Below are 230,686 nucleotides of genomic sequence, written 5' to 3'. Positions count from 1 at the left end.
GATCAGGGCCCCTAACGAAATTTTATGCAGATCAATATCAAAAATACGCATAAACAAGAAAGTCACTGCCAGCACCAGGGGGATCGTCAAACCAACGACCAGACCTGGCCAGATATCCAGGCGAAACGGCTTAGTATGTAGTCCCAACGACAGGAAACTCACTGCCAATACGATCACGACAGCTTCAATCAAGGTATTAACGAATTCACCGACAGACGACGCCACCATTTTAGGCTGATCGGAAACACGCTCAACCTGAATACCGACCGGCATTTTGCTCTTGATGTCGTTCGTTACCTTTTGCAAATTTTTACCCAGCTCAATGATATTGCCGCCTTTTTCCATTGAGATACCGAGACCGATGACTTCTTTACCATTGAAGCGCATCTTGTCTTGCGGCGGGTTTTTATACTCACGTTTGATCGTTGCAAAATCACCCAAGCGGAATGTCGTTCCATTTGCGCGTAGTTGAAGGTTCTCCAGATCTTTAACGGTCATTAACGCGCCAGAAATCCTAACCTGCAAATTATCACTCGACGTAGTTAAAACACCCGTTGCCTCGACCGTGTTCTGCGAATTAATCTGACTGACAATTGCATCAAATGAAACGCCTAGTTGCGAGAATTTTTTCTGAGAAAACTCAATATTGATTTTCTCATCCTGAACACCAAACAACTCGACCTTAGATACGGTAGGAATGCGTAAAAACTGCTGACGGACAAAGTCAGCATATTCTTTGACCTGCTCATAGGTAAACCCATCGCCAGATAAAGCGAAGATAGAACCATAGGTATCACCGAATTCATCATTAAAAAACGGTCCTAATACACCTGACGGCAAGGTGCTTTTTATATCCCCGATTTTCTTGCGTACCTGATACCAGGACTGCGCCGTTTCTTTTGGTGGCGTCGACTCGCGCAACTGTAAGATGATTAAAGTTTCTCCAGGCTTGGAGTAACTACGAATCTTGTCGATATATGGTGTTTCCTGAAGTTTTTTCTCCAGCTTGTCAGTAACCTGCTCTGCCATTTGCAACGCAGTCGCACCTGGCCAGATCGCTCTTACCACCATCGCGCGAAAAGTAAAGGGCGGATCCTCGTCTTGCCCCAAACGACCATAACTCATGATGCCGCCCAATAATAAGACGACAATCAAATAGCGCGTCAGCGGGATATGCTCTAACGCCCACCTTGACAGATTAAAACCGCCTGAGGATTCACTCATTTAGCAACTCCTACCGCGGCAACATCATTAGCGGACGCTGCACTGACTTTTTCAGGCGCTTTATCACCGGCTTTTTCAGCGCTGCCAGACTCCATACCAAGAATACTTACCCGCTGGCCTACTTTAAGCAAATTTACACCGGCTGTTACCACGCTTTGGCCTGAGGTTACGCCTTTCGCAATCAGAATATCTTGTCCGGCAGATCCAGCAACGACAACAGGGCTTAATTTGACAACGCCACCGTCCACAATCCATACGGAAGTGGTATTTTTATCATTAAACAAAGCTGTCATCGGCAACCTGATCATTGCGTTCGGATTTTTCGCAGCAAAGATGACATACGCAGTCATGCCTAACTTGACGTCTTTCGCGCTCGCAGGCAAAGCCAGCTTAGCCGTAAAGGTGCGGGTAACAGGATCGGCGATTGGGGAAAGCTCGCGTAATTTAGCGCTCAATACCTCCCCCTGATTCGCCCACAGACGCACACGGATGTCAGAAATTTGACGGATCGAATTCACTTTATCCTCTGGAATACCGATCACAACATCAGTTTCCCCCGTCTGCGCCACACGTACCACGGATGTGCCCGTCGCAACGACCTGCCCTACTTCGGCATCGACCCCCGTCACTACACCATCGACATCCGATATCAACGTGGTATACCCAGATTGATTCGTCTGATTACGGTAAGAAGCGAGTGCTTGTTCGTAGCTGGCCTGTGCTGCTTTAAACGTAGTCACTTTGCCATCCAGAACCGCCGCAGCGACAAAATTCTTTTCTCTTAAATCTTCATAACGTTTTAACTCGGCTTTCGCCAGGTCACGGTTACTTTCTGCTGCACTCAGCCCCGCCTTTGCCTGAGACTGCGCCAATGCCAGATCTTGCGGATCTAACTGCATCAAAACCTGACCTCGCTTCACTACGCTACCGACATCCACCTTACGGGCAACGATTTTTCCACCCACGCGAAATCCCAAGCGAGATTCAATACGAGGACGCACTTCCCCCGAAAACTCTGCTGATTGATCTGCACCATCTGCGCTGGCCTTAATAACTCTTACCGGACGGATATCCTCCGTCTTTTCAGCTGGTTTTGAACATCCCGCCAGCAACAACAAAGCGACAACAGGTAAAAGATTTAAGGGCTTTCCTGTAAAAAAGCGTCTGCCGGCGGATCTGGCTGGCTCATTAAAAACGGTATTTTGCGATGTTGGCACGGGAGTTTTCCTTTACTATGCTGGCTACAAAAGCCAAGGTTATTCGTTGACGCGTAGTACGAATTGCCGGTTACTGTGATTCGATGCATGGAGCGCGCTGTCAATTCAGGCAATCGCTGTGATTGATGGCTCGCGAATCAGCCGATAAAATTCTGTTACTGACTTAACGGTTAGTAATTATAGTGGCGAGTCATTTTTTTGCCAATGACTTTTGAGTCATTAATTTTAATCCTATATGGCACTCACTAATTCAAGCCTGAATATGACCGTAGAGCATTACGAAAACTTCCCTGTTGCTTCATTTCTACTTCCTGCCCGCTTACGTCCGGCGGTGGAGGCTATTTACACCTTCGCCAGAACTGCCGATGATATTGCGGACGAGGGAGATGCGACGCCTGAGCAACGCTTAGCGGGATTGTCTCAGTATGAAACTGAGCTGGATAGAATAGTGACAAACCAGCAGCCCGGGCATTCTTTGTTTACACGTTTGCAAAAAGTCATTCTGGAATATGCCCTCCCCGTGCCAGCATTCCGGGATTTGTTGTCCGCTTTTAAGCAAGACGTCACGACTACCCGATATAGCAATTACAAAGCCTTACTCGATTATTGCAGCAGATCTGCCAATCCTGTCGGACTACTGATGCTACATCTCTACGACGCTGCGTCAGCAAAGAATAAGCGCGATTCAGATGCGATCTGCTCCGCTTTGCAATTAATCAATTTTTGGCAAGACGTCGCAATCGATTGGGACAAACAACGGGTTTATATCCCTCAGGAAGATTTAATTCAATTCAACATAAGCGAAGAGCAGATCGCCAACCAACACCATAACGCCCAATGGACGGCTCTGATGCAATTCGAGACAAGCAGGGCAAGAGCTTTGCTCATCAGTGGTATGCCTTTGTGCAAGCGATTACCCGGACGGATAGGATGGGAATTGCGTCTGGTGACTCAGGGTGGACTAAGAATACTGGAGCGCATAGACGCCGTTCAAGGCAATGTGTTTCACCATCGTCCTCAATTAGAGAAAGCGGATTGGCTCATCATGCTATGGCGGGCATTTAGGATGTAGCGGTTCTGAGTGGAATAAGTGTCACAAACAAGCGTCCCAAGCAAGCGTCCTGAACAAGTATGTCATTACAGCTTGTTTCAAAATTAATCTTTCAAAGAACATGACTGAATCTGACTATCCCGCTATGATTCGTGATGACGAATTTAACAATGCTCAAACGCACACAAAACCATCATGAAACGTATTTATCCGCTAGTAGTCATGACTTTGACTATAGTGCTAAGTAGCGGCTGCACCGTATTAGCCGTCGCAGATGCCGCTGTATCAACGACAGTGAAAGTTGGCAGCGCCGTCGTCGGCACGGCTGTTGATGTCACTGCCGCTGGCGTAAGAGCGGTGACCAGTAGCAATAAAGAAAAATAGCATTCGTGTCATATTTTGTCAGACCTCGCGTCAGAACACACATCAATCCCATTTCCTCTGCCATAGCAAACCGCCATGCCAACTGAACACCAAATTGCCGAGCATCGCAAAGCGCAACAGGCTGCGAAAGAGGCAATGGCGCATCTTGCCATCGTGATCGATGCAAACGATACAGAGCAAAGTATCGCCCGCAAAGCACATGAGTTCCTGTGCGAAGCCGGTTATCAGGATACCTGGTACTACCAGTGCCCTGCCTTAGTGTTACTTGGATCAAGAAGTTGCGTATCAATCTCGGGGCGCGACTATCAGGCGAGTACGGAAACAGTAGGTACATCCAACCTGATCACAATTGACCTGAGCCCGGCAAGAAGCGAGTATTGGGGCGACTATGCACGCTCTCTGGTGGTCGAGGATGGGAAGGTCATTATGCAGCCGAAGCAGCTGGAGTTTAAAAATGGACTACATTTTTTACAACAACTGCATCGGCAAATGCTGCGTCTGGTCAAACCCAACACCACGTTCGAGCAATTGTTTGAGTGGGCGAATGTCCGTATTCGCGAAAGCGGTTTTGTGAACCTTGATTATCGCGGCAATGTGGGACATAGCATTGCGACCAGCCGCGATCAACGCCAGTTTATTGAAGCGCGCAACAACGCTACGCTGGGAGATGTGCCATTTTTTAGCTTTGAACCATTTGTTCGCCTCAAAGGTGGTCGCTGGGGCTTTAAACATGAAGATATTTTCTTCTTCAATCAAGACGGACAATTACAGAGTCTCTAGCACTTAGTAGGATTTACGCTCCGAGTTGAACATCAGCACATTCTAGAACTTAATAAGCGCGCAAAATTAAAAAAGCCGGCATCTTGATAGATGCCGGCTTTTTTATCCATTCGAACCAGATGAACCAGATTGAACGGATGCTTGCTGGATGCTTGCTTAGTTATTCACGCAATTAATCGCAATATTGCTTGCCCCCGTAGGATTGCTTAATAACGCAGTACCAGAACCACTCACCACAGTACAAGTCTGACCAGTCGGCTGAGTGGTAACCGTTACTGCATAAGTTTGTCCGTCAACAATCGAATTGGTAAAAGTGTAGGTGCCCGTAGCCGACAGATACAGGAAATCAGTCGCATTATCAGCAATCGTCACAGTTTTGCCCGAACCCAAACCTGTCAATACGACTGAAACTGGCACGCTAGGAATACACGTCACAAGCACATTGCTGGCGCCAGTCAAATTGCTGTTGTCTACCGTGCCAGTACCGTTTTGTACGGTACATGTCTGTGCTGCGGCTTGCACTCCAACGGTTACCGCATATGTCTGGCCACTCGCGATGTAGTAACTAAACGTTCCGGCAGTGTTTGTAGACAACGTCAGCGCATCGTAGTTAGCGTTCGCATTATTGTACAAAATAACCGATCCTGAGGTTAATCCGGACACGGTCGCTGTAACAGGTACTTTTGGTACACACTTAACGACAATATTGCTGACTGCCGCATCACTCGTCATATGGCCAGAACCGTTAGTCACCGTACAATTTACCTGTGTAGGCTGGGTTCCTACTGTAATGTTGTAGTCAGCATTACTGGCAACTTTAAATGAAAAAGTACCGTCCAAAGTTAAGGACTGTTTGTATCCGGCTGTATCCACCAATACCAGCGTTCCGCCTGATGTGGTCCCGCTACCCAGGCCAGTCACAGTGCCGCCGACCGTGGTGTACACAAAACCGCCACAAGCAGCCACTGCGAGAATCAAGCCTGTAGCAAGGGCGAAAAGGCTCATTTTTTTCATTTTATTCATTCGATGTTCCAAATTGGTCTAGGTCAAACGGGGGAAACTAATTGCGGTTTAAATCGACTGATCACTTTAACTGACTAGTCAACGCAAAATTTCAGCAAGTTCGTAATGGTATATGAGCTTGAGTCAAAAAGTGCATGCCTGATACAAAAAGCTTTATTCCGCTTACAAACTATTACAGGTCATGGCAAACAGGTGAGGCGCGCTTTACGAAAAAGCTGACTTGCCATATCCATTTTTATTTACAACAGAGTGAACAGCCACACTATTTTAACAGGCAACATTTGTGGTCTCCGTCACAGTCGGTTAGCATAGCGGCTTTCGTGCAGTAATAAGGTTTCCTGGCCTGTTTTGGCTTGCCATTCTTTATTTGACCGCAATCTAGCCGCTTATTTACGCATTCCTTATCTCGTATCCCGCATCCCATATGTCACCAGACGAATATTGCCAACAAAAAGCAGCGCAAAGCGGCTCTAGTTTTTATTACAGCTTTTTATTTTTACCGCAAGAAAGACGACTGGCAATTACAGCACTTTATGCGTTTTGTCGTGAAGTCGACGATGTTGTTGATGAAAGCACCGACGATACCGTCGCACGCAGCAAGTTAAACTGGTGGCGAGGCGAAATTAAAGCCATGCTGGCGAATAGTCCGACCCACCCCGTGACGAGAGCGCTGCTACCTCACATGACTCGTTTTGCTCTGGATGGTGCCCATTTACAGGCCATCATCGACGGTATGGAGATGGATTTAAACCAGACCCGTTACCTCGATTTTATTGCCCTGCAAAAATACTGCTGGCATGTGGCAGGCGTAGTTGGCATTTTATCTGCGAGTATTTTTGGGATCACCAACCCGCAAACCAAAGAATTTGCTGAGAAATTAGGACTGGCGTTCCAGATGACGAACATCATCCGTGATGTCGGAGAAGATGCCCGCAAAGGACGTATCTATCTGCCGGTCAATGAGCTGCAACAATATAAAGTGACAGCGGCCGATATTCTGAATGCACGCCATAGCCCGGAATTTGCGACATTAATGCAGTTTCAGTACGAACGCGCACAGCGCCTGTACGACGAGGCGTTCGCCTTGTTGCCCGCAGAGGACAGAAAAGCTCAGCGCACGGGACTCATCATGGCAGCCATTTATCGTGCCCTGCTGGTAGAGATTCAACATGATGGCTTCCACGTACTCAATCAGCGGATTTCTTTAACGCCGATCCGCAAACTCTGGCTAGCCTGGAAAACTTATATCCGTGGCTAAAAACAAGTCCGTTGCTGGCAAACGCATTGCCGTCATTGGTGCGGGCTGGGCGGGCTGCGCTGCAGCAGTAGAGCTAAGTCGCGGTCAGGCGCAAGTCACCCTGCTAGAAGCCTCACGCACACTGGGTGGACGGGCTCGCAAAGTCGCGATTCAAGAACATACTCTTGATAACGGCCAGCACATCCTGCTCGGTGCCTACGATGCTGCGCTGACAATGATGCGCCAGGTCGGCATTCCCTTGGATCAAGCGTTTCTGCGACTCCCTTTGCAGATGGTCTATCCATCGCTCGACGAGGGCATGGAATTTATAGCGCCGCAATTACCGGCCCCACTGCATCTGCTGGTCGCCTTGCTGCGGGCCAAAGGCTTAAGCAGGCAGGACAAGATGGCGCTTGCCCGCTTTTCTACAACGGCGCGCTGGATGGGCTGGCAATTACATCAGGATTGCAGTGTCAGTGAGCTGCTGGAGCGTTTTGATCAAACGCCTGTGCTATGCCAGTTGATGTGGGTGCCCCTATGTATCGCGGCACTCAACACACCGCCAGAACGCGCATCAGCACAAGTATTCTTACATGTACTAAGAGATAGCCTCGGCGCCGGTCGTGCAGCATCGGACATGCTGATTCCCAAATGGGATTTGTCCGCGCTGTTCCCCGAAAAGGCGCAAAAATTCATTGAAAACGCAGGTGGTAATGTCAGGTCAGGCGTGAATATCAAACGCCTGATAGCAAACGCAGCAAACGCAGCAAACAGAAATACTACTGACAACAACACAGTAAAGTGGCGCCTGGGATGCGATAGCGATGAGGTCTTAAGTAACCAGGAATTTGACGCCGTGATTATTGCCACTGGCGCCGAACAGGCTGGCCGTTTGCTCAACACAGTAGCGACTGAACAAAAAATCACGCCACTGCCAGCACTGGGGTACGAGTCGATCACAACGTGCTATCTACAATATTCACCTGAGCTGCGCTTGTCTCGCCCGTTCTTTGCCTTAAGAGACCGGCCAGAACTGCAACATTGGGGACAGTTTGTCTTTGACCGGGGTCAACTGCACAAGGAACAAGCCGGCTTGCTGGCAGTCGTCGTCAGTGCATCGGATCAGGCGACCGACCTAGGTAATGAGGCTCTAGGTAACGCAATCGCCTTGCAACTGGCGACCATGTTTAAGATGCCCGAACTGGAAAAACCGAGGTGGCAGCAAATTATTTCAGAAAAGCGCGCCACCTTCTCCTGCACGCCCTCCTTGCAACGACCGGACAACCAGATAGGATTAGAAAATTGCTTCATCGCCGGGGACTACACCAAGGGCGATTACCCGGCAACGCTGGAAGCCGCTGTACGCAGCGGTATTGCCGCAGCCAGGCTTTGTTGATGCGCTACGAATAGTTGTATTGAAATCGCATGACCTTCTGCACCAATCAGGACGCGCAGACAAGCTCAGCACATGCATCAACACCCTAATCTCAAAAACCAATCCGCAATCTAGATGCGGCTTTCCAGCATATTTCAGGCTGAAGACCGCATGAACATTAGTGGATTCAAATCAGAAGCTTCTAAAAATCCCTACATTGAAAAGTGACGTCGATAGGAGTGACGCAAAAATCAAGACCTCTCACCACAGAGACACGGAGACACAGAGAAGAGGCAGGAGTAAGCGGTTCTATGAAGTATCGATACAAGGTTTTTTAGGAATTCCCAGTCAGCAACATCTAAAAACTCATTAATCGAGACGTAGCATGAAGCAGAGTTAGCAACCCGCTGCGCTTGAGTTCAATAATGAGTGCAGAGATTGTAAAAACTACCGGTCAAAGGCAGCTTACTTGTCGTCTTTGATATAACTGTCCACATCCCTGATTTTATTCAAAGCCTCATCAATCCTGTCCACCGGAATCAGCGTCAATCCCTCAATCGCTTGTTTCGGTGCATTGGACTTTGGAATCATCGCAATCGAAAAACCGAGTTTGGCAGCCTCGCGCAGACGCTCCTGACCGCGTGGTGCCGGGCGAATTTCTCCCGCCAATCCCACCTCGCCAAATACCACCAGACCTCTTGGCAAAGGTTTGTTCCGCATTGATGAGTTAATCGCCAGCAAGACGGCGAGATCCGCCGCTGGCTCGGTGATTTTGACGCCGCCCACGGCATTAATGAATACATCCTGATCAAAAGCCGCTACACCTGCATGACGGTGTAACACTGCCAGCAACATCGCCAGACGGTTCTGCTCCAGCCCGACGGAGAGCCGCTTGGCATTCGGTGCATGAGAGCTGTCGACCAAGGCCTGTATCTCGACCAGCAAGGGTCTGGTGCCCTCTTGTGTCACCATCACGCACGATCCGGCGACCTGAGTGTCATGCTGCGACAAAAACAGGGCTGAAGGGTTGGAGACGCCTTTCAAGCCACGCTCTGTCATGGCAAACACGCCAAGCTCATTGACCGCACCGAATCGATTTTTGATGGCACGTACCAGACGGAAACTCGAATGCGTATCCCCCTCAAAATACAGTACCGTATCAACAATATGCTCAAGCACACGAGGCCCCGCCAGAGCGCCCTCCTTGGTCACATGTCCTACTAATATCATCGTGATGTCCATCGTTTTGGCAACACGAGTCAATTGAGCTGCGCATTCCCGCACTTGTGCGACCGATCCGGGCGCCGAACTCAGTGCATCGGAATACATGGTTTGAATCGAGTCAATCACGACGACCTGTGGCTTGTGATCGGCAAGGGTATTCAGGATTTTTTCCAGCTGAATTTCTGCCTGTAACTGCAGGTCTTTCGCATCAACGGCCAGTCGCTTTGCGCGCAAGGCAATCTGAGAACCGGACTCCTCACCGCTGACATACAAGACTTTTTTGATCTTCGATAAATTCGACAAGGCTTGTAACAGCAAGGTTGATTTGCCGATTCCCGGGTCGCCACCGATCAGAACCACGCCGCCAGCCACCAGGCCGCCGCCCAATACCCGGTCAAATTCGTCAATGCCGGTGCCAAAACGCGGCACTTCCTCCGCCTCGATATCAGCGAGGTTCAGAACTGGTGCCGTCTGAGTGATCCCTTGATGTTTGGCAGAAAACCGGTTGCCGCCGACCTCAACGATCGTCTCTACTAAGGTATTCCACTGCTGGCATGACGGGCATTGCCCCGCCCATTTATTGACGATGCCGCCGCATTCAGTGCAGGTGTAATTGGTTTTAGGTTTGGCCATCGTTGAATAAAGAAAACGGGTTTTCTAGAAAATTAGACAAATGAGAACTTATACAAAACTACTGTTATTTTACCCAGTATTCAGCAATTGACTTGGTCTAAATCACGAATATTCTTTAATTTTCATGGTATAAAGCAAGCCGGTGACATTTTGTAACAGGCAAAATAAAGAATGAAACGCGGTTTCTACACAATCATGGCGGCGCAGTTTTTTTCGTCGCTTGCAGACAATGCTTTACTGATTGCTGCGATGTCTTTGCTGATTTCCATGCAGTCACCCGCCTGGATGACGCCTCTCTTAAAACTGTTCTTCGTTTTATCCTACGTATTACTGGCAGCCTTTGTTGGTGCGTTTGCAGACTCTTTGCCCAAAGGCAAGGTCATGTTCATCACAAACCTGATCAAGGTTGGCGGCTGCGCCCTGATGTTTTTTCATGTGCATCCCTTGGTTGCCTACGGTGTCGTAGGATTTGGTGCTGCAGCCTATTCACCGGCAAAATATGGCATTCTGACCGAGTTGCTTCCGGCCGAAAAACTGGTGGCAGCAAATGGCTGGATCGAGGGCTTGACAGTGACGTCGATCATCCTTGGTACAGTCTTAGGTGGCCTGCTGGTCAATCCGCATATTTCGGCGGCTCTCCTGAATTTTGACTTTCCCGTTCTGGACTTCGGTATCAATACACCGAATGAGGCCGCCCTGTGCGTCATCATTAGTTTGTATGCGCTGGCAGCTCTGTTCAATCTCCGTATACCTGACACTGGTGCCAAATATGCTCGTCAGCAACATAATCCGGTCAAGCTTGTTGCAGACTTTGCTGGCTGCTTCAGTGTTTTATGGAAAGATAAACTAGGTCAAATCTCGCTCGCTGTGACCACTCTGTTTTGGGGCGCAGGTGCAACCTTACAATTTATCGTGTTGAAATGGGCAGAGAAATCACTGAATATGCCGTTGGACAAAGCCGCGGCCTTACAAGGTGTGACGGCAGTCGGAATCGCGTTAGGTGCAGTTGCTGCGGCCCGTTTCGTCCCGTTAAAAAAATCGCTGTCAGTGATGCCTATGGGCGTCGCGATGGGTCTGGTTGTCATCACGATGACGATGGTGACTAACGTCTGGGTTGCCTATCCGCTACTAATATTGATTGGTGCCCTGGCTGGATTTTTTGTAGTTCCGATGAATGCCTTGCTACAGCACCGCGGCCATGTATTGATGAGTGCAGGACACTCGATCGCCGTACAAAACTTTAACGAAAATCTCTCTGTTCTGACCATGCTGGCCTTGTATGCCCTGATGGTGTCTTTTAATCTGAATATTCACATCGTCATCATTTTGTTTGGTCTGTTTGTATCGGGGACGACATATATGGTGATACGCAAACATGCGGCGAATCAGCTGGAATTTGATTCGCTGGCATTGATCGGCGAACACAAGCACTAGTAGTCAGCCAAGCTGAATCAGGTGGGTATGCGTCGCGTCTTCTTCCACAGGCGATGTAACTCCTCATTGCATAACTAACGATGCGGCGTCCTCCTGCCTTGCCAGACGAAAAAATTCATCGTTTTCTACTTCACCAATGTAACTTGACTGACTATCAAGACCTGTTTTGCAAACGCCGTTGTACGGCGTTTTTCAGCCACGTATCTGGCACTACCATACCTCGACAACTTTCTTGCCAGACCTCTCCGTTTTTTGACATTACAGCTAGCAAAACGGGAGCTTGATCGTGTATTAACCGCTGACTGATCTGCTCATGTAGTTCTGCCCTCGCTATCACATCGGCATCGCCAGCCTGAGCCGGCGCCAGCCAGTCCAGCCTGTCCAATATCAGTCCGGCAGGTAATTCTAATTGCGTGACTTCGGCAATGCTCCACCAATAGCCACGGCAATGATTCACTGTAATCTCCGCAGGATACGTCACTGAAGACAGTGGATAGTCAGGTCGATAAAATAGCCAGCCCTTGATCAGGGCTTGTGCCTTCAGTACAGGTAAAGGCAACACGGATGCAGCAGCGGAATTCTGGGATAACTGCAACTGCTGAGTAAACACTTTATTTAACTTGGCAGACAAGGTATCAACCAGATTTGGCCCTAGATAGTCATGTAAATGCACGCCGCTATCGATACCGTCCACATCCGCGACATGGATATAAAATTTTGTCGCCAGTTCCCAGTGCAACAGACCATTGACATCGTGTAGAAGAAAATCGAACTCACCGAGCGTATGTTTACCGTTTTGTACCTGAACATTTTTCGCGTACAAAATATTCAGATGCTGTAAATAAAACGCCAGGAGATTTTCGGCATAGCGTCCCAGGCGGCGCTGATGATGACTTTCCAGAGCCTGGCACAAGGTTTCCGGGTACCGATCCAGCTCTGTGAGCCACGCAGTCAAGCCAGGATGATCACCCGCCTCAATCTCAGCGATCTTACCTCGCCACTGCGGCACCTCTGCCAGCAATGACGGAGAAGTAATAAGCCAGGCTAAAGCACGTACATGCTTATCATGCAGATGTTGCCATTGACGATGAAACTGGCATTGATACGTTCTCATACCTCACATCGAGCGCAATGCGAGACAAAGATCTTCCCAGGTTTTGCTTTTTTCGGTTGGTTTGCGCAATAAATACGCGGGATGATAAGTGACAACCAGAGGCAGGCTCTGATAGCGATGCAACTTACCGCGCAATTGCCCCACAGGCGTCTCCGGGTTCAGATCAAGCAAGGAAACCGCTGCCGTCTTACCTAAAGCAATGATGACTTCGGGCTGTATCAAGGCGATCTGCCGCTTTAAATAAGGCAGACATGCAGCAACCTCTTCAGGCGATGGCGCCCTATCCTTGCCTTGGGCATCCGTCGGGCGGCATTTCACGATATTGGCGATGTAGGTATTCTCACCACGTTGCATGCCCAATGCGCGCAAAATATTATCCAGCAGATGACCGGCAGGCCCAACAAAAGGTTTTCCCTGCAAATTCTCCTGATACCCAGGCCCCTCACCGACGAACAACCATTTTGCGCGTTGATCGCCGACACCAAATACCGTATTCGCCCGGCCCTCACACAACTGACAGGCACGACATGCGGCCACCGTACTTTCCAAACTTGTCCAGTCCATCTCTGCAACGGCAATAGATGTGGCTGGCACTATCGATATCGGTTGATGCATATCGGTAGCGGTGGGAGCAAGGGTGGTAGTGGCGTTTGGTAGCGAGTCGGTCGCAAGCGTACGCGGCAGGCCGTCACTGACTGGGATATGTGCAGGAACCGTCATCACAACATGCGGAACTGGAACGATTTCAGCAACATGGGAAATGGTAGCAATTGATGCACTGCTATCGCGCAACTTCCAGACTGGACCTATCCCCAACTCATCAAGGAAGGCATCATGTTGTTCAGCATTATTCATAGGAGCTCACAATTCTAGGCGCATCACAATCGCATCTTCTCTTGTCTGGTCTTCCGCCGGGTAGTATCCCTTGCGCCGACCAATTTCGTTAAATCCAAATCGCTGATACACATCAACCGCGCGCTGATTGCTGACACGGACTTCAAGCAAAATTGACTGACATTTTTTTTCCCGGCAAAACGCCCGCATCTGCTCAAGCAAACTTTGGGCATAACCCTGTCTTTGATACTCGGCAGCAACGGCCAAATTAAGCAAATGCATTTCGTCCATCACGGGCATTAGGACGACATAACCGATCAAGGTCTGATCAGCGTCGCGCAAGCCCAGAAAATGGTAAGCGCTATACAAAGAATCTAAAAAATTACCGCGTGTCCAGGGATGGCTATAGACTTTTTCTTCAATCGCCAGAATAACGTCAACATCCTCGAAACCAAGTCGGGAAAAATGCATACCTTCTTGCATCAAACGGCTTCTTTCAATTGCTGGCGCTCAGCCGTAGTCAAGGCAATTTTATTCCGCAAGTACAGAGGCTGTGCATGTGATGCGTCCATTGCCAGACCGGCTTTAAAATCATGCATCCCCAATACAGCGATTTGTCTGGCATGAGGCATGCTTGGGATCTGTTTTATGGACGCATCAAGCTGCGTCAACACTACGCCATTACCTAACGCATAAATAATGTCATCAGAAGGCTCAATCACTTTAATCTCATCAGCTTTCGATAAGACTGGCGCTACAAATTCCAGCCAACTACCTTCCGCATAGCGATATTGCGCCCAATACACCTCACCCATCCGGGCATCCAGAACACAGACTACATTTGTGGTGTCAGCCATCTGCTTAGCGGCTTCCGCCATTGCAAGCAAACTTACAACGGGCAAAATGGGTAGCTCAGCGCCAAACGCCAGCCCCTGCACGATGCCGCAAGCAGTCCGCACCCCCGTAAAAGCGCCAGGTCCGCACCCAAAAGCAATCGCATCGCAGTCCTGCAAGCGAATGCCAGCATCCAATAATAATGACTGAATGGCGGGTAAGACGCCCTGAGAATGTGTTTGCACACCAGATAGCTCACGGCTAAGCAAGCCATCACCTGTCAGCAAGGCGACCGAAGCCAGTTCAGTAGAAGTTTCAATTGCAAGTAATATTGTCATGCACGTATTTTACAGGGCGCAGCCACAAACCCAAACCCAGATCTTTGAACATCGCCTGTTGACATTGCTAACGGCGACATAGAGAGTGACACTTCACCCAAAATTTTGAGATGAAAAGCTTTAGGTTAAAATAGAGCATATGAAATTAGCGACCAACACCGAAGATCTGAAGAGTATCAAAAGTCAGTTAGAGAACAAAGCATGGCTAGTCGCCTGCCTGTGTGCGGCGTGGTGCGACACCTGTACAAGTTATCGCCTTGATTTTGATGCACTGGCGAATAAGCATCCCGACCTGTGTTTTGCCTGGATAGACATTGAAGATCAGGCGCATCTGGTTGACGAGGTCGAGATTGAAAATTTCCCTACACTCTTAATTCAGCACAAAGACTCAGTGCAGTTTTTTGGCACCATGCTACCGGATACCAAACAACTTGACCGCCTGCTTACCTCGGTAATTGATGCCCATCGTGATCCGAATATCTCCACAAACAAAGCCGCCGCTGGCATGAATCAAGGCACTCCAGAAGGATGGAGCCTGCGTCATCTGCTACTGAATCAGACCATCTGATCACAGCGCCATCCCACCTGATTACGCGAAGTCACCAGACGCGACTTTGCGCCCTTGGCTACACGGCGCGCATTAAAAATACAATGTAGAAAAGAAAAAAGGGACTAGATTTGCATCTAGTCCCTTGAATCTGGTGCGGCTGGCAGGAATCGAACCCACGACCCCTTGGTTCGTAGCCAAGTACTCTATCCAGCTGAGCTACAGCCGCGAAAAAACAAAATTATAGCATAGCAATCCTGAATTAGGAACACCCAAACCAGTAATGAATGGCGGTTTTCTGCTAAATTCCGGACAAATCCTCTTAGGAGGAGACCAAGTGAATGAGGTAGACGAGCTTAGACCAATAAACTCACGGAACCAGCTAGCCATAAGAAAATTTAACGCAACTGAGAGGAAACTCCAGGTAATTTTTATTGAAGTGGGTTTCAAGCCCATTAAAGAACTGACGAACTGTCAAGAAAAGAAAAAAGGGACTAGATTTACATCTAGTCCCTTGAATCTGGTGCGGCTGGCAGGAATCGAACCCACGACCCCTTGGTTCGTAGCCAAGTACTCTATCCAGCTGAGCTACAGCCGCGAAAGACCAAGATTATAGCATAGCAATTTTCAGTTGATAAGCCTTTTGCTCTTTTTTATTCCTCAAATCTCAACTTGCGAGCCGACTTCGATCACCCGGTTAGTTGGAACCTGATAGTAATCCGCTGCATCACGGGCATTGCGCGACATCGCAACAAACAACCATTCACGCCACAATGCCATACCGCTGCCAGGGCGAGAGACGATCGTCTGACGTGCAATAAAATAAGAGGTTTCCATCGGTTCGAATTTCAAACCATAGGTTTCACACAACTCCAGCGCCTTCGGAATATCCGGCTCATTTTTAAAACCGTAGTTCACGTCGATCTGGAAACAGTTATGTCCTAAATCTGCCACCCTGATTCGATCAGAGAACGGCACCCAAGGAATTTCCTTGTTATGCAACGTCAAGAATACGACCCGCTCATGCAAAATTTTGTTATGAGACAGATTATGCAGCAGCGCATGCGGTACACCGTCCGCTTCACCACGTAAAAATATCGCGGTTCCATCAACCCTGATCGGAGGCGAGACAAACAAGGAAGATAAAAAGTCCTCCAAGGGAATTGCGTGCTTCTTTAAATTCTCAAACACCAGCTCACGTCCACGCTTCCATGTGACCATGATCGTGAACATGATGATGCCCAACACGACCGGAAACCAGCCGCCGTGAAAAAATTTCAACACGTTCGCGGAGAAGAATGCAACGTCAATAATCAGGAAAAAACCCGTCGCGACAAAACACAGGAAAGGATTGTATTTCCAGCCGTAGCGAATCACGAAGAATGTGAGCAAAGACGTTACTAACATCGTACCAGTGACGGCAATGCCATAAGCGGATGCCAGATTCGATGAAGAGCCAAAGCCCACAACGGCAGCAACCACGACCAATAATTGCAACCAGTTAACTGCAGGAATATAAATCTGACCAATTTCTTTAGACGACGTATGAATGATTTTCATGCGTGGCAAAAACCCAAGCGAGATGGCCTGCTTCGTCATAGAGAATGTGCCGGAAATTGTCGCCTGAGACGCAATCACCGTCGCAATCGCCGATAAAGCCACCAGAGGATAAATACTCCACGCACCCAGCTGGGAATAAAAAGGATTGGCCACGGCAGCAGGATTATCAATCAACAATGCGCCCTGCCCCAGATAATTCAGACCCAATGCAGGGAAGACAATCAGGAACCACGCCATACGGATAGGCTTAGGACCAAAATGTCCCATATCCGCGTACAAGGCCTCTGCACCAGTAAATGCCAGCACAACGGCACCGAGTGCGAGAAAGGCAAGGGAACGATTTTCCGTTAAAAAGTGAACAGCATGCCATGGATTCAAGGCACCCAAAATCATCGGCATTTTGATGATGTTATATATACCCATCGCCGCTAATGCAAAAAACCAGATCACCATAATCGGGCCGAACCATCGACCGATACCCGCCGACCCTTTGTGTTGTACCGAATATAGCGCGATCAATACCACCAGCGTAATCGGAACTACATAGGGAGAGAACGCAGGCGTTGCAACCTCAAGTCCCTCAATCGCCGACAAGACGGAAATTGCCGGGGTGATGACACCGTCTCCATAAAATAAAGCGGCGCCAAACAGGCCAAGTACGAATAGGAGGAAATGCCATTTCGAGGACTTGCCGACGGACTCCAGCGCCATTGCAGTCAGCGCCATGATGCCGCCTTCACCTCGGTTATCTGCCCGTAAGATCAGCGTCACGTATTTAACTGCAACGATAATGAACAAGCCCCACAAAATCAGTGAGACGATGCCAAAAATGTTTGCTTCAGTGAGTGGAAGTCCGTGCTCTTTTGAAAATACCTCTTTCATCGTGTAAAGAGGACTGGTGCCGATATCGCCATAGACGATGCCGATGGCAGCTAACGTTAGAGCCGTTAAGCTGCTTTTAGTATGTTGATTAGCCAATTGTGTACCTTGTTATTATTGGTGCATTGCACAATAGGTGATACGGCAAAGAATTTCAAGAAGGAAATTCATGAAATAACGAGTCATATGTATTTGTGCAACAACTATCGACACTCTGCAAAGTTTTGGTTGTTATGTCAATCAAAACAAGCCGCAATTTAATTACATCGAAGGCCATCACCATATGGAGAGAAGCAGGTAGGAAAACAACCAGCGCCAAGCTTCTTACTATGATTAAATCAGGAAGACTTAAATCATCGTCCACCCAAAAAAAACGCCACGAAATAAATAAAATGGTAACTTACTAAAAAGCAACGGATCACATTTCCATTATTGCAATCAACTGAGTTTGGTTTAAGATGGGTTTACTACGAGGGACAGTTATTTTAATAAAACGCATGTAATTCCGATTTACTCATTGTGTAACCACACCGATGAATGATCAATTCGACGAATTCAGCTCATTATCTCAAGCAAACGAACTGCCAGCCTCGCATAGCAATGGAAGTGCTATGCCTACTCCAGCGGCACCGACGACGACCGCTCGCCTTCAATACCTGATTGAGAATACTCCTGCCATTATTTATAGCAGCGTGCCGACTGGCGATTTTAAAATGACGTTTGTCAGTAGTAATGCGCTGCGTGTCCTTGGCTATCACCCGCAAGAAATGGTGTCCGATCCGAATTTCTGGTTCGACCATATCCATCCAGAAGATATTCCTCAAATATTCTCTAGTATCGGAATGCTCTTTACCGAGGGCTCCAGAACCTACGAATACCGTTTTAAAGGCAGTAATGGTAGCTACATCTGGATGCATGACATGCTCAGGCTCATACGGGATGCTGACGGTAACCCGGTAGAAGTCGTCGGCTCCCTCACTGACATTACTCAACGCAAACAAATGGAAGAAGCGTTGCAAAAAAAGGGAGAAGAGCAGCAAGCATTGATCCAGAAATTGCAGGAAGCTCAGGAGCAATTACTACAATCCGAAAAAATGGCCTCCGTCGGACAACTTGCGGCAGGCATCGCACATGAAATCAATAACCCTGTCGGGTTCGTTAATTCGAACATGGGGTCTTTGCAAAATTATGTAGGAACCTTGTTTGGTGTCATTGAGCAATACGACAAATTATTTCAACACATCCCTCCAACCTCTGAATTTCACAAGCGTCTGGCAGCTATAAGAGAAAAAGCAGATCTAGCTTTTTTAAAAGAAGATGTCGAAGACCTTGTACGGGAATCAATGGATGGCCTGAAACGCGTCAAAGATATTGTTCAGTCCCTGAAAGATTTTTCTCACGTCGGAGAAACTGACTGGCAAGAAGCCGATATTCATCAGGGAATTGATAGCACTTTGAATATCGTCAAAAATGAAATCAAATACAAAGCGAATATCGTCAAGGAATACGGAAAACTACCGCCGGTGAAGTGCATTATTTCCCAGCTCAATCAGGTTTTTATGAATCTCTTTGTTAACGCATCACATGCAATCAAAGAGACCGGCGTCATCACGGTCAGTACCGGAGTACAGAGCGACTGGGTCTGGATTAAAGTAAGTGACACAGGTTCCGGCATCTCTCCAGAAAATTTAAAACGTATTTTTGAACCGTTTTTCACTACAAAACCTATCGGTAGCGGCACTGGTCTAGGCTTGTCTTTAACCTACGGGATCATAAAAAAACATCGAGGAAGAATTGAGGTAGAAAGCGAATTAGGTAAGGGCACCAGCTTTACTTTACATTTGCCAATACATCCAGAAAATGCGCCAGAAACCTAGAGCGGACATATAGGCCTAAGCCTTCTCAGGTGCAGCAAAGATCGCTGAAGGATTCAAGAATATTGCGAAAAATTGATTCGTATACCACCAATTATTTTGGCTGAATTTACACTCTTTATAAGCTTAAGAACCATGCCAAACCCAGCTAATTTCGATGAAAAAGTAAACCATATACTCGACACACTGAAAAGTAGTGAAGACATATTGTTGCAGCAACTAAACCTCCTCGACTTTAGTGACGCGGATGCAGCGGCGTTAGTTGACTTAGGGAAGAAAATGCATCCCTACCGCCAAAGACTCCTCGATATGTTGTCACAGCATATTAAAGTCACAAATCAGCTAACGCGTGCACTGACTACAGCAGAATACGAAGAGTTACACGACTATAACCGTGTCTATTTCTCGCTGTTAACTGGCGGCATTTACGATAAAAATTATATTCATAACCGACTCAATCTCGCTATAAAAAAACAAGATCTGGGTTTAAGTCATGAACACTACTTAAATATCTGCCGAAAATATTTATCGGAAATAAAATCTATCGTATGGGAAACCAGCGAGCATGATTTCTCAAGATTTAATCTCTACTTTGATGCCCTGATCAAGCTGATCTTCTTTGATATAGGTGTTGTCCTGAATGCCTACTCCTACAATGAAAAATTTAAACTGGAGGAAGCAAAAAAAGTACGGGAAGAACTAGAAAAAGAATTTCTTTTTCAGAAAACGCATGACGATCTGACGGGCCTTCCTAATCGTAGTTTATTAAAAGACCGCACTAAACAAGCAATCTACTCAGCAGACAGAAGAGCAACTACCGTCGCGATACTTCATCTTGGACTAGATCACTTCAAACAAATCAACGACGGTGTTGGCTATAACACCGGAGACGAAATACTAAAAAACATTGCAGAACGACTACACCAGTCGGTCCATGAAGCAGACACGGTATCGTATTACGGAGGAGACGAATTCGTATTGATTCTAAAAGATTTTGAAAGAACAGAAAATATTATTAATGTCTGTGAACGCATCTCAGGTGTCATCGCTGAACCCTATTTAGCGAACGGCATAGAATTACATCTCTCTTGTAGTATAGGTATCGCGCTCTACCCACAGGACAGTCTCAATGACGACGAATTATTTACCTTTGCTGATCTGGCGCTGAACAGCGCCAAAGAATTAGGACGTAGCAATTTTCAGTTTTACTCGGCAAAAATGAATGCCATTACCAAGGATCGTGTAGAAATATCAAACGACCTTCATAAAGCGATCGTCGCAGAAGAATTGTCTGTGCACTATCAGCCTAAAGCAGATTTACAAACAGGAAAAGTCATCGGCCTCGAAGCATTGCTGCGCTGGGCTCACCCTCATAGAGGCATGGTTTCTCCGGCTTACTTCATTCCGATTGCAGAAGAATCCGGATTAATTGAAAAACTCGGCAACTGGGTTATTAAACAAGTTTGCAGGGATATCGTCGCCTGGAAGCAGGATGGCATTATCGCTCCATGTATCGCCATCAATGTCTCTCCGCGGCAGTTACAGAACCCTTTCTTTAGTACTAAGTTACTGAGTATTCTGAAAGAAATGCAAATCAGTCATGACATGATTTCTTTAGAAGTAACCGAGAGTGTTCTCATGGATAACAGTTCTCCGGTTGGCAATATGCTGAAAGGATTTAAAGAACATGGCATTACTCTGGCCTTAGACGACTTTGGTACCGGCTATTCGGCACTCAGCTACCTCAAGCATTTCCCGTTTGATTACGTCAAAATCGATCAATCATTTATTCGGGACATCAACGAAAATTCCGGCGACGCCTCTATATCTAAGGCCGTGATCGCTATGGCGCACAGCCTGGGTATTAAAGTCATCGCAGAAGGTGTAGAGACAGAAGCCCAGTGCGCATTTTTAAGTCTCAATATGTGCGATCAGATTCAGGGATATTATCTTTCCAGGCCCATGCCCGCAGATAAAACAAAAGAGTTTCTGAAAAATGATATCTGTTTGGACAGCCATTTATTACGAATGGAAAAATTACAGCGGTCTTTGTTATTGGTTGATGACGAACCCAATATTTTAGCGTCCTTGAAACGACTTTTACGGCGCGACGGATATCAGATAATTACCGCTAATAGCGGGCAAGATGGCCTCAGACTACTCAGCGAAAACAAAGTTGACGTCATCGTCTCTGATCAGCGTATGCCAGAAATGACCGGTGTAGAATTTCTACGTAATGCAAAAAAACTTTATCCGGATACGATACGCATCGTGCTATCTGGCTATACCGAATTGCAGTCAATTACAGATGCGATTAATGAAGGTGCTATCTATAAATTCCTGACCAAACCTTGGGATGATGAACAGCTCAAAGAACAAATAGCAGAAGCATTTCAGCATAAAGAAATGGCCGATGAAAATCACAGGCTTAACATGCAAGTACAGACGGCCAATCAGGAACTGGCAACCACCAATCGTCATCTGGCCGATGTACTGAAACAAAAGCAGCTACAAATAAACCGTGATGAAACCAGCCTGGAAATTGTCAGAGAAGTCTTGCAATATATTCCCGTGCCGCTGATTGGTATTGATGACGACGGTATGGTGGCGTTCATCAATCAGGCAGCAGAGATGCTGTTGCAAAAATCAACGCCGATGCTAGGAGAAAATATACAACTGCTGTCCCGTGAACTCAGCCACTCTTTACAAGCGCGTGAAGCGGGTCAGGATTTTCAAGTTACGATAGAAAATACCTGCTACATCGCTAACTGGAAAATAATGGGAGAGCGATCGCAATCTCGTGGAAAACTAATTACTTTGCGAATAGCGAATTAGCATGCACAAGTACATCAGGGTCTGCGACGCACTACCCGATATGATCATTGCTAATGATTTTTTCGATGAAGGGGGCTGTGTACTATTACCGAAAGGAAGCGTACTCACATCAGCGCTGATTCAGTCATTGATCAAACGAGACATTGACCAAGTATGCGTCACAATCAACGATGCGACGAGCCATTCTGATATGAACAAGGCAGAGCAGCAACACGAACGTCTTGATCAGATATTCAAACAAACAGAACATCTGCCTGTCAACTTGCAGCTAAAGGAATATCTGTCCGAATATTATACGGAGAAGACCAAATGAATCAGACGGGTCATATTTCGCCGGAAGCGATTGCGACAAAAATTCAACAGCTTCCCGCGCTGTCTTCGATCGTGACAGAATTACTGGCAAGTATGGAAAAAGACGATGTCGATATCAACTTGATCGTCACAAAAATTTCACATGACCAGACACTAACGGCCAAAGCATTAAGGCTCGCCAACTCATCGTTTTATGGCATGCAATACCAGATCACCAGTATACAAGAGGCGATCAGCGTATTAGGATTTCGCAGCGTACAAACATTGGTAACAACAACCGCCATTATCTCCAGTTTCACAAAAAATCATTCTTCTATTTTTGACTTCACTGTATTTTGGAGACACGCCATTGCTAGTGCAATATGCGCACAGGAAATTGCTCGCTTTGTAAAAATCAATCCGGACAAGGCATTTACAGCCTGCCTGCTTCATGACATCGGCAAATTAGTTCTGATCACGACATACGAAGAACAATATACGCAAGTCCTGGAACAACAAAGACAATCCAATATGTCTTTATCTTTATTAGAAAACAAAATATTAGGTATTGATCACGCCGCAGTCGGAAGTGCGCTGGCAAGCTATTGGAAATTTCCTGAAGAGATGCAACACGCGATTGCTAGTCATCATACGATCAGCGCAGAAAACAATCATCCGCTTGCGTTGATTTTGCATGTGGCGGATGCGATTACTCACGCCTTAGATTTGACTGACGCTGATGACGAGACGGTACCAGAAATAAACGATTTCGCCTGGCAACAACTAGGATTAACTCGCCAGGCATGTAAAAAAATATTCTCCCGCACAGAAATGCAATTCGAAGAAATTTGTGCAATATTAATCGCCTAATCTGGAGATATAGTGATAAATCAACCTCCCTCCGATTCCATACAGCGAGCAGATGACCAACACACATCCGCTGTTGACGGCATTTCTGCTACTGCAGAACGCAACTTGCTCTCAGAAGAAAAACCAGATGAGCTGGCTTTAAGTTTGATGGATCTGGATTTATTTCAATTTTTAGATAGCAATCCTGTTCCCACCTTTGTCATTAATAAAGAGCACTTCATCACTCATTGGAACCGGGCAGCAGAGCGAGTTCTCGGGCACTCTGCCAGTACAATGGTCTCTACACAAAAACAATGGCTACCATTTTACCGGCATAAACGTCCGGTACTTGCCGACCTGGTCATAGCAGAACAGGTAGAAAACAGTGTAGACACTTTCTACAACAAAAAATTTAAAGCATCGACCCTAATCAAAGGCGCCTATGAAGTAGATGATTTTTTTCCTCATCTCGGGCAAAGCGGATTGTGGTTACATTTTACGGCAGCACCTTTATTTAATCATCAGGGTGAAATCATTGGTGCGATCGAAACCTTAGAGGATATTACTGAGCGTCACGATGCAGAAGAAGCTTTACGTAAAGCCCATAATGACTTGGAAACACTCGTCAAAAAAAGAACTGAACAATTAGCCGAAGCAAATCAAAAATTAGAAGCCGACTTGCAACAGCGCGCCATCATCGAATTTGAATTAATACGGCGCAATGGCGAACTGACCCAACTCAACATCCAGCTATCCAAAGCGCAGGAGCAACTACTACAATCCGAAAAATTAGCATCCATAGGTCAATTGGCGGCAGGCGTCGCGCATGAAATCAATAATCCTGTAGGATATATTTTTTCGAATTTCAGCTCACTCGAAAAATACATAGACGACTTGTTTGACATGCTCAATGCCTACGAATCCGCCGAGCAGCATATTAGCCAGGCAAGTATTCGTACTAATCTGGAAAAATTAAAAAAAGATCTGGAGCTGGATTTTTTAAAAGATGACATCCCCGAACTCATGTCTCAATCCAAAGAAGGCATTGGCCGGGTACGCAAGATTGTTCAGGATCTCAAAGATTTTTCAAGAACAGATACCAACAATGTATGGCAGTGGTCAAACCTCCATCAGGGCATTGATTCAACACTCAATATCGTCAACAACGAGATCAAATATAAAGCGGACGTCATCAAAGAATATGGGCATATTCCTGACGTCGAATGTTTGCCGACCCAGATTAATCAAGTCATCATGAACCTGGTGGTAAATGCCAGCCATGCAATTGGCGATGAACGCGGCAAAATTACCATACGTACATTCCCAGAGCCGCAGCACGAACAGGAATTCGTTATCATCGAAGTAGAAGATAACGGATCCGGTATTCCTAAAGAGATTACATCGCGTATTTTTGATCCTTTTTTTACGACAAAACCAATAGGCAAAGGAACCGGTCTAGGTCTCTCATTAGCTTACGGCATTATCCAAAAACATCATGGCCAGATCAGTCTCTCCTCAGAAGTAGGGAAAGGTAGCTGCTTCCGTATCAAACTACCCGTCAAACACCTGGAATCCGGCAACAATAAGGAGAGTACATCATGAGCGACGCCCTCCTTCCTGACCAGCAATCAGAAGCGGAACGAATGGAGCAATTTGTTCTGTCGGCAAAAATTTTATGTGTCGATGACGAACCCAATATCCTGTCATCTTTACGCCGCCTTTTTCGTGCCAAAGGTTACAAAGTTTTAATCGCCAACAGCGGACAGGAAGGCTTAGCTGTCATGGAAACCGAAGCAATCGACCTGGTCATTTCCGACATGCGCATGCCAGAAATGGATGGCGCCCAGTTCTTGGAGAAAGTACGAAGCCGCTGGCCGACGACCTTACGTCTTTTATTGACCGGATACGCCGATGTTCAGGCCATTATTGATGCGATCAATCGCGGTGAAATTTATCGCTACATCACTAAGCCGTGGGACGATAACGACATCATGCTGGTGGTTCGCCAGGCATTGGAACGCAAAGCACTGGAGAACGAAAAGAAAAGACTGGAAGCTCTGACTTTGCGCCAAAACGACGAGCTGAAGGAGTTGAATCACAGCCTCGAAGCGAAAGTGGAAGCACGGACTGCTGAACTAAAAAAAGCACATGACTCTCTGATCCATGCCAACGACAAACTTAAGACCAGTTTCTTAACCTCCATCAAAGTGTTTTCCAGCCTGATAGAAATGCGTGGCGGCAAACTTGCAGGACGCTCCAGAAGAGTCGCTGACCTAGGCAGAAAAATTGCCATCCGGATGGGATGCGATGCTAAAGACTCACAAGAAATTTTCGTCGCAGGTTTATTGGTAGATATCGGCAAAATCGGTTTTTCTGATGAGTTACTGAATACTCCCGTCAATAACATGAACGGTGACGAACTTGGTGACTATCACAAACACACCATACGCGCAGAGCAATTACTGATGCCGCTGGAAGACTTACAGGGAACCGCCAGAATACTCCGGTCGCAGCATGAACGATTTGATGGTACAGGCTTCCCTGATCGTTTACTGGCAGAAGCCATCCCCTTAGGCGCTCGCATACTAGCGCTGGTCAGCGACTACGACAGCCTGCAAACCGGTAGCCTGGTGCAGCGCCGGCTACCTGCGGATGAGGCGCAAAGAGTCATACAGCGCGGTTTAAAAAGTCGCTACGATGAGAATGTCGTCAACGCCTTCAATCAGGTTATGAGCGGGCATCTGGGCGAACCGATAGCGGATATGGAGATTGCCATTCGTGACTTGCAGGCCGGCATGGTGTTATCGACTGAAATGATTTCGCGTGACGGTGTCATGTTGTTACCTGCAGATCATGTGCTGACGGACCGTATCATCGAAAAAATGCGTCTCTACGATGCATCGAATGGTGGACGTATGACACTGCGGGTAAGGACGAATCCAGTGAGCTCAACAACAAACGCGCAAGCAAACTCTTACGCCAATATCATAAGGAGAACATAATGCGTCGCGCCTTATTAGTTGATGACGAAATGAATGTATTACACGCTCTTCAGCGTAGCCTTCGCCCTATCGCCCAAAAATTTAATATTGATATTGAGTTATGTAACGACCCCAAGCTTGCGATTCAAAAAATGGGGACGACTCAATACGATTTTATTATTTCTGATTACCATATGCCTTCGATGAACGGAGTGGATTTTTTTAGAATCGCGAAAGAAGTCCAGAGCAACAGTATCCGCATGATGCTCAGCGCATCGGCTGACTTCAAGACGATTATGGGTGCCGTCAACGAAGCTGAGGTATTTCGCTATATTACCAAGCCCTGGGAAACCGCCGACCTGGAAGAAAACGTGCGGTTAGCACTGGATCTAAGAGATCAGCTACTTAAAGATAAACAAATCCTTGATCAGGTACAGGCTGAACATCATCAACTCACGCCGGAAGAGCTGGAAAAGAAACGTCTGGAGGAGAGTGAGCCAGGTATCACCAAGGTTGTCTGGGATGCACGCGGAGGCGTGGTTCTTGACAGCGCAGAGCAGCCTCCCGAAACATGAGGCCTTGCTCTTTCAAGGTCTTGAGTACGATGTTGAACCAGCTCAATCGCGTCTCATGAGTAAAAAATAGACGATTCAAAAATGAATCCGCAGTAAAGACAAGCCTTCTGGAGGCATTTGGGCTTGTAAGCCGCATCCAGCTTGCGGATTCAATATGAGATTAATTTAAATTTCTTCTATAATGCGCAGGCTTATGGTGCTACAAACCTGCTACTGCCACGGATCTTATCCAACCATACTATGTTTGCGAGCTACTCTGCCGACTTGATATGGCCACATCGCTGACGATGCAAGCCGACAGAATAGGCAAGCACTTAAAAATTCCGACTAAAAATTTTTGCTTACAGAAGCTACTAACGCCGTTTTACCCAAAAACTTGCCATTCACGGGCGAAGCATAAGCGAGTTTATCTGCATTTGTGCCAATGACAGCAACCGCCCAGTTGATTGACCATAGTTCTTTGGTGACGCCGATTTTCCAGTCGGTATAGGTTGCGGCAGAATTATTTTTCACATTCTGGCGACCGGCGTGCAGATTGAGTACCAGTCCTGTATCGAGATCCAGATTGACGCCGAGATCTAGGTATCCGCTATTTTTACTCTCGGCAAAACCAAATAAATTGGTCACGGCATGCGAGTATTTTGCATACGCGGGACCATAGCTTAGCTGTCCATAGATTTCCGTTGTGTTAGCGTTCACTGCCAAGCCGTTGGATGGATAAACATAGGTCAATACGCCGACGTCGTAGCTAATATCCTTAACGATCTCGCCACGTTTACCGGCATATAGATCGATCTCAAGATCGCCGCTACCTCCGGCATCTTTTGTCCATTTGATGGTCGACGCCCACGTTCCTGCATAGAATCCACTAGGATTGTTCGTATAATCAGCACCGCCCTGTAAGGCAGGCTGCAAGCGGGTCTGCGAGATTCCGCGATAGCGATAATCGGATGTTACTGCGGCATTAAAACTCAACTCGTTGTCTGGCTTCACTTCTTCTGCGCATACCGCTGTTCCACAAAGTAAGCTGGAGAGCACACTCATCAACATTATTTTTTTCATTGGATTTCCACATTCATATAAAAACTACTGATTTAAAAAAACTGCTGATACGGTGTTCTGGCTAATCGATCGAGGACTTCCCGACAAGCCATGCAACAACGCACAGCTACCTACAACGACACTCAATAACAGTACGGCATGCCATTTCACAAAAAACAGGCGTACAAAGGCCTGACTCTCAGCCTGGCAAAGCTGAAAGTAATTAATGACTACTTAAGTAAATGAAGGGCTTAGCAGATTATTGGATCAGTTCTGTTCGCTGGTTCAACGAGTGCTCTGCACTCACTAAATACTCACGACCAATCACAGCACAATTCACCGACCAGTTGACGTGAGCCCGCTTCACATCGGTAGCAACAATCGATAACCTACTGCGGTCTCCGTTAGCAGGTAGCGAGGCTGCGTCGGATCATCTTCGAGTTTCTGTCGTAAATGTCCCATATAGATTCGCAGATAATGGCCGTCTTCGGCATGCGATGGTCCCCAGACTTCCCTCAATAATTGCAAGTTAGTGACGACTCGTCCTGCATTGTTGACCAGCACGCTGAGCAGACGAAATTCCGTTTTCGTCAGATGCACCATATTGCCGCCTTTGGTGACCAGGCGTGCCTGCTGATCAACGCGGATATCGCCGAACTGGACTATCCCGTCGGTGGTGGTACCTGGCTGGCGCTGGCGGCGTAAGGTCGCACGTACCCGCGCCAATAATTCGCCCACACCAAAAGGCTTGCTTAAAAAATCGTCGGCACCCGCATCCAGCGCCTTGATTTTATCGGTCTCATTAACCCGTGCCGACAAGACGATAATGGGAACGCTGGACCAATGACGCAGGTCTTTGATGAAATCGACACCATCACCGTCCGGCAAACCGAGATCGAGAATAATCAAATCTGGCTGGCGCGTACCGGCGTCAATCAAGCCACGTTGAAACCCTCCGGCCTCTTCAACTTGCCAGCCCTCCTCTTCTAACGCACTACGTACAAAACGACGTATTTGCGGCTCGTCCTCAACCAATAGCGCAGTAGGTTTTGATTCAGTTTTCATCACTTGGTTTTAATCAATCAGCATTCGTTAAATAGCAGCAGGTATTGCTCATAGATGACCGCTTACATCGGAACAGGCACGGCGCGCTCAAACGTCACCCGCATCAAAATCCGGTAACGACGGCGGTGAGCCCAGTGGCAAAGTAAAGCAGATACAGGCCCCACCGAGTTGCGAACTCGCTGGGGCGATACGTCCACCATGCGCCTCAACAATCGCACGGCAAATCGCCAGTCCTAAACCAACACCCGGCGTCGCAGACTCGCGCTCCCCGCGGGTAAATTTTTCAAAAATGAGCTCTTCACGTCCGGCGGGCAATCCAGGACCGTTATCATCGACCATGATCTTGATCATCGAATGGCTGTCATCAATCTCGGCACGGATGACAATCACAGCATGAGTGGTCGAGTATTTCGCTGCATTCTCCAGCAAATTACATAGCACCCGCTCAATCAGCACTGCATCAAAATGCAGTAAAGGCAGATCCGCCGGCAAGGCCGTCTGTACTCGGGCTTGCGCCAGAGCCGCGGTGCTGGCACGTAGGGCACTGCCCACGACTTCTTCCAGCGGCTGCCATTGCAGGTTCAACTTCACTTCGCCGCTTTGGATGCGTGCCATATCCAACAGATTCGCCACCAGAGCGCTCATACGCAAAGATTCGGTATGCAGATTTTGCGCCATCTGTTGCTGCAAATCGGTCAGCGCCGGTTTGGACATGGTCAGCGATTCGGAGATGCCAACCAGCGAGGTCAAGGGCGTTCTTAAATCATGCGACAAAGCGGCCAGTAATGAATTGCGCAGGCGTTCTGATTCCATATAGATCAATGCCTCTTGCGCGACCTCGATGTAATGCACGCGTTCCAGCGCAATCGCAGCAAGTGCGGCAAACGTATCAAGCTGCTGACGCTGTTCTGGTATTAAGATCCAGCGACGGTTATCCGGTTGTATCGCTAACAGGCCACGAGTGCGCATCGGCGCCACCAGAGGCAAATAAAAGAAATTACTTGCCGGCAGCGTATCGGTACCTATGCCGGCAGCTTCGACCTTATCAAAAGCCCATTGCGCAATTCCCAGATCCAGCCCTTCAGCGATCGCGGCGGGCGCTTGCAATTTGCCATTAGCGTCTGGCAACAACAAAATCGCTCTGGCGCGAAAAGCTCGTTGAATAATGGCTTGCGTGCTCTCAGAAATCTGCTCATCTTGCAATACGCCGGACAAATCCCGTGCAAACTCATACAGAGCACGCGCCCGCAACTCCCGATGCGAGGCAACTCTGGCCTGATAACGCAAACCTGCGGTCAGGTGTCCGGTCAGCAAACCTACTGCCAGCATCACAGCAAACGTCACTAGATATTGAAAATCACTGACCGCAAAGGTAAACCGCGGTGGTACAAAGAAAAAATCAAACACTGCCACACCCACCACCGTCGCCAGCACCGAGGGACCGCGCCCCAGACGAAATGCGACCAGCACCACCACCAGCATAAACAGCATCGCAATATTCACGAGATGTAAAAAATTCAGCAAGGGCGTACAGGCGATTGCGGCTGCGATAATCGCCAGCAAGGCATACAGATAGCGCAGATGTCGGACCAGCCAGCGAACTGGATTGACTGGCATTGTTGCGTCAGTCCATGCAGTCGTCGATGGAGCGTTATCAAAAAATTCTGTTCTATGACGAGGTACTGCGTCATCTGACTGATTGCGCTGATTTCGGGAATCCTGTCGTTCATTCACAGAATCAATAGGATCTGTCACCGCCCGTCCGATCTCGATCAGATCCAGATCCGGTGCCAGTGCGGCCATTTTTTTATGTAACGATACCGACGTCCAAGAGTAGTGACGACGTCCCAGGACGATCTTGGAAAAATTATGGCTATGCGCATAGTCAACGACTTCATTCGCGACATCCTGACCGCTAAGCACCGCCGTTTTGGCGCCGAGGTCTTGCGCCAGTTTCAGGCTTTTTAAAATTCGTTCGCGCTGACTGGCAGATAGCCGCTGCAATTGCGGCGTCTCGACATATACGGCATGCCATTCCGCGCTAAGCTGACTCGCCAGACGTGCTGCACTGCGTATCAGATGATCCGCACCGGGTCCGCTGCCGACACAGGCCAGCAGCGCGGCATCGGTCTTCCACACCTTGCCTATCGATTTCTCAATCCGGTACGCCTGCACGTCTTCTTCGACACGGTCCGCAGTGCGGCGTAATGCCAGTTCACGTAGCGCAATCAGATTCCCTTTACGGAAAAAATTCTTTGCTGCCCGTTCGGCTTGCTGCCCGTGATAAACCCGCCCTGTTTGCAGGCGTGCCAATAACTCATCGGCAGGTACATCGACCAGTACTACCTCGTCGGCGTCATCAAACACTGTATCCGGCACTGTCTCTGACACGCGGATACCGGTGATGCCGCCAACGACATCGTTCAGGCTATCCAGATGCTGCACGTTGACGGTGGTGTAGACATCAATCCCTGCGTCGAGCAATTCCTCGACATCTTGCCAGCGCTTGGGATGGCGAGAACCCGGCGCATTTGAATGCGCCAGTTCATCGATCAAAATCAGGGGTGGATTACGCGCTAAAGCACTATCGATATCAAATTCGCTCAGCGTCTTGTCGCGGTAGGCAACCGCCTTCGGGGGCAACAGTGGCAACCCATCGAGTAAGGCCAGGGTTTCACGACGTCCATGGGTTTCCACCACACCGATCAATACCTTCTGCCCTTCGGCTTGCAGTTTATGTGCAGCACTCAGCATGGCGTAGGTCTTACCTACACCAGCAGAAGCACCGAAATAAATCCGCAATTTGCCACGTGAGGCACGACGTTCCTGCGCCTGCACATGCGCAAGCAAGACATCGGGATCAGGACGTTGATCGTTCAGATTGGCCATTTTTCTAAAAAACTAGTTGTAGGTGAACGATTTAGCTACGGGATAAAAACAAAACCTGCTCATTGCTCACCAGATCAGACAAATTCAGTAATTAAGGGGAGTATGCATAAAAACACTGCCTTATCCGCACTATTTATATAGGTGATATAAAAATACATATAGGAGTATCTCTATATCACCTAAATTCCGACTTCCCGGACACAACCTCAGCGAGATGATCTTTTCTGGCGTGATGGCAGTGACCTGAGATTGCTATCGGCTACTTCGCGCCATCTAAAGCCAGGTTCAAGGCTAATACGTTGACCCGTGGTTCGCCAAATACACCCATCACCGGACGTTGTGAGAATTGTTCGATCAACGCCATGACTTGTTCGTTTGTCATTTTACGCTCGCGAGCAATTCTAGTCGCTTGATATTGTGCCGCGGCGATACTGATTTCTGGATCAAGACCACTGGCTGATGCGGTCACTAAATCGACTGGAATCTTTTGTTTATTCTCTGGATCAGCTGCTTGCAAGGTCGCAATGCGTCCTTTAACCGCATCCATCTGTGCTGGATTAAATGGGCCCAGATTAGAACCGCTCGACGCCGTTGGATTATTCGGCATCGGCGATGTCGCAGAAGGACGGCTCCAGAAATATTTGTTCGAGCTGAATGCCTGACCGATCAGGCTAGAGCCGATCAGCTTACCGTCGCGCTCCACTAGACTGCCTTCAGCTTGCTTGTTAAACGCTACTTTGCCGATGCCGGTAATCGCGTAGGGATACGCGACGCCAACGATCAGGCTAAAGCCAACAAACAACACCACGGCAGGACGAAATTGGGAAAATAGAGAATTCATTTTCAGTCCTTCATTACACTAAATTAAACAAAGCAAGAATCATATCGATCAGTTTGATACCTGCGAACGGCAACACAATACCGCCGAGACCGTAGATCAACAGATTACGACGTAACAGACGTGCTGCACCGATTGCACGATACTTCACACCTTTGAGTGCCAGCGGGATCAAGAACACAATGATCAGCGCATTAAAAATCACCGCAGACATAATCGCCGAGGCCGGGCTGGACAAATGCATCACGTCCAACGCTTTCAGCTGCGGATAGGTGGCGACAAAAGCGGCAGGGATAATCGCAAAATATTTCGCTACGTCGTTCGCAATCGAGAAGGTGGTTAAAGAACCGCGTGTCATCAGCATTTGTTTACCAATTTCTACGATCTCTAACAACTTGGTTGGATTAGAATCCAGATCCACCATATTGCCCGCTTCTTTCGCTGCTTGGGTACCTGAGTTCATCGCAACTGCAACGTCTGCTTGTGCCAACGCTGGCGCATCATTGGTACCGTCACCCGTCATTGCAACCAGACGGCCTTCTGACTGATAGCTGCGGATCAATTTCAGCTTATCTTCTGGCGTTGCTTCTGCCAAAAAGTCATCCACACCTGCCTCTGCGGCGATCGCAGCTGCAGTCAGCTTATTGTCACCGGTGATCATGATGGTTTTGATACCCATGCGGCGCAGCTCGGCGAAACGCTCCTTGATGCCACCTTTGACGATATCTTTTAACTCAATCGCACCCATGACTTTGCCATCGTCCACGACCACCAGTGGTGTACTACCGCGACGAGAAATATCGTCCACTGTTTTGCTGACTTCAGCTGGGAAAGGACGACCTAAGCTCTCAACAAACTTCTTCACTGAATCAGCCGCACCTTTACGGATGACACGCGTACCGATATCGACACCACTCATACGAGTTTGCGCAGTGAATTCGATAAATTGCGCATTCAGGCTGGCCATTTCTCGCTCACGTAAATTACATTTTTGCTTTGCCAATACAACGATACTGCGACCTTCTGGTGTTTCGTCAGCTAATGATGCGAGTTGGGCTGCATCACCCAATTGAGCAAGGATTACGCCTGGCGCAGGGAAAAACTCAGACGCTTGACGATTACCTAAAGTGATCGTACCTGTCTTATCCAACATCAAGACGTCAACGTCACCAGCCGCTTCAACTGCACGGCCTGATGTCGCGATGACATTGGCTTGCATCATGCGGCTCATACCAGCAACACCGATGGCGGATAACAAGCCACCGATCGTGGTCGGGATCAGACACACTAGCAAAGCGATCAAAACCGTAATAGAGATAGGGCTAGATGCAATACCTGCCAATTTCGCCGCTTCTACGCTGTACAAAGAGTATGGCAACAGAGTGACCGTCACGAGCAAGAAAATAATCGTCAGTGCGACCAACAAAATCGTCAATGCGATTTCGTTTGGTGTTTTTTGGCGTTTTGCGCCTTCTACCATGGCGATCATACGATCAATAAATGCTTCGCCAGGATTCGACGTAACACGCATCACCAACCAGTCTGACAACACGCGAGTACCACCGGTGACAGCAGAGAAATCGCCACCAGATTCACGGATCACCGGTGCGGATTCACCTGTAATTGCGCTTTCGTCTACGGTTGCTACGCCTTCGATCACTTCACCGTCGATAGGAATGACATCACCGACTTCTACCAACAAGACATCGCCTTTACGCAAATCGCTGGCATTGGCTGGCAACCAGCTTGTGCCGTGTTTTGGTACTGCCAGTTTCTTGGCAATCACTGTTTGCTTTAAAGCGCGTAAGGAGGCGGCTTGCGCCTTGCTGCGACCTTCCGCCAATGCTTCAGCAAAGTTTGCGAACAAAACCGTAAACCACAACCAAACTGACACCGCCAAAATGAAGCCGGCATTGGCCTCACCTTTACCAAATAAGGCTTGCAGCCATAACAGCGTAGTCAAGATGCTGCCGACATACACCACAAACATCACTGGGCTGCGCAATTGCGTCGCTGGGTTCAGCTTTTTAAATGCGTCGACAACTGCTGGCCACATCAGTGTGCTATCCATCATGCTGAGTGATTTTGCGCTACGCAGTTTGTCTGCGGAGGCATCACCTTGCTCAGCTATGGCTTTATTTGTATTTTGAGAATTAACGCTAGACATGAGTTTTTTCCTTAGTGAACTTAATGAGCCGCGAACAATTGCAGATGTTCGACAACCGGTCCAAGCGCCAATGCCGGAACATAATTCAATACGCTAATCAACACCACCGTACCAACCAGCAACGAGATAAACATCCAGCCATGGGTCGGCATGGTGCCTGCGTTCACTTCCAAACGTTTTTTAGACGCCAGAGAACCTGCGATCGCCAAGATAGGCACGATCATCGCAAAGCGACCAAACCACATCGCAATCGCCAACATGATGTTGTAGAAAGGCGTGTTGGCGGACAACCCCGCAAACGCACTACCGTTATTATTTGCGGCGGAGGTAAAGGCGTACAGCATCTCAGAGAAACCATGCGCACCGGGATTGGCAATACCTGCTTTGCCTGCATCTGCCATCACGGCAATTGCCGTACCGACCAACACCAATGCTGGTGTCACCAAGATCACAATCGCTGTCATTTTCATTTCATAAGACTGGATTTTTTTGCCCAGATATTCTGGTGTGCGTCCAATCATCAAACCAGCGATAAACACGGCCAGGATGGCGAAAATCAACATGCCGTACAAACCAGAACCAACACCGCCAAACACCACTTCACCAAACTGCATCAGGACGATAGGTACTAGACCACCGAGTGGCATTAAAGAATCATGCATCGCATTTACAGCACCACAAGATGCAGCGGTCGTAATCGCAGCGAACAAGGCAGAGGCACTGATACCGAAGCGGGTTTCTTTACCTTCCATATTGCCGCCAGATTGCAGCACACTCGTTACCTGATCAACATTCAAGGCTTGCATTAGCGGATGGATTTGCTGCTCTGCCACCAAGACACCGATCGTCATCACGACAAACAAAATCGTCATAGCACCGAGCACTGCCCAGCCTTGACGAATATCACCGACCATGCGACCAAACGCAAAGCACAATGCCGCAGGAATCAAGAAAATACTCAACATCTGTGCAAAGTTCGTCAGATAGTTTGGATTCTCATAAGGATGAGCCGAGTTAGCATTGAAGAAGCCGCCGCCGTTCGTACCAAGCATTTTGATTGATTCTTGCGATGCCACTGGACCCATCGCAATCGTTTGGGTTTTAGTCGTCAAGGTCTCCATCACTGGCGCACCTTGTGCATCTTGGGTATCTTTTATAGGCTGACCATCAGCACCAAGTTTAGGCTGGCTGTAAGTGACCGGATCAAGCAAAGTCGCCTCTTTGTAACCATCAAAGTTTTGGATCACGCCCTGCCCCATCAGGAACACAGCAAAGATCACAGACAATGGCAATAACAAGTACAAAGTCGTGCGAGTGATATCGACCCAGAAGTTACCAATCGCTTTAACTGAATGATGTGAAAAACCACGAATCAGCGCAAATACAACCGCAATACCGGTCGCTGCGGAGAAGAAGTTTTGTCCAACCAAAACCAGCATCTGAGTCAGATAACTCATGGCGGATTCGCCTGAATAACCTTGCCAGTTGGTGTTACTGACAAAGCTCACTGCTGTATTAAATGCAGAATCAGGACTGATGTTGGCAAAACCTTGTGGATTCAACGGCAGCCATTGCTGCACACGTTGCAGCAAGTACACCGCCAGCGCGCCCAGTGTGTTGAACACCAATAACGCAAACGCGTAGGTTTTCCAACCCATACCCTGCTCTGGATTAACACCAGCAGCGCGATATAACACTTTTTCCACGCCAGATAACCAGCCAAAACCGGGAACACGGCCATTACCGGCTAATTTGGCAATGAAGATCCCTAACGGATACGACAACACCAACAATATTGCTAAAAATGTCAGCAATAAGACAATCGCCTGAGTCGTCATCACAGTTCCTCTGCTTTCAACAATGCAATCACCAGATACACCAACAAGGCAGCAGCTACCACTGCCCCCAAAATCATGAACATACTCATTTCGTTTCTCCCAACACATGACAAACATGCGCAAACGCCAATACCAGCAAGAAGAATCCGATAATTCCTCCAACAAAAAACAGATCCATGAAATCCGCCATCACAACCCTCAGAAAGTTTGTTTTAACGAGAGAGAGGATAGCCAGAAGGGTCTAAAGATTTTGTAAAGACTGATGGATACGGTGTAAACAAGATGTAAAAAAGAGTGGGAACGAGTATCCCCAATACGATGAAAACGAGATGAAAATAAGATGCAAATAGCAGCCAGAGAAGTGACGGCGCTGACGGTCTAAGCTTATGCGACCTCAGACTATGGGAAGTGGTGAATGTAGCGCAGTGAATGTAATGCAGAAAACGTGAATCAGTATTGAGGGTGATCTGAGGACCTGATTTTTTTCTGCATATTCAGGCCGGTGACAACGTATCCGAGAGATTCATAAAGAGCTTGTGCGCCGCGATTAAAGGCAAAGACATGCAGACCAATAGTAGACAAGCCAAGTGTTTCGACAAAGGACTCCAGTGCGACAAATGCCCGCTTCGCATGTCCTTGTCGCCTGTAAGCCGGATCAATTTCGATATTGTAGATATAGGCGCTACGCACACCGCCCTTATCGATCACAGCCACCCACAAAGTACCTACCGTGATATTGCGGCTGCGATCGTTGCTATCACGATCGTCGTCTCGAATTTCAAAAAAATAGTGGTCCGGAGTCGACTGACCTTGCGGCAACAGGCGACGATGTTCAAGCTCGGATTGCGCCATCGCCTCCTCAGGAGCACTACGACCGGATTCCACATTCTGCGCTGCATAACCACCAATAGCCTGCGCGAGGTAGCGTGAAAAGAAATCGGCGGTCATGGCGACAAGAGTAGTCATTATTTTATGCAGGTAAGAAGTAAGACCCAGAGTGTATCGCCAATCAAAGGAGAGCCCATCACGATTCGAGCATGATCGAATCCTGAAAAGAAAAATGCCCGCTTAACTCTCGTTAAGCGGGCACATATTCTTTGGCGGAGGCGGTGAGATTCGAACTCACGATACAGGTTTAAGCCCATATGCTTCCTTAGCAGGGAAGTGCCTTCGGCCACTCGGCCACGCCTCCACATGTTTGCGACCAATTACTCAATCACAATCAAGACCGAGATAATAGCTGCTTGTTTGGAATTGGTCAACAACCAAGCCAGAACAATCACTTAATTTTCTCAGGCAGATTCCAAACCGAATGCTTTATGCAAAGAACGTACTGCCAATTCCATGTATTTCTCATCGATCAGGACAGAGATCTTGATTTCGGAAGTCGAAATCATCTGGATATTGATGCCCTCTTCCGACAAGGTGCGGAACATTTGCGAGGCGATACCGACATGGCTACGCATACCCACACCCACCACAGAGACTTTGGAGACTTTTGGGTCACCGATGATGCTGCCTGCGCCGATGTGTGCTTTGACGCTGCCTTCCAGCACCTCCATAGCTTTCGTGTATTCACCGCGTGGTACGGTAAAGGTAAAGTCCGTCTTACCTTCGACTGATTGATTCTGGATAATCATATCAACTTCGATATTCGCATCAGCGATCGGACCGAGAATTTGATAAGCAATGCCTGGCTTGTCTGGTACGCCGAAAACGGTGATCTTTGCTTCATCACGGTTAAACGCGATGCCTGTGATGGTGGCTTGTTCCATATGTGTATCTTCCTCAAACGAAATCAGGGTGCCGGAATTCATTTCTTCTTCCAGCGGAATTAGTGGATCTGTCAACGAAGACAAAACACGCGTAGGCATGCGGTAGTTACCAGCAAATTCGACGGAACGGATCTGCAAGACTTTAGATCCCAGCGATGCCATTTCCAGCATTTCTTCAAACGTAACGGTGTTCAGGCGGCGGGCATCTGACACCACGCGCGGATCCGTCGTATATACACCGTCAACGTCGGTATAAATCAGGCATTCTTGCGCCTTCAGCGCAGCAGCAACAGCGACCGCCGACGTATCAGAGCCACCACGACCCAGCGTCGTAATATTGCCCAGATCATCGACCCCTTGAAAGCCTGTAATGATCACGATCTTGCCCGCATCCAGATCAGCGCGAACTTTTGTGTCGTCAATCGATGCGATCCGGGCTTTGGTATGAGCTGAATCGGTTTTGATCGCAACCTGCCAGCCAGCATAAGATACTGCCTGCTTGCCGATAGCCTGCAATGCCATCGAGAGCAAACCAACGGATACCTGCTCGCCAGTGGAGGCAATCATGTCAAGTTCGCGAGGATCAGGCTGCGCCATAATTTCTTTGGCCAGACCGATGATGCGATTAGTTTCGCCAGACATCGCAGACGGCACCACAACGATCTGGTGACCTGCATCATGCCATTTGGCAACGCGCTTGGCGACGTTCTTGATACGTTCAGTTGAACCCATCGAAGTGCCGCCGTATTTGTGGACGATTAGAGCCATAGCTGTAGAAAACCTAAAGGGTAAAAAATGCGGAAAATCAACCCTTTACTCTACATGCTGCTACGCAAAATAACAAGTCAACACTGCCTATTTTTTAAGCAGTCATTGGATGAAAAATTCTGCCATTGCGAAATCACTGACAAAAATCTGAACAGTTTGATCATGAAATTGTCAGCTTAATAGCATCACTGGCAAATTAAGCGCAAACCACCACCTCACTCTTAATCAAGAAAATTCCTGAAATAAGGGGAGTATGTTCATATGCATCCTAAAATCCGCACATATATAAGGTGTTTTACAGAAAAATATCAGATACACCCACTCAGTATATAAAAATACAGGACTCTCAAAATTAAGTACGGACGTGTTTAAAACAAAAGCAAATGAAAGTGAGTAAATTACTTATTTGCATAAGGATATAAAAAAATGATTGCAAGTTTCCTTCATTTTTTATCAATGCCGCAAAAAAATCTACGCGCCTTTTCATCTGCCTATAAGTGACTGCAGCACTTACCCAAAACTGCCTCAGTTAGCGAAACTAAATGACATACCATCTTCTCATTGCAATCAGCCGCACTGGCATCAGCAATTTTTTCTGACGCCATTTTGTATCCGCTCTAGTTTTTATGTTTTACGCGTCGACGGAAATAATTTTCGCCATCCGTCCAGACCCAGGTCACGCATGGTTTGTATGTTTTTTTCGTAAATCATGTCAGCATCGGGAAAGGCCGCGACCGCCCTGTCGATACTCTCTTCACGGATCAGATGCAGGCAGGGATAAGGGGAGCGATTGGTGAAATTATCGATATCGTCAGGCTCGGTTCCTGCGAATTGATAATCCGGGTGAAAGCTGGCTATCTGCAAGATGCCATCAAGATCCAGCTCTTGTAATGCGGCATCAGCAACATCAAGAAAATCGTTATAGTCCAGAAAGTCCGTCAATACATAGGGATGGATCAAAATACTGGTTTCGATTTTCTCCGGATTAGCTTCCGCTAACAGCTCTAATTCTTTGACGACATCTTGCAACAGCGCGTCAGGCGTTTTTGCCTCACTGAAAGCAAACCGGATCTGTTGCTTGACCTGAACAGCTTTAGCGAACGGACACAAGTTCAGCCCGATCACCGCTTTTTCCAGCCAGAGTTCGGTAGCGGCAATTGCGTCGTTTGCAGTAATGAGAGTAGCGGGCATAAAGTAATTAGGCAATGAGAGGACTTACGCGACGTTATATTACCTAGATGCTCCGACGACGGCTGTACAAAGACCGTACAAATAGAGCAAATAACACAGAGCGGCGGTAATTCAGTTGGCGCGCGCGTAAATCCCGAATAAAAGAAGACGCAAGAATAGCATGCAATTATTTGCTACCGCAGTGCGGCAAAAATAAATCCTCAGCTATTCTTACGTCCTCACACATCGCCCAACGCTCATTACCTCAACCCCGTCGTAATGGCGTTGAGGTAGCATTGAAATAGCATGGCAGCAACATGAATATCGCCTCAGAGACGATTATCCAGTCGTGGCTACACCCAGTTTATTTACCATCGCCAGCAATCATTTTATAAGTGAATGCACCGATCACCGCACCGGCAATCGGTGCAACCCAAAACAGCCATAATTGCTGCACGGCCCAGCCACCAACATACAGAGCGACGCCTGTACTACGAGCGGGATTGACCGATGTATTCGTGACCGGAATACTGATCAGATGAATCAGGGTCAGCCCCAGACCAATCGCAATCGGCGCGAAGCCCTTCGGTGCCCGTGCGTCGGTAGAGCCAAGAATAATCACGAGGAAAAACATCGTCATCACCGCCTCAGTAAGCCATGCCGCCTGCAAAGAATAACCGCCTGGGGAATGCTCAGCAAAACCATTCGAAGCGAAACCTGCTGCCACATCAAAACCAGGTTTGCCACTCGCGATCAAGAACAACACACCGCCCGCCACAATGCCACCCAAGACTTGTGCCACGATATAGGGCAACAATTTATTTGCAGGAAAACGCCCGCCAACCCATAAACCGATGGATACCGCAGGGTTCAGATGGCACCCGGAAATATGCCCTATTGCATACGCCATGGTCAGCACGGTCAAACCGAATGCGAGAGAAACGCCATGCAATCCTATCCCTACTCCGGGAAAAGCCGCCGCCAGTACTGCACTGCCGCAGCCGCCCAGGACCAGCCAAAAAGTTCCAAAAAATTCAGCGCCGTATTGTTTCATTTGCTCACTCACTTTCCTATAAAAAAGGATTTGTTCATTTTTACGATACGGTCGTATCGATGCGCATTAATATAACAAATAACTATTGCCATATTGTTAAACTATGTGAGTATCGCAATTGACATTCATATATTTAAACATCTTTATAAAATTCCCTCGTCCAGAAACCCATCCCGATTCAGACCACGGCATATCCATACGTAAAAAAAGCGATCCGCAGATCGCTTTTTTATCAAGGTGATGCCTGTATGATTGATTGACTGATTGACTGTCAGGCACGACGTCGATGATGAATTAGATTTCTTCGTATAAAGGCAAAGTCAGGAATTCAGCAAAGGAATCCGAAGTCGACATCTCTTCGAAAATCACCGCAGCACGATCATATGTCGCTCCGGTACCGACCAGTTCTTTTACCTTGGCCAGTTCCTGAGGAATCATGGAGCGCACTAAATCCGCGGTGATTTTAGTTCCGTCCTCCAGCAAACCTTTGCTGGAACGTATCCACTGCCAGACCTGTGAGCGGCTGATTTCAGCAGTCGCAGCGTCTTCCATCAAATTGTGAATCGGTACGCAACCGTTACCCGCTAACCAAGCACCCAGATAATGAATGCCGACGTTGATGTTGTAACGCAGGCCAGCTTCAGTGATCGGTGTTTCTGGCTGGAAGTTCAGTAAATCTTTTGCCGTCACGTCGATATCAGGGCGTTGTTTGCTGATTTGATTCGGCGCATCACCCAACACTTTTTTGAATTCTGTCATTGCCAGCTCGACCAGACCGGGATGAGCAACCCAGCCGCCATCGTAACCGTCGGTGGCGTCACGGGCTTTATCATTGCGTACGCCACCCATGGCGATATCATTTTTCTCTGGATCGTTTTTAATCGGAATCAAGGCGGCCATACCGCCGATTGCCGGCGCATTACGCTTGTGGCAGGTTTTCAACAACAGCAAGGCATACGAACGCATGAACGGTGCTGTCATCGTCACTTTGGCGCGGTCAGCCAGACAGAAGTCTTTGTCGTTCTTGAATTTTTTGATGCAAGAAAAAATATAATCCCAGCGACCAGCATTCAAGCCCGAGCTATGCTCACGCAATTCATAAAGAATCTCATCCATTTCAAAAGCCGCGACTATGGTTTCGATCAGCACCGTTGCTTTGACAGTACCTTGTGGCAAACCAATTTCATTTTGTGCCATAACGAAAATGTCATTCCACAGACGTGCTTCCAGATGGGACTCCATCTTTGGCAAATAGAAATAAGGACCGGCACCGCGTGCCAGTTGTTCTTTGGCGTTATGGAATAAGAACAGGGCGAAATCGAAAATACCTCCGGAGATACGCTTACCGTCAACCAATACATGTTTCTCATCGAGATGCCAGCCACGCGGACGCACGACCAGAGTGGCGATGGTATCGTTCAGCTTATAGCTTTTACCGTTTTGCTCCAGGCTGATTGTACGGCGAACTGCATCGCGCATATTCAATTGGCCTGTTAATTGGTTATCCCAGTTTGGTGTGTTGGAATCTTCGAAGTCAGTCATGTAGCTATCAGCGCCCGAATTCAGTGCGTTGATTACCATCTTGCGCTCTACCGGACCTGTGATCTCGACGCGGCGACATTCCAGTGCTTTTGGAATTGGCGCGATTTTCCAATCACCTTCGCGTATGTGTTTCGTCTCTGGCAAAAAGTCTGGCAACTCGCCTGCGTCCAGACGTGCTGCACGAGCCACGCGCGCCGCCAGCAACTCCTGACGACGAGGCTCAAAAGCGCGACTTAACTTTGCGACTAATGCGAGTGCTTCCGGAGTGAGAATTTGTTCAAAGCCTGGCTTAATTTCACCAGTAATTTGCATGCCTGCAGGCAAAGTGATGTGTGTCATGAGATTCTCCGCTATGAAAATAAAAAATATAAAACCTACTATTAAAACTAATCCTGTGCACTTAGAAACGAGAGGACATCAGTGAGCGATTTGCCCTCACCGTTGGGCGCCACACCTAATTCCTCCAATGGCGCATCATTCCGGTTCACCCAAAAAGTGGTGTAACCAAACCAGGTGGCGCAACACGCATCCCAACAATTACTCGACACAAATAAAATATTCTTGGCGGGTAGGCCGAACATATCTGGCGCCATCTGATAAACCTCGGGAGCCGTCTTGAATTTTTTTACTACATCAACCGATAACAGGTGATGAAAAAGACCTTGCATATCAGCGGCATCCACCGCAGATTGCAACATATGCTGGTTGCCGTTCGAGAGTATTGCCAGCTTCAATCCCTGATCACGCAATAGCTTCAGCACAGAGAGATTTTCCGGAAACGCCTGCAAGCGCGCATATTGTCCCATCAAGGCATTTTGTGCATCCAGACTCAATGGCAATCCCAGCGAGTTACAAGAATAAATCAGTGCATCCTGAGTGACTTCCCAAAACGGTTTGTACATGCTGCACATGGTGCGTAAGCGTGTATATTCAATTTGCTTATCACGCCATAACGCAGCAAGCGCAATGCCATTACCCGGGAAAAATTTTTCTCCCAGTTCACTTATCGAGTACACATCAAACAGCGTACCGTAAGCATCAAAAGCAATTGCCTGAATGGACATGAACGAAACAATCAAAATGTGAGGATTTTTTTAGAAAATTAAAAATTCCGCTGCCGATAAAAGAAACATCAATCTAGTAATACGCAGTATATTCAGTAAAAATTATTATAAATACGACGTTTTATCACTTTATCTTTGCGTTTTAGTTAAAGATGAATCACATATCTGACTAAAATCATCTATATTTGTCAAATGTAGCGCTGTTTTTCTTGTTTTTTACTCACGACAACGACATGGACCAATTCAAACAAATTTCTACTTTTGCCGAGGTTGCTGCCAGGGGGAGCCTGTCTGCTGCGGCTCGCGCTGAAGGCGTTGCCCCCGCCATGATAGGCCGTCGTCTAGATGCGCTGGAAGAACGCTTAAGCGTGAAATTATTGCAAAGAACCACGCGCAAAATTGCGCTCACCAACGAAGGTGCCGCGTTTCTCGAAGACTGCCAGCGTATTCTCGCCGAACTGGAAGAAGCGGAAACCTCGGTATCGGAACGCAGCGCACGCGCCAGCGGTCAGTTAACCATCTCGGCACCGGCTGGCTTTGGCCGGCAACACGTAGCACCACTGGTACCATCGTTTTTAAGCGAGCATAGGGATGTCAAACTCACGCTCAGCTTAAACGACCGCGTCGTAGACCTAATAGGCGAAGGCGTCGATGTCGCTATTCGTATTGCTTCGCTGACGGACTCCAATCTGATTGGGGTCAAACTGGCGGATAACAAGCGCGTAGTTGTTGCCTCTCCTGCTTATATCAAACGTCATGGCACCCCAGTTACGCTGGATGAATTAAGCAATCATAATTGCCTGGCATTTAGCAGTGATGGCAGTCAGCGCGGCTGGACTTTTCGCCAGAATGGTAAAAATGTTGTCCTCAAAGTCGAAGGTAATATGGTCTGCAATGACGGCGAGGTCTTACATGACTGGGCAATCGCAGGCAAAGGCCTGGCGTGGCGATCCATGTGGGAAGTCGGTACAGAAATCGAATCGGGTAAACTGGTGACGGTGCTTGATGACTTTACGGCGCCAGGTAACGATATTTATGCAATTTTTGCACAGCGCCGTCACCTGCCGCTGAGAATACGTGCCTTCGTTGATTTTTTACGTCACGCCTACAGCAAACCCAACTACTGGCATAAATCCTGATCTGCAGAAAATCGTGAGCATATTCGTGAGCATATAAAAAAAGCGATGGATTAATTCATCGCTTTTTTCTCCAGCTGAGATAAATCAGAACTCTTCCCAGTCATCTTCCGATGCGCCGCCCGTGGCTTTTTTTGCTGAGGCAGCTGAGGCCGCTGAAGATGACGTTGACGCAGGTTTATTAGTAATAGATTTAACCGCTGGTTTAGCTACAGTTCTCTTGATCGTCTTGCTGGCTGGCTTAGGAGATGAAATCGCGTGCATCGCTGGCGCGTTATGTCCGGCATGGGAACTCGTGTCACTGGCCGTCACTTTAAAGATACTTACCGCCTGATTCAACTGACGTGCCTGATCCTGCATGCTACCGGCAGCGGCAGCGGCCTGCTCTACTAATGCCGCATTTTGCTGGGTCGCCTCATCCATTTTGGTAATCGCTTGATTAACCTGCGAAATACCATCGCTTTGCTCGGCGCTTGCAGCGGTAATTTCAGCCATGATGTCCGCCACACTTTGAATCGAGGTAACGATTTCGTCCATCGTTTTACCGGCATCATCGACCAAGCGTGTACCAACCTCAACCTTATCAACAGAATCACCGATCAGAGTTTTGATTTCTTTTGCAGCGCTGGCAGAACGTTGTGCGAGATTACGTACTTCCGATGCAACAACTGCAAAACCACGACCCTGCTCACCTGCACGTGCCGCCTCTACTGCAGCATTCAGTGCCAGAATATTTGTCTGGAACGCGATGCCATCAATGACGGCAATAATATCGACAATTTTTTTAGAGCTTTCTTTAATCGACGACATTGTATGAACAACATCGCCAACCACTTGCCCTCCCCTTGTTGCGACTTCAGACGCAGCAACCGCCAGCGTATTGGCTTGACGTGCATTATCGGCATTTTGCTGCACTGTCGATGTTAACTCTTCCATCGACGACGCTGTCTCTTCCAGACTGGCAGCTTGCTGTTCCGTCCGGGAGGACAGATCCATGTTGCCCGTTGCAATTTCGTCCGAAGATAAGGCGATTGACGAGCTGCCCTGGCGTACTACAGTGACCGTCTGCACCAGACTTTGGCGCATGTTTTCCAGACCTAATAACAACTGCCCCATTTCATCGTTAGACTTAGGTCTGATCTGATTTGTCAGGTCGCCATTGCCGATAGATTCAAATTGATGCAGCACCGCTTTCAGCGGATTTGAAATCGCACGTAATAAGAAAAAGGCTGAAGCAAATACCGCGGACAAACCAGCGATTACACCAAAGAGATCAACCCATACGAATGTTTTGAATTCATCGTTGCTTTGATTTAAGGCAAGAGATGCCGATTTGAACTGGTAGTCACTTAACTCACCCATTTTGTCTGAGTAAGATGAAAACAGCGGTGGCACTACCGACATATTAATTTTATCTGCTTCGTCTTTATTCCCGCTTTTTATAGCAGTAACCATGAGGTTATGCGCATCTTTGATATATTTATCACGGGCGACGGCAACTGCATCTGATATTTTTTTCTCATCTCCATCCTGAGGTAGCGCCAGATATTTTTTCCATAACTCATCAGATTTTGTTAAAAAGTCCTCCGATCTCTTGATTGTTTCCGCCGCGTCGGGTGCATCAGGATGAGCAATGACTCTGTCAATTGCCGTTCTGGAGCGGAGAAGAAGCACTCTGGACTGCCCCAAACTTTCTACAGATGGTAATTGGTTGGTAAATATTTCCTGAACTACAGCATTACTGTTGCGGACACCATAAACTCCCATTAATCCGCCGATCGCCAGCATTACTGCCATGAATCCCATGGTGCCTATCAATCGCAATTTAATCGTCAAATTGAACATATTGTGTCCCTCGTTATTAGTATTAAATGAGCTATAGAGGAGAATACCTAAAGCGCAGCGTGAAATACTGATTTAAGACAATAATTAACAATCTTCAACCATCATTCCTATTGCTGACTTTTCCATCATATACGGATTCAATAGCATTCGAAACCAGATGAACACAAAAATTGAGACAAAAAAAATCCCCGACATGTCGGGGATTTTTACTTAGCAACTTAAACAAGTCACATTCTGCGTCTCAATATGAAAATTAGATCGCTTGAATGTTAGAAGCTTGTTTGCCTTTTGGGCCAGTTGTTACGTCGAAAGAAACGCGTTGGTTTTCTTTCAAAGATTTGAAGCCGGAGGATACGATTGCAGAGAAGTGAGCAAACAAATCTTCGCCGCCTTCATCTGGAGTAATGAAACCAAAACCTTTAGAATCATTGAACCACTTAACAATACCTGTTGCCATTACTATTTCCTATTTCAGTTAATGTGGGCAAATGCCCGATAGATCGTTTCAACCAAGAAGAAATGACAGACTGATACTGCACTACCACCTAGAATCTCAACGATTGTTCGATTATACGCATAAATCCCTTACAAAGTAAAATAAAAAGAAATCTTGTGTATTTCGTCTCATTTTGTGCGCTCAAATCACTGATTTTACTGAGGTCACTAACCATCTCATGCAGATGTCTCAGCTATTGTGATGCGGCGTCACCTGTCAGGAAAAAGTCCATAATCTGCTCCGCTAACTGGTCAAGATCAAGTCCCTTGCCCGGCTTATACCATTGCACGCTGTAATTGATTGCGCCTAGCAGTAACAAACGGACAATCTTGCTGTCAGACCTGATCAAACCAGCCTGCTTTAATTCTGAAATCGCGGTTTGCCAAAGCCTGTCATAACGATCCTTGAGATCGATAATTTTCTCCTGCAAATCCGGACTCAGTGCATGCCAGTCGTATAGCAACACAGGGATAAAATCATGCCCCTCACCCAAGACAGTCACAAGATGCGCGCGTAAGAGTTTCTTAAACTTATCCAAGGCTGGCAGTTGGCTGGCGACGATACCTTCTGCCTCATCAAGCCCGGCGACCAAGCCCTCCTCCATCACTGCGGCAAGTATCTCCTGCTTACTCTTGAAGTGATAAAAAGGGCTGCCGGAGCGCATACCCACTGCACTGGCGATATCGCGTACGGTCGTCGCGTCATAGCCCTTTTCACGGAAGAGTCGCGCCGACACTCGCACCAGGTCTGCACGACGATTTCCTTCTTCATCAAGGACAGTTGCCAGCGGACGAAATTTAGCCATAGTGATTCTGTGGTTCAGTTGATGGGCTGCCATGTAAAAGAGCCAGCATTATAAGTGCCGCGTATCAATACGCACGAACGTCTACTTTTATGCTCGCCCGTGCAACATGAACGCTGCAGCACCAGTCGCAATACGTTCGCCCTGCTCATTGCGCAAATCCATGAGGACATTCGCCACCCGTTTACCCAATCGTGTAACTTCAGCAGTAGCGGTAAAGCGCTTGCCCTTACCCGGCTGCAAGTAATCAATTCGCAAATCAATCGTACTCATGTTGCCGAATTCTTTTAATTGCGAGAGCGGATCGTCTTTCGGGCTCTGCTTCGCCATTTTCAACAGAATAGCGAAGCCCGCAACACTATCAAGCACTGAGGCAATCACGCCTCCATGCAGCATGCCTTGCGCAAAATTCCCCAACAACTCTTCGCGCATATCAAAATGAATCATTGGGTTCTCAGGATCAAATTCGCCAAGTTTGATCCCTAATAATTGGCAAAACGGAATTTTCTCTTCCATGACCATACGCAGCATCTGCTGAAATTCTGGATTATCGATAATGTGTTGTGTCATAGCGGCGAAATATCATGTGTAGTCGATTCAAACTTTGAAGAATGCGCTCAGTAGTTGTACCCATTCTACTAAGCAAGCAGTTGCTTTGTAAAGTTACACAACCTGATTACCGAGCTGTCTGATGATGACGCTAGCAGGCCCGCTCCGATGTAACGACATCCATCAAACGCCATCTGACTATCCAATTAAGCAAGACACAATTAAGTCAAAACACGCTGTGCAATATGTGAATAAAGCGGAATTCCGACCAGAATATTCAATGGGAACGTCACTCCCAGCGACAGCCCGATATACAGAGAAGGATTCGCCTCCGGAATTGCAATACGCAATGCGGCTGGCACGGCGATGTACGACGCGCTGGCAGCTAATAACATCAGCAGACTAGCGTCTCCCGGATGAAGGCCGCACAAGATGCTCAACAGTAATGCCACACCGGCATGCAGCACTGGCGCAACGACGGCATAGATCAGTAAGCCGATTGAGCTGTTCTTCAATGCACCGATATTACGCGCCGCCAGCAAGCCCATATCAAGTAGAAAGAAAGCCAGCATGCCTTTAAATAAATCGACGGAAAACACATGCATCACGGCTTTACCAGACTCACCCGTCAACATACCGATTACCAGAGCGCCCATCAAGAGCATTTGTGCACCATCAGTTACTGATTCATGCAGCAGTTTGCCGAGAGAAACCTGAGAACCGGTTATCCGCGGCGGCTGATCCGGCACCAATGAACTACTTTGAGCAGATAAAGAATGCCGTACGCGGTTCGCGAGCAGTACCGCGATCACGATTGCTGGCGACTCCATCAGCGCCATCGCTGCGGCCATGTGCCCGCCATAGGCAATCTGATGACTCTCCAAAAATTGCGTCGTGGTGATGAACGTGACCGCGCTTACAGAGCCATAAGTTGCCGCAATTGCCGCAGCATCAAATCCCGATAGAAATCGCCGTAAGACCTGATAACCAATAACCGGAATCAAGATCGCCAGTAATACAGCGCAAGCGAGACTAGTGGCGACACTGCTATTAAAGCCCGACTCCGCTAGCGCAAAACCGCCCTTCAATCCCAGTGCCATCAACAAATACAAGGATAAAAACCGCGAAATCGGTGGCGGAATCTCCAGATTGGATTTCACCAGTCCCGCCAGCAGGCCAAACACAAAAAATAAAATCGCAGGGTCTAAAAAACTTTGCATATCGTCCTCAAAAAATGATCTGGGCGAATTGTAAATTCTGGTCACTCATCAAGTAAAATCAATAATAACAATACTTACCATCGATTAAAATCTATGCATGCAAGCTTCAGACAACTCAAAGTCTTTCTCGCCATCGCCGAGCATGGCAGCATCACCGCGGCCGCCCGAGCCTGTCACATCACGCAGCCGACTGTGTCAATGCAAATGAAAGAGTTGTCAGACGTCATTGGCTTACCGCTCTACGAACAGATAGGCAAGCGCCTGCATCTGACCGAAGCCGGTGAAGCCTTGGTCGAAACCGCACGCAATATGGAGCAAGAGTGGAGTAATTTTGAGCAAACCATCGCTGGCCTGCTTGGCCATACCACGGGACGATTACGCGTAGCCGTCGCAAGTACAGCCAAATATTTTGTCCCGCGTATCCTGGGAGATTTTTGCCGGCAATTCCCTGACATTGATATTGCGTTTGAAGTATTGAACAGAGACGGCGTGGTGCAACGATTACGGCAAAATGCCGATGACCTCTACATCATGTCGATGCCGCCCGGCGATATTGATCTGGTGCAGCACGCTTTTCTACAGAATCCTCTGGTGCTCATCGCGCCTGTTACGCATCCACTCGCAAAAAGGAAATCACTCCATTTGAATGACTTATCTGAGGAGTTATTTATTCTGAGAGAGTCAGGATCAGGCACGCGCCTGGCCTGCAATGCCCACTTCGCTCAACTCAACTTTCATCCCAAGGTGCGCCTTGAGTTAGGGAGCAATGAAGCGATCAAGCAGTCTGTCGCCAGCGGACTCGGTCTGGCCGTTATTTCCACCCATGCCTTAACTATGCATCCAGAGCAAGAGGGGCTGAAAATACTAGCGGTGAAGCAATTTCCGATTCATTCGAACTGGTGGGTTATCCATCCGCGCGGCAAACGACTGTCGCCGATTGCAACAGTTTTTTTGCAACACATGACGAGCTACACAAAAAACTATAAGCTAGGCAGCTCCTTGCCAGACGGAAAATTGTAAACAATGTGACGTCACATACGATCAATATCCCTATCGGCAATGATCGAACTCCAACCTTACTCCAGGCGATAAGAATAATGACGCAGCCAGTAATCATAATGAATGTCAGTAATAACTACAGCAGTCGCAATAACAATAACAATAGCAATAGCAAATGCAGTCGAATAAAGCTTTTCTCAGCTCTTGGTCAGCAGTTCATCTCATTGAAAGCCGTCATGATTGCGGTGCCACTCGCCATAACATTATTCAGTGCTGGCAACGCCCATGCCAAGCCATTGTTACGCTGCCATGTTACTTATGCCGGTAGCACACAGATCATCGAGACCACGCCGACCACAGATCCGTACGCCATTGAGCCGGTTGATATTGGTGGTCGCTTTTTATTTAAAGCAGTGATGACGGGTAAAGAAAACGCCATCGATTACATCAAGCTGTACGCCTACTTTCAGACACGTCATAAAGATATGCCGATCCATCAGGCGACTTACTATCCGCCTTTTACTCTCTCAAAAAGTCCCGTTCAGTTGACACCAAAAAACTCGCTATACGCGGGTGACGTGGAAAGAGAATTACAGTATTTCTGTACCTTGCAAGAGGTACAGCCATGATGCGCAGAATTTCGATGACACTGACACTAGTAACTCTATGCGCCTGCCTGTGCGCATGCTTATGTACCACCTTACCGGCTACCGCAGCCGACAGGACAGCCACGATCCCGGCAAGCAAAGAGGACACCGTCAGTATTTTATTCGCAGGAGATATCGTTCTGGATGGCAAACCGGGTCAGGCGATTGAGCAAGGCAAGGATCCCTTTGCCGCATTCGCCACGATTCTGAAAGATGCCGACATCCGTATCGGCAATCTCGAATGTGTAGTGGCAACGAGCGGTGATGCCGCGGATAAAAATTTCACCTTCCGTGCGCACCCTCGTACCCTGGCTATCCTCAAACGTCATTTCGATGCCGTCGGGATTGCGAATAATCATTCCGGCGATTTTGGCCGTGACGCGTTCGCTGAAATGCTAGGCTTACTTAACCAGCAAAAGATACCGCACTTTGGTGGCGGCAAGAATTTACGCGATGCCCACACGCCGCTCATCATCGAACGAAAAGGACTACGTATCGCTCTGCTCGCCTATAACGAATTCATGCCAAGGAGTTTTGAAGCCGATGCGAATGCCGCAGGTATCGCCTGGAGCGAAAACGAACAAGTCGTTGACGATATTCGCCAGGCTCGCAGCGTGTACAAGGCAGACCTCGTCATTCCGTTCATGCATTGGGGCTGGGAAAATGAACTCAGCGCAGGCCAAAGGCAACGTAGCCTGGCGCGCATCATGATTGATGCCGGTGCCGATGCCGTGATCGGCGGACATCCGCATGTCATCCAGGATGTCGAACACTATCAGGGCAAACCCATCATTTATAGCATTGGCAATTTTATGATTGATGCGCTGGATAATGACGCGCAGACCAAGGGTTGGGTCATCCGCCTGCACGTGAACCGTCAAGGCGTACAAGCCTGGGATACGGTATTAGGGAAAATTGACGACGACGGCATTCCTCATCCGGTAGCCAACGAAGCCAGCGCCTGCTGGGACAAGCAGAGCGATCAGGTCAGGCAATGCGTTCGTCAGTGACAAAGGGTAAATCGAGCAACAGATCCGAGCGGGCCTGCGCCACACAAGGCAAAATCGCCGCCTCGGCTTTTTCATCAAAAGATAAACCTGGCCAATCGACGATATAGTCAACCACACCGCTCTCCATCTGACACAAGCAGGTTCTGCACGTACCGTTCCGGCACGACGCAGGCAGTTGAAAACCTGCCAGTTGTGCCGCCTGCAGTACGGTTACATCAGCTGTCGCCGGGAACGACCAGCCCTGTCTGACTAAAATCACCTGAAAGACTACGTCTGCTTTATCCATCTCATTTTTTCACTCTGCATTTTTACTCTTAAGCTGATCCATCGCTGGCGGCAATCGGCACCTGATTCTGTCAATGACATACCAATATGGCACCGCAGCAAATGTAAACACGCATCAGGAATTTTGATCTGTCGCAGACTTATTGTTACCGGGCTTGAGTTATGCCAAAGTTTTGACTAGATTAAAAGTCCCACCAGAATCATTTGCTAATGCAATAGCTTAGCAGTGGATTCGCAATCTCGTTGGCACAGGAGTAAAAAATGATCAGTGCAACATCATCAAGCTACTATGAAAATGACTTAACCTATAGCGAACGCCGTGGTACCAGAGCGCCGCAGTTCACCCTTATGGAACTCGATCCCAGAGACGTGATTGATGGCGTCATGCTAGAGCGGGGATATCTGTCTGAGGATGCGCAGTCATCTGGAAAAATGCGTGAAATCTGCCCGCATTGCAGTGGCGTTCCGCTGCAATTAATTTTACGGTTCCGGCACGTCAAACGCGCCCACCTATTTTGCGACTGCTGCACCCGCTGCTACGACGCACTGTATCCCGACGGCAGCTCAGCACTGGCCTTGGGTGCCGTATCCTTGGTCTGAACCTCTGGATTCACCGGACCTAAATTAAAAAAGTAAGCCTCAAAAGAAAACTTCTAAAGAGAAATTCTAAAAACAAACACGCCCTGTTTATGCGGGACTCCAGTCACTTTCATGCTGGAAGGCGCATCAATACGGCGTGTTTTGTTTTGGAAATTTTTAAAAACCGCGAAATTAAAAAATCACATCGACAGGACTGACGAAAAAACCAAGACCTCTCACCACAGAGACACTGAGACACTGAGGAAAGGCAGGAGTAAGCGGTTCCATTAAATATCGATTGAAGGTTTTTTAGAAATTCCCTTTTGGGAACGCTACAAATCTGAAATCCTCAATCAGGCTGATGCTGACCCCGACTCTACTCAGACGACTTTTTGCAAGCGCATGGCCACGCTCATGTCACCCGCAACCTTGAGCTTGCCCATCATAAAACCGTTCACCGGATTCAACTCACCGGACAAGAGAGCGCTCAGATCGGCTAATGCCAAAGTAACGGTACAACCCGCATCCCGATTATCGTTGCTCACCGTATTCGGCACTTCGAGCGCGTTGACGAACACCACGCCATCGCTACCGCAATCAAATTTCAATAATGCGTTGAGGCCACTGTCATCACCAACCTTAGCGCGTATTGCTGCTGTGCATTCTTGCAAATCCATGAATCATCTCCCTTTATCATCGAATAATAAAAACCACGCGCAATTTATCATGCTGTATCGCTGTTTTCCAGAATTTAGAGGAAATCCGCTAAGTCACCCGATGACTGGGTTACCTGTCGAGAATAAGCGAAACAATCAGCGCAACACGCAAGTCAACATCCAGAAATGGTCGTTTCTATGTATGCGGATATCGCGTGCGAAGGCAGCGAATTTTTTGCGCATAAAGCTATCGGTGGGGAAATTTTTCACGATATCGACACGGGTGCCATCTTCCTGCAGGCGCTGCTGATAGGTATTGCCCTCGCTGTCTGTCCGGGCAACTGGCAGACTGCTGCCTTCGACATAATTATTATCGATCAATACCAGTACACAGTCTTTACCGACGCGTGACTGAAGTTTTTTGAGAAAGTCGGCCTGCTCTTCTTTTTTAACATGTGACCACCAGAAGCCGCCGAAACAAGCGCTGTAATCGCCTTTAGGCAGATCAAACGCATCGGCAATCGCAAAGCGTACTTTACCGGGTGCGATCTGTTTAGCACTCGCCATATCCAGCATAATTTGATTGATGTCAGTGGCTAGAACTGACTGCGCATCTTCTGCGAAACGCTCAGTCCAGTATCCGGTGCCACAGGCGATTTCTAAGACAGTATGGCCAGCCAGAACTTCACTGATGCGTTCGCTTAATTCTTCCAGGTCTTCCTGGCGCTCTGGTTTGGCATAAATACTGTCGTAGGTCTTTGCTCGTTGAGCGTAGTAGTCGCGCATAGGGTTCTTTCTTTTCACTATCACGGTAATGTTTATTTACCGCATTTTCAATCAGGATGACGCGATCAGCGCATCCACTAATTCTACAAATCCGGCACCATGACTCTCCTGGCAGACATAGCGGGGATGAGCGTCAAAGCGGTCCAGAGACAAACGTATATTTGCCACGCCGACCGAGTGAGGGTAATGCGCAAACATGCTCGCATCATTGGCAGAATCGCCGATAAAAACATACGCCTGCCGCGCCGCCTCGTCTGCGATGCCGACTACCTCATGCAATACGCGCTGACTCATACTCTGTTTCGAAAAACTCGCAAGCGACGCGTGAGCATGAATACTACTGGTCGTCGCAAAAAATCCGCTACTGCGTATCAAATCCGCGACTTGCTGCAATTCTGCGGCTGGTAATGGCGCAATGTGCTCACCGATATCAAATGCCAGATCGCCGACCCGCATCGCTGCATCATCGGCAAGCTGCACATGCGGGAAGTGCGCCGTCATCACGCTGGCAAATGCCTGTAATTGCTGGCGATGCTGCTGCCGAATTACTTCATCCGCATAAAACAGTGACTGCACACGCCCTTGCGAGTCCCGCCAAAATGCACTGGCACCATTTTCAGCAATAACCGCATCAAAACTGCATAAGCCCAGCAAAGGTAAGGTCCAGTAAGTCGGTCTGCCAGTCACGGCAATCACCTTCAAACCAGTCTGCCGCGCTCTTTGTATCGCATCAAGCACCGAAGCACTCAGGCTACCGTGCTTCGTCAGGGTGTCGTCAATATCAGTCAGTATGCCGCGTATCTGGCGGCGCTCTTCTTGCGGCCAATCCGACAGCGGCTGCATATTCATAGATCGTAAGTATCCTTGCCACCCTGCATCACCTGATCAATCAGCTTGCGGTTTAAGGTCGGCGTCATCAGTTCGATAAAGGTATAAATATAGCTGCGCAAATAGGCGCCCTGCTTCACTGCCACCCGCGACACATTCATGCCAAACAGATGACCAACCGGGATCGAGCGCAGCTCTTTATCACGCTCAGCATCAAACGCCATACCGGCAATAATGCCGACACCCATGCCTAATTCCACATAGGTCTTGATCACGTCAGCATCAATCGCTTCGAGCAACACATCGGGTTTTAAATGACGAATCTCAAACGCATGGTCGATCTTGGTTCGCCCGGCAAATGCGCTGTCATACGTAATCAGCGGGTAATGCGCAATCTCTTCCAGAGTCACGCTCTTGCTCTTCAGCAGAGGGTGATCTGGCGGCACCACCACTACATGCTCCCACTGGTAGCACGGCAGGGAAATCAAGCCATCAATACCGGCAATTGCCTCGGTCGCAATTGCCAGATCGGCCTGATCGCGCATGACCATCTCGGCGATTTGCTTAGGATTGCCTTGCAATAGCGAGAGCCGGACTTTGGGATACTTTTGCATAAACGCCTGCACCACCTTTGGCAAGGCATAGCGTGCCTGCGTATGAGTGGTCGCAATGGTGAAGCTGCCGGTGTCCTGCGCTGCATATTCTTTGCCAATACGCTTGAGTCCGTCAATCTCTTGCATGATCAGCTCAACGGACTTCAGCACGGCGCGTCCCGGCTCGGTCAGGCCGCGGATACGCTTGCCATGACGAGTAAAGATATCGACACCCAATTCCTCTTCCAGCTCAATAATGGCCTTGGATACGCCTGGTTGAGAGGTGAACAGCGCTTTGGCGGCTTCGGTCAGGTTAAAATTTTGCCGCACAGCTTCGCGAACAAAGCGCAGTTGGTGTAGGTTCATGGAGTAGCCTTAGGGGTTCGGATTCGTTTTTGCGCAATCTGGCAAAAATCCTGGCAATTGGGTCAGTCAATCGTGATGCTTTGATTTTTACAAACTTGCTAACTGGCGTCAGTATACATTCTAATCACAGCAGTTCGGTATGAATGCGTCGTTTGTGCCTGAAAACCCTGCGATACCGGAAATGCTGTTCAGTTAAACCACGCCCTTTGTTTCCTCATTCCGGCGAAGGCTGGAATTGCGTGAGGTCGTTGCCAAAGGACAAAAGACGCCGGATCCCTGCCTGTGCAGGGATGACGACTTTAGGTTTAGGGTTTTACTGAACGGCATTACTGCGACGCCGAGGTTTGATCCGACCTGGATCAGAGCCGGGAAAGATAGGACAACATACAGATAAGATACAGGTCATCCAAAGGAAACGTCTAAAAACCCTTTAGTCGATAGTCGATAGAACTGCTTACGTCTGTCTTTTCCCTTTGTCTCCGTGTATCCGTGCCTCTGCGGTGAGAGGTCATGTTTTTGCGTCACTCCTATCGAGGTGATTTATCAATGTGGGGTTTTTAGAAGCCCCGTAAAATTAAATCCGCAGGCCGAATGCGGCTTTCCAAGGCATATTGGCCTGAAAGGCTTATCCAGCTTGCGGATAGACTGTAAAGATTGTAATGAATACGAGGTCACGGTTAACCTATCCCCGTCATGGATGGCATGGCCGGATGCACTTATTGTGCTATAACGACCACTGCTGGAATTCTGCCTCTCATTCTTAGATAGCCCTCCTAATCGTTATGCGTCCAATGTACCTGTCTTCTCGTCCTGTGCTGGGTTTCATCATCACTTTGTCTGCCCTGCTAGGTAGCAGTGCTCAGGCCGAGCGGCTTAGCCTGTATAAAGCTGAGACCAAAACCGACAAAGCCCCAAAAATCTGCCTTGCCCTGTCCGGCGGTGGTGCGCGTGGCTTTGCGCATGTCGGCGTATTAAAAACTCTGGAAGCCTTGAACGTGCCGATCGACTGTATCGCTGGTACCAGCATGGGAGCGGTCGTCGGCGGCTTATATGCAGCCGGACTGTCCGCTACAGAAATTGAGCAAAAACTCGAAGCACTGAAGCTCAATGACGTCGCGCTAGACCGGGTCGAGCGCCGGGTCTTACCCCAGGCCATCCGGGAAGAAGATACCCAATACCCGCTCGGTGCGACCTTGGGTCTGAGCGCCAGCGGTGTGCGCTTGCCGACGGGTGCCGTGCAGGCGACGCAATTTCTGGAGTTGCTGCAAAACTGGACGATCCACATCCAGCCCGATATCAAATTCGATCGCTTACCGATTCCTTTCCGGGCGGTTGCGACTGATTTGGAGAGTGGCAAAATGGTTGTATTCGACCAGGGACCTTTGCACACCGCGATCCGCGCAAGTATGGCCGCGCCTGGCGTATTTGCCCCAATCGAAGTCAATGGCCGCCTGTTGACCGATGGCGGCCTGGTGCGCAATCTGCCCGTCGACATCGCTCGCAGCATGGGTGCAGACATCGTGATTGCCGTGAATATCGGGACGCCTCTGCTACCGCGAGACAAACTCCAGTCTCTGTTTAATGTCAGTCAGCAAATGGTAAATATCCTGACCGAACAAAACGTCGAAGCGCAAAAAGCCTCATTGCGTCCCAATGATATTTTGATCGAACCCGATCTCGGCAGCATCAGTTTTATGGATTTTGGACGGGCGTCGGAAGCATCCGTCATCGGCCAGGTTGCCGCGCAAGGCATCCAGGAAAAACTCTCCGCGCTGAGCCTGCAACCGCATCTGTATGTCGCCAGACAGCAAGCACGCCTGCGTCCGCAACTGCCAAGCATTGATATCAGCTTTATCGACATTGATACCAATGGATCGATTCCTGAGAGTGATATCCGCCGTCAGATTTCGATCCAAAAAGGCAGCAAGTACGATGCCGAAGAAATTAACCGCAAACTCGCTCTGATGAATATCTCCCGAGAATACGACAGCATCAATCATGAGCTGATCCAGCGCGACGGGGAATACGGTGTACGCATCAATGCCAAGGGTCGCAATTGGGGGCCGCATTTTTTACGTTTCGGCTTGGCCTTATCCAGCGGCTTTGAGGGTGCAGGCGGCTTCCGTCTGCAAGTCGGCCACCGCCGCCCTTGGCTGACCGACAGCGGTCTGGAGTGGCGTAACGATGTTGAGTTCGGTAACGTCATCCGCTTACGCACCGAGCTGCGCCAGCCATTGTTCGAACGCGAAGGCATGTTCGTCGCGCCATATCTGGAACTGGGTCAAAATACCCGGAATTTTTACAACGGCGATACCCGCATCGCTGAATATAATTTCCGCAGCGAGCAGGCAGGCATAGATCTGGCGCTCCCTTTGGGTGAACAAAGTATGCTGGGTGAAGTCAGAATCGGTCTGGGATTGAATCATTATCGCGTCAGGCCAAAGCTGGGCAGTCTGTTGCTGGTGAATGCGGCGGGCGATTTTGTTTCGGCGCCCCTGCCGAGCGCCGACTTGCAGCAAGTCGGCATCAAATCCTCATTCGTGATTGATCAGCTCAGTGACCCGACTTTCCCGCGCTATGGCTACAAATTTGGCAGCAACCTGTTTATCGGCGCCGATAAAACCCGCACCAATTTCCAGGAATTTTCATTCAACAGCACCTGGGCACAGAGTATTGGCAATCACAGTATTAATCTTAAATTCAATGGCTCTGGCTTGTTTCAGCACGATACCGAGATCAGGGGCATAGGTTCGACTCTGGGTGGTTTTCAGCAATTGTCGGCGTATCAGCCAGACCAGTTTGCCGGTAATTACATGCTATACGGCAGCGCGACCTATCTGCTACGCGCAGTGAAGTTTGATCTGGCGGGACAAAGTCTGTTCCTTGGAACTTCGCTCGAAGCAGGTAATGTCTGGAATACCAAGAACGATATATCGCTATCATCCTTGCGAAAAAGCGCGAGCTTGTTTGCCGGCTTCAATAGCTTTATGGGGCCGATTTATCTGGGTGTCGCGGCTGGTCCGGCAGGTGCCAGAAACGTTTTCTTCCAGCTTGGGCGTCAATAGAGTTTCGCCAGATAATTAAGATACTAGGGCAGAGTATATTTTACACGCCTAATAAAACAGTGCGGATATAGCATGTTTCATAAAAAAATAAGGGGAGTATATCTCCCCTTATGGTTTTTTAAGCAGGTGTTTTTCAAGCAGGTGAACTAAGCGTACGCTCCTGTTCTCAGGTCCCAGACCAGCGACGTCTCTGTTGATGCAAGGTCTCGGTCAATGACGATGACGTGGATTGATGCAGATTATCTGGCGATCTCTACCACGCTCTGATCAATCGCACCAAAAATCGACTTTCCGTTTTTATCCAGCATCTCGATCTTGATGCTGTCACCGAATTTCATGAAAGAGGTGGTCGCCTCCCCATGCGCAATCATTTCCAGCGCACGCTGCTCAGCGATGCAGCTATATCCCTTTGCTGCATCTTTATTCGATACAGTCCCTGAACCAATGATCGTGCCAGCGCGGGCGTTACGGGTTTTGCATAAGTGCGTAATCAGTTGCGGGAACGAAAACACCATATCCACGCCTGCATTGGGCTGGCCGACCAGATTACCGTTCCAGCTTGAACGCAACGGCAGATGGACTTTACCGTCTTTCCAAGCGTCGCCGAGTTCATCCGGCGTCACTGCAACGGGTGAAAAACTCGATGCCGGTTTCGATTGAAAAAAGCCAAATCCTTTCGCCAGCTCCGCCGGAATCAGATTGCGCAGCGAGACATCGTTCACCAGCATCAGCAGACGGATATGCTCCGCGGCATGTTGCACCTTGACGCCCATAGGTACGTCGCCAGTGATCACCGCGATTTCGCTCTCGAAGTCGATACCCCAGTCTTCTGAGCCTAGTTCGATATCGTCTCTCGGACCGATAAAATCATCGCTGCCGCCCTGATACATCAGCGGATCATGCCAGAAGCTTTCAGGCATCTCAGCATTACGTGCCTTGCGCACCAGCTCAACGTGATTCACATAGGACGAGCCATCCGCCCATTGAAAAGCACGTGGCAAGGGTGCCATGCATTTAGCGGGATCGAAGTCAAACGTAGTCGTCGCCCGACCCGCATTCAGCCGCTCATACGCCTCCTGCAGTTGCGGCCCGATAAAATTCCAGTCATCGAGTGCGCGCTGCAAAGTCGGTGCCATGCCATCGGCCATCATCGCGGTTTTTAAATCGCGGGAAACGATCACCAGCTGACCATCACGGGAACCATCTTTCAGGGTTGCGAGTTTCATAAATTTGACTTCATCTCTGTTTAATTGCGAGCATTTTACCTTGTTGTCGGCCGTCGCCCAATAGAGCGGGACAAGTGCGGATATCCTGACAGGAGCCACGTAAAAATACTTGTTGAATACCTGCACACACAAGCACATGCAAGTGCAGACGAGCGACAATAAACGTCGAGATGGATACGGAGATGCGCTGGCGTCTGCAATAAAAAACCCGGGAGGAAAATTTTCCGCCCGGGTTGCAAGACCGCTGTTGAATAATCTATCTAGTCCTGTTAGTCGTTTGGTCTTTTGGTCGTTTGATCTTTTGACCTTTTAGTCCTCTTATTCGTCGTCGTAGCTAATCGCCTGTGCGGACTTGTTCATCACTTTTTTCACAGGATTCGGCGTTTTACGCACAGGGGCGGCGTCTTGCTCCATCCGGAACGCTGACATCGCTGTTTTTAACAAATTGACCTGTTCTTCCAGTGATCCCGCCGCCGCAGCAGCCTCCTCAACCAGAGCGGCATTTTGCTGCGTCGCTTCGTCCATGTGGGCGAGAGCAAGATTGACTTGCTGAATACCGTCACTTTGCTCTGCCGATGCCGAGGTAATTTCATTGATAACGGCAGCAACCTGCTTGACCGCATCCACAATATTCGTCATCGATGCGCCTGCCTTATCGACCAGAACAGATCCCTCGGTGACCTTGCTGACCGAATCCTCGATCAGATTCTTAATCTCCTGAGCCGCGGCAGCACTGCGCTGCGCAAGCGTACGCACCTCACTTGCCACTACCGCAAAACCACGACCCTGTTCACCGGCGCGTGCAGCCTCTACCGCGGCATTCAGTGCCAGAATATTCGTCTGGAAGGCGATGCCCTCAATCACGCTGATGATGTCGACAATTTTCTTCGAGCTATCGGTGATTCCCTGCATGGTGTCAACCACTTTGCCGACGACATCACCACCCTGCGTCGCCACATCGGAGGCATTCAGCGCCATCTTGTTTGCTTCACGTGCGTTGTCGGCATTGTTCCTGACGGCACTGGTCAGTTCCTCCATACTGGCGGCGGTTTCTTCCAATGACGAGGCTTGTTGCTCGGTCCGGCCAGACAGATCCATATTCCCGGTCGCGATCTCCGACGCACCGACGCTAATGGAGTCGGTCGCTCTGCGGACATCCACGACCATGACCCGAAGTTGCTCAATAAACTGATTAAACGCTTGCGCAGTCTGGGCGACTTCATCCTGCCCATCAACATCGATTTTACGGCTCAGATCACCCCCGCCCGCGGCGATTTCAGACATGGCATCACGTACCCGGCGCAAGCCACCCAGCATATGACCAACCAGCCAGGTTGAGACTGGCAACATCACAGCCAGAATCACCAAAAGAACAATGCCGGAAATCAGCAGTAACTGGTCGAGTGCTTCGAGCGCCTTGCTTTTATCAATGACCAGAGCGAGATAAATATCCGAACCGGTAATCTGCTGCAAAAACAGGAAATGCGCTTTACCACCGATCTGCGTGACGACCGGGTCTTTTTGTTTACTCAGAGTCGCCAGATTATCCAGCGCCAGATCGGCAGAAATATCTTTGGCAGGCTTCATGACCTTGGCCTGATCGGCATGCGCCAATACCTGACCACTCTTGTCCAGCAAAAAGGCGTAGCCACCACCCGCAAGTTTGATCGTCAGAATCTGTTCCACAATTTTAGTCAGGAACACATCGGCACCGACAACACCGCCCTCACCGCCTTTCACCGGCGCGGCAAAGGTGATCATCAGACCCGGCGGTGCAACCCCCATATACGGTGAAGTGACGATTGGTTTTTTTGCGTCGAGCGCACCTTTATACCAGGGGCGCACCGTAGGATCGAAGCCTGCTGGCGGCGGGTCAGCCGGGATATTTGTAAATTCCTTGTCGGGCTTGCCCTGATACACACTCAGAAAGCTGCCACCCGCCCGCATCATGGTGAGGCTCGCCTGCAAATCAGCGCCGTTACCAAGCCCCTGAGCAAGGCTATCAACCATCGCCAGATTGGTCTGTATCCAGTTGCTCAAGACCGCGTTATAGCCGGATGCAACGCCACGGATTTCATTATTCAGATCATTCTCGATCTGTGCCTTCATTTTGACGTAGCTACCTATGGTCAACAGTATCGTACACACAGTAACTAGCACACCGATCACAACGATTAATCTGCTCTTCAACGAGTTCATCTTAGATTCCTTAATGCGTTAGTGGAGGCAAAAACTCAAAACCTTGTAGCAAATACTTCTGGCGAATACATAATGACATTGATCAGCTAAGACACCATAAACAGTAAGGTCTGTTAATAATAACGATGAAAATAACGATGAAAATAAGGCGGCATTAAAAATGAGGAATTTCATTTTCATACTACGCCGAGAGGAATAATTCGTCAGCACCCGGCAATGATTTTTTCACTACCGGGCGGGTCAAACAGCGCTATCCGTGCAAAAAACAGACGTTTTAGAGCAAGATAAAACAGATCGCAAGACAGGAATTTCAGGTCATCTTTGATTTAGCTGAATTTACTTAGATTGATGTGCGTCTAGGTAATATCATATGAGCTGAGCTGAGCTGAACTATACGCGCTCAATCACAATGGCAATACCTTGCCCGACACCAATACACATCGTACATAAGGCGTATCTGCCGCCAGAACGCTGTAACTGGTACATTGCCGTCGTTACCAGCCGCGCGCCACTCATCCCCAGTGGATGCCCCAGAGCAATCGCGCCGCCGTTCGGATTTACCCGGGCATCATTGTCCTGCAAGCCTAACTGACGCAACACGGCCAGGCCTTGCGCCGCAAATGCCTCATTCAATTCTATCCAATCCATTTGCGACAAACTGAGGCCCGTCAGCGCCAATACCTTTTGCACCGCGGGTACCGGGCCAATGCCCATGATGCGCGGCGCAACACCGGCAGTTGCCATACCAAGAATACGGGCTTTGGGTATCAGACTGTGCTGCTGTAACGCACTCTCCGATGCCAGCAACAAAGCACAGGCACCGTCGTTGATCCCGGACGCGTTACCGGCAGTCACACTGCCATCAGGCCTAACCACGCCTTTTAACTTACTCAACGATTCTAACGTTGTTGCACGCGGATGCTCATCCTCGGTCAGCACAAGGGGGTCGCCTTTTTTTTGCGCCAGGCTCACTGGAGTAATTTCTTCTGCCAGCACACCGTTCGTCTGCGCCTGCATGGCCTTATGCTGACTTGCCAGTGCAAATGCATCTTGATCAGCGCGGCTGATTTGATACTCGGTGGCCACATTTTCAGCGGTCTCGGGCATGGCATCAACCCCGTACAAAGCGCGCATCTGAGGATTGATAAAGCGCCAGCCGATTGTGGTGTCAAAAATTGCGGCATGGCGTGAGAAAGCGGAATCTGCTTTCCCCATCACCATCGGCGCACGCGTCATGGACTCCACGCCTCCCGCAATTGCCAGCGTAATTTCGCCCGCCTTGATTGCCCGTGCGGCGCTGCCTACCGCATCCATGCCTGAGCCACAAAGGCGATTGATGGTCGCGGCACCGGTTGTGATGGGCAAGCCGGCCAATAAGGCAGACATCCTGGCGATATTCCGGTTGTCCTCACCTGCCTGATTTGCACAACCCAAAATCACCTCATCCAACCGAGACCAGTCGACCTGCGGTTGTCGTTGCATTAGCGCACGCAAAGGAATTGCGCCTAAATCATCGGGGCGTACCTCTTTGAAGATCCCGGCATATCGTCCGATCGGAGTGCGGATTGCATCGCAAATATAGGCGTTCATAAACATCTTTCGGAATGGAATAAAGTCAATGTCAGATGATGCCGAATCCAATTGATTGCTACAATCAAAAAAAATTCATCTTTACGTTCAAGGCAAAAGAAAACTATGGATATTCTTGAGACAGCTCGCCTGAAGTTACGCACGATCAGCATCGATGACGCTGAATTTTATCTGGAACTCATCAACGATCCGTCCTACATCAGTCATATCGGCGACAAAGGCATACGGACGATTGACGCGGCGAAAGAATCGATTCAGCAAGGCCCGATGGCGATGCAGGCGCAATGTGGTTTTAGTTTATATCTCGTTGAGATGCGCACAGAAGCCCGGCCAGTCGGCATTTGCGGTTTAATCAAACGAGATGGTCTGGAGAATATCGATATCGGCTATGCGTTTCTGCCCGCTTTTGCCGGACAAGGTTTGGCCAGAGAAGCGGCCAGTGCTGTGATGCAATATGCCAACGAGACATTGGGAATTCAGCGTCTGGTTGCGATTACTGCACCCGACAACGCGCGCTCATCACACTTGTTGGAAAAAATCGGTTTTCGCTTTGAAAAAATTATCCGCTTGATGCGCAATGGCAAAGAAGAAGTGAGTAAATTCTACACGCGTGACTTTGACTGATTCGGACCAAATTAATCCATCAATTCACGTTTCCGGTTGATCAATGCGCCTGCGTCTGGGATGCCTCGTATGGCTTAACTCAACGACCAGAGCATGCCCGTCGACCAGAGATAAAATCAATTTCTCACTACCCTCGTGGGTTACCTGATAGACCGTCGTTTTGCCTACCGCACTCGATTTTTCCATTGTCGATTGCTGTAGCAATGCCGCCAGTTCAGCCGCAGAACATGCTTGCCAGTTCAGTTTGCTCATGATGTAGAACCGCCCTGGCGCTGCTGGTCGCGGCAGCGTTTGGCAAAACTGGCAACGTCCACCGGGCGTCCGAAGTAATAGCCTTGTACCTGATGGCATCCCATCTTGGTCAGCATACTTGCCTGCTCCTCTTTCTCTACGCCTTCCGCCACAACACGCAATCCCAGACTGACGGCCATGGCGATAATCGCACTGGCAATCGCCGCATCATCTGGATTGGCGTGGATATCGTTAATAAAAGATTTATCGATTTTGAGTTCATCGATAGGGAAGCGGCGCAAGTAAGACAGACTCGAATAACCAGTACCGAAATCATCCAGCGAAATGGCCACACCGAGATTTTTCAGCGCACGCAGAGTCAGTAAGGTGCTCTCAACATCCTGCATCACCATGCTCTCGGTCAGCTCCAGTATCAGCAATTGAGGATTAGCTCCCGTTGCGGTAAATATCGTGGCCACTCTGTCAGCCAGATCCTCCTGCCTGAACTGACGGGAAGACATATTAATCGCAATTTTTAAATCTGCCAGCCCTTGCTTTGCCCATAACACTTGCTGCCGGCAGGCCTCCGCCAGTACCCATTCACCTAAAGGCAAAATCAATCCTGACTGTTCTGCCAGGGGAATAAATTCGACCGGATGTATCATCCCAATCTGCGGATGCTGCCAGCGCACCAGAGCTTCGGCACCGATGATTTTTTGATCGGGCAACGATATCTTGGGCTGGTAATGCAAGACAAATTCCTTGCGTTCCAGACCACGCCGCAATGCAGCTTCCATATTCAGGCGACTAATCGCCGTCACACCCATTTCCGGCACAAATTGTCTGACGCTGTTGCGGCCATGCTCTTTAACCCGGTACATCGCGATATCGGCGTAACGCAACAAAATCTCACCGTGGTCACCATCCTTGGGATAAAAGGAGATCCCAATGCTCGCGGTCACCACGACATCCTGACCAATCACATCAAAGGGCTTGGACAAAGCCGCAAGCACTTTTTCTGCGATGATATCGACGTCACCCGGTTCTCGTAAATCGGTCAAAATCAAGACGAACTCGTCGCCGCCAAGACGCGCAACAGTATCGGTATCACGTACGCATTGCATCAGCCGCTTTGCGACCTCTTTTAACATCGCGTCGCCAGATCCATGTCCGGAAGCATCATTAATCAATTTAAAGTGATCAAGATCGAGCAACATCACAGCAATTAACTGGTTCTCCCGGTTCGCCCAGGCAATTGCATGCTGAATACGGTCGTTCAGTAAATTACGATTCGCCAGACCGGTCAGACTGTCATGGGTCGCCTGATATTCAAGTTCATTCTGATACGTCACGCGGTCGCTGACATCATTGATCACGCTGACAAAATGTGTCGTCGCGGCACCACTTGCATCATGCACAGGCGCGATATGCAATTCATTCCAGAACAAAGAGCCGTCTTTACGATAATTACGCAGCAAGGCTTTGCCTGCACGTTTTTCTCTTAGTGCGGTACGGATTTCCTCCAGATCAGGCTGAGCCAGATCATCACGCACCAGGAAACGTCCCTCAAGACCGACAACCTCTGCCGAGGAATATCCGGTAATCCGTTCGAACGCGGGGTTCACATACACGATGGAGTGATCATGCACATCGCTACGCGTGATCATGATACCGTTGCTGCTCGACACCAACGCCTGCTCACGCAGTAATAAGGCTTGCTCTACGTTGTCGAGTTGAAACCGGTAATCGCTGATATCTTGTTTCACCGCTATCAGATGCGTCATTTGTCCTTCGGCGTCATGCAAAGGTGAGACGATCTGACGCTCCCAATAGGATTGACCATTTTTATGTCGGCATAAAATTTCCCCCTGCCAGTGATCACCGATTTTCAGTGCAAGCAATGTATCCCGATTGACAGCGCCGTCTACGAAGCTACTCGCCCAGAGCACAGGAAGATGCATCAATTCCTGCTGTGTGTAGCCGGACATCAAGGTAAAACTCGCATTGCAATATTCCAGCAAGCCCGTTGTGCCGGTAATGACAACGCCAAATGGGCTCTGTTCCACGGCAAGAGCGAAAATATCGACGCTCTCCTGCAGGCTACGATGATCTTGCGTATGGGTAAAATCGGCAAGCGCGGTCGAGAGCTCTTCTGCCAGCCTGAGCAAAATAGTAAAAGCCTCGCTTCCAATCGTCAGGTCATGGGGCGAGCGAACCCGCAACTCTCCCAATGAACGCTCTGCGTATTGCAAAGCAATCGTCAATTCATTAACGGGAGATGGCGATGAAAGAGATGGATGGCTGCTAGAAATTTGGGCCAGAGAAGCAGAGAATTGTTCATTCACGCCATTAAAATTCACGACGACATCGGCTGAAACATAGGACGCTTTGTCGACCAATAACTGGCAAAATCCTCGCAACATGGATTGGACATCCTGTGCATGCCAGAGGCAATCGGACAGCTCACCCAACAATAAAAACCATCGCTCCAGGCGTTGCGATTCTGCGTCTAATGTTGTCGGATGTTCTTGAGTCACAATGAGATTCCTAAAGATCTGCGATGAATTACGTCAAGATGGGTTTTGATTGTTTTTATACTCCGCTAAGGCTATTTTAGCAACTCAATACATTACCTCATCACTAGCCTTACTCACCTATAAACACCGCGATTGCTGGCGATCAGAGACAACTACAGGATTGCGATCAAATTAACTTTCGGGTAAAAGGCGCTATCGAGTGCGCATATACAAGCATGTAGAAACACATAGGAGCGCATAGAAGCGCATAAAACACATTGCAGATATTGAATTTACCACTCCATAAATAATTTAGCCTCAATGAAAATAAAATTCTCACTGAGGCTATTGAATTGGTTACTGATAAATTTACAAAAAGCGATCCAGTATTTTTCTGCTGTGCTTGTCTATCTCAAACATATCCCGTACTAAAAAATGAATGCCGTGATTATCGGCAATCAGTAAAGAGTTTCTGCCTATGCGACGAATATCCTCCTCGCCCTTGAGCACAAACGCTGTGTCACCACGGTCAGTTTTAACATTCCAGGTACAGGGCGTGGCGTAGCTGGTGACACTGAGAATCTGCTGGATCTCCGGCATAAATTCACGTCCCTCCAGCTCTTCATTCACCAAAACGCGTACTGACTCCGGCAACTCATTGAGTTTCGCAATCCAGGCAACTTCCCGTCCATCTTGCAAGACCATGGAGATACCTTCATCCGGCGTCTGGATAGGAAAAGCACGCACGGGGCTGACATGGTCATGCATCTCGCCGCTGGCGGCAATTAATACCAGATGGCCGAAGCTGTTACGGCTGAGTTGAAATTGATCGTTCATCTTATTCTCCTCCACCGAGATTTGCATTACGTGCCTGTGCTTGATACAGACGGAAATAAGCACCCTCGCTTGCCATCAGATCATCGTGACTGCCCACTTCGACCACTACACCCCGGTCCAGCACGACGAGTCTGTCAGCTTTATGCAATGTCGACAGGCGATGCGCAATCGCAATCGTGGTGCGGCCTTTCACCAGGTTATCGAGTGCTTTCTGAATCTCTTTTTCTGTCTCTGAGTCGACTGAAGATGTTGCCTCATCCATGATCAGGATCCGCGGATCAATCAATAAAGCACGTGCAATCGAGATACGCTGACGCTCACCGCCAGAAAGTCCTTGCCCGCGCTCGCCCACCATTGAGTCATACCCTTGCGGCAAACGCAGAATAAATTCATGCGCATGAGCAGCACGCGCTGCGGCGACGATGTCCTCACGTGTCGCATCTGGCTTGCCATACGCGATATTGTCGGCAATCGTGCCAAAGAACAAGAAAGGCTCCTGCAATACCAAACCAATGTTCTGACGATAATCGGATACCGCAAACGAACGGATATCTACGCCATCAAGCAGGATCGCTCCCTCTGATACATCGTAAAAACGGCAGATCAGGTTCACCAGAGTGCTCTTACCTGAACCGCTATGTCCTACCAGGCCGATCATTTCACCCGGCTTGATGGATAAATTAATACCGCGATTGACAGCACGGTTGCCATAACGAAAACCGACTTCACGTAAGTCAATCTGACCTTTGACTTCGTTCACTTTGACGGGTTGATGAGGATCAGGCACGCTGGACACGTGATCGAGAATATCGAAAATACGTTTGGCCGCAGACGCCGATTTTTGCGTAACAGAGACGATACGACTCATGGAGTCAATACGGCCATAAAAATTACTGATAAACGCCACCGCCGCAACCAGCGCACCGACCGTAATCTCGTTATGCGATACCTGCCAGATACCAAACGCCCAGACCACCAGAATGCCGAGATCAGTTAAGAAAGAAACAGTCGGAGAAAAAAGGGACCAGACTTTATTCAACTTGTCGTTGACAGCCAGATTGTGTTTGTTCGCCTCACGAAAACGCACAGCTTCGCGTTTTTCCTGTGCAAAGGCTTTGACTACACGGATGCCGGGAATCGTATCAGCCAGCACATTTGTGACCTCGCCCCAGACACGGTCAATTTTTTCAAAGCCGGTACGTAGCTTGTCGCGCACCAGATGAATCATCCACGCAATAATTGGCAATGGCAACAGAGTCACCAGAGCGAGCTTGGTATTGATTTGCAATAAAGCGACTACCGTCATCACGAACATCAAAACGTCTGTTGCAAAGTCAAGTAAATGCAAAGACAGGTACACGCAAATCCGGTCACTTTCACTACCGATACGCGACATCAGATCGCCGGTACGTTTACCGCCAAAATATTCCAGAGATAATTTCAGTAAATGCTGATAGGTAGTGGTGCGCAGGTCGGCACCGATACGCTCAGAAACCAGCGCCAGAATATAGGTTTTCCCCCAGCTCAATAGCCAGGCGAGCACGGCAGAGCCCAATAAACCGCCAATGTACAAGCTCACCAGATGGGGATCGACATGCTGCCCGTTTTGATATGGAATCAGCACCTCATCCGTCAGCGGCTTGGTCAGATAACGCGGAATCATATGCGCGCCGGTACCAAGCAACATCAGGCTAAAACCGGCCAGCAATTGCCAGCGATACGGATGCGCAAAACGCCACAGGCGGAATAAAGTCCAGGTCGATGGCGGTGTGTAAATCACTTTAGTGCAGATCGGACACTCGTCCTGATCCGGTTCTAATGGCGCTTTGCAGGTCGGGCAAATATTTTGCTCGGCTTTTTCTACCGGCATTCCGGTGACCTGACTGTGCAACTGCTCTTTAAATTGATCCATCAGACGGATCATCAGCAAATTTTGTCCGAGAGTGAAGCACCAGCTCGCCAGTCGTCCGCTATCATTGAATAATTCTAAATGACCGACGCCAGCGTGATCATGATGCTGGAGTTTCAATCCTTTCTGGTAAGGCCAGGCCTGCCATGTCGTTTCACCGGGAGCGCGTGCCAGCAGGCGCTGACTGGTCACGACTAATAAGCCTTTTACAAAATGCAATCGTGCATCAAGGTCAACCTCAACGGCACTTAAAACGTTCTCGTCTGTGGAAAGTTGCTGCCGGATCTCTGAGCGCCAGTGGCCCGATAATTGAGCAAGTGAATGTTCGACTTGCGGATCAGCGCTTAATTGTTGTGTTGTCATCGTTTGACTGGCCCGGATTTATGGCAAGAAATGGGTATAAAAAATAAATCGTTTAGATCATCATTGTTGATCTTGGTTTGCAGAGTAATGCGATATCCACACAATTCTGTATCTATTCCATACTCTCAAAGAACAGAATGCTCTTGTTGTTACCGAGTTGTGTTAAAGCCGGATGCTAAAAATTCATCAATAGCGCATCAATAAAGGCAATTAGATGCTTTTCACGATGAGACTCGCTCATCCAACATATCACTAGAGCATTAATTTACGGTATTCTATCGAAACAAAAATTTCGGACAAAAACCTGACCAAGAAGATGCAAAAATTGACACGATAGTGCGAAAAATTGGCACAAGTATACCAGCAAGCGTTCTCTGTAATGGCGAAATTGGTCTATAACAAACCTGATCCACCCCGAAAAAACTCACTTAGGAGCTTGAACCGAACGACCTTACATTGAATCGATATGCATTGATTCAGCGTTATTCAACGTTAAAATGCAGATTCGCTAAAATAGCTCCTGATATATTATTGATATTCAATTACTGATATTAATTACCCATACGGGTAGCCGTAGCGACAAGTTCGCTGGAGAAGTAAGCAAAGCCAGCTAAGATGTCATGATCTGGATTCATTCAATATAAGTTTCAGTCGCAAGTGCAAGCCTCTGAGAGATTTAAGAACGAAAAAAACGTTCTGCTATCAAGAAATTAAATACATGACAACGAAGAAGAAAGACATAGAATTTCTCCGTGTGACCCATTTACGCGGACCTAATATCTGGACTTATCGCCCTGTGATCGAAGCCTGGCTAGATATAGGAACGCTGGAAGATTTTCCCTCGAATACCCTCCCCGGCCTGTATGAACGACTGACTGCTTGGTTGCCAGGTCTGGTGGAGCATCGTTGCAGTGAGGCCAAACGTGGTGGCTTTCTGGAACGTCTGAAAGAAGGTACCTGGGCCGGACACATTCTGGAGCACGTCGTTCTTGAATTGCAAAATCTCTCAGGTATGCGTACCGGCTTCGGCCAGACACGCTCTACTTCTGAGACTGGCGTGTATAAAATGGCGTTCCGCACCCGGCAGGAACAGGTTGGTAAAGCCGCTCTTGCGGTTGCCCGTGACTTGTTAATGGCAGCGATTAAAGATACGCCTTTCGATCTGGAAGCGAAGCTGGTCGAGCTGCGTGATATGGTGGATTCGCTCTGCCTGGGTCCGTCAACCGCACATATTGTTGATGCAGCGACCGATCGCAAAATACCATCCATCCGTTTAACTGAGGGCAATCTGGTACAGCTAGGTTATGGCGCTGCACAGCGCCGTATCTGGACGGCAGAAACTGACCGCACCAGTGCGATTGCCGAGAGCATCGCCAGCGACAAAGATTTAACGAAATCCTTACTACAATCCTGTGGCGTACCGGTGCCTGAGGGCAATCTGGTCAAAAGTGCCGAAGAAGCCTGGGAAGCAGCCGAAGACATTGGCGTACCAGTAGTAGTGAAACCCTATGACGGCAATCATGGCCGTGGCGTCTCGCTGAACCTGATGACAGAAGCGGATGTGCATGCAGCCTATCATCTGGCAGCACGCAAAGGCGATAGCAAGAGCGTCATTGTTGAGCGCTTCGTTACGGGTAACGAACATCGCTTATTAGTCGTCGGAAAACGCCTGGTTGCCGCCGCAAAAGGCGAAGCCTTATGGGTAACTGGTGATGGCAGTTCCAATATCATCAAACTGGTCGACGATCAGATCAACACCGATCCACGTCGCGGCACGAATGAAGACTCTCCGCTGAATGCTCTGGCACCAGAAAAAGGGGCCGAAATTATTCTGGAACTGGAGCGTCAGGGCTTTACCGCATATTCCATCCCCTTAGCTGGACAAAAAGTCTTGATACAGCCTAACGGCAATGTCGCCTTCGACGTCACAGACGATGTGCACCCCTCCGTCGCTGAAGCAGCGGCCTTAGCTGCCCGCGTTGTCGGTTTGGATATTGCGGGTATTGATCTGGTTGCCGAGGATATTTCCCGGCCGCTGGAAGAACAACGCGGTGCCATCATTGAAGTCAATGCCAGCCCCGGTTTGCTGGCACATCTTAAACCTGCTGAAGGCAAACCACGCCCTGTCGGTACGGCCATTATTGCGCACCTGTTTGCAGAAGAAGAAAGCGGCCGCATCCCGGTCATCGGTGTCGCTGGTTCAAAAACACAAGGCACCAGTCTGATCGCGCGCCTGATCGCCAGTCTGATTCATGTGACTGGCAAGCATACCGGTGTCGCCTGCAATCAAGGCCTGTTCCTGGATCAGCGCCAAGTTGTCAAAACCGATTGCACGCAATGGGAGGCGAGTCAGCGCCTGTTGTTGAACCGTTCTGTCGAAGCTGCAGTATTTGAAACAAACGCCAACATGATACTGAGCGAAGGCCTAGCCTACGACAAATGTCAGGTTGCGGTTGTGACCGACATGGACGGACATGCGGATCTCGGTGAATTCTATATCGATGCCGCAGATCAGATGTTCAAAGTCATGCGCACACAGGTCGATGTCGTATTGCCTGACGGCGTCGCCGTCCTGAACGCAGCACAGCCGCAAGTAGTTGAACTGGCCGAACTCTGCGATGGTAAAGTGATTTTCTACGGACTCAATCCAGAGCTAGACGCGATTGTTCAGCATCGTGCTAGTAATGAGCGGGCTGTATTCTTGCGCGACGGGCAAATTATTCTGGCAACCGGCGTGGAAGAAACAGCAATACTCGCTTTGTCGACATTAAAACCAAGCAAAGCCGCACAACCAGAAGTCATCATGGCCGCCGTTGCCGCCGCTTGGGCATTGGATATTTCACCTGATTTTATCGTTGCCGGCTTGAGAACATTTGATTCAAGCCCAAAAAAATCTCCGTATTAATGTAGAAAATTACTGTAGAAAAAAGTCCGGAGCCGAGCAGAAATCGAACAAATGCTGAAGAAGCGACGGGCAAGATATAAACGAGATTCAGACGAACTCAGACAAGAAATAAAGGTAGTCAATCCGGCGATATCAACTAACGCAAATACTGCGCAGACATAGCGGACAAAATTGATTACCCGGCAGACAAACCATTGGCAAAGCCATCAAGATAGGATGAAGGTTTATGGAAGTATCACGCATACGAGCGCTACGCGGCCCCAATCTCTGGAGCCATCACACCGCTGTTGAAGCGATTGTCAGTTGTAGCAATACAGAGCTCTCAGTAGGCGACATGAATGGATTCGAAGTACGCTTGCGTGCCCGCTTCCCGGAAATAAGCCCCCTGCAACCAACTGGTCATAAGGAACCTATTCCTATGGCGCATGTGCTGGAATTAGCGGCACTTGGTTTGCAAGCACAAGCGGGCTGCCCGGTCACATTCAGCCGCACCACGCAGACCTTGGAAGCAGGCACGTTCCAGGTCGTGGTGGAATATTCGGAAGAAGCCGTCGGTCGTCTGGCTCTCGAACTGGCAGAGAATTTAGTTCAGAGCGCTATCAGCGACACGGCATTTGATCTCGCCGCTGCCCTGTTTCAGCTCAGGGAACTTGATGAAGACGTCAGGCTCGGACCGTCTACCGGCTCCATCGTACAAGCGGCAGTAGACCGGAATATCCCTTACCGTCGTCTCACCGAAGGCAGCCTGGTCATGTTTGGCTGGGGTAGTCGTCAGCGCAAAATTCAAGCCGCCGAAATGGACGGCACCAGCGCGATCGCCGAAGCCATTGCACAAGACAAAGAACTGACCAAAAAACTGCTAGACGCTGCGGGCGTGCCCGTACCGCTTGGCCGTACCGTTCTCGATATTGATGACGCATGGAAAGTCGCCTGCGAAATTGGCCTGCCTGTCGTGGTCAAACCAAAAGATGGCAATCAAGGTAAAGGCGTCACCGTCAATGTCACCACACGTGAACAGCTGGAAGCTGGCTATCACGCTGCCGCAGAATTCCGGGACGATATACTGGTTGAGCGCTATTTACCCGGCAATGATTTCCGCCTGCTGGTCGTCGGTAACAAACTCATCGCCGCTGCTCGCCGCGATCCGCCACAAGTAGTCGGCGATGGTGTGCACTCCGTGCGCGAACTCGTAGAACAGGTCAACAAAGATCCGCGTCGCGGCACAGGTCATGCAACCTCGCTGACAAAAATCCGTTTTGATGACATCGCTCTGGCGAGTCTGGCAAAACAGGACCTGGTCGCAGATTCCGTCCCGGCCAAAGGTCAGCGCGTCATTTTGCGTAATAACGCGAACCTCTCCACCGGCGGCGCTGCTACCGACGTCACAGATGATGTGCATCCGGAAGTCGCGGCTCGTGCGGTAGTTGCCGCACAAATGGTCGGCCTGGATATTTGCGGTGTTGATCTGGTCTGCGACAGCGTACTCAAACCGATTGAAGAGCAGAACGGTGGCATCGTTGAAGTCAACGCAGCGCCGGGACTGCGCATGCATCTATCACCATCTTTTGGCAAAGGCCGCGCGGTCGGCGAAGCGATTGTGTCGTCGATGTTTGAAGACGGCAATGACGGCCGCATTCCTATCGTTGCCGTTACAGGCACCAATGGCAAAACTACGACCGTGCGCCTGATCGCGCATCTGCTGACTGCCAGCGGATTACGTACTGGCATGACCAATACCGACGGCGTGTATATCGAAGGCCGCCGTATCGACAGCGGTGATTGCAGCGGCCCTCGCAGTGCCCGCAATGTTCTTCTGCATCCTGACGTTGACGCTGCAGTGTTTGAGACCGCACGCGGCGGTGTGTTGCGCGAAGGTCTGGCATTCGACCGCTGTCAGGTCGCTGTGATTACCAATATCGGCTCGGGTGACCACCTCGGATTGAACTACATCACTACCGTAGAAGATCTGGCAGTTCTGAAACGCGTCATCGTACAAAACGTTGCCGATAATGGCGTTGCCGTATTGAACGCAGCGGACCCTATCGTGGCAGGCATGGTCAATAACTGTCATGGCTCAGTCACCTTCTTCGCAGCCGATGGGCAGCACCCTATTGTCGCAACACATCGTGCCCAAGGTCACCGTGTAGTCTATATGGAAGGCACTAATATAGTTGCAGTCGAAGGTAAAAAACGTCACGAAATCCCCCTCGCCAATATTCCGATTACGCGCAATGGCAGCATCGGATTTCAGGTCGAAAACGTCATGGCCTCCGTCGCTGCCGCCTGGGGTGTGAACATTGGCTGGGACGCGATTCACGCAGGCCTACAAACTTTTGCGAACGAAAGCGACAATGCACCAGGCCGCTTCAATTTGTTCAATTATCGTGGTGCGACACTGATTGCCGATTACGGCCACAATCCGGATGCTATTTTAGCCTTGGTTCGCGCGGTAGAAAGCATGCCTGCCAAACGTCGCTCAGTCGTGATCAGCGGCGCCGGCGACCGTCGTGATCAGGATATCCGTCAACAGACAGAAATCCTAGGTGATGCATTTGACGACGTGGTGCTGTATCAGGATCAATGCCAGCGCGGTCGTGCCGATGGCGAAGTCGTCGCCTTGCTGCGCGCAGGTTTAGCAAACGCCAACCGCACCACAGTCATCGATGAAATTAATGGCGAATTTTTAGCGATTGATACAGCAATGGCACGTCTGGGCGAAGGCGACTTATGCCTGATTCTGATCGATCAGGTAGAAGAGGCTCTGGCACATATTGCGAAGCGTATTGCAGAAGCTTAGTACCTGTCTTTAGGTACCCGCTATACCGCAGCTCATATCGCGACTTCTAATCAATCCTTGACTGGCACTCGCTACATCGCGATGCGTCGAACCAGGAATTATTAGAAGTCCGGATTATAATCCGCAAGCAATATGCGCCTCTCAGGCCGTTTTCGTGCCAAAAGGCGCGTGCCGCTTGCGGATCACGCATTTAAATACACAGATTCTGACGCGCTAAACACATCAGAATTGCTGTCGCAATAAAAATAACTAACAGGAATTCTCATGAGCAATCCCAACCTGCATGATTGCAAAAACCAAGCCGTTGCAATCGGCGACATCGTACGCATCGTCAGTCTGAGCCAGGATTTTATTAACAACTTTCCAGCCGATGAGCGCATCTTGTTTGAATCAATGATCGGCAATTTTTTTAAAATCGTCGACGTAGATGAATACGGTCAGGCATGTGTCGTACGCGAATGGCACGACGAAAAAGGATTGCCGCAAACGCATGTGATTGCACTGGATCCTGAAGAGATGGAAAAGATGTGATTGTTGGGTGGTTTGGTCTACGTAACACTAAATTGCGATTACCAAACACTTAAACGCTTAATCACCACTCAACTTCGATAGACCAATCTCCAACTCAACAGCCTACGCCAGCCCGCTCAAAGGAACTGGCGTGTCACTGTTCTACCTATAAAAATCAATTACCAGATCGTTACACGTTTGGCTTCTGGACGTAATGGTGACTTACTCGCGCTGCAGGAAAAAGCGTCGGCGAATTCGGGCATATTGGCAATCGGTCCGATTACGCGGTATTTTTCCGGCGAGTGAGGGTTGGTCGCGATTTGTAAACGTAAGCTCTCATCACGCATCTTGCCGCGGAAGCTTTGGGCGTTCGCAACAAAATAGCGCTGTTCCGGTGTCAGGCCATCAATTTCTGCTGCCTGCGGTTTGACTTTCAGCGCATTGCGTAATGCTTGCAACGCGATCTTGTCGCCACCCAGATCGGCAATATTTTCACCGGCGGTGAGCTTGCCATTGATATGCAGTTTGTCGATAGGATTAAATTCATCGAATTGCTTTTCAATGCCGACGACACGCTTCAGAAAAGCCTTTTCATCAGCCTTGGTCCACCAGCTTTTTAAATTACCATCGGCATCGTATTGACGGCCTTCATCATCAAACGCATGGGTCAGCTCATGCCCGATCGTCGCACCGGTATTGCCGTAATTCGCTGCCAGATCTGCTTTGACATGGTAGAGAGGCGGTTGCAAGATGCCTGCCGGAAAAACCATTTCATTCATGGTCGGGTTGTAATACGCGTTCACCGTTTGCGGTGTCATGCCCCACTCATTACGGTCAATCGGCTTACCTAATTTAGCGAGATTGCGTTTAAATTCAAACTCAGCAGCTCGCATGTTATTGCTTGCGTAAGACGTAGCGTCGACTTTCAGCTGACTGTAATCGCGCCACTGATCGGGATAACCAATCTTGACGACGATCGTATCGAGCTTGCGATAAGCCTGCTTCTTGGTCTCTGGCGACATCCATTCAAGCTTGCTGATACTGTCACGCATTGCCAGCTTGATGTTATCGACCATTTCCAGCACGCCTGCTTTCGCTTCAGGGCCGAAGAACTGTGCCACATATAACTCGCCCAAGGCTTCGCCGACATTCACATCCAGCGTGCTCAGGACACGTTTCCAGCGCGGTTGCAATTCTTTGGTTCCTGCCAGCGTACGGCCATAGAAATCAAAATTTGCGTTCACAAATGCGGAGGACAAGTCTTTAGAACGAGCGTTCACCAGTTGCCAGCGCAGATAGGTTTTCCATTGCGGTAGTGGCAGCGCATTTAACATCTGGCCTGCTTCGGCGATGAACTTGGGTTGACCGACATTGAATTCAGCTGGCTCGGTGAGACCGATATCTTTGAAATAGTTGGCCCATTGAGTGCTGGCATCAATTTTGGCCAAGCCGGGTAAGGTCAGCAAATGGTACGACGCTTGCGGGTCGCGCAGAGCGACTTTGGTCATTGAGGCTTTTGCAAGTCGTGTTTCGAGTGCCAAGACCGCAGCGGCGTTTTGTTTCGCGACCTCGGCGCTATCGCCAAGCAACGTGAACGTATGCTCTACATGCTTCTGATACTGTTTGCGTATCTCCAGCGTTTTGGCATCTGTCTTTAGATAATAATCACGGTCTGGCAAACCCAGGCCGCCCTGAACAATTTGCGGGATATAACGTTTAGTGTTTTTTGCATCCTGATCGACATAAAAATTAAACAGTGATCCGACACCGATCTGATGGTGCCTGGCGATGACTGCCAGTAATTGAGTGCGATCTGAAATGGCATCAATCTGCGCTAATTCGGCGGTCAGAGGCTTTGCACCTTCGGCTTCGATCCGTGCTTCGTCCATGCCGCTCTGATAATAAGCACCGACCAGTTGCGTCACTGGATTTTTTACCTTGCTATCAAGTTTTGCAGATGCCGCTGCTTCTGCGAGTGCCTTCAACGCCAGCAGATTGCGTTCGGTTACTTCGTCATACGCAGTGTAACGTGCGCGGTCTGAGGGAATCGCATTATTCGCCAGCCAGGTACCGTTCGAATACTCAAAAAAATTAGTACAAGGATCCATCTTTTTATCCATGGTCTGCGCCTCCAATACCAGGCTATTAGTCGCAGCAGTCTGAGCATGCGCGCCGGACATCGCGGATACGCACAAGGACACGGCTAATACACTACGACGTAGTTGCAGCGTCAGGAATTGAGCATTGTGGTGCATGATTTTTTTCATAGTATGGGTCTCTCTGATTTTTTAAAATAGGATCTCTGCTATAGCGCAATCTCGTTACTACTTCGTTCCCGGTAACACCTGCACGGCGATCCCGGAAAACTGTCCGGGTGCATGATATACCCGCTGTGTCGCCTTTTGAAAATCTTCAGGTTTTGCTTCTGGAATTTCCATAAATTTTTGTGGGTTTAAATCGACCAAAGGAAACCAGGAACTTTGTATCTGCAACATGATGCGGTGTCCGCGACGGAAGGTATGATTGATATCCGGCATTGTGTAGTTCAGGCTCTCAACTTGTCCCGGAACAAAGGGCACCGGCTTCTCAAAACTTTGGCGGAATTTGCCGCGCATCGGCTCACCACGTACCAGTTGCTGATAACCCGCCATGGTCACGGATGGTGGCGGCACGTCATTAGCGCGGTTCCTTGGCGCAGCAGCCGATGGATACTCATTCGGATAAACGTCAATCAGCTTCACTACCCAGTCCGCATCTGTACCCGAGGTTGAGACAAAGAGTCGGGGTGAAATCTCACCAAGCACCGTGACATCTTCTTCGAGCGGTTCGGTTTTATATACCAGTACATCGGGACGAGTCGAGGCAAAACGCTGGTCAGCGACCGGATATTCTTGCGGTACGCCGATGGTTGTGTAGCCGACGAAAGGAACCGGTTTTTTTGGATCGCTGACATATTCGTCAAACTGGGAAGCTATATCGCCACCATCCACTTTCGGCTGAGTCCAGGATAAGCGGCCGTTTGCGCCAAGATACAGCGTGCGTGCCTGTGCCTGTTGTGGCGGCCAGCTTGTATAGCTGCGCCAGACGTTGGTACCGGTTTCAAATACCTGCGCTTCTGGAATCGCTTTACCGGATACGCCTTTCAGATGTTGTTCAAAGAAAGGGAAGACAATATTCTTACGATAGTAATCCCCTGTTTTGACATCAAAGTTCACGTTACCCAGGCTCTTGCCATCTGCGCGCCCCCAACCACCGTGCGCCCAGGGGCCCATAACGATGCCGTTAAAAATGTCTTTATTATTTTTCTTGATGCTGCGATAAGTCGTCAGTGGTCCTTGCGGATCTTCGGCGTCATACCAACCGCCTACTGTCAAAATAGCCGCATGAATATTTTTGAGGTGAGGAGCGATATTCAGTGGCTTCCAAAAATCATCATAGGTCGTATGCAAGATCGTTGGCATTAACAATTCGCGCTGTTTGTCGCTGAGCTGACTCGTGATATTTTTTAAAGTCAGATGCGATAAAAAGTAGTCATAGCCATTTTCAGTTCCATACTCGAATTGCTCCCAGCGCTTGGGCAGATTTGTCGGATTTTGTTCATTCGTAAAACTCGCGTAGAAGCCAAAATTCGCTGCCAGCATAAAGGCACCGCCATGGTACGAATCATCGCCCATAAACAAATCCGTTACAGGTGCCTGCGGCGATGCGGCCTTGATCGCAGGATGCGAATCAATCACACTGGCCGACGTATAGAAACCCGGATAAGAGATGCCCCAGATGCCGACCTTGCCATTATTGCCCGGGATATTTTTTAGCAGCCACTCGACCGTGTCATGCATATCCTGGCTCTCAACACCCTCACCCGCTAAGCGTACTGCCTTTTGATGCGGCGTCATCTCTTGCCACTTCCCCTCGGACATGTAACGCCCGCGCACATCCTGATTCACAAAAATATAACCGCTCGTCTCGAAGTCTTTAGATGGCCCTAAAGAGGTCGGATAAAAATCAACACCGTAATGCAATTCTCCCTGATCGTGCACCCCCGCGCTGTACGGCGTGCGATTCATCAGAAAGGGATACGATTTGCTGGCATCTTTAGGAACATAAACGACAGTGAACAACTTTACGCCATCGCGCATGGGGATGCGATATTCGTACTTGGTGTAATTTTCGCGAAAACCCGGTTTAGCAGCATCGGCATCGGCCTTATCCATCTCTTGAACGTTGAGTCTGTCGGCAAAAGCAGAGAATGGCAGCATGCCGAAGCACAGCGGGAAGGCGAGACAAATGGATTTCAACAAGGGGCGTAAAGCTGACATAAACACTTTCAAATACGATGAGTAAATTCAGAGGCAGGGCATGGTCTGCCACTACGGGTCGGTTAGCCTGCTTGTTTTTTTGAACAGCATTATTTTTGAGGCCAGCGCTTAGACAGTTAATATCGCAAAAAGTGCCGGAGCCTTCATTTTTATTTCCGGTTCAGATTTCTTCTTTTAAAAGCGAAAAAAACTGAACCCGCAGGCCAGATGCGCCTGGTGGCACGAAATGCCTCTGAAAGCCGCATCCAGCCTGCGGATCGCAACAAATAAACCAATATCAGTCCACTACTCTGTATTTTATGCCCGATGTTGTTAGCCTCAGACCGTCCTGATTACTTCACGCTCAATAACTCAATATCAAAAATCAATGCCGCATTCGGCGGAATAGAGCCAGAGCCCGTTGTGCTGTAGCCTAGATAACTGGGGATGATCAGGGTACGTTTACCGCCGACTTTCATTCCCATGACGCCCATGTCCCAGCCCTTGATGACCTGGCGCGCGCCCAGCTGAAAAGGAAATACTTGTCCGGCGTCACGTGAGCTGTCAAATTTACTGCCACGCAAGCTGGGAGATTTCGGCTTATACAGCCAGCCAGTGTAATGAACCTCAACCAGCGAACCGTACACCGCTTCAGCACCACTGCCAATCTGGCTGTCGTGTTTGATCAATGCCGTTACCTGCTCCGGTGCGTCAGGCACAATGACCGGGCTATCGGCGGCATTGGTGGCGTTGGTGGCGTTGGTCGCATTGGTGGCGTTAGGTAGCGCATTGCGGAACTGCGCATAAGCGCTGCTACTCACACCGCTTGATAGAGAAGCGACCAGCAGGGCGAGTGCGACACCCGCTTTATTCAGACTACACTTCATGTGCTTTACCTTGTCATTAGAATGAAAATTACGATGGGCTAAATCATAATCCAAGATTATCCGGGATTTTCCATGGATGTGGCAAATTGGCAAGAAGTTGAACTCATTCTGACAAACTCCGGTGTTACCATCATGCCTTCCCTATTTTGTGTTTAACTTTACATGGCCTTGTTCAATTCACGTGATTCGCTGGATCAATTACCGCTGATACCTTTGAGAGCAAGTTCGGTCACTACCTTGCATAGCGCAGCGGCGTATAGAACAGAACTTCTTGAGCAGATTGCAGGAGCCAGACATCGCATTTATCTGTGCAGTCTTTATCTCCAGCATGATGAAGCCGGTGCAGAAATTCTGGCAGCATTGCATGCGGCAAAAGCCCTGCGTCCAGCGCTGGATATCCGCGTGCTGGTTGATTGGCACAGAGCGCAACGCGGCTTAATCGGCGAGGCAAGACTAGCGAATAAACAAGCAGGCAATGCGGGCTGGTATCAGGATCAAGCCTTGCTTCACTCCACTGACGTCCCGATCTACGGCGTTCCGGTGCAAACGCGCGAGCTGTTCGGCGTCCTGCATCTCAAGGGTTTTGTGATTGACGATGTCGTGATCTATAGCGGCGCGAGTTTGAATAATGTGTATCTGCATAAACTGGATAAATACCGCCATGACCGCTATCTGCTAATCCAGAATAAAATTCTTGCCGATAGCATGGTGCAGTTCATACGCGAGCATATTCTGGCCGCAGCGGCGGTACATAAGTTAGATACGCCGCAGATCCCCTCAACCCGCAGTATCCGGCGCGAAATTCACGAATTCAGGGAGCAACTAAAGCGCGCCCGCTACTCCGTAGCTTACACGCCCTCAAACACATCTTCTGTGCCGCAATTGACGGTAACGCCGCTGGTCGGAGTCGGAAAAAATAACCCGTTAAATCGGGTCATCTGCCAGTTGCTGGCAGCTAGCCGGGAACAAATTACGATTTGTACGCCCTACTTCAATTTCCCTCTCACCGTAACCCGTGAGATCAACCGTGCGCTAAAACGCGGCGTCAACATCGACATCATCGTCGGTGATAAAACGGCAAATGATTTCTACATTCCACCAGAGCAAAGCTTTAAAGTGATAGGCGCATTGCCCTATTTGTATGAAACCAATTTGCGCCGTTTCGCTAAGGCACATCAGGCCGAACTAGGCAAACAATTACATCTGCATTTATGGAAAGACGGTGACAACACCTACCACCTGAAAGGCATGTGGATTGACCAGCAAATCATGCTGGTCACCGGGAACAACCTGAATCCCCGCGCCTTCCGGCTCGATCTGGAAAACGCTTTATTGATACGGGATCCAGAGCAAGAATTAGCCTTGCAAAGACAAGAGGAATTACGCAGTATTTTTCAGCATACCAAGGCGATCGCTCATTACAGTGAGATAGAAAAAACGGTAGATTACCCTCCCGCCGTCCGGCGTCTGCTTGGCCGTCTGAGCCGGACCCGGATGGATAGACTGGCGTACCGCGTGCTGTGATGACAAAGACGTTAGAACCATTCAACCCGCGACTGCCATCGCATCTATCGGCGCGCAAACAGGCAAAACAGCTTTGCAGACAGATCAATGCCATTCCGGTGCAACAAATGAAGCAACGACAACCCTTGTTTCAGCAGCTATTTGGGGCGGTGTCGTCGGCCTTTATCGAACCAGATTTTTATTGTGATTACGGGAAAAATATCTTCCTCGGTGAGGATTTTTTTGCGAATCATCATTGTGTCATGCTGGACGCCGCCGCGATTCATATCGGCGCCCGCGTATTGCTCGGCCCTGCGGTGCATTTATATACCACCACACACCCCGTTAATGCCGCTGAACGTGCCGCTGGATTACAATTAGTTGCCTCGATTCATCTAGGAGACGATTGCTGGATAGGCGGCAATAGCGTCATCCTACCGGGAGTCCGTATCGGCGCACGATCAGTCATCGGCGCTGGCAGTGTCGTTACTCAGGATGTACCATCTGATGTCGTTGCGGCGGGTAACCCATGCCGGGTTATCCGTTCGCTGTAATAGTGTGGTTCTGAGTGAAGTCAGAATTACCACGATATAACTGCAATAAGGTAGTTGCAACGAAATAGCCGTAACGAAATAGCCGTAACGAGATAGCTGCAACGACCTAATGCGTTCAAACAGGATTCTCCAGGAATTCCCTGAATCGATCCCGCAATACTGGTGCGGCTTACTGGCCGAAATCAGTCTGCAAGCCGCACCAGTATTGCGGAAAGCATATCGGGAACTTATAAAAAAACTCCAAATTGAAGATCACATCGATAGCGCTCTGACGCAAAAACAAAATCGCTCAACGCAGGGCCGAGACACAGAGAAAAGGCTGGAGTAGTCGGAGCAAACGGCTCCAGAAAATATGGATGAAAAGAGTTTTAGAAGATCCCTATTGAAATACTCTCCCGAGGCTGAATTACTCAGATTTAGCGGCGAGAGCGCGCAACTTATCTTTCTTGCTCGGACGTTTTCCCTTGATACCCCCATTCGGATCACTGACGGCAACAACGACAGTGGCATCAGATGCCGCCACGCCGGATGCAGCGCCATCCAAGGTGGGCTCAAAACCAGGAATATACTCGCGTGCTACTTTGATTTTATGTCGTTGTTCTATCAAGCGAAAATGCGCTTCATTCGCACTGTCGGCACAGACAAAACTGATTGCAAGACCCGACTCTCCTGCCCTGCCGGTACGTCCGATACGGTGTGTGTAATCCTCACTGGAGCGCGGCAAATCATAGTTCACCACCACCGGGAGCTGACTGACATCGATACCGCGCGCCGCTACGTCGGTCGCAATCACCACCTTGAGCCGGGATGCTTTGAAATCGCTGAGCACCTGGCTACGCTTACCCTGACTTTGCTCGCCATGAAAGGCTTCGGCATTGATGTCCGCACGACGCAGTTTGGTCGAAATCAGATCGGCCGCATATTTGGTCGCGACAAAGACCAGCACACGCGGCCATTTTTCGCTGGTAATCAGGTGCCGCAATAACTGTGTACGCTGTTTGGCATCGACCACAATTGCGCGCTGCTGAATGTCGGGTGCAGTATCCGCTGTGGTTGCGATCTCGATCTGAACAGGATCGTGCAGCATAGTCTTTGCCAGCAAAGTAACTTGTGGAGAAAAAGTCGCGGAGAAAAACAAATTTTGTCTTTGTACAGGCAATAATGTTACTACCTGATGCAACTCGTCCGCGAAGCCTAATTCGAGCAGACGATCAGCTTCATCCAATACCAGCGTACGTGCCGCAGAAAGTTGCAGCGCATTATGCGACACCAGATCAAGCAAACGACCTGGCGTGGCAATCACGATATCGGCACCTCCGCGTAAATGCATCATCTGCGGATTAATCGATATACCGCCGAACAGTACTGCGAGTTTGACGGGCTGTGGCAGATGTTGCGCTAAGATGCGCAAAGTCTCACCGACTTGGGTTGCCAGCTCGCGGGTAGGCACCAGGATCAATATCTGGACGGCTCGGGTCTCACCACGCGGCTTGTTCACCAAGGTTTGCAACAAAGGTAGGCAAAAAGCTGCGGTCTTGCCAGATCCTGTCTGAGCCGACGCCAGCACATCGCGTCCCGCTAAAATGGCAGGAATCGCGGTTGTCTGAATAGGCGTGGGCTCGCGATAAGCGCGCTCTTGGGCTGCATTAACCAGTGCGGCAGATAAACCAAGTGAAGAAAATGACATAACAAGAGTACCAAAAAGAAGTAAGACAACACAGCACGCTGTGATTGATCGAGGTGAGAGTGAACTCAGAGTGTATTTCAATCGCAGCCCCATCAACAGTCGATGTCGGCGGCGATGCTAGCGGTCAGAATTAGCGAGAATTGGCTAGATTCGGCCAAATTCATTCTTCTGGCGGCTGCTCCATCAAGGATTCGAGTTTTTGCAAAAACAAATGAACATCGTAGGCATCCACTAAAGCATGATTAGCAAAAACAGCGACAGGCATCATAAGTTTACCGTCTTGTTCAAGATATTTTCCGACGGATATTTTGGGCACACTGTCTTTTTCCTTAAACTGCCTGGCGTGTGTAAGCCCAGTAAAACTGATCCAGGGAATTGCGGAAAAATGGATGACGTCATTGCGGGCCATTTCTGCATTAAAACCTAAGCCGCTAGTTTGCCGGGCACGAGTCATTGCCACCTCGGCACCCGAAACAAATGCTAAAAACGACGGCTCAAACGGAAAATCACAAAAAGCGAAGCTATGATCATCGCGCTGTACCGTTGCAGACGCATTGATCCTAGCGTAATCGACGACATTCCCGTCTTCAATCCGGTATCGCAAGGCATCCGTTTGATTGACGGCTTTTACTATCTGGTACAAATAAAACAGGAAGAATGATAATTGCCGCTCTTGACAATATTGCCGTGCCAAAGTGCAATCCACGTGAGCGACAATACCGTGAAAAGGTTCTTCAAATTGCGAAAAATAGGCAAAGTGCTCGCGCCGGTTCCAGGTAGCGAGATCCAGAACGGTCTTCATGCTATTTACGATAAATTTCCGGACGTGATTTATTCCTTTGTTCGAAGACTATTTTCGCGTCCTGCACTGCACGCTCCTGAGTACGCATCTCCGGATGATCATCGTGCAAGCTAAAATAGTCTGCGGCCTGAGCGCGCATCACATACTTAATCGCTGCCTGGTCGCTAAGATCATACATCTCGGTCATTAAGGTGGTGACTTCATCTAAATATTCTTCATAGGTCATGCTGGTTCCTTAGTCTGTTGGTGTGGGGGAAGAGCCTGACTTCGCTCTGTATCCTGTTTGTCACTTATGCAGGGTGCACAGTGTTAAATACATTCAGCACATTAAACACTGTAAGCGCATTAAGCGTGTTAAGCCTATAAAGGCTATAAATCGTTCGTGGTATTCATACTGCGTCACTAGGCACTGTGCGACCTCAAGTAACAAGTTTGTTTATTCATGGCTCATTTGGTAACAAGCTGTAATTCGGTCTGCACGACGATGCATTTCGTCCTAAACTTGCTATGCTTATAGTTATATTTTACTGAAGAGGTTAATGATGAACTGGACAAAATCCGTGCTTTGCTCGCTGGCATTACTTGCTGCAACAAGCAGCAACATCGCCTGGGCAGACCACCCTCACTTTTATCATGGTCCGCGCTGGGGTGTAGGACTTTATGTCAATCCATTTCCCATCGTCAGAAGTAGCTATTACTATGGCAGCCCTTACTATTATCCGACTACTTACCGCTATTATCCAGAAGTTGTTGTCGCACCGGTAGTAACGACCGTACCGCAGACTGTCTACATTGAGCAAAGCTACTCAGGTCCGGCGGTCACTAGCACGTCGTCTGGCACAACTACCTATGTCAGTCCCAGCGTACCGCAGCAAGGCAACGGCGACTGGTACTATTGCCATAATCCGGACGGATTTTACCCTGCAATAAAAAGCTGCCCCTCTGGCTGGCAACGGGTTCCGGCACAAGTCCCGGCAGATCGCTAGTCTCCTGAATATTGCTTGTCTATAAAATTGATGAATAATTGATGCAATAGATTGACGCAATAGATGGGCTCAGTTCTAAACATAAAGGGCGCTGACAGCGCCCTTTATGTTTTATATGTCAGAGAGCCGTAACGTCCAAAGTCATCCTGACTCTCTATGCTGAGAGGTCATTATTTCAGCGTAAGACTTCACGTATCGTCGCCGCCAATTCTTCTGCCACGAATTTTGCCACATAGGCATCCGCACCGACACTGCGGACGTGATCTTCGTTGGTTGATCCGGACAGAGATGAATGAATGACTACTGGCAAGGATTTAAATCTGTCATCCTGCTTGATATTACGGGTGAGAGTAAATCCATCCATTTCCGGCATTTCCAGATCGGTCAATACCATGGCGATCTTGTCATATACGGTCTTACCCTCAGCCTGCGCTGCAGCTGAAATTGCCTGCAATCGTTCCCAGGCTTCTTTGCCTGTTTTAGTCATAATGAATTGCAGACCCATGGCATTCAGCGCCTGCTCGACCAAACCGCGAGCGACAGCGGAATCGTCAGCAGCAAGAATCGCGGTACCCGGTTTGATAATGATTTTTGATCCTATCGTTTCAGGGTCCACATCCTTACCATCCTTAGGTGCAATCTGACGCAGGATTTGCTCGACATCAAGTACCTGCGCTAAACGGGTATCTTCGACATCGCCATCCAGTCGCGCAATGCTGGTGACCATGCCACCGCCTGCACTCGACTCCGCCGACAATACCTGGCTCCAGTCCAGACGGACAATTTCCTCGACCGATTCCACCGCAAAACCCTGAGTTGAACGAGCATACTCGGTGACAAGCATGATGTTCAGGCCAGTCTTAGGTTTGCAGCCGACTACGGATGGCAGGTCAATCACCGGAATGATTTGCCCTCGCAAATTGACGACGCCTAAGTTATGCGGCATCGCGCCAGCCACTGCTGTAATAACAGGCATGGCAACGATCTCGCGCACCTTGAACACATTAATACCGAATAATTCTGAACGGTCGCCAGTGGCGTCACCACCCAGACGAAACAAGAGCAGCTCGAATTTATTAGAACCAGTCAGGTTGGTGCGTTCATCAACTTCCTGTTGTACGCTACTGATACTCATGTCTGTCATCCTCAAAGGTTAGGGAGTCGATCATGTTTGCAGTCAGAGAGAAGTATTACTGCGTTGCCTCTGACTACATCAAATTGTGCTGCCAGCACTTATTTTATAACGCGGTAACACGGCGTGTACGCTTTACCGGGAAGTTTCATGCGATTTTGCGCAACAAATGAGTTTAACAGGGCATCCATCGATTCCATAAGTGCAACATCTCCTCTGATTTCGAAGTGTCCGTGCTTTTCGATCGCACGAATTCCCTGATCTTTGACGTTCCCCGCCACAACGCCGGAAAAGGCTCTGCGTAAGTTAGCTGCCAGTAGATGATTTTTTTGATTTTTATGCAATTCCAGATTACGCATATTATCGTGCGTAGGATCAAAAGGCTTCTGGAACTCGGTATCGATCTTCAGCAGCCAGTTGAAATAATACGCATCACCTCTGGTTTTTCTGAATTCTCTGACTTTTTTAATTCCCGCCTGCACTTCCTGCGCGACCAACGCCGGATCATTCACGATGATCTGATACTTAGCTTGCGCTTCTGCACCAAGAGTATCACCGATAAACTGATCAATCTGACGGAAATAATCCTTGGCACTTTCCGGTCCGGTAAAAATTAGCGGGAAAGGCAAATCCGCATTCTCTGGATGCAACAAAATACCTAAGATATACAAAATCTCTTCAGCAGTGCCTGCCCCGCCGGGAAATACTACGATAGCATGTCCGACACGGACAAAAGCCTCAAGACGTTTTTCGATATCGGGCAAAATAATCAAATCATTGACAATCGGATTCGGCGCCTCGGCGGCAATGATGCCTGGCTCGGTAATTCCCAGATAACGTCCACCGAGTATGCGCTGTTTTGCATGACCGATGGTTGCGCCTTTCATCGGGCCTTTCATCGCACCGGGACCGCAACCTGTGCAAATATCCAGTGCGCGCAAACCCATCTGGTAACCGACCTCTTTGGTGTAATCATATTCGACACCGGAGATTGAGTGTCCGCCCCAGCACACGACCATGTTCGGATTGGTCTGTGGACGTAATACATTGGCGTTACGCAAAATATGGAAAACAGCGTCGCTGATGCCTTCCGTAGTATCGAGGTCAAACTTCGGACTGTCTTCTATCTCGCCATGAATGAACAAGATATCGCGCAACACGGTGAACAGGTGTTCCTGTATACCTTTGATCATTACACCGTCAACAAAAGCACTGGCCGGAGCACCCTTCACGTCAAGCTTGATACCGCGTTCACGCTGCACAATGCTGATATCAAAGCTCTGGTAACGCTCCAGCAACTCCTTACCGTCGTCCAGACCGCTGCCGCAATTTAATACCGCCAACGAACAACGGCGAAACAGTTGATACAAGCCGCTGTGGCTGGTATCGAGTAGTTTTTGTACCTCGGCCTTAGATAAAATTTCAAGGCGACCATCTGGTGAAATTTGGGTGTCAATGACAGGGTATTCCATGAAATACATGCTTTCTTTAATTTTATTTTTACACCCGGGAGATGACCTGCTGCCATGCAGAGGCAAGCACTACGTCAGTCTTCGGGTTTCTTCGCCATCGCGCTCAACACGGATTCTTGTAATTTATTCGTGGATAAACGTAACTCTTTATTTAGTATCGCCGTTTGCGCATCGGCTTTCAAGGTGCACAGCAGCAGCTCCGGCCAGGCATGCTCTTCCGCATGCAAACCAACCCAGCCATTTCTCCCCGAATGCTTGGCCGAATACAAGGCGATATCGGCGATATCAATGACGTCCTGCCAGTCGATCGCTCGTGGATAGGCTTTAACAAAGGGGAAACACGCAAACCCGATGGAACAGGTTTGCCCTATAAATAAATCGCCCTCCAGCTGGAAAGGAATTTCAGCAACAATATTCCTGACCCGCTCAGCCAGCTCTTCGGCTCGGTCTCTGGAGGTGCCACGTGCCACAATCAAAAACTCTTCGCCACCCCAGCGTATCAGGTAATCCGAATCACGAAATACTTGCTGTAACCGTTGGCGGATCTGCACCAGAATCGCGTCTCCCGCAGCGTGGCCGTACTTGTCGTTGACTTGCTTAAAATGATCCAGATCGACCAGAAACATCAGTAAATCCGTATCCTTAGGCCCCGGTGTCTCGTCAGCAGTTAATGAAGATTGCGGCTGAGACTGCGATGAGGATTGTGATGATGCCTGATAACTACGGACGCTTAACGCGACGTCTGCTTCGATATTCTGCGACAAGAAGCGGCGATTCTTTAAACCCGTTAACGGATCCGTGAGGCTAGCTTCTTCCAATTCTTTTAGCACTTGTTTGAGCTGAATCTGCGTTTTTTGCAGATCGTGATGCGCATGCGCATTGTCCAGAGCAATTGCACCGTAGGCGCACAGGCTGCGGAAGATAAGGCGCTGACGCTCGGCATAGGCGGACTGATTAAGCGACTGTATCAACATAACGCCTAATACTCGGTCTCCGACTACCAGAGGCCCAAACAAGGCAGTACGGATTTTGGATGCATGCGTCCCATTATCCCCCGCGCTGACGCCATCCATCTCAAACAAAAGCTCCTGTCCTTCTGTCACACAACGTGCTGCATGCCGTGTATTTTTATCAGGAACCAAGGTCTGAATCGCCTGAACCTCACCATTTTCAACCTTGTGATAAAGATTCAGACCGATGCCGTCACTGGCAAGCAACCAGATCGACAAGTCTGTCGCATCCAGTAAGGCTTCGAGATGGCGATGCAAGGTTTTACAAACGCTATCGAGATTTAAATCTGCAGTGATTTCCTGGCCGATTTTGCTCAACAAATCTAGGGTCTGTGTCGTTTCTATCAAGGTCGCAGCCAATTGCTGATGATGCAAAGCCTCTGCACGGGCACACTCAGTTTCGTAACGCACCTGCATCAGAGTTGCCCAGTTGCTTGCTTGCTTGGTGCGTTCACGGCGATCTGCCGCAATGGCCTGTTTTGCATAATCAAAGGCTCGCTGTCCGTCTCCCGCCTCAGACCATGCCTCTGCCAGGGACAAAAGTAATTTCGAGGGAGCCATCCAGCCTTGCAAAGAGGCACCAAAACTCAGCGCCTCCTCTAGATAATGCAATATGATATTTGGCGCTGTCATCGGAGACGGATAAGGCAAAACATGCAACCCATGTATTTCCGCCATCGCTTCGCTAATGTCGACGCCCAGCGCATTAAATGCGGGCTCGATAATCAGTTGCTGCGCCTCGGCGATTGCAGCCAGAGCGAGTTCTGGCTGATGCGACGCAGATAAAGCGCGGGCATAACAGATTAAATGTTCTGCCAGATTATTTCTGGAACCTGCCTCACGATACAAACGAATTGCTGATGCAAAATAACGTGCGGCCTCCTCGGCATCGCCTTGCAGCAATAGGGTATTGGCTAATTCCGCCTGCGCAATCGCTTTATGGATGCCACTCTTGTTCGCATCCAGACTTTCCAATGCCTCTTGCAACACAATCCGACTTTGGTCGAGCTGTCCCAGATGGCGCAATAACTCGCCGAGACGCATCAGACTAAAACCGATCAGCGCAGGCCAGCCAGTTTGCCGTGCACGCGACACTGCCCAGTCATAACTGGCGGCAGCCTCGTCAAAATCACCCAGCTTCTGCAAACATACACCTGCATTGGATGCCGCCATAATTGCCAGCCGCACCAGACCTGCCTGTTTGGCAAATTCACTGGCCTGCGAATACATGACTGCTGAACGGGTTAATTCAGGAGAAAACAGCATTTCACCTTGCGCCGCCGAAATTAATGCGGCAAGAGCTGGATGACGCGGCTCCGGACTAAGGGCAATCAGCTCTTGCAACTGATGATTGGCATTGTCGGCATCCGAGTAAGCGCTCAAATATATTGCCCATGCATGTGCCAGACGGTGACGCAATACGTCGCCACTCATTTGAAAGCGATTAACGGCATGGCGGGCGGCTGCGCCTGCACGCTCCATTTGTCCCTGCTCCAATGCGAGTACAGACTCGGTCAAGGCAGTATCGCCTTCACCAATCAAATCGCTCATAGCAAGAAACACGGTCCTCGCGTTATGCAGTAACTCTTCTGCCTGCTCAAACTCACGAAATAATGCCGCGATTTCAGCGCGGATAATTGCCATGCGAGCGCGGACAACTCTGCGCTGGTCAGGCATGAGTGGACTATTACGTAATAAATTATCGACCTCATTCACCAAAGACAACGCACGGCTACTATCCCGCTGTCGCAAATACCAGGCGAGAAGCACCAGCTGACCGATGCGTGAGGCACCAGTCAGGGTCGTCAGTTCCGTCTCCAGCCGATTCACTTCCTGATCAAGGGCGTATAAATACATGAAAATAGTTGAAATAAGTCGGGCTATCAAAGCTAGCTATTATGCATGCATTTGATGAAGCTTTTATGTTGAGCATACATGACTATGATGAAAAACAAATGAATCTAGATGAAGTCGATGCACTTTGCTTGACGTCAAAAATACGCAGAGACAGTCTGATATAAAATAAATTCAGTAATAGATTGTGCCGCACGCCGTGCCAAGGTACAATTCGCTCCCTCAGACGCGGGGTGGAGCAGTCTGGCAGCTCGTCGGGCTCATAACCCGAAGGTCGTAGGTTCAAATCCTGCCCCCGCAACCAATTTTCGTGCGTCCGCACATTTTCCAAGCTTATTTTTGTATATGCCGATGATTGTTCTCGGCGTATGGCTATTTTATTTTCGCATTCTAAAAGTGTAACCCCTGAGAAACACGAATATGCGATGAGAGATACCAAAGATACTGCGACATTAGAACTGCCGGGATTTCATCATAATCTGGCGGCGGAGTTGGACCATACGAAACAAGCCGGTAATAAGCTGGTCAAACGCAAGGCTAAAATGCCAAAGCAGGTACAACTTGATTTGCTTCACGCACTATCCCCTGTCGATCACAGCGGACTGCCGGCATGGCAACATGATGAAAATAAGGATCTGAGTGGTTTACCTATCTGGCGCTGAGCCAGCTTACACGCAGAACCACCGGTCGATGATCCTGCGATGAATGTTAGACTGCGCGTATCCGGTCAATTCTGCTAATTTGCCGATCCTGCTGACGCTGCCAAATCCACCGATATAAGTTCAATCAAGCCCTATGCCAAATCAAACCGAACATCAGACTGCACACCAGACTGCATTTAACAGCCTGCCCTTGTCAGACGCTCTGCTCTCCAATCTGGATAGTCTTGGCTATAAGGAGATGACGCCTATTCAGGCAGCCAGTCTGCCGATTATTTTAGAACAGCGTGACTTGATCGCTCAGGCCAAAACTGGTAGCGGCAAAACAGCAGCATTCAGCTTAGGCATTCTGGCGAAATTAAATCCTACCTATTTCGCAATTCAGGGCCTGGTGATCTGCCCTACCCGCGAACTGGCGGATCAGGTATCCAATGAACTGCGCCGTCTGGCCCGCTCTATTGAGAATGTCAAGGTACTAACCCTGTGCGGTGGCACAGCCATGCGACCGCAAATTGCCTCACTTGAACATGGAGCCCACATCGTCGTCGGCACACCGGGCCGCTTGCTGGATCACATCGGACGCGGCAGTATTAATCTGAACACGGTGCAGACATTAGTTCTGGATGAAGCAGACCGTATGGTCGACATGGGGTTTTATGAAGACATCTATGGCATCGTCGCAGCATGTTCACCACGTCGTCAGACTTTGTTGTTCTCGGCAACCTATCCGGACGATATTCGCAAAGCCAGTGAGCAGTTTTTACGCGATCCTGCCGAGGTAAAAGTTGAGTCGCAGCACAACGATAACCATATCGAGCAATTATTTTATCTGGTGACGCCAGAAGAACGTAACGCAGCGGTTGCCCGTTTACTCAACCATTATCAACCGGCATCCACCATTGCTTTTTGTAATACCAAAATCCATTGCAAGGAACTGACCGACGAGTTGCAGGCGCAAGGAATTAGCGCGCTGGCGCTGCATGGCGACCTGGAGCAAAGAGATCGTGATGAGGTATTAGTGCGCTTTGCCAACCAAAGTTGCTCTGTCCTGGTCGCGACCGATGTTGCTGCACGCGGCCTGGATATACAAACTCTCGGCGCAGTCATTAATGTAGACGTATCCAAAGATACCGAAGTTCATATCCACCGTATTGGCCGGACTGGCCGCGCAGGAGAAAAAGGCTTGGCACTTAGCCTGGCAACGCCTGGCGAAAAAAAATGGGTAAAACTGATCGAAGAATATCAGGGCGAGGCCGTGCGGTGGCACGAACTCAGCGAACTCGATAACAATCCGGACGCCCCAAGAAGTGCATTACAAGCACCGATGGTCAGCATCTGCATCATGGGCGGAAAAAAAGATAAGCTACGGCCAGGCGACTTGCTTGGTGCATTGACTGCTGACATTGGCTTACGCAAAGAGCAGGTGGGCAAAATCAATGTATTCGAATTTATGACCTACGTTGCACTGGATCGTCATATTGCGGAAAAAGCCTTAGAAAAGCTGAGTCGCAGCAATATCAAAGGCCGACAATTTAGAATGCGTGCAATTTATTAAACAATCAATAAGCAGAGAACTTACATGATCAACATCGAATGATGAACGGCATTATCAATTGCCGTTTCATCATCAGCTACTGACGCTTATAGGCATCATAATTCCTCCCCCTGCAAGGCCCAGGCTACGGCTGGCTTATATGAGTTTGCCCATCCATCTACGGCATCTGCCGGCATAGGCCGCGCGATGCCATAACCCTGAGCAAAGTCGCAGCCTAACTCCATTAAAGCGACGCCATGTTCCGGGCTCTCAACACCTTCGGCAATTACTTCGCGCCTGAATGCATCGGCTAGACCAATCACTGCACTGATCAGAGCCAGGTTCTCCTGGTCACCTAGCATATTCCTCACAAAACTCTGATCGATTTTCAGAATATTTGCTGGCAGACGCTTCAGGTACGCCAATGACGAATAACCCGTCCCAAAATCATCTAAAGCAAAGCGGACGCCCAGTTGCTGGCATGCGATCATCACTTCGCGTACGTGCTGCATGTCCTGAATCGCCGCCGATTCCAGAATCTCGATCTCTAATGAAGAGGGAGAAACTTCAGGATATTGCGCCAGAATCGCGGTCAGGCTACTCAAAAAATCTGCACACTGAAAATGTCTAGCAGCGATATTCACGCTGACTACCCAATCTTTATGTGCTACCGACCATTTCAGCAATTGCGCCATTGCCTGCTGCAAGACCCATTCACCGATAGAAATAATTAAATCAGTATGCTCGACCATGGGTAGAAACTGTAAGGGCCCGACAATTCCCTGATCAGGATGCTGCCAGCGCAACAGCGCTTCCATTCCGATAATCTGCCCTTTGCGCATATTCACCTTGGGCTGAAAATACAAACGGAACTCACCATCCAATAAAGCACTACGGATCCTGGTCCTTTGGTTGTGATGAGTGCGGACTTGCTGATCTTGTTGCGCGTCAAATAGGTGAAATTGATTCCGCCCGCTCAGCTTTGCCTGATACATGGCCTGATCGGCACAGCGCAATAAAGTATCGGGATTGATATCGTCACGCGGATAAGTCGCTACGCCCACACTACTGGTCAAGGCGATCTGTTTTTGCTCGCATTGATAAGGACGTGATAATTCCTCCAGTAAGGGCGTAAGACGGTGATTCAGATCTATCGCCTCTTTTTGAATCTGCATCAAAACGACAAATTCATCGCCGCCCAGATGAGCCACATAATTACCGGCACCGACAAAAATTTCTAAGCGCCTGGCAACCTGTTGCAGCAATTTATCCGCGATCTCCGGCCCATACTGTTCGTTGATCAATTGAAAATGATCGATGTCCAACAAACACACCGCGAGCCAGTGCTGACGTACATTTGCCTGCATGATGGCAAGCTTCAGACGTTCAGAAAACAGACTGCGGTTCTCTAGTCCAGTCAATTTATCGTGACCGGCCTGCCAGGATATCTGCTGCATCAGCAAGCGTTTTTCGCTGACATCACGAAACACCAGAACACAACCGATAACGGTTCCGTCGTCTCTTTTGATCGGTGCAGCGGTGCAATCAACCTCATGGTACAAACCGCTACGGTCAATCAACGTCTGATTACTGAATTGCAACGCATCAACCCCGACACCCAGTTGCACCAGGAATTCATGCATTTTTTCTTGCGCATCAAGATCCAGAAGAATAAATACCTCCTGCATCGGTACAGACACGGCATCATCGCGCTGCCAGCCTGTGAGCTGGTCTGCCGCCTTATTCATGGTTAAAATGCGTCCGTCCAAATCGGTACTGATCACCGCCTCACCGATTGATGCGAGCGTCGTCTCTACTCGTTCTTTTTCACTTGCAAGCTCATGCCGGCTCAGCTGCAGCGAACGAAATAATTTCTGCACTTCCTCCGTCATGCTATTGAACGTGTTTGCCAATGCACGGGATTCCACGCTGCCGGCAACTTTCATGCGGACGGCATGTTCGCCTTGCTTGAACCGGACTGTCGCTGCAGCTAATTCCGCCAGAGTTTTGGCATTAGCCCTCAGTATCAGAGTTAATAGAAAGAAAATGGCGAAAATGATCGCGACAGAGACTTTTGCCTGTGTACGCACTTTGTACCAGATAGTGTTTATCGCCGTTGCTGGCGAGGTATAAATCTCCAGTGTTGCCTCAATCCCCTGCGCGGAATCCAATTGCTGGACAAAAGAGGATTCTGTTAGCTGGAGAAGCGCGACAAACCATTGCGGTGCCGCAATCAGACGGTTCTGGCTATGAATGTGAACAGGTGAACCTCTCAAGTAGTGCCAGCGGATGTCGCTAATTTGATCGCTGGTTTGAATTTCATGAGCGATCAGTTCTTGTATTTGGGTACTTTGCTGTGTTGCAGAGAGTTCTTTCAAGGTCGGTATCAAAAAATGGGCGACCTGACGCATCTCAGCGGCAGAACGCTGACGAGCGTCAATCACCTCCGTATCGATCAGGAGGTAGTAGCGGAATCCGCCGACGACCAAAATTAATAAAGCCAACGGTACGTACAAACGGATATAAACGCCTGTTTGCAACCAGACGTAAAAAAATCTTTGTATTCTGTGCACGAGATCAGTAAATATCAGGATGTGGATAGCAAAGCAACATGACCCGACCGGTAGGTCTGAATGCCATTACACGTGCCGAATTTTAACCTGAAGCCGAAAAAATTCCCTCGGAGAAATTTTATTCTTGAGAAAAATAATGCTAAGCGTTGTAATCGCCCCATTCTCTTTCATGAATTCTGCCAACTCATAGTATTAGCCTCACTCCGTCCTGAAATTACTCCTGCCTGAAACCTCCATAGTTCGCGCCTGCATCCCTATCCTGCGTCGCTTACAAAATAAGTGAAAAATAGTTTCATTTTTCCTTCACTTGAAGGATGAAACTTCTGTTCAAGGCTTTCATTATCGGAGGGTCGTTTTGGTCAGACCTGTCATTCGTCGATGACATGAACGGTGGAGTTAGACAGTCTGCCAAAACGCCCGCTCAATAACGCACAGCAAAGCATCAATTTGCCAGCGCCATTGGCTTCAGACCCAATAACTCAACCATCTAATTTGGAAGGTAATGAAAATGGCACTCGATACCACTCTACTAAAACAAGCGATCACGCAAGCCGGACATCAGTGGCGGGTACGCACAGTCCCTGCCGGCGAGCGCCCTCGCGGCCTCGGCTGGGAACCGTCAGACGCAGGCAAAATACAACGAGCTTCACTGGTTGCAGAATCATTGATGCGCCAGCGCTTTCCAACGCAGTTCGCCAGATATTTTTCAACGAATCTTTCAACCAATATAGCTAGCACAGCAGCATCGTCTGCGGCCACTGCAACTCCTGCAAATGCCGTCAGTAACGCTCCATCGGCAGGAGCGCCTCCAGCCTCTTTCGACTGGCGTGACCGTGGCGTGATCGGTCCGGTCACGGATCAGGCTTATTGCGGCTCTTGCGTATCTTTTGCTACGGCAGGCATGACGGCGGCCATGGCAGCGATTGAGCGCGGCGCGATGAATGTAAATTTATCTGAGGCGGATCAGCATTTTGCATCCTCACATGGTCCTAATTGCGGCGGCTGGAATAATGACGCCGCCTTGGGCCAGATCAAGGCTCGCGGTATTGCTACCGAATCGACGTTTCCTTATATGTCGGCATTCGATAATCCGCCACAACTTGCTAATCCTGCTGATCCGAACAGCCTTTGGGCCGCGCATAACCGCGCCGAGATGGATCGTGCTTTTCGCACCTACAGCATTAGTGACTACAGTGCCTGGACTGGTGATTCACGCAAAGCGTATCTTTCCAGCGTCGGCCCCATGGTTTGCGGTTTCGCTGTCTATGAGGATTTCGACAGCTATGGCGGCGGTGTTTATCACCATGTCAGCGGCAAGTTCCGTGGCGGCCATGCCGTGATGGTGATTGGTTATTCCGATGTTGACCAGTGCTGGATATGCCGCAATTCATGGGGAACCGGGTTCGGCGGCCCTGCGGATCCTGACGGTACAGGTGCTGGCTTCTTTAAGATAGGTTACGGTCAATGCAATATCGACAGCGAACCATTTTATGGCTGCCATGGGATCATCATGCCTGCGACTACTTCCATGGTGACAGGTGTCTCACGAAATCTAAACAAACTCGATGTATTCACTCCGGGCACGAACCGCGGGACTTATACCGCGGCGATGGAAGGAGCTGAAACTAGTTTCCGCGGCTGGTGGCAGGTACAGGGTGGCGTCGTGGCACCAGGTACTTTTATGCATGCAGTCTCTCGCAGTCCAGACAAGTTAGACTTATTTTGTGTCGGGACAGATCACGGCACCTATACCGCAGCATGGCAACCAGGCGATACTTCTTGGCGTGGCTGGTGGCGTATTCAAGGCGGCGTTGCCGCACCAGGCACCTCAATCCATGCGGTGTCACGCAGTGCAGACCATTTGGATATATTTTGTGTCGGCACCGACGGTCATGTGTATACAGCCGCATGGCAACCAGGTGACACCTCATGGCGTGGCTGGTGGAAAATCGGCGATCTTAAAGTCGCACCTAACACCTCCGTCTTCGCGGTATCGCGCAGCAAAGACAAGTTAGACATTTTTGCTGTTGGTGCCGATATGGGAATTTACACCGCGGCATGGGAACCTGGCTTTACCTCGTGGCATGGCTGGTGGCGTGTGCAAGGCGGGGTCGCTGCACCGAACAGTTCGGTCTATGCGGTATCACGCAGTCCCGATAAGCTCGATATTTTCTGTGTGGGCAGTGATCGTGGCATCTATACTGCCGCATGGGAGCCAGGTTTTACTTCATGGCACGGCTGGTGGAGGATACAAGGTGGCGTTGCGGCACCAAATACCTCCGTGTTCGGGGTATCACGCAGCGCTAATAAACTCGATATTTTTGCTGTGGGCACTGATCACGGTATTTATACCGCAGCATGGGAGCCCGGCTTTACCTCGTGGCACGGCTGGTGGCGTGTTGCCAGCGGTACCGCCGCCGCCGATACCTCCGTTTTTGCGGTATCGAAAGCACCGGATCAGCTGGATATTTTTGCGATTGGCACTGATCACAATGTGATTAATTCACACTGGCAACCGGGTTTAACTAGCTGGAAACCGTGGATGCCCGTTGCAGGTGGTATCGCAGAAGGAGGCTAAACATGTGCGCATGGGCAATGGCTAGTGAGAATCATACCGTCGAGGGAATGGAAGGCAACGACATTGCCCTGCCTCTTGGCACAAGCGGCGCAACCGGGTTCCGTTGGGATGTCGATCTGCCGTCCGGACTCCGGCTCGTTGACAAATCGTCAGTCAATACAGGCAAGGAAGCAGAACACGCAACGCAGGCCGGTAGCGGGCCTGTGCAGCAGTTAAGCGTCACCGGAGTGGCGGGAGTGTATCAAGTGAGCGCAAAATTGATACGTCCCTGGGATAAAGCCAATCCGATACGGCATGCACTCATACAGCTGACAATAAGGCCCATCTCATAGAATCGGTTGTGAAACAGGTTTGCAGCAAATCATCAAAAAGGGATCCGTGCAAATGGCTCCCTTTTTTCATTACCGATAAGCTCGTCATCACAACGACAAAATAGCTAATGAACAGATCTATTGGGAACGACAGGATCCGCTTGCCGTATCGGGGGTGCTGCGCCAAGTAGCAAAATTAACTCTTGCTGACGTGTTGTGCCCGTCTTGGCATACACCGAGGAAAGTTGGCTGCGTATGGTCGAAATTTTCAGACCTAGCATATCCGCCATCTCGGCCGGTGTATGGTTATCAAATAACAGCGGCAAAATTCTCGATTCAGCTTTACTCAGTTTAAAACTGCGCACCATAAAATCAATGGCAGCCCCCGGTTGCTTGCGCGGATCGACCAGCATCAACATAACGGCACATCTCGCTATTTTACGTTTATCCACTACGCGCCCCGGATACGCCACAGGTAAGGCGAAGGCGAGCAAGCGCTGGGTTTTGCCAGATAAATTTAACGGCCCTCCCTTACCCCTTGTTGTTGCATGCACCAGATGATCGAGCTGACTGCCAATCTGCATGACATGCGGCAAAGGTAAAAAATACTGACTAAATTCAGGGTCGGCAATAATCTCTTTCGCGACAGTATTCACACTCAGCATACGACCGGTTGCATCAAAAAATAGTACGCCAAAATCAAGGCCGTTAAGACTACGCTGGAATACCAATAATTGCGCCTGGCTACTACGCCATTGCCAGTGCAATTTAAAGGCACGGTGAAGATGCGGCGTAAGTTGTTTGAGTTTTTTTACATCAGCATCAGAGAAATCAACGCAATCAGGTGCACGCATAAAGCAAAAGCTTGCCGGCGGCGATTGCAGGCTATCAGCAGAACCATGATCACTGATCGTACTTAACAATAAATGCTCGGCCGGGATACGCAATAAAAAATCTTTATAAAACAAAGTTTGCTTCAGTTCACGAACCGTCAACAAGTCACTACCGCGTGCTACTTTGCTCTGTTGAAAATTGAGATTTTTTTGCGCTGCTTTTGCCCAAGGATCATATCGCCACCAGTAATCGGTATAGGCCTTGGCGACAGGGTCAGATAATTGACTCGATACAAAAAAACTGTGGGCACATTGACGCCGGTCAGATAGTTTTAACATTGCAGACGAGGCATCGAAATAAGCCGACAAAGTCCGCAATACATCAGCCCAGTGCAATTCTCCGCTGACCGCACTGTATAGCGCGTTTAAGACAACATCCTCGCTGGGACGCTGGGTGCAAGTGTCTTGCATGACTCACCTCAATCATGATAGATATTGCAAATATTACAACAAAAACATCCTGTTTGCAAATCTAAATTACACCAATGACTGATGCCACCACGCTTAACAACTAAATTTGAGTGGCAATAAGATGTAAAAACAAAGCGGGGTTCTTATCGTGAACGGATAAGAACCCCGGCAATTGACACCACAATCATCTCGGGCGCCTGATTAGATAATATGAATCGTCAAGTACGTCTTTATTGAGCCTGCTTTAACTGATCGAGAATCGCAGGATTTTCTAAAGTAGAGATATCTTGTGTGATCTCTTCACCTTTTGCTAAAACACGCAATAAACGGCGCATGATTTTGCCGGAGCGCGTTTTGGGTAAGTTATCACCGAAGCGGATTTCTTTAGGTTTGGCAATCGGCCCGATTTCTTTCGCGACCCAGTTACGAAGCTCAGTAGCGATTTGCCTAGCCTCATCGCCAGTTGGGCGACTGCGTTTTAACACTACAAAAGCGCAGATTGCTTCTCCGGTTGTGTCGTCTGGCTTACCAACCACCGCCGCTTCTGCAACCAGCGGATTCGCGACTAACGCCGACTCGATTTCCATTGTACCCATGCGATGACCGGACACGTTCAGCACATCATCGATACGGCCGGTAATCGTAAAATAAGCGGTATCCTTGTTACGTATCGCGCCGTCGCCGGCCAAATACATCGTCCCGCCAAACTCTTCGGGGAAATAGCTCTTCTTAAAGCGCTCAGGATCCCCCCAGATCGTGCGTATCATCGACGGCCAAGGACGTTTGACCACCAGAATACCGCCCTGCCCGTTCGGCAAATCGTGTCCAGTCTCATCAACGATTGCCGCCATAATACCTGGCAAAGGCAAGGTGCATGAGCCCGGCACGAGTGGCGTTGCACCAGGTAATGGTGTCATCATGTGGCCGCCAGTCTCTGTTTGCCAGAACGTATCGACGATCGGGCAATTTTGATTGCCGACATGATTGTGATACCACATCCAGGCCTCAGGATTAATCGGCTCACCGACGGAACCTAAGAGCCGCAAGGACGATAAATCATACTGCTTCGGATGGATTTTTTCATCGCCATCCGCAGCTTTAATCAGGGAACGGATAGCAGTCGGTGCTGTGTAAAAAATCGTTGCTTTGTGTTTTTGTATCATGTCCCAGAATCGACCTGCATTCGGGAACGTCGGGATACCTTCAAAAACGATTTCAGTTGCCCCGGCAGCAAGCGGGCCATAAGTAATATACGTATGGCCGGTAACCCAGCCGATATCCGCAGTACACCAGAACACATCATCAGGCTTCAGATCAAAAGTCCACTTCATCGTCAATATTGCCCAAAGCAAGTATCCGCCCGATGAATGCTGAACACCTTTTGGTTTGCCTGTTGAGCCTGATGTGTAAAGAATAAAAAGCGGATGTTCTGCACTCACCCATTCAGGCTCGCACACATCAGATTGAGCAGCGACTAATTCATGCATCCAGAGATCGCGTCCTGGAACAATAGCAATGTTACCGCCGGTGCGTTTATAGATCACGACATTGCGCACCTTTTCGCAATCACCTAATGCTAAAGCTTCGTCGACAATCGATTTCAAAGGCAAGTGTTTACCACCTCGCGCCTGCTCATCGGCAGTAATCACGGCCACAGCACCAACATCGACAATACGTTCTTGCAAGGATTTGGCAGAGAAACCGCCAAACACGACCGAGTGCGTGGCACCAATACGTGCGCACGCCTGCATCGCGACGATACCCTCTACGGACATCGGCATATAAATCACTACACGGTCACCTTTGGTAATACCCAGAGACTTGAGACCATTCGCGAACTGACACACTTTTTGGTGTAATTCTTTATAAGTGACTCTGGTGACATCGCCGCCATCCGACTCGAAGATAACAGCCACTTTGTCGGCATTGCCGTTTTGTAGATTGACGTCCAGACAGTTATACGACACGTTGAGCAAACCGTCTTCAAACCATTTATAAAATGGTGCTTGGGACTCGTCCAGCACTTTGGTGAACGGTGTATGCCAGTGCAAATTCTCGCGTGCCAGTCGCCCCCAAAAACCCTCGTAATCTTTCTCGGCTTCGGCACAGAGCGCGTTGTAGGAAGCCATCCCAGAAATCGTCGCAGTTGCGGCAAAAGCGGCTGGCGGTGGAAAAATACGAGATTCTGCTTTCGTAGTGTCGAGGTCAGACATGTTTATCTCCGGCTTATTGTAATTGGCTTATGTTCAGTGCTTAGGATTCAACGTTTACAACGTTTTTGATTCACAGGTCGCGACGATCAATTTAGCGATCCGCGCTTAGGTTTTGGTGTGAATGCATGACGTGAATAACATTATCAATGATGCCACAAAAGACAACATCATTGAGTGCAAATACGACAGCCAATAACATAGGTGCGCAGACTTACTCAAGCCTTACGCTACAACAATTTAGACGACACTGAAGCTGCACCGTCCTCGGCTTGCCCGTGTAAAATAGCGGCTGCTACAGCATTTTTCAATGGATAAACTTGCCCTATGTCAAAAAACTCCCCGCATAAACTATCGCCACTAGCGGGCGTTATATTCTTTAGCCGCTGGCTGCAATTGCCGCTGTATCTGGGCTTGATACTTGCGCAAGCAGTTTATGTGTTCCATTTCTGGGTCGAACTGAGTGATTTAATCGGTGCGGCGATGGGCAATGAATCTGCGCTTAAACATATTCTGGACGCGGTCACAGTGGCGAATGCGCCGCGCCCTACCCGATTAAATGAAACAACGATTATGCTGGTCGTACTGGGTCTTATTGACGTTGTCATGATTTCCAATCTGCTGATCATGGTGATCATCGGTGGTTATGAAACGTTTGTATCACGCCTCGGTATCGAAGGGCATCCTGATCAGCCTGAGTGGTTATCGCACGTGAATGCCACCGTACTCAAGGTCAAACTGGCGATGGCGATCATCGGCATCTCCTCTATTCATTTGCTTAAAACCTTTATCAATGCAGCCGCCTATGAGCCGAAAGAACTCATCGCGCAAACTGCGATTCATATTACTTTTTTACTTTCAGCATTAGCGATTGCGTACTGCGACAACCTGGTTACTCGTACGCAAAACGAAGCGCAAAAACATTAATCTTTTCCACCGATTTTTTACTTAGCCAAGAGCCATATCATGACAGTCATTAAACAAGACGACCTGATCGAATCCGTTGCCGCCGCATTGCAGTACATTAGCTATTACCATCCGGCAGATTACATTGCCCATCTGGGTCGCGCATATGAGGCAGAACAAAGTCCGGCAGCAAAAGATGCCATCGCCCAGATTCTGACCAATTCCCGTATGTGCGCAGAAGGACATCGCCCGATCTGTCAAGACACCGGAATCGTCAATGTATTCATGAAAATCGGTATGGGCGTCCGCCTCGAAGGCTTCACCAGTTCAATCACTGATGCCGTCAATGAAGGTGTGCGTCAGGGTTATGCGAATGCAGACAACGTATTGCGCGCCTCTATCGTCGCCGATCCCTTGTTCGACCGTAAAAATACCAAAGACAATACCCCTGCCGTCATTCATATGGAACTGGTACCGGGCAATACGATTGACATCCAGGTCGCGGCAAAAGGTGGCGGCTCAGAAAACAAATCGAAATTCGTGATGCTCAATCCATCCGACTCACTGATTGACTGGGTGATGAAAACCGTGCCGACTATGGGCGCAGGCTGGTGTCCGCCTGGCATGCTAGGTATCGGTATCGGCGGTACTGCAGAAAAAGCCATGCTGATGGCAAAAGAATCGCTGATGCAAGACATCGATATGTACGAGCTAAAACAACGCGGCCCGCAAAACAAGACCGAGGAACTTCGTATTGAATTGTGTGACAAGATCAATGCGCTCGGTATTGGTGCACAAGGCCTGGGCGGCTTGACAACCGTGCTGGACGTGAAGATCAATATGTACCCGACGCATGCGGCATCCAAACCGGTCGCCATGATCCCTAACTGTGCGGCAACGCGCCATGCTCACTTCGTCATGGACGGTTCAGGACCGGTCTATATGGATCCACCAGCGCTGTCCACCTGGCCTGATGTGCACTGGACTGCGGATACAGAAAAATCCAAACGTATCGATCTGAATACACTGACGAAGGAGGAAGTAGCCTCATGGACACCAGGTCAGACGCTGCTGTTGAACGGCAAAATGCTGACAGGTCGCGATGCTGCACATAAACGCATTCAGGACATGTTAGCCAAAGGTGAGAGCTTACCCGTCGATTTTACTAATCGCGTTATTTACTATGTTGGCCCGGTTGATCCGGTACGTGATGAAGCGGTTGGCCCTGCAGGACCGACAACAGCAACACGCATGGATAAATTCACTGACATGATGCTGGAAAAAACCGGTTTAATTTCCATGATCGGTAAAGCCGAGCGTGGACCCGCAGCGATCGAATCCATCAAGAATCATAAGTCAGCTTATTTGATGGCTGTCGGCGGTGCTGCATATCTGGTGTCTAAGGCGATTAAAACTGCGAAGGTTGTTGGGTTTGCGGATCTCGGCATGGAAGCCATTTATGAGTTTGACGTGGTGGATATGCCGGTCACCGTAGCAGTCGATTCAAACGGCACGTCCGTCCACAACACCGGTCCAAAAGAATGGCAAGCCAAGATCGGCATCATTCCCGTGACGAACTAAGTTAGCAAGACGTCTGCACACATCAATAAAATATTTACGAGAATAAACACGTTATGCAAGTAATAGAATATGGTGCAGTCGGCGTGTTTGATTCGGGTATTGGTGGCCTGTCGGTTCTTCAGCATATACGTCAGCGACTTCCTGATGAATCATTGATTTATTTTGCGGATTCTGGCTTTGCGCCTTATGGTGACAAGCCGGAATCATTCATTATTGAACGCAGTCTGCTGATCGCTGATTATTTGCACAAGAAACACTGCAAAGCGATCGTCGTCGCCTGTAATACGGCAACAGCAGCAGCCATCAAAACGCTGCGCGATGCTTACCCCGACACGATCATTGTCGGGGTAGAGCCAGGTCTGAAACCAGCGATACAAGTCAGCAAAAATCATACTATCGGTGTACTGGCAACTCAGTCCACGCTACAAAGCACGAAGTTTCAAACGTTAAAAAATCGACTCACCGCTGATACGGATGTGCACTTTCTGTCCCAAGCCTGCATAGGTCTCGTAGATCAAATTGAAAAAAATGAACTGTATACCGAGTCCACAGTAGCGCTACTGCATCGCTACATAACACCATTGTTAGCGCAAGGGATTGACACACTGGTTCTGGGGTGCACTCACTACCCTTTTGTGACTGATGCCATCCAACAGATCATTACCGATAGCGGCGCAGCGCCGGTCCAGATCATCGACACCGGTGAAGCCGTGGCACGACAATTGGAGAAATTACTGGGGGCGGCATCTGTCACTAAAAAAGCGGCGCAGTCATATCAGGCTAAAGTGCACCAGCCTTTTTTTAGTATGTACACCACAGGGCAATTGTTGAGCGCTGAACGGGCAATACAAGGTTTGCTAAGACTGGCGCCTGAGGACTATCAGATTTTCTTCGCCAGTGAAGTAACTCCACAGATACCGGCTTAACGCTGTGACTTAACATTGCTCGCGCAAAACAATTTTTCTGCGCAATGTTAAACTCGCTGATGTAATTTTTAGCCTGCATCAAGCCACGCTGTCCATTAGCTATCAACGTACACATTCACAAATCAAAAAAGGTAAAGACAATATGAAACTCTATTATTCTCAAGGTGCCTGCTCGCTCTCCGCCCATATCGCATTGTACGAAGCCGGATTGACGTTCGAAGCAATTCCAGCGCCGACAAAAACGCATAAGTTACCTGATGGCACAGATTTTTACACCATCAATCCGCTTGGCTATGTTCCCTTATTAGAACTCGATGACGGACGCCGCCTGCACGAAGGACCGGCGATTGTTCAATATATTGCCGACCAGGTCCCTGAGAAAAATCTGGCTCCAGCTAACGGTACATTTGAACGCTACAAATTACAGGAATGGCTGACGTTTATCGGAACAGAATTGCACAAAAATTTTGCTCCGCTATTCAAACCAGGAACTCCTGTCGAAACGAAAGCAGCTGCCTCTGATCAACTAAAATCCCGCCTGGCTTGGGTCGATAGCGAGTTAGCCAGTAAAGATTATCTGCTGGGTGATCACTTCTCCGTCGCCGATGGCTACCTGTTCAATGTAACGAACTGGGCACATCTGGTCGGTTTGGATATCTCAGGTTTTGCAAATCTGCTCGCATTTAGAGCACGGATTGCCGCTCGTCCCGCAGTTATTACAGCGATGAAGGCTGAAGGTTTGCTGATACGCTAAAACGGAGATGCAATATCTGCCGGGAGTCGCTCTGTCAGATTACGGGCAGACACCGGCAGGTATTGATACATCCGCAGACTTGTGTTTCGGGTAAATAAGCCCATATGGATTGTATGATCCCATTTTCTATTCTCGACCTTGCTCCCATTGCCGAAGGCAGCGACGCCTCGCAATCATTTCGCAATACGCTCAATCTGGCACAACACGGAGAACAGTGGGGTTATCACCGTTACTGGCTGGCAGAGCATCACGGTATGCCAGGCATTGCTAGCGCGGCCACTGCGATTCTCATCGGTCACGTTGCAGCAGGCACTTCGACGATCAGGGTTGGCGCTGGTGGCATCATGCTGCCGAATCACTCCCCACTGGTCATTGCAGAGCAATTTGGCACCTTGGAATCGTTATTTCCGAGTCGCATCGATTTAGGTCTGGGCCGGGCACCGGGCTCCGATCAGGCAACCGCAAGAGCGTTGCGAAGAAATCTGGATTCAGATGCGGATGAATTCCCACAGGATGTGGTTGAGCTCATCGATTATTTTTCAGCAGAACCCAGACAATCCGTGCGCGCCGTCCCCGGCACAGGCTTACAAGTGCCGGTATGGATACTGGGTTCTAGCCTTTTTGGGGCTCAACTGGCAGCCAGTCTGGGGTTGCCATATGCGTTTGCCTCTCACTTCGCTCCATCACAGATGATGCAGGCTATCGCCATTTATCGTGAGCGCTTCCAAGCTTCGAAACAACTGCAAAAACCTTATGTGATGCTAGGATTTAACGTATTTGCAGCGGATACCGACAAAGAAGCACATTACCTCGCCAGCTCAGCTCAGCAGGCGTTTATCAATTTGCGCAGCGGAAGACCAAAACGCTTGCCACCTCCGGTAGATAATTTTCTCGACCAGATCCATCCCGGTGAAAAAGCCTTACTCGATCAGATTTTGTCATGTTCAGCGATCGGTTCACCAGAAAAGATTACTGAAGCAACGCAGGCATTTATCCACCGCACCGGTGCAGACGAGCTGATGATTACATCACAGATTTTTGATCACGCAGCACGACTGCGATCATATGAAATTACTGCCAGCATTAAACAATCGCGATGAACAACCCGCTATGTTTAGCTAGGGTCTAATTGAGTATCGAGTTCCACTGACTCATATTCAAATGCAACTTATTGCAGTAACTAGATTATCCGTATTAGTGGTGTGAGCGCTAGCCAAGCCATAGCTTGTAATCAATCCCGTTTTGTATTGCCCCCAAAACTAATGCCTGATTTTCTGGGCTTTCACTAAAACTTGCCAGGGTGCTAGCGGGACTGATATTTCCAAGATTAAGATCATTGACCCAGAAATTCAATCCTCCTTGATCTGGTTCCCGATGCAAAACATTATGATAAAAATTAGTAACGAGAACCGTATTACTTGGATTCGCACCATAGATAGCCTTAAATTCAGCCGATTGCATGAAGCCCGTTGCAACGCTGGTTAAACTTGCGCCGCTATCCATCGCATTAATCCAATACCCTAACCCGGTAATGTCAGGCTTACGGTCAAACGCAGCCTGATAAATTCGATAAGCCTGACCAGCAATGCCATTAATATCAAAAGCAAGCGAAGTATCAGAAAACTGTAATCTTTCTACTTGATGAATCGTATCAGTACCGTCGTGACCAACATTATCTTTCACGACGAAATCAGGATTTGTTCCGGAAATACCATAGTCACTTTTTTTACCTGCATAAATTACGGTATCAACGCCATCACCTCCAGTAAAAATATCGTTACCGGAGGTGGTAATGAAAGTATCTTTCCCTGCAGTTCCCTGCCTCACTATGCCAACCGCGGTGGTAAAAGAATAGCTGCTGATACCTGCATAAGCATTACCTGCTAGGTCTTTCACGCTACCATTTGCGACAACAACTTTATAAGTAGTTCCGTAACCCAGATCTGCAGAAGGATTCAAAGTTAAAGTATTACCCGAAATCGACAGGTTGGAACTAGTGCCTGCATCATAACTGGCGATTTGCGTACCGTCCGCAGTAGTCAGAGTAACTAAGCCGCTGCCTCTGGTAATCGCTTCACTGAACGTCAAAATAATATTACTATCAGTCGCTACATTCATCGCCTGCGCAGCAGGACTAAAACTGCTGACAGTCGGAGCAATCGTATCCGCAAAATAAGTCGCAATATCTAGCGTATCTGTTTTATTTGCAAAGACCAATTTTTCAAAATTATATAAAGTCGCATGAAAAGGTTCTCCGCCACTTGCACTTGAAATAGAGTCAACATGCACGGCTCCGTCATTTGTTTTAGTAATCGTGTAGCTAGACCGTAAAGATGTGCCGAGATATAAAGTGTCTATGCCGCCAAGGCCATCAATGACAACAGTACCAGGGTTGACTACCGTCCAGGAATCATTTCCGGCAGTTCCGTTTATTGTCGCCATATCAAATCTCCAAATCTCATTAATTGTAAATATAAGGGCACATAATCAGGTTGTTAAACGGCTTGATTCATATGTACGACGCCTAGATGATCCATTGCCAGATAGCTCATTCCAGTGGATTCCAAGTAGTCAATTCCCTCAGATTGCTTCAGCATAGCAATGGTAGTGCAGTTACCCGCAACAACCGCATACGGAGCAACTACACTAACGGTCTGCCAATGTGAAACTGGCTGTCCCGATCGCGGATCGATCACATGACAGTAACGTCGTCCATTCAATTCAAAAAACCGCTCATAGTCGCCACTTGTTGCAAGCCCCCCTCGTTCAATGGGAATAGTAGCAAGCAACTCACCTTTTAATCTAGGATGCTGAATTCCTATTTTCCATGGACTATGATCAGGTTTAGGTCCAATGACACGCATATCCCCCCCCAGGTTCACGTAGCCATATATCGCGCCAGCCTCAATGAGTTTTGCACCCGCTCTGTCTGCCGCGTATTCCTTGCCAAAACCACCAAAATCAATTTCCATTCCATGTTTTTCAAAGCTTATACAATGATTTGCACGTTCGACAAATTGCCATCCTATTAATGCTGACAGTTTAGACAACTCTTCATCGGATGGCACTCTCCCAGACCTGAAATCCCATGCGCGCCGGAGAACGCCTGCGGTGATATCAAACAAGGTGTCGCTCGACAAATACAAGCTATCTGCATATTCCAGCAAAGCCCAGGTTTCCTCATCACATTCAACGGGATTCTGCCCGGCCGAATGATTGATCCTCGATACAATACTGTCTGTACGATATCGGGAAAATTTATGTTCAACGCGGATGACTTCATTGATCGCTGTCTGTGAATAGTGCTCTGCCTGTTGCGCATCTGTCGCTGCAATTACAAGCTCACAACTACAGGCCATTGCTTTAAAAGGTATTCTAAAAATTTGCATACAAATCAAAAGTACCCGAGATCTGTTAATTACCTATCTCAAAACTGTTTCGACAATCCCACCTGAATACTTCTCGCATAAAACGGCAACACTCCCGGGCTACCACTACCAAATAAACGCCAGTTAGAACGTTGCGTGTATTGCTCAAATTTAATATCCACCAGCCAGTCATCACCTAATTGTTTTGCCACTTTTAAACCTAAAGTGCGGGCACCATAGGCAGACACACGCTGATCTTCTGAAAAATATATTGCATCATCAGGTGGATTCGGTGGAAAAGGAGAGCCGCTGGTATCTGCATTGACATAAAAATTGGCAGCACTTTGACTATACATTCTCAGTTGTGGAGTGATCGTCCACCCATTTGCCAATGGTTGAACATATTCCAGACCAATCGTGTGTGCTTTGACCGACCATGTATCTAAATAATACCGATAACTTAATCTGGCGGTGCCTTGAGTAAGATCAATAAAATGATTCCAGCGAGCCAGCAAAGTACGGTTAGTACGTTCTCTTGGCCGGTTATCAAAAACCTTGTAAGGATCTGAAAAATACCCACTACCATCGGAAATCCCGACACTTAATTGGGCAATATCTTTACTCGTCAGGACTTGAGTCACACTAAATAACAAATCAAGTACCCGCTTCTTTTCATCAGTAACAATCTTATTATTAGGATTAATCGTATCCCTGTTCATACCGATACCTGCAGACCATGTTGTGTTTCTGTCTTCACTGGAAAAACTCGCCTGTGCTGACACACCTTTTGAAACATAATCAGATTCGTTAGAAACATTGAGCCCCAAGGTGAAAGTCGACGTCTGAAAATAACGTGTTACCTCAACATCAGAGGCATTACGTCTATCCTCCATTTTCTTTAAACCAGCATTATGGTAGGACGGCGAGGCGCCTGAAATACCGTCTGTCGTTATCGAGCCACCCAAAGACCACTCGCCAGAAACTGGCGCAATAATTTTTACTGCAGTTGCTTTGACCTTGATCCGATCTTCACCGGGCTGACTGTCCAGATAGTCTAGATACTTCACACTGATCGTCCCCTTGTCGGGTGCATTCTCTGCAAGCGCGTGACCAGTAAAAGGTAAAGATAGTGCTGCGGAAATTAACGCCGACCCGACAGATTTAAAGGTACTCGATTCCGGATAAGCTTCGTTCATTTGCAGATTACTCATCATCGTTATTCGCCCTAGAAAATTAAAATTCAGTTACAGCCACATCCACCACCACCAACACCTGCACCTCCAGACGCAGCTTCTTTACTAAAGTAGATATGGTCAACAAATTTTGTCTCTAAAGGATCACCTTCAAATTTCATCTCTTGCTTCGCCAGTTTTCCTTTTTCCCAGGCCTGAACAGGGGGTAAAGAACTGCATGCAGATAATGACTGTATCAATAACAGTAGCAAGCAGCTCTTCATGTATTGTGTTCTCCGGTATAAAAACGAGTTCGACATCATTTCACCTCTAACTGTAATTGGATTTCTTTTTCGATCCGGTTACGTGTCTCATCATTAAATCCGGCGTGCTGCGCAATCACCTTACCATCACGACTGACCAAGACGCTGGTAGGCATCCCCTTTATGTCGAATAGTTTTGCTACTGCGCCTTTAGGATCTAAGGCGATATCAAAATTTGCAGGCACTGCCGCCAGAAAATTCTTCCAGTCCTCATTATCCGTATCTACGTTAACAGCAATTATTTTGAATCCTTGCGATCCATATTTTGATTGCATCACATTCATCCAAGGAAACGATTTTTTACAAGGCCCGCACCATGAAGCCCAAAAATCAAGATAGACGAGCTTACCTTTAAAGTCACTGAGTCTATATGAGGTCGAGACTCCCTGGAGTACAGCCTCCGGAGCCGTTTTTCCCACTTCAGCAGCATTGAGTGTCAGATGAGCACATAGCAAAAAAACCGCAAATAATATTCTTAAGGGGTTTAATAACGTTGACATTCACACCTCTATATCAATATTTGTCAAATATCGTCGTTTATAATTTTTTTAAAATTAGATTTTCTGAACAAGGACATACTTCTTTCAATCTTTTAACGAGCTAAGATAAACGAATTTTATTTTGTAAAGTTAACTATTTCTGAAAAGTATAGGCACTCGTCTTATACAAGATACAAGCTGTTACATTCGCTAACGCAAATGCAGAAAAAATTACACTTACTAGACAAATTCGTTACGGCATAACAGCTTGCATAACTCAAAGAACGTGCAATGAATACAAATCATATTTCAGTTCAATCTGAACAAATACACTATCCAGTTCAGTCTTCCGTAAACTTCTAAAAACTTTTTAATCGAAATATAGTAAATCTATGCCGCCTACAGAAAAGCTAAGGAACATCCTGCTTTCCTGACGAAAAAGTCGGCGATCATTGAACTTATTTGTGTGTTGGTAAATAGAAAATATTCAAATCAATTTAGAATAAGTCGCCGTAGTCAGCCTCTTCAGATATTGATCAAAAACCATTGCAATCGCGCGTACAAACAAGCGACCTTTTGCCGTCACGTGCACCGCGTCCTCGCTGATCTGTATAAAGCCTGCCTCTTCATATTGCTTTAGCAAGACTAACTCTCCAGCAAAATACTCTGCAAAATCGATCTGATAATCCCGGTTGATCCTAGCGATATCCAGAGGCATGCTGCACATCAAGGTCATGATAACTTCACGACGTAATAAGTCGTCTGGATTTAAGGCAATCCCTTTTTCAACAGGTAAATGTCCTTCGTCAAGCAACTGATAATAGGCTTTGATGGTGCGTACCGATTGGCTATATGAATGACCGACTTTGCCGATAGCAGACACGCCGAAGCCAATCAGATCACAGTCGGCACGGGTAGTATATCCTTGGAAATTACGGTGCAGCGTCTGATCCTGACGCGCTTTGTTCAGTTCATCATCGGGCTTAGCAAAGTGATCAAGTCCAATATAAATATAGCCAGCATCCAGCAGACGCCGAGTTGCCATCATAAATATCTGTAACCGGTCTTCCGTCGACGGCAAATCGGCTTCGATGATCTGTCTTTGCGCTTTAAAGCGGCTTGGTAAATGCGCATAGTTATAGAGCGCAATACGGTCCGGCGCTAACGCAATCAGATGATCTAGCGTTCGACTAAAACTCGCCTTATTTTGCTTTGGTAAGCCGTAAATTAAATCGGCGTTGATAGACTGAAAATGCTTTTGCCGACTTTGAATCACCGCCGCTTCAACCATTTCATAGGGCTGTATCCGGTTGACGGCCTGCTGTACCGCCGGGTCAAAGTCCTGCACGCCAAAACTATTCCGGTTAAAGCCCAGCTCGGCCAACACCGCCAGAGTCTCAGGTTTCAGGGTGCGCGGATCAATCTCTACACCTAGCTCCGCGTCATCGGTAAAACTAAAGTGTTTACGCAGCATCGCCATCAACTGACGCAACTCATCAGAGCTAAAAAAAGTTGGCGTACCACCTCCCAAATGTAACTGCGAGGTCTGACGATCAGAGCCGATTCTGGCGACGACCAATTCAATTTCTTTTTCCAGATATCGCAGATACTCCGTTGTCCGGCTATGATCTTGCGTGACGATTTTGTTGCAAGCACAAAAGTAGCACAGCGATTCGCAAAACGGCAGGTGCAAGTAAAGTGACAACGGTGGGTTACTCGTGTTTGTCGATCGTTGTTCTAAATAGGAGATATAGCATTGTTCGTCAAACGTCTCATTGAAACGATCTGCTGTCGGGTATGAGGTATAGCGTGGGCCTGATTTGTCGAATTTGCGTATTAGTTCTTCGGACAACTCAATCTCATCAGTGGCATGGCTAGTGGTCATCTTTTTCTTTCAATGCACGGTTTAGTGGATGTATTGGGGGCGTTGCCACTATTTTATTTGCCGTGCTGAAATCCAATATGGATCTGGATCAAGGAATAAGCACATCAGCAAGCGCACCCGGAGTGTCAAACAACTTGCATGACACCACGTGAAGCCGCTAAAAGCATATACAACAACTCACTTATAAGCGATGAACGAAAAATATACTCCCCGTTAGTATTATTTAAAGCACCTTTAAACCATTGCGGATAAGGGTATATTTTTAAATAAATAGAGGGGAGTATATTAAACGAAGCCGCATAAAATGGATGTACTGACATCGCTCTCAATACTGATATCCTATGGTGCATGATTATTTTTTAAACATGGAAACGATCAAGGAGTGTTATGAAAAAAAGGTTTTTCTCTATTTGTCTGCTCATCTGTCATAGTCTGGCAATCGCAAAATTTGCGTCTGCCCAGGACAATCATATCGACACGATACGTCCTGATGCACCGGAGCTAGCGCAATACGGCAAGCTTGCCGTTGGCGTGAAGACGGTACAGCTCGTTCATACCCAGCAACTTGATATTCTCAAATCCAAGACCGGAGAAGCAACGCCGGTGTATGACAGGCCACTTACCGTTGAAATCTGGTATCCCGCCACCCTCCCCGAAGGTCAGGCTAGCGCTGGACAAAGTTCAACGTATCTCCGCGATGGAAAAACGCCGATTACTTTATATGGCAAAGCAGTACGTGATGCCAAACCCGATGCCTTGCACGGCCCCTACCCGCTGCTGATTGTCTCGCACGGATATCCGGGCAATCGTTTTTTACTCAGCCATCTAGCGGAAAATCTAGCCAGCAAAGCGTATATCGTGGTCGCAATCGATCATACCGACAGCACCTATAACGACCAGGCAGCGTTTGCCAGCACCTTGCTGAACCGTCCGCTGGACCAGCTCTTCGTGCTCAACGAGATGGCACGTTTGAACACCAGCGCTGCAGGCGGCAATCTAAAGGGGCTGATCAATACCGAGATGACTGGTTTGATTGGTTATTCCATGGGGGCTTATGGCGTCGTGAATACAATTGGTGGCGGCTTCACTGAAAAGAGTGTGAAAGCACCGTCAAGTGTACCGAATGGTGCTTTGGCGATCAGACAATCAGGGAATCCAGATTATCTCGCGTCGCTGGATAAACGGATCAAAGCGGCAGTTGCTTTTGCCCCCTGGGGATGGAATTATGGTGCGTGGGATGCGTCCGGCCTGGCAGGAATCAAGACTCCCGTATTCTTTATCGCTGGTAGCGCCGATGATGTCTCCGGTTACTCACCTGGGGTAAGAAATATTTTTGAAACAAGCGTAAATGCGCCGCGATTCTTATTGACCTACGAGAACGCCAACCACAATGCTGGCGCACCTATTCCAGCCCCCAGAGAGGCATGGTTGCCCTCGTCCGCAATGAAGCGGCTACCGGCAGAACATTACATTGACGCCGTTTGGGACAGCACGCGGATGAATAATATTGCGCAGCATTTTGTCACAGCATTCTTGGGGAAGTTTCTTAAAAACGACGCGACGATGGATCCATATCTGAACTTGATCGAGAATGCGAAAGAAGGTAAATGGTCAGTCGACCCGAATGGCGGTCTCAAGAGTGATCACACTTACTGGAAAGGTTTCCCAGCGCGCACCGCTGTCGGCCTCAAGCTAGAACAGCGCCAGCCCTAACCGATAACAAACTGATTTTCATAAAAAAACCGCACTGTTTTCAGTGCGGTTTTTTATTAAAACTCACAATTAGCCAAGCTGACTATTAGCGCTAACTAGCACTACTAGTATTAACTAAAATTAATTAGCCTTATTCAGTATTAATTAGATCCGTACAAATTCGTGATGATCTGCTCTGTATCCAGCCAGCTTATTCAAATGATCAAGCATTGATTGCCTTACGTCCAATCGCGGAATCATCCGAGAAAAACCCGTCTATACCTGCATCGATATAACGTCGTATCTCAGCGATGGAACCCATTTCATTGCGCGCGTTTTCGCCATTACCATCTCTGAAGTCCGCTGCAAGAAAACGATTCTCCGGGCGGAAAGTCCATGTATGCACCAGTAAGCCGGCGTCATGTGCATCACTAATCAAGGCTGTTGGCTTGCCTAACTTGCCATCGGCCAGCAAAGGAATCAAAGCCCGTGTCGGCGGTGCGACCACGTCCGCGTAACGGGCGATGTCACGCAATCCCACCTTTGATGACATAGCGCCAAAGCTCAAATCATCACCAGCGGCAACCACATCAGCCGGACGAATATTCCCTTCCGCGACCAGCTGCATTAAACGGATATTGTCTTTCTTACCGATGACACTGCGGATGTACTTCAAATTTGCTACTTCGAAGGATTGAATTTCCAACGGACAGCGTTTGGTATATTCATGCTCAGTCAGACTTTTCAAAAAACGATCTTCCAGCGGCAAGCCCGCCTTTGCGAAATAAGTAGAATGCTTTAGCTCAGGAACTAGCCCGATCAGGCGACCAACCGTTGCGGATTCGGCTGCGGCGAAATCAATGATCTCATCCCAGGTCAAAATCTGAAACATACCGTCATAAAAGGTATTTTGTGGACGCACTTTCGGCAAGCGCTCAACCGCGCGAAGTGACTTCAATTCACTCAGAGTGAAATCGTCGCAAAACCACCCCGTATGCGTACGGCCATCAATGGTCTTGGTCGTGCGTTTGGCAGCGAATTCAGGCCGTTGAGAAACGTCAGTAGTCTCATCCAGTATCGCCTCATGCCGCGCAACCAGTACACCATCTCGAGTGCTGACCAGATCCGGCTCAATATAATCAGCACCGTCAGCAATCGCTCTAGCGTAGGCGGCCAGAGTGTGCTCAGGCCGTAGCGCGGAAGCGCCGCGATGTGCAAACAACTCGACTTTGCGTGCAGAAGAAGCCAGTGCCTGAGAAGCGAAACCTGTTGCATCAAGAGATAACATACCGCCGCTCACCACGGCAGTTTTCAAAAAAGAACGGCGGCTATTGATCATCTCTGTTGTCCTTTAAAAATCAGCACCAAATGTCACAAAATACTGACGTGGTGCAATTGGAAATGTGTTGTAAGTCCCGTTCGCAGCGCCGACGACGACCACCGAATCTCCTTTGACCTGATTCAGGTTTGTGATGTTCAGACGTACTCTGGCATTTTTAATGAAAGTATTTTGCACCATCGGTAACTTCGCATTGATACCGAGATTCAACATGAAATAACTGTCGACGGCCAAATCGTTGGTATAGGTTGCATAACGCTTACCGACATAATCGCCAATCAATTGCGCCTCAATCTCACCAAATGTTGCGGATGCCACGAACTTATTCATCCACTCCGGACTACCCGGAACTTTTTTACCCGAGGTCGGCACCAGCGTTTTGCCATTGCTGTAATCGTCTGCATAGACCGAACGATTGTAGGATAAAGCATTGTAGAAACTAAAGTTTCGACCGAAATGCAAAGTACCTGCCAGATCAATGCCATCGGTCGTGACGCTGCCGACGTTGGCGAGAATAGGATTGCCACCAATGATGGATGAGATCACCGGCGTAGGACTGATTTGCAATAAGCGATTGCTGAAATCTACGTGATATACCGTCACCTGACCATCAATTTTATTCAACGGTCCCATATCCAGATTGCGCTTGCTACGCAGACCCGCCTCATAAGTCAGTGAGGTTTCTGGCTGTGCCGTATTTTTGAACAAATCAAACGCCGACTGGCTCGCCAGACTCCACGGAGACGCACCGCCACCGCCATAAGTCACGAACTGACGCATATTCTTTTGGACATTGATGAATAACTGATCACGCGCGCTCAGATCCCAAAGCATGCCGACCTGAGGCAAGAACCATTTTTTGGTATCAATCTCACCGACGGGCAAAGCGAGAGAGCCGCCAGAGATTGCACCTGCCTTAGGCTGTACCGGAAAATCTCCTTTTGCATACTGCAAACTCGACTTAAAACCTGCTTGCAACACCATATCCGGACGTACACGCCACTCATCTTGCAGGTGTAACTGGATGACGTTATTACGAATCTCGCTACCGTACTGAGTAATCAAAGGATTACTTGGACGGTCGTAAGGGGAGCTAGGGTTATTCACATCCAGCGGATACCAGCGACGATAGGCAGAGGATTCGTTGTGCTCCCACCAGCCACCAAATTCGATCTGATGATTACCAAACTCAGTACGCAAATTAGAGATCAGGCCAGAACGATGAATATCATATTCAGTGGTGCGGGTGGCATACCCCGAATTGCCAAACACTTTTTTCAAATCCTGGTTAGGAAAATAAATACTAAACAACGCTGGCAAACCCGCCGCACCTATTGGTCCGGCAACCACGCCGACACCATCATCACGGTGAAAATACACCTGATTCGACCAGACAGTTGATTCGTTCAGGTTCAGATCATATTTAGCATAGGTCAATATATCCTTACGCTGCGCATCACTATAGTAGTTGTGATAATTCGAACCGTCAGCGGCTGGCGTTGCGCCTGTTGGCGACAGATAAGTCAAGGCGGCAGGAAAATTCGGATAGAGAAATGGTCGAGTATATGGTGCACTCGTCTCGCCAGTCACATGAACCGTGCTGTCCTCATTTGGTTCTATTTTGTCGTTATAGTTGAAATACAGTATGAGCTTGCCGGAAGGCTTGGCACTTACGAATTTTGCATTGAGTTGTTTTCCACCTTGCTTGCCATCAAAATCCCAGGCGCGCGCATCTTGGCGCATGATAGAAATATAAGCCGCATTACCCTCGCCAAAAGTACCGGTATCGAAACGTGCATAAGTACGTGAGGTGCTATAACTACCTAAAGTCTGTTCGAGAGTCGTCTTTTGTTTTGCTAAAGGGTCGCTGCTGAATACTTCAATCGTACCACCCAGATTGCTGGTAGACGGAGTGGCGAGATTACCCGCTCCGGAGGACAAGATCACATTTCTGACATTCTCACTGATCACGGCACGTTGTGGCGATAATCCATTGTAGTTGCCGTATTGCTGATCACCGAGCGGCACGCCATCCATCGTGTAACCGAGTTGCTGACCATTGAAACCATGGACAAACAAGGAGAGATTTTGTTCGTTATTCCCCCATGGATCTGCCGTGGCAAAGGTCACGCCAGGCAGAGTCTGCAAGGATTTAACGGGATTAATCCCTGGCAGGATTTTTTGTATTTCACTACCGCGTAATGAAACAGCAGAACGGGTAGTTTGAGACGAAATTTCGACCGTCGCAATCGCACCATCTGCTTTTTCATTTTTATTGGTATCGGAGATCGTCGCAACTGTCTGTGCAAAGACAGGTTGTACAAAAACAAACAGACAAGCGGTCGATGCAATCGCCAAGGCAGGTGCTGAGTATGGAAGTGATTTTTTCTTAAAATGAACTGGTCTCATGAGGTTCTCGTGATGAACTAGCGGTAACTAGTAATAGTTAGTGATGCGTAGTGATATTTAGTGATCAATGGGATGATGAAACACCATCAAAGCCGTCGAAGCTTAATCACTATTTATGACGACGAAATGACCACCCCAAAAAAACACAAATTCACAACACAGCACAACACATCACATCAACCGTTTTTAAATCATTCAACCAACATGAGAATAAAAGAGAGAAGCGATCAGCGCAGAGTAAACGGCGCCGATAAAGGAATGACTTATTGCGCTCTCAATGACTGTCGTACAGTTACCATAGAGCCGTCCGAAGGCAATGCCGGGACGTTTAGCAACGTCATCAGCAAAGGATAAACATCAACATTATCAAATGCAGGCAATATCGTTGCCTTCTTAAAAGCTGGTCCGGTAGCGATAAATAATGCCTGCATTTCAGGTGCCAGATTATCGTATCCGTGCGAACCGCTGACCGTCGTTTTACCGTTTTTGTCACCCAGCTCCACCAGCCAGCCTACATCGGCCAAACAAACAAATCGCGGCACCCGGGCATTTTCTCCATAATGAAAACGTTCAGGAATCGCTTCTTTTTTCCAGCACTGCATGTGCTCATGTTTCTTCAGCAAGGCATTAGCTACAAGCTCTTCCTGCCCAGAGTTGACATCAATGCCGGCATAAGTACCTGAGGTAATCACACGATAGTTAACGGGATCTGCTAATTCATTTAAGCGAACAATCCTATCCGCGCTCGTAGCAGCCATACCGTGATCAGAGACAATCACAACATTGGCGTCAATATGACGTGCGCGAAGTCCATCGACTAGCTGGCCGATGGCCTGATCTACGCGTGCGACATCGCTGGTTACCTGAGCAGTGTCGGGGCCAAATTCATGTCCTGCATGATCGACATCATCAAAATACACCGTCAAAAATCCTGGCCGATCACCAACCGGCTTATCCAACCACGTCAGCATCGTGTCAACGCGACCAGCCGGCGCAATCTTGCCATCAAACCGTCGAAAATCCGTCGGCAATACACCATGAATTGCCGCCTCAGATCCCGGCCAAAACATGATGCCGGTCTTAATGCCTTTTTTTTCTACCGTCACCCAAACAGGCTCTGCCTGGTCCCACCAGCGGTGATCAGTGACTGCATCACGATTACTGAGTGTAAAGCGCACGCCTGGAATTTGCGGATCTTCCATCGTATTACCAACGATACCGTGATGATCCGGTCGCAGCCCGGTAACTAAGGTGTAGTGATTCGGGAAAGTAATTGAAGGAAACGACGGTCGCATTGACTCTGCACTTACGCCGTTGGCGATTAACTTATTCAGATTTGGTGTGACACCACGATTCAGATAATCGGGCCTGAAGCCGTCAATCGAAACAAGAATAACCGGATGGTAATCTGATGCATCTGTCTGCTGATCAACCGGCGACTTGGCAGGCATCTGGCTGCAGCCCGACAGAAATAAAGTGAAGAATATGCTGGTTACTACAGAAAAACGGGAATAAATCATAAATAGTGTTGTTAGAAATAATTATAGGAATATCGCTTTTACATGGATCAGACGTATTTTTATTCATACCAAATCTCTGTCACTGATCATCCGGCCTGATGGTACAGCCAGCTCGTTAACATAGATTTTAGTTTAAAGGCTTTGGACATTAGGTCTGCTGATAAATTCCGCTAGTTATCTATTTTTCACCTTTTTTAGTACGCAAATCAAATCTAAGCTTTTATTAAGGCAACGAATGTTAAGATAATCAAGATGACAACTCATAAGTGAAATATCCCTATGGCGTCGATACCTAGAATTAAAGTACGGAATATGAGCGTAAAAACTCGACTGGCGCTCGCTGTTGCCGCATTCTTTGCCTTCGCATTTATCCTGCTTACAGCGTTCTCCATATCAGTATTTCAAAAGACCTTAGAAAAGGTCATCGAAATCCGGCAGTCTAGCCTGATCGAAAATACCGCCGATGAGATCGATCAAAAAATCGAATTAAGAAAAAAAACACTGATTCTTTTGGCCAGCGATCTTGGCTCTACAATCACCGATAATAATGGATTGCAAAAATTTTTAGAGCGCCACCATAGCCTTGACGGCATCTTTGATAATCTCATTATTTTTGATCTTCATGGTCAACTCCTTGCAAATCTCGATAGCCCTGAGTCCATAGGAAAGCTGAATATTTCAAGCCGGGATTATTTTCAGAAAGCGATTACACAAAGCAAAGTCGTTGTTTCACCTCCTTTAAAAAGTGGCGTATCAGGACGTCCGATTGTCGTGATCTGTGTTCCCGTTTTTGATATCAGGGGGCATATGATTCTGGTCTTATTAGGCACCATAGAATTAACGCAAGATAGTTTTTTAGCCGACTTTGCGAATGCAAAAATTGGTGCTGCCGGCTATTTTTATTTAGTGACATCCAAAGGCGTTTTTGTCACTCATCCCGATCAGTCTCGTATATTAAAAAATACAGCCGATGTTCCTGGTCAAAGCAAGTCATTAGATATGGCCTTAGGCGGATTTGAAGGTACGATGAGTTCGACCACCCGAGATGGCAAGGACGCTATATTTTCTTTTAAGCGCTTGAAGTCTGTCGATTGGATTGTGGCAGCCGTGTATCCTTCAAATGAAGCATTTAGCCCAGTTGCTGAGGTAAAAAGCAATGCTATGCTGGTCAGTATTGCCTTATTGCTGCTACTACTACCACTCGCCTGGTGGTTCATGTACCGACAATTAGCACCGCTGCAAAAATTACGCAACAAAGTCCTGAATGCAGAAGCAAGCTTTGATCTGACTTTGCCACAAAAAAAATATCCCAAGGATGAGATAGGCGAACTTGCTAAAGCGTTTGATGACGCCATGATGAAGCGCCTATCGGCAGAATCTGCGTTGACTGCGAGTGAGAACAAACTACGCTTAATCGCCGACAATATGTCTGCCTTCATCGGCTATATCGACTACAACGAAAAATATACCTTTGTGAACAAACAAGTTGAAAAACTGTTTGGCATATCCGCGAAAGAAACCATAGGAAAAACCGTCAAAGAAGTAATGCCCCAAGCTTTTTATCAGCAAAACAAACCCTTCATCAATCAGGTCCTTAACGGAGAATGGACACGATTTGAACGGCAGGCACAAAGAAACGGCAATATTGAGTGGGATAGAGTTACCTACGTACCAGACATCAATCAAGGTGGTATGGTCGATGGTTTTTTCGTACTGGTAGAAGACATCACTGAGTTTAAACGCGTGCAGACAGAATTGACTTCAAGCGAAAAACGAATCAGAACCATTACCGACAACATTCCCGCACTGATTGGTTATATTGATGCAGATGAACGCTACCAATTCTGCAATCGCTTCTATCGATTAATTCCGGGAATAGATCCAGATGCGATGATAGGCCAGACCATGAAGGACGTGTTTGGTGAGCAAAATTATCTGGCGTTAAAAGAAAAAATTCAGCAGGCACTCAACGGTGAGGCAGTCTCTTTCGAGCGGTTTACTACGGAGCGTGGTGTCTCTAAATATTTGCAGTATGAATATGTTCCCGACGTCAACCTGGACGGATCAACTGTGGGCTTCTATACAATGGCGATTGATGTAACCGACCGTAAAGAAGCGGAATTAAGATTGCAATCCAATGAGGGATTATTGCGCGCGATCGCAGATAACATTCCCGCATTCGTGAGCTTTATTGATAAGGAAGACCGCTTCCAGTTTGTCAATCGTCCTTATGAATCCTGGTTTAATCTCCCCCTCGCAGAAATCCGCGGACGTTCTGTATTGTCACTACTCAGTGAGTCCGTTCAACAATTACACAGAGAACATTTTCATATTGCACTGGCCGGTGAAAAAACTGAATTTGAATTGCAGGTGAGTATCGCCGGCGCGTTCAACCATTACCGAGCAACTTACGCACCACAACTCGATGAGACAGGCACTGTGATCGGCGTCAATTCTCTGGTCAATGACATTACCGATGCGAAGGCAATCGAAACACAATTACTGGCGTTAGCAAGATTCGATACCCTGACGGGTCTGCCAAACCGGAATCAGCTCAATGAAAGACTCGCAGAGGCAAGCGCCCGGTCAGCCAGAAGCAAGCGCTCTATGGCAGTCATGTTCCTGGATCTGGATCGTTTCAAGTCGATCAACGATACCTTAGGCCACCATGCAGGAGATATTGTTCTGAAAGAATTTGCCTATCGCTTAAAAGGATGTATTCGTCAGACCGATATGGTTGGCAGACTCGCCGGTGATGAATTCGTCATCGTACTTGAGGGTTTAAACAGTCAAGCAGAAAGCGAAATCGTCGGATCGAAAATCATTCAGGCAATGACAGCGCCATTTAATATCGATGGCAATGCAAGAATCATTACGACGAGTATCGGTATTGCCATTTCGAGCAATCAGCATTCTAGCGGCGAGGATCTGCTAAATAAAGCAGATGAAGCTTTGTATCTGGCTAAAAAAGCGGGACGGAATATTTTTAAAAGCCTTGAGTTGTAGCAGTTGGCAGATGCGAGGACATATTGAATTATTAAGATGACATGGTTGTATCTTAGTATCTCCACGCCACCTTCTTACTCTTGTGCTGTCCGCGAGTTAGGCAGAAGCCAACACTTGGTTTTTTAAGTAAAATCGATTACGCAGCATGAATTCAAAACAAAGAGTTTGCCAGAGGCGTAAAAATCTCGTATAATGTTTTGCTTTCTTACAGAGAAATGTTGAAAAATAAATCTCAGTAAGCTTCAGTGGTGGTCGTAGCTCAGTTGGTAGAGTCCAGGATTGTGATTCCTGTTGTCGTGGGTTCGAGCCCCATCGTCCACCCCAAGATTAAATAAAAAAGCCTGCTTTCGAGCAGGCTTTTTTATTTTCCTCAAGACAACTGATGAAAACTGTACCTAGGTGAGGTGGGGATAACGATCTCGCCAGTATTCTGCTTGGGCCGATGTCCAATCAGCTTTCTGCTAACTCAGCTTTCATCGCTTTCCGCTTCGCGCCTATACTCCAAAATTACAGCGAGCCAGATAGGAGTTCCGTCACATCTTACCTTGAGCACCATTCAGTGCCCTCGCCTTCGCTTTTATCTCAATCACTTCGCGCTTCTTATCTTTGCCCTCTACTGTCAGCGTCATCAAAACAGTATCGCCTTCTTTGATCTGCGTTTTTAAATCCATTAGCATGACATGGTAACCACCAGGCTTCAGCTCGACAACTTTGCCTGCGGGCAGCGTCAATTGGGGAGCCGGACGCATTTTCATAATGTTGTTATCCATTTTCATTTCATGGATTTCAGCGACTCCTGCTACCGAGGTTTGTATATCAACAATCTGTACATCGTTACTTGACTGTAGCAGCATGAATGCGCCAGTGGATTTCTGCTGAGCAACAGTAGCTCTGATCCAGGCATCTTTAACGCTGACCTCAGCATGTGCTGCCAAGCTGACTAAGGCCAGACTGGCGACCATCATCCGTGTGCTGCATTTCATTGGTTCATCCTTTTTGTTTAGACGTGTTTATGTTCAACATAATCCCGTAATCCTTGCATACGCGTCATTGCCTCAAGCAATAAGGCAGGGTCGCCGAGCGCCAATTTTTTACTATCCGACAAAGTTTGACGAAATACTCGGGCACCAGGCAAACCTGTCATCAATCCCAGCATGTGACGGGTAATACTATTCAGCCTAAGACCACCGCCTTTAGGACCGCTACCCTGACCAAACTCAGCGAGCTGTGCAGAAATATAGGGCAGCATTGCCTCGACAACTTCGGCTCTAGATTTTACCGGAGCGTCATCACCGTAATAGCGCTGATCAAAAGTCGCCATCAGATAGGGATTGTGATAAGCCTCGCGTCCCAACATGACGCCATCCGTATACAAAAGATGCAAATCGATTTCTTCTATCGTTTTGATGCCGCCGTTGATCAGTATTTCCAATTGTGGAAAATCTTTTTTCAACTGATATGCGTATTCGTATTTTAGAGGCGGAATTTCCCGGTTCTCTTTAGGGCTCAGACCTTTAAGAATCGCATTACGTGCATGGACAATGAATGTAGAACAACCTGCTTCGGCGATTTGTCCGACAAAATCACGGACAAACTCGTACGACTGAATATCATCAATACCGATTCTATGCTTCACCGTCACATCAATACTGACGGCATCTTTCATCGCTTTAACACAGTCAGCGACCAGCGCTGGCTCTGACATCAGACACGCACCGAAGGCGCCTTTCTGCACTCGTTCAGAGGGACAACCGCAATTCAGATTAATCTCGTCGTAGCCCCATTGCTCGCCTAACTTAGCACTTTGTGCCAGATCAGCAGGCTCACTCCCGCCTAGTTGCAAGGCAACCGGATGCTCTTCGTCATTGAACTGAAGATGACGAGGCACATCACCATGTAATAAAGCGCCGGTGGTCACCATCTCGGTATACAGCCAGCTATGACGCGTAATTTGTCGGTGAAATTGGCGACAGTGCCTGTCTGTCCAATCCATCATCGGGGCAACAGTAATTTTTCTTGATTTGTAAGTCATTGATTTATTTGCTATTTATTGATCATTTCTGATCAATAACAGAGATTTCGGAATGCCCGAATTATAGCTGACATAGCGCAAGCAGACCTGATCTGTACGTCAATCCCATAACGCTGAGTTTGGTGCGGCAACGCACAGACCCTGTGATGTATCAGTTCTATTCTGGCCAGACACTTAGCCAGGAGAACTTCATGAAATCACAACCACTTATTCGTACATGTCTATTCGTTACCCCGTTGATTGCCATCAGCTTACTGACCGGATGTGCCAGTAACGCACCCAGCAACACGTCCAATAATGGATCGAATTATAGCCAGCAAAATGCGAACAGCTATTCAACGCCTTACCAAAACAATGCAGCTAATTATGGCGTCATTGACGCTATTCAGGTCATACGCCCGGCAAATAATACGAGTGGTGGTGGCGCGATTGTTGGCGGTCTGATTGGCGGTTTACTAGGCAATCAGGTCGGCAATGGTAACGGCCGGACCGCAGCGACTGTCGCAGGAGCAGTCGGTGGCGCCATGGTTGGCAACAATGTGGAACATAACAAAAACACGCGCAACGCGGATCAATATCAAATTCAGGTACGTCTGGATAACGGCAGTTTCACCACTCTCGTACAAGACTCTCTGTATGACCTGCGAGTCGGAGACCGGATCCGGTTGATTAATGGCCAGGTCAACCGCTACTAAGACTAAACACCTGCACGGCTTACCGAGTTACCGGCATTTGCCTTGAGCTTTACTGACCAATCTTCTCCCTAAGGAATCATCATGCTCGACAAAAATACCGGAGATAGTTACATCGCCACGATGAAACAACAACTCGATGAGTTGAATCACACCATGCAAGAGCTAGAAGCAAAAACACAGCAGGCGCGAGAAGAGGCGTACGAAAAATACATCTCAGAAATGGCCAAGCTACGTCAACAATCTGAACTGGCATCTGACAAGTTGATGGAGCTGAAAGACGCAGGCGAAACCTCATGGAATGATCTGGTGATTGGCACAGACAAAGTACGTGACGCATTTATCAAAACTTTTCACGACTTCAAAAGCAGGCAAAAAGCAGGCACTAAGCATCAATAGCCCTCACCTACTAATTTTCCGACTAATTCTCTACTACCTTACTACTGGACTACATCATGGGCACCATCTTACTCATCATCTTAATACTTGTATTAGTCGGCGCTTTTCCAAGCTGGCCACATAGCCGCAATTGGGGTTATGGGCCTAGCGGCCTGACTGGCTTAATCGTTATTGTACTGATCGTCATGTTACTTACCGGTCGCCTATAAAGCGACATTAGATAAGGCTACGAATTGCTAGCTGCTACATCATTACCTCATCAAGGAATCAATATGAAAAAATCTATCGCCTACCTTTGTCAAACCATGATGAGCGTGACAGCATCTGTGGTACTCATGAGCGCCAGCTGGGCACAAACTTCTCCGGCTGAGATGCCGCAAGCCGGGGCTCCCGTCATTGATCCGCCGCGCTGGCTTCAAGAAGATACAACACCGCAAGCACGCTTTTTGACTTTAAAAAAAGAAGCCGGTGCAGTGCTGCAAGAATCGCAATTCGCTTGCAAAAAATTAGATAAAACTATGCGGGCGTCCTGCCTACAAGATGCACAAGCAATGTACCGACATGACATCGCCAGAGCTAAATCAATGATGCAAGAAACACCGCAATAAATAAGTAAACAAGTAAATAGGCAGACAGAGACCCGTCGATTAACCAGCGAGAAATTCTGTCACAAAAAAAATAACGACAACAACAGATGGCGGATCAATTCACCGAATCCATCATCACACAATCATCAGGAACACCAAATGACTTTATCAAACAACATCGCAGCCAGTATGCTAATGCTATCCGGGCTAGTACCATTGCTGATCGCTCCTGTAGCCGCACAAGCACAGCAGTACAGCACTTCACAGGCAACCCCGCATATCGACGGCTTCAATGTCGATGAGGTACGCCGTATCGCACCGGGTGTTGAATTCAACTTCGGCATCTATGGCACTCCAGGCGGCATAGCAACGCTGCGCATTGCTGGCGCGACTCACAATCTCACTCTGGTAGAAATTGAAGCCGGTCAATACGAAGGTACTTACACCATCAATAGTCGCGACAAAATTGCAGCGCGCAGTCCGGTCACCGCTAATTTACGCCTTGGTAACCAGGTCACTAGTGCAGTACTCAATGAGTCTTTGCAGGTTGGCGTCGGCTACCATGCGAATCAGACCATATCCGGCCCTATGCCAAGAATCGACCGTTTTAATGTTGACCCGGCGCGCGACCTGAATGGTGGTAACGATTTACGTTTTACCGTATTTGGTACTCCTGGCGGCAAAGTCGATCTGACGATCAATGGCGTGAAAGGCAAACTATTTTTATCCGAAATCGCCAGCGGTGAGTACAGCAATTCCTATACCATTCGCAACCGTGATCACATCACACCAAATAGTCCCGTCATTGCTAATTTACGCGTCATCGACCGTGGCGTAGAGCGCGTCACCAGTGCGACTTTGGGTAAGACTCTGCAAATAACACCAACGCAAAATCAGGCACAGATACCAGTACAAGCTGCACGCATTTGCTATAACTGTGGCACCGTAGAAGCCATCAACCTGATCGAAGTCAAAGGCGAAGGCAGCTACCTTGGCACAATCGGTGGTGGCGTCGTCGGTGCACTGTTAGGCAGCCAGGTCGGTGGTGGTAACGGGCGCACAGCAGCAGAAATCGCTGGTGCTTTAGGCGGCGCGTATGCGGGTCGCAACATAGAAGGCAATGCGCGAAAAACCAATCACTATGAAGTCGTCGTCCGCCTGCAAAATGGTGCAACCCAAACGATCCCTTTTAGTAATGAACCTGGCTATCGCGTCGGCGACAAGGTACAGATTAATAGTGGCGTCATCAGCCGAAATTAATTATTTCTTAAACCATTCACTCCAGAATCCGGTACAGATATTCCGGAGTGAATTTTTAATTTAATTCAAGAATTACGCAAAACGGCAAGCTGCTGCTCACCATTCACAGGGGAACTTCTCACATTGAACCCACAGGCTGGATGCGGCTTTCAAAGGCATTTCGTGCCAACAGGCGCATTCAGCTTGCGGAGTTGTTTGAAGAATTTTCAAAAACCCTTCAACCGATATGTAGCGGAACCACCTACTCCTGATTTCTCTCAGTATCTTATTACCTATCTGCCTATGTGCCTATCTGCCTATATGGCAAAAGGTTTTAGTGTTTGCGTAAGTCCTATCATTCAATATAATCCACCTAACAGGTTCAGCCGGAGCAAGTATGCAACGCACTACTCAGACTTATCTTGCTTCGCCTTATGTTCATGCAATCCGCATGCTGAGCATCATCATCCTCAGCGCCATAGCAAGTGCCTGCGCGTCACTGCCAGAAGTTCGTTATTTAAATTCCACCTTGTCAGCACCTGCCAGCCCGACTGTCACCAATGCGCAAGGTACTCTGAGCAGTAAAAAAACCTCGGCCTTACTTACCAAACGCTGGCGTAATTCGCATACCAATATTGTGGCACTCGCAGCGCTCGAAGAAGCCGCTACCGGCAGCCCTCTGATCGCTGGCAATAAGGTTACTCTGCTTTACGATGGTCCCCAGACCATGGCTGCTATGACAGAGGCTATTAATGCCGCTAAAGATCATATCAACCTGGAAACCTATATTTTCGATCAGGACGAACTCGGTATCCGCTTCGCTGATTTATTAATCGCCAAGCAAAACGCTGGCGTACAGGTTAACATCATCTATGACAGCGTAGGCACCATAGGCACACCACAAGCCTTCTTTGACAGGATGCAATCTGCCGGAATTCACTTGCTCGCATTTAATCCTGTCAATCCAGTCAAACTGATTGGTCCATGGGAGCCCAACAACCGTGACCATAGAAAAATTCTGATCGTTGATGGCATGGTTGCATTTACCGGCGGCGTCAACATCAGTGCGGCGTACGCGAACAGTTCTTTATTCCGCTCCAAAACCAGACGCGACACGAACGTCGGCTGGCGTGATACTCACATCAAAATTGAAGGCCCCGCAGTCGCAGCCTTGCAATGGGTCTTTATCAATAACTGGATCAGCCAAAAAGCGCCCGAATTAACTGACAGCGATTTTTTTCCGCCATTACACGAGGTAGGGGATAAGCTGGTACGCGTACTCGCCAGCGCGCCCGATAGTCATCATGAAATTTATAAAGCCTATATTCTGGCGATACAAGAGGCAAAGCAAAGTATCCACATTACCAGCGCCTATTTTGTACCGGATGCTCAAATCTTGCGCGCTTTGAGTGACGCCAGTCAGCGCGGTGTCGACGTAAAAATCATTTTGCCCGGCGTCACAGACAGCGGCCTGGTATTTCATGCTGCGCAGTCTTTTTATTCCGAGATGCTAGCTAACGGCATCAAAATCTATCAGCTCCAAATTGCCGTCTTGCACGCGAAAACTGCCGTCATCGACCAGGCCTGGGCCACGGTGGGATCAACCAATATCGACACCCGGAGTTTTCTGCATAATAATGAAATTAACGTTGTCGTATTTGGAGAGGATTTTGGCAAAGCCATGGAAGCAAGCTTCATAGAGGACTTGCGCTACTCTATCGAAATTACACCGCAAGAATGGGAAAAACGCCCCGTCAGCGACAAACTGAAGGAGTGGGCTGCACGCAGTCTCGCCTATTGGTTATAGCCCAATGAAGAGCATAAAATAGTCAGCCAGAAATATCAGACGAAAACTGAACATCTCAGCCACAACAAGCAGTCCCAACGGATACATGGAGTTGCAATGCAAGGTATTAAACAAGGACAGTGGGTACCATCGATGCAATATCTGAGCATCGCGCTGGCGACGCTATTCATCGCAATCGTCGCCACCCCCAGCGCAAGCGCAGACAACGATCCCAACGCATCAGATCCAGTCAAGATCATGCAGGCAAAGTATGCGGCAGTCGAACCGCAACTCAAGCAAAATCAATTTAACCGCCCACTCGTTTTAGAATCTGCAGAAATAGATAATCGCTTAAAAGGGGATATCTATGCCGTCATCAATTACCCGATAGCGACGGTCACAGCCGGGCTCAATAATCCAGAGCATTGGTGCGATATCATGCACCTGCACATCAATACCAAATACTGCCATGTCATCAAAAATCCGGGTAGTGACACACCGGCAACTGCACTGCGAATTTATATCGGCAAAAAAGTACCCGAAGATCTGGCTGACGCCACGCGAGTCGAGTTCAATTATCAGCTCGCTACAGCAACATCCGATTACCTGCAAGTAAAACTCAATGCCGATGAAGGCCCGCTGGGCACCAATGATTACCGCATCATCCTCGAAGCTGTCGCGCTGTCAAAAACAAAAACCTTCATGCACCTCACCTACTCCTATTCGGTAAGTCTCACAGGTCGTATTGCAATGCAAACCTATCTCGCCACCGTAGGACATGGCAAAGTAGGATTCACCGTGATTGGTAAAAAAGCGGACGGACAACCAGACTACATCAGCGGCGTACGTGGCCTGATGGAACGCAATACCATGCGCTACTATCTGGCGATCGACAGCTACCTGAGTGCAGCCAATAGCGCCCAGGACACCCAGCTAGAGAAGCGCCTGCTCAGCTGGCATTCAGCAACAGAGAAATACCCACGCCAGCTCCATGAACTGGAACAGAATGAGTATGTTGAGATGAAGCGTGCCGAATATGTGCGGCAGCAAGCAGTGCACTGAACATGCAATATGCGGATCCGTTCGTTATGAATATCAGTCATCACGTCTGACTTACGCTGATTGATTCAGATTGATTTATATTAATTTAGATTGATTTATCATCAAGTTAAGTTACTGCCAGATCTGGCCGAGGATGTTGCAGATGCCGTGACTGAATTGATGACACGATATGGATTGACGGGGTTTGATAAAAATTGATAGGACTGACTGCACCATGAATTTATAGCACTGCTCATTGAAAGCATTGACTATCGCCAGTGAACATCATCCTTGAAAGAAATTTTCTTGTAATTATTTCTGCGAAAAAAAAGCGCCAGGCAAGCGCGTTATTCTCCATGTCATCTATACCATCAATATTGGCAAGACAAAACAAAAGTCACCAGTCAATCCAACTAATGTTGCTATTGACCAGTGTCGATCTATGAGCCTGAGCCCTACTTCTTGCGGACTACCATTCCTAACAACAAACCAACACCGGCTGCCGTGGCAATCGCACACCAAGGATTTTCCTTGACGTAGTGATCAGTAGATGCTGCCAGTTCCTGGCCTCTGACCATAGCACTGGTTTGCACTTCATGCGCTTTCGCCAGAGCAGCATCTAGCATCTGCATTGCACGGGTGCGGGCCTCTTCTGCTTTCTCTCCGCTCAATGTGGCGGCCGCGACGAACAGCGCTTGTGAGTCCTTGAGCAAGACTTTAACGTCGTTGTTCACTGCTTTTATATTTGATTCCAACATAATGTGTCCTATCCGGGTGATTGAGGTAATTGGGTTTATCTGACCTGCGGTATAGCGAAATTTTTCGGTATATCGCAAGCCAGAAATTTTTACTGATAGCCTTGCTTCAAATTACTTTGAGTAAGTGTAAGTTTTTTGAATTTATTTAAGTTATGTCGAATTACACAAGTAAGTCACGCATGTCATCAGCATGCTCTTCTTCCATTGCCATGATCCCGATCAGCATATGCTTCGTTGTCGGATCTTTTTCGCCGATACGTTCTATCATCTGACGATAGGCTTCGATAGCGATGCGTTCTGCGATCAGATTGGCTTTAATCATCGACTGGATGCTGCCGGAGTCATCGTATTCAGCATGACTGCGCTCGATTAAGGTAGCGGGATTAAAATCCGGACTACCGTTCAGCTGAACAATACGCTCTGCGAGCAAATCAGCATGTGCTTGCTCTTCCATGGCATGTTGCAAAAACTCCGCTTTAACCGGACCATTCTGCAAACCGCTGACCGTGTAGTAATGACGCTTGTAGCGCAATACGCAGACCAACTCGGTCGCCAGTGCACCATTCAGCATGTCAATAATTTCTTTACGGTCTGCCTGGTAGCCCACCGTCACTGCGCCGTCATCCAGATTTTTTGCCGCATCACGGATGGCTGCCGTATCGAGGCCAGCATGACTGCTGTGTTTTATGTCGTGCATGATGTCACTCCCTTATTTACTACTGCTGTTAATTCGAATCGTCTGAACCGGTTTAATTGCGTTGCGCTACTTTGCCGCTGGCGTCAGACAATACGATCTCAACACGACGATTCAGTTGACGGTCTTGTGCTGTTGCATTACCAGCTACCGGAAAGGCTTCACCATAACCGCGCAGCGCTACCCGATCACCGGCAATACCCATTTCCTGCAAAGCATTACGTACCGCAGTGGCGCGACGTTCTGATAGTTGCTGATTGTGTGCAGCACTACCTGTGCTATCAGTGAACCCCTCTACCAATACGGTGCGCTGAGGATTCTGCTGCAATACATCCGCAAGTTTTTTTGCCGTACGCATGCCATCAGGATTCAGGCGGGACATATCAGTGCCAAACAAGACATCACCCAAGGTAATGACCATGCCGCGTTCTGTTTTTTTGGCAGCGAGATCGGCAAGCTGTGCTTCCAACTGCGTGGCACGTGCCTGAGCATCCAGCGTCTGACGCTGTGCCGCATTAGCCTCGTCCTGTGCCATCTGTGCTTTGCGCTGTGCATCAGCTGTTTCGCCCTGCGCAATCTGTGCGGCGAGCTTCGCCTGATCAGCACTGATTTTTGCCTGGTTCGCTTCGTTAGTACGTTGATCTAAACGGATCTGGTCGCGTTCTTTGCCCGCATTCGCGACGTCAGCCTCCGCAGATTTTTGTTTTGCAACTTCTATAGTCAAAGCAATTTTTTGCTTGGCAACATAAGCGAGCTTATCAATTTTTTCTGCATTGTCTTTATTGCTTGCGGCTGTATTGGCCTGATCTAATGCCTCAGTTGCCTGCTTCATTTCCAGTGGTGCATAGCTCGCTACTTTAGGGTTGCTCTGTGCCGCAGCGTAATCATTGCGTGTCTGATCTAGCAGACTGGTTGTCTTTGGCATAGAACTACAAGCAGAGATAAATACTGCCATCGCTAACAGTACAGGAGTGAAATGTGTTTTTTTCATGGGAATACCTTTTAATTTTGTCGAAATAAATGTGTCTGCAAAGAGAGTGCGATGCAAACGTGATTACAGGTCAACCGGCAATCGATTAATGCATGATGGCACTGGTATCAATGTAGTGAATGGATGATCATTTGTTAGCACTGCTGCGGATTAACTCTTCGCGTAGAACACGAATATCATCCTGCAAGGCATCGGCGGCGGCTTGCGCTTTAGAGGAGTTCGCTTTGCCCTGGGCTAACTTGGCATCGGCCTGTGCCTGTGTTGCGAGGTCATTGGCCAGTTTGTAATCTTTTGCCGCCATCGCTTTATTAGCCAGCGCCATCTTGTCGCGGGCCGATGCCATTTCAACTGGCGCAAATTCTGCGCCACCAGCGCCTGAGGCGTTCTCTACCGCGGCTTTAGAGACGGCGACATTAGCCGTCGCCGGTGTTTTCATACTGCTACAACCTGCAATGAATACCAGCGTAGCTGCGGCTAGTACTGCGAGTGATAAGTTGGCATTTTTATTCATAATTTCTCTCCAGTGAACGATTAATCGAGCGAGTTTGTGACCTCGATGTCCATCGTTATAGGCGGTATAGCTAGCAAGATCGGTACGCTGACGCACATAAGTTCGATTTTTAAAAACTTGAATTAAGCATCATCGCCATCAACGATTCAGGCGCATCCGCTGGCATCGACTAGCGCCGGATGTAACAGGATTGAGTACGCCAACGCACATACCACAAGCATCGTCTTGCGTATGCTGATCTCAGCAAAACGCTATATTCAGTCGCCTGTAAATACCAGCGCTCAATAGTGATTAACGTAGTAACTAACGTAGCAACTAGAAGTCACTAAACCAAACACCGAAAGTCTGTCATCATGCCGATTCTATTTATTTTTTCACCGCTTACTTTGCTGATGAATCACGCAACCGTCATTGTGTTACCACGTCTGATGGCAACCGCCATGGGGATGCAAATGGTGGTGATTAGCCTGATGAGTCTGAGCAGAGCCATCAATCTCCCTGCTTACCTGTAATGAAGCCGATATCACGTAACAAACTCATTTTCGTTATCGGCTTGCTCGCACTCCCTGTTGTGATGCTGATCGTGCTCACACATCTGGACTGGAACCGGGCCAGGCCCTGGCTCAACACACGCGTCAGCGAGGCATTAGGGCGTCCATTTGTAATTCATGGCGACTTAAGTTTGACCTGGGACCGGCAGATTGCAGGTCCGGAAGTAGAACAAAACTGGCGTGGAGTGATCCCTTGGCCGCACCTGATCGCTAATGATATTCACATCGGCAATCCGGTAAGCATGAGACATCCCGGCAAGGCAACTTCGGCAACGAATATCGCATTAACGCCGGATGACATGGCGACTATCGGCCAGTTTACTTTTTCATTAAATCCGCTGGCATTGCTGGACAAAAAAATTGCGATCCCGCTGCTACGTTTCGATGCGCCCTCGGTCTATCTGTTACGCCATGCAGATGGTAGAAACAACTGGACGCTGCCGAATAACGAACAAGGCTCTGGCTGGACAATCAATATCGGTCGCGTGATCTTCACCAAAGGCAACGTACACGTAACTGACGACACTCAACATGCTGAGATCTTTGCAGAGATCGATACCATTAATACCGATCCGGGATACGGCGTAAGCTGGACGCTACACGGCAAGTTCAACGGTGAGTCCGTCAAGGGAACAGGCAAAGCCGGTGCAATTCTGTCCTTACAACAGCAGACTACGCCTTATCCACTGAGGGCAACTTTACATGTCGGCACAACGATGATTGCTGTTGAGGGGACACTCACCAAACCGACCGATCTGGCCGCTGTTGATATGCGTTTAAAAGTCGCGGCAAGCAGCATGGCGCAACTGTACGCACTCAGCGGCATCGTGATGCCGGAGACGCCGCCCTTTACTACCGAGGGACATTTGACGGGCACGTTGGGCAAACACAGCCAGCATTGGATCTATGAGCAGTTCAAAGGTCAGGTCGGCTCCAGCGATATTGCAGGTTCGCTCGATTTTCAAACCCGGTCGGGATCACTCGGCCGGCCGATGCTGACTGGCACCATCGTCTCGCATCTATTGCAGTTATCGGATCTGGGGCCACTGATCGGCGCTGACTCCAATCGCAGCAAAGTGGAACGTGGTGTGATTGCGAATCAACCTTCCGGCAAAGTCTTACCCGTCGAAAAATTCAAGACCGACCGCTGGACCAGCGTCGATGCAAAAATTCAGTTCAATGCCGAAAAAATTATTCGCGACAAAGAATTACCGGTCACTCATCTGGCAACGAGCTTGCAACTTCAGGATGGCATATTGACGCTCGCACCACTGAGTTTTGACGTCGCCGGTGGCACACTCAATGCGAATATCCGCCTTGACGGCAGCGGCAAAACAGATGCCGCCGCGATTAAAGCGCTCATGACCGTCAGCGCCCGTCATCTCAAGCTCAAGCAATTATTCCCGGGCCTGGAACCACTACAGGCTAGCGTGGGGGAGATTAATGGCGATGCATCTTTATCAGCAACAGGTAACTCTGTTGCGAGTTTACTCGGCGCATCAAATGGCGAAATAAAGACACTGATCAATCACGGCAGTATCAGCAAACGTCTGCTTGAGCAGATGGGCTTAAATATCGGCAATGTCGCCCTCACTTATTTATCCGGAGATAAGCAGGTCAGGCTCAATTGCATGGCGACCGATTTCAGCGTCACCAATGGTTTAATGCAAACAAGGACCTTTGTGATTGACACCGATGATGCGATTCTGGATGTCAACGGCACCATCAATATGACGCAAGAAGAACTGGATCTGACGATCAAGCCGAATAGTAAAGGTTTGCGTATTTTTTCGCTCAGAGCGCCACTTTATGTACATGGCAGTTTTAAAGAACCTAAGGTCACCATCGACAAAGGCGTACTGGCGCTGAGAGCAGGCGGTGCGCTGGCGCTGGCAGCGGCTGCACCTGTTGCTGCGCTACTGCCGCTGATCAACGTCAGCCCTGAGGCCGATAGCGGCTGCACACAATTATTAGCGGATGCGCGCGTCAAACCTGTGGCACCGACACCGGGTAAAATTTACCGCCCCAGAGCAGCCCTTAAATAGCGCATTAGTAGGTAGTGTGTCTGTGCATAATTAGGTTACCAGGAGTGACGACGAATACATATACTCCCCTACTAACTAGATAAAATAGTGCCCATACCGCTTTATTTGTATAGGTATAAAAAATATACTAGCAAGGAGTATATGTCTATGGAGAATAAAAATCTGATACCAGATTCTATCGTCCGCTCAAGAAAAGAGATGGCAAAAGATTGTAAGAAAAAGGTATGACACTGCTAGAAAACCCTATTTCGATGCAGTCCGCATGCGATGCGTGACATCCATGCCAATACCGCGATACCCCGTGAACCGCCCCCCCGTGTCAAACATCGGCTCGCCGCTCACTTGCAGATATTGGATGCTGCCATCGACATTCGTACGACTATAAACAAAATCCAGAAACGGCCGGCGGCTGGCGATGTTTGAATTTAATTGCGCCCGTTCCGCCGCGTTCCAGCCTGCCAGTGCTTTGGGACTTTCGCCCAGCATATCGTCGGCATCAATCCCCAGCATCTCAAACACAGGGCCAGAGATGCTCGTGAAATTCCCCTGGGGATCCTGCTCCCAGTACCAGTCAGACGATAATTCTGTGAAGCTTTTAAACCGTGCTTCACTGGCACGCAGTTCAGCGGTGCGCTCCATGACGGTTTGCTCCAGGACTTTGTTGTAGTTCTCCAGCTTGCGGTACAGCAAACGTACTTCCAGCATGTTATGAATACGAGTTTGCACCTCAACCAGATCAAACGGCTTACTGACAAAATCTTTGGCACCGGCCTGTAGCGCCTTGAGTTTATGCCCAGGCTGAGCGGTAATGACCAGTACCGGCAGATAGCTATCGGTATCGATTTTTTTTAACGACTCCATCACTTCAAACCCATCCATCTCCGGCATCTGCAGATCCAGCAGAATCAGATCGTAGCGATGCTCTGCGTGCTTGTCGCACACAGTAAGCGGATCCATGGTCGACGTGATATTGGCGTAGCCGCGGCTGATGAGCATCTGCTCCAGCAGCATGACATTGGCTTTTTGGTCGTCGACGATAAGGATACGGGCGTTAAGGATCTCGCTTGCTTGTAACATGAGGGGCTTCCAAAAATCGATGATGTTCTATGTGTTCTTTACTACAGAGACCGGCTGCAATGGCTCTCTGCATGTGGTCATGAATTAATTCGCCATAATTTAATTCGTCATTAGTCAAATCGTCATGAATCAGATCTCAATAAATCAGATCGCTTGCTGGATGGACGATGCTCCGCTGCATAATGTAAGGCGATGTCCAGCGAGTCCATGAACTCATTGACCTTGATCGGCTTGGTCAGATAACGGAAAAATCCTGCTTTCAAGCCATTTTCAATATCGCGCGGTATCGCATTAGCGGACAATGCCATGACAGGGATATGTGCTGTACCCGGGTCCTCATGCAAGATTTTCAGTGCGCCATAACCACTTAAACCGGGTAAATTAATATCCATCAAAATCACATCCGGCTGGTAGGTACGTGTCAATTGTATGCCCAGATGCGCATCGGTTGCCGTTAGCAACTTGAGGTCTTTACGACGCTCTATCAATTGCTTGATCAAGGCCATGTTAGCCGGATTATCTTCAACATAAAGTAAAGTGCGCTGAACAGGCGTAGCGTCATACACTAGTGATTCTGGTGCGGGCGCGACACGGCTGCCTTCGCCCATTTCACCGAACACGAGCTTAGGCGCGCTCGATGCGGCCAATTCAAACCAGAATGTACATCCGACGCCAACCGTACTATCGACACCGATCGTACCGCCCATCAGTTCAACTAATTGCTTCGTCACTACCAGGCCGATGCCGGTTCCCTCTTCACCACCTGATTCTTTGCCAAGGCGATTAAACGGTTGAAATAATTGCGAGAGCTGATCAGGCGCCAGACCGGTACCGGTATCACGGACGCTGACACGGATTCTGTTTTCGCCATTGAGCTGACATTGGACAATGACCGCTCCGTAATCACGATTATATTTAATCGCATTGGATAAGAGATTAATCAGCACCTGCTTGACCCTGGTACGGTCCGCATGCACATAAAACAAATTTTCAACATCGGGAAACGTCATCTGAATATGGCGCTTCTGCGCCTGCGTCTCCATCATAGAACGGCAATCCTGCAATACATCCGTTAGTGACATTGACTCGTGCGACATGGTCACTTTGCCGGACTCAATCATCGCCAGATCCAGGATTTCATTGATCAGGCGAAGCAAATACCAGCCCGCCTGCAAGATCTGATCAATCGATAATTTTTGTGCAGGCGTCGGTGACGGCGTCTCAGATTCCATCAATTGTGCGAACCCGAGCACCGCATTGAGCGGCGTGCGCAACTCATGGCTCATGCTGGAGAGAAATTCGGATTTAGCAAGATTTGCCTTCTCAGCCGCAGCTCTAGCGTTCTCTAGCTCTACATTATTTTCTTGAAGGGTATGCTCAAATTGCTTACGCTCAGTGACATCGCGAGCCGCGGCAAATACACCTTGCAAATTACGGTCACGGTCATAGAAGGTGGTCGCGTTGTATGACACCACGGTTTCTTTTCCGTCTTTGGCATGGGCGGTCAATTCATAATTGGTCACCTTGCCTTCACCGAGTACGCGGGTAATCGCCGCTTCGGCGCGCTCAGGATCGGTAAAATAATTTTTAAACGGGACGCCGATCAACTCATCGCGAGTGCAGCCGGTCAATGCCTCCATCTGCTGATTGACGTCACTGATAATACCTTTCAGGTCCGTCGCCATCAGTGCATCGATATTGGATTCAATCAGCGACCGGGTATAGAACTGCTGATCCCGCAAGCGCTGATCCAGCAATGCCTGCTCGGCTTCAACCTTCTTGCGTGCTGTATTGTCCGTACCAATCAACAGATACCCAATCACCCTGTCAGACTCATCACGCAATGCAGTCACCGACACAATCGCCGGAAAACGACTACCGTCCTTACGGATATATGTCAGCTCATAAATATCCTCAATACCACGTGATGCCTTAAAGACCAGTGCCTCAAAACCTGGTGAAATCGAAGTTTCCAGTGCCGCACTTAAAGCTGCGGCGCGGGCAATTACCTCGCCCTCATCAGAGATACTCGATGGGGTAATTTTATTCACGACATCGATGGACTGATAGCCCAGCATATGCTCAGCACCGACATTAAAGATCTGTATCACCCCGTGTGCATCAGTTGCGATCACGGAAAAATTTGCACTATTAAATATCGCATTTTGCAAAGCTTCCGCTTTCAGCAAAGATTGACGGCCATCCTGCAATGCTTGTTCCATCGCAGAACGTCCCCGTACCGCGCCCCGCACACGCACTGCAAGCAACAACAAAAATCCCAGCAATAGAACGATGCTGACCAGCATCACTTTGAGTCGTAATAATTCACTGCCTTTACGCAGAATTAATAACTGTTGCTCATCTGCCGTGGCCTCAGCAGTCAGTGTGCGTACATGAGTCGACACATCCCGCTCGCTATTAAATAATCCTGGTACCGGAGAGAGACCTTGTGCATCAAACGCAGCCTGACTTGCCATCAACATCTGAATACGTTGATCAAGCAAGGCCGCCATCTGAGCAATGCGGGCTTGTTGACTGGCATTATCGATTGTCAGGCTACGCAGTTGTGCAATGATAGAAGTCAATTGCGTCACAGCGACATCGCGCTCGGCGAGAAAGTTTTTTTCCTTCGTCAAAAAATACGCCAATTGCCCATTCTCAGCCCGGTTGATTTCAGAACCCAGCTTATCAAATTGAGAGACGACTTCACGCGTATGTTCTACCGAGGAATAAGAAGCAATCGGCAGAGCGATATTCCATGCCATGCCTGCGATAAGAAAGACTACCGCGAGCGTCATGCCGATACCGATCAGCATTAAGCGTTCGACCGATAATTTATTGAAAGCGACCATACATCCTAACCTTGATGACTGCGTTAAAGCTTCATAAACAGCATTGATGAGAGCAATAACAAGAGCACTAACCCCGGCTCAAACAAGGTGACGGCAACGCCGTAACGCCAGCAAGGCGTTTACATCGTGAATCTGTATCTTGAACCTAATCGTGGTCCGTATTCGTGATCCATAATCGTGATCATTTTTCCTGCTCCGCTTCGTTCTGTGCGCGCAATCGCAACAGATCACCGATACAAGCGGTCTGGCATACTCAACGCTGCTTTACGTCTGATAACAACCGGGCAAACTCTTTTTTAACCACGCTATAACACTCGCATACCTTATCTTCCAGGCCATCTCTGTCAACCACCGTGATATGACCGCGGCGATAGCTGATATAGCCTGCATGCTGCAACTTACCCGCTGCTTCGGTAATTCCCTCACGACGCACACCCAAGGTATTTGCAATCAGCTCTTGCGTAATAGTGAGTTCATTCGACGGTACGCGATCCAATGTCAGTAATAACCAGCGACATAATTGCTGCTCTACCGAGTGGTGTCGGTTACATACCGAGGTTTGCGACATCTGCGTAATCAAGGCCTGGGTATAGCGTAGCAACAAACGTAGTACAGGACCGGCACGATTAAATTCTTCCATCAAGATCGGTGATTTCAGGCGATAAGCATGACCACTGGTCTGTACTACGGCACGACTTGGGGTTGAATTGCCTCCCATAAATAAGGAAATTCCCAACACGCCCTCATTACCGACACCGGCAATCTCCGAGGAGCCACCGTCTTCTAACAAGTAATGCAGCGAGATGATCGAGGTCGTCGGAAAATATACATGCTGCATCTTGCCGCCGGACTCGTATAGAACATCCCCCAGCAACATCGGGACTAATTCCAGATGAGGCGAGAGGCGATCATATTCGGCATCAAGCAACGCCGCTAACAGATGATTTTGATTGGGATCGTGCGCACTGGGCATAGGGAAATTCTGTTTCCAGTCATGAAAGGAAATGGGAAGCAAGGTGTGGCAGGGGGGATGGCGCAGTTGTAAAACTGACCAACAAGATAACACATCCCGTATAGATGTATTAACTATATTCTCCGTAAGGCAATATAGTCTGTGCGTTATCGCACATAAGGCATAGGCTCACTATAGCCCTCAAATAGACCCACACATAGACCACATGAGTCGCCGGTAAACTCTTGGATGAAGCACCTTTTCTCATTGCATCATGACGATGTTATCCATCGCAGATCAAACTGCCTGAATGTACGTCAGCGAACGTACATTCGCGACCACTCTTCCTACAATCCTGCATCTGAACCAATACAGTCCAAGGTGAGTTGTCATGCAAAAATTAGACGAAATTGCGAAAAAATTATTAGGAAAATCCTACTCAGAGCTAGATGAGCGTAGTCAAAAAGTCACTCGTCATGTCGCCGAACGTAAACATATCGCGATGGATACAACGCAGCAATTTGAGGGCGAGACCACACGAGGTCAGCGTGCCGCCGATGCGGTAGCGAAATTTGGCGGATCCTGGACTTTCATCAGTATTTTTGGTGCAGTGATGGTGATCTGGGTGGTGCTGAATTCCTTTATCCTGATCAGATACCAAAATGGTTTTGACCCCTACCCCTACATCCTGCTCAACCTGTTTTTATCGATGCTGGCATCCATTCAGGCACCGATCATTCTGATGTCGCAAAATCGCCATGCCGAAAAAGACCGGCTTGATGCCGAACATGATTATGAAGTCAATCTGAAAGCCGAATTGGAAATCATGCTGCTACATGAAAAAATCGATTTACTGCGCGACGTTCAATGGAATGAATTACTCGTCATCCAGGAAGAGCAACTGCAAATGATCAAAACTCTGATCGGCAAAAAGACGATGACAACACTGGAATAACAGAATAACAGCCAGATCGACTACAACATAAAACGAGCGTGTGTGCGTTGGCGTACAGAACCAATGTCATCTATGCCTCATTCTAGATTCATCGCTTCGCTGCATATCGATCTGTGACAGCGATGTAACGACTATGTTTCGTCATTTCGCTGAATCAAGTCATCTCATCAGATCGTTTACCAAATTACTCTCATCAACTTACTCTCTCTGAAGGATTTTTATCATGAAAAATATTAGCGCCGTCTCTGCATTGATCGCTACCCTGATGCTCACAGGCTTGGCCGGCTGTGCCGCAACGCCACAACAGGAAAGCACAGGTCAGTATGTAGACGACACCGTCATCACGAGCGCAGTGAAGGCGTCGATCTTAAATGAGCCAACATTGAAGGTGAATGAAATCAATGTCGAAACCTACAAGGGCGTGGTCCAACTAAGCGGCTTCGTACGTTCAGAGGACAACATTGCCACGGCAATCAGATTGGCGCGCGGCGTCAGCGGCGTCACCGCTGTTAAAAATGATATGCGCTTGAAATAAATCCCGTAGACCGCAAGCTGCTCCAGATCAGCAATTCGGAGCGATGCAGGATCAGCGATTAAGCAAAAATCACTAATTCGTTCAAACTAAGGAGTCACAATGACTAACTTTAATCAAATCATCACGATATCAGCAGCAATTACACTCGCAATCAGTATGAGTGCTTGTTCTAACATGTCTACGAAAGATAAAAATACCGCCGTTGGTGCGGGTGCAGGTGCCGTAGTCGGTGCCGTACTCACTGGTGGTAGTGCAGTCGGCACCGTCGGTGGCGCGGCTGTCGGCGGCGTAATCGGTAATCAGGTCAATCCAAAGAAATAGTTCGCATCGTTACTGATCACTGATATCGGTAGCACCGCCGATATTGCCAACACCACCGGCATCACAATTGCCCTTATCTGACTTCAGTCAGGCAAGGGCTTTTTCTATTTCATCGTCCTTTCAATACCAACTCAGTGCTAGGTGAATGTCTTAGTAATTGCCATTCAATACCCATAACATTGTGTACGTCAGCGCACAGAACTCTGTTGTGAATCCTTGGATACTCAGATTCACGATGTCACTGGAACTGAATAGGTATTCCGCGGATCCTGACCTGATATCGAGATGACTCATCCATTCATTCCAATAAGGAAAACATCATGCTCTATACCATCGCTGTCGTTTTACTCGTCTTATGGCTACTCGGTTTAGTCACGTCTTACACCATAGGCGGCTTCATCCACATCCTGCTTGTGGTTGCCGTCATCATGATTTTGTTACGCCTGATTAGTGGCCGCGGAGTGTAGATTTTTTAAAATTTAAATCATCGAATGTGCGTCAACGAACAGAACAGTGATCGCCTGCAACGTAAAGTGAACTCATTGAAACAGATAAATGTTTGTCTTCAAATCGGGCTAGTACGAATTGCCATGGGTGTTGTAACTGGTAAAAAGAAGCAGCTGCCACATCAGGTATTCAAAGAAAAACGAGAAGCATTCTGTATCCATATTGAAGAATTACTGCGATGCCACCGCCACTTTGGCAGGATGAATTGCTTAACAAGGAGATGATAATGAACTGGGACGTAATCGAAGGAAACTGGCTGCAATACAAAGGTCATATTAAAGCGCAATGGGGCAAGCTGACGAATGACCATATAGATGTGATTGCAGGCAAGCGCGATCAGTTACTTGGCTCGATTCAAGAGTCTTATGGAATAGACAGGGATGAAGCGGAAAAACAGGTCGCCGCTTTTCAGAAGTTTTTAAAAGAAAGTCGTTCTTCCTGATATTTAATTTTTTTCATTCAAATTTTTTATTCACAGGTAAAGCTACATCACTTACAAGGTACAACATGAAAATTACTACACTCAACAACATCATTGCAACAGTCCTGATCGGCACAGCCACAATCGCGTGCAGCACCTACGCCAATGCAGCAACAGACGAAGCAAAAGCCACATATAAAGCTGCAAAAGAATCAGCGGAAGCTGACTACAAAGTAGCACGCGAAAAATGTAATACGCAAGCCGGCAACCCTAAAGATGTCTGCGTAGCAGAAGCAGAATCGATGCAAAAGCATACGAAAGCCAAAGCAGAAGCCGAGTATAAAAATACGAACAGTGCGCGTACCGATGCCCGCAAGGCGATGGCAAATGCTGACTACGATGTCGCAAAAACCAAGTGCAATGCGAGTACAGGCAATGTCAAAGATGTCTGCATCAAAGAAGCTAAAGCCGCAATGATCGCTGCGAAAGCAGATGCTAAGGCAGACAAAAAAGTGGTTGCAGCTCGTACCGATGCCCGCGACGACAAAGTAGAAGCGAACTATAAAGTCGCGATTGAAAAATGTGATGCCTTAGCTGGCGCGACGAAAGATAGTTGTGTCGCTACGGCCAAAGCACAATTCGGTAAATAACAGCACTTGTCCTCTCCTGTTTTTTGTACACATGGGTTCGCTTCAGTTCACTTATGTGCATTCATATGAATCCATGGGTAATGAATACAGGTATCAGCAGTAGCGTTTCAAATGCATTACCTCCGTGACGGGTTCGTCCAGACTTATCTCAGTACGAACTCAAAACAGAATAATTCACTCAATTATGAAAGATTATTATCATGAACATTCCACAACGTATAGCAACCGCCCTCCTCTCTTTTATGCTGATCAGCGTCGTAGGTTGCGCCTCGACACCAAAATCTGAAGGTGCTGGCGAATATGTTGACGATACCGTCATCACCACCAAAGTCAAAGCAGCGATCTTGAATGAACCAATGTTGAAATCCCGTGAAATCAATGTTGAGTCATTCAAAGGTGTTGTGCAGTTGAGCGGCTTTGTCAGCTCACAGCCGGATATTGATAAAGCGGTAGAAATCACCCGTAATATCAAAGGGGTGAAATCCGTTAAAAACGATATGCGGATCAAATAACAGCATACCCTCCACCTCTACCCGGGGATAAGTGAGGATAGCTGAATACCGATGGACCTATGAGCTATTTTTAGCCGTAGCGCATCGGAGCAGAACAAGCGGGCATTGTGGCAACAAGGTCGGATAAGACATCAAGTACTGGGTGTCTTATCCCATCAGCTTATACACAATGTCCGCTTCCTATTTGGCGATCGGTTTGACGACCAGACATCGCACATAATAAAAATAACAGGACAATAAAAATGACCACCCCTGCTCAGGAAGAAACGAGATTACCCACTTCATCCAGAACGCCCTCTGCATCGGAGGATACGTCCGTAGCACAAACGGCGGAAGCACTGGAAGCGACGGAATCATCAAAAGTATCAGGGGTGCTAGACATGCCTGAGACATCCAATACGCCATTAAGCACCAAAGGCGGACATATTCATATTCCGGTGAACGCTCGCGGTCTGGCACTGGCTATTCTGGCGACAGTCGCATTTGTGTTCGCTCTGCAGTCAGCTCAGCATTTTTTTATTCCCCTCATATTCAGCATACTGATTTCTTACACACTTAATCCTGTCGTGGTCTGGCTTGAGCACATACGGATTCCACGCGCTGCCGGTGTCGCTCTGGTCATGATCGCGATACTCGGCGGTAGCGGACTGGTGGCGAACTCGCTTCGTGCGGAATTTAATTCTATTCTGGTGCGACTACCTGATGCCGCTCACCAGATATCACAAGCCATTACGAAAACGCAGGATGATCAGCCAACCACGATGCAACAGATGCAGGCTATAGCGACTGAGATTGAAAAAGCGACCAGCCAGACCAACAGCGGTGCACGCCCAGGCGTACGTCAGCCCGCCACGGTGATTGTGGCGCGTCCGGCATTCAAGGTGCAGGATTGGCTATGGGCTGGTTCGATGGGTGCGGCAGGTGCATTGGGTCAATTGATGATGGTAATTTTTCTGGTATTTTTTCTTTTACTGTCAGGCGATAGTTTTAAACGAAAACTCGTCAAAATCACCGGCCCCTCTTTATCCTCAAAAAAAATCACTGTCCATATTCTCGATGACATCAACAAGTCGATCCAGAGTTATATGTTCATGCTCCTGGTGACCAATCTGCTACTCGCTTTGCTGCTATGGGTGGTATTTCGTCTGATTGGGCTGGAGAATGCGGGCGCATGGGCGGTGGCGGCAGGCTGTTTGCATATCATTCCGTATTTTGGTCAGATCATCATTACCGTGGCGGTCGGTGCTACGGCGTTCATGCAATTCGGATCGCTGTCGCAAGCCATGCTGGTCGCTGGCTCATCTCTGGCTGTATCCGTGCTGGTCGGGACATTTATCACGACTTGGATGACGGGCAAGATCGCCAAAATGAATGCGGCAGCCGTGTTCATAGGCTTATTATTCTGGGGCTGGTTATGGGGAATCTGGGGTCTGCTACTCGGCGTGCCGATTATTGTCGCGGTACGTGTCGTATCCGAGCGTATCGATGGTTTGCAATCTGTAGCGGAATTATTAAGCGAGTGATGCAAAGCATCGTAAAAAAATACGCTCAGACCGGGACAGGGATAAGTGAATGGAAAATAAAGCGGAAAATAAAGCGTGAAATAAGGCGGGAAATAAACCAAGAACTCATTCGGTTAATAATCCCTGAGATAAAAAGGGAGGAAAATCATATACTCCCCTATTTTTTAATAATTTACCCCTAATTCCGTAACTAAATAAAGGCGCCTCTGATTATACTAGGGTAAGTATAGTCAGAGGCGCTGTTAATTACACTACAAATCTCACGCTGAAAAAGTCTACATATCCTACTGTACCCATCTCAAGCTTTGGGCATCTTGGAACCTATGTACGTTTTCACTACATCTGCAATACCAGGCCTGCTAGCTTTTATTCGGTGGTTCTATCGCCATACTATTTTGATGATCGCTACTGGCCTCAACCATCTCTGGCGCGACTTCGATCCGGGTAATACCGGAATTGACGGAGATAGGATCACTCGACGGAAAAGACATTTCCAGCGCATCGTCGAGTAAGGTCTCTTTGGCTTTATCCTCCTCGCTCTCCACCTGTTCCGCCAGAGTCGCGATGGCGGCAGCCCATTTAACGAATTTCAGCATGCCGAAATCGCGGATTGTCTTGACGTGAAAAGCCTTGTTTAATACCTCGGCATCCTTGGCACTGACGCCTTGCAACGCGCTGACTGGCGCATCGGCAAGTTCGATGAAGTTTAATTTTTCATAGGCTTTATCGACACATTTAATGATATTCATACGGGACCTCTTTCTTATCTATAGTCGGAGCAACTCTGCTGTTGACTGTGCAGGATCAGAATGCGCGCTGGTGACTTTCTGTTCTGTTCGTTGGCGCACGCATGGACGCAATACGGCAAATCAAAAGCAGCGGCACTGATACACGTCATTACCAAATTAAATCCGGCGAACTCTTGAGTAAGCTGACTGGTAGTGCCACAATCAAGAGCCGCCAGCAGTTTCTCGCCAATCTCCTAAGGACCAGAATCATGACTACACCGCTGAACACCGAGCATTTTTGGATGCCGTTTTCTGCTAATCGCCAGTTCAAGAACAAACCGCGCCTGATGGTGGCTGCGGAAGGCATGTATTACACAACGGATGATGGCCGTCAGATTCTGGATGGCACCGCAGGACTATGGTGTGTCAATGCCGGGCATGGTCATACAAAAATTGTCAGCGCGATCCAGCAACAGGCGGCACGCATGGATTTTGCACCGACCTTCCAGATGGGACATCCGCTAGCGTTTGAGGCGGCCAGCAAACTCGTATCCATAGCGCCCGAGGGATTGAACCGCGTGTTCTTCTGCAATGACGGATCTGAAGGCGTTGATACCGCGCTGAAGATCGCCCTGGCATATCACCGGGTACGCGGAGATGGTATGCGGCATCGCCTGATCGGGCGCGAACGCGGCTATCACGGTGTCGGTTTTGGCGGCATTTCGGTCGGTGGCATTGCAGGTAATCGCAAGCATTTTGGGCCTGCACTACCCGCTGTCGATCATCTGCGCCATCCGCTGAATATTGCAAAAAATGCCTTCAGCCGCGGTCTGCCTGAGCACGGCGCCGAAATGGCGGATGAACTGGAACAACGACTGCTCGCCTTGCATGACCCCTCCACTGTAGCGGCGGTCATTGTAGAACCGCTACAGGGGTCGACAGGTGTCATTTTGCCGCCCAAAGGCTATCTGCAAAAACTCCGTGCCATCTGCGACAAGTACGGCATCTTACTGATTTTTGATGAAGTCATTACCGGATTCGGTCGTCTGGGGACGCCGTTTGCTGCAGACTATTTTGGTGTCATACCTGACATGATCGTCTGCGCCAAAGGCCTGACCAACGCTGCCGTACCGATGGGTGCGGTGATCGTGAAACAAGCGATCCATGATGCCTTCATGAGTGCCGCACCGGAAAACAGCATCGAGTTCTTCCACGGCTATACCTATACTGCACATCCCCTCGCCTGCGCCGCCGCAATTGCGACGATTGATGTTTATCAGGAAGAAAAATTATTCGATCGCGCCGCGTCGAACGCCAGTCATTTCGAGCAAGCGGCGCACAGTTTGCAAGGCCTGCCCTATGTCAAAGATATCCGTAATCTGGGTCTGGTCTGCGGCATTGAGCTTGAGAGTATTCCCGGCAAAGTCGGTACCAGGGCGTTTGACGTATTCCTGAAATGCTTTTGGGAAAAAGGCGTGTTGATTCGGACGACCGGCGACATCATCGCGCTGTCACCGCCACTGATCATCATGCCTGCGCAGATCGACACATTGTTCGGCGCGATTGCCGATGTATTGAAAGCGTAATAGCAAATGCGTTAATTCAAATACGGAATCTACACCCCCAATCCGCATACACCATGCGGCTGCTGGCATGAAATCATGCTGACAGCCGCATTTTTATTCGTGTATGCAAATGAAAAATTCTAAAAATATCCAAGTTAAAAAACCTATCGATAGGACTTACGCAAAAACTAAGACCTCTCATCACAGAGACACAAAGAAAAGACCCGGGTAACCGTTCCATAAAATATTGATTCAAGATTTTTTAAAAGCTCCCAGATTTATTTCACGCAAAGAGAAGGCTTCCACGATAAAAATAATTTGCCGCTGTCGCCAATTTTCAGCTGCTTACTGTTACGCTGTTCATCCGTTTTACCTTACCGTTTCGACTGACTTTTCTCTGTACGCTCCCATGACAAAAACCACCCTCTCCCACCGTATTAACGGCCTGGACACTCTGCGCGCCAGTGCGATTTTGCTGGTGCTGATGTATCACTACATGGTGTTTGTGAGTCATGAAGCGAGTTTTGGAATATTGAGTGAAATAGGCTGGGCTGGCGTGGATTTATTTTTTGTATTGAGCGGCTACCTGATCGGCAATCAGATTTTTTCTGCGATGCAGTCAGATCGTTCGTTCTCGTTGAAGAAATTTTATATCCGGCGCGCCTTGCGGACGCTGCCGAATTTTTACGTGATTCTGGCTATTTATTTTTTGTTCCCTCTGGTCGTCGGCGGTAATCCAATAACACCTTTATGGAAATTTTTGAGCTTCACACAGAATTTTAATTTACGCCCCGGCTCGGCGTTTTCTCACGCATGGTCACTTTGTATTGAAGAACAGTTTTACCTCGTATTGCCAGCACTTGCCCTGCTGGTGCATCGTCTCGGTAAATCAGTGAAGGCTGGCTGGATAGTGTTGATTAGCCTGATGTGCGCTGCGGTGTTGTTACGCAGCTGGATGTGGCGTGATGTCGGTAGTGATGGAACTTTATATTACGTAACGATTTATTATTCCAGCCTGTGCCGCTTTGATGAATTATTACCAGGTGTGGCGCTGGCGATGCTGAAGAACTTCCATCTTGCAACATGGCAACGCGTACAGGCGCATGGACAAACCACATTGCTCAGCGGGCTTGCATTGTGTCTGTTGAGCTTCTCTCTGTTTGTCAATTACAGCTATGTGGATGGCCAAGGTTTTTTGTGGTTCACTACGGCGTTTGGTTATAGCTTGCTGGCGATCAGTTTTGCCTTGCTGACGATGGCTGCACTGAGCCCGAATTCATGGTTATACCAGTGGCGCATTCCGGGTGCGGCACAACTTGCAATGTGGTCATATGCGCTCTATCTGGCGCATAAACCCTTGATGAATGTGCTGATTTCGCCCTTGACTCATCAGGGCGTGTCTGTAACCAGTGCTAGCGGCATTAGCATCATGTTTGTCGCTAGTTTGCTGGGTGGCTACTTGTTATTTAGTGTGGTAGAAACACCGTTCATGAAACTACGCGACCGATTTTTTCCGACTAGTTTGGTAAAAGCTACCACAGCAGAAAACACAAACAAGCTAAGTTCCACCGCGAGTTCTGCAATCACATCTCATTCATCAACAGGCTGATACCAGATGATAGGCCATGATCATGAACCATGAACCCATCCAAGCAAGCGTATGCATTTTAGTTATTATGTAAGACAGCATCAAAGCATCTTTGCCAGCAGTGCCTGGTCAAACCGTTGATCGCAAGGAATTCTGACTGTATGACCCGCACCGGCTACGACTTGCATCGGCGCATGGGCCATGGAGGTCATCGCCGACAACGCAACAATCTGGTTACCTGAGGGATGAATGATCTCGATCTGATCTCCGACCGCGAAGCGATTTTTTACCTCTACGTCTGCCCAGCCATCCTGTATAGATAAGACGCGTCCTACGTATTGGCTGCGGTGCGCTTTCGACACACCTTCCATGTAGTTTTGATGCTCTTGCGTGTGATGGCGCTGATAAAAACCGTCGGTATAACCACGATTTGCCAGCCCGTTTAGTTCACCCAATAACTGCTCATTAAAAGGCCGACCAGCTACCGCATCATCAATCGCTCGACGATAAACCTGCGCAGTTCGGGCAACGTAATACAGTGATTTTGTACGTCCCTCAACTTTTAAAGAATCCACACCGATCCGTGCCAGACGCTCGACATGTTCAACTGCGCGCAAGTCTTTTGAGTTCATGATGTAGGTTCCATGTTCGTCCTCGAGTATGGGCATGAACTGACCTGGCTTACTAGTCTCTTCTATCAAATACGGACGATCTGCCAGCGGATGCCGCTGCATATCGCCCATCGCGGAAAAGGATTGATTTGCCTCCTCCAGCGCTTGCTGATAGTTGAACGGTATGGTTTGTAACGGCATCTCCTTACCTGCACGCGCAAGATCACCTGTCTCGTTTTCCTGTGCGTTCTCCACCTTGTAATCCCAGCGACAAGAGTTCGTACAAGTTCCTTGGTTCGGGTCGCGGTGATTAAAATATCCTGACAAAAGACAACGCCCGGAATACGCAATGCATAAAGCCCCGTGGACAAATACTTCCAGTTCCATTTCAGGACAGCGTTGACGAATCTCTTCGATTTCATCTAGTGACAATTCACGCGACAAAATCACGCGAGTAAGTCCCATCTTGTGCCAGAACTTGACGTCAGCCCAATTGGTTGCATTGGCTTGCACGGATAAATGAATATTCACTTCAGGCCACTTTTCACGCACCATCATGATCAGGCCAGGATCTGCCATGATCAGCGCATCTGGTTTCATCGCGATCACGGGAGCCATGTCGTTCAGATAGGTTTTGAGTTTGGCATTGTGCGGAAAAATATTACTGGCAACGAAAAACTGTTTGCCACGTGCATGCGCACCGCTAATGCCTTGTTGAAGAATATCGAGTGTGGAAAATTCGTTGTTACGAGCGCGCAAGCTATAACGTGGCTGACCGGCATAAACGGCATCCGCACCGAAGTCGAATGCGGTGTGCATTTTTTCCAGCGATCCGGCGGGTAAAAGAAGTTCAGGTGCGTTGAGTGAGGAGGCTTGATGCATGGCAGGGCAATCCGAAAAGAAAAATGTTCGCGATTCTATAACTGACTACCCCGCATCGACAAATGTAAACGCAGACTATTTGATCTGCATCAATCCGCCCGCATCGCCGCCAATTCGTTGAATACCAAAGCAAGCAATACGATGGCACCGCCGACCAGTGTCGCCTGAGCAGGCACCTCGCCAGCACCAAGCCACGCCCATATCGGCGCCAGCAAGACCTCAAGTAAAGACAGCAAAGCAATCTCCGGTGCGCTCAGACTCGTCGAAGCGCGTACCATCAGCATGCAAGGAAATCCCAATTGAAAAAAACCGAGAATCGCCAAAATAGTAATGTCATGCAAGGACGCCTGAAACGGCAAAGCAAACGGCAGCATCATGAGAGCAGAGATAGATCCACCCATGAATACGGCGGGGATCAGATCAACCGTATGCCCGCCCTTTTTCAACAAAATCACATTGACTGAGGCAGCAATTGGTACGCCAAGCCCAATCAGCATGCCGAGCAAACCACGCTGATCAACCTGCGAAATACTTCCTGCGAACATCCAGCATATACCGGCACAGGCAGCAGCAATAGCGAGCCAGGTTCTGCCAGGGATACGCTGGCGCAGTATCAGCCATGCCAGAAAAGCGGTAAATAAGGGTGACAGACTTTCCATGATTGAGGTGTTGGCAACCGTCGTCATGGTAATTGCAATCATGAAGCAGCTATACATCGTCGCCCACATGCATCCGGATAGCAATCCTATCTTGCCAAGCAATCTCAGACGGGGAATGAAGGCTTTTTTATATTGCCTCAGCATGGCGACTGCGACAAATAAGGCGGCAAAAAAACTGCGCCAGAAAGTCACTTCAAAATCGCGGGCACCATCAAGATGTCGTGTCAATACCCCTGCGATACTCCATAAAGTTGCCGCGCAAATCATCAGGATCACCGCACGGCGATGACTCATGTTGTTCATCATACTTATCCAAATAAAAAACCCGTTTGACTGCTTGCGTAGGCAAGAGCGAAACGGGTTGATTCAGTACGACGCGGAATTAGGCCGCATCGTACTAAAGAGCGATTACAAAAGCAATTACGCTACGTCGCGAGAAGCGCGCTTACGCTCATGTTCTTTCAAGAAGCGCTTACGCAAACGGATGCTCTTCGGTGTTACTTCGACCAATTCATCATCCTCAATAAATTCGACCGCATATTCCAAACTCATTTGGATCGGTGGAACCAAGCGTACCGCTTCGTCTGTACCAGAAGAACGCACGTTCGTTAATTGTTTACCTTTAATTGGGTTCACAACTAAGTCATTGTCACGAGAGTGGATACCAATGATCATACCTTCATATACTGGGTCGTTATGAACCACGAACATACGGCCGCGATCTTGCAATTTCCAAATCGCGTAAGCAACAGCAGCGCCGTCATCTTGGGAAATCAATACACCATTACGACGACCAGCCAACTCACCTTTAGTGTTATCTACAGGTGCGTATTCATCAAACACGTGGCTCATTAAGCCAGTACCACGTGTCAAAGTCATAAATTCGCCTTGGAAACCGATCAAGCCACGCGCTGGAATACGGTATTCCAAACGTACGCGACCTTTGCCGTCCGGTTCCATGTTTTGCAAATCACCACGGCGACGACCGAGTTCTTCCATCACGCCGCCTTGGTTATTTTCTTCAACGTCAACTGTCAAGTTTTCATACGGCTCGTGACGCACTCCATCCACCATTTTGAAGACAACGCGTGGACGGGAAACCGCCAGTTCAAAACCTTCGCGACGCATGTTTTCGATCAAGATCGTCAAATGCAATTCACCGCGACCAGACACTTCATAAGTCGAATCATCATTTTCAGCCTGCACTACACGCAAAGCCATGTTCGATTTCAATTCACGATCTAAGCGATCACGAATCTGACGTGTTGTCACAAACTTACCTTCACGACCAGCCAATGGTGAGTTATTCACCATGAAGTTCATCGTCAATGTCGGTTCATCGATCTTCAACATTGGCAAGCCTTCCGGTGTATCCGGTGCGCAAATGGTGGAGCCGATGCTGATTTCTTCAATACCATTGATCAGCACGATATCGCCAGCCAGTGCTTCGTCAACCTGAACGCGATCCAAGCCTTTGAACGTCAGCACTTGGTTGATACGAGCCTTGGTTGGCTTGTCATCCGGGCCATTCATCCACACGACATCTTGCAGCGCCTTAACGCGACCGCGCAGGATACGACCAACACCAATCTTGCCGACGTAAGAGGAGTATTCCAGTGACGTGATTTGCAATTGCAATGGGCCATTTGGATCATCTTCACGCGCAGGAACGTGCTTCAGGATAGCGTCGAACAGTGGCTCCATATTGCCATCGCGCACTGTATCTTCCAAACCAGCGTAGCCTTTGAAACCAGAAGCGTAAACAATAGGGAAATCCAACTGTTCATCGGTCGCGCCGAGTTTGTCGAACAATTCAAATGTCGCATTAACAGCTTTTTGCGGATCCGCGTTTTCACGGTCAATCTTATTCACAACAACGATAGGCTTCAAACCTAAAGCCAGAGCTTTACGCGTTACGAAACGCGTTTGTGGCATCGGACCTTCTTGGGCGTCAACCAGCAACAATACACTGTCAACCATGGACAATACACGCTCTACTTCACCACCGAAATCCGCATGACCTGGAGTATCAACGATGTTGATGTGCGTACCTTTGTATTCAACGGCGCAGTTTTTAGAAAGAATCGTGATACCACGTTCTTTTTCAATATCATTGGAGTCCATGACGCGATTATCAACTTGCTGATTGTCGCGGAAAGTACCGGATTGACGCAGCAATTGGTCAACCAGTGTAGTTTTGCCGTGATCGACGTGAGCGATAATGGCGATGTTGCGGATAGCGCGTTTTGTATTTGACATGATAGCGAAAAAGAATAGGGAAATTCGGGTAACCCAAGATTATAGCATGCTGTACTGCACAACATTCCAATATTACGCAAAACTCCCATTATTTCAAGGAGTTACTACGCGTTGATGACAATTTCATGCAATTTTCCGAGCTAAATTGCAAGTTTGAAAGACTTCTACGAATTAAACATCAGAACTGGTGGAGATCAGTCGCTCTGGCGCGAGTATCGCGTACTCCTGCAATTGGGCTGAGCCAAGGAGTTGCTGGTCAGCCTGACGGTATACACGGACACGGCCGATGTTGGCAGGCACTATAATGTCTTCTTTACCCAAAGCCAGTCGCTGGCCTTGCAGGAATCTTTTCGCAAGTTCATCGCCTAATTCGATTTTAGGAAAACTCGACAATAATGCATCAACGGGAGCCAGCAAAGAAAAGCGTGATGCTTCGTGCATCTCCATCAGTACATCAAGCGTAATCGATTTCTCCAGCACCAGATGACCAACATGCGTGCGACGCAGGGCTTGCAAGTGCGCGCCACAGCCAAGTGCTTTACCAATATCCTCTCCCAACACTCGAATATAGGTTCCTTTGCTACAACGAACATTTAAGGTCAGGAACGGTGCTTCATAGCTGATCAGTTCCAGCAAATGAATGCTTACGGCTCTTGCTTCACGTTCAAGTGTGATACCGGCGCGCGCATATTCATACAAAGGTTTACCATCACGCTTAAGCGCCGAATACATCGGCGGCACTTGTTGAATATCACCGCGAAATTGCTCCAGCACATGCTGGATCTGCTGCTCACTAATCGAGACAGAAGATGTCTCAATAACCTCGCCCTCAGTATCACCCGTTGTCGTGCTGATACCAAGATGTACGATAGTCTGATAAGTTTTATCCGCCTCCAGCAAGTCTTGTGAAAACTTAGTCGCCTCACCGAAACACAAAGGTAATAGGCCGGTAGCGAAAGGATCCAGAGTTCCGGTGTGCCCCGCCTTTTGTGCATTGAATAAGCGCTTGGCTTTAATCAGAGCATCATTGCTCGACAAACCCACAGGCTTATCCAGCAACAAAACGCCATGCACAGGAACACGAATACGCTTCTTAACGGGATTATTCATAGACAATATCAGGAGGGAACTTCAGCAGAACCCGTTATGTGAACGAGTTCTGACTTTATAGACAGGCAGGAGCGTTATTCTTCGCCGTCGTCTTTTGCACGCGTAGCGTTAGCCTCGTCGATTAATTTAGACATGGCGATACCACGCATGGTCGACGTGTCGTGCACAAAGTGTAATTGCGGCAGTGTGTGGATATGCAAACGCAAGCCTAATTGATTGCGCAAGAATCCAGCCGCTTTTGACAGGCCATCAAGTGTATTTTTGATCGCAGCTGCATCATCTGCCAGTGTCGTGAAAAACACTTTCGCATGCGCATAATCCGGCGTCAATTGAATCTCCGTCAGCGTGATCATGCCAACGCGCGGATCCTTTAATTCTGACCAGATGATTTCCGCCAGATCACGCTGAATCTGGTCTGCAACCCGCAGCCCGCGTCCGGGAATATTTTTACTATGTTTTGCCATAAAACCTAAATGCGCAAGGTGGACATTTGGTCCGTGATTCACCAGTTAAACACTCTGGCTCCACACAAACATCAATGCCCACCCCGCCTTATTACTTCAATCGTTACTTCAATAAATACTTGTTTCCGGCATCAATTACAAAGTACGTGCGATTTCCTGGATTTCAAAAATTTCTAATTGATCGCCGACCTGAATTTCATTGTAGTTCTTCAATGACAGACCACACTCCATACCTGCACGAACTTCTTTCGCATCATCTTTGTAGCGCTTCAGAGAATCCAGTTCACCCGTCCAAGTCACCACATTGTTGCGCAACAGACGTACGGAAGAAGTACGTTTGATGACGCCATCGATTACCAAGCAACCTGCGATCGCGCCAACCTTGCTGACCAGGAATACTTGCTTAACCTCCACCATACCAATGATCGTTTCGCGTTTTTCTGGTGCCAGCATGCCTGACAATGCCGCTTTAACTTCATCAACAGCATCGTAAATGATGTTGTAGTAACGGATGTCAACGCCATTGGACTCGGCCAGCTTACGTGCTGACGCATCAGCACGTGTATTAAAGCCGATGATGACCGCTTTGGAGGCCACCGCCAGATTGACGTCGTTCTCTGAAATACCACCCACTGCCGCGTGCACAACTTGTACCCGGACTTCGTTGGTAGACAATTTCTGCAAAGATTGAACCAAAGCTTCTTGCGAACCCTGAACGTCGGTCTTGACAATGATAGGCAAGTTTTTGACCTCGCCTTCACCCATGTTTTCAAACATGTTTTCCAGTTTAGCGGCTTGCTGTTTAGCGAGTTTGACGTCACGGAATTTACCTTGACGGAACAAAGCGATTTCACGCGCTTTGCGTTCGTCAGTCATGACCATAACTTCTTCACCGGCAGACGGTACTTCCGTCAAACCTTGGATCTCTACAGGAATAGACGGACCTGCCTCAGTGATGCTCTTACCATTTTCATCTAGCATCGCACGAACACGACCGTAGGAAGAACCTGCCAGCACCACATCACCGCGCTTCAATGTGCCGGACTGAACCAGAATTGTTGCAACAGTACCGCGCCCCTTATCAAGACGGGACTCAACAACCAAACCTTTAGCTGGTGCGTCAACCGGCGCTTTCAGCTCCAACACTTCCGCTTGCAACAATACCTGCTCCAGCAAGGCATCAATTCCTTGACCTGTTTTTGCAGACACAGGAACGAATGGAGAATCACCACCGTATTCTTCAGGAACAACACTCTCGGCAATCAACTCTTGCGTTACACGATCAGTGTTTGCGCCTGGCTTATCAACTTTATTAATTGCAACGACCAGCGGTACGCCTGCAGCTTTCGCATGTGCAATCGCCTCTTTCGTTTGCGGCATCACACCGTCGTCCGCAGCGACAACCAGAATGACAATATCCGTTGCCTTCGCACCACGAGCACGCATTGCCGTAAAGGCTTCGTGACCTGGGGTGTCAAGGAAAGTGATCATGCCGCGTGGTGTTTCAACGTGATACGCACCGATATGCTGCGTAATACCACCAGCTTCACCAGAAGCCACTTTAGCGCGACGGATGTAATCGAGTAAAGATGTTTTACCGTGATCGACGTGACCCATAACTGTCACGACAGGTGCGCGCGGAGTAGATTCGTAATCAGCGTGCTCGGCCGTATCCGTCAACATCGCCTCAGGATCATCAAGTTTCGCAGCGAAAGCTTTATGTCCCATTTCTTCAACCAGAATCATTGCTGTTTCCTGATCGAGAACCTGATTGATCGTACACATCTGACCTAACTTCATCAGATGCTTAATCACTTCAGAAGCTTTAACCGACATCTTGTGCGCGAGTTCAGCAACTGTCAGTGTCTCAGGAACAAAAACATCTTTGACGATGGCCTCAACAGGCGCCTGGAAATTGGTTTCACGGTCATCGTTCTGATGTGAACGACGGCCTTTAGGACCGCCCTTCCAGCCATCACGTCCACCGGACGTATCGCCACGGGTTTTGATACCAGTACCACGCTTTTTAGCATCTTCTTGCCATGTCGAAGAAACGTTCGCAGACTTGATCGATTTCTTATCAGCCACAACTGCTGGCTTTTTCTCATCTTTCTTATCCGTCGCTGGTTTTTTCTCACCGACTTTTTTATCTGCAGGCTTGTGCAAAGTGCCTTCGGCAACTTTAGGCGCAACAACCGGTTCAGGCGCTTTCACAGGTCGGCGGGCAGCACTCATCATTTCTTTGATTTGTGCAACTTCATCTGCCACTTTTTTTCTGGCAATCTCTGTTACTGCTGCGCGCTCTGCTGCTTCTTTTGCATCAGCGACCGCTTTCTTTTTACTATCGTCAGCGATTACACGCTTTTTATCTTCTTCAGGTGTTGAAGGAACGACGACCGCTGCTTCAGGCGCTGCTTTTGCAACTACCTTGCTAGCCTGCTCTGCCTTTAGCTTTTCAGCTTCGGCTTTAGCAGCGGCTTCTGCTGCCAGTTCAGCTTCACGCAATGCTTGAGCCTGAGCTTCTTTTTCTGCTTCTAGCTTAGCCAGATGCTCTTGCTTCTTAATCAGTTCAGCTTCTTGCTGAGCAATTATTTCCGCCTCTTTACGAGCTTCTTCTTCATGACGTGCGATCTCAACAGGATCAACGACAATAGATGCAGCTGCGCGAACCGGCTCTTCAGCGGCAGTTTCATCACGTTTGACAAAAGTGCGTTTTTTGCGAACTTCAACCTGAATCGTACGTGACTTGCCTGTGGCATCTGCCTGCTTGATTTCAGTTGTTTCTTTGCGTGTCAGAGTGATTTTTTTCTTGTCTGCGTCCGCAGCTACACCGTGAGAGCGACGCAGATGTTCTAGCAATCGATCTTTATCTTCTTTTGACAGCGCATCGGACGTCGAGTTTTTACTGACGCCTGCGGCACGCAATTGCGTGAGCAGCAAATCCGCTGACATCTTCAGCTCGGTGGCAAATTGGGCTACATTGTTACTCGCCATTCAGTCCTCTTTTTCTATGTGCGCCTGATAAAACGCTTTAATGATCATTAACTCGGAATTATTTTGCTTCTACGAGTTTCCACGCTGCGGCCAACAAAGCCTTCGCATGATCATCATATTTAGCGTCGATGAGCTTCATCTCATCATCAGTCACATCTTCAAATGCATCTTTAATCAATTGGCGCGCACGTTCAGCAGACAAGGCCAAAATCGCTCCAAATTCGTCATACGCCAAGCCGCCAAAAGCATCCAGCGTCTTGATACCAGCCAGACCTAACTTGCCAGCGATCACACGAGTCATACCCTCGAGATTAATCAGCGCATCTTCTACACCCTCAACACCTTCTTCAGAAGCGATAGCCTCAGTCAGCAAGGCATCTCTGGCACGATTACGCAGCTCGTTGACGGTATCTTCATCGAAGGCGTCAATTTCCAGCATTTCGCTGATCGGCACGTAAGCAATTTCTTCCAGACTGGAAAAACCCTCATCAACCAGGATGTCGGCGACTTCTTGATCCACGTCAAGTTTTTCCATGAACAAAGCACGAATACCAGCAGTTTCCTGCTCAGCTTTATTTGCAGACTCTTCTGCTGTCATAATGTTGATTTGCCAGCCAGTCAGCTCAGCCGCTAGGCGTACGTTTTGACCACTGCGACCAATTGCAATCGCCAGATTCTCTTCATCAACAACCACGTCCATACCATGTTTCTCTTCATCAACCATGATAGAAGAAACATTCGCGGGAGCCAGAGCACCGATCACGAATTGTGCCGGGTCTTCAGACCACAAAACGATGTCTACACGTTCGCCGCCCAACTCACCAGTTACAGCCTGCACACGTGAGCCACGCATACCGACGCAAGTACCAATAGGATCAATACGCTTGTCGCTAGTGTAAACAGCAATTTTGGCACGTACGCCGGGATCACGTGCAGCAGATTTAATAACCAGTGAGCCTTGTTCAATTTCCGGCACTTCGAGTTCAAACAATTTCATGATGAACTCTGGTGCTGTACGGGACAGGATGACTTGCGGACCACGGGCATTGCGATCAATACGCAAAATATAAGCACGAACGCGATCACCGACACGCAGATTTTCTTTAGGAATCATCTGATCACGAGGCAGGCGGGCTTCAATCTTACCGGACTCCACCACAGCTTCGCCACGTTCCATGCGCTTAATGGTACCTGTGACCAGGGAATCACCACGCTCCAGGAAATCAGCCAAAATTTGCTCACGCTCGGCATCACGGATACGCTGCAATACAACTTGTTTCGTATCTTGCGCAAAACGACGACCCAACTCAACGGACTCGATCGGCTCTTCAATGCACTCATCGACTTCAATATCCGGATACTGCTCAACTGCCTCGAAATGCAAAATTTCCTGGTCCGGCAATTGCAAACCCGCATCATCCGGAACAACGCGCCAGCGACGATAAGACTTGTACTCACCAGTATCGCGATCAATTTCTACGCGAATATCAACTTCGCCTTCGTAACGCTTCTTTGTGGCCTGTGCCAAAGCATGTTCCAGCGCACCAAAAACGATATCTTCATCGACGTTTTTTTCACGCGCCAGCACATCAACTAATAGTAAAACTTCGCGACTCATGCTTTGCGACTCCTAAAATCCACTTGTGGCACCAAACGTGCCTTATCCACATCGGCGAGCGTAAACTCCAGCATTGCCGCCCCGTCTTTACCTTCAAATTCCAACTTCAACGTATCACCTTCAGGCTCGTGCAATACGCCTTCAAATGTTTTGCGATTTGCCGCACCCGCCATAGGCAAACGTAATTTAATTGTCGCTTTCTCACCTGCAAAGCGCGTAAAATCTGCCAATTTCTTGAGCGGACGGTCCAAGCCAGGAGAGGATATCTCCAAGCGCTCGTAGAGCACATTTTCAACCGTTAATACGTGCGACAACTGGTGACTGACTTTCTCACAGTCTTCGACTGTAATATTGCCTTTTTCCAGATCAGCAGGCAGATAGTCAATGTACACCCTGAACAAGCCACGCTCTGCCCGCTCAAAATCCACCAGATCGTATCCGGTACCATTCACGGTTTTTTCTATCAATTCCAACAACTGCAAGAGTGTTCTCCGAAAAGTGCAGATTTACCTAAGCCACGTACATCACAGCATTGTTTCGCCGAAGCATTAAAACGCTTCGCCAAAAAAAAATGGGCAAAGCCCATCTTTTTTACAACGCCAGCATCGATTACAAGTGATGGAGGCAAATCTTCTAACTCCAAGATTATAAACGATTATTTACTCTATCGCAATGGAAAAACAGAGTAAATACTGGGCAAGCAACACATTAACCGCCCTTAGAGCGGCGACGCGCCGCAATACCTTGACCAATAGCCTGGCCACTACCACGCGCAGTACCGCCATTGCCCGCACCGCCAGTACGCCGCGGACGTCCCGCATCAGGAAATCCCAATGCAGTTTGCAAAGGATCTGGCTGACGAGGACGTTTTTTCCCCTGGGCATCGCCATTCGCACCACGAGGCGCACCAAACTCTGCGCGCGGCGCGTTAAAGCGACTAGCTGGCTTATCAAACGGATTCACCGGACGACCGGGAGCTCTATTGCCATTAGGGCGGGCAGCAGGATCTTTGCCGACAGGCTTATCGCCGCCGACTTTCTCCAACCCGCTGAGCTTCAGCAAACTGCGTACAGCATCCTCTTCCAGCTCATCCCAGCGACCACGCTTTAGACCAGAGGGCAGTGTCATTGCACCATAACGAGTACGAATCAGACGAGATACCGTCAAACCAACTGCCTCGAACATACGACGCACTTCGCGATTACGACCCTCACCGATAACGACGCGATACCATTTATTAACGCCTTCGCCACCGCCATCCATAATTTTGGAAAATTGTGCCAGACCATCTTCAAGCTCAACGCCTGCCAATAATTTCTGGCGCATTCCCTCTTCTAGATCACCCAGTGTACGCACCGCGTATTCACGTTCAATGCCATACCGCGGATGCATCAGACGATTTGCCAGATCACCGGATGTCGTGAACAACAACAAACCCTCGGTGTTGTAATCAAGACGCCCGACCGCCAACCATTTACCGACCTTCATTTGCGGCAAACTCGCAAACACAGACTGGCGACCTTCAGGATCACTAGTGCTGACAATTTCTCCGGCTGGCTTGTGGTAGATCAGCACGCGCGGCGGTTTTTTACTGATTTTTCTTTGGATTGGCTTGCCGTTGATACGCACCGTATCCGTAGGCAAAATACGCTGACCGATGTGTGCCGGCTCGCCATTGACAGAAACGCGTCCGGCAACAATCAAGTCCTCCATATCACGACGAGAACCTAGACCAGCTTCAGCCAGCACCTTATGCAATTTAGGCGCATCGTCTTCGGCCGTCAAATCCCGACGCACAGGTTTAGCATTGCGCCCTTTGGCCTTATTCGCTGCATCAGCATCCGCATCAAATGCCTCAGATGTAACAAATGAAAATACATCATCCGCATTATTGGCAACTGGCTTCATACCCTGTCGCGCTCCGCGCGCCTGACTTGGATGTCGCCCTTTACCCGCATGCGAAGAGCGATTCCCAGCCTGCTCATCTCTTGGCCCACGTGACCCCTGCACTCTTGCTCCCTCGCGACGCGGCGACTCACCGCGCTCGGTTCGCTCACCCTGCGCCCGCGGCGGACGCGGCTTACGAACCACGCCTTCAGATGCGCCTTTACGCTCAGGTGCAGCCACGTCGATTGCAGCTACCGCCGGAGTCAAAGCATCCGCCTCAACCACATCCGACTTCGGTCGCGAGCGACGCAAATTACGCGGGCCTCTGACGCCACGTTTAGCGGTCTTTGGCGAAGAATCATCACTACCCGAGGCTTCTCCGGCAACGCTGGACTTAATATCGTCTGGATTATTTGTGTTCATTATTCTGTTCTAAATTTGACTGACTTAATGCCGAAGCATTCACATCGGATTCCGATGCCAACTCTTGACTTACCACCTCAACAATCACGTCGGCTTTTTGCGTGTCGTTTTGAGTATCATTATTGGTAGTACCTAGCATTTCACTTTCCACCTCAACCCCTGTCGAGGAAGACACGATCAGGCTTGCCACTTCCTCCGGCACTATTTCTGCAAGTTCATCCTGAAGCGGCAATATTTCCTGCTCAGCAAACATGTTCGCTCCAAGTGCATCCAATTCCTGAGCACCCTCTTCAGCAACATTATCTTTAGTCACCTGCTGCAGAGGAGGCAACTGATCCAGAGAGGACAATCCCAAATCATCCAAAAACTGTTTCGTCGTCGCAAACAATGATGGGCGGCCAGGCACATCTCTATGCCCGATCGTTTCTATCCAGCCACGATCTTCTAATGTTTTGATCATCTGGGAGGCCACAGTAACACCGCGAATCTCCTCGATATCACCGCGCGTCACAGGCTGACGATAAGCGATAATCGCCAGCGTCTCCAGCGTTGCTCTTGAATATCTGGGCGGCTTTTCAGGATTTAAGCGATCTATATAAGCACGCATCTCCGGACGACTCTGAAAACGCCAGCCAGTAGACAAGCCCACCAGCTCAATCCCCTTACCCGACCAGTCAATACGCAAATCTTCCAGCATCGATTTAATCGTATCAGCACCAACTACTTCACTGGAATCGTCACTGTCCTGAAACAGTTTTTTCATCGTATTGACGGTAAGCGGCTCATGCGCGCATAGCAAGGCGGTTTCGAGAACTCGCTTGGCCTCAGCAGTATTCATGCAAACTCTTTAGCACATTGATTAGTTGATCTGATGAAGCATAGAACGGCACTGAAAGAAGCTCTTCAGCCAAAACCTGTTCTGTAATTTATGTCACTCTATTTAAGGTGACGGATGCCATCTAGGCGAACAATTACTGTTTGACATTAACCAAAAGGATCATTGGTTATGCGTTCATTTCGCTGTGTGCATTTCATCACCGGATCAAGATCATTGTGCACTAGCGCACCAGCAAACCAATCCGAACCAATCCGAACCATGATGAAACTTATTAAGCAACTTCGACACTGGATTGTAGTCCAGAATTTCGACTCAAATCAAAGAATAATCATCCGGCTAATAAAAAAGCCACGTTAATACGTGGCTTTTTTATTGTAATTCTGGTTGCGGGGGCAGGATTTGAACCTACGACCTTCGGGTTATGAGCCCGACGAGCTGCCAGACTGCTCCACCCCGCGTCTGAGAAACAAGACTATATCCGACTTTGCTGCTTTGCGCAATGACTTTCTCAGTTTTGTCCGTGCATCGCCAATGTTACCCGCAAGTTTCCGGCGTTTTATGTGCACTTATAGCACGCCTGAATTTGCCTTGGAGTCGACAAAAATGACATCCTGATCTGGAGTGATACACTTAGGCTTGAGTTACGCATCACTCATCCGGTCGCGGACTTCACTTATATTAATCCCTTCATCCAATTCCATTGTTTGTTCTATGAAATTTTGCTCCGAATGTGCATCGCCTGTTGTGATCGAAATCCCCGCTGACGACACTCGTGAGCGTCATGTCTGCCCCAGTTGCGGCACCATTCATTATCAGAATCCCAAAATGGTCGTCGGCTCTATTCCAGTATGGGAAAAAGACGGCGAGATACAGATACTCCTGTGCAAGCGTGCGATCGAACCGCGCTATGGCTATTGGACCTTGCCGGCAGGATTCATGGAAAACAATGAAACCACCAGCCAGGCAGCGCAAAGAGAAACCGTTGAAGAAGCTGGCGCCAATATCGCACTCCATGAATTGTTCTCGATTCTGAATGTGCCGCATGTACATCAGGTTCATTTATTCTACCGGGCGACTTTGCTCGATACCAACTACCAAGCCGGCACCGAGAGCCTAGATGTGCAGTTATTTACGGAAAAAAATATCCCCTGGGATGACATCGCCTTCCCGACCGTCAGTCATACCCTGAAGTTTTTCTTCAAGGATCTGGCGCTGGTGAAACAAGGCGGTGAATATCGCTTGCACGAGCACGACATCTTCAAACCGATGCGCAGCTAATTAAGTATTCACCGCCTTCCCGTCATCAGCAAAAAAGAGACTCAGATGAACCCACAAGCTGAACGCATTAAAGTATTAAGTGCAGGTATCTTCAGCTTGATTCTTGCTGTTGGCATCGCCCGCTTTGCCTACACGCCGCTGTTACCAGTTATGCAGCAACAAGCAGGGCTCGGCATTTCTGCCGCTGGCTGGCTGGCGACATTCAATTACGCAGGCTATCTTAGCGGCGCATTGATCGCCTCACAGATCAATGACTTACACCTCAAGGACAAACTCTACCGGACCGGCCTGATACTGGCGGTACTCAGCACGATCATGATGGGGGTAAGCAGCAATCTCATTGTATGGATTATTTCCCGCTATATCGCCGGATTGTGCAGCGCTGCCGCTATGTTACTGGGTACTGGACTGATATTAAACTGGCTCATCCGGCACAATCACCGCAGTGAATTAGGCATTCATTTTTCCGGCCTAGGATTAGGCATTGCAGGTTGTGCTGCCGCAGTCGCCTTCATGAGCCACTCACTCGACTGGCGCGAGCAATGGTTTGTGTTTTCTGCGATCGGATGTGTTCTGCTGATACCCGCACTACGCTGGCTGCCAGCACCGGATAGCAGTGCGCTAACGACCAGTGGCAAAACGATGGAAGACAATCCACCTAGCGCTTTATTCTTAAAAATATTCATGGCAGCTTATTTTTGCGCAGGCGTGGGCTATGTCGTCAGCGCAACCTTTATTGTTGCCATCGTTGATCGCCTGCCTGGCTTAGCAGGAAAAGGAACCTTGGTATTTTTTGCCATCGGCATTGCGGCAGCTCCCGCCTGCATCATCTGGGATCTGGTCGCGCGCAAAGTGGGTGACCTGGATGCATTATTGCTTGCCGCGGTTCTGCAAATCGCCGGAATTTTATTACCCGTTGCGGTTGGCGGCCTCACTGCGGCGATCGCTGGTGCACTGCTGTTTGGTGGTACTTTTATCGGCATGGTTAGTCTGGTACTGAGTATGGCGGGTCGCTACTATCCGACGCGCCCGGCGAAAATGATGGGCAAAATGACGATTTCATATGGCGTAGCTCAGATCATCGCACCTACGATCACCGCCTGGTTCGCCGCATATCAAGGCGGCTATGCATCGGGCTTATATCTGGCCGCTGGCGCAATGACGATCGGCGTAGGGTTGTTACTCTTATTGAAAATCATCGAAAATCGCGAAACGTCCCAGCGAACCATAACCCGGCAAGCTGATACATGATCCCCTGGCTGGAGGTGGACACGCCGTTTCCCGACGTTGAAACGGCTTTACTGGAAAAAGACGGTGCAGCAGGATTGCTGGCGGCAGGTGCCGATTTGTCTGCTGAGCGCTTGCTCGACGCCTATCAACACGGCATCTTTCCCTGGTTTTCAGAGGGGCAGCCTGTTTTATGGTGGTCTACCGATCCGCGCATGGTATTAAGAACCGCCGATTTCAAGTTATCCGACAGTCTAAAAAAGACGCTCAAAAAAACCGGCAAAGACCCTCGCTGGGAATACCGCTTTGACAGCGCATTCGAGCAAGTCATGCGCGCCTGTGCTGCACCACGCCGCGATGGCGCCGGCACCTGGATATCAGAAGAGATTGTGGCTGGCTACTGCGCCCTGCATGCCGCGGGCTACGCTCACTCGTCCGAAGTCTGGCTTGATGGCGAGCTGGTCGGTGGTGCTTATGGCGTTTGCATAGGTCGCATGTTTTACGGCGAATCGATGTTTGCAAAAGTCAGCGATGCGTCAAAGATCGCCCTCGCCCATCTAGTATTTTTCTTACGTGAAAACGATGTGGAAATGATAGACTGCCAGCAGCAGACCGCGCATCTGGCGTCTCTGGGCGCCAGGCCGATCAGCCGCAGCGATTTCATCGCTCACCTGCAACATGCGATTAGCCTGCCGCCTATTTTGAACTGGACGCCGATTACCTGGGTGAATAAGTAGTGACTCAACTCAACGAATTACCATTTTCCAGCATACAGTTTTATGCAACCGCACCCTATCCATGCAGCTATCTGGATGGACTACAAGCACGCTCTCAAGTTGCGACTCCCGCGCATTTGATCAATGCCGATACCTATTCCGAATTAATCAAAAACGGCTTTCGCCGCAGCGGGATTTTTATTTACCGCCCTCATTGCGATACCTGTCAGGCCTGTACGCCAGTACGTGTGCGTATCCGTGAATTTACTGCCAATCGCAGTCAGCGCCGCGCCCAAAGCAAGCACAGCAACCTGGTAGCCCGTGTTGCATCACTCACCTACTCACACGAACATTATGAGTTGTATCACCGCTATCAAAATCAACGCCATGCAGGTGGCGGCATGGATCACGACAGCCGTGATCAATATGCGCAATTTTTATTGCAAAGTCGGGTAAATACACGTCTGGTCGAGTTCCGTGACGAGCAGGATATTCTGCGCATGGTGAGTATTATTGACATCCTGAGTGATGGCCTATCGTCGGTTTATACTTTTTATGATCCGGACGATCATGCCGCCTCGTACGGCACCTTTAACGTGCTCTGGCAGATCAAGCAGTGTCGCGAGCTGAACTTACCCTATTTGTATCTGGGCTACTGGATCGCCGCCAGTCCAAAGATGGCGTACAAAACCAACTTCAAGCCACTGGATGGATTACTACAAGGACACTGGCAAGCACTTTAATCATGTCATAACAATGCAGAGCGATGCATCCCAATTCGCATGCAATCTGCCCGGAACCACGAATACCTGTCACCGCAACATATACTGGGTGATGTATATTTTTAACCACCATATATAAATTGCGGAATCAAGCCTATTTTTACCTATACTCCCCCAATTAATAAAATCATGCCTGATAAATTATTCTATGCCTTAGCGCGGCCCCTACTCTTTTCGATGGACGCAGAAGAGGCGCACAACTTCACTCTACCTGCCCTGCGACGCTCGGCATCGCTAGGCCTGACCAAACTCATCGCCAAACCCGTCAGCGATCCGCGCACAGTCATGGGCATCACCTTCCCCAATCCCGTAGGTCTGGCAGCAGGCCTCGACAAAGACGGTGCGTATATCGATGGTTTGGCGAGCCTGGGCTTTGGCTCGATTGAAATCGGTACCGTGACACCCCGTGCACAGGCCGGCAATCCCAAGCCGCGCATGTTCCGCCTGCCCAAGGCCAACGCCATCATCAATCGCATGGGATTTAATAATGGCGGCGTTGATGCCTTCGTCAACAATGTGCAGGCATCGCGGTTTTATCAGGACAAGCAAGGCATCTTGGGGCTGAATATCGGCAAAAATGCCGATACACCGATCGAACGCGCTGCTGACGACTATCTGCTCTGCCTAGCAAAAGTCTACCCCTACGCCAGCTATGTGACGGTCAACATCTCATCACCGAACACCAAAAATCTGCGCCAACTGCAAGGTGCCAGCGAAGTCGATGCCCTGCTATCACAACTCAAAGACGCGCAACAACGACTCGCAGATCAGCACAAACGTTATGTGCCTCTGGCATTAAAAATCGCTCCTGACATGGATAGCGAACAAATCAAGAACATCGCCGAAGCCCTGTTACGTCACAAGATCGACGGCGTCATCGCCACCAACACCACCATCACCCGCGATGCGGTCAAAGGTCTTGAGCACGGCGAAGAAGCTGGCGGCCTCTCCGGTGAACCGGTGTTCGAATTATCTAATCAAGTGATACGCGCACTCAAATCCGAACTCGGCGACGCCTTGCCGATTATCGGTGTCGGCGGCATTTTTTCCGGGGAAGACGCGCAAGCCAAAATGCGCGCAGGTGCCGCCTTGGTACAGGTATATTCCGGCCTGATTTATCGCGGCCCGGCACTGGTCAGGGAGTGCGCTGCAGCTTTGCGCAATTCGCGCTAAAGTAAATGGGTTTTCTGTACCGGCCTCCCCATGTATGCGGAGCCGGATAACCTTCATTCCTACCACCACGGCTCTCTTATTTATGCAAACGACACAACTCGGCACCAGCAATTTACACGTATCCAAAATCTGTCTCGGCACCATGACTTTCGGCGAGCAAAATAGTGAAGCCGACGCCCATAGCCAGCTTGATTATGCCTTGGAACGCGGCATTAATTTTATCGATACCGCCGAGATGTATCCAGTCATGCCACGCGCCGAAACCCAAGGCTCCACCGAACGTTACATCGGCACCTGGCTCAAAAAATCCGGCAAGCGCAAAGACATTATTCTGGCCACCAAAGCAGCAGGCCCGTCACGCGGCTTCGGCTGGATACGCAATGGAGATACGGACCTCTCACCTGCCAATATCCGGGCCGCCGTTGAAACCAGCCTGCAACGACTGCAAACCGATTACATCGATCTGTATCAACTGCACTGGCCAAGTCGCAATGCACCAATCTTCGGACAAAAATCCTTTGACCCGGCGCTGGAACGTCCGTCAGTAGCGATCGCCGACACATTAGGCGCACTCGATGAACTCGTCAAAGCAGGCAAGATCCGCCAGATCGGCGTATCCAACGAAACCGCCTGGGGTGTCGGCGAATTCGTCAAGCAAGCCGAACAACAATCCGTTGCCCGCATCGTCTCCATCCAAAATGCCTACAACCTCGTCAACCGCAGCTTTGAGCAAGGTCTGGATGAAACCTGTTTCCGCGAAAATGTCGGCCTGCTTGCCTACAGCCCGCTCGCTTTCGGCCAACTTACCAATAAATACAATGAAGATGCCAACGCCGCCGGTCGACTGACACGCTTTCCGGCAACCTGGAGTCCACGCTATATGCGCCCGACTGTCTTCGAGGCCAGCCGCCGCTATGCCGAACTCGCCCGCGCCCACGGGCTCACACCAACGCAACTCGCTCTCACCTGGTGCTACTCACGCTGGTTCGTCGCCAGCACAATTATTGGCGCCACCAATCTGGCGCAACTCAAAGAAAACATCAACGCTTTTGACATCCATCTGCCGGATGAGCTGATCGCTGGCGTCAACGCGATTCATGCAGAGTTGTGCAATCCAGGGCAGTAAACATTAGTGGATAAAACTTCATGTTTTAATGTTGATCCACTAATGAAATAGAGACACTAAATTACCTAGGTAATTTAGTGTCTCTATTTTTTAAATACAATACCAAATAGTATAACTTTATCCTTTTGGTCTCACCACCACCGGCACATTACACAGATCAATGTGCCCTGCCGGAACTTTATACCAGTCACCGCTACGGTTACGTTGCGCCTCAACGATAGATTTAAATGTCGGTGTGTCGGTGCGAATGATTTCTAATTTGCTGCGCTCGGCCTCGGGCACATCGGCGGCAATACGAATCGATTTTATTGGCGTCATTTCTTCTGGTTTTTCATAGAAGCCCAAGGCACCTTTACCACGTGGCATCGTGGTCAGTAACTCCATGCCCTGCATCACGCGCCCTACCACCGTGATATTGCGATCTAACTGACGCGGTGCCTGACCGGTGATGACATAGAGCGAAGTACCATCGCCGCTATTTGACTCGTTGCCACGAGCGACACCAACGGCCGCATAGCAATGTGCGAGCCAAGCGGTGCCGTTTTTCGGATCGCGTCCAGCAGGAAAACCATTGGCGTGTCCAACCTGAGGCGCATAGCCATCGACATCGGGCAAACGCGTGAACGGAAGTTTTTTATCGTATTTGACGGTAAATTCCGGCTCAAGATTTTTGCGGGCGGTTTTGACTTCACGTTTTTTAGCTGGATTTTCATCTTCGGGGTCTGCCCATTGCACGACATAATTTTCTTGTGAACGCACGATCGCCAGCCCGTTGAAATATCCCTCCCTAACCAGAGCTTTGATATTTTTCGCATGATTCGGAGCAAAGTCGGGTGCCAGCTCCATCACGACACGACCTTTTTCCAGTTCTATATACAAGGTATTTTCAGGATCGAGCGCGCGCCAGTCCGCGGCGCTGGAAGCCTTGATTAGGTCAGCCATTGCAGGTTTCGCTTTAGGTTTAGATTCTTCCGCAACCGCATACGAATGCGGCATCCATCCCAGAGTGCCGAGTAAAGCACCGGCGATAAAAGGGACTGTCAAATAGGTAGATAAGTAAGTAGATGAGTAGCTAGACTTGAGCGAACGACGCATGTAATGACTCCGGAGTATGGATACACAATGGATGGAAAGCCGGGTTAATTGCCCTGTGAGCAGGCATGTGACGGTACGCGATAGGCGACAATTTGTCCAGACGCAGAAAAATGTAGATTCTCACTGCTGAGCCATGCAGGAGGAGCGAGAACCTGAGTTAAACTATATTTAATCCAGCTCAACCGCCTTGATCCCAATATGAAAAAACTACATTCAGGATTTACCTTAGTCGAAATGATGGTCGTGATCGCGGTCATCGGGATACTGGCAGCGATGGCCTATCCGTCATTTCAGTACCGGATCATACAAAAACAAATCGAGTCGATTACGCCATTGACCGACGTCGCAAAAAAACCAGTGGCAGCAATATGGGCCGCCACACAAAAAATGCCTGCGGATAATGCGGCAGCGGGATTGCCAAGTGCCGACAAAATGGTCAATAACTTTGTCAGCAGCGTCAGCGTTACCGACGGCGTGATCAACGTAACATTTGGCAATCAGGCAAATGGCGTCATTAAAGGCAAAGTCCTGACCATGCGGCCAGCGGTCGTTGCCGATGCGCCTGTAGTTCCTGTGGAATGGGTCTGTGGCAGCGCCGATGTCCCGGAAAAGATGACAGTCAAAGGGATAGACCAGACCACCATCCCGCCCGGGATGCTGCCGTTTAGTTGCAGGAAGCGTAGCAAGTAAGCAGGCGTTATTGCTAGGCTCCAGGAAGACGGTATTTTATTGAACCTCATGTCAAAACCGATCACTATTTTTCACGATTTTCTTGGTCACACTTCACCTTGGATATCGCGATGAATCTGGCTATGTATTCTTTTATCTGAAAATTCGCCCGATGAACTGGGTTTGATCAATTTTATTCTTGAATGAATAAGTGAATAAGTGAATGGGTAAGTAGATAAATAGTAGAACACGCATATTTTATGCGGCTCGCAGCCACCTTTCAGCCGGAGAGCCGCATGATTATTGCGGATTCTGTTTCAGCTCTCACTGTCCCGATTTTAATTTGATGCATTGCGCATCCTTGTAAGGGCCGCTTGCCTTGTCCCAGCCTTCGCCCGGTGAGGTTTGCGAACAGACCTCAGTCGTCTCGATTTTGCTGCGCCATTTGTACCAATCTGCAGGAGCGGCAGATATAGCAACCGGAACAGACAAACAAAATACAACGATCAAGAGATTGCCGATTTTTTTCATTGAATTTTTTACTGCGTTTTTCATTGCATTTATCATTACCCACAGCGCCTTTGATCTGTCCTGATCATAAGAACGGCTACCATCACTAGCGCTGGTGGACTTGTTGTGCCAGAGAGTTTTTGGCAAAATTGACCGCTGCTTGAAACTACACCGCGTCATGAACACCTGCAAGTTAGCGATAAATCCAGTAATACATTATACGTTCGATATTACTGAAGGCCGTTCTCGCTGCCAATCGCGGCAAGGCATCATGTACCATAAACTCACAGACAAGAACCATGCACGCACCAACCCACTCAATTTTTTATCCGCGAACACGACAATGACAACCAAGACACCTCAGCCTGGTGCTGTAATGACAGAACGTTGTCCGGGATTCATGGTGCTATACCGCTGGCGACTGCACCCAGGATCAGAAGCCGGATTTATTGAAGCCTGGACCCGTATTTCTGAGCTGTACCTGACTCAACGCGGCTCACTGGGGTCGCGCCTGCACAAAGGCGACGACGGAATCTGGTATAGCTACGCACAATGGCCTAGTGCCGCAGCCAGGGATGCTGCTTTTGCGAGTGCCTCTTTAGACGCAATGGCGGCGGCGCAAATGCGTGTTGCAATCGCCGAGAGTCTGCCTGAGGTGATATTGGCGCCAGTGTCAGATTTGCTCAAACTGGCAAATGAGGCCTAGCTTGAGCAGTAGGACTCGAACAGCCAAGATCATTGCCATAAATATTATTCATAGGCCATTCAGGACTTACACAAAACGATCAGTGACTTACCGCCAGTCACATTGAATCCGCAGGCTGGACGCGGCTTACAAAGGGTATTTGTGCTAACAGGCCCACTCAGCTTAGGTATTCGCTTAGGGATTCGCATACGGATTCATTTAGGGAATTTTTTAACAAGCCTTTAGTCGACATTTTCTGGAACCGCTTACTCCTGCCTTTTCTAAGTGTCTCAATATCTTTGTGTCTATGGGGTAAGCGGTCTTGGTTTTTGCGCAATTCTTACTATTTATTCATGCAGGCATAGGTATTCTTGAAACAAATTTACTTATATCAAAACCACATATAAGCAAATAAATACTAAGTAGTTTGGAATAAAGCCCTTAGCTATTACGATTCCTCCTCTTAATGTGAGGTGGTATGACTTTAACCTATGTGATTTCTGGATTTGCGGTGGGTACGCTGGTCGGCTTGACTGGCGTAGGCGGCGGATCATTGATGACGCCTTTGCTGACCTTATTGTTCGGCGTGTCGCCTAGTGTCGCCGTCGGCACTGATCTGGCTTTTGCGTCGATTACCAAGGCCACCGGCACTTTCACGCATCGCTTGCGCGGTACGGTAGATTGGCATGTTGTACGTTTACTGTGCTACGGGGCATTGCCTGCGGCGTTGATCGCCACGCTGAGTCTGAAGTATTTTGGCACGCTGAATAAAGAAATCGGTCAGGTAATACGCTATTCCATTGCCGGATCTGTCTTGCTGACTGTCATCGCATTGCTGTTCAAGGCTAAAATGTTAGCCTGGCTCAATCGTCATCCGGAAAAACAATTGCATGGCACGTCCCTGGCCGTAGCGACGATCGTTTCCGGTGCTTTGCTCGGTACGCTGGTCACAATTTCGTCGATCGGTGCAGGCGCGATTGGCGCGACTCTGCTGGTGATGCTGTATCCGCGTATGTCAGCAGCACATATCGCCGGGACAGACATTGCCTATGCGGTACCGTTGACGGCGATCGCTGCGGTAGGTCACTGGTGGCTGGGATCGATTAATTGGGAATTACTCGGGACATTATTGCTCGGTTCTTTGCCAGGTATCACAATAGGATCCATGGCTGCACGCGCTGTACCAGAAAAATTTTTACGCGGATTGCTTGCAACGACACTGACGCTGGTTGCTGCCAAGCTGGTTTTGTAAGCTGCCGTGTGCAATTATTTGCAACGATTGTTTGTCATTATTTCGTCACCCTTCAAGCGAATTTTAGGATTAGATTATGTATCGCTACGATCAACACGATCATCAAATCATCAAAGAGCGGATTGCCCAATTCCGTGATCAGGTAAGTCGCCGGATTTCAAATGAGCTGTCTGAAGATGAGTTCCGTATCCTGCGCTTGCAAAACGGCTTATACATGCAGCGTCACGCGTATATGCTGCGTGTGGCGGTTCCTTACGGCATGCTGTCGTCGGCGCAAGTACGTAAATTTGCGCATATTGCGCGCAAATATGATCGTGGCTATGGTCACTTCACGACGCGTCAGAATATTCAGTACAACTGGATCAATCTCGAAGACACACCGGATATCCTGGAAGAATTAGCCTCGGTAGAAATGCATGCCATCCAGACCTCCGGTAACTGCATGCGCAATATCACGTCGGATGAATTTGCCGGTGTGGCTGCGGATGAAATCATTGATCCGCGTGCCTATGCTGAAATTTTGCGTCAGTGGACGACTTTCCATCCTGAGTTCGCTTACTTACCGCGTAAATTTAAAATCGCCATCAATGGATCGAAAGAAGATCGCGCCGCGATTGCGGTGCATGACATTGGTCTGACCGTCGTCTATAACGAGGCTGGCGACGTCGGCTTTAAAGTCATGGTCGGTGGCGGCATGGGGCGTACACCTATTCTTGGCAGTGTCATACGTGAGTTCTTGCCATGGCAGCATGTGATGACGTACCTGGAGGCGATCCTGCGTATTTATAACCAGTACGGTCGCCGCGACAATATCTACAAAGCACGTATCAAAATTCTGGTGAAAGCAATCGGCGCTGAAGAGTTCGCTCGTCAGGTGGAAGAGGAATGGCAAGACATCAAAGATGGTCCTGCCACATTAACGGAAGCCGAATTAAAACGCGTCGCCAGTTATTTCACGACACCGGACTACGAGACCTTAGCCGCCAGCGATGCGACATATGAACAGCATCTGGCAGACAATAAAGCCTTCGCCAACTGGGTCAAACGCAATGTGAAACCGCACAAAGTTGCCGGTTACTCTGCAGTTGTTTTATCCCTGAAAAAGCCCGGTGTGCCTCCGGGTGATGCGAGCGCAGAACAAATGGATTTTGTGGCCGATCTGGCGGATCAGTTCAGCTTCGGTGAGTTGCGTGTTACGCATGAACAAAATCTGGTGTTGTCTGATGTCAAGCAGTCCGATTTGTTCAAGGTATGGCAAGAAGCCAAAGCACATGGTCTGGCAACGCCGAACATCGGCTTACTGACCGATATGATCTGCTGCCCGGGCGGTGATTTCTGCGCGCTGGCGAATGCTAAATCGATTCCTATCGCACTGGATATTACCGATCGTTTTAATGACCTCGACTACCTGCATGACATTGGCGACATCGAATTAAACATGTCCGGTTGTATCAATGCCTGCGGCCATCATCACGTCGGCAATATCGGTATTTTAGGCGTGGATAAAGATGGCAGCGAGTGGTATCAGGTTTCTATCGGTGGCGCTCAGGGCAATCATGCGGCTATCGGCAAAATTATCGGCCCGTCGTTCGCAGCTGGCCAAATGCCGGAAGTCATTGCCCGCATCATTGAAGTGTATGTCAGAGACCGCCTGGAGAACGAACGCTTTATCGATACAGCTCAGCGGCTGGGAATTGCGCCGTTCAAGGAATACGTCTATGCCAGTCCGATCAAAACAACAGAGCATCATGGCGAAGATGCCGGCTCTGCTGTCACATATTAAATCCGGCACTTAGACGAAAGCGCAGAAAGAAAATCATGAGAGAAATTATCAAAGATAAAGCGATCGTTCAGGATGACTGGACCGTCTTGAGCCTGGCCGAAGATGAGACGCCGGATGCCGTTGTTGTGCCACAAGGCAAGGTCATTGTCCCGCTTAAAGTCTGGCTGTTACAGCGAAATAGTCTGGTAAGCCGCACGGATATTGGGGTCTGGTTTAGCAGCGATGAACAAGCCAAGGAATTAAAGGACGATATCGCTCATTTTAGTTTGCTGGCGGTGGACTTTCCCAAATTTGCCGACGGCCGTGGCTATTCGATCGCTTACAACTTGCGCACCCGTTTTGGCTTCGCCGGCGAATTACGTGCCATTGGCGATGTCTTGCGCGATCAGCTGTTTTATATGCAGCGTGTTGGATTTAATTCTTTTGCGACACGTCCAGATAAAAATATCCGCGATGCGATCAAAGGTCTGACTGATTTTTCAGAAAAATATCAGACCTCATGGGATGAAAAAAATCCTCTGTTTCGCCGCGCCGAACGTAGTGGAGCCGCGCAATGAGCGATTTTGACTCACGCCTGGCAGATACCCGGGCGATCTTGGCACGTATTGCAGCGGACTTCGCGCCTGCGGTATTTGCTTCGAGTCTGGCTGCTGAAGACATGGTACTGACCGATCTGATTTTGCGTCACCAACTGGCTATCGGCATCTTCTCCTTAGAAACAGGTCGTCTGCATGCAGAGACTCTAGGGATGCTCGACAAAGTGAAAGAGACCTATGGCAGCGACATCGTCTTATTTAAACCCGAGGCCAGTGCAGTAGACGCCTATGTTCAGCAACATGGCTTGAATGCGTTCTATGACAGCGTCGAAATGCGTAAAGAATGCTGCCGTATTCGTAAAGTCGAACCGCTCAATCGTGCTCTGGCGGGCAATCAGGCATGGGTCACCGGTCAGCGCCGCGCGCAGGCTGCCACCCGCACCGAATTAGCGGTACAGGAAGATGACACAGCACATGGCATGCAAAAATTCAATCCGCTGGCGGACTGGTCAGAAGAAGATGTCTGGCACTATATTCGCAGCAACAATGTGCCTTACAATCCTTTGCATGACAAAGGCTACCCGTCTATTGGATGCGAGCCCTGCACCCGTGCGATACAAGCTGGCGAAGATGTGCGTGCTGGTCGCTGGTGGTGGGAAAATCCTGACTCCAAAGAATGCGGATTACATGTCGTCGATGGCAAGCTGATCCGAATCAAACAAGTAAGTTAAGCGAAAATTAATGATGAATACAGTTGCGGAAAACCATTTTATTGATGCTGCGAGCAATCGCCATCTGGACTGGCTGGAATCGGAAGCGATCCATATCATGCGTGAAGTGGCAGCAGAGTGCAGTAATCCTGCCCTGCTCTTTTCAGGTGGCAAAGATTCCGTTGTCATGTTGCGTATCGCCGAAAAAGCCTTCCGTCCGGGCAAGTTCCCGTTCCCGCTGGTGCACATCGATACCGGACATAATTTTGAAGAGGTCATCACATTTCGCGATAAAAAAGTGGCGGAACTAGGTGAGCGGCTGATCGTCGGCTCCGTCGAAGATTCCATCAAGCGCGGCACAGTGCGTATGCGCAATCCGGCCACTGACTCACGCAATGCGGCACAAGCCGTAACGCTGCTGGAGACAATCGCCGAACATAAATTCGACGCCTGTATGGGCGGTGCTCGCCGTGATGAAGAAAAAGCCCGCGCTAAAGAGCGTATCTTTTCTTTCCGCGATGAATTCGGTCAATGGAATCCTAAAGCGCAGCGCCCGGAACTCTGGGACCTGTATAACACCCGTGTTCATCCTGGTGAAAACATGCGTGTCTTCCCGATCTCAAACTGGACTGAGCTCGACGTCTGGCAATACATCGCCCGTGAAAAATTAGAATTACCACCGATCTACTTTGCGCATGAACGCCAGGTGATTCCGCGCAACGGTTTGTTAGTCCCGTTGACGGACCTGACACCGGCACGTGATGGTGAAACGGTAGAGACTCAGGTCGTACGTTTCCGGACTGTCGGCGATATCTCATGCACCTGCCCGGTATCGTCCGATGCCGCAACTGTAGAAGCCATTATCGCGGAAACAGCAATTACGCAGATTACCGAACGCGGCGCGACCCGCATGGATGATCAGACCTCAGAATCCTCAATGGAAAAACGTAAAAAAGAAGGATATTTCTAATGAGTACAGTAACTTCGGCCGCACCTGTGATCCAAGATGCGACAAGAGAACGCGGCCTGCTACGCTTTATTACTGCCGGCTCCGTTGATGACGGTAAGAGCACATTAATTGGCCGTCTGCTGTTCGACAGCAAGGGTATTTTCGCCGACCAGCTTGATGCCATGTCACGCGCAAAACATAAGCGCACCGTAGGCGACACCATCGACTTATCCCTGCTCACCGATGGTCTGGAAGCCGAGCGAGAACAAGGTATTACGATTGACGTTGCATATCGCTATTTCGCGACACCGAAACGCAAATTCATCATCGCCGACACACCAGGGCATGAGCAATATACGCGCAACATGGTGACTGGCGCATCAACCGCCGACGCTGTGATCATTCTGATCGACGTGTCTAAGGTCAAGCTGGGTGATGATGGTAGTGTCGATTTGCTGGTACAAACTAAACGCCACTCTACAATTGCCCATTTGCTGCAGATTGAGCATGTGATTGTGGCTGTCAATAAGATGGATCTGGTCAATTATGATCAGTCCGTATACGACCGCATTATCGGTGCCTATCAAAGTTTTGCAGCGCAATTGGGATTGAAAGATATTCGCCCGATTCCGCTGTCAGCTCTGGCCGGTGATAACGTTGTTACCGCTAGTGATAAATTGTCCTGGTATCAGGGGCCAACCTTGATTGAGTTACTGGAATCCTTGAGCGTCTATGACGACTGCCATGACGAGCCATTCCGCTTCCCGGTGCAATTAGTTGCACGCCATAATGGTCATGAAGCGAATGATTTCCGTGGTTATATGGGTCGTATTGAAGCAGGCAAAGTCAGCAAAGGCGATAAGCTGCTTGTCCAGCCTAGCGGTCAGACAGCAACCGTAAAAGATATCCTGACATTGGACGGTTCGCTGGAATCTGCAGTAGTTGGTCAGTCGGTCACGATTCTGCTCGATGAATATCTGGATATTTCACGTGGCGATATGCTGGCATCCGCTGATCGTCCGGCAAGTTTGCTAAAAACTGTGCAGGCAGACTTATGCTGGCTGTCCGAAGATGCGCTGGATATTCGCCGTAGATATTGGCTCAAGCACACGACCAAACAAGTCGCGGCTAAAGTCAGTGCGATTGATACGCTGCTCGACATCAATACGCAAGAGCGTCGGGCTGCAGAAAACCTGAAGCTCAATGATATCGCCCGTGTCACCATCAACGTACAACAGCCTTTGGCTGCCGATGGCTATGATGATTTACGTTCAACAGGCGCATTTATCCTGATTGATGAAGTCACGCATCAGACTGTTGCCGCAGGCATGATACGCCTCGCCTGAAGCGAATAACAGCATGCAAAAAGCCGGCGGCAAAGTCTATCTTATTGGTGCTGGCCCTGGCGCTGCTGACCTGATTACGGTTCGCGGCGCTCGGATTCTGGCGCAGGCAGAAGTTGTCTTGCACGATGCGCTGGTCACATCAGAGATGCTGGAGCTTTGTCCGCAAGCGGTTAAAATCTCCGTCGGCAAACGCAGCGGCCAACGCTCTGCAGCACAATCGTATATCAACGAGCAAATCCTGAGTTACGCGCAACAATATGGCATCGTTGTTCGCCTTAAAGGTGGTGACCCGATGTTATTTGGCCGCGCCGATGAAGAACTAATTGCAATGGAACAAGCGGGCATCGATTACGATATCGTGCCCGGCATCACCACCGCCGTTGCCGCTGCCGCAAGCGCCAGACAACCGCTCACTAAACGCGGCATAGCACGTAGCGTAGCGTTTTTTACCTCTAGCACAGCGCCAGGCGAAAACGCCGACACCCGCATCCCCGACTGCGATACGCTCATTCAATATATGGGGGGCAAAGAAGCTGCGTTGACCGCGCAGCGACTGCTAGCATCAGGTTATGCGATCGATATGCCGGTTGTTGTGATCGAAAATTGCAGTCGTTCAAACGAACGCGTCTTACGGCTCAATCTTGGTGATCTAGAACAAGGCCTGAGCGCCTGCGAAGGCCCGGTTCTGGTGATGATAGGTGAAGCGATGCGAGCGCGCAAACCAGCTCCGTAGGTTCAAAACATCATTGCTGTAGCTGTCGCCCTGCTCACAAAGCATGGACACAATAATCGCTGATGGCCGCCAGCACCGTAGCATTTTCTCCGACGGCTTCAGCGACCTTGATCGTCAATGAGGGATAACTATTTCGCAGTTCATCAAGAATCAGCGGCAGGTCACGTAATACATGACCACCTTGGCCTAAAAAAATCGGCACAATACTAATATCCGTCACGCCATTCGCTACAAACTGAGCGACCAGATCAGGCAAACCCGGCGTCATAAATTCCAAGAATGCTAAAGCAACCGTGACATCTGGCAACCGGCTTTGTGTGAGTTTTTGCAGTCGTTCAAACGGCGCAGCCCAACGTGGATCACGCGCCCCATGAGCAAATAATATTTGTGCTTTTTTTTGCATTATCTTCTCTTATCTTCGCTCTACCATCCATAGCGCTGTCATGGCCATGAATAAAAATACCATACTCGGTACCAATGCCGTAATTAGGGGTGGCCAGGTATTTAATAAACCTACATGAGAAAACAAACTATTCATGAGGTAAAACACCATCCCGATCATGATCCCGCTAAAAATTTTCAGACTGATACCACCGCTGCGCGCATGCAGGTAGGCAAACGGCAATGCCAGCGCCATCATGACGAGAATTGCAAACGGATAGGTGACTTTCTTCCAGAATGCGATGGCATAGCGCTCTGTGCCTTGCTTGTTGTCGGATAAATGTTTAGTGTAAGCCGCCAAGTCATAGGCGGACATGCGGTCTGGGTCAACAAATAATACGGACAGAATATCGGGTGTAATTTCAGAAGCCACATCCAGACTCGCCAGCTTGATACTCGCCACGGTCGAAATATCTTGCATCAATAAGCTCTTGGGGAAAGAAGTCTGGGTTACATTCGATAAGCGCCAGACATTGTCACCAATATATTCTGCATGCTCCGCTGTCACTTCTTTCGATAAATTAAAACGGCTATCGAACTCATAGACCTTCACACCAACTAATTGCCTGTTAGGGAGAATTTCTTTGACATTCAAAAAGCGTGAGCCGACCACACTGCCCTTCAAACCATTGTCACGCACCAGATCCTTGGTCCACAAACCGGTCCTGAACTCTTGCGCCAGCGACGCGCCGATCGCATTGAGCTTTACTTTTTCTGCCAATTTGGTCGTCATCGGTGCAACGAATTCACCGAATACAAACGTTAATACCACAAACAGCAAACCGATTTTTGCCAACATACTACCTGCCATAACGGTCGACATACTGGCCGCACGCATGATGGTAAATTCAGAATTGGAGGCGAACTGCGCCAGCACATAAATCGTCCCGATCAACACGGCAATGGGCATGAATTCATAGATATAGCCCGGCAATCCCAAGGCCACATACAACAAAGCATGCTGCAGGCGATAGCCACCTTTGTTGACGGATTGCAGTTCGCCCATCAGATCAAAGAAGGCAAACAATGCCAGCAATGCCAGCATCACAAACAAGACAGCGCGGATAATTTCGACACTAAAATAACGTTGCAAGACTCTCATGATGCGCACTTCGCTTTCGTATCTTTACCGCGCATAACGCACTTCAATTTGGACCACAGTACCAGCGGATGATAATGACTATTCACGTACAGACGCCAGGCGAATAGCAAAATCACCACAACGGCTGCAAATAAGTGAATCGGCCACCAAGAATTACCAAAGCTAAATCGCTCCTGCACCACCGCAGCCTGCATAATATTCACCAGATTCAGATATAGCACGACCAACAGCAATGCCACGATCACATTCGCAGAACGCCCTACCCTTGGATTCACGAAGCCTAGCGGTATTGCCAGCAACAGCAATACGAGACACATCAAAGGAAGCGAAATCCGCCACAACAATTCACCGCGATTAAAATTATTCGGATCTTGCAAGAGCTCTTGCAGGCTCAGTGACTTCGCGGATTTATCACCGGCAGTGGCTTTGGTTTGTCCGGATACCAGAATCCCGTAACGTTCAAACTGCATCATCTGAAAATCAGGTTCCGTCGGCAAGCCATCGTAACGACGCCCCTGACTCATGACCAGAAATTTATCGCCACGCGCATCTATTTCGATTTTCCCTTCTTTTGCAACGACCACACTGGAGCGGCCATTGCGGAAGGTATTAATAAAAATATTCTGTACTTTGCTCAAATCCCCGGCGACTTCTTCGACAAAAAAGATTCTGTCAGACGATGCAGACTCCTGAAACTTACCCGGCGAGACCTTGGCAATGTCCTCGCGCTTTTCATAACGCTCCCTGAATTCGGCGCTTTGGCGGTTTGCCCAAGGTGTCGCAACAAAACTCAGTAAGGCGGTAAGAATGACCATGGGCATGCCAAAGCGTAGAACCGGTGCGATCCATTTAGACAAACTGAGTCCAGAGGCAAACCAGACCACCATTTCTGAGTCTTGGTAAGTTCGGGTAACCACCATTAAAACCGAAATAAACCCGGTCAAAATGAACAAGACTGGCAAATACTGCAATACTGAAAAGCCGATCAGAGCAATTACGTCAGCCGATGCAACCTTGCCTCCTGCGGCCTGGCCGAGGATTTTGATCAACATAAATGTGATGGTAATTGTGAACAGAATCGTAAAAACAGCACCTGCGGCACTGAGTAATTCACGTCGAAGCGCGCGCTGAAAAATCATGGAGGGTTATAATGTCGGTTTTACGAGACTTACAAAGAGGAGTAATACGTGGACTTTAGCATAAAAACATTCGACGCCAAAAGCACTGTGAATGCCACCAAAACTGGTTGCGTAGTTGTAGGCGTATTCGAAAACAAAAAATTATCGTCATCCGCTGCCGCGTTGGACAAAAAAGGCGAAATCGCCGCTGCCCTGAAATCAGGCGATATTACTGGCAAGATCGGCTCCTCCTTGTTGTTACGCAACGTCGCTGACGTTGCTGCTGACCGTGTTTTGCTGGTCGGTCTGGGCGAAGAAGCGGCTGTTGTTTCTGAAAAAGCCTACTCACAAGCCGTTCAGGCGGCGGCCCGCGCACTCTCCGGTCTGGGTGCCAATGATGCGACTTTGGCGTTACCAGCCGTAAAAGAACGTGACGCGGCATGGTCTGTCCGCACGGCGGTTCTGGCATTCCGCGAATCGATTTTCCGCGCTGACGGTTTAAAAAGCAAAAAAGATACTAGTAGCACCGGTGTCAAGAAAATTGCAATCGGCGTTGCAGCCACAGAGGCAACTGCCGCTAAGCACGCCCTGACGCAAAGCGTCGCGCTGGCGAATGGCATGGATCTGACAAAAGAGCTGGGCAATTTGCCACCGAATGTCTGCACACCGACCTATCTGGCAACAACCGCGAAAAAAATCGCTACTGAATACAAAATGGGCATAGAAATTTTGGATCGCAAGCAATTGCAGGCGCTCAAAATGAATAGTTTCCTGTCGGTGACAAACGGCTCAGATGAACCGCCGAAATTCATCGTCCTGAAACATATGGGCGGCAAAGCCAAAGACGCACCGACTGTGCTGGTTGGTAAAGGGATTACATTTGACTCAGGTGGTATCTCCCTCAAGCCTGGCGCGGGTATGGATGAGATGAAATACGACATGGGCGGTGCAGCCTCCGTCATCGGTACCATGCGCGCTATCGGCGAAATGAAATTAAAACTGAATGTCATCGCCGTCGTTCCTACTTGCGAAAATATGCCTTCTGGCAGCGCAACACGTCCTGGCGACATCGTGACCTCCATGTCTGGTCAGACTATCGAGATTTTGAACACCGATGCTGAAGGTCGTCTGATTTTATGTGACGCACTGACGTATGTAGAACGCTTCAAGCCTGCCGCCGTTGTCGATGTGGCGACACTGACTGGCGCATGCGTTACCTCCTTAGGTCATCACAATACCGGCTTGTTTACACGTCACGACGATGCTCATGACAAACTCGCTGCAGAATTGCTGGTTGCTGGCAAACAAACAGGCGATACCGCATGGCGCATGCCGATTGAAGAAGCTTACAACGAGCAACTGAAATCGAATTTTGCTGATATGGCGAACATCGGCGGTCCGGCTGGTGGCAGTATTACTGCCGCTTGCTTCCTTGAGCGCTTCACCAAAAAATACACTTGGGCGCACCTGGATATCGCAGGTACCGCATGGAAATCGGGCGCAGCCAAAGGTTCTACCGGCCGCCCGGTACCGATGCTGACAGCATTCTTGATCAATCGCGCTGGCTAATTTGTTGTAGACGAAATCGTCGATATGAGCGTGTGCTGACCTGTCAGCACACGCTTTTTTATTTGGGCAGCGACTAGTAGCGCAGTCTGACAACACTCTCAGGTCTGCTAAACTTAAATAACATTTTTACTGAACAACATGAAAAGCTCTCCGTCTGAGAGATCAAAGGATATACCTACATGAAATTAGTTACCTGGAACGTCAACTCCTTGAAAGTACGTTTACCGCAAGTGCTTACGTGGCTAGAAACGAATCCTGTTGATGTCCTCTGCATACAGGAAACCAAACTGACCGACGATAAATTTCCTCAGGCTGAAATTGAGGCCGCGGGTTATCAGGTTGCGTTTACCGGACAGAAAACTTATAACGGCGTGGCGATTCTGTCGCGCCACCCTATCAGTGACGTACAAAAAAACAATCCTCTCTTTGAAGATGAGCAGCAAAGAATCATCGCCGCCACCATTGCTGGCATGCGCATCATCTGCGCTTACGTCCCGAACGGACAAGCACTCGATTCAGAGAAGTATCCTTATAAATTAAGCTGGCTGGAGGCTTTAAAAAAGTGGGTGCAGCAAGAACTACAGCAACACCCTGAGCTCGCTTTACTGGGTGACTACAATATCGCGCCGGAAGACAGAGACGTACATGATCCGGCTGCATGGGAAGGCATGAACCTGGTATCACCGCCAGAGAGAGCTGCTTTGCAGGCATTAATTGACTTAGGACTGAAAGATAGCTTCCGGATGTTCGAGCAAGCAGAAAAATCATTCAGCTGGTGGGATTACCGTCAGTTAGGATTTCGCCTCAACAAAGGCGTACGAATTGACCATATCCTGCTGTCTGAACCATTGGCAAGCCGCTGCACCGCTTGCGTCATCGACAAGGTACCGCGCAAGTGGGAGCAACCCTCTGATCATGCACCAGTGATTGCTACTTTACGCTGATACCGCATCATTTCGCCGGAGTCGGCCGAATACCCTGCTCCGGGCGATATCCCTATCCCGCCTACCTCTATTACCTCCGTAACGATACGCCTAAGCCCCCGTCCCGCCAATATTGACTACGCTCATCAGGCGAATATTTCGCTTGAGCCATCATTTTCTGCAGTTTGTCGCAAGCGTATTGATGCTCTGAGTCGTCATACCTATGATGCAGTCATCGACACCAGATATTGACGTACCCACAGAATCCCTACTTTGACTGGAGCCATCATGACAAACACAAAACGCAACTACGCCCTCGCTATCAGCCTTCTCAGCGCATTTTTTGTACTGGTCTGCCTGAGTTATTTCTCTATGGATACTTCGGCGATCACCATTGACGGTGAGCCTGTGCATGGCATCGCCGGTCTTGGTCTGGCTATCGGGGGTGTAGTGATCGGCTGTATTGCGACCTTCTTTGCTCTGGGTGTCACTGGCATAGTATTAGCGGGTGTCAGCATTTTTTTGATTGCCTTGCTCGCGTTCATCGCTGGCGCAATCTTGCTGGCGATCCTCCCGGCTCTGTTACCTTTATTACTGATCATTGGCATCATCAGTCTGATTGCCAGAAAAAAATAAACGTCTACACTGTCAAAGCAACCTCATACAAAGCCAGCGCCGCCAGCTGGCTTTGTTTTTTATGTGGTTTTGACGAGGTAATTTCATGCAAGCCACATTCCAACCACATTCAAGCTAAGTTTAAAATTGCGCTATCAAAAATAAAAGTTGGTTTTTTGCAACCTTCACTATCACGTAGCAAATTCACATTGCGAAGAGCGCGCCTTAAGTCAGTTATGTAGATTATGATGAGGCTCCAGACAGGCGGACTATATTGATCCATTCTGCCTCCTCCATGCAGTTGATGACGTGATTTAGGTTATGGCAAAAGTAAGTTCGCTTCCGCAAGTTAAAAATTCCCTGAATTGCGCATCCGACCGTGACATCGTCACCTGCTTTTCTCATGGCTGCACCGCAGTTATTTCCGGACTATTTTTAATAATCTTTTGCCTGCTTTTTAGCAGCAGCGCCGATGCCCTCCCTTCGCGCTCCATGAGGTTTGAGAACATCACCAAACTTGCGCCCGGACTGCCTGAAAATGCCATTACTTCCCTGATTCAAGACAAGCATGGCTATATCTGGATAGGCTCCTATATTGGTTTATACCGGTTTGACGGCTATAAGGCGATCAATTACAAACACGATAGCAATAATCCGCATAGCCTGACCGCTGATCGCATCAATGCAATCTATGAAGACGAACAAAGTCAGGTCTGGGTCGGTACTAACGACGGGATTGCCAGGTTTGATCCTGAAATCAATGGTTTTAAAATATTCTCGCCTGTCGCTGGTTCAGAACGAGTGGCGCTGCACAAAGCCATCGTCAAAATCATTGGTGATGGTAAAGGCGCCATGTGGATATTGAGTAAAGATGGCTTACAACACTTCAATCCCAAAACCGGTATTTTTAAAAATATCGTTCATAACAACGACAAAGAAGACAGCATCTCTGGCGACATATTGAACGATATCCACCTTGATGCCAAACAAGGCCTGTGGATAGCTACAGAATCTTCCGGTGTCGATTATCTGGCATCCGGTTCCGACAGCTTCCAGCATTACATTCTGGATCCAGGACTGAAATCGAATTCCAAATCCAATAATGTCCGGGCGGTCTATGTAGACCGTAAACAAGTGCTGTGGATAGGATCCAGTGATGGCATTTTTGTGTGGAAACCGGGAGCCCCCTGGTCAGAACGAAAACATCTCGATAAACCACAGGGTATTGAGGACTATACGGTCAGGACTTTTTTTGAAGATAGCGCTTCAACGCTCTGGATAGGCACCGAAGCCGGCTTATCGTATTGGGACAAAAATACCCAAAAACTAAGCGCTTACGAATACTGGTCAAGTGATCCGTATGGTTTGCCAAACGGCGCCGTCACGCTCATCAATCAAGATAACTCCGATACCTTGTGGGTTGGTGTATGGCGCTCAGGAGTCAACCGGGTTGATCTGGCTAACCGAGGGTTTCAACGTTTTTTCCCAAGACCTCCCGATGCCAAAAACGATGTATTTAATAATGCCGTTGGCAGTATCGCCAGCGACGGCCAAGGCCATCTCTGGCTAGGCTCCATGGGAAACGGATTGCTGCTATTTAATCCTGATCAAAACAAAATCATCAGCAGCTTTAAGCATGACGCAAAAGATCCGCTGTCTTTACCGACAGATAATGTTGCTAGCCTATATCAGCAACCGAATGGTCCCTTATGGATAGGAACGTCTGCAGGACTAAGCTGGAGGGATCCGATAAACGGGCGCTACAGCACGGTGCATTTCGACTCTCGCCTGACAGATATCGTCCGCAAAATCGTTCCGGGCCGGGGCGACATACTCTGGTTAGGTACGGAGGGAGGATTGATACGCTACGACATCAAGAACGGTGCCACTAAATACTATAAGCATGACATGGCCGATCCAGACAGCCGTTCGGTCAATTACACCAACTTCATTCTTGAGGACAAAGCCGGGCGTCTGTGGGTCAGCGGATTTAACGGCGGCGGACTCGACATGCTCGATCCGATAAGCGGAAAATTCCATCATTTTTTACATGATCCGGAAAACATCAACAGTCTCCTCAGCAATGATGTGCGCGGCCTATTTGAGGACAAACAAGGACAGTTGTGGATCAGTACCTTACTCGGGCTCAGCAAGGTGCTCATACAAGCGAACGGCAACATCAAGTTCGTTTCATATAATCCACAGGACAGCAGCGTGCAGGTCAGCCAGTATGGCGCCATCATCGGTGATGACGACGGCATATTATGGATTGCCAACCAGACAGGTCTGGCCCAGTTCAACCCAAGAACCGGTCAGGCCAACAATTACTTCTCGTCAGATGGCATCACCGACGGACGCTTTTATGATGGGTCTTTTTTTAAAGACGGCGAAACTTTATATTTCGGCGGCTATAAAGGAATGACATCGGTCTCACCAAGACATGTGCAGGTGAATGCCCTGCCTCCGGTGATCGCGATCACTGATATTACGATTTTCAACCGGCCGCTACTGCAAAGTAAGCAGGCTGGCGGCATTGAGCTGATCGGCACAGAATACGCACCAAAATCGCTAAGTTTGTCATGGCGCCAGTCCGTTTTTTCTATCGAATTTGCGGCATTGCATTTTGCCGATCCGGTCAGTAATAAATACGCCTACAAGTTAGAAGGATTTGACGAGAGCTGGATAGAAACCGATGCGACACACCGTATCGCGACCTATACCAATCTTGACCCTGGGACGTACACTTTCCGTGTCAAAGCCAGCAATAATAATGGTGTCTGGAACGAAGACGGAATCTCATTACCGGTCACAATCATGCCGCCATTTTGGAAAACCTGGTGGTTCTACGTGACATCAATATTGACGTTATGCGCATTGATCTTTTTACTTTACCGTCAACGCGTCAATTATCTGCATAAGCAAAAAGCAGCCTTACAAAAGGAAGTTGCTTTGCGCACTAGCGAATTACTCGCTGCAAACGAATTACTGCTGAGAGAGAGTAACAAGCTCAAAGATGCCGATCGCTTTAAATCAGAATTTATCTCCGTAGTCAGTCACGAATTAAGAACGCCGCTCACCTCGATTCGTGGCTCACTGGGGCTGCTGGAATCAGGACGGATCGCCGAATTGCCTGGCAAAGCTCTGGACTTAATCAAGATCGCCCATAAAAATTGTCAGCGTCTGGTCAGCCTCGTCAATGACATTCTGGATCTGGAAAAAATTCAATCAGGCGCACTGAATTTACGTATGCAGACGGTAGACATTGTCAGCACTGCTCGTCAATCAATAGAAGAGAATGCCGCGTATGCTGACAGTTACGGCGTGCGTTATGAGCTTCAGACCAATCTGACTGAGGCGCTTGTCAACGCTGACGTCGACAGGCTGTTGCAGGTGTTTGCGAATCTCTTATCGAATGCCGCCAAATTTGCACCGGCGAACAGCGTAGTCCAGATACGCGTCCAGACTCATGAGCACTTATTCAGAGTTGAAGTCGAAGATCATGGTGCAGGTATTCCTCTGCATTTCCGTGAGAGGATTTTTGGTAAATTTGCACAGGCAGATGGTACAAACCTGCGCCAGCAAGGCGGTACGGGCCTAGGTTTGAATATCACCAAAACCTTGCTAGAAAAAATGAACGGGCAAATTGGTTTTACCTCAACCGAAGGTCTGGGTACGACATTCTGGTTCACATTACCGGGCAAGCAACAGGAATCAAGTACTGCTGAATCATCGAGCAATCAATAATTAAGTGACAATAACGAAGTGATGAATCAGCACTAAATAAGTAAAAAATAAGTACAAAATAAGAACAGAATAAGCAGCGGGCAGTGATTACCCTCAAGCCGGAACAGGCTTATCCATCTGACGCAAATTTTCTACACGCTTGCGCACAAAATTAATATGGCTGCGCAAGCCGTATAATTCCTCCGCATAAGACAAGGGGATGGATATGCGATTCACCTTTTCTTCGATCTCATCCAGTCTTTTCAACTGCACCGCACAGACTTCCTGACGCTGCGCCGGATTCAACTCCTCAATCGCCTGCTCGACCAGACGTAACTGGCCATACCAGCGATATACACGCGAGCGTATGCGCCAGACATACAACGGAGGAATAATCTTTGACAAGGGCAGTATCAATGCGCCCAAGGCAACCAGTACGACCCACATGCGTTCAATAAAATTGGCCAGCCAAAAACTCAGGTAACGCTGCAATAATGGCGGGCCGTTTTTATAAAATTTTTCTGCCTGGGCAGCGACGGGAATTTCGGTATATTTATCCGAAGGAAATTCACCTTGCTTACGAAACCATCCGGTTCCACCGTGGATTTTTTGTGCGGCTTGTAGCAACAGACTGATCAACGCTGGATGCAGACTCTCATGAGCCACCATCGTCGCCGTCGGAGAAATCAAATGATAATCACGAGAGGGAATATCTTTCCCTAAATCGACAATACCGCGCGGCAGAACGACGTGTGAAAGGAAGGGAAAGCGGCGTGTATAAGCTTCTGCCTGGACAAAATCAAACAGCCTGATTCCCGGTGTTTGCAACAACATTTGCAGCAATGGCGAATCGGATGCAGAACTGAATACCAGCACATCAACCTTACCATCCAGTAGCGCGACGGTTGCAGGTGTATTCTCAAGACTGCTCAGGTGAACATCCGACTCTTCCATGCCATTAACAGACAAAATCTGTTTGAATAATCGTGCAACACCCATGCCATCGGGTCCAACATTCACCGTCTTAGCTTTGAATTGCGCCAGACTGGTAATCTCTTTATTACCGCGATAAAAAATCCAGATCGGCTCATAAAATAAGCTTCCCAGAGAGATCAGGCCTTTCTCTTCTGCCTCTGCCTCGTTGGTAGAACCGCTTTGTACAAAACCTAATTCAATCTCTGAATCAGGATCACTGATTTTTTGCAAATTCTCTTGCGAGCCCTGAGTTTCCTGAAAGTGAATCGTAATATCGTTCTTCGCTAGCTCATCGGCATATTGCCTTGCAAACCGCTGGTAAGCGCTATTTTCCTGCCCCGTCGCAAAATCAATCGTGCGTGGCGGCGCCGGATCGACCAGCCAATAGCCGAGTCCGCAGACCAGCAATACCATCAGCGTTATCGGTCCAAAAGCGATCAATAAATCTCGGATCGAAAATAAAGTAAATTTTATTTTTGGCATGGTCTTAATTTGCACGCTTAATTCGTAAGTATTTATTTCATGGACTTACTTGATTGGCTTACTTATTATTGAATCGGTTGTAGTTTGTTGTCTGTAACCTGATCACTACGTTAAGTAGGTACATTAAGCAGGCACATACTCAGCATTGAAACCATCCAGACCGCGTAACATCTGCTCAAACGCGGCATCCACCTGTTTAGGATCACCTTTGACGCCCAGCTCAATATGCTTGCGGATCTGATGATTGCCCACGCTCGGCAGGCTGAACACTTTGATCAATGGGTACTCTGCCTCTAAAGCCTCCATCATCGGCGTCAGTGTTGACTCCATCGCCTCGAATACCAGAACAGATTTTTCCTCACGGGCATGCTGGTGAAACAGATGCGAATAATGGGTATCCAGCACCCAGGCAATCATAGGCCAGGCCATCACAGGAAAACCGGGGACAAAATAATGATTCTGAATCGCAAAACCAGGAATTTTGTTATAAGGATTAGGAATGATCTGAGCACCTTGCGGAAACTCACCCATTTTTAGGCGATGCAGGTTTTCTGGCGTATCGAGTTCCACTGGCTTGCCAGCCTCAATCAGCATGTCAGTGATACGTTGCTGTATCAGCAGCTTCGCTTCGGGATGCAATTCCAGGGGCACGTCCAAAGCAGCGGCGGCACATTGACGCGTATGATCATCGGGCGTAGCACCAATCCCACCGGTACTGAATACGATATCGTTATTCGCAAATGAACGTGCCAACGTCGCCGTGATTCTGGCTCGGTCGTCACCGATATACTCAGCCCAGTCTAATTGCAAACCACGCTCCGCCAGCAACTCAATCACTTTGGAAAGATGCTTGTCAGCGCGTTTGCCTGACAAAATCTCATCGCCGATAATGATGACACCAATAGCCATAAGAGTCTCCTTCAGAGGGGTTTTGCACGTAATTGTGTCAGGGCATCCAGGCAATAATACTGAAACCACAATCCGCTAAATACAAAAATTAAAATATACAAACATACGGCTACCGCCGCCATCACAGGAAGAAAGACGACGGCCAGTACGCCACCGAGCCACATCATACTAGGCGCTGCACCGAGTGCTCCCGTAATCGTACCAATCAGCAGCAGAGACCAGCGATGCGTGCGCAGGAGAGCAATCCGCTCGTCCGCATCCGCATGTTCAGCCAAAGCGTCATAGGCCATGACCCGGTAAGTCAACCAACCCCACAATACGGCATGCACGGCCACATTCACGACGGGAACAAATAACAGGGGCAAGGCAAGCACCCACAACACGATAAAAATCAAAAAAGAGGAAACCGCATGCCAGAGGCTGCCGAGCAAAGAACCGCCATGACGCGCCTCCATAGCCGGATACTGGCGTCGCTGCACATGACGGGAAATCATCGGCATCGCAAATACACCGATACACATCAAGGTCGTCACGATCATCAGCGGTAACAGCAACCACATCGCCAGCAACGGCGCCAGCACTGCTTTCAGCGCTAATGCGCCTAACAGAGCAAGAAAATCTCCGGCAATACGAAAGCCGTCATGTTCCATCAAAGCTGCTTGAATATAATCGATCATTGATTGCAGTCCCCACCACATCAGCCCGCCCCATAACAAGATGGAGATAATCAAAGGCAGGATAGTAAGCATCAGCATACGCGGATGAAACTGACCGACAAACGCACGCCCCAGGGCGCTACCTACACTCAACAGACGACGCATCAAGAATGCTCCTGACTAATATGCTTGTGGACTTGCTGAGCTTGCTGAACTTGCGTATGGACTTGTTTGCTCAGATGTCCATCCAAGCCCAGCATCCGTTTACATCCCAATATCTGCTGCGACCAGAAGCCGCGACCATATTCGCGCGCACTGCCTTCCGGCGGTGGCAACTGATCACGGATACCGGTCATATAAAATTCTTGATTGAATAAAGCCGTGCCAAATACGATGTCCCAGACAGGGAACAGTACTGCAAAATTATGCCCGCCAAGTGTCCCCTCACCTCTCGATTCGTGACCAATACCAATCGCATGATGGGCGCGATGATAACGCGGCGAGACCAGCAAACGCTCACCTATTACGCCAAAATGCACACGGATATTGGCATGCTGCAAACTCTGTATCATGCGTGACACCACGACCAGCAAAGCATATTGGGTCGGCTGTACGCCAATCGCAATCGCGATCAGTCCCATGTAGACATCACGTAAAAAGTCGTCAAACAAGTGATTACGGTTATCGCTCCACAGATTCATATTGCGCTGACTATGATGCAGGCTATGCAGTCCCCACCACCAGTCAAACTGATGTTCAGCACGGTGATACCAATAATCAAAAAAATCCAACACCACCAGATACAGCATAAATACGAGCACCGGATGGTTATTCATATCCGGCCAGAGATTTTCCAGATTAAACGGGTTCATCCCTTCCAGCCTCAGCATGCCTGTGAATGCATCCAGAACAGGATCAAGAACAAAAAATATCAGCAGCGTAAATACGCCCAGACGATGTAAGGCGGTATAAATGAAATCATTCCAGCGCGCGTACGAATCCGTAAAACGATGCACCGGAATCCACGCCTCCAGAGGACGCAAAATCATATACAGTACGAGCAATTCACAGATACCGATCAGGAACCATTCAACACCTTCAAATGCCTGTTCTGTGAACTCGCCCAGCCCGGCATAAAAGACAAAGGGTTGAACCAGTGATTCAAAAATCCATGCCTGTAACCAGGCAAATGCGTCTGAAAAAATCATGAGGTGAAAGCTAATTAAAGAAATTCGGAAAAATTAGTAAGTTACTTTGTAACCGGTCAAAACGCCAAGGCTGGTCTGTCAATCAGCATCATGAATGAATCTTACCTGTAACCCCTGAGTCACGCTGTATTCGACAGTATTTTGTTGATTTGATTCAGTTCAGGAGCAACATAAACGGAGTCAAGGCGACTTTGTGAAGCTCTCCGGAGGGAACGCCTAAAAATCCTTACATCGATATTTCACGGAATCACTTACTCCTGCTGCTACTGCCTTTGCTCCGTGTCTCCGTGTGTATTTATCTATGCAGTGAGAGGACTTGGTTTTTGGATGTCCTATCAATGTGTTTTTTAATATGAAGATTTTTAGAAATTACCGTATTGAATCCGCAACGTACATGCGGCTTCTAGAGGCATTTCAGGCTGACAGGCGCGTCCAGCTTACGGATTCATTCTGACAACTGCGATCAACACCCGATTAAACCGCTTCCTCTAGCGACTCACCGATATGTCGTTTTTGCTATCGCCTAAAGGTTTTGTCTTTGCGTAAGAGCGACATTCAATTAGTCTGATTCGCTGACTTCAGCCGGTACAGCGGATGCTCGCGTAAGGTGGCAAAACAAAAACCCTTTTGCTCAAGGCCTGATATCAGCGGCTCCAGGTTCTCCGGCATCCATGCCTGCTTGCGCGACCAGATCCCCAGATGTGCCATAAAAATATCGCCGTCTTTCAGCTGCCCCAAAACACGCTGCAATAAAACCGGATTACTCCATTTTTCACTAGGCAATTCATCACCGGAGAATCCGGCAGGATCCCAGCCCACATGGGCATAAGCACAAGCTTGCCCCGCTTTTAGTAAGTTCGGGGTTAATTTGCCACCGGGAGCGCGCCAGAACGGATCCAGCTTACGGCCCGTGAGTTGTTCAAAGCGCTGATCTACCCGCTTCAATTCATTGCAGTATTGCTGAGCAGTCCAGACAATATGTTGTCCTGCCTGCGCGCCAAATTGCGGCTTCACAGTAATGCGGCCATCAGCAAGATCTTTCACGGCATACACATGGTCGAAGGTATGCGTACCAAACGCATGCCCGTCAGCGACGAGCTGCTTCCAATACGCGCCCCATGCCGGATCCAGTGAATAATCACCGTTCACGGTTTTTTCATTCGCCAGAAAAAAAGTTGCTTTGATCTGGTGGCGACGCAAACTCGTGGCGATTAACTCTGCCTGAGACTGGCTGCCAGTATCAAAAGTCAGATAAATCTTACCCTTGCATGCGGGTACCAGCGTGGTTGCTGAAGTTGCTGAAATTGCGTCCGCAGACAGAAGCAGCGATATGCTTGCGCCCACTGCAACAGCAAGGACAGGGAGCGCCGCAGTGATTGCCATCAAGCAACCAGATTTACATGCGGGACGCATGATTAATGAAATACACACCGTGTGGAGAACGTCCGACCGGAATCAGCTTGATGACTTTTTTCGACGGCACGTCAATGACAGCCACCTTTTTAATCCAGCGCAAAGTTACCCAGAGGGTTTTACCATCATCGCTGAGCTCCATGCAGTCAGGTCCACCAGGGACAGCAATCGTACCAACATTCTCTAAAGTGACCTGATCAATGATATTGATCGTGTTTGAAACCCGGTTTGAAACGAACACATGACGCTTATCACCCAATGCGCGGAAATTATGCGTACCCGCACCGGCCTTGATACGCTTCACGGTTTTTTGAGTATGCCAGTCAATGACTTCGACGTAATCGCTACCCATAATGCCGACTAACAAATATTTATCATCAGGTGTCATCGCAATACCGGCAGGCAGCTTGCCAACCGGGATCGTCCACTTCACTTTTTGCGTTGCCAGATCAATTGCAGAAACCTGGTCACTCCCCTGATGCGTAATAAACACCGTCGTGCTGGCAGCGTCGAATGCCATGTGGCTCGGCAATTTTGCCAGGGGGACCCGGCTAACCAGGGTCAGATCCTTGCCGTCGTATTTATAAAAATCGACGCGATCCAGGCGCAGTGAATTGGAGACAAACCATTTTTGATCGGGAGAAAAACCGATTTGATAAGGATCGGCGATATCCTTGATACGGCGCTGGATTTGCCCCGTTTTAGGATCGAGAAATACCAGCTCATCGCCCACCGCATTTGCGACGATTAATGACTTGTTGTCGGGTGTCGCCATCAGATGATGCGGCTCTTTACCGATAGGAAAAGTGCTGATTTCTTTTTGCGTATCCTGATCCAGCAAACTCACGGTTGCATCACGCGAATTCAGAATCACGACCACACTGGCTTCTGCTTGTGAAATGAGGACGGAGGATAAGGACAACAGCACACACAAAAAACGACTACGCATGAATTTCTACCGCTTTGCAATGAGGGAAAAGATAAATAGAACTTACGCAAAACTGTTGCCGCAATAAGTAATCACCAAGGCAATTGGCTATACGGGATTACGCTGCGGTAAGGCGCTGTAACAGCAGTGCGGCGGTTTTGACTGAGTTCTAAAATGAGTTACCGTATTTTAACCTGCCAGACGCAGTCGCATCGTGACAAGCTGTTAATTACTACAGCTTTCTTCCCGCTTCTGACCGGCTTTTTACCTGTTTTTGATAAAAATCAACGAATATTTAACCGGCTCAGACTGGATTTATGGGTGCGTAGCGAATTCATGCGCAGAATTTGGGTACAATTGCGCCAGTTTTTTGATCAACATTGAAGGAAATCTCATGTCCACTACTACTACCGTATCCGGCTTGCAATACGAAGATAAAGTCCTTGGCGAAGGCGCAGAAGCAACTGCGGGCGACCACGTTGTTGTGCACTACACAGGCTGGTTGCAAAATCCCGATGGCAGCGCCGGTAAAAAATTCGACTCCAGCAAAGACCGTAATGACCCGTTCTCCTTCCCGTTAGGCGCAGGTCATGTCATTAAAGGCTGGGATGAAGGCGTACAAGGCATGAAAATCGGTGGCACACGTGTACTGACGATCCCGTCATCACTGGGCTACGGCCCGCGCGGCGCTGGTGGCGTGATTCCACCAAATGCCACTTTGATTTTTGAAGTTGAGTTACTGGGTGTTTAAAAAACATGCCGCATAGGGAGTATGTACTAAAACAGTGCTTGACCCGCTTAATTTGATTGCGTGTTAAAACAATACTCCTAAGCAGTATGTGAAAAAGCCTCGATCGATATCGAGGCTTTTTTATTTCAAATTTTAATTAAGCGTTTTAAAGGGACGCAACCCCGTTTCTATCCACATTTGCTAGAAATCGGCAAATGACACTCAGACCTCAAATCATCCGCTGAGCCATTTCATGACACCAGACGATTGCCATATTTTGCATCATCAAACAACATGAATAGCACCTGAAAACATAAATAAAACCAATAAATTCAATGTGTTGGCAAATAAAACAGGTTTAACAGTGTTTGACGATTTTCTTTACAGCATCAGTGTAAGCTTGCCAGACAGATACAAAATGCCCGACGGGCAACGATCTGATTGCATGACTGAGACTGAAGAATGTACCGTCTATTAAAACAACATGGCAAGCATCCTGCGAAGCGATTTCGACTACTGGTAGTTGATGATCAGCCCATGAACATTCAGGTGCTTTACCAGATATTTTCAGAAGACCATGATGTTTTCATGGCGACCAGTGGCGAGCAGGCGCTTGCCTTCTGCCAGGAAACGCATCCTGACCTGATCTTGCTTGACGTCCTGATGCCGGACCTGAGCGGAATTGAGGTCTGCAGACGCCTCAAGGCGAATCCGCTAACTGCCGACATCCCTCTGATTTTTGTTACCGGCCAAAGCAATCCCGAAGAAGAAGCGATTGGCCTGTCCGCAGGTGGCGTGGACTTTATCTCAAAACCCGTCAATGCAACGGTGGTCAGAGCCAGGGTTCAGACACATCTGATGTTAAAGTTTCAGGCGGAGCGGATTGAGGAAGCAAATCGCACATTAGAAGCCAGAGTGGCTGAACGTACGGCGGAATTGCAACAAGCCATGGATCATGTAGTGCAACAAGAAAAAATGGCCTCACTGGGCAGTCTCGTCGCCGGTATCACGCATGAGCTCCATACACCGCTTAGCAATATGCGCCTTGTTTCGGCATCCCTGCTGGATCGTGTGGAGCAACTGGCGGATGATCTGAGCGCCGGTAAAATTTCCAGGTCAACCCTAGACGGATTCATTACGTATTGCCGCGAAAGCAGCGCCTTGATCGAGCGAGCGTCAGAACGTTCGTATTCTCTAATCGAAAGCTTCAAACAGGTCTCCGTTGATCAAAGCAGTGACCGGCGTTGTGAATTCGACCTGCTGGATATTGTGTCGCATACAGTCAGCACTTTACGACCGATGCTCAAGACCACATCGCACAGTGTGGAAATTGATATTCCGGCCGGCATCATCATCGATAGTTTTCCCGGCCCGCTCGAACAAATTATCACTAACCTGATCACCAACTCCATCGCCCACGCCTTCCCTGATCGCGAAGCGGGCACCATGCGTATCTGTGCACGACATACCGACCATCATTTCACCGTGAGTTTTGAAGATAATGGCGTCGGCATCTCGGACGATATTAAGCTACGTATTTTTGATCCGTTTTTTACAACCAAAGCCGGACGAGGCGGCTCAGGTATTGGGATGTACACGGTCTACAATCTAGTGACAAGCTTATATGGCGGTACGATTGATATTGATGGCAGGCTTGGACAAGGCGCCAGAATTACTGCGAAATTCCCTATTCCAGAACGTAAATCTCAATAACGACAGAATCAATTCGATTGATGCAATTTATGCGGTCCATGCAATTTATGTGGCCTATGCGATCGATACCATCAATGTAATCTGCGCAATCAAATAACGTGATAATGTGAAGCGAGCATCTTGCTCTGATGCGAATCAACTCAACGATGAAGTTGCGATATCAGGCAAGTAAGGCGGCTACGCGGACAAAATCCAGGTTTTGCATGCCTTGGTCGGCATCGCGCATGACAGTTTCGGAGTAAGACGCCGACAACGCAGGCCGCAACTGAAGGTACACGTCACAAGCACGCATATTTTTTTGTGCGAGAAGCAGTTTCAGTTCTTGCAAATCCTGAATCCCTGACCTGTCAGGTAACTCTGTAGCAAGAGCATGCCCAAAACTTCCCTGATTGCCCACATCTACCGATAAGCGCTGCGGCCATTGCCTTGCAGCGTTAATCACAACTTGCAAACATTGTGCAGCGGTATCCAGAAGAACAGGCATTTGCTGATCCTGCCCGTCTTGGATCGCCATCTCGATTTGGTAAGCCGCGTTCTGAAAATCTGTTGCACCGAGTGTACCTAGCGTGCCGCGCAGAGTATGAAATGTCGCTTTAACATCGTCACGATACCCTGATGACCAGGCATATCGAGCCTCCTCAATCGGAGCAAGCCCCCGGTCAATCAGCCTTTGCATCATGCCATCGACCGCCGTCCGGAAGCTTTCGTGCGCAACGCACATCGCTTCCAGGCGGACGATATCAATGACCGGATCACACTGATGAGCCGCACTGGCGTACTCATCAGATGATTCACCATTTTGCTGTTTTGATCTAGGCATGGGATGGTTTGCCCCGGGTAGATGTGAGCAGCGCTTAAAAAGTGATTCTTAAACTACTCTTTGATGAAGTGCTCGCGATAGTATTTGAGCTCTTCGATCGACTCAATGATGTCGGCCATCGCCGTATGCTTCTGATGTTTCTTAAAACCGCTGGCAATGGCTGGCTTCCAGCGCTTGCAGAGTTCTTTTAATGTAGAGACGTCCAGGTTTCGGTAATGAAAAAAAGCTTCCAGCTTCGGCATACCACGTGCCATAAAACGCCGGTCCTGACAGATCGAATTGCCGCACATCGGCGATTTGCCGGCCGGGACATATTGTTTTAGAAAAGCGATTAGTTCTTTTTCTGCATCTGCCTCGGATACTGTCGAGGCTTTTACACGATCAATCAAGCCGGAGCGACCGTGCGTTCCTTTGTTCCAGGCATCCATCTTGTCCATAATCTCGTCTGGCTGATGAATCGCAAATACCGGTCCCTCAGCCAGGACATTCAGTTGCATATCAGTGACGACCACGGCGACCTCAATGATACGATCATTATCCGGGTCTAGCCCGGTCATCTCCATATCGAGCCAAATCAGATTAAACTCATTAGGCTTGGCTGGCGGCGTTGCAGGTGCTGTGGTTGTTACAGTTGCAGATGCGACTGTGTTTGCTTGAATGTCGTTAGCTTGTGACATAATTCTTCCTTCTCTTGATCAATGTGGCATTTTCCCATGATTTCTGTAGCATTTTCTGTTTTATTCGCGGCATTTTTACTGCTTACTTTGGTCTTACGTTTCTGGCTGGGTTCGCGCCATATTCGCCATATTTTGCAGCATCGCGCCGCGGTCCCTGCCGAGTTTGCAGAAAAAATTCCGCTCGCCGCACACCAGAAAGCGGCTGACTATACCATCGCCAAAACCAAGCTGGACATGGTATTGCTGGTGCTGAACACCGCTGTGCTCATTGGTTTTACCCTGCTCGGCGGCCTCCAGCTATTGTCGGTCACACTAATTAAATTCACCGGTCCCGGCATGACCTATCAACTGTGCCTGCTTGCCTCTTTTGCCCTGATCGGCAGTCTGATCGACTTGCCTTTTGATTACTATAAGCAATTTGTGCTGGAGCAAAAATTCGGTTTCAATAAAATGACGCCTGCCCTGTTTTTTGCCGACATTCTAAAAAGCAGCTTGCTCGGCGCCGCCATTGGCCTGCCACTGATCTGGGTTGTACTCAGCCTGATGGAAAAATCCGGTTCATTATGGTGGCTATATGCCTGGCTGGTGTGGAGCGGTTTTCAGTTGTTGATGATGTTGATTTATCCCAGTGTCATTGCTCCACTGTTTAATAAATTCACGCCTTTGGACGATGATAGCTTGCGTACCCGCATCGAAGGTTTAATGCAACGTGTCGGCTTTGCCTCCAGCGGCTTGTTCGTCATGGATGGCTCCAAGCGCAGCGCGCATGGTAATGCTTATTTTTCTGGCTTCGGTGCAGCAAAACGTATCGTGTTTTTTGACACCTTGCTGTCCCGCCTGTCACCGCCAGAGATCGAAGCCGTCTTAGCCCATGAACTGGGACATTTCAAACTCAAACATATCGTCAAACGAATCAGCGTCATGTTCTTTGTGTCGCTCGGCTTTCTCGCTTTGCTGGGCTATCTGAAACAGCAGCTCTGGTTTTATAACGGTCTCGGCGTTGACCCGATGCTGCTCGCCTCGAATGACGCCATGGCACTGATCCTGTTTATGCTGGCCCTGCCTGTTTTTACATTCATCTTGTCTCCGCTGACGTCGATCAGTTCACGCAAACATGAATTTGAAGCCGATGCTTTTGCAGCAAAACACACCAATGCAAACGATCTGGTTGCAGCGCTGGTAAAACTGTACGAGGACAATGCATCAACCCTGACGCCTGATCCTTTGCATTCCAAATTTTATGATTCCCATCCGCCAGCCTCTGTGCGCATACATCAACTACTTTCGGTCAATCCATCATGATTACTACCACTGCCCTGCTCGCGAAAAAATCGCTGCATACAGAAACCGCATTAGACACCGGCGTCTTGCCTGCGTATTTTGCAGCAACACCTGGCTGGACTCAGGACGGCCCGCGTATCGTCAAGACGTTCAACTTTAAAAATTACTACGAGACGCTCGCCTTCATCAATGCGATCGCCTATGTCATCCATGCAGAAGATCACCATCCTGAGCTGGTCGTCACCTACAACCGCTGTACCATTAAATTCGATACTCATACCGTCAATGACGGGAAAGGTGGTATCTCGGAAAATGACTTTATCTGTGCCGCAAAAGTCGATGCGATTTTTCAGCAAAGTTTTTCTTAATGAGTAACACCAAGACCAAGCTGTTAGCGACCGTCATCGCGGCCCATGGCAGGCACTATCTGGTACAGGCAGACGACATCAAATTGCATTGCGTCACCCGTGGCAAAAAAACAGATGTCGCCGTCGGCGATATCGTTGAATACCAGTTGACGTCAAAGAACCAGGGGGTGATTGAAGCCATCACGCCGCGCAAGACCTTGCTGTATCGCTCGGATCAATATAAGTCAAAAATGCTGGCGGCAAACCTCACGCAATTGCTGATTGTCGTCGCAACCGAACCCAGCTTTGCCGATGATCTGATTTCACGCGCCCTGGTCGCGTCTGAATCCTCTGGTATCAAAGCCACCATCGTCCTGAATAAAATCGACGTAGAAGCCAGCCTGCCAAAGGCACGCGAGCGACTTGCCTTGTATGCAGGCCTTGGCTATCCCGTGTTAGAAGTCTCAGTCACCGCAGCACCGGAGGCGACACGTGTAACCATGATGGAACTAATCGAGGGCAACAATACCATCCTGATCGGCCAGTCCGGCATGGGAAAATCCTCACTGATCAACTTATTGATCCCCGATGCTGACATCGCCACCAGAGAAATCTCTGCTGCGCTGGACACGGGCAAACACACCACGACCTTTACCCGCCTGTATCAAATGGATGCAGAAACCGCCGTCATCGACTCACCAGGCTTTCAGGAATTTGGCCTGCATCATCTGAGTGAAGGTATGCTGGAACGTGCGTTCCCAGAATTTTTACCGCATCTTGGTCAATGTAAATTCTATAATTGCCATCACCACACCGAGCCAGGCTGTGCGATTTTACATGCCGTCAAATCCGGTGAGATTGCACAAATGCGTCATGATCTGTTTGAACAGCTCGTGCATGAAGCTGCACAAACTATTGGTTATAAATAAGCAGCTGCCTGCTTATGTCCAGCACTTGCTATCCGGTCTGCTGTGTAGGACCTCTCTAGATTCGGTATCAACACACTTCCCTCAAGGCACCGGTCTGCAATCGCAGACCGGTCTCCATGTCGCTAATCACGCATCCTCAGCTGTTTGGCTACCGGTTTCATTAACCGCCTCATCTCTCTGTTCCTAACATCTGCCATGCTTATTCCGTTGGAAGCAAAGTCGGAGGTCTCGTAGAAATAACAAACTAGTAAGCTTCGTTTATTTCATATAACCTGCACAATTGCAGTAATTTCAACAATCAACAATCAACAATCACCTGAACAGGTAGCTGTTCAAGCATGTGAAAAATAATTAAAAGTCATTAAACTTAATTTAACCAAACGCGTCAAAGACAAGCTTGCTCCATTAAAAATCATATTAACGCGGCCAAAAACCGATCAAAGGAGAATCGAATGCGCAGAACAACTCCCGGCACCAAGAAGATCTTAAGCCTAGCCTTAGCCTCGTTGCTAGGCTCTTGCTTTATGACGCCATCGGCGATGGCTGACACACTATTGCTGCGCCAGCCTAGCGTCTCACGTGATCATCTTGCCTTTGTGTATGCAGGCGATATCTGGCTGACTGGTCGCGACGGACAAAATCCCGTACGACTGACGACACATCCGGCATCGGAGTTTTCTCCTAAGTTTTCTCCTGACGGTAAATGGCTTGCTTATTCCGCCAGCTACGACAACAACACGGATGTGTATGTGATCCCAGTCGAAGGTGGTCAGGCACGCCGTCTGACCTGGCATCCGGGTCAGGATGTCGTCGCTGGCTGGAGTGCTGATGGCAAGCGTATTCTGTTCGCATCGAACCGGGAAATCGGCAATAGCCGCAGTAACCAGCTCTACGAAGTACCGCTCGAAGGTGGTTATGAGAAAAAAGTCATGGAAGCCATCGCCTTTGAGGGCAACTGGTCGGGCGATGGTAAATTTCTCGCCTACCGTCCCTTCCGTCAGGCATATAGCGGCCCTAGCGGTTGGCGACTTCATCGCGGCGGCACTACGCCACCGGTCTGGATCATGGATGTCGCCAATAACAAATTAGAAAAAATACCGCATGAAAACGCAACTGACAGTAATCCTGTCTGGGTCGGTGACGAGGTATTTTTTATCTCTGACCGCGACAACAAAGTAGCGAATCTATTTGCCTATAACCGCAAAACCAAAGCTGTCCGCCAGGTCACGCAAGAGACTGTCTGGGATATCCGCAATATCAGCGCAGCGGGTAATACAGTCGTGTATGAAGTCGGTGGCGAGTTAAAAGAGCTTGACGCTGCAACAGGAAAAACGCATACCATCCACGTCAATTTGGATGCGCAAATTAGCCAGGCAATGCAAGCCCGCCCTCAATGGAAAGATGCTAGCAGTACGATCACTTCTGCCGCCTTGTCACCTACTGGCAAGCGCGTCGTGGTCAGTGCGCGTGGCGATGTATTTACCGTTCCGGTCAAAGACGGCTCGGTACGTAACCTGACCGAAAGTTCAGGCATTCGCGAAAAAGATGGTTTATGGAGCCCTGACGGCAAACAAATTGCTTACCTGTCTGATACAGGACGACAGCATCATCTGATACTGCGAGATCAGACCGGGCTCGATAAACCAAAAACATTCAGTCTCGGTCAGCCTGGTTATTACACGCTACTGGACTGGTCCCCGGATAACCAAATAATTGTGTATCAGGATAACCATCTCCAGTTGTATGCGATCCATCTCAGTAACGGCAGCATCAGTAAAATCGATACGAGCTCACGACGCTCCCGCTTCAATGTCTCGTTTTCGTCAGACAGTAAATGGCTGGCCTATACCGTTGTCGGCGCCAATCATTTTTCACAAATCAAATTGCATGATTTTACTAACGGCAAACACACCAGCCTGACGGATGGCATGAGTCATGCCGACAATCCCGTCTTTGCTGCTGCTGACTATCTGTACTTCACGGCCTCAATCAACTCAGGACCAACGCAGGTCGGCCTAGACATGTCAACACAGGAACGACCTCTGCGCAATGGCTTGTATGTCGCCGTACTCGCGGCCGACGGCAAATCACCTTTGTTACCAAAGAGTGGCGATGAGGAGGCAAAAAAGGATGAGGACAAAAAAGACGAGGCTAAAAAAGATTCTGCAAAAGACGCAAACAAAGAGACAGGCAAGGATGCCGCTAAAGATAAAGACAGCACTAAGGATACGGCAGCTAAAACGCCCAAAGCCGTACGGATTGATCTCGCAGGCATACAGCAACGCATCGTCGCCTTGCCCGTCGCAGAGCGTAACTATGACAATCTGGCAGTCGCATCCGATGGCTCGCTGTTCTATCTCGAACATCGCCAGCCAGGCGTTAGCCACGAGCCGCCTGCCACCAAAGATGATGATGATGCCGAGTTGATGCGATTTAGCTTTGAAGATAAAAAAGCAAAATCCCTGCGTCCAGGTATCGCTTCATTTAGTCTGAGTGCGGATGGCAAAAAAATTCTGATCCAATACGCGAAAAGCAAACTCGATGTCGGTGACGCCAGCGAAAAACTGGATGCAAAATCGATCGATCTGTCGCAAGTCCGCATGCAGGTCAATCCACGCGAAGAATGGGAACAAATTTTCAACGAAACCTGGTGGATGGAGAAAGAGTTTTTCTACGATGCGAATCTGCATGGCATCGACTGGGATGCGATCTACACGCGCTATCATGCCCTGCTCAAGCACGTGCAACGTCGTGAAGACTTAAATGACTTGCTGGTCGAAATGATCGGTGAGCTACAGGTCGGACACAATCGCGTCGGTGGCGGCGACATCTATCAAGAGAAATCGGTCTCAGTTGGCCTGCTCGGTGCCGACTATAGCTATGAGCAAGGCCACTATCGTATTAAAACTATCTATCGCGGCGATCGCTGGAATCCGTTTTTGGCAGCACCTTTAGCCACGCCGGGATTGGCGATCAAAGAGGGAGACTACCTGCTCGCGATCAATGGCAAAGCACTGGATAGCGGCAAAAACCTGTACTCCTTGTTGGCCAATACCGTAGGTAAACAAGTAACGCTGACCGTGGCCGGCGACCTGAGCAATCAGTCAAGCCGGCAAGTAATCGTGCAGCCCGTCGCCAATGAAGGCGCCTTGCGTCAGTGGCACTGGATAGAGAAAAATCGCGAATACGTCCAGAAAAAAACAGACGGTAAAGTCGCCTATGTGTACTTGCCCGATACTGGCTCTGATGGCTATCAGTATTTCAACCGCATGTTTTATGCGCAGGCAGATAAAGCTGCGCTGATCATTGATGAACGTCGCAACAGCGGCGGACAAGCGGCGAACTACATCACTGATATACTGAGTCGTAAATATCTGGCAAGCTGGAAAGACCGGGATGGCCTCTTGTTTGATACGCCAGGTGCAGCGATTTACGGACCTAAAGCGATGCTGATCGATCAGGACGCCGGATCGGGCGGTGATTTCCTGCCGTATTCATTTAAACGCCTGGGATTAGGCACGTTGATCGGCAAGCGTACCTGGGGTGGTCTGATCGGCATTTCGACGAACCCTGAATTGATCGACGGCGGATTTTTACTGGTGCCCTTCTTCCGTTTCTTTACTCCGGACGGTGAATGGCGTGTAGAAAATGAGGGGGTTGCGCCAGATATGGATATCGAACTCGATCCGTCCGAAGTCAATACCGGCAGAGACACGCAACTGGATGCAGCGATTCAGCATGTCATGCAAAAACTTCAGACTTACCAGGCGGTGCAACGACAGCAAGCACCTGCGATGCCGAAGTTAGGTAAATAAATTATGCCAGTAGTTTTTGGTCAGTAATTTGAGAAAGTAAAATAAAAAATAAAGCACAAAACAAAAAGCGGATATCTGATTATAGATATCCGCTTTTTTATATTACAGGCTACGAATGTTATTCATAATCACTTACAGGAACGCAAGAACAGAACAAATTGCGATCGCCATACACGTTATCTGCACGGCCTACCGGTGCCCAGTATTTTTGCTTGCGCAAAGATGGTACAGGGAAGGCAGCGACTTCACGGCCATACGCATGTGTCCATTCGTTTGCGACCAGCACTTCTGCTGTATGCGGTGCATTTTTGAGCGGATTGTCTTTCGCATCGAATTCACCGCTGGCGACTTTAGAGATTTCTTCACGTATGACAATCATCGCGTCAATGAATCGATCTAACTCAGCTTGTGATTCGCTTTCTGTTGGCTCTATCATCAAAGTACCCGGTACCGGGAAACTCATCGTAGGTGCGTGGAAACCAAAGTCGATCAGGCGTTTTGCAACATCCTCGTTGCTGATGCCAGTTGCATCGGTCAATGGACGCAGATCCAGAATACATTCATGCGCGACCAGACCATCGTGACCGGAGTACAGCACTGGATAGTGAGGTGCCAGACGTTTAGCAATATAGTTCGCCGCCAGGATCGCTGTCTCTGTCGCTGCTTTCAGACCCTCAGAACCCATCATCGCAATGTACATCCACGAGATTGGCAAAATACTGGCAGAGCCAAATGGCGCAGCGCTGACAGCCGATATGCCGTCTTCACCACGGACGTAACCCGTTGATTTTTGATTCGGCAAGAACTTTGCCAGATGCGCGCCTACGGCGACTGGACCAACGCCCGGGCCGCCGCCACCGTGAGGGATACAGAAGGTTTTATGCAAGTTCAGATGACTGACGTCACCGCCGAATTTGCCGGGGGCAGCGACGCCGACCAGCGCATTCATATTCGCGCCATCTACATAAACCTGACCGCCATGGGCGTGAACGATCTCGCACAAAGTCTGAATGCCTTCTTCAAACACACCGTGCGTGGACGGATATGTGACCATCACCGCTGCCAGATTGGCGCTGTGTTTTTCGGCTTTGGCTTTCAAGTCCACCAGATCAACGTTACCGTTGTCATCGCAGGCAACGACCACGACATCCATGCCGACCATACTGGCAGATGCCGGGTTAGTACCATGTGCCGATGAAGGGATCAGGCAGATGTTGCGATGCGCTTCGCCACGGGATGCGTGATAAGCCTGAATCACCAGCAAACCAGCATACTCACCTTGCGAACCAGCGTTAGGTTGCAGAGATACGGCATCGTAACCGGTCGCCGCGCACAACATCGCCTCTAACTGATCAATCATTTCGCGGTAACCGATGGTCTGGTCGTCCGGTGCGAAAGGATGAATATTAGAAAATTCTGGCCAGGTCACTGGGATCATCTCGGAAGTCGCATTCAACTTCATCGTGCAAGAACCGAGCGGGATCATGGTGCGATCCAGAGCCAGATCTTTATCTGCCAGGCTACGTAGATAACGCAACATGTCGTGTTCTGCGTGGTAGCGACTGAAGGTCGGATGCGTCAGATACGTCGTGGTGCGTGCCAAGGCTGCCGGGAAGGCATCTGCCACGGCCGCTTCGATGGCGGCGAAATCTGGCATTGCTTTCCCTGATCCCAAAATGCTCCACAAAGCATCGACATCCGCGCGTGTCGCTGTTTCATCCAGAGAGACGCCTACTTGTGTCGCGCTGATCTGGCGCAGGTTGTAGCCTTGCGCTTGTGCAGCTGCATGAATAGCTGCGGCATCGGCGACGTTGATCGTTAAGGTGTCAAAAAAAGTTGCGTTGGCAATTGCCACGCCCATCGTTTTTAAGCCAGCCGCCAAAGTACCGGTCAGACGGTGGGTACGTTGCGCGATTTGTTTCAAACCAGCCGGGCCGTGGTACACCGCATACATCGACGCGATCACTGCCAGCAAGACCTGTGCAGTACAGATATTCGAGGTCGCTTTTTCGCGGCGGATATGTTGCTCACGTGTTTGCAACGCCAAACGGTAAGCTTGCTTACCTTGCGCATCAACCGTCACACCGACCAAGCGACCTGGCATAGAACGTTTGAATGCATCTTTAGTACCCATATAACCAGCATGCGGACCACCGAAACCGAGCGGCACACCGAAGCGCTGGCTGTTACCGACCACCACGTCAGCACCCCAGGTACCCGGTGCCTCAATCAGCGTCAACGCCAGCAAATCAGCAGCGGCGATGACCATCGCGCCTTTCGCATGTGCAGCGGCAGCGAATTCGCGGTAATCACGGATCTCGCCATCAACGCCCGGGTATTGCAAGAGCACGCCAAAGCAATCGTTCTCCAAAGCTTCGTTTGCCGTCAAGGTACGCACTTCAATGCCCAAAGGCTTGGCACGCGTCTCGATGATTTCGCGGGTTTGTGGCAGCACATCATGCGCGACATAGAACACATTGGAATTCGATTTGCCAACGCGCTGGATCAGGGTCATCGCTTCGGCTGCGGCGGTACCTTCGTCCAGCATCGATGCGTTGGCGATGTCCATGCCTGTCATATCCATGATGACTTGCTGGAAGTTCAGAATCGCTTCCAGACGACCTTGAGAAATCTCTGGCTGGTAGGGTGTGTACGCGGTATACCAGGCTGGATTCTCAAAAATATTACGCAAAATTACGCCCGGCGTATGGGTGTTGTAGTAGCCCTGGCCGATCAGGGATTTCAGTACTTTATTCTTGCCTGCCAGCGCTTTTAATGTTGCCAGCGCTTCCGTTTCTGATTTGGCTTCGGTGAATTGCGCCAATGGCAGTACGTCATGGCGGCGGATATTGGCAGGGACAATCGCATCGATCAGGGCGGTGCGTGTCGCATAACCCAAGGTCTTGAGCATGGCGGCTTGTTCTGCCTCGGAAGGTCCGATATGTCTGGCGATGAAAGCGTCATGCGCTTCGAGTTGAGTTAGGCTAGTGCGGGTCATGGTATTTGTGGGGTAGAAACTGGTTAGAACAGAGTGTGGCGAATCACGGATAGTCGACCTGTCCGGATTAATTTGGTGCTCCGGGAAATGTCATTGTCGGAATGCAGCACAAGGCAAGGAACAAGAGGCACAGCAATATGTCGATATTGCGTGCATTAGCTACGCCGTAATGCGCCCCGACAATGACATTTATCAGGACAAAATTAGCCGATGTTTTTTTGGTAGGCGTCTGCTGACATCAAAGCATCAGCATCCGCCGCATTGGCTGGCTTCAATTTGAACAACCATGCATCAAATGCGCCTGCATTGATCGCGTCTGGCGCGTCAACTACGGCATCATTGACGGCAACAACTTCACCAGCTACGGGTGCATACACATCACCCGCTGCTTTGACAGATTCAATCACGCAGCAATCTTTACCTGCAGCCAACACCGTACCGACTTTTGGTAATTCAACAAAAACGATATCTCCCAACGCGTCTTGCGCGAAGTCGGTAATACCAACGGAGACTGTACCGTCGGCTTCAACGCGTACCCATTCATGGGACGCTGTGTATTTACGATCTGCTGGAACTGTCATGTTGCTCTCCAAAAAAATTTAAAATGATTATCTTTAAAAACTAAACACCTTTGCCGCAAAGGCACAAAGGTAGCTGAGAAATATTTCAAAAACCTCTGCGACCTCCGCGTCTCTGCGGCAAAAAAAAATTAAGCCACCAAAACTTTACCGTTACGTACAAACGGCAATTTCACTACTGTTGCTGCCAATTGTTTATCGCGGATTTGTACGTGAACTGTGTCGCCAATCGCAACACCCATAGGCAAGCGCGCCAGAGCAATTGCTTCTTGCATACTTGGGCTGAATGTACCGCTGGTGATTTCACCTTCACCTTGCGCGGTGATGACTTTTTGATGCGCGCGCAGGATGCCGCCTTTTTCACGCAAAATTAGACCCAGAAACTGTGCTGTCTGTCCCTGTTCCTGCAACGCTTTTTTACCGACAAAGTCACGCTCGGCAACCAGATCGATCGTCCATGCCAGACCGGCATTCAATGGATTCACGGTTTCATCCATGTCCTGCCCGTATAGATTCATACCAGCTTCCAGACGCAAGGTATCGCGTGCGCCAAGGCCTGCTGGTTTGACACCGGCGGCGACCAGTGCATTCCACAATTCAGTCACGCGCTCTGCGGCAACAGCGATTTCAAAACCATCTTCACCGGTGTAACCAGTGCGTGCCACCATCACTTCACCGAAAGAAGTGTCGGCAACGATCACTGCATTAAATGGTTTGATCTCAGCACTGACCGCTTTGGTTTCTGGCAAAACCTCCCATGCTTTAGCGCGGGCATTAGGCCCTTGTACGGCAACCAGAGCAAATGCATTTGCACCATCGCGGCGCTGTGTAATGGTGATGCCGGCGTTGGTAGCAGCATTGTGCGCGGTCATCCAGGCAACGTCTTTTGCGGCAGTACCTGCATTGACGACGAGGCGAAACCAGTCTTCGCTGAAGTAATAAATAATCAGATCGTCGACAACCGTACCCTCAGGTTTCAGCATGCAGGAATACAATGCTTTGCCCGGGACTTGTAATTTATCGACGTTATTGGCAACCAGGCCACGCAGGAAACTGCGGACATTCGCGCCTTTCAGATCCACTACACACATATGGGAGACGTCGAACATTCCGCAATCGGTGCGGACGGCATGATGTTCTTCGATTTGTGATCCGTAATTGACAGGCATGTCCCAGCCGCCGAAATCGACCATTTTTGCGCCAGCGGCACGGTGAGCAGAATTAAGTGGGGTTACTTGAAGAGTTGCGGCTGCTTGCGTCATGAGAACCTCATTACCAAAAATAGAAGGGACAATGCGTCACGCGGACGAGCTACAGCTCATCGCATGCGATCACATCGCAGACCCCTCTGTCCTGATACCTGAGAGATTACGGATTGACCTTGCGGCCCATCCGTGCGCACCTTCGGTGGATAGTTCGGCGTGATACCAACATGCCGCTATCGCTCTCCAGAGTTTGGGGTGTTTCTACAGCCCCGTTGATCAGTCCTTTTGCCTGAGAGTTTTTGGGTGTTAGCCCCTTCGGCGGTAACCATGGCTCGTTCGCTGGTCACGCTCTCCTGATCAAGTAGCGCGATTATAAGGGCTTCGCCTCTTAATGTGAACTTTAGCGGGCTAAATATTTGTGTCAGTCCGGTTTAAAAACGAATCCGCATATTCCATGCGGCTTTACAGACATAAATGACTTAAAAGGCGCATGGAATATGCGGATTCGTTTCTAGAAATGCCTGACAACTCTTGCTCAGACGCATTGCGTGGCTTTATTGCAAAAACGTAAAACACACCCTAAAGGAAGATTATTGCACCGCTGTTGACGATCAAACCTGACGCTATACCAGCGTTACAGCCAAAGGGCTTCTAGCAGTTTTTTGCGGGACTGTTTATTTATTGATTGTTTGATTATTTATTTGACTGAGTGTTCGATCGATCAACAATCTTCCATCGACATAATGAAACAACCCATCGCGATGGACTGCCGGTTTAATCCGATAATTTAAGTCCGCTTATTTAATCACGCTTATTTAATCACGATATATATCACGCTTAATCTGCTGCATTTGCTGGCTATAACGGAACTCCCAGCTACGTAAATCCTCCATGCGGTGCGCAGTTCCCTGCAAAAACTCACGCAACTCCTGACGCTCCCGCTCACGTTTGCGGTCATTGTTCGCGGTATCGTTATTGGTCACACGATTTTTGTCATCCTGATCGCGCCGGATCTCCCGCTCAATCCGATCTAGCCGACGGGCGGCGTCGCTACGGCGATCGTTCAATGACGCCAGATCCATGTTGATGTTACTGAGTTTTCTGGCGATGTCCTCATAATCCTGCCCGGCGCTCCAGGCGCGTCGCGCTCTGTTTTGCTGATTCGCCTGACAGACTTCGATTGCCATACGGTGATTGCTGCGACCAAAAGCAAAAGCATTATCAGGACTGCAATAGACAGCATTTTGCGCAAACCACGCCTGATTATAGGTGTCACGCGTTTGCGGAATGACAAACACATTATTGCGACGGGCAGCACTCATGCGGTCTTCGAGCTGATTGGGCTGACCAAAACCGTCGGTGTTGCCAGCCTCACGCCAGTACTGGATTAATCGCTGCTCCCACTGCTGCTGGTATTCGGTCTCACTGAATTTCAAGCCTCTGGCCTTGGCATCCGCGCGACGGGTTATCACATCCCGTCCCTCGGTTGCATCACTCCAGCCCAGACGACGCCAGTATTCGATGATCTCTTTATTCCAGGCTTCTTTGTAGGCATCTTCACGCACCAACACACCGTCTGTCTGTGCCGCCTGCGCACGATGTTTCAGCTCAGTGTCTGGCACCCCGTCATGCGCGTCCTGAAAACCGATTTGTGTCCAGTAGGCATAATTACCGGCACGCCAGCCTTGCTGATAACTGGTTTGATTAAAACCGATCGCTTGTCCGCTGACTGCCCTGAGTTGTTCATCTTTTGACGAATGACCTGCCTTGCCATCTGTGTCGCCAATACCGTACCAATAATCGGCATTGCCTCGCACCCAACCCCGCTGATACGCATCGGGATTTGGTGGCGTATGGTTTTTAACGATAATCTCGGTTTTTAATTGCCGCTCATAGTTGGATACCGCAAGTGCACTGACGCCATCCCGCGCACCGACTTCTTCCCAAAAATGCTGATTACCCTGTTGCCAGCCAGCCTGATACTGTCCCGCTGATTCCAGCTTAATCTTGTCACCATCAACCGCGGCACAAAATTGGCGACGCTCATCAAAGCGCGGATCGAAACCCTGTGCGCCGTCTTTATTACCGATGAAATTCCAGTCACCTACCTTGCAATCCTGCCTCTGATTCATGGTCGTCTGACATCCGGCCAGAGGCAGCAGCATAACGGCTGCGAAAAGAGCCTTGCGACTTATTGTGAGCATAGAGGGGCTTTAATGTGGTGGAGGTGTTACCTCAACGTTTGCGTTGCCGGTTTTGTTGACCGGGCAGTTTATTTGTTTTGACAAAAGATGTAGTCAATTCGCAAATTTTTTGCTTTTACAGAAACAATTCTGACTATAATTATTTTTTCACTTCGATCAAGGAAAAACAATATGGCGCGGTTCTTTAAATGGACTGGGCGTGCACTACTCGTGCTACTGCTCATCCTCGCAGTCGGTTTTATTCATGTCTGGTATTTCAAGCCACTTAAAGCCGATTGGTTCTACGCGCGTGTCATGGCACGGTTTGCCTTAGATCAGCCAGAGATGTTATCGGGTATGCGTGTTTTGCCGGACTGGCTGGATTTTTATAGCGATAAACTCAATGATGCATCTTCAGCCGCTGAGCAAAAGTTAGCTGACGACGTCAAAGCAAATTTGCAGACTTTACGACGCTATGATCGTGCTTCGTTTGATCGCGACGGTCAGTTATCGTTTGATACCCTCGAATACTATTTACGCATCCAGGATGAAGGTGATCGATATCGTTATCTCGATTTTCCGGTCAATCAGCTCTTCGGCATACAGTCAAGTTTGCCCAACTTCATGAACGATGTACATCAGGTTACCTCGGTTAGCGAGGCTAAGAACTACATTGCACGGCTAAATCATTTCGAAAAAACTTTTGATCAGGTATTAGAGGGTCTGAAGCTGCGTGAGAGTAAAAATGCAATTCCCCCACAGTTTACGGTCGAAAAAGTGCTTGAGCAAATGCAAGGTTTTGTCGGTAAACCGGCTAAAGATAATCCACTATATCTTGGTCTTAAAGAGAAGCTAGGAAAAGTACCTGCTGGTCAAATTGATGCCGCCACGCGTACCAACTTGTTAGCGCAAGCAGAGACAGCGATCCAAACTAAGGTATACCCTGCTTACGGCAAATTGATCCAATACTTCATCGCACTAAAACCTAAAGCGCAGGGTAATTTTGGTGCCTGGCATTTACCTGATGGCGATGCCTATTACGCATGGACAATCCGAAAGCACACCACCACCGATATGACGCCGCAGCAAGTCCATGAACTTGGCTTGGCCGAAGTTGCTAATGTCAGCGCACAAATGGACGCTATATTAAAAAGCAAGGGCTTGATAGAGGGATCTGTAGGTGCACGAATCTTAAAATTGGCAGCGGATCCTGAACAGCAGTATCCGAATACTGCCGAAGGCAAGCAAGCCATGCTGAAAGGCTATCAAACGATACTCGACGAAGTGAATAAGGGTTTAGGAAATGCCTTTGACATACGCCCAAAACTCGGTGTTGAAGTTAAAGCGGTACCAAAATTTGCCGAAGCAACGGCCCCAGGAGCTTACTATGACCCGGGTGCATTTGATGGCACAAGACCCGGATTGTTTTTTGCCAATATGCGAGATACCACAGAGACTCCCAAATTTGGCATGCGCACACTGGCATATCATGAGGGCATACCTGGCCACCATTTCCAACAGTCGATCGCGCAAGAAATGGAAGATGTTCCTTTCTTCCGCCGAATTATTCCCTTCACTGCTTATGTCGAGGGCTGGGCGCTTTATGCGGAGCGACTTGCATGGGAAATGGGTTTTGAAAAAGATGCCATGGACAATCTGGGTCGCCTCCAGGCAGAGATGATGCGTTCAGTACGCCTGGTCGTAGATACAGGTATCCATTACAAACACTGGACACGTGAGCAAGCGATTGATTACATGACAGAGAACACTGGCATGGCAATCAAAGATGTCACCGCCGAAATCGAGCGTTACATGGTCGATCCGGGTCAGGCACTGGCGTACAAAGTCGGTATGCTAAAAATCCTCGCCCTGCGCGAAAAAGCCAAGCTCGCGCTCGGTGACAAATTCGATCTCAAACAATTTCACAACGAGGTACTGACCCACGGCGCCCTGCCGTTAGTGGTGCTGGAACGTGTGATTGATGACTGGATTGCGAAGCGTAAAAAAGCGTAAGCAGTGACATCAACTCTCGCTGATAGTTTCTGACAGGTCAAAAATGAGGCTCACTGAGAAGTGCGCCTCATTTTTTGTGATGTCATATGGCCTAGCGCTAACGAATTCATGCGTCACAAGCGTGCCATTACCGCACCTATACTAAGGGGATGTATATTTTAAAGGCGCTTTAAAATAATCGGATACAGCCGTATTTATTCATATACTCCCCATATTATCCCCATAAACACTATATAAAAAATATAAGAGAGTCACGCTCAAAGCGAAAACAACGTTCTCAGCAACCCGCACCAAGGCATTCTTGTTTCGACCGACTCCATCCCCATATACATGCTTCGTATTATTTCCTAATGTGTCCGGTTCGCTCCAACGCAGGAGAAAGCTGACACAATACCGCTACTCTCAACTAGTTCAGCCATTTCCGCCATTTCCATCACCTCTCACCTGAAGCGACTATGACCGCCCCTTCCAATACTGACAATACTGACGCTGCGTCCAAAAGTAGTCTGGCGACACTCAAAGGTTTAATTCCGTTTTTGCTTCCTTATCGTCGTCAGTTTTTTTTGGCAGGGATTGCGCTGATCATTGCAGCGAGTGCGACGCTGGCGATTCCATATGCGTTCCGGCAGATGATCGATCTGGGGTTTAGTACGACCGGAGCGCAAAGCATCAAGCATGTGGATCTGACTTTTCTGGCCTTATTTGGTGTGGCATGTATACTAGGTGTCGCAACGGCGGCGCGCTTTTACATGGTGTCTTGGTTAGGCGAACGGGTGACGGCGGATATTCGCAATGCGGTGTATTCGCATGTGGTGACGCAGAGTCCGGAGTTTTTTGAAACGACGCAGACAGGAGAAGTACTATCGCGTCTGACGACAGACACAACGCTGATTCAGTCGGTGGTGGGCACCAGTATTTCGATGGCCTTGCGTAATATTCTCTTGTTCATCGGTGGTCTGGCGATGTTATTTGTGACCAGTCCGAAGCTGGCCTCCATCATCATCGTCACGCTGGCGGCAACCATCCTGCCCATCGTCTTGTTCGGTCGTAAAGTCCGCAAGCTGTCACGCGACTCGCAGGACCGGATTGCGGATGCATCTGCCGTTGCAGGTGAAATCTTGAATGCCATGCCAACGGTGCAAGCCTTCACCCATGAACATATCGAAGCGCAGCGTTTTTCAGGTTCGGTTGAAAGCGCCTTCGCTACGGCGATGCGTCGTATCCGTGCGCGTTCTCTGCTGACGATGCTGGCGATTTTGCTGGTGTTTGGTGCGATTGTATTTGTGTTGTGGCTAGGCGCGCATGCCGTGATGGACGGCAGCATGAGTGGCGGCGAACTTGGTCAATTCATTTTGTATGCCTCGATTGTGGCAGGTGCAGTGGGAGCGCTGTCCGAAGTATTGGGAGAGGCGCAACGTGCTGCCGGCGCAACAGAACGCCTGCTGGAATTGATGTCGCTCGAATCACCGATACAATCGCCAGCAACCGCACTGCCACTGCCGGTTCTGACAACGAATGGCGCGGCATTATCACTATCGGATGTAGTATTTCATTATCCTTCGCGCCCGAATATGGCATCTATCGGTCATATGTCGCTAGACATCGCTCCAGGTGAAACAGTCGCCGTGGTCGGTTCGTCCGGCGCTGGCAAAACTACCTTATTCCAGTTGCTGTTGCGCTTTTATGATCCGCAGCAAGGCAGTATCAAACTCGATGGCATTGAACTACGTCAGCTAGATCTACATGCGCTGCGCAATGCGATCGGTATCGTGCCGCAGGATACGGTTATTTTTTCTGCGAACGCGATGGAGAACATTCGCTACGGTAAAGCCGATGCCACTGATGCAGAGGTAATTGCCGCCGCCAAAATGGCCGCAGCACATGAGTTCATCGAGCGCCTGCCGGAAGGCTATCAATCCTTTTTGGGTGAGCGCGGCGTACGCCTGTCCGGCGGTCAACGTCAACGAATTGCGATTGCACGAGCCTTGCTGAAAAATCCGCCATTACTATTACTCGATGAAGCAACCAGCGCGCTGGACGCGGAATCAGAACGACTGGTGCAGGGTGCACTCGAGGTCGCAATGAAAGGTCGCACGACCCTGATCATTGCTCACCGTCTGGCAACCGTACTGCGCGCCGACCGCATCATCGTGATGGAGCACGGTCACATCGTCGAAACTGGCACACACACCTCGCTGGTGGCACAGGGCGGCATTTATGCCAAGCTCGCCTCACTCCAATTTAATACGATGCTGGAGTAATCCGGCACGCTCCTTGTGGCAGAATAACTCGCTTAAGTTCGGGTCTGAATTAAGATTTACATTCAAGACTGAATTAGGACCTAAGTTAGCACCTGTTTTGGCACCTATTAATCATCAACCACAAGGAGACAATCATGATCGGTTACGTCACGCTAGGCACCAATCACTTTGAACGTGCAGCACAATTCTATGACAGCTTGCTCGGTGTTATCGGCGCAAAGCGCTATATGGAATCGGATCAATTCATCGCCTGGGCAGTCAGCCCGACGCAACCGTCGCTAGGGATAATTAAGCCGTATGACGGTAACGCTGCGACGGTCGGCAATGGCGTAATGGTGGCTCTTATCGTGGACAGTCCAGCCAAAGTAGATGCGCTGTACAACAAAGCCATTGAACTCGGTGGCAAAGACGAAGGCCCCGCTGGTCCACGTGGTGGTGGCGGATTCTATGCGGGTTATTTCCGCGACCTGGATGGAAATAAGCTCAACGTATTTTGCATGGGTGGCTGAGGGACCGGGATTGATTCCAGTTTAATTTGTACGATCACCTCATCTCACTCACTCAACCACAACGCTGTCTTCATGCAATGATGGCAGCGATTTTTTTGAGCTTGATTTCTCTGCCATATCTCACGAACTACCGCACAGACATCGGTCGATTATCGCCCGACTACCGTTATTCATTCACTCATGGTTCCGCTGCTGTCCGCCTGTTGATTGATGAGGCTACTGCCTGCAAAATATCCTCAGACAATTGAGGGTCATCTACCGCTCTCGACAATACCAAGGCACCGACCATACTGGCAAACGTTGCTAGTGCTTTATCCTGCTTTGCCGCCTTCGACTTACCGGGCAATACTTTGCTCAATATGCCGACCAGTCCGCGCACACCTTCAGTGACACTGGTGCGAACTGAGGAATTTTGTCTGGCGATATCGGCGCCAAGAGCGGCAATTGCACAGCCACGGCCAGGATGATCTCTGTGCTTGGCAGTCAGATAGAATGACGTGATAGTTTCCAGCGGATGATCGGGATGCTTTTCAACCATGGCCTGCCAATGCTCGACAGAGCGCTCCAGAGTTCTTGCGCAACTTTGCGCAACCAGGTCATCTTTGGAAACGAAGTGTCCGTAAAAGCCACCATGGGTCAGCCCCGCACTCTTCATTAAATCGGCGACACCGATACCGTCAAAACCTTTTTCGCGGAATAACTGCGCAGCAACATCAAGGATGCGCTCGCGGTTTTCTGCTGCCTGTTCTCTGCTGACTCTCATTGTAAGCCTCAATTATTTTGCACTTAATTCTTGACATTATAGATTATGGTCGTAATATATTCAATCATGATGATCATCATTTATAAATAAAGGTAATTGCATGTCAACTGCGCGTGGATTGAAACAAGTTCCGTGAAAGAGAAAGGCAATTACTGACGCCCAATAATGTTCAACCACACCCAACAGCACCAAAGCCTGCCAACCTCTTAAAAGCACACGGAGTAAAGAATGACACAAGCACAATTCAATAGCGATGCGCCCCGAGCCACCCTCGGCACAGCCTTGATTACCGGGGCCTCTTCTGGCATCGGCGCCACGTATGCAGACCGTCTGGCACATCGCGGTTACGATCTAATACTGGTGGCACGCGACCAAGTGCGCCTGGACGAACTGGCCGACAAACTCCGCACAAAGACTGGCACCAAAATCAGCGTCTTGCGCGCCGACCTGACGAACAAGGCTGATCTGGCGCTTGTCGAACATCAACTCACCAGCGACACGAGTATCACCATGCTGGTCAATAACGCAGGTATCGCCGCCAACGGTCCGCTGGCGGGGGCGAATTTGAATCAGATCGAGGGTATGATCAAACTCAATGTGCTGGCCCTCACACGACTGGCCAGCATCGCCTCGACTGAATTCGTCGCCCGCCAGCAAGGCAAGCTGATCAATATCGCCTCCGTCGTGGCATTAGCGCCAGAGATGTTTAATGCCAGTTACAGCGCAACGAAAGCCTATGTACTCAGTCTGACGCAAACCTTGCATCACGAAATCAGCAAATACGGCGTACAAGTACAAGCTGTATTGCCCGGCATCACCCGCACCGAGATATGGGAGCGCAGCGGTATAGATGCCGCGAATCTGCCCGCGGCAATGATCATGGAAGTCGATGAACTGGTCGATGCCGCCTTAGCAGGACTGGACGACGGTGAGCTGATCACGATCCCCTCCCTGCCCGATACCGCGGACTGGACGAACTTCATTGCCGCCCGCGCGAAGCTAGGGCCCAATTTATCGCGTCAGCATGCCGCGCCGCGCTACCAGCGTGTAGCGGCGTCCCGATCATTCCGAACATAGGAACACCAGATGCGGCGGAGCGGATTAATAACGAATGATTGAGACCTAAGTCCTGCTGCGCGCACCACATTCCACATCCAATAACAAAGGACATAATCATGACAACTGCAACTGAGAATGCAGCAAATACCGGCAATAAAGCCATGGCAGTCTGGCTGGTATTGCTCGCTGCCGCCGGGACTTTTTCACTCACAATGGGAACCCGGCAAACCATGGGCTTATTTCTCAGTCCCTTAAATACCGCGACAGGATTAGGGATAGGCAGCATCAGTCTGGCGTTTGCGTTCGGCCAGTTATGCTGGGGTCTGACGCAGCCATTTGCCGGTGCGATGGCCGATAAAATTGGTGCTGGCCGTGTACTGCTGACAGGTATTTTGCTGGTCGCGACGGGGACATTTATCACGCCAATGATGACTACAACCGCAGGATTGATTTTCAGTATCGGCATCTTGTCTGCCGGCGGCGCTGGCATGGCGGGACCGGCAGTGTTGATGGCTACAGCAAACCGTCTGATCCCTGCACATCAGCGTGGCATGGCGACTGGCATCATCAATGCGGGCGGTTCTTTCGGACAGTTTTTAATGGCACCGCTAGCGGGTGCGCTGATGCTGAGTTATGGCTGGGGCAATGCAATGCAGGTGCTGGCAGTGATCGTCCTGCTTGCACTGCCAGCCGCTTTTTTATTGCGTGGTAATTCGCTGCAGATGAATGCAGCATCGGGGATCGCGCCGATATCTACCTTGGATGCGATACGCGGTGCGCTGCGCAATCCGAGCTATCTGATGCTAAGCGCGGGCTTCTTTGTGTGCGGGTTTCATGTCGCTTTTCTGGCGACGCATTTACCTGGGGTAATTGCTTCTTGCGGCTTACCAGCACAGTTCGGCGCATGGTCGTTAGCGATGCTGGGTTTATTCAATATCGTCGGTAGCGTAAGTATGGGCTGGGCGGTCGGACGCTGGCGTATGAAATCGCTCTTGTCAGCCTTGTATGCAACACGCGCTCTCGCTGTACTTCTTTTTTTGATGACGCCAAAAACAGGAACCGTGATGCTGGTCTTCGCCGCGATCATGGGGTTGACGTTTTTATCTACCGTGCCACCAACGGCAGGTCTGGTCGCCAAATTTTTTGGCCCGGCAAACATGGCAACTCTGTTTGGCATCGTGATGCTCACGCATCAGATAGGTGGCTTCCTTGGCGTATGGTTAGGCGGCAAAGTATTTGACGCCACCGGTAACTATAATTTGATGTGGTACATCGATATCATGCTGGCAGCTGGTGCGGCTCTGTTGCATTTGCCTATTAAAGAAAAAAAGCTGAGACCTGCAATGGCTTGATTTTGATTCAATCAACTAAATAGATTCAATAAAAAATCCGGTGTTGTACTTTCCGGATTTATATTATTAAAACATGATCCTGACATTGATTAAAAATATACTCTACCTGAGTATATTTTTAATAACCAATCAAATAAAGCGAGTTAGGCACTATTTTATCAACAGATATAGGGGGTATAGGTAATACACCTTCATCCCAAGCACGCACTCAGATCAGCATGAGGTCATTTCAACAGGGCGTTGACCAGTCAAAAAATATTGCATCAATTCAGACACTGAGCGTATCGCAGTACCGAACGGCAAAGGCTCTGAGCCGCGAAAAAACAATCCGCGCTTCACATCGCCCTTGAGTGCGAACGACAATTGTGTGTCGATACAAAATTGCCCTGCCTTGCTTAAGCCATCTCGCAAGCCGCATTGCTGGAGGCAATCGAAAGCCATCAGGCATTTTTTCTGTTTCGCCTTATCCTGGAGTTTCTGCTCTTTTTCAAGATACGTGGCGAGCCATGGCGTTTTGACAGCTCGCGCAGGTAGCCCAGCAACACTCATGAAGGTGACGATATCTTCCGGCCTGGCTTCGACCAGCGTTTTCTTAAAGTTCACATGCGCGTCACCTTCTTCCGTCACGGCAAAGGCCGTACCGAACTGTACGGCGCTTGCCCCTTGCGATAGCAGCTCGCGTACCTTGTCATGGCTATTGACACCACCGGCGGCGATCAATGGAATATTTTCTTTCTCCAGTCCCAGCTCTCTGAAAAGTTCACGGGTACCCGACAAAACACCGGCCATTTCAAAACGCGCATCGCTGATATCCTCTGCCCGTGGCGCACCGAGATGACCACCGGCATAGCGCGGGTGCTCAATCACAATCGCATCGGGTAAGCGACCTTTGCGCATCCACTTTTTCATGAGCAGGGAAATCCCACGGACATCCGACAAAATGGGAATCAAGGCGACTTTGGGGAAATCGATGGTGATTTCCGGCAAATCCATCGGTAAGCCAGCGCCGACGACGACAGCATGCGCACCGCTGGCGCAAGATTGCCTGACGTAATTTGCATACTCAGATACGGCACGCATCACATTGACGGCAATTGCACCCGCTTCACCGGCAAGTGCTTTTGCTGCCTGGATTTCACGGTCGAGTGCGATCAGGTTCACCTTGTTGATCAGGTCCTTGTCCTTGCTGTTACCGGTTTGCGCCATCAAATCGTCATGGTGACGACGCAGATCCACACTGGAAATTGTCCCCATTCCACCAAGACTGGCGACGGTTCCCGCCAGTTGATGTGCGGAGACACCAATCCCCATCCCCCCCTGTACGACGGGCAATAGAAACTTTTCTCTCAATTGAAATAAAGGGAGTGAACTGATGAGCACAATTTTTCCTTATTAAATAGGACTTGCAAGGCCGTATCGCCGGCATCTTGCTTAGTAACTTCCAGCACAATTTGCATTACATGCGAAGGCCGGACAACCAATGACTTCGCAGAGTAAGTCCTTTAAACATCATCAGATTTGATGTGGATTAAAGATTATTCTGATTGTGTCTGAGTCGCTTCAGTTAAGCCCTCTCGCACAGCAATTATCTTGTAACAAGAATGACATTTTTCTTGACGCTGTAATTGGCACTTGCGTACACTCTCACGATCCCCTAAAAACCGTCGATCATGATCGATTAGACAATACACCGCCTATGAAACGTAACCGACAATCTCTCTCCTCCCTTTTTTCTCCGGCAATTTCTTCTGTTCTGACATCCACATTCGTCTTGTGTTTATCGTCAGCCGCCTATGCAGAAGAACGCGACGTCGCCACATCAATCAGTACTCCAGAATCGAGCGTCAGTCTGATCCAGACCGCTCCGGCAGCCAGCACGGTGGCGGTTGAACTTCCACTGAATACGATCGTACAAGAAACGGATTTGTGGAATCGCATCCGTAGTGGCTACGCGATACCGGATCTGGACAACCAGCTCGTCAGCAACCAGTTGACTTGGTATAGTACGCGTACTGATTACATCCAGCGCACGGTACAACGCGGTTCGCGTTATTTGTTTCATGTGGTCGAGGAATTAGAAAAACGCGGGATGCCAACGGAACTGGCTTTGCTGCCATTTATTGAGTCCGCTTTTAACCCGCAAGCTATCTCGACTGCGAAAGCATCAGGCATGTGGCAATTCATGGCGGCAACCGGGCGCGACTTCAACCTGAAACAAAATATGTTCAAGGATGATCGGCGCGGCGTATTGGACTCAACCGATGCGGCACTGACATATCTGGAGCGTCTGCACGGTATGTTTGGCGACTGGCAATTAGCGCTGGCTGCTTACAACTGGGGCGAGGGCTCTGTGCAGCGTGCCATCAAGAAGCAGCAAGCGATGGGTCTGCCAATCGATTTTGAGAGCCTGTCTGCCCTCATGCCAAATGAAACAAAAAACTACCTTCCCAAGCTGCAGGCAGTCAAAAATATCATTGGTCATCCCGAGCAATTTGGCATTGAATTGCCGAAACTGGACAATCAGCCCTACTTCGTCTCAGTAGAAAAAACTCGTGATATTGACGTCCGCGTGGCAGCGCAATTGGCAGAAATGTCAGTCGGTGATTTCACTGCACTGAATCCGCAATTCAATCGCCCTGTGATTACAGGGGGTAGCAATACCAAGATCTTGTTACCGACTGATAACGCGATGGTTTTCAGGGATAACCTGAGTAAATGGAATGGCCCTCTCTCCTCCTGGGCAACCCATACCGTAGGAAAAACAGAACGTATCGAATCTCTGGCGAGCCGATTAGGCTTAAAACCGGAAGTGTTGCGTGAGGTAAATTTAATCCCGGCAAAGATGTTGGTCAAAGCAGGCTCAACCCTGCTCGTCCCGAAATCAAGCAAAACACCTGATCAGGATATTTCTCTCGAAATCGCAGAAAAAGCGCAGTTGATTATTGAGAAGACGCCATCTACCCGACAAGTCAATATCAAAGTCGGCAAACGCGACAATCTGAATTCCATTGCCAGACATTATCGTGTCAGCGTAGCGGATGTGAAAAGCTGGAATAATTTGAAGCGGGATACGCTGACAGCAGGACAAGCATTACAAATTCATGTGCCTGTTCAGCAAGCAAGAGCAAAAAATTCCCGTGTTATCGTTGCACAAAATAATCGCAGTAACCGCAACGGTAAAGTAATGAGCCAAGCGTCTAAAATCCATACTTCGACAACAAAGATTGCTCTGGCAAAAGCAAAGCCTGGCAAAAAACATAGTTAGGACTTCCGCTGCGCTGCAAATGCTGTAAAGTATTTCTAATGATGTAAATAAAAAAGGCACAAAATGTGCCTTTTTTATTTACGCCTTGCTTATTTTACTTGCGAGCTGCTTATTGGCTATTCGCACAATATTTGTAAGCATCGGTTTACTAGCCGATGCTCAACTCATACGATTACTTACCCGATTGATTCGCGTAGATGATCCAGTAACGCGCCAGATCGGCAGTGCCGTCGGTGCCCTGAACTGTTTTCAATACTTTGATGGCGTTAGCTTTTTTACCTGCTTCGATCAAAGCTATGCCTTGCAACAGCTTGGCGTCGTCAGCACGCTTCAGCTCACCTTTAGCAATACCTTGCTCAATCATTTTCAAGCCTTTATCAGCTTGACCAGCAGTCACGTAGCCATAGCCGAGATTCACCAGGCCTGTGCCGTCTTTGCTTTGATTGGCTTCTGCTTCATTCGCAGCTGCGCTGGCTTTGCTTTCTGCCAGATTTTTGTTCGCCAGATCGCGTAAACGCTTATGACGCTCCGCTTCAGTACCAGCACCTAAGGCACCTGCTTTGTAACCTTGTTCAATAATCTTGATTGCCTCTGCCGGATAACCAGCTTGCAAAGACAATTGAGACATTTCCATGAAATCGTTCGTACGGGTAATCTGACCTAATGCGAATTTCAGGCGATACAAATTCAGTGACAAACGCTCGGAGTAGCCAGGCTTGCTCTGAATACGGCCCAGCAAATCAATCCAGTAATCTTTCTTCGGATAGTAGGTCAGCAGTTTTTCGATCGCAGCAACATAAGTTGCTTTATCGTTTTGTTTCAGCGCAGCATTGGCGTATAACTGCAAACTTGTTTCACTTGGAGCACGGCCAGACTTCTCTTCAGCAGCCAGATCCGAACGAACTTCTTTCATCGTGCCAGAATAGTCACCACTCATGTACATCGATTGAATCAGGAAAGGACGCATCGCAGGATCACTACCGCCGTCAGTGTAGTAACGCTTTACCCATTGTGTCGTTTTGGCGTAATTACCCGCTTTGTAATAAGCAGATGCCAAACCTTGTACATATTTCAGTTGTTCACCAGCAGGTAATTTGTTCGCAGAAATAATGGCTTCATAAGAACGAATCACCGTGTCGTTATCACCAGCAGCACTCGCAATAGCGGCGCGCATGCGTTCAATGGTGAAATTTTCGTTCACGGTTTTACCGCTTACGCTATCCGTCTCGTGAATTTTTGCCAGAGCATCTTTGTATTTTTTGGCCTTAAATAATTCACCAGCAGCTTGCACTACCTTACCGATTTCCGGACGCATTGCTTCCTGAGCATAGGCTGTATTTCCAGCGATAGTTGTCAACTCAGGTACAGCACAGAATCCAATCGCAGCAAGTAATACAGCGAGACGTGACAATCGTAGTTGCTTCATGTTTTGATCTCTCAATCAATAAAAATCAATAAATATAATGAATGTGGACGTTACAGCATTTTGAATATGAAAAAAGGCAGGAGTAACCCTGCCAATTTTGAATAATACCTTAGTTTTTGCGCTTGAAACAGCAAGAAGCCAAGTAATTGAAAACTACTACTTCAAGAACTGCTCATTACCGACCATACCGATCTTAGTGACGCCAAGACGCTGAGCCGTTGCCATCACATGAGCCACCGACTTGTACGCCACCAGCTTGTTGGGCCGCAGATGCACTTCCGGCTG

The 230,686-nt window shown here is 48.8% G+C and carries 189 protein-coding genes, 6 tRNA genes and 2 riboswitches (1 of these 197 cut by a window edge); of the genes, 90 read left to right on the top strand and 105 right to left on the bottom strand.

Features of this window, described 5'->3' with window-relative positions; translation table 11 throughout:
* A protein-coding gene (locus ACO0K3_RS00975; protein ID WP_422981080.1) for an efflux RND transporter permease subunit crosses the window boundary here: on the bottom strand, positions 1–1,224 show its start. 1,869 nt of this gene lie to the left of the window's left edge; 1,224 of the gene's 3,093 nt are visible here — the first part of the coding sequence; it begins with the start codon at positions 1,222–1,224; its stop codon lies beyond the left edge, outside the window.
* Complete coding sequence (locus ACO0K3_RS00970; protein WP_422981078.1) at positions 1,221–2,441, bottom strand: efflux RND transporter periplasmic adaptor subunit; 1,221 nt, start codon at positions 2,439–2,441, stop codon at positions 1,221–1,223. Before ACO0K3_RS00970 ends, ACO0K3_RS00975 begins: the two co-directional genes overlap by 4 nt.
* Before the next feature lie 262 nt (positions 2,442–2,703).
* Here ACO0K3_RS00970 and hpnC point away from each other — a divergent pair, with 262 nt between their 5' ends.
* The 3 genes from hpnC (at position 2,704) to ACO0K3_RS00955 (ending at position 4,656) form a co-directional block, all read left to right on the top strand.
* Complete coding sequence (hpnC, locus tag ACO0K3_RS00965) at positions 2,704–3,513, top strand: squalene synthase HpnC (protein ID WP_422982085.1); 810 nt, start codon at positions 2,704–2,706, stop codon at positions 3,511–3,513.
* 201 nt (positions 3,514–3,714) lie between these two features.
* Positions 3,715–3,876: a hypothetical protein gene (locus ACO0K3_RS00960; protein WP_422959930.1), complete on the top strand. Its 162-nt coding sequence runs from the start codon at positions 3,715–3,717 to the stop codon at positions 3,874–3,876.
* A 75-nt stretch (positions 3,877–3,951) separates the two neighbouring features.
* Entirely contained in the window at positions 3,952–4,656 is a 705-nt protein-coding gene (locus ACO0K3_RS00955) for a M24 family metallopeptidase (protein WP_422981076.1), read from the top strand.
* Between the two features lie 156 nt (positions 4,657–4,812).
* Here the strand turns inward: ACO0K3_RS00955 and ACO0K3_RS00950 are convergent, their stop codons facing one another.
* Positions 4,813–5,661, bottom strand: coding sequence for a hypothetical protein (locus ACO0K3_RS00950; protein WP_422981074.1), 849 nt, complete (start codon positions 5,659–5,661; stop codon positions 4,813–4,815).
* 442 nt (positions 5,662–6,103) lie between these two features.
* Here ACO0K3_RS00950 and hpnD point away from each other — a divergent pair, with 442 nt between their 5' ends.
* Both hpnD and hpnE read left to right on the top strand, forming a co-directional pair.
* Positions 6,104–6,937 carry a presqualene diphosphate synthase HpnD gene (hpnD, locus tag ACO0K3_RS00945; protein WP_422981072.1) on the top strand — a complete coding sequence of 278 codons (834 nt, stop codon included), beginning with the start codon at positions 6,104–6,106 and terminating at the stop codon, positions 6,935–6,937.
* Positions 6,930–8,312 (top strand): hydroxysqualene dehydroxylase HpnE, encoded by a 1,383-nt coding sequence (gene hpnE, locus ACO0K3_RS00940; protein ID WP_422981070.1) that lies wholly within the window; start codon positions 6,930–6,932, stop codon positions 8,310–8,312. Before hpnD ends, hpnE begins: the two co-directional genes overlap by 8 nt.
* A 444-nt stretch (positions 8,313–8,756) precedes the next feature.
* Here hpnE and radA read toward each other — a convergent pair whose 3' ends face one another.
* Positions 8,757–10,148 carry a DNA repair protein RadA gene (gene radA, locus ACO0K3_RS00935; RefSeq protein WP_422959925.1) on the bottom strand — a complete coding sequence of 464 codons (1,392 nt, stop codon included), beginning with the start codon at positions 10,146–10,148 and terminating at the stop codon, positions 8,757–8,759.
* 171 nt (positions 10,149–10,319) lie between these two features.
* Here radA and lplT point away from each other — a divergent pair, with 171 nt between their 5' ends.
* Positions 10,320–11,582 carry a lysophospholipid transporter LplT gene (gene lplT / locus ACO0K3_RS00930; protein ID WP_422981068.1) on the top strand — a complete coding sequence of 421 codons (1,263 nt, stop codon included), beginning with the start codon at positions 10,320–10,322 and terminating at the stop codon, positions 11,580–11,582.
* Positions 11,583–11,736: 154 nt separating this feature from the next.
* Here the strand turns inward: lplT and ACO0K3_RS00925 are convergent, their stop codons facing one another.
* The 4 genes from ACO0K3_RS00925 to tsaB are packed head-to-tail and all read right to left on the bottom strand — an operon-like array spanning position 11,737 to position 14,702.
* Positions 11,737–12,696: a DUF1853 family protein gene (locus ACO0K3_RS00925; protein ID WP_422981066.1), complete on the bottom strand. Its 960-nt coding sequence runs from the start codon at positions 12,694–12,696 to the stop codon at positions 11,737–11,739.
* Positions 12,697–12,699: 3 nt separating this feature from the next.
* Positions 12,700–13,551: a uracil-DNA glycosylase gene (locus tag ACO0K3_RS00920; RefSeq protein WP_422981064.1), complete on the bottom strand. Its 852-nt coding sequence runs from the start codon at positions 13,549–13,551 to the stop codon at positions 12,700–12,702.
* A 6-nt stretch (positions 13,552–13,557) separates the two neighbouring features.
* On the bottom strand, positions 13,558–14,001 hold the full coding sequence (gene rimI / locus ACO0K3_RS00915) for a ribosomal protein S18-alanine N-acetyltransferase (RefSeq protein ID WP_422981062.1): 444 nt from the start codon (positions 13,999–14,001) through the stop codon (positions 13,558–13,560).
* 11 nt (positions 14,002–14,012) lie between these two features.
* On the bottom strand, positions 14,013–14,702 hold the full coding sequence (gene tsaB, locus ACO0K3_RS00910) for a tRNA (adenosine(37)-N6)-threonylcarbamoyltransferase complex dimerization subunit type 1 TsaB (protein ID WP_422981060.1): 690 nt from the start codon (positions 14,700–14,702) through the stop codon (positions 14,013–14,015).
* Between the two features lie 139 nt (positions 14,703–14,841).
* Here tsaB and ACO0K3_RS00905 point away from each other — a divergent pair, with 139 nt between their 5' ends.
* Positions 14,842–15,270 carry a thioredoxin family protein gene (locus tag ACO0K3_RS00905; RefSeq protein WP_422981058.1) on the top strand — a complete coding sequence of 143 codons (429 nt, stop codon included), beginning with the start codon at positions 14,842–14,844 and terminating at the stop codon, positions 15,268–15,270.
* Between the two features lie 131 nt (positions 15,271–15,401).
* On the opposite strand, the gene ACO0K3_RS00900 is transcribed toward ACO0K3_RS00905, so the two are convergent.
* The 3 genes from ACO0K3_RS00900 to ACO0K3_RS00890 all read right to left on the bottom strand — a co-directional run bounded on the left by ACO0K3_RS00900 (position 15,402) and on the right by ACO0K3_RS00890 (position 17,787).
* Positions 15,402–15,478: transfer RNA gene (locus ACO0K3_RS00900), tRNA-Arg, on the bottom strand.
* Positions 15,479–15,770: 292 nt separating this feature from the next.
* Positions 15,771–15,847 (bottom strand) — tRNA-Arg (locus tag ACO0K3_RS00895).
* 62 nt (positions 15,848–15,909) lie between these two features.
* Complete coding sequence (locus ACO0K3_RS00890) at positions 15,910–17,787, bottom strand: potassium transporter Kup (protein ID WP_422981056.1); 1,878 nt, start codon at positions 17,785–17,787, stop codon at positions 15,910–15,912.
* Between the two features lie 512 nt (positions 17,788–18,299).
* On the opposite strand from ACO0K3_RS00890, the gene ACO0K3_RS00885 reads away from it, so the two are divergent.
* The 7 genes from ACO0K3_RS00885 (at position 18,300) to ACO0K3_RS00855 (ending at position 27,093) form a co-directional block, all read left to right on the top strand.
* Positions 18,300–19,565: an ATP-binding protein gene (locus ACO0K3_RS00885; RefSeq protein WP_422981054.1), complete on the top strand. Its 1,266-nt coding sequence runs from the start codon at positions 18,300–18,302 to the stop codon at positions 19,563–19,565.
* Between the two features lie 132 nt (positions 19,566–19,697).
* Positions 19,698–22,397, top strand: coding sequence for an EAL domain-containing protein (locus ACO0K3_RS00880; RefSeq protein ID WP_422981052.1), 2,700 nt, complete (start codon positions 19,698–19,700; stop codon positions 22,395–22,397).
* Position 22,398: 1 nt separating this feature from the next.
* Complete coding sequence (locus ACO0K3_RS00875) at positions 22,399–22,710, top strand: hypothetical protein (RefSeq protein ID WP_422981050.1); 312 nt, start codon at positions 22,399–22,401, stop codon at positions 22,708–22,710.
* Entirely contained in the window at positions 22,707–23,558 is an 852-nt protein-coding gene (locus tag ACO0K3_RS00870) for an HDOD domain-containing protein (RefSeq protein WP_422981048.1), read from the top strand. Before ACO0K3_RS00875 ends, ACO0K3_RS00870 begins: the two co-directional genes overlap by 4 nt.
* Before the next feature lie 12 nt (positions 23,559–23,570).
* The gene (locus tag ACO0K3_RS00865) at positions 23,571–25,139 is read left to right on the top strand and encodes an ATP-binding protein (protein WP_422981046.1); all 1,569 of its coding nucleotides are present in this window, start codon (positions 23,571–23,573) and stop codon (positions 25,137–25,139) included.
* The gene (locus tag ACO0K3_RS00860) at positions 25,136–26,539 is read left to right on the top strand and encodes an HD domain-containing phosphohydrolase (protein ID WP_422981044.1); all 1,404 of its coding nucleotides are present in this window, start codon (positions 25,136–25,138) and stop codon (positions 26,537–26,539) included. Before ACO0K3_RS00865 ends, ACO0K3_RS00860 begins: the two co-directional genes overlap by 4 nt.
* On the top strand, positions 26,539–27,093 hold the full coding sequence (locus tag ACO0K3_RS00855) for a response regulator (protein ID WP_422981042.1): 555 nt from the start codon (positions 26,539–26,541) through the stop codon (positions 27,091–27,093). Before ACO0K3_RS00860 ends, ACO0K3_RS00855 begins: the two co-directional genes overlap by 1 nt.
* Positions 27,094–27,420: 327 nt before the next feature.
* Here ACO0K3_RS00855 and ACO0K3_RS00850 read toward each other — a convergent pair whose 3' ends face one another.
* The 14 genes from ACO0K3_RS00850 to ACO0K3_RS00785 all read right to left on the bottom strand — a co-directional run bounded on the left by ACO0K3_RS00850 (position 27,421) and on the right by ACO0K3_RS00785 (position 44,304).
* Complete coding sequence (locus ACO0K3_RS00850) at positions 27,421–28,155, bottom strand: TorF family putative porin (protein ID WP_422981040.1); 735 nt, start codon at positions 28,153–28,155, stop codon at positions 27,421–27,423.
* 342 nt (positions 28,156–28,497) lie between these two features.
* Entirely contained in the window at positions 28,498–29,199 is a 702-nt protein-coding gene (kdpE, locus tag ACO0K3_RS00845; RefSeq protein WP_422981038.1) for a two-component system response regulator KdpE, read from the bottom strand.
* Positions 29,200–29,286: 87 nt separating this feature from the next.
* Positions 29,287–32,088 carry a DUF4118 domain-containing protein gene (locus ACO0K3_RS00840; protein ID WP_422981036.1) on the bottom strand — a complete coding sequence of 934 codons (2,802 nt, stop codon included), beginning with the start codon at positions 32,086–32,088 and terminating at the stop codon, positions 29,287–29,289.
* Positions 32,089–32,347: 259 nt separating this feature from the next.
* On the bottom strand, positions 32,348–32,929 hold the full coding sequence (kdpC, locus tag ACO0K3_RS00835) for a potassium-transporting ATPase subunit KdpC (protein ID WP_422981034.1): 582 nt from the start codon (positions 32,927–32,929) through the stop codon (positions 32,348–32,350).
* 13 nt (positions 32,930–32,942) lie between these two features.
* Positions 32,943–35,093 (bottom strand): potassium-transporting ATPase subunit KdpB, encoded by a 2,151-nt coding sequence (gene kdpB / locus ACO0K3_RS00830; protein WP_422981033.1) that lies wholly within the window; start codon positions 35,091–35,093, stop codon positions 32,943–32,945.
* 20 nt (positions 35,094–35,113) lie between these two features.
* A complete protein-coding gene (gene kdpA, locus ACO0K3_RS00825) occupies positions 35,114–36,931 on the bottom strand; it encodes a potassium-transporting ATPase subunit KdpA (protein ID WP_422981031.1) in 1,818 nt (605 codons plus the stop codon).
* Positions 36,931–37,020 (bottom strand): K(+)-transporting ATPase subunit F, encoded by a 90-nt coding sequence (gene kdpF / locus ACO0K3_RS00820; protein WP_422981029.1) that lies wholly within the window; start codon positions 37,018–37,020, stop codon positions 36,931–36,933. Before kdpF ends, kdpA begins: the two co-directional genes overlap by 1 nt.
* A gap of 361 nt (positions 37,021–37,381) precedes the next feature.
* Complete coding sequence (locus ACO0K3_RS00815; protein ID WP_422981027.1) at positions 37,382–37,897, bottom strand: GNAT family N-acetyltransferase; 516 nt, start codon at positions 37,895–37,897, stop codon at positions 37,382–37,384.
* A 132-nt stretch (positions 37,898–38,029) separates the two neighbouring features.
* Positions 38,030–38,123, bottom strand: a tRNA-Ser gene (locus tag ACO0K3_RS00810).
* A 100-nt stretch (positions 38,124–38,223) separates the two neighbouring features.
* On the bottom strand, positions 38,224–39,474 hold the full coding sequence (locus ACO0K3_RS00805) for an aspartate kinase (RefSeq protein ID WP_422961091.1): 1,251 nt from the start codon (positions 39,472–39,474) through the stop codon (positions 38,224–38,226).
* Positions 39,475–40,098: 624 nt separating this feature from the next.
* Positions 40,099–40,665: a DUF1415 domain-containing protein gene (locus tag ACO0K3_RS00800; protein ID WP_422981025.1), complete on the bottom strand. Its 567-nt coding sequence runs from the start codon at positions 40,663–40,665 to the stop codon at positions 40,099–40,101.
* Positions 40,666–41,008: 343 nt separating this feature from the next.
* Complete coding sequence (gene aqpZ, locus ACO0K3_RS00795; RefSeq protein ID WP_422961093.1) at positions 41,009–41,698, bottom strand: aquaporin Z; 690 nt, start codon at positions 41,696–41,698, stop codon at positions 41,009–41,011.
* 294 nt (positions 41,699–41,992) lie between these two features.
* Positions 41,993–43,579, bottom strand: a complete 1,587-nt coding sequence (gene aceB / locus ACO0K3_RS00790; protein WP_422981023.1) for a malate synthase A — start codon at positions 43,577–43,579, stop codon at positions 41,993–41,995.
* A gap of 47 nt (positions 43,580–43,626) precedes the next feature.
* Complete coding sequence (locus ACO0K3_RS00785; protein WP_422961095.1) at positions 43,627–44,304, bottom strand: haloacid dehalogenase type II; 678 nt, start codon at positions 44,302–44,304, stop codon at positions 43,627–43,629.
* A 233-nt stretch (positions 44,305–44,537) separates the two neighbouring features.
* On the opposite strand from ACO0K3_RS00785, the gene ACO0K3_RS00780 reads away from it, so the two are divergent.
* Positions 44,538–45,443 carry a LysR family transcriptional regulator gene (locus tag ACO0K3_RS00780; protein ID WP_422981021.1) on the top strand — a complete coding sequence of 302 codons (906 nt, stop codon included), beginning with the start codon at positions 44,538–44,540 and terminating at the stop codon, positions 45,441–45,443.
* A gap of 84 nt (positions 45,444–45,527) precedes the next feature.
* Here the strand turns inward: ACO0K3_RS00780 and ACO0K3_RS00775 are convergent, their stop codons facing one another.
* From ACO0K3_RS00775 to ACO0K3_RS00755, 5 genes are all read right to left on the bottom strand, one after another.
* Positions 45,528–47,285 carry a methyl-accepting chemotaxis protein gene (locus ACO0K3_RS00775; protein ID WP_422981019.1) on the bottom strand — a complete coding sequence of 586 codons (1,758 nt, stop codon included), beginning with the start codon at positions 47,283–47,285 and terminating at the stop codon, positions 45,528–45,530.
* A gap of 253 nt (positions 47,286–47,538) precedes the next feature.
* Positions 47,539–47,742 (bottom strand): cold-shock protein, encoded by a 204-nt coding sequence (locus ACO0K3_RS00770; RefSeq protein ID WP_262836415.1) that lies wholly within the window; start codon positions 47,740–47,742, stop codon positions 47,539–47,541.
* Between the two features lie 232 nt (positions 47,743–47,974).
* Positions 47,975–48,586, bottom strand: coding sequence for a TetR/AcrR family transcriptional regulator (locus tag ACO0K3_RS00765; protein WP_422981017.1), 612 nt, complete (start codon positions 48,584–48,586; stop codon positions 47,975–47,977).
* A gap of 87 nt (positions 48,587–48,673) precedes the next feature.
* Positions 48,674–49,153: a thioesterase family protein gene (locus ACO0K3_RS00760; RefSeq protein WP_422981015.1), complete on the bottom strand. Its 480-nt coding sequence runs from the start codon at positions 49,151–49,153 to the stop codon at positions 48,674–48,676.
* Between the two features lie 200 nt (positions 49,154–49,353).
* Positions 49,354–50,352 carry a sodium-dependent bicarbonate transport family permease gene (locus ACO0K3_RS00755; RefSeq protein ID WP_422981013.1) on the bottom strand — a complete coding sequence of 333 codons (999 nt, stop codon included), beginning with the start codon at positions 50,350–50,352 and terminating at the stop codon, positions 49,354–49,356.
* Positions 50,353–50,445: 93 nt separating this feature from the next.
* Between ACO0K3_RS00755 and ACO0K3_RS00750 the strand changes: the two genes are divergently transcribed.
* The 3 genes from ACO0K3_RS00750 to ACO0K3_RS00740 all read left to right on the top strand — a co-directional run bounded on the left by ACO0K3_RS00750 (position 50,446) and on the right by ACO0K3_RS00740 (position 53,008).
* Complete coding sequence (locus ACO0K3_RS00750; RefSeq protein WP_422981011.1) at positions 50,446–51,372, top strand: LysR family transcriptional regulator; 927 nt, start codon at positions 50,446–50,448, stop codon at positions 51,370–51,372.
* Positions 51,373–51,596: 224 nt separating this feature from the next.
* On the top strand, positions 51,597–51,980 hold the full coding sequence (locus ACO0K3_RS00745) for a hypothetical protein (RefSeq protein WP_422981009.1): 384 nt from the start codon (positions 51,597–51,599) through the stop codon (positions 51,978–51,980).
* Positions 51,977–53,008 (top strand): CapA family protein, encoded by a 1,032-nt coding sequence (locus ACO0K3_RS00740; protein ID WP_422981007.1) that lies wholly within the window; start codon positions 51,977–51,979, stop codon positions 53,006–53,008. The genes ACO0K3_RS00745 and ACO0K3_RS00740 overlap by 4 nt, the downstream gene beginning before the upstream one ends.
* Here the strand turns inward: ACO0K3_RS00740 and ACO0K3_RS00735 are convergent.
* Entirely contained in the window at positions 52,986–53,294 is a 309-nt protein-coding gene (locus ACO0K3_RS00735) for a 2Fe-2S iron-sulfur cluster-binding protein (RefSeq protein WP_422981005.1), read from the bottom strand. The genes ACO0K3_RS00740 and ACO0K3_RS00735 overlap by 23 nt on opposite strands.
* 260 nt (positions 53,295–53,554) lie before the next feature.
* Between ACO0K3_RS00735 and ACO0K3_RS00730 the strand changes: the two genes are divergently transcribed.
* Positions 53,555–53,893: a hypothetical protein gene (locus ACO0K3_RS00730; RefSeq protein ID WP_422981003.1), complete on the top strand. Its 339-nt coding sequence runs from the start codon at positions 53,555–53,557 to the stop codon at positions 53,891–53,893.
* A 359-nt stretch (positions 53,894–54,252) separates the two neighbouring features.
* Here the strand turns inward: ACO0K3_RS00730 and ACO0K3_RS00725 are convergent, their stop codons facing one another.
* The 4 genes from ACO0K3_RS00725 to ACO0K3_RS00710 all read right to left on the bottom strand — a co-directional run bounded on the left by ACO0K3_RS00725 (position 54,253) and on the right by ACO0K3_RS00710 (position 57,101).
* Positions 54,253–54,549 (bottom strand): SCP2 sterol-binding domain-containing protein, encoded by a 297-nt coding sequence (locus ACO0K3_RS00725; protein WP_422981001.1) that lies wholly within the window; start codon positions 54,547–54,549, stop codon positions 54,253–54,255.
* A 135-nt stretch (positions 54,550–54,684) separates the two neighbouring features.
* A complete protein-coding gene (locus tag ACO0K3_RS00720) occupies positions 54,685–55,314 on the bottom strand; it encodes a class I SAM-dependent methyltransferase (protein ID WP_422980999.1) in 630 nt (209 codons plus the stop codon).
* Positions 55,315–55,365: 51 nt separating this feature from the next.
* Positions 55,366–56,163 (bottom strand): HAD family hydrolase, encoded by a 798-nt coding sequence (locus tag ACO0K3_RS00715; RefSeq protein ID WP_422980997.1) that lies wholly within the window; start codon positions 56,161–56,163, stop codon positions 55,366–55,368.
* Positions 56,160–57,101, bottom strand: a complete 942-nt coding sequence (locus ACO0K3_RS00710; protein WP_422956429.1) for a CysB family HTH-type transcriptional regulator — start codon at positions 57,099–57,101, stop codon at positions 56,160–56,162. Before ACO0K3_RS00710 ends, ACO0K3_RS00715 begins: the two co-directional genes overlap by 4 nt.
* Positions 57,102–57,892: 791 nt before the next feature.
* Here ACO0K3_RS00710 and ACO0K3_RS00705 point away from each other — a divergent pair.
* Entirely contained in the window at positions 57,893–60,166 is a 2,274-nt protein-coding gene (locus ACO0K3_RS00705) for a patatin-like phospholipase family protein (protein WP_422980995.1), read from the top strand.
* A gap of 239 nt (positions 60,167–60,405) precedes the next feature.
* Here ACO0K3_RS00705 and ACO0K3_RS00700 read toward each other — a convergent pair whose 3' ends face one another.
* From ACO0K3_RS00700 to pcaF, 3 genes are all read right to left on the bottom strand, one after another.
* On the bottom strand, positions 60,406–61,392 hold the full coding sequence (locus ACO0K3_RS00700; protein WP_422980993.1) for a fumarylacetoacetate hydrolase family protein: 987 nt from the start codon (positions 61,390–61,392) through the stop codon (positions 60,406–60,408).
* Between the two features lie 318 nt (positions 61,393–61,710).
* A complete protein-coding gene (locus ACO0K3_RS00695) occupies positions 61,711–63,591 on the bottom strand; it encodes a methyl-accepting chemotaxis protein (RefSeq protein ID WP_422980991.1) in 1,881 nt (626 codons plus the stop codon).
* A gap of 390 nt (positions 63,592–63,981) precedes the next feature.
* Complete coding sequence (gene pcaF, locus ACO0K3_RS00690) at positions 63,982–65,181, bottom strand: 3-oxoadipyl-CoA thiolase (RefSeq protein ID WP_422980989.1); 1,200 nt, start codon at positions 65,179–65,181, stop codon at positions 63,982–63,984.
* Between the two features lie 105 nt (positions 65,182–65,286).
* On the opposite strand from pcaF, the gene ACO0K3_RS00685 reads away from it, so the two are divergent.
* Positions 65,287–65,805: a GNAT family N-acetyltransferase gene (locus tag ACO0K3_RS00685; protein ID WP_422980987.1), complete on the top strand. Its 519-nt coding sequence runs from the start codon at positions 65,287–65,289 to the stop codon at positions 65,803–65,805.
* A 24-nt stretch (positions 65,806–65,829) separates the two neighbouring features.
* Here the strand turns inward: ACO0K3_RS00685 and ACO0K3_RS00680 are convergent, their stop codons facing one another.
* The 4 genes from ACO0K3_RS00680 to ACO0K3_RS00665 form a co-directional block, all read right to left on the bottom strand.
* A complete protein-coding gene (locus ACO0K3_RS00680; protein ID WP_422980985.1) occupies positions 65,830–66,057 on the bottom strand; it encodes a hypothetical protein in 228 nt (75 codons plus the stop codon).
* Entirely contained in the window at positions 66,054–68,573 is a 2,520-nt protein-coding gene (locus ACO0K3_RS00675) for a bifunctional diguanylate cyclase/phosphodiesterase (RefSeq protein WP_422980983.1), read from the bottom strand. Before ACO0K3_RS00675 ends, ACO0K3_RS00680 begins: the two co-directional genes overlap by 4 nt.
* A gap of 348 nt (positions 68,574–68,921) precedes the next feature.
* Positions 68,922–69,389 carry a DUF1854 domain-containing protein gene (locus ACO0K3_RS00670; RefSeq protein WP_422980981.1) on the bottom strand — a complete coding sequence of 156 codons (468 nt, stop codon included), beginning with the start codon at positions 69,387–69,389 and terminating at the stop codon, positions 68,922–68,924.
* Position 69,390: 1 nt separating this feature from the next.
* A complete protein-coding gene (locus ACO0K3_RS00665) occupies positions 69,391–71,661 on the bottom strand; it encodes an ABC transporter ATP-binding protein (protein ID WP_422980979.1) in 2,271 nt (756 codons plus the stop codon).
* A 718-nt stretch (positions 71,662–72,379) separates the two neighbouring features.
* Between ACO0K3_RS00665 and cphA (ACO0K3_RS00660) the strand changes: the two genes are divergently transcribed.
* The 3 genes from cphA (ACO0K3_RS00660) (at position 72,380) to ACO0K3_RS00650 (ending at position 77,894) form a co-directional block, all read left to right on the top strand.
* The gene (gene cphA, locus ACO0K3_RS00660) at positions 72,380–74,566 is read left to right on the top strand and encodes a cyanophycin synthetase (RefSeq protein WP_422980977.1); all 2,187 of its coding nucleotides are present in this window, start codon (positions 72,380–72,382) and stop codon (positions 74,564–74,566) included.
* 226 nt (positions 74,567–74,792) lie between these two features.
* A complete protein-coding gene (gene cphA, locus ACO0K3_RS00655; protein ID WP_422980975.1) occupies positions 74,793–77,363 on the top strand; it encodes a cyanophycin synthetase in 2,571 nt (856 codons plus the stop codon).
* A 264-nt stretch (positions 77,364–77,627) separates the two neighbouring features.
* The gene (locus tag ACO0K3_RS00650) at positions 77,628–77,894 is read left to right on the top strand and encodes a hypothetical protein (RefSeq protein ID WP_422956420.1); all 267 of its coding nucleotides are present in this window, start codon (positions 77,628–77,630) and stop codon (positions 77,892–77,894) included.
* 158 nt (positions 77,895–78,052) lie between these two features.
* Here the strand turns inward: ACO0K3_RS00650 and ACO0K3_RS00645 are convergent, their stop codons facing one another.
* The 3 genes from ACO0K3_RS00645 to ACO0K3_RS00635 form a co-directional block, all read right to left on the bottom strand.
* Entirely contained in the window at positions 78,053–80,140 is a 2,088-nt protein-coding gene (locus tag ACO0K3_RS00645; protein ID WP_422980973.1) for a M13 family metallopeptidase, read from the bottom strand.
* A gap of 57 nt (positions 80,141–80,197) precedes the next feature.
* On the bottom strand, positions 80,198–82,192 hold the full coding sequence (locus ACO0K3_RS00640; protein WP_422980971.1) for a CocE/NonD family hydrolase: 1,995 nt from the start codon (positions 82,190–82,192) through the stop codon (positions 80,198–80,200).
* Positions 82,193–82,524: 332 nt separating this feature from the next.
* On the bottom strand, positions 82,525–83,058 hold the full coding sequence (locus tag ACO0K3_RS00635; protein ID WP_422980969.1) for an FKBP-type peptidyl-prolyl cis-trans isomerase: 534 nt from the start codon (positions 83,056–83,058) through the stop codon (positions 82,525–82,527).
* A 162-nt stretch (positions 83,059–83,220) separates the two neighbouring features.
* Here ACO0K3_RS00635 and pssA point away from each other — a divergent pair, with 162 nt between their 5' ends.
* Positions 83,221–84,582 carry a CDP-diacylglycerol--serine O-phosphatidyltransferase gene (gene pssA / locus ACO0K3_RS00630; RefSeq protein ID WP_422980967.1) on the top strand — a complete coding sequence of 454 codons (1,362 nt, stop codon included), beginning with the start codon at positions 83,221–83,223 and terminating at the stop codon, positions 84,580–84,582.
* The gene (locus tag ACO0K3_RS00625) at positions 84,582–85,115 is read left to right on the top strand and encodes a sugar O-acetyltransferase (protein ID WP_422980965.1); all 534 of its coding nucleotides are present in this window, start codon (positions 84,582–84,584) and stop codon (positions 85,113–85,115) included. The genes pssA and ACO0K3_RS00625 overlap by 1 nt, the downstream gene beginning before the upstream one ends.
* A gap of 406 nt (positions 85,116–85,521) precedes the next feature.
* Here ACO0K3_RS00625 and ACO0K3_RS00620 read toward each other — a convergent pair whose 3' ends face one another.
* The 3 genes from ACO0K3_RS00620 to ACO0K3_RS00610 form a co-directional block, all read right to left on the bottom strand.
* Complete coding sequence (locus ACO0K3_RS00620; RefSeq protein WP_422980963.1) at positions 85,522–86,802, bottom strand: DEAD/DEAH box helicase; 1,281 nt, start codon at positions 86,800–86,802, stop codon at positions 85,522–85,524.
* A gap of 160 nt (positions 86,803–86,962) precedes the next feature.
* Positions 86,963–87,604, bottom strand: a complete 642-nt coding sequence (locus ACO0K3_RS00615) for a CatA-like O-acetyltransferase (protein ID WP_422980961.1) — start codon at positions 87,602–87,604, stop codon at positions 86,963–86,965.
* Position 87,605: 1 nt separating this feature from the next.
* Complete coding sequence (locus ACO0K3_RS00610; RefSeq protein WP_422961133.1) at positions 87,606–87,830, bottom strand: hypothetical protein; 225 nt, start codon at positions 87,828–87,830, stop codon at positions 87,606–87,608.
* A gap of 313 nt (positions 87,831–88,143) precedes the next feature.
* Between ACO0K3_RS00610 and ACO0K3_RS00605 the strand changes: the two genes are divergently transcribed.
* Complete coding sequence (locus tag ACO0K3_RS00605) at positions 88,144–88,590, top strand: hypothetical protein (protein WP_422980959.1); 447 nt, start codon at positions 88,144–88,146, stop codon at positions 88,588–88,590.
* 175 nt (positions 88,591–88,765) lie between these two features.
* Here the strand turns inward: ACO0K3_RS00605 and ACO0K3_RS00600 are convergent, their stop codons facing one another.
* The 3 genes from ACO0K3_RS00600 to ACO0K3_RS00590 form a co-directional block, all read right to left on the bottom strand.
* Complete coding sequence (locus ACO0K3_RS00600) at positions 88,766–89,719, bottom strand: chemotaxis protein (RefSeq protein ID WP_422961162.1); 954 nt, start codon at positions 89,717–89,719, stop codon at positions 88,766–88,768.
* A 104-nt stretch (positions 89,720–89,823) separates the two neighbouring features.
* Entirely contained in the window at positions 89,824–91,194 is a 1,371-nt protein-coding gene (gene ppnN, locus ACO0K3_RS00595; RefSeq protein WP_422980957.1) for a nucleotide 5'-monophosphate nucleosidase PpnN, read from the bottom strand.
* A 74-nt stretch (positions 91,195–91,268) separates the two neighbouring features.
* A complete protein-coding gene (locus tag ACO0K3_RS00590; protein WP_422980955.1) occupies positions 91,269–94,061 on the bottom strand; it encodes a diguanylate cyclase domain-containing protein in 2,793 nt (930 codons plus the stop codon).
* 224 nt (positions 94,062–94,285) lie between these two features.
* On the opposite strand from ACO0K3_RS00590, the gene ACO0K3_RS00585 reads away from it, so the two are divergent.
* The 3 genes from ACO0K3_RS00585 to dbpA all read left to right on the top strand — a co-directional run bounded on the left by ACO0K3_RS00585 (position 94,286) and on the right by dbpA (position 96,272).
* A tRNA-Met gene (locus tag ACO0K3_RS00585) sits at positions 94,286–94,362 on the top strand.
* A 121-nt stretch (positions 94,363–94,483) separates the two neighbouring features.
* Positions 94,484–94,720, top strand: coding sequence for a hypothetical protein (locus tag ACO0K3_RS00580; protein ID WP_422980953.1), 237 nt, complete (start codon positions 94,484–94,486; stop codon positions 94,718–94,720).
* A 133-nt stretch (positions 94,721–94,853) separates the two neighbouring features.
* Entirely contained in the window at positions 94,854–96,272 is a 1,419-nt protein-coding gene (gene dbpA / locus ACO0K3_RS00575) for an ATP-dependent RNA helicase DbpA (protein WP_422961138.1), read from the top strand.
* Positions 96,273–96,367: 95 nt separating this feature from the next.
* Here dbpA and ACO0K3_RS00570 read toward each other — a convergent pair whose 3' ends face one another.
* On the bottom strand, positions 96,368–98,767 hold the full coding sequence (locus ACO0K3_RS00570) for an EAL domain-containing protein (protein WP_422980951.1): 2,400 nt from the start codon (positions 98,765–98,767) through the stop codon (positions 96,368–96,370).
* Between the two features lie 565 nt (positions 98,768–99,332).
* Here ACO0K3_RS00570 and ACO0K3_RS00565 point away from each other — a divergent pair.
* Positions 99,333–101,402 (top strand): C1 family peptidase, encoded by a 2,070-nt coding sequence (locus tag ACO0K3_RS00565; protein WP_422980949.1) that lies wholly within the window; start codon positions 99,333–99,335, stop codon positions 101,400–101,402.
* Positions 101,403–101,404: 2 nt separating this feature from the next.
* Positions 101,405–101,734 carry a protease inhibitor I42 family protein gene (locus tag ACO0K3_RS00560; protein ID WP_422980947.1) on the top strand — a complete coding sequence of 110 codons (330 nt, stop codon included), beginning with the start codon at positions 101,405–101,407 and terminating at the stop codon, positions 101,732–101,734.
* A gap of 104 nt (positions 101,735–101,838) precedes the next feature.
* On the opposite strand, the gene ACO0K3_RS00555 is transcribed toward ACO0K3_RS00560, so the two are convergent.
* Positions 101,839–103,017, bottom strand: a complete 1,179-nt coding sequence (locus tag ACO0K3_RS00555) for a hypothetical protein (RefSeq protein ID WP_422980945.1) — start codon at positions 103,015–103,017, stop codon at positions 101,839–101,841.
* Between the two features lie 230 nt (positions 103,018–103,247).
* Positions 103,248–105,230, bottom strand: a complete 1,983-nt coding sequence (acs, locus tag ACO0K3_RS00550) for an acetate--CoA ligase (protein ID WP_422980943.1) — start codon at positions 105,228–105,230, stop codon at positions 103,248–103,250.
* 324 nt (positions 105,231–105,554) lie between these two features.
* Between acs and ACO0K3_RS00545 the strand changes: the two genes are divergently transcribed.
* The 5 genes from ACO0K3_RS00545 (at position 105,555) to ACO0K3_RS00525 (ending at position 110,494) form a co-directional block, all read left to right on the top strand.
* Positions 105,555–106,154 (top strand): TIGR00645 family protein, encoded by a 600-nt coding sequence (locus ACO0K3_RS00545; RefSeq protein ID WP_422980941.1) that lies wholly within the window; start codon positions 105,555–105,557, stop codon positions 106,152–106,154.
* A gap of 39 nt (positions 106,155–106,193) precedes the next feature.
* Complete coding sequence (locus ACO0K3_RS00540) at positions 106,194–107,714, top strand: fumarate hydratase (protein WP_422980939.1); 1,521 nt, start codon at positions 106,194–106,196, stop codon at positions 107,712–107,714.
* A gap of 53 nt (positions 107,715–107,767) precedes the next feature.
* Positions 107,768–108,640 carry a glutamate racemase gene (gene murI / locus ACO0K3_RS00535; protein ID WP_422980937.1) on the top strand — a complete coding sequence of 291 codons (873 nt, stop codon included), beginning with the start codon at positions 107,768–107,770 and terminating at the stop codon, positions 108,638–108,640.
* Between the two features lie 142 nt (positions 108,641–108,782).
* Positions 108,783–109,394 (top strand): glutathione transferase GstA, encoded by a 612-nt coding sequence (gstA, locus tag ACO0K3_RS00530; RefSeq protein WP_422980935.1) that lies wholly within the window; start codon positions 108,783–108,785, stop codon positions 109,392–109,394.
* Positions 109,395–109,507: 113 nt separating this feature from the next.
* On the top strand, positions 109,508–110,494 hold the full coding sequence (locus ACO0K3_RS00525; RefSeq protein ID WP_422980933.1) for an LLM class flavin-dependent oxidoreductase: 987 nt from the start codon (positions 109,508–109,510) through the stop codon (positions 110,492–110,494).
* Between the two features lie 109 nt (positions 110,495–110,603).
* Here ACO0K3_RS00525 and ACO0K3_RS00520 read toward each other — a convergent pair whose 3' ends face one another.
* The 6 genes from ACO0K3_RS00520 to hemN all read right to left on the bottom strand — a co-directional run bounded on the left by ACO0K3_RS00520 (position 110,604) and on the right by hemN (position 116,621).
* The gene (locus ACO0K3_RS00520; RefSeq protein WP_422980931.1) at positions 110,604–111,836 is read right to left on the bottom strand and encodes a DUF4214 domain-containing protein; all 1,233 of its coding nucleotides are present in this window, start codon (positions 111,834–111,836) and stop codon (positions 110,604–110,606) included.
* 53 nt (positions 111,837–111,889) lie between these two features.
* Positions 111,890–112,783, bottom strand: a complete 894-nt coding sequence (locus tag ACO0K3_RS00515; protein ID WP_422980929.1) for an FAD:protein FMN transferase — start codon at positions 112,781–112,783, stop codon at positions 111,890–111,892.
* 38 nt (positions 112,784–112,821) lie between these two features.
* Positions 112,822–113,976: a DUF3570 domain-containing protein gene (locus ACO0K3_RS00510; RefSeq protein ID WP_422980927.1), complete on the bottom strand. Its 1,155-nt coding sequence runs from the start codon at positions 113,974–113,976 to the stop codon at positions 112,822–112,824.
* A 26-nt stretch (positions 113,977–114,002) separates the two neighbouring features.
* Positions 114,003–114,218: a DUF4266 domain-containing protein gene (locus tag ACO0K3_RS00505; protein WP_422980925.1), complete on the bottom strand. Its 216-nt coding sequence runs from the start codon at positions 114,216–114,218 to the stop codon at positions 114,003–114,005.
* A gap of 35 nt (positions 114,219–114,253) precedes the next feature.
* Positions 114,254–114,757: a TlpA family protein disulfide reductase gene (locus ACO0K3_RS00500; RefSeq protein WP_422980923.1), complete on the bottom strand. Its 504-nt coding sequence runs from the start codon at positions 114,755–114,757 to the stop codon at positions 114,254–114,256.
* A 466-nt stretch (positions 114,758–115,223) separates the two neighbouring features.
* Positions 115,224–116,621, bottom strand: a complete 1,398-nt coding sequence (hemN, locus tag ACO0K3_RS00495; protein WP_422980921.1) for an oxygen-independent coproporphyrinogen III oxidase — start codon at positions 116,619–116,621, stop codon at positions 115,224–115,226.
* 387 nt (positions 116,622–117,008) lie between these two features.
* Here hemN and ACO0K3_RS00490 point away from each other — a divergent pair, with 387 nt between their 5' ends.
* Positions 117,009–118,334, top strand: coding sequence for an alpha/beta hydrolase family protein (locus tag ACO0K3_RS00490; RefSeq protein ID WP_422980919.1), 1,326 nt, complete (start codon positions 117,009–117,011; stop codon positions 118,332–118,334).
* 202 nt (positions 118,335–118,536) lie between these two features.
* Here ACO0K3_RS00490 and ACO0K3_RS00485 read toward each other — a convergent pair whose 3' ends face one another.
* The 3 genes from ACO0K3_RS00485 to ACO0K3_RS00475 all read right to left on the bottom strand — a co-directional run bounded on the left by ACO0K3_RS00485 (position 118,537) and on the right by ACO0K3_RS00475 (position 123,512).
* On the bottom strand, positions 118,537–119,652 hold the full coding sequence (locus ACO0K3_RS00485) for a glycerophosphodiester phosphodiesterase (protein ID WP_422980917.1): 1,116 nt from the start codon (positions 119,650–119,652) through the stop codon (positions 118,537–118,539).
* A 12-nt stretch (positions 119,653–119,664) separates the two neighbouring features.
* Positions 119,665–122,061 carry a TonB-dependent receptor gene (locus ACO0K3_RS00480; RefSeq protein ID WP_422980915.1) on the bottom strand — a complete coding sequence of 799 codons (2,397 nt, stop codon included), beginning with the start codon at positions 122,059–122,061 and terminating at the stop codon, positions 119,665–119,667.
* A 263-nt stretch (positions 122,062–122,324) separates the two neighbouring features.
* Positions 122,325–123,512 carry an ectonucleotide pyrophosphatase/phosphodiesterase gene (locus ACO0K3_RS00475; protein ID WP_422980913.1) on the bottom strand — a complete coding sequence of 396 codons (1,188 nt, stop codon included), beginning with the start codon at positions 123,510–123,512 and terminating at the stop codon, positions 122,325–122,327.
* Positions 123,513–123,893: 381 nt separating this feature from the next.
* Between ACO0K3_RS00475 and ACO0K3_RS00470 the strand changes: the two genes are divergently transcribed.
* Together ACO0K3_RS00470 and ACO0K3_RS00465 are read left to right on the top strand one after the other, a co-directional pair.
* Positions 123,894–126,587 carry a diguanylate cyclase domain-containing protein gene (locus ACO0K3_RS00470; protein WP_422980911.1) on the top strand — a complete coding sequence of 898 codons (2,694 nt, stop codon included), beginning with the start codon at positions 123,894–123,896 and terminating at the stop codon, positions 126,585–126,587.
* 248 nt (positions 126,588–126,835) lie between these two features.
* Positions 126,836–126,911, top strand: a tRNA-His gene (locus ACO0K3_RS00465).
* Between the two features lie 209 nt (positions 126,912–127,120).
* Here ACO0K3_RS00465 and ACO0K3_RS00460 read toward each other — a convergent pair.
* Together ACO0K3_RS00460 and dusA are read right to left on the bottom strand one after the other, a co-directional pair.
* Positions 127,121–127,570 (bottom strand): copper chaperone PCu(A)C, encoded by a 450-nt coding sequence (locus tag ACO0K3_RS00460; protein WP_422980909.1) that lies wholly within the window; start codon positions 127,568–127,570, stop codon positions 127,121–127,123.
* Positions 127,571–127,587: 17 nt separating this feature from the next.
* Positions 127,588–128,619: a tRNA dihydrouridine(20/20a) synthase DusA gene (gene dusA, locus ACO0K3_RS00455; protein WP_422980907.1), complete on the bottom strand. Its 1,032-nt coding sequence runs from the start codon at positions 128,617–128,619 to the stop codon at positions 127,588–127,590.
* 191 nt (positions 128,620–128,810) lie between these two features.
* On the opposite strand from dusA, the gene ACO0K3_RS00450 reads away from it, so the two are divergent.
* The 7 genes from ACO0K3_RS00450 to ACO0K3_RS00420 all read left to right on the top strand — a co-directional run bounded on the left by ACO0K3_RS00450 (position 128,811) and on the right by ACO0K3_RS00420 (position 134,384).
* Positions 128,811–129,314, top strand: a complete 504-nt coding sequence (locus ACO0K3_RS00450) for a glycine zipper 2TM domain-containing protein (RefSeq protein WP_422980905.1) — start codon at positions 128,811–128,813, stop codon at positions 129,312–129,314.
* An 81-nt stretch (positions 129,315–129,395) separates the two neighbouring features.
* Positions 129,396–129,710 (top strand): hypothetical protein, encoded by a 315-nt coding sequence (locus ACO0K3_RS00445; RefSeq protein WP_422980903.1) that lies wholly within the window; start codon positions 129,396–129,398, stop codon positions 129,708–129,710.
* A gap of 56 nt (positions 129,711–129,766) precedes the next feature.
* Positions 129,767–129,919, top strand: a complete 153-nt coding sequence (locus ACO0K3_RS00440; protein WP_422956372.1) for a DUF3309 domain-containing protein — start codon at positions 129,767–129,769, stop codon at positions 129,917–129,919.
* A 63-nt stretch (positions 129,920–129,982) separates the two neighbouring features.
* A complete protein-coding gene (locus ACO0K3_RS00435; RefSeq protein WP_422980901.1) occupies positions 129,983–130,318 on the top strand; it encodes a hypothetical protein in 336 nt (111 codons plus the stop codon).
* Between the two features lie 138 nt (positions 130,319–130,456).
* Positions 130,457–131,557, top strand: a complete 1,101-nt coding sequence (locus ACO0K3_RS00430; protein WP_422980899.1) for a glycine zipper 2TM domain-containing protein — start codon at positions 130,457–130,459, stop codon at positions 131,555–131,557.
* Between the two features lie 376 nt (positions 131,558–131,933).
* A complete protein-coding gene (gene cls / locus ACO0K3_RS00425; protein ID WP_422980897.1) occupies positions 131,934–133,343 on the top strand; it encodes a cardiolipin synthase in 1,410 nt (469 codons plus the stop codon).
* 96 nt (positions 133,344–133,439) lie between these two features.
* A complete protein-coding gene (locus ACO0K3_RS00420) occupies positions 133,440–134,384 on the top strand; it encodes a hypothetical protein (RefSeq protein WP_422980895.1) in 945 nt (314 codons plus the stop codon).
* Between the two features lie 434 nt (positions 134,385–134,818).
* Here the strand turns inward: ACO0K3_RS00420 and ACO0K3_RS00415 are convergent, their stop codons facing one another.
* From ACO0K3_RS00415 to ACO0K3_RS00400, 4 genes are all read right to left on the bottom strand, one after another.
* Positions 134,819–135,121 (bottom strand): DUF883 family protein, encoded by a 303-nt coding sequence (locus ACO0K3_RS00415; RefSeq protein WP_422980893.1) that lies wholly within the window; start codon positions 135,119–135,121, stop codon positions 134,819–134,821.
* A 160-nt stretch (positions 135,122–135,281) separates the two neighbouring features.
* The gene (locus ACO0K3_RS00410) at positions 135,282–135,818 is read right to left on the bottom strand and encodes a ferritin-like domain-containing protein (protein WP_422980891.1); all 537 of its coding nucleotides are present in this window, start codon (positions 135,816–135,818) and stop codon (positions 135,282–135,284) included.
* 52 nt (positions 135,819–135,870) lie between these two features.
* Positions 135,871–136,806 carry an OmpA family protein gene (locus ACO0K3_RS00405; protein WP_422980889.1) on the bottom strand — a complete coding sequence of 312 codons (936 nt, stop codon included), beginning with the start codon at positions 136,804–136,806 and terminating at the stop codon, positions 135,871–135,873.
* Positions 136,807–136,933: 127 nt separating this feature from the next.
* Entirely contained in the window at positions 136,934–137,317 is a 384-nt protein-coding gene (locus ACO0K3_RS00400; RefSeq protein ID WP_422980887.1) for a DUF4398 domain-containing protein, read from the bottom strand.
* Positions 137,318–137,670: 353 nt separating this feature from the next.
* Here ACO0K3_RS00400 and ACO0K3_RS00395 point away from each other — a divergent pair, with 353 nt between their 5' ends.
* Both ACO0K3_RS00395 and ACO0K3_RS00390 read left to right on the top strand, forming a co-directional pair.
* Complete coding sequence (locus tag ACO0K3_RS00395; RefSeq protein WP_422980885.1) at positions 137,671–137,829, top strand: hypothetical protein; 159 nt, start codon at positions 137,671–137,673, stop codon at positions 137,827–137,829.
* Positions 137,829–139,913, top strand: a complete 2,085-nt coding sequence (locus ACO0K3_RS00390) for an AsmA family protein (protein ID WP_422980883.1) — start codon at positions 137,829–137,831, stop codon at positions 139,911–139,913. The genes ACO0K3_RS00395 and ACO0K3_RS00390 overlap by 1 nt, the downstream gene beginning before the upstream one ends.
* Positions 139,914–140,156: 243 nt before the next feature.
* Here the strand turns inward: ACO0K3_RS00390 and ACO0K3_RS00385 are convergent, their stop codons facing one another.
* From ACO0K3_RS00385 to ACO0K3_RS00375, 3 genes are all read right to left on the bottom strand, one after another.
* Positions 140,157–140,990 carry a response regulator gene (locus ACO0K3_RS00385; protein ID WP_422980881.1) on the bottom strand — a complete coding sequence of 278 codons (834 nt, stop codon included), beginning with the start codon at positions 140,988–140,990 and terminating at the stop codon, positions 140,157–140,159.
* A 122-nt stretch (positions 140,991–141,112) separates the two neighbouring features.
* Complete coding sequence (locus tag ACO0K3_RS00380; RefSeq protein ID WP_422980879.1) at positions 141,113–143,842, bottom strand: PAS domain S-box protein; 2,730 nt, start codon at positions 143,840–143,842, stop codon at positions 141,113–141,115.
* A gap of 253 nt (positions 143,843–144,095) precedes the next feature.
* A complete protein-coding gene (locus ACO0K3_RS00375; protein ID WP_422980877.1) occupies positions 144,096–144,815 on the bottom strand; it encodes a Crp/Fnr family transcriptional regulator in 720 nt (239 codons plus the stop codon).
* Between the two features lie 370 nt (positions 144,816–145,185).
* Here ACO0K3_RS00375 and ACO0K3_RS00370 point away from each other — a divergent pair, with 370 nt between their 5' ends.
* The 8 genes from ACO0K3_RS00370 (at position 145,186) to ACO0K3_RS00335 (ending at position 150,218) form a co-directional block, all read left to right on the top strand.
* Entirely contained in the window at positions 145,186–145,749 is a 564-nt protein-coding gene (locus tag ACO0K3_RS00370; protein WP_422980875.1) for a DUF1003 domain-containing protein, read from the top strand.
* A gap of 223 nt (positions 145,750–145,972) precedes the next feature.
* Positions 145,973–146,284, top strand: a complete 312-nt coding sequence (locus ACO0K3_RS00365; protein WP_422980873.1) for a BON domain-containing protein — start codon at positions 145,973–145,975, stop codon at positions 146,282–146,284.
* Positions 146,285–146,383: 99 nt separating this feature from the next.
* Positions 146,384–146,605: an osmotically-inducible lipoprotein OsmB gene (gene osmB / locus ACO0K3_RS00360; protein ID WP_422980871.1), complete on the top strand. Its 222-nt coding sequence runs from the start codon at positions 146,384–146,386 to the stop codon at positions 146,603–146,605.
* Between the two features lie 320 nt (positions 146,606–146,925).
* Positions 146,926–147,072 carry a lmo0937 family membrane protein gene (locus tag ACO0K3_RS00355; protein ID WP_262836753.1) on the top strand — a complete coding sequence of 49 codons (147 nt, stop codon included), beginning with the start codon at positions 146,926–146,928 and terminating at the stop codon, positions 147,070–147,072.
* 266 nt (positions 147,073–147,338) lie between these two features.
* The gene (locus ACO0K3_RS00350; RefSeq protein WP_422980869.1) at positions 147,339–147,554 is read left to right on the top strand and encodes a CsbD family protein; all 216 of its coding nucleotides are present in this window, start codon (positions 147,339–147,341) and stop codon (positions 147,552–147,554) included.
* A 65-nt stretch (positions 147,555–147,619) separates the two neighbouring features.
* Complete coding sequence (locus ACO0K3_RS00345; protein WP_422980867.1) at positions 147,620–148,183, top strand: hypothetical protein; 564 nt, start codon at positions 147,620–147,622, stop codon at positions 148,181–148,183.
* Positions 148,184–148,383: 200 nt separating this feature from the next.
* Entirely contained in the window at positions 148,384–148,695 is a 312-nt protein-coding gene (locus ACO0K3_RS00340) for a BON domain-containing protein (protein ID WP_422980865.1), read from the top strand.
* A gap of 242 nt (positions 148,696–148,937) precedes the next feature.
* Positions 148,938–150,218, top strand: a complete 1,281-nt coding sequence (locus tag ACO0K3_RS00335; RefSeq protein WP_422980863.1) for an AI-2E family transporter — start codon at positions 148,938–148,940, stop codon at positions 150,216–150,218.
* A gap of 359 nt (positions 150,219–150,577) precedes the next feature.
* Here the strand turns inward: ACO0K3_RS00335 and ACO0K3_RS00330 are convergent, their stop codons facing one another.
* A complete protein-coding gene (locus ACO0K3_RS00330) occupies positions 150,578–150,967 on the bottom strand; it encodes a hypothetical protein (protein WP_422980861.1) in 390 nt (129 codons plus the stop codon).
* A gap of 248 nt (positions 150,968–151,215) precedes the next feature.
* Here ACO0K3_RS00330 and ACO0K3_RS00325 point away from each other — a divergent pair, with 248 nt between their 5' ends.
* Together ACO0K3_RS00325 and ACO0K3_RS00320 are read left to right on the top strand one after the other, a co-directional pair.
* Entirely contained in the window at positions 151,216–152,532 is a 1,317-nt protein-coding gene (locus tag ACO0K3_RS00325; RefSeq protein WP_422980859.1) for an aspartate aminotransferase family protein, read from the top strand.
* 388 nt (positions 152,533–152,920) lie between these two features.
* Positions 152,921–154,120 (top strand): acyltransferase family protein, encoded by a 1,200-nt coding sequence (locus ACO0K3_RS00320; protein WP_422980857.1) that lies wholly within the window; start codon positions 152,921–152,923, stop codon positions 154,118–154,120.
* A gap of 80 nt (positions 154,121–154,200) precedes the next feature.
* Here the strand turns inward: ACO0K3_RS00320 and yegQ are convergent, their stop codons facing one another.
* The 11 genes from yegQ to ACO0K3_RS00265 form a co-directional block, all read right to left on the bottom strand.
* Positions 154,201–155,592, bottom strand: coding sequence for a tRNA 5-hydroxyuridine modification protein YegQ (gene yegQ, locus ACO0K3_RS00315; RefSeq protein WP_422980855.1), 1,392 nt, complete (start codon positions 155,590–155,592; stop codon positions 154,201–154,203).
* Between the two features lie 89 nt (positions 155,593–155,681).
* Positions 155,682–156,545, bottom strand: a complete 864-nt coding sequence (locus ACO0K3_RS00310) for a DMT family transporter (protein ID WP_422980853.1) — start codon at positions 156,543–156,545, stop codon at positions 155,682–155,684.
* A 126-nt stretch (positions 156,546–156,671) separates the two neighbouring features.
* Entirely contained in the window at positions 156,672–158,510 is a 1,839-nt protein-coding gene (gene typA / locus ACO0K3_RS00305; RefSeq protein ID WP_422980851.1) for a translational GTPase TypA, read from the bottom strand.
* Between the two features lie 171 nt (positions 158,511–158,681).
* Positions 158,682–159,620, bottom strand: a complete 939-nt coding sequence (gene truB / locus ACO0K3_RS00300; protein WP_422980849.1) for a tRNA pseudouridine(55) synthase TruB — start codon at positions 159,618–159,620, stop codon at positions 158,682–158,684.
* Positions 159,621–159,694: 74 nt separating this feature from the next.
* On the bottom strand, positions 159,695–160,084 hold the full coding sequence (rbfA, locus tag ACO0K3_RS00295; protein ID WP_422980847.1) for a 30S ribosome-binding factor RbfA: 390 nt from the start codon (positions 160,082–160,084) through the stop codon (positions 159,695–159,697).
* 135 nt (positions 160,085–160,219) lie between these two features.
* Positions 160,220–163,078, bottom strand: coding sequence for a translation initiation factor IF-2 (infB, locus tag ACO0K3_RS00290; protein WP_422980845.1), 2,859 nt, complete (start codon positions 163,076–163,078; stop codon positions 160,220–160,222).
* Positions 163,079–163,136: 58 nt separating this feature from the next.
* Entirely contained in the window at positions 163,137–164,696 is a 1,560-nt protein-coding gene (gene nusA / locus ACO0K3_RS00285; RefSeq protein WP_422960671.1) for a transcription termination factor NusA, read from the bottom strand.
* Positions 164,693–165,178, bottom strand: a complete 486-nt coding sequence (rimP, locus tag ACO0K3_RS00280; RefSeq protein ID WP_422980843.1) for a ribosome maturation factor RimP — start codon at positions 165,176–165,178, stop codon at positions 164,693–164,695. Before rimP ends, nusA begins: the two co-directional genes overlap by 4 nt.
* Positions 165,179–165,404: 226 nt before the next feature.
* A complete protein-coding gene (locus tag ACO0K3_RS00275) occupies positions 165,405–167,006 on the bottom strand; it encodes a pseudouridine synthase (RefSeq protein ID WP_422980841.1) in 1,602 nt (533 codons plus the stop codon).
* Complete coding sequence (scpB, locus tag ACO0K3_RS00270) at positions 166,993–167,844, bottom strand: SMC-Scp complex subunit ScpB (RefSeq protein ID WP_422980839.1); 852 nt, start codon at positions 167,842–167,844, stop codon at positions 166,993–166,995. Before scpB ends, ACO0K3_RS00275 begins: the two co-directional genes overlap by 14 nt.
* 381 nt (positions 167,845–168,225) lie before the next feature.
* Positions 168,226–168,302 (bottom strand) — tRNA-Met (locus ACO0K3_RS00265).
* Between the two features lie 253 nt (positions 168,303–168,555).
* Between ACO0K3_RS00265 and ACO0K3_RS00260 the strand changes: the two genes are divergently transcribed.
* The 6 genes from ACO0K3_RS00260 to ACO0K3_RS00235 all read left to right on the top strand — a co-directional run bounded on the left by ACO0K3_RS00260 (position 168,556) and on the right by ACO0K3_RS00235 (position 174,146).
* Positions 168,556–169,122: an NUDIX hydrolase gene (locus ACO0K3_RS00260; RefSeq protein ID WP_422980837.1), complete on the top strand. Its 567-nt coding sequence runs from the start codon at positions 168,556–168,558 to the stop codon at positions 169,120–169,122.
* 45 nt (positions 169,123–169,167) lie between these two features.
* Positions 169,168–170,373, top strand: a complete 1,206-nt coding sequence (locus ACO0K3_RS00255; protein ID WP_422980835.1) for a YbfB/YjiJ family MFS transporter — start codon at positions 169,168–169,170, stop codon at positions 170,371–170,373.
* The gene (aat, locus tag ACO0K3_RS00250; protein ID WP_422980833.1) at positions 170,370–171,086 is read left to right on the top strand and encodes a leucyl/phenylalanyl-tRNA--protein transferase; all 717 of its coding nucleotides are present in this window, start codon (positions 170,370–170,372) and stop codon (positions 171,084–171,086) included. The genes ACO0K3_RS00255 and aat overlap by 4 nt, the downstream gene beginning before the upstream one ends.
* Positions 171,086–171,808 carry an arginyltransferase gene (locus ACO0K3_RS00245; RefSeq protein ID WP_422980831.1) on the top strand — a complete coding sequence of 241 codons (723 nt, stop codon included), beginning with the start codon at positions 171,086–171,088 and terminating at the stop codon, positions 171,806–171,808. The genes aat and ACO0K3_RS00245 overlap by 1 nt, the downstream gene beginning before the upstream one ends.
* A gap of 168 nt (positions 171,809–171,976) precedes the next feature.
* Positions 171,977–173,020, top strand: a complete 1,044-nt coding sequence (locus ACO0K3_RS00240) for a quinone-dependent dihydroorotate dehydrogenase (RefSeq protein ID WP_422980829.1) — start codon at positions 171,977–171,979, stop codon at positions 173,018–173,020.
* Between the two features lie 82 nt (positions 173,021–173,102).
* Entirely contained in the window at positions 173,103–174,146 is a 1,044-nt protein-coding gene (locus ACO0K3_RS00235) for an aldo/keto reductase (RefSeq protein WP_422980827.1), read from the top strand.
* Between the two features lie 117 nt (positions 174,147–174,263).
* Here the strand turns inward: ACO0K3_RS00235 and ACO0K3_RS00230 are convergent, their stop codons facing one another.
* On the bottom strand, positions 174,264–175,241 hold the full coding sequence (locus ACO0K3_RS00230; protein ID WP_422980825.1) for a peptidylprolyl isomerase: 978 nt from the start codon (positions 175,239–175,241) through the stop codon (positions 174,264–174,266).
* A 198-nt stretch (positions 175,242–175,439) separates the two neighbouring features.
* On the opposite strand from ACO0K3_RS00230, the gene ACO0K3_RS00225 reads away from it, so the two are divergent.
* On the top strand, positions 175,440–175,931 hold the full coding sequence (locus tag ACO0K3_RS00225) for a pilin (protein WP_422960654.1): 492 nt from the start codon (positions 175,440–175,442) through the stop codon (positions 175,929–175,931).
* Between the two features lie 303 nt (positions 175,932–176,234).
* On the opposite strand, the gene ACO0K3_RS00220 is transcribed toward ACO0K3_RS00225, so the two are convergent.
* A complete protein-coding gene (locus ACO0K3_RS00220; RefSeq protein ID WP_422980823.1) occupies positions 176,235–176,465 on the bottom strand; it encodes a hypothetical protein in 231 nt (76 codons plus the stop codon).
* A 226-nt stretch (positions 176,466–176,691) separates the two neighbouring features.
* Between ACO0K3_RS00220 and ACO0K3_RS00215 the strand changes: the two genes are divergently transcribed.
* The 8 genes from ACO0K3_RS00215 to cobA all read left to right on the top strand — a co-directional run bounded on the left by ACO0K3_RS00215 (position 176,692) and on the right by cobA (position 184,414).
* Positions 176,692–177,126: an antibiotic biosynthesis monooxygenase family protein gene (locus ACO0K3_RS00215; protein ID WP_422980821.1), complete on the top strand. Its 435-nt coding sequence runs from the start codon at positions 176,692–176,694 to the stop codon at positions 177,124–177,126.
* Positions 177,127–177,583: 457 nt separating this feature from the next.
* Complete coding sequence (locus ACO0K3_RS00210) at positions 177,584–178,357, top strand: sulfite exporter TauE/SafE family protein (protein ID WP_422960651.1); 774 nt, start codon at positions 177,584–177,586, stop codon at positions 178,355–178,357.
* A gap of 76 nt (positions 178,358–178,433) precedes the next feature.
* Complete coding sequence (locus tag ACO0K3_RS00205) at positions 178,434–180,140, top strand: nitrite/sulfite reductase (RefSeq protein ID WP_422980819.1); 1,707 nt, start codon at positions 178,434–178,436, stop codon at positions 180,138–180,140.
* Between the two features lie 35 nt (positions 180,141–180,175).
* The gene (locus ACO0K3_RS00200) at positions 180,176–180,697 is read left to right on the top strand and encodes a DUF934 domain-containing protein (protein WP_422980817.1); all 522 of its coding nucleotides are present in this window, start codon (positions 180,176–180,178) and stop codon (positions 180,695–180,697) included.
* Positions 180,694–181,407, top strand: coding sequence for a phosphoadenylyl-sulfate reductase (locus ACO0K3_RS00195; protein WP_422980815.1), 714 nt, complete (start codon positions 180,694–180,696; stop codon positions 181,405–181,407). The genes ACO0K3_RS00200 and ACO0K3_RS00195 overlap by 4 nt, the downstream gene beginning before the upstream one ends.
* Positions 181,408–181,420: 13 nt before the next feature.
* Complete coding sequence (gene cysD / locus ACO0K3_RS00190) at positions 181,421–182,356, top strand: sulfate adenylyltransferase subunit CysD (protein ID WP_422982083.1); 936 nt, start codon at positions 181,421–181,423, stop codon at positions 182,354–182,356.
* Entirely contained in the window at positions 182,356–183,681 is a 1,326-nt protein-coding gene (locus ACO0K3_RS00185; protein ID WP_422980813.1) for a sulfate adenylyltransferase subunit 1, read from the top strand. Before cysD ends, ACO0K3_RS00185 begins: the two co-directional genes overlap by 1 nt.
* Before the next feature lie 13 nt (positions 183,682–183,694).
* Positions 183,695–184,414 (top strand): uroporphyrinogen-III C-methyltransferase, encoded by a 720-nt coding sequence (gene cobA, locus ACO0K3_RS00180; RefSeq protein WP_422980811.1) that lies wholly within the window; start codon positions 183,695–183,697, stop codon positions 184,412–184,414.
* A 34-nt stretch (positions 184,415–184,448) separates the two neighbouring features.
* Here the strand turns inward: cobA and ACO0K3_RS00175 are convergent, their stop codons facing one another.
* Genes ACO0K3_RS00175 through lptF form a run of 3 tightly spaced genes read right to left on the bottom strand, consistent with a single transcriptional unit; the run spans position 184,449 to position 187,096 of the window.
* On the bottom strand, positions 184,449–184,817 hold the full coding sequence (locus ACO0K3_RS00175) for a sirohydrochlorin chelatase (protein ID WP_422980809.1): 369 nt from the start codon (positions 184,815–184,817) through the stop codon (positions 184,449–184,451).
* Positions 184,818–184,826: 9 nt separating this feature from the next.
* Positions 184,827–185,957 carry an LPS export ABC transporter permease LptG gene (gene lptG / locus ACO0K3_RS00170; protein ID WP_422980807.1) on the bottom strand — a complete coding sequence of 377 codons (1,131 nt, stop codon included), beginning with the start codon at positions 185,955–185,957 and terminating at the stop codon, positions 184,827–184,829.
* The gene (lptF, locus tag ACO0K3_RS00165; protein WP_422980805.1) at positions 185,954–187,096 is read right to left on the bottom strand and encodes an LPS export ABC transporter permease LptF; all 1,143 of its coding nucleotides are present in this window, start codon (positions 187,094–187,096) and stop codon (positions 185,954–185,956) included. The genes lptG and lptF overlap by 4 nt, the downstream gene beginning before the upstream one ends.
* 48 nt (positions 187,097–187,144) lie before the next feature.
* On the opposite strand from lptF, the gene ACO0K3_RS00160 reads away from it, so the two are divergent.
* The 4 genes from ACO0K3_RS00160 (at position 187,145) to ACO0K3_RS00145 (ending at position 193,926) form a co-directional block, all read left to right on the top strand.
* Positions 187,145–188,644, top strand: a complete 1,500-nt coding sequence (locus ACO0K3_RS00160) for a leucyl aminopeptidase (protein ID WP_422980803.1) — start codon at positions 187,145–187,147, stop codon at positions 188,642–188,644.
* Between the two features lie 179 nt (positions 188,645–188,823).
* Positions 188,824–189,588, top strand: a complete 765-nt coding sequence (xth, locus tag ACO0K3_RS00155) for an exodeoxyribonuclease III (protein WP_422980801.1) — start codon at positions 188,824–188,826, stop codon at positions 189,586–189,588.
* Between the two features lie 267 nt (positions 189,589–189,855).
* Positions 189,856–190,203: a hypothetical protein gene (locus ACO0K3_RS00150; protein ID WP_422980799.1), complete on the top strand. Its 348-nt coding sequence runs from the start codon at positions 189,856–189,858 to the stop codon at positions 190,201–190,203.
* A 471-nt stretch (positions 190,204–190,674) separates the two neighbouring features.
* Positions 190,675–193,926 (top strand): two-component regulator propeller domain-containing protein, encoded by a 3,252-nt coding sequence (locus tag ACO0K3_RS00145; RefSeq protein WP_422980797.1) that lies wholly within the window; start codon positions 190,675–190,677, stop codon positions 193,924–193,926.
* Positions 193,927–194,019: 93 nt separating this feature from the next.
* On the opposite strand, the gene ACO0K3_RS00140 is transcribed toward ACO0K3_RS00145, so the two are convergent.
* The 6 genes from ACO0K3_RS00140 to ACO0K3_RS00115 all read right to left on the bottom strand — a co-directional run bounded on the left by ACO0K3_RS00140 (position 194,020) and on the right by ACO0K3_RS00115 (position 200,498).
* Complete coding sequence (locus tag ACO0K3_RS00140) at positions 194,020–195,363, bottom strand: TAXI family TRAP transporter solute-binding subunit (protein ID WP_422980795.1); 1,344 nt, start codon at positions 195,361–195,363, stop codon at positions 194,020–194,022.
* 123 nt (positions 195,364–195,486) lie between these two features.
* Entirely contained in the window at positions 195,487–196,272 is a 786-nt protein-coding gene (locus tag ACO0K3_RS00135) for a competence/damage-inducible protein A (protein ID WP_422980793.1), read from the bottom strand.
* Positions 196,273–196,283: 11 nt separating this feature from the next.
* On the bottom strand, positions 196,284–197,093 hold the full coding sequence (locus ACO0K3_RS00130) for an EI24 domain-containing protein (RefSeq protein WP_422980791.1): 810 nt from the start codon (positions 197,091–197,093) through the stop codon (positions 196,284–196,286).
* Positions 197,093–198,136 carry a sterol desaturase family protein gene (locus tag ACO0K3_RS00125; protein WP_422980789.1) on the bottom strand — a complete coding sequence of 348 codons (1,044 nt, stop codon included), beginning with the start codon at positions 198,134–198,136 and terminating at the stop codon, positions 197,093–197,095. Before ACO0K3_RS00125 ends, ACO0K3_RS00130 begins: the two co-directional genes overlap by 1 nt.
* 555 nt (positions 198,137–198,691) lie before the next feature.
* On the bottom strand, positions 198,692–199,519 hold the full coding sequence (locus ACO0K3_RS00120) for a polysaccharide deacetylase family protein (protein ID WP_422980787.1): 828 nt from the start codon (positions 199,517–199,519) through the stop codon (positions 198,692–198,694).
* 13 nt (positions 199,520–199,532) lie between these two features.
* Positions 199,533–200,498, bottom strand: coding sequence for a cytochrome D1 domain-containing protein (locus ACO0K3_RS00115; RefSeq protein ID WP_422980785.1), 966 nt, complete (start codon positions 200,496–200,498; stop codon positions 199,533–199,535).
* Between the two features lie 373 nt (positions 200,499–200,871).
* On the opposite strand from ACO0K3_RS00115, the gene ACO0K3_RS00110 reads away from it, so the two are divergent.
* Together ACO0K3_RS00110 and ACO0K3_RS00105 are read left to right on the top strand one after the other, a co-directional pair.
* A complete protein-coding gene (locus ACO0K3_RS00110) occupies positions 200,872–201,228 on the top strand; it encodes an FKBP-type peptidyl-prolyl cis-trans isomerase (protein ID WP_422960631.1) in 357 nt (118 codons plus the stop codon).
* Positions 201,229–201,669: 441 nt separating this feature from the next.
* A complete protein-coding gene (locus ACO0K3_RS00105; RefSeq protein WP_422980783.1) occupies positions 201,670–202,920 on the top strand; it encodes a sensor histidine kinase in 1,251 nt (416 codons plus the stop codon).
* 160 nt (positions 202,921–203,080) lie between these two features.
* Here the strand turns inward: ACO0K3_RS00105 and ACO0K3_RS00100 are convergent, their stop codons facing one another.
* Both ACO0K3_RS00100 and orn read right to left on the bottom strand, forming a co-directional pair.
* On the bottom strand, positions 203,081–203,740 hold the full coding sequence (locus tag ACO0K3_RS00100; RefSeq protein WP_422980781.1) for an Hpt domain-containing protein: 660 nt from the start codon (positions 203,738–203,740) through the stop codon (positions 203,081–203,083).
* Positions 203,741–203,793: 53 nt separating this feature from the next.
* Positions 203,794–204,417 (bottom strand): oligoribonuclease, encoded by a 624-nt coding sequence (gene orn, locus ACO0K3_RS00095; protein ID WP_422980779.1) that lies wholly within the window; start codon positions 204,415–204,417, stop codon positions 203,794–203,796.
* 36 nt (positions 204,418–204,453) lie between these two features.
* Here orn and ACO0K3_RS00090 point away from each other — a divergent pair, with 36 nt between their 5' ends.
* The 4 genes from ACO0K3_RS00090 (at position 204,454) to ACO0K3_RS00075 (ending at position 210,789) form a co-directional block, all read left to right on the top strand.
* Positions 204,454–205,719 carry a M48 family metallopeptidase gene (locus ACO0K3_RS00090; protein WP_422980777.1) on the top strand — a complete coding sequence of 422 codons (1,266 nt, stop codon included), beginning with the start codon at positions 204,454–204,456 and terminating at the stop codon, positions 205,717–205,719.
* Entirely contained in the window at positions 205,713–206,066 is a 354-nt protein-coding gene (locus ACO0K3_RS00085) for a 4a-hydroxytetrahydrobiopterin dehydratase (RefSeq protein ID WP_422982081.1), read from the top strand. Before ACO0K3_RS00090 ends, ACO0K3_RS00085 begins: the two co-directional genes overlap by 7 nt.
* Positions 206,066–206,974 carry a ribosome small subunit-dependent GTPase A gene (gene rsgA / locus ACO0K3_RS00080; protein WP_422980775.1) on the top strand — a complete coding sequence of 303 codons (909 nt, stop codon included), beginning with the start codon at positions 206,066–206,068 and terminating at the stop codon, positions 206,972–206,974. Before ACO0K3_RS00085 ends, rsgA begins: the two co-directional genes overlap by 1 nt.
* Positions 206,975–207,426: 452 nt before the next feature.
* On the top strand, positions 207,427–210,789 hold the full coding sequence (locus ACO0K3_RS00075; RefSeq protein ID WP_422980773.1) for a S41 family peptidase: 3,363 nt from the start codon (positions 207,427–207,429) through the stop codon (positions 210,787–210,789).
* A gap of 118 nt (positions 210,790–210,907) precedes the next feature.
* On the opposite strand, the gene gcvP is transcribed toward ACO0K3_RS00075, so the two are convergent.
* The 4 genes from gcvP to ACO0K3_RS00055 all read right to left on the bottom strand — a co-directional run bounded on the left by gcvP (position 210,908) and on the right by ACO0K3_RS00055 (position 217,735).
* On the bottom strand, positions 210,908–213,787 hold the full coding sequence (gene gcvP / locus ACO0K3_RS00070) for an aminomethyl-transferring glycine dehydrogenase (RefSeq protein WP_422980771.1): 2,880 nt from the start codon (positions 213,785–213,787) through the stop codon (positions 210,908–210,910).
* 203 nt (positions 213,788–213,990) lie between these two features.
* The gene (gcvH, locus tag ACO0K3_RS00065) at positions 213,991–214,368 is read right to left on the bottom strand and encodes a glycine cleavage system protein GcvH (RefSeq protein ID WP_422960616.1); all 378 of its coding nucleotides are present in this window, start codon (positions 214,366–214,368) and stop codon (positions 213,991–213,993) included.
* Positions 214,369–214,496: 128 nt separating this feature from the next.
* Entirely contained in the window at positions 214,497–215,627 is a 1,131-nt protein-coding gene (gene gcvT, locus ACO0K3_RS00060; protein ID WP_422980769.1) for a glycine cleavage system aminomethyltransferase GcvT, read from the bottom strand.
* Positions 215,628–215,703: 76 nt separating this feature from the next.
* Positions 215,704–215,827: riboswitch (glycine riboswitch) on the bottom strand.
* A 10-nt stretch (positions 215,828–215,837) separates the two neighbouring features.
* Positions 215,838–215,936: riboswitch (glycine riboswitch) on the bottom strand.
* A gap of 449 nt (positions 215,937–216,385) precedes the next feature.
* Positions 216,386–217,735, bottom strand: a complete 1,350-nt coding sequence (locus ACO0K3_RS00055) for a DUF2799 domain-containing protein (protein WP_422980767.1) — start codon at positions 217,733–217,735, stop codon at positions 216,386–216,388.
* Between the two features lie 210 nt (positions 217,736–217,945).
* Here ACO0K3_RS00055 and ACO0K3_RS00050 point away from each other — a divergent pair, with 210 nt between their 5' ends.
* From ACO0K3_RS00050 to ACO0K3_RS00040, 3 genes are all read left to right on the top strand, one after another.
* On the top strand, positions 217,946–219,766 hold the full coding sequence (locus ACO0K3_RS00050; RefSeq protein ID WP_422980765.1) for a DUF885 domain-containing protein: 1,821 nt from the start codon (positions 217,946–217,948) through the stop codon (positions 219,764–219,766).
* Between the two features lie 455 nt (positions 219,767–220,221).
* Positions 220,222–222,027 carry an ABC transporter transmembrane domain-containing protein gene (locus ACO0K3_RS00045; RefSeq protein WP_422980763.1) on the top strand — a complete coding sequence of 602 codons (1,806 nt, stop codon included), beginning with the start codon at positions 220,222–220,224 and terminating at the stop codon, positions 222,025–222,027.
* A gap of 134 nt (positions 222,028–222,161) precedes the next feature.
* Positions 222,162–222,536 carry a VOC family protein gene (locus ACO0K3_RS00040; protein ID WP_422980761.1) on the top strand — a complete coding sequence of 125 codons (375 nt, stop codon included), beginning with the start codon at positions 222,162–222,164 and terminating at the stop codon, positions 222,534–222,536.
* Positions 222,537–222,714: 178 nt separating this feature from the next.
* Here the strand turns inward: ACO0K3_RS00040 and ACO0K3_RS00035 are convergent, their stop codons facing one another.
* Positions 222,715–223,299 (bottom strand): TetR/AcrR family transcriptional regulator, encoded by a 585-nt coding sequence (locus ACO0K3_RS00035; protein ID WP_422980759.1) that lies wholly within the window; start codon positions 223,297–223,299, stop codon positions 222,715–222,717.
* 228 nt (positions 223,300–223,527) lie between these two features.
* Here ACO0K3_RS00035 and ACO0K3_RS00030 point away from each other — a divergent pair, with 228 nt between their 5' ends.
* Complete coding sequence (locus ACO0K3_RS00030) at positions 223,528–224,376, top strand: SDR family NAD(P)-dependent oxidoreductase (RefSeq protein WP_422980757.1); 849 nt, start codon at positions 223,528–223,530, stop codon at positions 224,374–224,376.
* 98 nt (positions 224,377–224,474) lie between these two features.
* Positions 224,475–225,710 (top strand): MFS transporter, encoded by a 1,236-nt coding sequence (locus ACO0K3_RS00025; protein WP_422980755.1) that lies wholly within the window; start codon positions 224,475–224,477, stop codon positions 225,708–225,710.
* Positions 225,711–225,923: 213 nt separating this feature from the next.
* Here ACO0K3_RS00025 and ACO0K3_RS00020 read toward each other — a convergent pair whose 3' ends face one another.
* A complete protein-coding gene (locus ACO0K3_RS00020) occupies positions 225,924–227,090 on the bottom strand; it encodes an NAD(P)H-dependent flavin oxidoreductase (protein ID WP_422980753.1) in 1,167 nt (388 codons plus the stop codon).
* Between the two features lie 316 nt (positions 227,091–227,406).
* On the opposite strand from ACO0K3_RS00020, the gene ACO0K3_RS00015 reads away from it, so the two are divergent.
* Entirely contained in the window at positions 227,407–228,975 is a 1,569-nt protein-coding gene (locus tag ACO0K3_RS00015) for a transglycosylase SLT domain-containing protein (RefSeq protein ID WP_422980751.1), read from the top strand.
* A 172-nt stretch (positions 228,976–229,147) separates the two neighbouring features.
* Here the strand turns inward: ACO0K3_RS00015 and ACO0K3_RS00010 are convergent, their stop codons facing one another.
* A complete protein-coding gene (locus tag ACO0K3_RS00010) occupies positions 229,148–230,401 on the bottom strand; it encodes a hypothetical protein (protein WP_422980749.1) in 1,254 nt (417 codons plus the stop codon).
* A 156-nt stretch (positions 230,402–230,557) separates the two neighbouring features.
* Positions 230,558–230,686 (bottom strand): ExbD/TolR family protein (locus ACO0K3_RS00005; RefSeq protein WP_422956290.1); only part of this gene is annotated, 129 nt, incomplete at its 5' end.

This window comes from Undibacterium sp. Rencai35W (genome assembly GCF_049340185.1).
Lineage (GTDB): Bacteria > Pseudomonadota > Gammaproteobacteria > Burkholderiales > Burkholderiaceae_D > Undibacterium.
This window is presented reverse-complemented; position numbering and strand designations above follow the sequence as displayed.

Coding starts and splice junctions, on each gene's coding strand:
- hpnC (WP_422982085.1), top strand. CDS start 2,704: ATGACCGTAGAGCATTACGAAAACTTCCCTGTTGCTTCATTTCTACTT.
- ACO0K3_RS00960 (WP_422959930.1), top strand. CDS start 3,715: ATGACTTTGACTATAGTGCTAAGTAGCGGCTGCACCGTATTAGCCGTC.
- ACO0K3_RS00955 (WP_422981076.1), top strand. CDS start 3,952: ATGCCAACTGAACACCAAATTGCCGAGCATCGCAAAGCGCAACAGGCT.
- ACO0K3_RS00950 (WP_422981074.1), bottom strand. CDS start 5,661: ATGAGCCTTTTCGCCCTTGCTACAGGCTTGATTCTCGCAGTGGCTGCT.
- hpnD (WP_422981072.1), top strand. CDS start 6,104: ATGTCACCAGACGAATATTGCCAACAAAAAGCAGCGCAAAGCGGCTCT.
- radA (WP_422959925.1), bottom strand. CDS start 10,148: ATGGCCAAACCTAAAACCAATTACACCTGCACTGAATGCGGCGGCATC.
- lplT (WP_422981068.1), top strand. CDS start 10,320: ATGAAACGCGGTTTCTACACAATCATGGCGGCGCAGTTTTTTTCGTCG.
- ACO0K3_RS00925 (WP_422981066.1), bottom strand. CDS start 12,696: ATGAGAACGTATCAATGCCAGTTTCATCGTCAATGGCAACATCTGCAT.
- ACO0K3_RS00920 (WP_422981064.1), bottom strand. CDS start 13,551: ATGAATAATGCTGAACAACATGATGCCTTCCTTGATGAGTTGGGGATA.
- rimI (WP_422981062.1), bottom strand. CDS start 14,001: ATGCATTTTTCCCGACTTGGTTTCGAGGATGTTGACGTTATTCTGGCG.
- tsaB (WP_422981060.1), bottom strand. CDS start 14,702: ATGACAATATTACTTGCAATTGAAACTTCTACTGAACTGGCTTCGGTC.
- ACO0K3_RS00905 (WP_422981058.1), top strand. CDS start 14,842: ATGAAATTAGCGACCAACACCGAAGATCTGAAGAGTATCAAAAGTCAG.
- ACO0K3_RS00885 (WP_422981054.1), top strand. CDS start 18,300: ATGCCTACTCCAGCGGCACCGACGACGACCGCTCGCCTTCAATACCTG.
- ACO0K3_RS00880 (WP_422981052.1), top strand. CDS start 19,698: ATGCCAAACCCAGCTAATTTCGATGAAAAAGTAAACCATATACTCGAC.
- ACO0K3_RS00875 (WP_422981050.1), top strand. CDS start 22,399: ATGCACAAGTACATCAGGGTCTGCGACGCACTACCCGATATGATCATT.
- ACO0K3_RS00870 (WP_422981048.1), top strand. CDS start 22,707: ATGAATCAGACGGGTCATATTTCGCCGGAAGCGATTGCGACAAAAATT.
- ACO0K3_RS00860 (WP_422981044.1), top strand. CDS start 25,136: ATGAGCGACGCCCTCCTTCCTGACCAGCAATCAGAAGCGGAACGAATG.
- ACO0K3_RS00855 (WP_422981042.1), top strand. CDS start 26,539: ATGCGTCGCGCCTTATTAGTTGATGACGAAATGAATGTATTACACGCT.
- ACO0K3_RS00850 (WP_422981040.1), bottom strand. CDS start 28,155: ATGAAAAAAATAATGTTGATGAGTGTGCTCTCCAGCTTACTTTGTGGA.
- kdpE (WP_422981038.1), bottom strand. CDS start 29,199: ATGAAAACTGAATCAAAACCTACTGCGCTATTGGTTGAGGACGAGCCG.
- ACO0K3_RS00840 (WP_422981036.1), bottom strand. CDS start 32,088: ATGGCCAATCTGAACGATCAACGTCCTGATCCCGATGTCTTGCTTGCG.
- kdpC (WP_422981034.1), bottom strand. CDS start 32,929: ATGAATTCTCTATTTTCCCAATTTCGTCCTGCCGTGGTGTTGTTTGTT.
- kdpB (WP_422981033.1), bottom strand. CDS start 35,093: ATGTCTAGCGTTAATTCTCAAAATACAAATAAAGCCATAGCTGAGCAA.
- kdpA (WP_422981031.1), bottom strand. CDS start 36,931: ATGACGACTCAGGCGATTGTCTTATTGCTGACATTTTTAGCAATATTG.
- kdpF (WP_422981029.1), bottom strand. CDS start 37,020: ATGAGTATGTTCATGATTTTGGGGGCAGTGGTAGCTGCTGCCTTGTTG.
- ACO0K3_RS00815 (WP_422981027.1), bottom strand. CDS start 37,897: ATGACTACTCTTGTCGCCATGACCGCCGATTTCTTTTCACGCTACCTC.
- ACO0K3_RS00805 (WP_422961091.1), bottom strand. CDS start 39,474: ATGGCTCTAATCGTCCACAAATACGGCGGCACTTCGATGGGTTCAACT.
- ACO0K3_RS00800 (WP_422981025.1), bottom strand. CDS start 40,665: ATGCCCGCTACTCTCATTACTGCAAACGACGCAATTGCCGCTACCGAA.
- aqpZ (WP_422961093.1), bottom strand. CDS start 41,698: ATGAAACAATACGGCGCTGAATTTTTTGGAACTTTTTGGCTGGTCCTG.
- aceB (WP_422981023.1), bottom strand. CDS start 43,579: ATGACACACATCACTTTGCCTGCAGGCATGCAAATTACTGGTGAAATT.
- ACO0K3_RS00785 (WP_422961095.1), bottom strand. CDS start 44,304: ATGTCCATTCAGGCAATTGCTTTTGATGCTTACGGTACGCTGTTTGAT.
- ACO0K3_RS00780 (WP_422981021.1), top strand. CDS start 44,538: ATGGACCAATTCAAACAAATTTCTACTTTTGCCGAGGTTGCTGCCAGG.
- ACO0K3_RS00775 (WP_422981019.1), bottom strand. CDS start 47,285: ATGTTCAATTTGACGATTAAATTGCGATTGATAGGCACCATGGGATTC.
- ACO0K3_RS00770 (WP_262836415.1), bottom strand. CDS start 47,742: ATGGCAACAGGTATTGTTAAGTGGTTCAATGATTCTAAAGGTTTTGGT.
- ACO0K3_RS00765 (WP_422981017.1), bottom strand. CDS start 48,586: ATGGCTAAATTTCGTCCGCTGGCAACTGTCCTTGATGAAGAAGGAAAT.
- ACO0K3_RS00760 (WP_422981015.1), bottom strand. CDS start 49,153: ATGACACAACACATTATCGATAATCCAGAATTTCAGCAGATGCTGCGT.
- ACO0K3_RS00755 (WP_422981013.1), bottom strand. CDS start 50,352: ATGCAAAGTTTTTTAGACCCTGCGATTTTATTTTTTGTGTTTGGCCTG.
- ACO0K3_RS00750 (WP_422981011.1), top strand. CDS start 50,446: ATGCATGCAAGCTTCAGACAACTCAAAGTCTTTCTCGCCATCGCCGAG.
- ACO0K3_RS00740 (WP_422981007.1), top strand. CDS start 51,977: ATGATGCGCAGAATTTCGATGACACTGACACTAGTAACTCTATGCGCC.
- ACO0K3_RS00735 (WP_422981005.1), bottom strand. CDS start 53,294: ATGGATAAAGCAGACGTAGTCTTTCAGGTGATTTTAGTCAGACAGGGC.
- ACO0K3_RS00730 (WP_422981003.1), top strand. CDS start 53,555: ATGATCAGTGCAACATCATCAAGCTACTATGAAAATGACTTAACCTAT.
- ACO0K3_RS00725 (WP_422981001.1), bottom strand. CDS start 54,549: ATGGATTTGCAAGAATGCACAGCAGCAATACGCGCTAAGGTTGGTGAT.
- ACO0K3_RS00720 (WP_422980999.1), bottom strand. CDS start 55,314: ATGCGCGACTACTACGCTCAACGAGCAAAGACCTACGACAGTATTTAT.
- ACO0K3_RS00715 (WP_422980997.1), bottom strand. CDS start 56,163: ATGAATATGCAGCCGCTGTCGGATTGGCCGCAAGAAGAGCGCCGCCAG.
- ACO0K3_RS00710 (WP_422956429.1), bottom strand. CDS start 57,101: ATGAACCTACACCAACTGCGCTTTGTTCGCGAAGCTGTGCGGCAAAAT.
- ACO0K3_RS00705 (WP_422980995.1), top strand. CDS start 57,893: ATGTACCTGTCTTCTCGTCCTGTGCTGGGTTTCATCATCACTTTGTCT.
- ACO0K3_RS00700 (WP_422980993.1), bottom strand. CDS start 61,392: ATGAAACTCGCAACCCTGAAAGATGGTTCCCGTGATGGTCAGCTGGTG.
- ACO0K3_RS00695 (WP_422980991.1), bottom strand. CDS start 63,591: ATGAACTCGTTGAAGAGCAGATTAATCGTTGTGATCGGTGTGCTAGTT.
- pcaF (WP_422980989.1), bottom strand. CDS start 65,181: ATGAACGCCTATATTTGCGATGCAATCCGCACTCCGATCGGACGATAT.
- ACO0K3_RS00685 (WP_422980987.1), top strand. CDS start 65,287: ATGGATATTCTTGAGACAGCTCGCCTGAAGTTACGCACGATCAGCATC.
- ACO0K3_RS00680 (WP_422980985.1), bottom strand. CDS start 66,057: ATGAGCAAACTGAACTGGCAAGCATGTTCTGCGGCTGAACTGGCGGCA.
- ACO0K3_RS00670 (WP_422980981.1), bottom strand. CDS start 69,389: ATGAACGATCAATTTCAACTCAGCCGTAACAGCTTCGGCCATCTGGTA.
- ACO0K3_RS00665 (WP_422980979.1), bottom strand. CDS start 71,661: ATGACAACACAACAATTAAGCGCTGATCCGCAAGTCGAACATTCACTT.
- cphA (WP_422980977.1), top strand. CDS start 72,380: ATGACAACGAAGAAGAAAGACATAGAATTTCTCCGTGTGACCCATTTA.
- cphA (WP_422980975.1), top strand. CDS start 74,793: ATGGAAGTATCACGCATACGAGCGCTACGCGGCCCCAATCTCTGGAGC.
- ACO0K3_RS00650 (WP_422956420.1), top strand. CDS start 77,628: ATGAGCAATCCCAACCTGCATGATTGCAAAAACCAAGCCGTTGCAATC.
- ACO0K3_RS00645 (WP_422980973.1), bottom strand. CDS start 80,140: ATGAAAAAAATCATGCACCACAATGCTCAATTCCTGACGCTGCAACTA.
- ACO0K3_RS00640 (WP_422980971.1), bottom strand. CDS start 82,192: ATGTCAGCTTTACGCCCCTTGTTGAAATCCATTTGTCTCGCCTTCCCG.
- ACO0K3_RS00635 (WP_422980969.1), bottom strand. CDS start 83,058: ATGAAGTGTAGTCTGAATAAAGCGGGTGTCGCACTCGCCCTGCTGGTC.
- pssA (WP_422980967.1), top strand. CDS start 83,221: ATGGCCTTGTTCAATTCACGTGATTCGCTGGATCAATTACCGCTGATA.
- ACO0K3_RS00625 (WP_422980965.1), top strand. CDS start 84,582: ATGACAAAGACGTTAGAACCATTCAACCCGCGACTGCCATCGCATCTA.
- ACO0K3_RS00620 (WP_422980963.1), bottom strand. CDS start 86,802: ATGTCATTTTCTTCACTTGGTTTATCTGCCGCACTGGTTAATGCAGCC.
- ACO0K3_RS00615 (WP_422980961.1), bottom strand. CDS start 87,604: ATGAAGACCGTTCTGGATCTCGCTACCTGGAACCGGCGCGAGCACTTT.
- ACO0K3_RS00610 (WP_422961133.1), bottom strand. CDS start 87,830: ATGACCTATGAAGAATATTTAGATGAAGTCACCACCTTAATGACCGAG.
- ACO0K3_RS00605 (WP_422980959.1), top strand. CDS start 88,144: ATGATGAACTGGACAAAATCCGTGCTTTGCTCGCTGGCATTACTTGCT.
- ppnN (WP_422980957.1), bottom strand. CDS start 91,194: ATGGAATACCCTGTCATTGACACCCAAATTTCACCAGATGGTCGCCTT.
- ACO0K3_RS00590 (WP_422980955.1), bottom strand. CDS start 94,061: ATGTATTTATACGCCCTTGATCAGGAAGTGAATCGGCTGGAGACGGAA.
- ACO0K3_RS00580 (WP_422980953.1), top strand. CDS start 94,484: ATGAGAGATACCAAAGATACTGCGACATTAGAACTGCCGGGATTTCAT.
- dbpA (WP_422961138.1), top strand. CDS start 94,854: ATGCCAAATCAAACCGAACATCAGACTGCACACCAGACTGCATTTAAC.
- ACO0K3_RS00565 (WP_422980949.1), top strand. CDS start 99,333: ATGGCACTCGATACCACTCTACTAAAACAAGCGATCACGCAAGCCGGA.
- ACO0K3_RS00560 (WP_422980947.1), top strand. CDS start 101,405: ATGTGCGCATGGGCAATGGCTAGTGAGAATCATACCGTCGAGGGAATG.
- ACO0K3_RS00555 (WP_422980945.1), bottom strand. CDS start 103,017: ATGCAAGACACTTGCACCCAGCGTCCCAGCGAGGATGTTGTCTTAAAC.
- acs (WP_422980943.1), bottom strand. CDS start 105,230: ATGTCTGACCTCGACACTACGAAAGCAGAATCTCGTATTTTTCCACCG.
- ACO0K3_RS00545 (WP_422980941.1), top strand. CDS start 105,555: ATGTCAAAAAACTCCCCGCATAAACTATCGCCACTAGCGGGCGTTATA.
- ACO0K3_RS00540 (WP_422980939.1), top strand. CDS start 106,194: ATGACAGTCATTAAACAAGACGACCTGATCGAATCCGTTGCCGCCGCA.
- murI (WP_422980937.1), top strand. CDS start 107,768: ATGCAAGTAATAGAATATGGTGCAGTCGGCGTGTTTGATTCGGGTATT.
- gstA (WP_422980935.1), top strand. CDS start 108,783: ATGAAACTCTATTATTCTCAAGGTGCCTGCTCGCTCTCCGCCCATATC.
- ACO0K3_RS00525 (WP_422980933.1), top strand. CDS start 109,508: ATGATCCCATTTTCTATTCTCGACCTTGCTCCCATTGCCGAAGGCAGC.
- ACO0K3_RS00520 (WP_422980931.1), bottom strand. CDS start 111,836: ATGGCGACAATAAACGGAACTGCCGGAAATGATTCCTGGACGGTAGTC.
- ACO0K3_RS00515 (WP_422980929.1), bottom strand. CDS start 112,783: ATGCAAATTTTTAGAATACCTTTTAAAGCAATGGCCTGTAGTTGTGAG.
- ACO0K3_RS00510 (WP_422980927.1), bottom strand. CDS start 113,976: ATGATGAGTAATCTGCAAATGAACGAAGCTTATCCGGAATCGAGTACC.
- ACO0K3_RS00505 (WP_422980925.1), bottom strand. CDS start 114,218: ATGAAGAGCTGCTTGCTACTGTTATTGATACAGTCATTATCTGCATGC.
- ACO0K3_RS00500 (WP_422980923.1), bottom strand. CDS start 114,757: ATGTCAACGTTATTAAACCCCTTAAGAATATTATTTGCGGTTTTTTTG.
- hemN (WP_422980921.1), bottom strand. CDS start 116,621: ATGACCACTAGCCATGCCACTGATGAGATTGAGTTGTCCGAAGAACTA.
- ACO0K3_RS00490 (WP_422980919.1), top strand. CDS start 117,009: ATGAAAAAAAGGTTTTTCTCTATTTGTCTGCTCATCTGTCATAGTCTG.
- ACO0K3_RS00485 (WP_422980917.1), bottom strand. CDS start 119,652: ATGATCAATAGCCGCCGTTCTTTTTTGAAAACTGCCGTGGTGAGCGGC.
- ACO0K3_RS00480 (WP_422980915.1), bottom strand. CDS start 122,061: ATGAGACCAGTTCATTTTAAGAAAAAATCACTTCCATACTCAGCACCT.
- ACO0K3_RS00475 (WP_422980913.1), bottom strand. CDS start 123,512: ATGCCTGCCAAGTCGCCGGTTGATCAGCAGACAGATGCATCAGATTAC.
- ACO0K3_RS00470 (WP_422980911.1), top strand. CDS start 123,894: ATGAGCGTAAAAACTCGACTGGCGCTCGCTGTTGCCGCATTCTTTGCC.
- ACO0K3_RS00460 (WP_422980909.1), bottom strand. CDS start 127,570: ATGAAATGCAGCACACGGATGATGGTCGCCAGTCTGGCCTTAGTCAGC.
- dusA (WP_422980907.1), bottom strand. CDS start 128,619: ATGACTTACAAATCAAGAAAAATTACTGTTGCCCCGATGATGGATTGG.
- ACO0K3_RS00450 (WP_422980905.1), top strand. CDS start 128,811: ATGAAATCACAACCACTTATTCGTACATGTCTATTCGTTACCCCGTTG.
- ACO0K3_RS00445 (WP_422980903.1), top strand. CDS start 129,396: ATGCTCGACAAAAATACCGGAGATAGTTACATCGCCACGATGAAACAA.
- ACO0K3_RS00440 (WP_422956372.1), top strand. CDS start 129,767: ATGGGCACCATCTTACTCATCATCTTAATACTTGTATTAGTCGGCGCT.
- ACO0K3_RS00435 (WP_422980901.1), top strand. CDS start 129,983: ATGAAAAAATCTATCGCCTACCTTTGTCAAACCATGATGAGCGTGACA.
- ACO0K3_RS00430 (WP_422980899.1), top strand. CDS start 130,457: ATGACTTTATCAAACAACATCGCAGCCAGTATGCTAATGCTATCCGGG.
- cls (WP_422980897.1), top strand. CDS start 131,934: ATGCAACGCACTACTCAGACTTATCTTGCTTCGCCTTATGTTCATGCA.
- ACO0K3_RS00420 (WP_422980895.1), top strand. CDS start 133,440: ATGCAAGGTATTAAACAAGGACAGTGGGTACCATCGATGCAATATCTG.
- ACO0K3_RS00415 (WP_422980893.1), bottom strand. CDS start 135,121: ATGTTGGAATCAAATATAAAAGCAGTGAACAACGACGTTAAAGTCTTG.
- ACO0K3_RS00410 (WP_422980891.1), bottom strand. CDS start 135,818: ATGCACGACATAAAACACAGCAGTCATGCTGGCCTCGATACGGCAGCC.
- ACO0K3_RS00405 (WP_422980889.1), bottom strand. CDS start 136,806: ATGAAAAAAACACATTTCACTCCTGTACTGTTAGCGATGGCAGTATTT.
- ACO0K3_RS00400 (WP_422980887.1), bottom strand. CDS start 137,317: ATGAATAAAAATGCCAACTTATCACTCGCAGTACTAGCCGCAGCTACG.
- ACO0K3_RS00395 (WP_422980885.1), top strand. CDS start 137,671: ATGCCGATTCTATTTATTTTTTCACCGCTTACTTTGCTGATGAATCAC.
- ACO0K3_RS00390 (WP_422980883.1), top strand. CDS start 137,829: ATGAAGCCGATATCACGTAACAAACTCATTTTCGTTATCGGCTTGCTC.
- ACO0K3_RS00385 (WP_422980881.1), bottom strand. CDS start 140,990: ATGTTACAAGCAAGCGAGATCCTTAACGCCCGTATCCTTATCGTCGAC.
- ACO0K3_RS00380 (WP_422980879.1), bottom strand. CDS start 143,842: ATGGTCGCTTTCAATAAATTATCGGTCGAACGCTTAATGCTGATCGGT.
- ACO0K3_RS00375 (WP_422980877.1), bottom strand. CDS start 144,815: ATGCCCAGTGCGCACGATCCCAATCAAAATCATCTGTTAGCGGCGTTG.
- ACO0K3_RS00370 (WP_422980875.1), top strand. CDS start 145,186: ATGCAAAAATTAGACGAAATTGCGAAAAAATTATTAGGAAAATCCTAC.
- ACO0K3_RS00365 (WP_422980873.1), top strand. CDS start 145,973: ATGAAAAATATTAGCGCCGTCTCTGCATTGATCGCTACCCTGATGCTC.
- osmB (WP_422980871.1), top strand. CDS start 146,384: ATGACTAACTTTAATCAAATCATCACGATATCAGCAGCAATTACACTC.
- ACO0K3_RS00355 (WP_262836753.1), top strand. CDS start 146,926: ATGCTCTATACCATCGCTGTCGTTTTACTCGTCTTATGGCTACTCGGT.
- ACO0K3_RS00350 (WP_422980869.1), top strand. CDS start 147,339: ATGAACTGGGACGTAATCGAAGGAAACTGGCTGCAATACAAAGGTCAT.
- ACO0K3_RS00345 (WP_422980867.1), top strand. CDS start 147,620: ATGAAAATTACTACACTCAACAACATCATTGCAACAGTCCTGATCGGC.
- ACO0K3_RS00340 (WP_422980865.1), top strand. CDS start 148,384: ATGAACATTCCACAACGTATAGCAACCGCCCTCCTCTCTTTTATGCTG.
- ACO0K3_RS00335 (WP_422980863.1), top strand. CDS start 148,938: ATGACCACCCCTGCTCAGGAAGAAACGAGATTACCCACTTCATCCAGA.
- ACO0K3_RS00330 (WP_422980861.1), bottom strand. CDS start 150,967: ATGAATATCATTAAATGTGTCGATAAAGCCTATGAAAAATTAAACTTC.
- ACO0K3_RS00325 (WP_422980859.1), top strand. CDS start 151,216: ATGACTACACCGCTGAACACCGAGCATTTTTGGATGCCGTTTTCTGCT.
- ACO0K3_RS00320 (WP_422980857.1), top strand. CDS start 152,921: ATGACAAAAACCACCCTCTCCCACCGTATTAACGGCCTGGACACTCTG.
- yegQ (WP_422980855.1), bottom strand. CDS start 155,592: ATGCATCAAGCCTCCTCACTCAACGCACCTGAACTTCTTTTACCCGCC.
- ACO0K3_RS00310 (WP_422980853.1), bottom strand. CDS start 156,545: ATGAGTCATCGCCGTGCGGTGATCCTGATGATTTGCGCGGCAACTTTA.
- typA (WP_422980851.1), bottom strand. CDS start 158,510: ATGTCAAATACAAAACGCGCTATCCGCAACATCGCCATTATCGCTCAC.
- truB (WP_422980849.1), bottom strand. CDS start 159,620: ATGAATAATCCCGTTAAGAAGCGTATTCGTGTTCCTGTGCATGGCGTT.
- rbfA (WP_422980847.1), bottom strand. CDS start 160,084: ATGGCAAAACATAGTAAAAATATTCCCGGACGCGGGCTGCGGGTTGCA.
- infB (WP_422980845.1), bottom strand. CDS start 163,078: ATGGCGAGTAACAATGTAGCCCAATTTGCCACCGAGCTGAAGATGTCA.
- nusA (WP_422960671.1), bottom strand. CDS start 164,696: ATGAGTCGCGAAGTTTTACTATTAGTTGATGTGCTGGCGCGTGAAAAA.
- ACO0K3_RS00275 (WP_422980841.1), bottom strand. CDS start 167,006: ATGAACACAAATAATCCAGACGATATTAAGTCCAGCGTTGCCGGAGAA.
- scpB (WP_422980839.1), bottom strand. CDS start 167,844: ATGAATACTGCTGAGGCCAAGCGAGTTCTCGAAACCGCCTTGCTATGC.
- ACO0K3_RS00260 (WP_422980837.1), top strand. CDS start 168,556: ATGAAATTTTGCTCCGAATGTGCATCGCCTGTTGTGATCGAAATCCCC.
- ACO0K3_RS00255 (WP_422980835.1), top strand. CDS start 169,168: ATGAACCCACAAGCTGAACGCATTAAAGTATTAAGTGCAGGTATCTTC.
- aat (WP_422980833.1), top strand. CDS start 170,370: ATGATCCCCTGGCTGGAGGTGGACACGCCGTTTCCCGACGTTGAAACG.
- ACO0K3_RS00240 (WP_422980829.1), top strand. CDS start 171,977: ATGCCTGATAAATTATTCTATGCCTTAGCGCGGCCCCTACTCTTTTCG.
- ACO0K3_RS00235 (WP_422980827.1), top strand. CDS start 173,103: ATGCAAACGACACAACTCGGCACCAGCAATTTACACGTATCCAAAATC.
- ACO0K3_RS00230 (WP_422980825.1), bottom strand. CDS start 175,241: ATGCGTCGTTCGCTCAAGTCTAGCTACTCATCTACTTACTTATCTACC.
- ACO0K3_RS00225 (WP_422960654.1), top strand. CDS start 175,440: ATGAAAAAACTACATTCAGGATTTACCTTAGTCGAAATGATGGTCGTG.
- ACO0K3_RS00220 (WP_422980823.1), bottom strand. CDS start 176,465: ATGAAAAACGCAGTAAAAAATTCAATGAAAAAAATCGGCAATCTCTTG.
- ACO0K3_RS00215 (WP_422980821.1), top strand. CDS start 176,692: ATGTACCATAAACTCACAGACAAGAACCATGCACGCACCAACCCACTC.
- ACO0K3_RS00210 (WP_422960651.1), top strand. CDS start 177,584: ATGACTTTAACCTATGTGATTTCTGGATTTGCGGTGGGTACGCTGGTC.
- ACO0K3_RS00205 (WP_422980819.1), top strand. CDS start 178,434: ATGTATCGCTACGATCAACACGATCATCAAATCATCAAAGAGCGGATT.
- ACO0K3_RS00200 (WP_422980817.1), top strand. CDS start 180,176: ATGAGAGAAATTATCAAAGATAAAGCGATCGTTCAGGATGACTGGACC.
- ACO0K3_RS00195 (WP_422980815.1), top strand. CDS start 180,694: ATGAGCGATTTTGACTCACGCCTGGCAGATACCCGGGCGATCTTGGCA.
- cysD (WP_422982083.1), top strand. CDS start 181,421: ATGAATACAGTTGCGGAAAACCATTTTATTGATGCTGCGAGCAATCGC.
- ACO0K3_RS00185 (WP_422980813.1), top strand. CDS start 182,356: ATGAGTACAGTAACTTCGGCCGCACCTGTGATCCAAGATGCGACAAGA.
- cobA (WP_422980811.1), top strand. CDS start 183,695: ATGCAAAAAGCCGGCGGCAAAGTCTATCTTATTGGTGCTGGCCCTGGC.
- ACO0K3_RS00175 (WP_422980809.1), bottom strand. CDS start 184,817: ATGCAAAAAAAAGCACAAATATTATTTGCTCATGGGGCGCGTGATCCA.
- lptG (WP_422980807.1), bottom strand. CDS start 185,957: ATGAGAGTCTTGCAACGTTATTTTAGTGTCGAAATTATCCGCGCTGTC.
- lptF (WP_422980805.1), bottom strand. CDS start 187,096: ATGATTTTTCAGCGCGCGCTTCGACGTGAATTACTCAGTGCCGCAGGT.
- xth (WP_422980801.1), top strand. CDS start 188,824: ATGAAATTAGTTACCTGGAACGTCAACTCCTTGAAAGTACGTTTACCG.
- ACO0K3_RS00150 (WP_422980799.1), top strand. CDS start 189,856: ATGACAAACACAAAACGCAACTACGCCCTCGCTATCAGCCTTCTCAGC.
- ACO0K3_RS00145 (WP_422980797.1), top strand. CDS start 190,675: ATGAGGTTTGAGAACATCACCAAACTTGCGCCCGGACTGCCTGAAAAT.
- ACO0K3_RS00140 (WP_422980795.1), bottom strand. CDS start 195,363: ATGCCAAAAATAAAATTTACTTTATTTTCGATCCGAGATTTATTGATC.
- ACO0K3_RS00135 (WP_422980793.1), bottom strand. CDS start 196,272: ATGGCTATTGGTGTCATCATTATCGGCGATGAGATTTTGTCAGGCAAA.
- ACO0K3_RS00130 (WP_422980791.1), bottom strand. CDS start 197,093: ATGCGTCGTCTGTTGAGTGTAGGTAGCGCCCTGGGGCGTGCGTTTGTC.
- ACO0K3_RS00125 (WP_422980789.1), bottom strand. CDS start 198,136: ATGATTTTTTCAGACGCATTTGCCTGGTTACAGGCATGGATTTTTGAA.
- ACO0K3_RS00120 (WP_422980787.1), bottom strand. CDS start 199,519: ATGGCAATCACTGCGGCGCTCCCTGTCCTTGCTGTTGCAGTGGGCGCA.
- ACO0K3_RS00115 (WP_422980785.1), bottom strand. CDS start 200,498: ATGCGTAGTCGTTTTTTGTGTGTGCTGTTGTCCTTATCCTCCGTCCTC.
- ACO0K3_RS00110 (WP_422960631.1), top strand. CDS start 200,872: ATGTCCACTACTACTACCGTATCCGGCTTGCAATACGAAGATAAAGTC.
- ACO0K3_RS00105 (WP_422980783.1), top strand. CDS start 201,670: ATGTACCGTCTATTAAAACAACATGGCAAGCATCCTGCGAAGCGATTT.
- ACO0K3_RS00100 (WP_422980781.1), bottom strand. CDS start 203,740: ATGCCTAGATCAAAACAGCAAAATGGTGAATCATCTGATGAGTACGCC.
- orn (WP_422980779.1), bottom strand. CDS start 204,417: ATGTCACAAGCTAACGACATTCAAGCAAACACAGTCGCATCTGCAACT.
- ACO0K3_RS00090 (WP_422980777.1), top strand. CDS start 204,454: ATGATTTCTGTAGCATTTTCTGTTTTATTCGCGGCATTTTTACTGCTT.
- rsgA (WP_422980775.1), top strand. CDS start 206,066: ATGAGTAACACCAAGACCAAGCTGTTAGCGACCGTCATCGCGGCCCAT.
- ACO0K3_RS00075 (WP_422980773.1), top strand. CDS start 207,427: ATGCGCAGAACAACTCCCGGCACCAAGAAGATCTTAAGCCTAGCCTTA.
- gcvP (WP_422980771.1), bottom strand. CDS start 213,787: ATGACCCGCACTAGCCTAACTCAACTCGAAGCGCATGACGCTTTCATC.
- gcvH (WP_422960616.1), bottom strand. CDS start 214,368: ATGACAGTTCCAGCAGATCGTAAATACACAGCGTCCCATGAATGGGTA.
- gcvT (WP_422980769.1), bottom strand. CDS start 215,627: ATGACGCAAGCAGCCGCAACTCTTCAAGTAACCCCACTTAATTCTGCT.
- ACO0K3_RS00055 (WP_422980767.1), bottom strand. CDS start 217,735: ATGCTGCTGCCTCTGGCCGGATGTCAGACGACCATGAATCAGAGGCAG.
- ACO0K3_RS00050 (WP_422980765.1), top strand. CDS start 217,946: ATGGCGCGGTTCTTTAAATGGACTGGGCGTGCACTACTCGTGCTACTG.
- ACO0K3_RS00045 (WP_422980763.1), top strand. CDS start 220,222: ATGACCGCCCCTTCCAATACTGACAATACTGACGCTGCGTCCAAAAGT.
- ACO0K3_RS00040 (WP_422980761.1), top strand. CDS start 222,162: ATGATCGGTTACGTCACGCTAGGCACCAATCACTTTGAACGTGCAGCA.
- ACO0K3_RS00035 (WP_422980759.1), bottom strand. CDS start 223,299: ATGAGAGTCAGCAGAGAACAGGCAGCAGAAAACCGCGAGCGCATCCTT.
- ACO0K3_RS00030 (WP_422980757.1), top strand. CDS start 223,528: ATGACACAAGCACAATTCAATAGCGATGCGCCCCGAGCCACCCTCGGC.
- ACO0K3_RS00025 (WP_422980755.1), top strand. CDS start 224,475: ATGACAACTGCAACTGAGAATGCAGCAAATACCGGCAATAAAGCCATG.
- ACO0K3_RS00015 (WP_422980751.1), top strand. CDS start 227,407: ATGAAACGTAACCGACAATCTCTCTCCTCCCTTTTTTCTCCGGCAATT.
- ACO0K3_RS00010 (WP_422980749.1), bottom strand. CDS start 230,401: ATGAAGCAACTACGATTGTCACGTCTCGCTGTATTACTTGCTGCGATT.